217 protein-coding genes, 4 tRNA genes, 1 pseudogene and 1 riboswitch (2 of these 223 cut by a window edge) are annotated in these 224111 nt (G+C 72.7%); of the genes and pseudogenes, 133 read left to right on the top strand and 89 right to left on the bottom strand.

Annotated features, from left to right (window positions below):
• A protein-coding gene (locus AB5J73_RS32765; protein ID WP_370962589.1) for an HPP family protein crosses the window boundary here: on the bottom strand, positions 1-107 show its 5' end (the start). 295 nt of this gene lie to the left of the window's left edge; only the first 107 of its 402 coding nucleotides appear in the window; its start codon is at positions 105-107; its stop codon lies beyond the left edge, outside the window.
• A gap of 207 nt (positions 108-314) precedes the next feature.
• Between AB5J73_RS32765 and AB5J73_RS32770 the strand changes: the two genes are divergently transcribed.
• Genes AB5J73_RS32770 through AB5J73_RS32785 form a run of 4 tightly spaced genes read left to right on the top strand, consistent with a single transcriptional unit; the run spans position 315 to position 3077 of the window.
• The gene (locus AB5J73_RS32770; RefSeq protein ID WP_370962590.1) at positions 315-914 is read left to right on the top strand and encodes a hypothetical protein; all 600 of its coding nucleotides are present in this window, start codon (positions 315-317) and stop codon (positions 912-914) included.
• A gap of 23 nt (positions 915-937) precedes the next feature.
• Complete coding sequence (locus AB5J73_RS32775) at positions 938-1444, top strand: universal stress protein (RefSeq protein ID WP_370962591.1); 507 nt, start codon at positions 938-940, stop codon at positions 1442-1444.
• Positions 1445-1455: 11 nt separating this feature from the next.
• Positions 1456-2154: a CBS domain-containing protein gene (locus AB5J73_RS32780; protein ID WP_370962592.1), complete on the top strand. Its 699-nt coding sequence runs from the start codon at positions 1456-1458 to the stop codon at positions 2152-2154.
• A 26-nt stretch (positions 2155-2180) separates the two neighbouring features.
• A complete protein-coding gene (locus AB5J73_RS32785) occupies positions 2181-3077 on the top strand; it encodes a universal stress protein (RefSeq protein WP_370962593.1) in 897 nt (298 codons plus the stop codon).
• On the opposite strand, the gene AB5J73_RS32790 is transcribed toward AB5J73_RS32785, so the two are convergent.
• Positions 3032-3268 carry a PLD nuclease N-terminal domain-containing protein gene (locus tag AB5J73_RS32790; RefSeq protein WP_370962595.1) on the bottom strand — a complete coding sequence of 79 codons (237 nt, stop codon included), beginning with the start codon at positions 3266-3268 and terminating at the stop codon, positions 3032-3034. The genes AB5J73_RS32785 and AB5J73_RS32790 overlap by 46 nt on opposite strands.
• 151 nt (positions 3269-3419) lie before the next feature.
• On the opposite strand from AB5J73_RS32790, the gene AB5J73_RS32795 reads away from it, so the two are divergent.
• Both AB5J73_RS32795 and AB5J73_RS32800 read left to right on the top strand, forming a co-directional pair.
• Complete coding sequence (locus AB5J73_RS32795; RefSeq protein ID WP_370962596.1) at positions 3420-4079, top strand: CBS domain-containing protein; 660 nt, start codon at positions 3420-3422, stop codon at positions 4077-4079.
• A gap of 9 nt (positions 4080-4088) precedes the next feature.
• A complete protein-coding gene (locus AB5J73_RS32800) occupies positions 4089-5366 on the top strand; it encodes an NAD(P)/FAD-dependent oxidoreductase (protein WP_370962597.1) in 1278 nt (425 codons plus the stop codon).
• Positions 5367-5493: 127 nt separating this feature from the next.
• Here the strand turns inward: AB5J73_RS32800 and gap are convergent, their stop codons facing one another.
• Entirely contained in the window at positions 5494-6504 is a 1011-nt protein-coding gene (gap, locus tag AB5J73_RS32805) for a type I glyceraldehyde-3-phosphate dehydrogenase (RefSeq protein ID WP_370962598.1), read from the bottom strand.
• Positions 6505-6671: 167 nt separating this feature from the next.
• Between gap and AB5J73_RS32810 the strand changes: the two genes are divergently transcribed.
• The 9 genes from AB5J73_RS32810 (at position 6672) to AB5J73_RS32850 (ending at position 14557) form a co-directional block, all read left to right on the top strand.
• The gene (locus AB5J73_RS32810) at positions 6672-7781 is read left to right on the top strand and encodes a 4Fe-4S dicluster domain-containing protein (protein WP_370962599.1); all 1110 of its coding nucleotides are present in this window, start codon (positions 6672-6674) and stop codon (positions 7779-7781) included.
• Positions 7768-8229, top strand: a complete 462-nt coding sequence (locus tag AB5J73_RS32815; RefSeq protein ID WP_370962600.1) for a Crp/Fnr family transcriptional regulator — start codon at positions 7768-7770, stop codon at positions 8227-8229. Before AB5J73_RS32810 ends, AB5J73_RS32815 begins: the two co-directional genes overlap by 14 nt.
• A complete protein-coding gene (locus tag AB5J73_RS32820; protein ID WP_370962602.1) occupies positions 8222-9043 on the top strand; it encodes an FAD/NAD(P)-binding protein in 822 nt (273 codons plus the stop codon). Before AB5J73_RS32815 ends, AB5J73_RS32820 begins: the two co-directional genes overlap by 8 nt.
• Before the next feature lies 1 nt (position 9044).
• Positions 9045-9815 (top strand): oxidoreductase, encoded by a 771-nt coding sequence (locus AB5J73_RS32825; protein WP_370962603.1) that lies wholly within the window; start codon positions 9045-9047, stop codon positions 9813-9815.
• The gene (locus AB5J73_RS32830; RefSeq protein WP_370962604.1) at positions 9812-11098 is read left to right on the top strand and encodes a Ni/Fe hydrogenase subunit alpha; all 1287 of its coding nucleotides are present in this window, start codon (positions 9812-9814) and stop codon (positions 11096-11098) included. Before AB5J73_RS32825 ends, AB5J73_RS32830 begins: the two co-directional genes overlap by 4 nt.
• A complete protein-coding gene (locus tag AB5J73_RS32835) occupies positions 11095-11619 on the top strand; it encodes a hydrogenase maturation protease (RefSeq protein ID WP_370962605.1) in 525 nt (174 codons plus the stop codon). The genes AB5J73_RS32830 and AB5J73_RS32835 overlap by 4 nt, the downstream gene beginning before the upstream one ends.
• Entirely contained in the window at positions 11619-12116 is a 498-nt protein-coding gene (locus AB5J73_RS32840) for a universal stress protein (protein WP_370962606.1), read from the top strand. The genes AB5J73_RS32835 and AB5J73_RS32840 overlap by 1 nt, the downstream gene beginning before the upstream one ends.
• A 7-nt stretch (positions 12117-12123) precedes the next feature.
• Positions 12124-12921 (top strand): ATP-binding cassette domain-containing protein, encoded by a 798-nt coding sequence (locus AB5J73_RS32845; protein ID WP_370962607.1) that lies wholly within the window; start codon positions 12124-12126, stop codon positions 12919-12921.
• 127 nt (positions 12922-13048) lie between these two features.
• Positions 13049-14557, top strand: a complete 1509-nt coding sequence (locus AB5J73_RS32850; RefSeq protein ID WP_370962608.1) for a WS/DGAT domain-containing protein — start codon at positions 13049-13051, stop codon at positions 14555-14557.
• A 27-nt stretch (positions 14558-14584) separates the two neighbouring features.
• On the opposite strand, the gene AB5J73_RS32855 is transcribed toward AB5J73_RS32850, so the two are convergent.
• From AB5J73_RS32855 to AB5J73_RS32875, 5 genes are read right to left on the bottom strand one after another with little or no spacing between them, the layout of a single operon-like run.
• A complete protein-coding gene (locus AB5J73_RS32855; protein WP_370962610.1) occupies positions 14585-15949 on the bottom strand; it encodes a wax ester/triacylglycerol synthase family O-acyltransferase in 1365 nt (454 codons plus the stop codon).
• A gap of 9 nt (positions 15950-15958) precedes the next feature.
• Positions 15959-16630 (bottom strand): hypothetical protein, encoded by a 672-nt coding sequence (locus tag AB5J73_RS32860; RefSeq protein WP_370962612.1) that lies wholly within the window; start codon positions 16628-16630, stop codon positions 15959-15961.
• Between the two features lie 2 nt (positions 16631-16632).
• The gene (locus AB5J73_RS32865; protein ID WP_370962613.1) at positions 16633-16872 is read right to left on the bottom strand and encodes an SHOCT domain-containing protein; all 240 of its coding nucleotides are present in this window, start codon (positions 16870-16872) and stop codon (positions 16633-16635) included.
• 15 nt (positions 16873-16887) lie between these two features.
• The gene (locus tag AB5J73_RS32870; RefSeq protein WP_370962614.1) at positions 16888-17898 is read right to left on the bottom strand and encodes an NAD(P)H nitroreductase; all 1011 of its coding nucleotides are present in this window, start codon (positions 17896-17898) and stop codon (positions 16888-16890) included.
• Complete coding sequence (locus AB5J73_RS32875) at positions 17898-19454, bottom strand: AAA family ATPase (RefSeq protein WP_370962616.1); 1557 nt, start codon at positions 19452-19454, stop codon at positions 17898-17900. The genes AB5J73_RS32870 and AB5J73_RS32875 overlap by 1 nt, the downstream gene beginning before the upstream one ends.
• A 169-nt stretch (positions 19455-19623) precedes the next feature.
• On the opposite strand from AB5J73_RS32875, the gene AB5J73_RS32880 reads away from it, so the two are divergent.
• Positions 19624-20349 (top strand): ABC transporter ATP-binding protein, encoded by a 726-nt coding sequence (locus AB5J73_RS32880; protein ID WP_370962617.1) that lies wholly within the window; start codon positions 19624-19626, stop codon positions 20347-20349.
• Positions 20346-21080 (top strand): ABC transporter permease, encoded by a 735-nt coding sequence (locus AB5J73_RS32885; RefSeq protein ID WP_370962618.1) that lies wholly within the window; start codon positions 20346-20348, stop codon positions 21078-21080. The genes AB5J73_RS32880 and AB5J73_RS32885 overlap by 4 nt, the downstream gene beginning before the upstream one ends.
• A 37-nt stretch (positions 21081-21117) precedes the next feature.
• Here AB5J73_RS32885 and AB5J73_RS32890 read toward each other — a convergent pair whose 3' ends face one another.
• From AB5J73_RS32890 to AB5J73_RS32905, 4 genes and pseudogenes are all read right to left on the bottom strand, one after another.
• A complete protein-coding gene (locus AB5J73_RS32890) occupies positions 21118-22275 on the bottom strand; it encodes an ABC transporter permease (protein WP_370962619.1) in 1158 nt (385 codons plus the stop codon).
• Positions 22272-23420 (bottom strand): ABC transporter permease, encoded by a 1149-nt coding sequence (locus AB5J73_RS32895; protein ID WP_370973409.1) that lies wholly within the window; start codon positions 23418-23420, stop codon positions 22272-22274. The genes AB5J73_RS32890 and AB5J73_RS32895 overlap by 4 nt, the downstream gene beginning before the upstream one ends.
• A 2-nt stretch (positions 23421-23422) precedes the next feature.
• Positions 23423-23944 carry an AAA family ATPase gene (locus AB5J73_RS32900; RefSeq protein ID WP_370973410.1) on the bottom strand — a complete coding sequence of 174 codons (522 nt, stop codon included), beginning with the start codon at positions 23942-23944 and terminating at the stop codon, positions 23423-23425.
• 55 nt (positions 23945-23999) lie between these two features.
• Positions 24000-24398 (bottom strand): annotated as a pseudogene (locus AB5J73_RS32905) (ATP-binding cassette domain-containing protein); the annotation flags it as partial.
• Between the two features lie 129 nt (positions 24399-24527).
• Between AB5J73_RS32905 and AB5J73_RS32910 the strand changes: the two are divergent.
• On the top strand, positions 24528-25913 hold the full coding sequence (locus AB5J73_RS32910) for an MFS transporter (protein WP_370962620.1): 1386 nt from the start codon (positions 24528-24530) through the stop codon (positions 25911-25913).
• Positions 25914-25921: 8 nt separating this feature from the next.
• A complete protein-coding gene (locus AB5J73_RS32915; protein WP_370962621.1) occupies positions 25922-26371 on the top strand; it encodes a DUF6292 family protein in 450 nt (149 codons plus the stop codon).
• A gap of 50 nt (positions 26372-26421) precedes the next feature.
• Here AB5J73_RS32915 and AB5J73_RS32920 read toward each other — a convergent pair whose 3' ends face one another.
• Both AB5J73_RS32920 and AB5J73_RS32925 read right to left on the bottom strand, forming a co-directional pair.
• Positions 26422-27387: a galactose-1-phosphate uridylyltransferase gene (locus tag AB5J73_RS32920; RefSeq protein WP_370962622.1), complete on the bottom strand. Its 966-nt coding sequence runs from the start codon at positions 27385-27387 to the stop codon at positions 26422-26424.
• Complete coding sequence (locus tag AB5J73_RS32925; RefSeq protein ID WP_370962623.1) at positions 27384-28793, bottom strand: glycosyltransferase; 1410 nt, start codon at positions 28791-28793, stop codon at positions 27384-27386. The genes AB5J73_RS32920 and AB5J73_RS32925 overlap by 4 nt, the downstream gene beginning before the upstream one ends.
• Positions 28794-29014: 221 nt before the next feature.
• Between AB5J73_RS32925 and AB5J73_RS32930 the strand changes: the two genes are divergently transcribed.
• Together AB5J73_RS32930 and AB5J73_RS32935 are read left to right on the top strand one after the other, a co-directional pair.
• Positions 29015-29635 (top strand): hypothetical protein, encoded by a 621-nt coding sequence (locus tag AB5J73_RS32930; protein ID WP_370962624.1) that lies wholly within the window; start codon positions 29015-29017, stop codon positions 29633-29635.
• Between the two features lie 67 nt (positions 29636-29702).
• Complete coding sequence (locus AB5J73_RS32935; RefSeq protein WP_370962625.1) at positions 29703-30713, top strand: alcohol dehydrogenase catalytic domain-containing protein; 1011 nt, start codon at positions 29703-29705, stop codon at positions 30711-30713.
• A gap of 13 nt (positions 30714-30726) precedes the next feature.
• Here the strand turns inward: AB5J73_RS32935 and AB5J73_RS32940 are convergent, their stop codons facing one another.
• The 5 genes from AB5J73_RS32940 to AB5J73_RS32960 form a co-directional block, all read right to left on the bottom strand.
• Complete coding sequence (locus tag AB5J73_RS32940; RefSeq protein WP_370962627.1) at positions 30727-32148, bottom strand: M1 family metallopeptidase; 1422 nt, start codon at positions 32146-32148, stop codon at positions 30727-30729.
• A 174-nt stretch (positions 32149-32322) separates the two neighbouring features.
• The gene (locus AB5J73_RS32945) at positions 32323-34305 is read right to left on the bottom strand and encodes a glycosyltransferase family 4 protein (protein ID WP_370962628.1); all 1983 of its coding nucleotides are present in this window, start codon (positions 34303-34305) and stop codon (positions 32323-32325) included.
• Positions 34302-34970: a DUF998 domain-containing protein gene (locus tag AB5J73_RS32950; RefSeq protein WP_370962629.1), complete on the bottom strand. Its 669-nt coding sequence runs from the start codon at positions 34968-34970 to the stop codon at positions 34302-34304. Before AB5J73_RS32950 ends, AB5J73_RS32945 begins: the two co-directional genes overlap by 4 nt.
• 56 nt (positions 34971-35026) lie before the next feature.
• Complete coding sequence (locus tag AB5J73_RS32955; RefSeq protein WP_370962631.1) at positions 35027-36409, bottom strand: ATP-binding protein; 1383 nt, start codon at positions 36407-36409, stop codon at positions 35027-35029.
• Positions 36406-37092, bottom strand: a complete 687-nt coding sequence (locus AB5J73_RS32960) for a response regulator transcription factor (RefSeq protein WP_370962632.1) — start codon at positions 37090-37092, stop codon at positions 36406-36408. Before AB5J73_RS32960 ends, AB5J73_RS32955 begins: the two co-directional genes overlap by 4 nt.
• A gap of 162 nt (positions 37093-37254) precedes the next feature.
• On the opposite strand from AB5J73_RS32960, the gene AB5J73_RS32965 reads away from it, so the two are divergent.
• Positions 37255-37713 carry a DUF1707 domain-containing protein gene (locus tag AB5J73_RS32965; RefSeq protein ID WP_370962633.1) on the top strand — a complete coding sequence of 153 codons (459 nt, stop codon included), beginning with the start codon at positions 37255-37257 and terminating at the stop codon, positions 37711-37713.
• Between the two features lie 57 nt (positions 37714-37770).
• Here the strand turns inward: AB5J73_RS32965 and AB5J73_RS32970 are convergent, their stop codons facing one another.
• The 5 genes from AB5J73_RS32970 to AB5J73_RS32990 form a co-directional block, all read right to left on the bottom strand.
• A complete protein-coding gene (locus AB5J73_RS32970) occupies positions 37771-39678 on the bottom strand; it encodes a prolyl oligopeptidase family serine peptidase (RefSeq protein WP_370962634.1) in 1908 nt (635 codons plus the stop codon).
• A gap of 294 nt (positions 39679-39972) precedes the next feature.
• Positions 39973-40044 (bottom strand) — tRNA-Val (locus AB5J73_RS32975).
• 1 nt (position 40045) lies between these two features.
• A tRNA-Cys gene (locus AB5J73_RS32980) sits at positions 40046-40116 on the bottom strand.
• Between the two features lie 23 nt (positions 40117-40139).
• A tRNA-Gly gene (locus AB5J73_RS32985) sits at positions 40140-40212 on the bottom strand.
• A gap of 112 nt (positions 40213-40324) precedes the next feature.
• Complete coding sequence (locus AB5J73_RS32990; RefSeq protein ID WP_033293569.1) at positions 40325-40750, bottom strand: SsgA family sporulation/cell division regulator; 426 nt, start codon at positions 40748-40750, stop codon at positions 40325-40327.
• A 392-nt stretch (positions 40751-41142) separates the two neighbouring features.
• On the opposite strand from AB5J73_RS32990, the gene AB5J73_RS32995 reads away from it, so the two are divergent.
• The 14 genes from AB5J73_RS32995 to AB5J73_RS33060 all read left to right on the top strand — a co-directional run bounded on the left by AB5J73_RS32995 (position 41143) and on the right by AB5J73_RS33060 (position 52195).
• A tRNA-Val gene (locus AB5J73_RS32995) sits at positions 41143-41214 on the top strand.
• Between the two features lie 743 nt (positions 41215-41957).
• A complete protein-coding gene (locus AB5J73_RS33000; protein WP_370962636.1) occupies positions 41958-43484 on the top strand; it encodes a sugar transferase in 1527 nt (508 codons plus the stop codon).
• 195 nt (positions 43485-43679) lie between these two features.
• Complete coding sequence (locus AB5J73_RS33005) at positions 43680-44294, top strand: malonic semialdehyde reductase (protein ID WP_370962638.1); 615 nt, start codon at positions 43680-43682, stop codon at positions 44292-44294.
• A 132-nt stretch (positions 44295-44426) separates the two neighbouring features.
• A complete protein-coding gene (thrS, locus tag AB5J73_RS33010) occupies positions 44427-46454 on the top strand; it encodes a threonine--tRNA ligase (protein WP_370962639.1) in 2028 nt (675 codons plus the stop codon).
• The gene (locus tag AB5J73_RS33015) at positions 46451-46993 is read left to right on the top strand and encodes an HIT domain-containing protein (protein WP_370962640.1); all 543 of its coding nucleotides are present in this window, start codon (positions 46451-46453) and stop codon (positions 46991-46993) included. Before thrS ends, AB5J73_RS33015 begins: the two co-directional genes overlap by 4 nt.
• A gap of 63 nt (positions 46994-47056) precedes the next feature.
• Entirely contained in the window at positions 47057-47578 is a 522-nt protein-coding gene (locus tag AB5J73_RS33020) for a MarR family winged helix-turn-helix transcriptional regulator (protein WP_370962641.1), read from the top strand.
• 89 nt (positions 47579-47667) lie between these two features.
• The gene (pgsA, locus tag AB5J73_RS33025) at positions 47668-48294 is read left to right on the top strand and encodes a phosphatidylinositol phosphate synthase (RefSeq protein WP_370962642.1); all 627 of its coding nucleotides are present in this window, start codon (positions 47668-47670) and stop codon (positions 48292-48294) included.
• Complete coding sequence (locus AB5J73_RS33030; protein ID WP_370962643.1) at positions 48291-49208, top strand: phosphatidylinositol mannoside acyltransferase; 918 nt, start codon at positions 48291-48293, stop codon at positions 49206-49208. Before pgsA ends, AB5J73_RS33030 begins: the two co-directional genes overlap by 4 nt.
• Before the next feature lie 18 nt (positions 49209-49226).
• Positions 49227-50372, top strand: coding sequence for a glycosyltransferase family 4 protein (locus tag AB5J73_RS33035; RefSeq protein WP_370973412.1), 1146 nt, complete (start codon positions 49227-49229; stop codon positions 50370-50372).
• Complete coding sequence (locus tag AB5J73_RS33040; RefSeq protein ID WP_370962644.1) at positions 50369-50851, top strand: NUDIX hydrolase; 483 nt, start codon at positions 50369-50371, stop codon at positions 50849-50851. Before AB5J73_RS33035 ends, AB5J73_RS33040 begins: the two co-directional genes overlap by 4 nt.
• A 10-nt stretch (positions 50852-50861) precedes the next feature.
• Positions 50862-51122 carry a hypothetical protein gene (locus AB5J73_RS33045; RefSeq protein ID WP_370962645.1) on the top strand — a complete coding sequence of 87 codons (261 nt, stop codon included), beginning with the start codon at positions 50862-50864 and terminating at the stop codon, positions 51120-51122.
• The gene (locus tag AB5J73_RS33050) at positions 51119-51376 is read left to right on the top strand and encodes a hypothetical protein (RefSeq protein WP_370962646.1); all 258 of its coding nucleotides are present in this window, start codon (positions 51119-51121) and stop codon (positions 51374-51376) included. Before AB5J73_RS33045 ends, AB5J73_RS33050 begins: the two co-directional genes overlap by 4 nt.
• A gap of 32 nt (positions 51377-51408) precedes the next feature.
• Positions 51409-51678, top strand: coding sequence for a hypothetical protein (locus tag AB5J73_RS33055; protein ID WP_370962647.1), 270 nt, complete (start codon positions 51409-51411; stop codon positions 51676-51678).
• 13 nt (positions 51679-51691) lie between these two features.
• Complete coding sequence (locus tag AB5J73_RS33060) at positions 51692-52195, top strand: XdhC family protein (RefSeq protein WP_370962648.1); 504 nt, start codon at positions 51692-51694, stop codon at positions 52193-52195.
• Between the two features lie 59 nt (positions 52196-52254).
• Here the strand turns inward: AB5J73_RS33060 and AB5J73_RS33065 are convergent, their stop codons facing one another.
• Complete coding sequence (locus AB5J73_RS33065; protein ID WP_370962649.1) at positions 52255-54363, bottom strand: elongation factor G-like protein EF-G2; 2109 nt, start codon at positions 54361-54363, stop codon at positions 52255-52257.
• A 130-nt stretch (positions 54364-54493) separates the two neighbouring features.
• Between AB5J73_RS33065 and AB5J73_RS33070 the strand changes: the two genes are divergently transcribed.
• From AB5J73_RS33070 to pdxS, 3 genes are all read left to right on the top strand, one after another.
• Positions 54494-55936 (top strand): FAD-binding oxidoreductase, encoded by a 1443-nt coding sequence (locus tag AB5J73_RS33070; RefSeq protein ID WP_370962650.1) that lies wholly within the window; start codon positions 54494-54496, stop codon positions 55934-55936.
• A gap of 30 nt (positions 55937-55966) precedes the next feature.
• On the top strand, positions 55967-56950 hold the full coding sequence (locus AB5J73_RS33075) for a DUF5937 family protein (RefSeq protein WP_370962651.1): 984 nt from the start codon (positions 55967-55969) through the stop codon (positions 56948-56950).
• A 90-nt stretch (positions 56951-57040) separates the two neighbouring features.
• Entirely contained in the window at positions 57041-57961 is a 921-nt protein-coding gene (gene pdxS / locus AB5J73_RS33080) for a pyridoxal 5'-phosphate synthase lyase subunit PdxS (protein ID WP_370962653.1), read from the top strand.
• A 70-nt stretch (positions 57962-58031) separates the two neighbouring features.
• Here the strand turns inward: pdxS and AB5J73_RS33085 are convergent, their stop codons facing one another.
• Both AB5J73_RS33085 and AB5J73_RS33090 read right to left on the bottom strand, forming a co-directional pair.
• The gene (locus AB5J73_RS33085; protein ID WP_370962654.1) at positions 58032-58949 is read right to left on the bottom strand and encodes a toll/interleukin-1 receptor domain-containing protein; all 918 of its coding nucleotides are present in this window, start codon (positions 58947-58949) and stop codon (positions 58032-58034) included.
• A 22-nt stretch (positions 58950-58971) separates the two neighbouring features.
• Positions 58972-59535 (bottom strand): helix-turn-helix domain-containing protein, encoded by a 564-nt coding sequence (locus tag AB5J73_RS33090; RefSeq protein WP_370962656.1) that lies wholly within the window; start codon positions 59533-59535, stop codon positions 58972-58974.
• A gap of 67 nt (positions 59536-59602) precedes the next feature.
• On the opposite strand from AB5J73_RS33090, the gene AB5J73_RS33095 reads away from it, so the two are divergent.
• From AB5J73_RS33095 to AB5J73_RS33115, 5 genes are all read left to right on the top strand, one after another.
• Positions 59603-60295, top strand: coding sequence for an AzlC family ABC transporter permease (locus AB5J73_RS33095; RefSeq protein WP_370962657.1), 693 nt, complete (start codon positions 59603-59605; stop codon positions 60293-60295).
• Positions 60295-60615: an AzlD domain-containing protein gene (locus AB5J73_RS33100; protein WP_370962658.1), complete on the top strand. Its 321-nt coding sequence runs from the start codon at positions 60295-60297 to the stop codon at positions 60613-60615. The genes AB5J73_RS33095 and AB5J73_RS33100 overlap by 1 nt, the downstream gene beginning before the upstream one ends.
• Positions 60616-60768: 153 nt before the next feature.
• Positions 60769-61389, top strand: coding sequence for a pyridoxal 5'-phosphate synthase glutaminase subunit PdxT (gene pdxT, locus AB5J73_RS33105; RefSeq protein ID WP_370962660.1), 621 nt, complete (start codon positions 60769-60771; stop codon positions 61387-61389).
• Positions 61390-61430: 41 nt separating this feature from the next.
• Positions 61431-62186 (top strand): YebC/PmpR family DNA-binding transcriptional regulator, encoded by a 756-nt coding sequence (locus tag AB5J73_RS33110; protein WP_160696230.1) that lies wholly within the window; start codon positions 61431-61433, stop codon positions 62184-62186.
• Between the two features lie 86 nt (positions 62187-62272).
• Positions 62273-62824 (top strand): DUF4262 domain-containing protein, encoded by a 552-nt coding sequence (locus AB5J73_RS33115; protein WP_370962662.1) that lies wholly within the window; start codon positions 62273-62275, stop codon positions 62822-62824.
• Here AB5J73_RS33115 and AB5J73_RS33120 read toward each other — a convergent pair.
• Positions 62821-63261, bottom strand: coding sequence for a cupin domain-containing protein (locus AB5J73_RS33120; protein WP_370962663.1), 441 nt, complete (start codon positions 63259-63261; stop codon positions 62821-62823). The two genes, AB5J73_RS33115 and AB5J73_RS33120, sit on opposite strands and share 4 nt — an antisense overlap.
• 75 nt (positions 63262-63336) lie before the next feature.
• Between AB5J73_RS33120 and ruvC the strand changes: the two genes are divergently transcribed.
• The 8 genes from ruvC (at position 63337) to AB5J73_RS33160 (ending at position 72410) form a co-directional block, all read left to right on the top strand.
• Positions 63337-63921 (top strand): crossover junction endodeoxyribonuclease RuvC, encoded by a 585-nt coding sequence (ruvC, locus tag AB5J73_RS33125; RefSeq protein WP_257925820.1) that lies wholly within the window; start codon positions 63337-63339, stop codon positions 63919-63921.
• A complete protein-coding gene (gene ruvA, locus AB5J73_RS33130) occupies positions 63918-64511 on the top strand; it encodes a Holliday junction branch migration protein RuvA (protein WP_370962664.1) in 594 nt (197 codons plus the stop codon). The genes ruvC and ruvA overlap by 4 nt, the downstream gene beginning before the upstream one ends.
• A gap of 8 nt (positions 64512-64519) precedes the next feature.
• The gene (gene ruvB, locus AB5J73_RS33135; RefSeq protein ID WP_370962665.1) at positions 64520-65587 is read left to right on the top strand and encodes a Holliday junction branch migration DNA helicase RuvB; all 1068 of its coding nucleotides are present in this window, start codon (positions 64520-64522) and stop codon (positions 65585-65587) included.
• Positions 65588-65706: 119 nt separating this feature from the next.
• The gene (gene yajC / locus AB5J73_RS33140) at positions 65707-66111 is read left to right on the top strand and encodes a preprotein translocase subunit YajC (RefSeq protein WP_370962667.1); all 405 of its coding nucleotides are present in this window, start codon (positions 65707-65709) and stop codon (positions 66109-66111) included.
• 218 nt (positions 66112-66329) lie between these two features.
• The gene (secD, locus tag AB5J73_RS33145) at positions 66330-68126 is read left to right on the top strand and encodes a protein translocase subunit SecD (RefSeq protein WP_370962669.1); all 1797 of its coding nucleotides are present in this window, start codon (positions 66330-66332) and stop codon (positions 68124-68126) included.
• 1 nt (position 68127) lies between these two features.
• On the top strand, positions 68128-69345 hold the full coding sequence (secF, locus tag AB5J73_RS33150; protein WP_370962670.1) for a protein translocase subunit SecF: 1218 nt from the start codon (positions 68128-68130) through the stop codon (positions 69343-69345).
• A 1-nt stretch (position 69346) separates the two neighbouring features.
• Positions 69347-69865 carry an adenine phosphoribosyltransferase gene (locus AB5J73_RS33155; protein WP_370962671.1) on the top strand — a complete coding sequence of 173 codons (519 nt, stop codon included), beginning with the start codon at positions 69347-69349 and terminating at the stop codon, positions 69863-69865.
• Positions 69866-70055: 190 nt separating this feature from the next.
• Positions 70056-72410 (top strand): bifunctional (p)ppGpp synthetase/guanosine-3',5'-bis(diphosphate) 3'-pyrophosphohydrolase, encoded by a 2355-nt coding sequence (locus AB5J73_RS33160; RefSeq protein WP_370962672.1) that lies wholly within the window; start codon positions 70056-70058, stop codon positions 72408-72410.
• Here AB5J73_RS33160 and AB5J73_RS33165 read toward each other — a convergent pair.
• On the bottom strand, positions 72407-73672 hold the full coding sequence (locus tag AB5J73_RS33165; RefSeq protein WP_370962673.1) for an amidohydrolase family protein: 1266 nt from the start codon (positions 73670-73672) through the stop codon (positions 72407-72409). The two genes, AB5J73_RS33160 and AB5J73_RS33165, sit on opposite strands and share 4 nt — an antisense overlap.
• A gap of 51 nt (positions 73673-73723) precedes the next feature.
• Between AB5J73_RS33165 and AB5J73_RS33170 the strand changes: the two genes are divergently transcribed.
• The 4 genes from AB5J73_RS33170 (at position 73724) to AB5J73_RS33185 (ending at position 76864) form a co-directional block, all read left to right on the top strand.
• Positions 73724-74161 (top strand): MarR family winged helix-turn-helix transcriptional regulator, encoded by a 438-nt coding sequence (locus AB5J73_RS33170; protein ID WP_370962674.1) that lies wholly within the window; start codon positions 73724-73726, stop codon positions 74159-74161.
• 333 nt (positions 74162-74494) lie between these two features.
• Positions 74495-74719 (top strand): helix-turn-helix transcriptional regulator, encoded by a 225-nt coding sequence (locus tag AB5J73_RS33175; protein ID WP_370962676.1) that lies wholly within the window; start codon positions 74495-74497, stop codon positions 74717-74719.
• Positions 74720-74858: 139 nt separating this feature from the next.
• Complete coding sequence (locus tag AB5J73_RS33180) at positions 74859-76523, top strand: hypothetical protein (RefSeq protein ID WP_370962677.1); 1665 nt, start codon at positions 74859-74861, stop codon at positions 76521-76523.
• Positions 76523-76864 carry a hypothetical protein gene (locus AB5J73_RS33185; RefSeq protein WP_370962678.1) on the top strand — a complete coding sequence of 114 codons (342 nt, stop codon included), beginning with the start codon at positions 76523-76525 and terminating at the stop codon, positions 76862-76864. The genes AB5J73_RS33180 and AB5J73_RS33185 overlap by 1 nt, the downstream gene beginning before the upstream one ends.
• 30 nt (positions 76865-76894) lie before the next feature.
• Here AB5J73_RS33185 and AB5J73_RS33190 read toward each other — a convergent pair whose 3' ends face one another.
• Complete coding sequence (locus AB5J73_RS33190; protein ID WP_370962679.1) at positions 76895-77734, bottom strand: alpha/beta fold hydrolase; 840 nt, start codon at positions 77732-77734, stop codon at positions 76895-76897.
• A gap of 73 nt (positions 77735-77807) precedes the next feature.
• Here AB5J73_RS33190 and AB5J73_RS33195 point away from each other — a divergent pair, with 73 nt between their 5' ends.
• The gene (locus tag AB5J73_RS33195) at positions 77808-78587 is read left to right on the top strand and encodes an enoyl-CoA hydratase-related protein (RefSeq protein WP_370962680.1); all 780 of its coding nucleotides are present in this window, start codon (positions 77808-77810) and stop codon (positions 78585-78587) included.
• A 22-nt stretch (positions 78588-78609) separates the two neighbouring features.
• On the opposite strand, the gene AB5J73_RS33200 is transcribed toward AB5J73_RS33195, so the two are convergent.
• From AB5J73_RS33200 to AB5J73_RS33215, 4 genes are all read right to left on the bottom strand, one after another.
• Entirely contained in the window at positions 78610-79173 is a 564-nt protein-coding gene (locus tag AB5J73_RS33200; RefSeq protein WP_370962681.1) for a hypothetical protein, read from the bottom strand.
• A 75-nt stretch (positions 79174-79248) separates the two neighbouring features.
• Entirely contained in the window at positions 79249-80031 is a 783-nt protein-coding gene (locus AB5J73_RS33205; RefSeq protein WP_370962682.1) for a hypothetical protein, read from the bottom strand.
• 73 nt (positions 80032-80104) lie between these two features.
• Entirely contained in the window at positions 80105-80884 is a 780-nt protein-coding gene (locus tag AB5J73_RS33210; protein WP_370962683.1) for an aminotransferase class IV family protein, read from the bottom strand.
• Complete coding sequence (locus AB5J73_RS33215) at positions 80884-81759, bottom strand: peptidylprolyl isomerase (RefSeq protein ID WP_370962685.1); 876 nt, start codon at positions 81757-81759, stop codon at positions 80884-80886. The genes AB5J73_RS33210 and AB5J73_RS33215 overlap by 1 nt, the downstream gene beginning before the upstream one ends.
• Before the next feature lie 147 nt (positions 81760-81906).
• Between AB5J73_RS33215 and AB5J73_RS33220 the strand changes: the two genes are divergently transcribed.
• Together AB5J73_RS33220 and AB5J73_RS33225 are read left to right on the top strand one after the other, a co-directional pair.
• A complete protein-coding gene (locus tag AB5J73_RS33220; RefSeq protein WP_370973414.1) occupies positions 81907-82473 on the top strand; it encodes an MBL fold metallo-hydrolase in 567 nt (188 codons plus the stop codon).
• Positions 82474-82475: 2 nt separating this feature from the next.
• Complete coding sequence (locus AB5J73_RS33225) at positions 82476-83117, top strand: hypothetical protein (RefSeq protein WP_370962687.1); 642 nt, start codon at positions 82476-82478, stop codon at positions 83115-83117.
• Here AB5J73_RS33225 and AB5J73_RS33230 read toward each other — a convergent pair.
• The 3 genes from AB5J73_RS33230 to AB5J73_RS33240 all read right to left on the bottom strand — a co-directional run bounded on the left by AB5J73_RS33230 (position 83089) and on the right by AB5J73_RS33240 (position 86446).
• Positions 83089-83328, bottom strand: coding sequence for a hypothetical protein (locus tag AB5J73_RS33230; protein ID WP_370962689.1), 240 nt, complete (start codon positions 83326-83328; stop codon positions 83089-83091). The two genes, AB5J73_RS33225 and AB5J73_RS33230, sit on opposite strands and share 29 nt — an antisense overlap.
• Before the next feature lie 53 nt (positions 83329-83381).
• Complete coding sequence (locus AB5J73_RS33235; protein ID WP_370962690.1) at positions 83382-85397, bottom strand: YibE/F family protein; 2016 nt, start codon at positions 85395-85397, stop codon at positions 83382-83384.
• Between the two features lie 71 nt (positions 85398-85468).
• Complete coding sequence (locus AB5J73_RS33240) at positions 85469-86446, bottom strand: GlxA family transcriptional regulator (protein WP_370962691.1); 978 nt, start codon at positions 86444-86446, stop codon at positions 85469-85471.
• Between the two features lie 99 nt (positions 86447-86545).
• Here AB5J73_RS33240 and AB5J73_RS33245 point away from each other — a divergent pair, with 99 nt between their 5' ends.
• From AB5J73_RS33245 to AB5J73_RS33260, 4 genes are all read left to right on the top strand, one after another.
• The gene (locus AB5J73_RS33245) at positions 86546-87250 is read left to right on the top strand and encodes a DJ-1/PfpI family protein (RefSeq protein WP_370962692.1); all 705 of its coding nucleotides are present in this window, start codon (positions 86546-86548) and stop codon (positions 87248-87250) included.
• A gap of 103 nt (positions 87251-87353) precedes the next feature.
• Positions 87354-90728 carry a BTAD domain-containing putative transcriptional regulator gene (locus AB5J73_RS33250; protein WP_370962694.1) on the top strand — a complete coding sequence of 1125 codons (3375 nt, stop codon included), beginning with the start codon at positions 87354-87356 and terminating at the stop codon, positions 90726-90728.
• 101 nt (positions 90729-90829) lie between these two features.
• Positions 90830-91339 (top strand): hypothetical protein, encoded by a 510-nt coding sequence (locus tag AB5J73_RS33255; RefSeq protein ID WP_370962695.1) that lies wholly within the window; start codon positions 90830-90832, stop codon positions 91337-91339.
• Positions 91340-91429: 90 nt separating this feature from the next.
• Entirely contained in the window at positions 91430-91810 is a 381-nt protein-coding gene (locus AB5J73_RS33260; RefSeq protein WP_370962696.1) for an SPW repeat protein, read from the top strand.
• Here AB5J73_RS33260 and AB5J73_RS33265 read toward each other — a convergent pair.
• From AB5J73_RS33265 to AB5J73_RS33280, 4 genes are all read right to left on the bottom strand, one after another.
• On the bottom strand, positions 91800-92867 hold the full coding sequence (locus AB5J73_RS33265; protein ID WP_370962697.1) for a DNA polymerase ligase N-terminal domain-containing protein: 1068 nt from the start codon (positions 92865-92867) through the stop codon (positions 91800-91802). The genes AB5J73_RS33260 and AB5J73_RS33265 overlap by 11 nt on opposite strands.
• 72 nt (positions 92868-92939) lie before the next feature.
• Entirely contained in the window at positions 92940-94949 is a 2010-nt protein-coding gene (locus AB5J73_RS33270; protein WP_370962698.1) for an ABC transporter ATP-binding protein, read from the bottom strand.
• The gene (locus tag AB5J73_RS33275) at positions 94946-96679 is read right to left on the bottom strand and encodes an ABC transporter ATP-binding protein (RefSeq protein WP_370962699.1); all 1734 of its coding nucleotides are present in this window, start codon (positions 96677-96679) and stop codon (positions 94946-94948) included. Before AB5J73_RS33275 ends, AB5J73_RS33270 begins: the two co-directional genes overlap by 4 nt.
• A complete protein-coding gene (locus tag AB5J73_RS33280) occupies positions 96673-97338 on the bottom strand; it encodes a TetR/AcrR family transcriptional regulator (RefSeq protein WP_370962701.1) in 666 nt (221 codons plus the stop codon). The genes AB5J73_RS33275 and AB5J73_RS33280 overlap by 7 nt, the downstream gene beginning before the upstream one ends.
• 350 nt (positions 97339-97688) lie before the next feature.
• On the opposite strand from AB5J73_RS33280, the gene AB5J73_RS33285 reads away from it, so the two are divergent.
• The 7 genes from AB5J73_RS33285 to AB5J73_RS33315 all read left to right on the top strand — a co-directional run bounded on the left by AB5J73_RS33285 (position 97689) and on the right by AB5J73_RS33315 (position 102839).
• Positions 97689-98927 (top strand): sensor histidine kinase, encoded by a 1239-nt coding sequence (locus AB5J73_RS33285; RefSeq protein ID WP_370962702.1) that lies wholly within the window; start codon positions 97689-97691, stop codon positions 98925-98927.
• The gene (locus tag AB5J73_RS33290) at positions 98924-99361 is read left to right on the top strand and encodes a roadblock/LC7 domain-containing protein (RefSeq protein ID WP_125315245.1); all 438 of its coding nucleotides are present in this window, start codon (positions 98924-98926) and stop codon (positions 99359-99361) included. The genes AB5J73_RS33285 and AB5J73_RS33290 overlap by 4 nt, the downstream gene beginning before the upstream one ends.
• A gap of 26 nt (positions 99362-99387) precedes the next feature.
• Positions 99388-99756, top strand: a complete 369-nt coding sequence (locus tag AB5J73_RS33295) for a DUF742 domain-containing protein (RefSeq protein WP_370973416.1) — start codon at positions 99388-99390, stop codon at positions 99754-99756.
• Positions 99731-100351 carry an ATP/GTP-binding protein gene (locus AB5J73_RS33300; RefSeq protein ID WP_370962703.1) on the top strand — a complete coding sequence of 207 codons (621 nt, stop codon included), beginning with the start codon at positions 99731-99733 and terminating at the stop codon, positions 100349-100351. The genes AB5J73_RS33295 and AB5J73_RS33300 overlap by 26 nt, the downstream gene beginning before the upstream one ends.
• Positions 100352-100371: 20 nt before the next feature.
• On the top strand, positions 100372-101598 hold the full coding sequence (locus AB5J73_RS33305; protein ID WP_370962704.1) for a styrene monooxygenase/indole monooxygenase family protein: 1227 nt from the start codon (positions 100372-100374) through the stop codon (positions 101596-101598).
• Positions 101599-101672: 74 nt separating this feature from the next.
• A complete protein-coding gene (locus AB5J73_RS33310; RefSeq protein ID WP_370962705.1) occupies positions 101673-102557 on the top strand; it encodes a Ku protein in 885 nt (294 codons plus the stop codon).
• Between the two features lie 75 nt (positions 102558-102632).
• Positions 102633-102839: a hypothetical protein gene (locus tag AB5J73_RS33315; RefSeq protein WP_370962706.1), complete on the top strand. Its 207-nt coding sequence runs from the start codon at positions 102633-102635 to the stop codon at positions 102837-102839.
• Positions 102840-103139: 300 nt separating this feature from the next.
• Here the strand turns inward: AB5J73_RS33315 and AB5J73_RS33320 are convergent, their stop codons facing one another.
• From AB5J73_RS33320 to AB5J73_RS33340, 5 genes are all read right to left on the bottom strand, one after another.
• Positions 103140-103295, bottom strand: coding sequence for a hypothetical protein (locus tag AB5J73_RS33320; RefSeq protein WP_086678182.1), 156 nt, complete (start codon positions 103293-103295; stop codon positions 103140-103142).
• Between the two features lie 120 nt (positions 103296-103415).
• Positions 103416-104876, bottom strand: a complete 1461-nt coding sequence (ahcY, locus tag AB5J73_RS33325) for an adenosylhomocysteinase (protein ID WP_370962707.1) — start codon at positions 104874-104876, stop codon at positions 103416-103418.
• Positions 104877-104954: 78 nt separating this feature from the next.
• Positions 104955-105031, bottom strand: a riboswitch (S-adenosyl-L-homocysteine riboswitch).
• A gap of 32 nt (positions 105032-105063) precedes the next feature.
• Entirely contained in the window at positions 105064-105549 is a 486-nt protein-coding gene (locus tag AB5J73_RS33330) for an N-acetyltransferase family protein (protein ID WP_370962709.1), read from the bottom strand.
• Positions 105546-106199 carry a hypothetical protein gene (locus tag AB5J73_RS33335; RefSeq protein WP_370962710.1) on the bottom strand — a complete coding sequence of 218 codons (654 nt, stop codon included), beginning with the start codon at positions 106197-106199 and terminating at the stop codon, positions 105546-105548. Before AB5J73_RS33335 ends, AB5J73_RS33330 begins: the two co-directional genes overlap by 4 nt.
• 57 nt (positions 106200-106256) lie before the next feature.
• Positions 106257-107147: a diiron oxygenase gene (locus AB5J73_RS33340; protein WP_370962711.1), complete on the bottom strand. Its 891-nt coding sequence runs from the start codon at positions 107145-107147 to the stop codon at positions 106257-106259.
• An 88-nt stretch (positions 107148-107235) separates the two neighbouring features.
• On the opposite strand from AB5J73_RS33340, the gene AB5J73_RS33345 reads away from it, so the two are divergent.
• Positions 107236-107886, top strand: coding sequence for a TetR/AcrR family transcriptional regulator (locus AB5J73_RS33345; protein ID WP_370962712.1), 651 nt, complete (start codon positions 107236-107238; stop codon positions 107884-107886).
• 69 nt (positions 107887-107955) lie between these two features.
• On the opposite strand, the gene AB5J73_RS33350 is transcribed toward AB5J73_RS33345, so the two are convergent.
• A complete protein-coding gene (locus AB5J73_RS33350) occupies positions 107956-108987 on the bottom strand; it encodes a DNA polymerase IV (RefSeq protein WP_370962714.1) in 1032 nt (343 codons plus the stop codon).
• A gap of 15 nt (positions 108988-109002) precedes the next feature.
• Positions 109003-109266, bottom strand: coding sequence for a DUF3040 domain-containing protein (locus AB5J73_RS33355; protein WP_370962715.1), 264 nt, complete (start codon positions 109264-109266; stop codon positions 109003-109005).
• Between the two features lie 248 nt (positions 109267-109514).
• Here AB5J73_RS33355 and AB5J73_RS33360 point away from each other — a divergent pair, with 248 nt between their 5' ends.
• Positions 109515-110576: a cobalamin-independent methionine synthase II family protein gene (locus AB5J73_RS33360; RefSeq protein ID WP_370962717.1), complete on the top strand. Its 1062-nt coding sequence runs from the start codon at positions 109515-109517 to the stop codon at positions 110574-110576.
• Between the two features lie 34 nt (positions 110577-110610).
• Here the strand turns inward: AB5J73_RS33360 and AB5J73_RS33365 are convergent, their stop codons facing one another.
• On the bottom strand, positions 110611-111240 hold the full coding sequence (locus tag AB5J73_RS33365; RefSeq protein WP_370962718.1) for a LysE family translocator: 630 nt from the start codon (positions 111238-111240) through the stop codon (positions 110611-110613).
• 9 nt (positions 111241-111249) lie between these two features.
• Positions 111250-111978 carry a hypothetical protein gene (locus AB5J73_RS33370; protein ID WP_370962719.1) on the bottom strand — a complete coding sequence of 243 codons (729 nt, stop codon included), beginning with the start codon at positions 111976-111978 and terminating at the stop codon, positions 111250-111252.
• A gap of 230 nt (positions 111979-112208) precedes the next feature.
• Here AB5J73_RS33370 and ribA point away from each other — a divergent pair, with 230 nt between their 5' ends.
• Both ribA and AB5J73_RS33380 read left to right on the top strand, forming a co-directional pair.
• Positions 112209-112820 (top strand): GTP cyclohydrolase II, encoded by a 612-nt coding sequence (gene ribA / locus AB5J73_RS33375; RefSeq protein WP_370962720.1) that lies wholly within the window; start codon positions 112209-112211, stop codon positions 112818-112820.
• A gap of 73 nt (positions 112821-112893) precedes the next feature.
• The gene (locus tag AB5J73_RS33380) at positions 112894-113760 is read left to right on the top strand and encodes an HNH endonuclease (RefSeq protein WP_370962722.1); all 867 of its coding nucleotides are present in this window, start codon (positions 112894-112896) and stop codon (positions 113758-113760) included.
• Positions 113761-113872: 112 nt separating this feature from the next.
• On the opposite strand, the gene AB5J73_RS33385 is transcribed toward AB5J73_RS33380, so the two are convergent.
• Positions 113873-114403 (bottom strand): MarR family winged helix-turn-helix transcriptional regulator, encoded by a 531-nt coding sequence (locus tag AB5J73_RS33385; protein ID WP_370962723.1) that lies wholly within the window; start codon positions 114401-114403, stop codon positions 113873-113875.
• A gap of 96 nt (positions 114404-114499) precedes the next feature.
• Here AB5J73_RS33385 and AB5J73_RS33390 point away from each other — a divergent pair, with 96 nt between their 5' ends.
• On the top strand, positions 114500-115462 hold the full coding sequence (locus AB5J73_RS33390) for an MBL fold metallo-hydrolase (protein WP_370962724.1): 963 nt from the start codon (positions 114500-114502) through the stop codon (positions 115460-115462).
• A 4-nt stretch (positions 115463-115466) separates the two neighbouring features.
• The gene (locus AB5J73_RS33395) at positions 115467-117002 is read left to right on the top strand and encodes an FAD-dependent monooxygenase (RefSeq protein WP_370962725.1); all 1536 of its coding nucleotides are present in this window, start codon (positions 115467-115469) and stop codon (positions 117000-117002) included.
• Here AB5J73_RS33395 and AB5J73_RS33400 read toward each other — a convergent pair.
• Complete coding sequence (locus AB5J73_RS33400) at positions 116904-119117, bottom strand: discoidin domain-containing protein (protein WP_370962726.1); 2214 nt, start codon at positions 119115-119117, stop codon at positions 116904-116906. The two genes, AB5J73_RS33395 and AB5J73_RS33400, sit on opposite strands and share 99 nt — an antisense overlap.
• 469 nt (positions 119118-119586) lie before the next feature.
• On the opposite strand from AB5J73_RS33400, the gene AB5J73_RS33405 reads away from it, so the two are divergent.
• Positions 119587-121338, top strand: coding sequence for a discoidin domain-containing protein (locus AB5J73_RS33405; protein WP_370962728.1), 1752 nt, complete (start codon positions 119587-119589; stop codon positions 121336-121338).
• Positions 121335-124238, top strand: a complete 2904-nt coding sequence (locus AB5J73_RS33410; protein ID WP_370962729.1) for a glycoside hydrolase family 3 C-terminal domain-containing protein — start codon at positions 121335-121337, stop codon at positions 124236-124238. Before AB5J73_RS33405 ends, AB5J73_RS33410 begins: the two co-directional genes overlap by 4 nt.
• Here AB5J73_RS33410 and AB5J73_RS33415 read toward each other — a convergent pair.
• On the bottom strand, positions 124181-125227 hold the full coding sequence (locus AB5J73_RS33415) for a LacI family DNA-binding transcriptional regulator (protein WP_370962730.1): 1047 nt from the start codon (positions 125225-125227) through the stop codon (positions 124181-124183). The genes AB5J73_RS33410 and AB5J73_RS33415 overlap by 58 nt on opposite strands.
• A gap of 82 nt (positions 125228-125309) precedes the next feature.
• Positions 125310-128378, bottom strand: coding sequence for a discoidin domain-containing protein (locus tag AB5J73_RS33420; protein WP_370962732.1), 3069 nt, complete (start codon positions 128376-128378; stop codon positions 125310-125312).
• A 285-nt stretch (positions 128379-128663) separates the two neighbouring features.
• Between AB5J73_RS33420 and AB5J73_RS33425 the strand changes: the two genes are divergently transcribed.
• From AB5J73_RS33425 to AB5J73_RS33440, 4 genes are all read left to right on the top strand, one after another.
• Entirely contained in the window at positions 128664-129425 is a 762-nt protein-coding gene (locus AB5J73_RS33425) for a sulfite exporter TauE/SafE family protein (protein ID WP_370962734.1), read from the top strand.
• 78 nt (positions 129426-129503) lie between these two features.
• On the top strand, positions 129504-131768 hold the full coding sequence (locus AB5J73_RS33430; protein ID WP_370962735.1) for a xanthine dehydrogenase family protein molybdopterin-binding subunit: 2265 nt from the start codon (positions 129504-129506) through the stop codon (positions 131766-131768).
• Positions 131765-132235, top strand: a complete 471-nt coding sequence (locus tag AB5J73_RS33435; protein ID WP_370962736.1) for a (2Fe-2S)-binding protein — start codon at positions 131765-131767, stop codon at positions 132233-132235. Before AB5J73_RS33430 ends, AB5J73_RS33435 begins: the two co-directional genes overlap by 4 nt.
• A complete protein-coding gene (locus AB5J73_RS33440) occupies positions 132232-133050 on the top strand; it encodes a xanthine dehydrogenase family protein subunit M (protein ID WP_370962737.1) in 819 nt (272 codons plus the stop codon). Before AB5J73_RS33435 ends, AB5J73_RS33440 begins: the two co-directional genes overlap by 4 nt.
• Positions 133051-133102: 52 nt before the next feature.
• Here the strand turns inward: AB5J73_RS33440 and katG are convergent, their stop codons facing one another.
• A complete protein-coding gene (katG, locus tag AB5J73_RS33445) occupies positions 133103-135379 on the bottom strand; it encodes a catalase/peroxidase HPI (RefSeq protein ID WP_370962739.1) in 2277 nt (758 codons plus the stop codon).
• Complete coding sequence (locus AB5J73_RS33450) at positions 135376-135828, bottom strand: Fur family transcriptional regulator (RefSeq protein ID WP_370962740.1); 453 nt, start codon at positions 135826-135828, stop codon at positions 135376-135378. The genes katG and AB5J73_RS33450 overlap by 4 nt, the downstream gene beginning before the upstream one ends.
• Positions 135829-135944: 116 nt before the next feature.
• Between AB5J73_RS33450 and AB5J73_RS33455 the strand changes: the two genes are divergently transcribed.
• The 4 genes from AB5J73_RS33455 to AB5J73_RS33470 all read left to right on the top strand — a co-directional run bounded on the left by AB5J73_RS33455 (position 135945) and on the right by AB5J73_RS33470 (position 140815).
• On the top strand, positions 135945-136742 hold the full coding sequence (locus AB5J73_RS33455; RefSeq protein ID WP_370962742.1) for a thymidylate synthase: 798 nt from the start codon (positions 135945-135947) through the stop codon (positions 136740-136742).
• The gene (locus AB5J73_RS33460) at positions 136739-137197 is read left to right on the top strand and encodes a dihydrofolate reductase (protein WP_370962743.1); all 459 of its coding nucleotides are present in this window, start codon (positions 136739-136741) and stop codon (positions 137195-137197) included. The genes AB5J73_RS33455 and AB5J73_RS33460 overlap by 4 nt, the downstream gene beginning before the upstream one ends.
• Positions 137198-137615: 418 nt before the next feature.
• Positions 137616-139244 (top strand): GMC family oxidoreductase, encoded by a 1629-nt coding sequence (locus AB5J73_RS33465; protein ID WP_370962744.1) that lies wholly within the window; start codon positions 137616-137618, stop codon positions 139242-139244.
• Positions 139241-140815: a succinic semialdehyde dehydrogenase gene (locus AB5J73_RS33470; protein ID WP_370962745.1), complete on the top strand. Its 1575-nt coding sequence runs from the start codon at positions 139241-139243 to the stop codon at positions 140813-140815. The genes AB5J73_RS33465 and AB5J73_RS33470 overlap by 4 nt, the downstream gene beginning before the upstream one ends.
• Here the strand turns inward: AB5J73_RS33470 and AB5J73_RS33475 are convergent.
• The 6 genes from AB5J73_RS33475 to AB5J73_RS33500 all read right to left on the bottom strand — a co-directional run bounded on the left by AB5J73_RS33475 (position 140812) and on the right by AB5J73_RS33500 (position 145952).
• Positions 140812-142269, bottom strand: a complete 1458-nt coding sequence (locus tag AB5J73_RS33475) for a phosphatidylserine/phosphatidylglycerophosphate/cardiolipin synthase family protein (RefSeq protein WP_370962746.1) — start codon at positions 142267-142269, stop codon at positions 140812-140814. The genes AB5J73_RS33470 and AB5J73_RS33475 overlap by 4 nt on opposite strands.
• Before the next feature lie 51 nt (positions 142270-142320).
• A complete protein-coding gene (locus AB5J73_RS33480; protein WP_370962747.1) occupies positions 142321-143214 on the bottom strand; it encodes a 2Fe-2S iron-sulfur cluster-binding protein in 894 nt (297 codons plus the stop codon).
• The gene (locus tag AB5J73_RS33485) at positions 143211-143342 is read right to left on the bottom strand and encodes a hypothetical protein (protein WP_255482109.1); all 132 of its coding nucleotides are present in this window, start codon (positions 143340-143342) and stop codon (positions 143211-143213) included. The genes AB5J73_RS33480 and AB5J73_RS33485 overlap by 4 nt, the downstream gene beginning before the upstream one ends.
• The gene (locus AB5J73_RS33490; protein ID WP_370962749.1) at positions 143339-144370 is read right to left on the bottom strand and encodes a Rieske 2Fe-2S domain-containing protein; all 1032 of its coding nucleotides are present in this window, start codon (positions 144368-144370) and stop codon (positions 143339-143341) included. Before AB5J73_RS33490 ends, AB5J73_RS33485 begins: the two co-directional genes overlap by 4 nt.
• An 83-nt stretch (positions 144371-144453) precedes the next feature.
• Positions 144454-145212 carry an IclR family transcriptional regulator gene (locus AB5J73_RS33495; RefSeq protein ID WP_370962750.1) on the bottom strand — a complete coding sequence of 253 codons (759 nt, stop codon included), beginning with the start codon at positions 145210-145212 and terminating at the stop codon, positions 144454-144456.
• Positions 145213-145214: 2 nt separating this feature from the next.
• Positions 145215-145952: a MerR family transcriptional regulator gene (locus AB5J73_RS33500; protein ID WP_370962752.1), complete on the bottom strand. Its 738-nt coding sequence runs from the start codon at positions 145950-145952 to the stop codon at positions 145215-145217.
• Positions 145953-146008: 56 nt separating this feature from the next.
• On the opposite strand from AB5J73_RS33500, the gene AB5J73_RS33505 reads away from it, so the two are divergent.
• Positions 146009-146278, top strand: a complete 270-nt coding sequence (locus AB5J73_RS33505; protein ID WP_370962754.1) for a hypothetical protein — start codon at positions 146009-146011, stop codon at positions 146276-146278.
• Between the two features lie 270 nt (positions 146279-146548).
• On the top strand, positions 146549-149839 hold the full coding sequence (locus AB5J73_RS33510; protein WP_370962755.1) for a TM0106 family RecB-like putative nuclease: 3291 nt from the start codon (positions 146549-146551) through the stop codon (positions 149837-149839).
• A gap of 1 nt (position 149840) precedes the next feature.
• Here AB5J73_RS33510 and AB5J73_RS33515 read toward each other — a convergent pair whose 3' ends face one another.
• Positions 149841-149999: a hypothetical protein gene (locus AB5J73_RS33515; protein ID WP_370962756.1), complete on the bottom strand. Its 159-nt coding sequence runs from the start codon at positions 149997-149999 to the stop codon at positions 149841-149843.
• A 95-nt stretch (positions 150000-150094) separates the two neighbouring features.
• Between AB5J73_RS33515 and AB5J73_RS33520 the strand changes: the two genes are divergently transcribed.
• The gene (locus AB5J73_RS33520) at positions 150095-150913 is read left to right on the top strand and encodes an FkbM family methyltransferase (RefSeq protein WP_370962758.1); all 819 of its coding nucleotides are present in this window, start codon (positions 150095-150097) and stop codon (positions 150911-150913) included.
• Here the strand turns inward: AB5J73_RS33520 and AB5J73_RS33525 are convergent.
• A complete protein-coding gene (locus AB5J73_RS33525) occupies positions 150885-152909 on the bottom strand; it encodes a glycosyl hydrolase family 65 protein (protein ID WP_370962759.1) in 2025 nt (674 codons plus the stop codon). The two genes, AB5J73_RS33520 and AB5J73_RS33525, sit on opposite strands and share 29 nt — an antisense overlap.
• Before the next feature lie 186 nt (positions 152910-153095).
• Between AB5J73_RS33525 and AB5J73_RS33530 the strand changes: the two genes are divergently transcribed.
• Together AB5J73_RS33530 and AB5J73_RS33535 are read left to right on the top strand one after the other, a co-directional pair.
• Complete coding sequence (locus tag AB5J73_RS33530; protein ID WP_370962760.1) at positions 153096-154199, top strand: ion channel; 1104 nt, start codon at positions 153096-153098, stop codon at positions 154197-154199.
• Entirely contained in the window at positions 154196-154573 is a 378-nt protein-coding gene (locus AB5J73_RS33535; RefSeq protein ID WP_370962762.1) for a hypothetical protein, read from the top strand. The genes AB5J73_RS33530 and AB5J73_RS33535 overlap by 4 nt, the downstream gene beginning before the upstream one ends.
• An 84-nt stretch (positions 154574-154657) precedes the next feature.
• On the opposite strand, the gene AB5J73_RS33540 is transcribed toward AB5J73_RS33535, so the two are convergent.
• From AB5J73_RS33540 to AB5J73_RS33550, 3 genes are all read right to left on the bottom strand, one after another.
• On the bottom strand, positions 154658-155146 hold the full coding sequence (locus AB5J73_RS33540; protein ID WP_370962763.1) for a DinB family protein: 489 nt from the start codon (positions 155144-155146) through the stop codon (positions 154658-154660).
• 10 nt (positions 155147-155156) lie between these two features.
• Complete coding sequence (locus AB5J73_RS33545) at positions 155157-157139, bottom strand: amino acid transporter (protein WP_370962764.1); 1983 nt, start codon at positions 157137-157139, stop codon at positions 155157-155159.
• Between the two features lie 142 nt (positions 157140-157281).
• Entirely contained in the window at positions 157282-157674 is a 393-nt protein-coding gene (locus tag AB5J73_RS33550) for a hypothetical protein (protein ID WP_370962765.1), read from the bottom strand.
• Between the two features lie 154 nt (positions 157675-157828).
• Here AB5J73_RS33550 and AB5J73_RS33555 point away from each other — a divergent pair, with 154 nt between their 5' ends.
• The 4 genes from AB5J73_RS33555 to AB5J73_RS33570 are packed head-to-tail and all read left to right on the top strand — an operon-like array spanning position 157829 to position 162145.
• Positions 157829-158464 (top strand): chemotaxis protein CheB, encoded by a 636-nt coding sequence (locus tag AB5J73_RS33555; RefSeq protein WP_370962766.1) that lies wholly within the window; start codon positions 157829-157831, stop codon positions 158462-158464.
• A gap of 38 nt (positions 158465-158502) precedes the next feature.
• A complete protein-coding gene (locus AB5J73_RS33560; protein WP_370962767.1) occupies positions 158503-159531 on the top strand; it encodes a chemotaxis protein CheB in 1029 nt (342 codons plus the stop codon).
• Positions 159528-160274, top strand: coding sequence for an ATP-binding protein (locus AB5J73_RS33565; protein WP_370962768.1), 747 nt, complete (start codon positions 159528-159530; stop codon positions 160272-160274). The genes AB5J73_RS33560 and AB5J73_RS33565 overlap by 4 nt, the downstream gene beginning before the upstream one ends.
• Before the next feature lie 11 nt (positions 160275-160285).
• Positions 160286-162145, top strand: coding sequence for a CheR family methyltransferase (locus AB5J73_RS33570; RefSeq protein WP_370962770.1), 1860 nt, complete (start codon positions 160286-160288; stop codon positions 162143-162145).
• A gap of 170 nt (positions 162146-162315) precedes the next feature.
• On the opposite strand, the gene AB5J73_RS33575 is transcribed toward AB5J73_RS33570, so the two are convergent.
• Complete coding sequence (locus AB5J73_RS33575) at positions 162316-163968, bottom strand: glutamate--tRNA ligase (protein WP_370962771.1); 1653 nt, start codon at positions 163966-163968, stop codon at positions 162316-162318.
• A gap of 156 nt (positions 163969-164124) precedes the next feature.
• Between AB5J73_RS33575 and AB5J73_RS33580 the strand changes: the two genes are divergently transcribed.
• From AB5J73_RS33580 to AB5J73_RS33600, 5 genes are all read left to right on the top strand, one after another.
• Complete coding sequence (locus AB5J73_RS33580; RefSeq protein ID WP_370962772.1) at positions 164125-164733, top strand: hypothetical protein; 609 nt, start codon at positions 164125-164127, stop codon at positions 164731-164733.
• 114 nt (positions 164734-164847) lie between these two features.
• Positions 164848-165342, top strand: a complete 495-nt coding sequence (locus AB5J73_RS33585) for a YbaB/EbfC family nucleoid-associated protein (protein WP_370962773.1) — start codon at positions 164848-164850, stop codon at positions 165340-165342.
• Positions 165343-165353: 11 nt separating this feature from the next.
• The gene (locus tag AB5J73_RS33590) at positions 165354-165692 is read left to right on the top strand and encodes a hypothetical protein (RefSeq protein WP_370962774.1); all 339 of its coding nucleotides are present in this window, start codon (positions 165354-165356) and stop codon (positions 165690-165692) included.
• Positions 165689-166816: a hypothetical protein gene (locus tag AB5J73_RS33595; protein ID WP_370962775.1), complete on the top strand. Its 1128-nt coding sequence runs from the start codon at positions 165689-165691 to the stop codon at positions 166814-166816. The genes AB5J73_RS33590 and AB5J73_RS33595 overlap by 4 nt, the downstream gene beginning before the upstream one ends.
• Positions 166747-167457, top strand: a complete 711-nt coding sequence (locus AB5J73_RS33600) for a hypothetical protein (RefSeq protein ID WP_370962776.1) — start codon at positions 166747-166749, stop codon at positions 167455-167457. Before AB5J73_RS33595 ends, AB5J73_RS33600 begins: the two co-directional genes overlap by 70 nt.
• Positions 167458-167491: 34 nt before the next feature.
• Here the strand turns inward: AB5J73_RS33600 and AB5J73_RS33605 are convergent, their stop codons facing one another.
• Complete coding sequence (locus tag AB5J73_RS33605; protein ID WP_370962777.1) at positions 167492-167896, bottom strand: ATP-binding protein; 405 nt, start codon at positions 167894-167896, stop codon at positions 167492-167494.
• A 375-nt stretch (positions 167897-168271) separates the two neighbouring features.
• Here AB5J73_RS33605 and AB5J73_RS33610 point away from each other — a divergent pair, with 375 nt between their 5' ends.
• Complete coding sequence (locus tag AB5J73_RS33610) at positions 168272-169348, top strand: S1 family peptidase (protein ID WP_370962778.1); 1077 nt, start codon at positions 168272-168274, stop codon at positions 169346-169348.
• A gap of 6 nt (positions 169349-169354) precedes the next feature.
• On the opposite strand, the gene AB5J73_RS33615 is transcribed toward AB5J73_RS33610, so the two are convergent.
• The gene (locus tag AB5J73_RS33615; protein WP_370962779.1) at positions 169355-169621 is read right to left on the bottom strand and encodes a GlsB/YeaQ/YmgE family stress response membrane protein; all 267 of its coding nucleotides are present in this window, start codon (positions 169619-169621) and stop codon (positions 169355-169357) included.
• A 191-nt stretch (positions 169622-169812) separates the two neighbouring features.
• Between AB5J73_RS33615 and AB5J73_RS33620 the strand changes: the two genes are divergently transcribed.
• Both AB5J73_RS33620 and AB5J73_RS33625 read left to right on the top strand, forming a co-directional pair.
• Entirely contained in the window at positions 169813-170238 is a 426-nt protein-coding gene (locus AB5J73_RS33620) for a pyridoxamine 5'-phosphate oxidase family protein (RefSeq protein WP_370962780.1), read from the top strand.
• Between the two features lie 86 nt (positions 170239-170324).
• Positions 170325-171494, top strand: a complete 1170-nt coding sequence (locus AB5J73_RS33625; RefSeq protein ID WP_370962781.1) for an LLM class flavin-dependent oxidoreductase — start codon at positions 170325-170327, stop codon at positions 171492-171494.
• Positions 171495-171539: 45 nt separating this feature from the next.
• On the opposite strand, the gene AB5J73_RS33630 is transcribed toward AB5J73_RS33625, so the two are convergent.
• From AB5J73_RS33630 to AB5J73_RS33655, 6 genes are read right to left on the bottom strand one after another with little or no spacing between them, the layout of a single operon-like run.
• On the bottom strand, positions 171540-172280 hold the full coding sequence (locus AB5J73_RS33630) for an SDR family NAD(P)-dependent oxidoreductase (protein WP_370962782.1): 741 nt from the start codon (positions 172278-172280) through the stop codon (positions 171540-171542).
• Complete coding sequence (locus AB5J73_RS33635) at positions 172277-173197, bottom strand: 3-keto-5-aminohexanoate cleavage protein (RefSeq protein WP_370962784.1); 921 nt, start codon at positions 173195-173197, stop codon at positions 172277-172279. The genes AB5J73_RS33630 and AB5J73_RS33635 overlap by 4 nt, the downstream gene beginning before the upstream one ends.
• Positions 173197-174036 (bottom strand): LLM class flavin-dependent oxidoreductase, encoded by an 840-nt coding sequence (locus tag AB5J73_RS33640; protein WP_370962786.1) that lies wholly within the window; start codon positions 174034-174036, stop codon positions 173197-173199. The genes AB5J73_RS33635 and AB5J73_RS33640 overlap by 1 nt, the downstream gene beginning before the upstream one ends.
• On the bottom strand, positions 174033-174803 hold the full coding sequence (locus AB5J73_RS33645) for an HpcH/HpaI aldolase/citrate lyase family protein (protein ID WP_370962788.1): 771 nt from the start codon (positions 174801-174803) through the stop codon (positions 174033-174035). The genes AB5J73_RS33640 and AB5J73_RS33645 overlap by 4 nt, the downstream gene beginning before the upstream one ends.
• A complete protein-coding gene (locus AB5J73_RS33650; RefSeq protein ID WP_370962790.1) occupies positions 174800-175726 on the bottom strand; it encodes a hypothetical protein in 927 nt (308 codons plus the stop codon). Before AB5J73_RS33650 ends, AB5J73_RS33645 begins: the two co-directional genes overlap by 4 nt.
• 12 nt (positions 175727-175738) lie before the next feature.
• On the bottom strand, positions 175739-176623 hold the full coding sequence (locus tag AB5J73_RS33655; RefSeq protein ID WP_370962791.1) for a DUF6282 family protein: 885 nt from the start codon (positions 176621-176623) through the stop codon (positions 175739-175741).
• Positions 176624-176771: 148 nt separating this feature from the next.
• On the opposite strand from AB5J73_RS33655, the gene AB5J73_RS33660 reads away from it, so the two are divergent.
• Positions 176772-178133, top strand: coding sequence for an MFS transporter (locus tag AB5J73_RS33660; protein ID WP_370962792.1), 1362 nt, complete (start codon positions 176772-176774; stop codon positions 178131-178133).
• Positions 178134-179141, top strand: a complete 1008-nt coding sequence (locus AB5J73_RS33665) for a hypothetical protein (RefSeq protein WP_370962793.1) — start codon at positions 178134-178136, stop codon at positions 179139-179141.
• Here the strand turns inward: AB5J73_RS33665 and AB5J73_RS33670 are convergent.
• Positions 179108-179899 (bottom strand): IclR family transcriptional regulator, encoded by a 792-nt coding sequence (locus AB5J73_RS33670; RefSeq protein ID WP_370962794.1) that lies wholly within the window; start codon positions 179897-179899, stop codon positions 179108-179110. The two genes, AB5J73_RS33665 and AB5J73_RS33670, sit on opposite strands and share 34 nt — an antisense overlap.
• A 232-nt stretch (positions 179900-180131) precedes the next feature.
• Here AB5J73_RS33670 and AB5J73_RS33675 point away from each other — a divergent pair, with 232 nt between their 5' ends.
• Genes AB5J73_RS33675 through AB5J73_RS33685 form a run of 3 tightly spaced genes read left to right on the top strand, consistent with a single transcriptional unit; the run spans position 180132 to position 185623 of the window.
• Positions 180132-181937 carry an alpha-L-fucosidase gene (locus tag AB5J73_RS33675; RefSeq protein WP_370962796.1) on the top strand — a complete coding sequence of 602 codons (1806 nt, stop codon included), beginning with the start codon at positions 180132-180134 and terminating at the stop codon, positions 181935-181937.
• A 9-nt stretch (positions 181938-181946) separates the two neighbouring features.
• The gene (locus tag AB5J73_RS33680; RefSeq protein WP_370962797.1) at positions 181947-183800 is read left to right on the top strand and encodes a beta-N-acetylglucosaminidase domain-containing protein; all 1854 of its coding nucleotides are present in this window, start codon (positions 181947-181949) and stop codon (positions 183798-183800) included.
• A 5-nt stretch (positions 183801-183805) separates the two neighbouring features.
• A complete protein-coding gene (locus AB5J73_RS33685) occupies positions 183806-185623 on the top strand; it encodes a beta-galactosidase family protein (RefSeq protein WP_370962798.1) in 1818 nt (605 codons plus the stop codon).
• Here the strand turns inward: AB5J73_RS33685 and AB5J73_RS33690 are convergent.
• From AB5J73_RS33690 to AB5J73_RS33705, 4 genes are all read right to left on the bottom strand, one after another.
• Entirely contained in the window at positions 185620-185787 is a 168-nt protein-coding gene (locus tag AB5J73_RS33690; RefSeq protein ID WP_370962799.1) for a hypothetical protein, read from the bottom strand. The genes AB5J73_RS33685 and AB5J73_RS33690 overlap by 4 nt on opposite strands.
• A gap of 59 nt (positions 185788-185846) precedes the next feature.
• Positions 185847-186062 (bottom strand): hypothetical protein, encoded by a 216-nt coding sequence (locus AB5J73_RS33695; RefSeq protein ID WP_370962800.1) that lies wholly within the window; start codon positions 186060-186062, stop codon positions 185847-185849.
• Between the two features lie 143 nt (positions 186063-186205).
• Positions 186206-187402, bottom strand: a complete 1197-nt coding sequence (locus tag AB5J73_RS33700; RefSeq protein WP_370962801.1) for a hypothetical protein — start codon at positions 187400-187402, stop codon at positions 186206-186208.
• Between the two features lie 90 nt (positions 187403-187492).
• A complete protein-coding gene (locus AB5J73_RS33705) occupies positions 187493-188443 on the bottom strand; it encodes a hypothetical protein (RefSeq protein WP_370962802.1) in 951 nt (316 codons plus the stop codon).
• A gap of 179 nt (positions 188444-188622) precedes the next feature.
• On the opposite strand from AB5J73_RS33705, the gene AB5J73_RS33710 reads away from it, so the two are divergent.
• Genes AB5J73_RS33710 through AB5J73_RS33730 form a run of 5 tightly spaced genes read left to right on the top strand, consistent with a single transcriptional unit; the run spans position 188623 to position 192241 of the window.
• Positions 188623-188871, top strand: a complete 249-nt coding sequence (locus tag AB5J73_RS33710) for a PLD nuclease N-terminal domain-containing protein (protein ID WP_086865693.1) — start codon at positions 188623-188625, stop codon at positions 188869-188871.
• Positions 188868-189773 (top strand): ABC transporter ATP-binding protein, encoded by a 906-nt coding sequence (locus AB5J73_RS33715; RefSeq protein ID WP_370962803.1) that lies wholly within the window; start codon positions 188868-188870, stop codon positions 189771-189773. The genes AB5J73_RS33710 and AB5J73_RS33715 overlap by 4 nt, the downstream gene beginning before the upstream one ends.
• Positions 189770-190453, top strand: a complete 684-nt coding sequence (locus tag AB5J73_RS33720) for a hypothetical protein (RefSeq protein WP_370962804.1) — start codon at positions 189770-189772, stop codon at positions 190451-190453. Before AB5J73_RS33715 ends, AB5J73_RS33720 begins: the two co-directional genes overlap by 4 nt.
• A gap of 25 nt (positions 190454-190478) precedes the next feature.
• Positions 190479-191600, top strand: coding sequence for a sensor histidine kinase (locus AB5J73_RS33725; RefSeq protein WP_370962805.1), 1122 nt, complete (start codon positions 190479-190481; stop codon positions 191598-191600).
• The gene (locus AB5J73_RS33730) at positions 191597-192241 is read left to right on the top strand and encodes a response regulator (protein WP_370962806.1); all 645 of its coding nucleotides are present in this window, start codon (positions 191597-191599) and stop codon (positions 192239-192241) included. Before AB5J73_RS33725 ends, AB5J73_RS33730 begins: the two co-directional genes overlap by 4 nt.
• A gap of 5 nt (positions 192242-192246) precedes the next feature.
• Here AB5J73_RS33730 and AB5J73_RS33735 read toward each other — a convergent pair whose 3' ends face one another.
• Positions 192247-192825, bottom strand: coding sequence for a PadR family transcriptional regulator (locus AB5J73_RS33735; protein WP_370962807.1), 579 nt, complete (start codon positions 192823-192825; stop codon positions 192247-192249).
• Positions 192826-192831: 6 nt separating this feature from the next.
• On the bottom strand, positions 192832-193221 hold the full coding sequence (locus AB5J73_RS33740) for a nuclear transport factor 2 family protein (RefSeq protein ID WP_370962808.1): 390 nt from the start codon (positions 193219-193221) through the stop codon (positions 192832-192834).
• Positions 193222-193502: 281 nt separating this feature from the next.
• On the opposite strand from AB5J73_RS33740, the gene AB5J73_RS33745 reads away from it, so the two are divergent.
• Positions 193503-193730, top strand: a complete 228-nt coding sequence (locus AB5J73_RS33745) for a hypothetical protein (RefSeq protein WP_370962809.1) — start codon at positions 193503-193505, stop codon at positions 193728-193730.
• On the top strand, positions 193730-193960 hold the full coding sequence (locus AB5J73_RS33750) for a hypothetical protein (protein WP_370962810.1): 231 nt from the start codon (positions 193730-193732) through the stop codon (positions 193958-193960). Before AB5J73_RS33745 ends, AB5J73_RS33750 begins: the two co-directional genes overlap by 1 nt.
• A gap of 45 nt (positions 193961-194005) precedes the next feature.
• On the opposite strand, the gene AB5J73_RS33755 is transcribed toward AB5J73_RS33750, so the two are convergent.
• On the bottom strand, positions 194006-194749 hold the full coding sequence (locus AB5J73_RS33755; protein WP_370962812.1) for an SDR family oxidoreductase: 744 nt from the start codon (positions 194747-194749) through the stop codon (positions 194006-194008).
• Positions 194750-194844: 95 nt separating this feature from the next.
• On the opposite strand from AB5J73_RS33755, the gene AB5J73_RS33760 reads away from it, so the two are divergent.
• A complete protein-coding gene (locus AB5J73_RS33760) occupies positions 194845-195708 on the top strand; it encodes an RNA polymerase sigma-70 factor (RefSeq protein WP_370962813.1) in 864 nt (287 codons plus the stop codon).
• A 4-nt stretch (positions 195709-195712) separates the two neighbouring features.
• On the opposite strand, the gene fadD8 is transcribed toward AB5J73_RS33760, so the two are convergent.
• Positions 195713-197302 carry a fatty-acid--CoA ligase FadD8 gene (fadD8, locus tag AB5J73_RS33765; protein WP_370962814.1) on the bottom strand — a complete coding sequence of 530 codons (1590 nt, stop codon included), beginning with the start codon at positions 197300-197302 and terminating at the stop codon, positions 195713-195715.
• A 153-nt stretch (positions 197303-197455) separates the two neighbouring features.
• Here fadD8 and AB5J73_RS33770 point away from each other — a divergent pair, with 153 nt between their 5' ends.
• A complete protein-coding gene (locus AB5J73_RS33770) occupies positions 197456-200560 on the top strand; it encodes a tetratricopeptide repeat protein (protein ID WP_370962816.1) in 3105 nt (1034 codons plus the stop codon).
• A gap of 470 nt (positions 200561-201030) precedes the next feature.
• On the opposite strand, the gene AB5J73_RS33775 is transcribed toward AB5J73_RS33770, so the two are convergent.
• Entirely contained in the window at positions 201031-201429 is a 399-nt protein-coding gene (locus AB5J73_RS33775) for a hypothetical protein (RefSeq protein WP_370962817.1), read from the bottom strand.
• 156 nt (positions 201430-201585) lie between these two features.
• Here AB5J73_RS33775 and AB5J73_RS33780 point away from each other — a divergent pair, with 156 nt between their 5' ends.
• The gene (locus tag AB5J73_RS33780; protein WP_370962818.1) at positions 201586-202452 is read left to right on the top strand and encodes a DUF4394 domain-containing protein; all 867 of its coding nucleotides are present in this window, start codon (positions 201586-201588) and stop codon (positions 202450-202452) included.
• Positions 202453-202501: 49 nt separating this feature from the next.
• On the opposite strand, the gene AB5J73_RS33785 is transcribed toward AB5J73_RS33780, so the two are convergent.
• The gene (locus AB5J73_RS33785) at positions 202502-203887 is read right to left on the bottom strand and encodes an alpha/beta hydrolase domain-containing protein (protein ID WP_370962820.1); all 1386 of its coding nucleotides are present in this window, start codon (positions 203885-203887) and stop codon (positions 202502-202504) included.
• Positions 203888-204208: 321 nt separating this feature from the next.
• Between AB5J73_RS33785 and AB5J73_RS33790 the strand changes: the two genes are divergently transcribed.
• The gene (locus AB5J73_RS33790; RefSeq protein WP_370962822.1) at positions 204209-205495 is read left to right on the top strand and encodes a sigma-70 family RNA polymerase sigma factor; all 1287 of its coding nucleotides are present in this window, start codon (positions 204209-204211) and stop codon (positions 205493-205495) included.
• 33 nt (positions 205496-205528) lie between these two features.
• Here the strand turns inward: AB5J73_RS33790 and AB5J73_RS33795 are convergent, their stop codons facing one another.
• Together AB5J73_RS33795 and AB5J73_RS33800 are read right to left on the bottom strand one after the other, a co-directional pair.
• Entirely contained in the window at positions 205529-207826 is a 2298-nt protein-coding gene (locus AB5J73_RS33795) for a PQQ-dependent sugar dehydrogenase (protein ID WP_370962824.1), read from the bottom strand.
• A gap of 180 nt (positions 207827-208006) precedes the next feature.
• A complete protein-coding gene (locus tag AB5J73_RS33800; RefSeq protein ID WP_370962825.1) occupies positions 208007-208639 on the bottom strand; it encodes a TetR/AcrR family transcriptional regulator in 633 nt (210 codons plus the stop codon).
• A gap of 75 nt (positions 208640-208714) precedes the next feature.
• Here AB5J73_RS33800 and AB5J73_RS33805 point away from each other — a divergent pair, with 75 nt between their 5' ends.
• The 14 genes from AB5J73_RS33805 to AB5J73_RS33870 form a co-directional block, all read left to right on the top strand.
• Positions 208715-209590: an NAD(P)H-binding protein gene (locus AB5J73_RS33805; RefSeq protein WP_370962827.1), complete on the top strand. Its 876-nt coding sequence runs from the start codon at positions 208715-208717 to the stop codon at positions 209588-209590.
• Positions 209591-209623: 33 nt separating this feature from the next.
• Positions 209624-210145: a PadR family transcriptional regulator gene (locus AB5J73_RS33810; RefSeq protein ID WP_370962828.1), complete on the top strand. Its 522-nt coding sequence runs from the start codon at positions 209624-209626 to the stop codon at positions 210143-210145.
• The gene (locus AB5J73_RS33815) at positions 210142-210822 is read left to right on the top strand and encodes an ABC transporter ATP-binding protein (RefSeq protein ID WP_370962829.1); all 681 of its coding nucleotides are present in this window, start codon (positions 210142-210144) and stop codon (positions 210820-210822) included. The genes AB5J73_RS33810 and AB5J73_RS33815 overlap by 4 nt, the downstream gene beginning before the upstream one ends.
• Before the next feature lie 334 nt (positions 210823-211156).
• On the top strand, positions 211157-213358 hold the full coding sequence (locus tag AB5J73_RS33820) for an FtsX-like permease family protein (RefSeq protein ID WP_370962830.1): 2202 nt from the start codon (positions 211157-211159) through the stop codon (positions 213356-213358).
• 155 nt (positions 213359-213513) lie between these two features.
• Complete coding sequence (locus AB5J73_RS33825) at positions 213514-214338, top strand: hypothetical protein (RefSeq protein ID WP_370962831.1); 825 nt, start codon at positions 213514-213516, stop codon at positions 214336-214338.
• Positions 214339-214614: 276 nt separating this feature from the next.
• On the top strand, positions 214615-215619 hold the full coding sequence (locus tag AB5J73_RS33830; RefSeq protein ID WP_370962832.1) for a LacI family DNA-binding transcriptional regulator: 1005 nt from the start codon (positions 214615-214617) through the stop codon (positions 215617-215619).
• Positions 215616-216557 carry a carbohydrate ABC transporter permease gene (locus tag AB5J73_RS33835; protein ID WP_370962834.1) on the top strand — a complete coding sequence of 314 codons (942 nt, stop codon included), beginning with the start codon at positions 215616-215618 and terminating at the stop codon, positions 216555-216557. Before AB5J73_RS33830 ends, AB5J73_RS33835 begins: the two co-directional genes overlap by 4 nt.
• A gap of 2 nt (positions 216558-216559) precedes the next feature.
• Positions 216560-217387, top strand: coding sequence for a carbohydrate ABC transporter permease (locus AB5J73_RS33840; protein WP_370962835.1), 828 nt, complete (start codon positions 216560-216562; stop codon positions 217385-217387).
• Between the two features lie 55 nt (positions 217388-217442).
• Positions 217443-218723 (top strand): ABC transporter substrate-binding protein, encoded by a 1281-nt coding sequence (locus AB5J73_RS33845; protein WP_370962836.1) that lies wholly within the window; start codon positions 217443-217445, stop codon positions 218721-218723.
• A 13-nt stretch (positions 218724-218736) separates the two neighbouring features.
• Positions 218737-219891 (top strand): ADP-ribosylglycohydrolase family protein, encoded by a 1155-nt coding sequence (locus AB5J73_RS33850; protein WP_370962837.1) that lies wholly within the window; start codon positions 218737-218739, stop codon positions 219889-219891.
• Positions 219888-221177, top strand: a complete 1290-nt coding sequence (locus AB5J73_RS33855; RefSeq protein WP_370962839.1) for an ADP-ribosylglycohydrolase family protein — start codon at positions 219888-219890, stop codon at positions 221175-221177. Before AB5J73_RS33850 ends, AB5J73_RS33855 begins: the two co-directional genes overlap by 4 nt.
• A complete protein-coding gene (locus tag AB5J73_RS33860; protein WP_370962840.1) occupies positions 221174-222055 on the top strand; it encodes a ribokinase in 882 nt (293 codons plus the stop codon). The genes AB5J73_RS33855 and AB5J73_RS33860 overlap by 4 nt, the downstream gene beginning before the upstream one ends.
• Complete coding sequence (locus AB5J73_RS33865; RefSeq protein ID WP_370962841.1) at positions 222052-223905, top strand: formylglycine-generating enzyme family protein; 1854 nt, start codon at positions 222052-222054, stop codon at positions 223903-223905. The genes AB5J73_RS33860 and AB5J73_RS33865 overlap by 4 nt, the downstream gene beginning before the upstream one ends.
• Positions 223902-224111 carry the start of a CaiB/BaiF CoA transferase family protein gene (locus tag AB5J73_RS33870; RefSeq protein ID WP_370962842.1) on the top strand. The gene runs 999 nt beyond the window's last position, so 210 of the gene's 1209 nt are visible here — the first part of the coding sequence; the start codon lies at positions 223902-223904; its stop codon lies beyond the right edge, outside the window. Before AB5J73_RS33865 ends, AB5J73_RS33870 begins: the two co-directional genes overlap by 4 nt.

The following is a 224111-nucleotide window of genomic DNA, read 5'->3' on the forward strand; positions in this document are numbered from 1 at the left end:
GGCATCGTGGTGAACCCGTGCGAGGTCATCACCTCGGCGGCTTCGGCGAGCGTCGCGGACGGTGTCAACGCGAACGTCGGGGTGGTCATGATGTCGCGGGCGCGCATGGCGGTGCTCCCCTTCCGTCGGGTTTCCGACCATCCCCGCCGCGGCCGCCGCGGGACAGGGTCCTAAGTCCCCGGTGCGCCGTCGGAGGGCCTCCCGAGGCGGGTGGGCTGGTCCCCGCGGTCCGGGGTCCAAGGCCTCTTCGGGGGCCGCCGGAAATCGGTGATCCTGGTCGTACCAGGGACTTCCGACCGGAGAGGGCAGGAACCATGAGCACGTCGCCGAACCCGATCGCGCGGATGTGGCGCACCCTCCTGCCCCGCCGCGGGTCGGTGGCGCGGGCCTCCGACCGGTTCCAGGCCGGGCTGCTGGTCTTCGTGGTGCTGCTCGGGCTCGCCGCGCTGCCGGTCGCCGCCAGCATCGGCTCGGAAACCCACGCGCGGCAGCAAGGCGAGTCCGCGCAGCAACTCGCCGAGCGGACTCGGGTGACCGCGACCCTGCTCGCCGACGGCCCGGCCATCACGGTGAACTCGCGCGCCGGCGTCGCCGGCGGCGGCGCGCCCACCGACGCGACGTGGCTGCTCCCCGACGGGACCCGCCACGTCGGCAAGGTGGTCGCGGACCGGGGCGCGCTCAAGGGCGAAACGCTGACCGTCTGGGTGGATCGCGGCGGCAACCCGGTGCCCCCGCCGCTCAGCGCCGCGGGTGTCGTCATCGACGCCGTCGTCGTCGGGCTTTCCCTGTGGCTGGCCGCGCTGGCGCTGCTCGCGGTCTGCTACCGGCTGACCGTGTTCTCCCTCGACCGCTTCCGGTTCGCGCAGTGGCAGCAGGAGTGGTTCCACGAGCAGGACCGCAAAACCCATTCTTGAGAACGAGGAGAAGGTGATTCCCCATGACAACGGCAAACCAGGGCGACATCGTCGTCGGCGTGGACCATTCGGCCGTGAGCGTGGCCGCGCTGCGCTGGGCGGTGTCGGAGGCGGCGAAGAGCGGGCGCCAGGTCGTCGCGCTGCGCGCGTGGTCGTTCGAGCCGGTGGCCGACCTCGGCGCGGCGGTCGCCGGATCACCGGAGACGGTCGCCGACCGGGAGCGGCGTCAGCTCGACGAGGTCGTCGGTGCGGTGCGGGCCGAGCACCCGGGCGTGGCCGTGCGCGCCGAGCTGGCCGAGCACTCGGCCACGGTGGCGCTGGAAGAGGCTTCGAAGACCGCGGCGATGCTCGTGCTCGGCAGTCACGGCCACGGCCGGCTGCTGAAGCTGCTCGTCGGCTCCGTCGCCGAGCACTGCCTGCGTGCGGCGAGCTGCCCGGTGGTGGTCATCCCGGCGCGGACCGTGCCGGAGCCCGAGAAGGAGACGGCGGCGGAGCCCGTGGGCAGCTACTACCCGGGACCGCTGCTGTGAAGGAGATCGTGATGCCCAGTCGCCGCAAGGTGGGTTCGGTGATGACGACCGACGTCGCCACCGTCGGGCCGGACACGCCGTTCAAAGCCGTCGCGGTCCTGCTGGCCTCGTGGAACATCAGCGGGGCACCCGTGGTGGACGAGGACGGGCTGGTGCTCGGCGTCGTATCGCAGGGCGACCTGCTGGAGCGCGAGGCCCCGCACGGCCTGCTCGAGCCCGGCTCGCGACAGGCGAAGCGCAAGGCGGGCGCGGCGTTCGTCGCCGACCTGATGACCAGCCCGGCGATCACCGTCCGGGTGGGCGACGACGTCGCGGTCGCCGCGAAACTGCTGGAGCAGCACCACTTCCACCGCCTGCCGGTGGTCGGCGACGACGGGAAGCTCGCCGGTGTCGTCTCCCGGTCGGACCTGCTGCGGGTGTTCCTGCGCACCGACCGGGAGATCCGGGACGAGGTGCGCGACGAGGTGCTCCTGCGGGACATGGCGATGGACCCGGCCGCGCTGTACGTCGCCGTGCACAACGGCATCGTGACGCTCAACGGCACCGTCGAGCGGACGAGCATGATCCCGGTGATCGTGGCGCTGGTCCGCCGGGTCGACGGGGTCGTCGAGGTGCGGCAGACCCTGACGGGCCACTTCGACGACCGGGGCGTGTCCCCGCTGCCGCCGGGCCAGGTCGGGATCCTGAGCCGGAACCGACCGAACACCTGAGGGAACGCCGGCGGAAGGGGAAGCGGATGACGGGCTCGGCTGCGGTACTGGTGGCCGGTGTGGACGGTTCGGTGGGCGCGCTCACGGCGGTCCGCTGGGCGGCGCGCGTCGCGCGGCAACGCGGCCTCGGGCTTCGCCTGGTGCACGCGCTGCCCGAGCTTCCCCCGCCCTACCCCCGGGGCGACCCGACGTTCGACGAAGTCAAGGCGGCCGTCACCGGGCGGGGCGAGCGCATGCTCGCCGAAGCCCGGGACGCGGCGGCCGAAGCCGAGCCCGGCACCGCGGTGACGACGTCGCTGCGGTCCGAACGGCCCGCCGACGCACTGGTCTCCGAGGCGCGCGGTGCGGCGATGCTCGTGCTCGGCACCCCCGGCCTGAGCCGGCTCGGCCGGGTCCTGCTCGGCTCGGTGTCGGTCGCGCTGGCCGCGCACGCGCCGTGCCCGGTCACCTTGGTGCGGCCGCACGCCGGGGACGACGAACCGCCCACCGAGGGGCCGGTCGTCCTCGGCGTCGACGGGACTCCCGCGGGGGACGAAGCCATCGCGGCCGCGTTCGAAGAGGCGTCGTGGCGGGGTGCCCGGCTGATCGCGGTGCACTGCCGGCACGAGCCGTTCCTGTCCGCGGTCTTCGAAGAGAACCGGTGGACGCTGGACGGCCAGGCGGCGGAGGAGCGCGAACGCGAGCTGCTCGCCCAGCGGCTGGCCGGCTGGCAGGAGAAGCACCCGGACGTCGTCGTGGACTGCGTCGTGCCGGCCGGGCGGCCGGCGGAAGGGCTGCTCGACTTCGCCGACCGGGCGCAGCTGCTGGTCGTCGGCAGCCGCGGCCGGGGCGGGTTCCGCGGACTGGCCCTCGGGTCGACGAGCCAGTCGCTGATGTCCTACGCGCTCTGCCCGGTGCTGGTGGCCCGGCCGCGCGCGAAGTAGAGCACCGGGCCCACGAAGTTCACCGCGATCACCAGCGCCCACACCCACTTCGGGCCGCGAACCCGCGCGGCGGGCCGGCGCGCCAGGTCCCACCAGGCGCCCGCGGCGAGCAGGATCTGCGCGCTCGCTGCGGTGCCGATCACCGTGCGCTGCGTGGCGGTCAGGTCGCGCCACCGCTTGCGGTCTCCCATGCCGTTCTCCTTCCGTCCGCTCCAGGCAAGGGCATCGGCGGCCCCGGGCAAAGGGGCGAAAGGCCTCACGCCCGGGGACCGTCGCCCGCCGCGTGAAGCACATCGAGGCTTTTAGCTTGGTCCGAGAAGGGTTTCCGACGGAGGTGGAGTCATGCGTGGTCCGGTGGTGTCCGACCTGATGAGCCGGCCGGTCGTGTCGGCGGGCCCCGGTGCGTCGTTCAAGGAACTGGTCGCCCTGCTGGCCGAGCACGCCATCGCGGCGGTCCCGGTGGTCGACGAGCACCGCCGCCCGCTCGGCGTCGTCGGCGAGGCCGACCTGCTGGCCCGCCACGGCGGGGACGCCCGGCGGGAGCGCGGGTTCCGGCGGCTGCGGGTGTGGACCAAGGCCCGGGGCCTGACCGCGCGCGAGCTGATGACCCGGCGCGTGCCCACCGTCGCGAAGGACGACCCCGTGGCGGGCGCGGCCCGGCGGCTGGTGGAGACGAACCTGCGTTGCCTGTACGTCGTGAACGCCGCGGGCCACCTCGTGGGCGTGCTCGCGCGCCGGGACGTCCTGCGCTCGTTCCTGCGGCCGGACGAGGAGATCAAGGAGACCGTGGAGCGCGAAGTCCTGCAGCGGTCGATCTGGGCGGACCCGGCGACGGTCGACGTCCGGGTCGACGACGGCGTCGTGACCCTGAGCGGGGTGATCGACCGGCGCAGCGAAGTCGAACGTGCGGAGTGGCTGACCGAAGCGGTGCCGGGCGTCGTCGCCGTGCGGAACCGGCTGAAGTACACCCAGGACGACGGCGCGGCCGCCGAGCCGCGCTGAGGAGGAGTGATGAAACGCATCGTGATCCTGGGTGGCGGCACCGGAGGCACCCTCGCGGCGAACCGGCTTCGCCGCGACTACGGCGACGGCGCGGAGATCACCGTCGTCGACCAGGACGACCGGCACGTGTACCAGCCGGGGCTGCTGTTCGTGCCGTTCGGCATGGCCGACGCCGACGACCTCGTCCGGTCGCGCCCGCGGCAGCTGGCCGACGGGATCGGCTACCACCGCGGCGAGGTCGAGCGCGTCGACGTCGCCGCCGACCGGGTCCACCTGACCGACGGCACGGTGCTCCGCTACGACGCCCTGGTCGTCGCCACCGGCGCACGCCTGATGCCGGAGGAGACCGAAGGGCTCACCGGGCCGGGCTGGCGATCGCACGTCGACACGTTCTACGACCTCGACGGTGCCGCCGGCCTCGCCTCGGCGCTCGAGGCGTTCGACGGCGGCCGGCTGGTGGTGAACGTGATCGACCTGCCGGTCAAGTGCCCGGTCGCGCCGCTGGAGTTCTGCTTCCTCGCCGACTGGTACTTCACCGAGCGGGGCATCCGCGACCGGGTCGAACTGACCTACGTCACGCCGCTGGACGCCGCGTTCACCAAGCCCGTCGCCGCGCGGACGCTGGCCGGGCTGCTCGAGGCCAAGGGGATCGAGCTGGTCACCGAGTTCACGACCGGCGAAGTCGACGGAACCGGCAACCGCCTCGTTTCGTTCGACGGCCGCGAAGTCGCCTTCGACCAGGCGGTGGTCGTCCCGCTGCACGGTGGAGCGTCCTATGTGGACCGTTCGCCCGGGCTGGGCGACGAGCTGGGGTTCGTCCGCGCCGACGAGCACACCCTGCGCTCGACCGTGCGGGACGACATCTTCGTCATCGGCGACGCCGCCTCGGTCCCCACCTCCAAGGCGGGCTCGGTCACCCACTTCGAGGGCGAGGTGCTGACCCGCAACATCGGCCAGTTCCTCGACGGCCGCGAGCTCGACGCGAGCTTCGACGGGCACACCAACTGCTTCATCGAGAGCGGCTTCGGCAAGGCGCTGCTCATCGACTTCAACTACGACACCGAACCGCTGCCCGGGCACTACCCCGCGGACGCGGGCCTGCCGCTGCTCAAGGAGTCGCGGCTCAACCACCTCGGGAAGCTGATGTTCTCGTGGTTCTACTGGCACAGCCTGCTGCCCGGCCGGGACCTCCCCGGCGTGTCGAGTGCGATGCCGCGGGCGGGCAAGCGCTTCCCGGTGCCGGTCCACCAGGCCGACGCCGGCGGCACGGGGACCTCGGCGACCTGACCGGATCGGCCGACCGGGAGCAGCCGGAACAGCTGTTCCTCACCCTGACCGGGCGCCTGCCGGTGCGCCCGCGTGAGGGACGAGTGCCCGCCAGGCGACGTCACCGGCGGGCACTCAGCGCGGGCCGCTACAGCGCTCGTCCGATCAGCTCCACCAGCTCGACCGTGCGGGTCGCGTAGCCCCATTCGTTGTCGTACCAGCCGAACACCTTCGCCAGGTGGGAGTCGGCCTTCGTCAGCTGCGCGTCGAACACGCACGACGCCGGGTCGCCGATGATGTCGCGGGAGACGATCGGCGCCTCGGTGTAGCGCAGGACGCCCTTGAGGTCGCCGTCGGCGGCTTCGGCGAACGCCTGGTTCACCTGCTCCGCCGTCACCGGGCGCTCGAGCTCCACCGTCAGGTCGGTCAGCGAGCCGTCCTCGACCGGGACGCGTACGGCGACGCCGTCGAGCTTGCCGGCCAGCTCCGGGAGCACCAGCCCGATCGCCTTGGCCGCGCCGGTGCTGGTGGGCACCACGTTGACCGCGGCCGACCGGGCGCGGCGCGGGTCCTTGTGCGGCCGGTCGAGCAGTGCCTGGTCGCCGGTGTAGCTGTGGATCGTGGTGAGCAGCCCGCGCCGGATGCCGAACGCGGAGTGCAGCACCTTCACCATCGGCGCGACGCAGTTCGTCGTGCAGGAGGCGTTGGAGATGATGTGGTGCTTCGCCGGGTCGTAGTCACCTTCGTTGACGCCGAGCACGATCGTCGCGTCGACGTCCTTGCCGGGTGCGGAGATCACGACCTTCTTGGCCCCCGCGGCCAGGTGCAGCCCGGCGGCCTCGCGGGTGCGGAACTTGCCGGTCGACTCGACGACGACGTCGACGCCGTACTCGCCCCACGGCAGCCGGGTGGGGTCGGCCTGCGCGGTCACCTGGATCAGGTGGTCCCCGACGCGCAGCGCTTCGCCGTCGACGACCTCGACCGGCGTGCGGAGCCTGCCGTAGGTGGAGTCGTGGGCGAGCAGGTGCGCCAGCATCTCCGGCGAGGTGATGTCGTTGACCGCGACCACTTCGATCGGGCTGTCCGGCGTTTCCAGCACGCACCGCAGGATGTCGCGCCCGATCCTGCCGAAGCCGTTGATCCCGAGCCGTACCGTCATCTGCTTCTCCCTGTCTTCGTTGTCCTCCACGATGGTTCGGCACGCGAGGGCCCGTCCGTAGGGCCCAAGTTCCCCGGCGCGAGGGCCGAACTTCCCCGGTCGGTGACCTTCGGCCCTAGGTTCGCGCACCGGGAGCCGGTTCCCTGGACACGGCGAAAGGGGAGCCGATGACCGCCGGCATCCGCGTGCTCGACCGGTCCGGGCTCGACCGGCTGGTCGGAGTGCTGCAGGGCGAGGGGTACCGGGTCGTGGGCCCGGTGGCCCGCGACGACGCGATCGTGCTGGCCGAGCTGGCCTCGGGCGCCGAGCTGCCCGCGGGGTGGGGCGTGGAGACCGCGCCCGGCCGCTACCGCCTGCGCCGCCGGGCGGACGCGGCGGTGTTCGGCCATTCGGCGGGACCCCAGTCGTGGAAGCGTTTCCTGCACCCGCCCCACCGGCCCCTGTGGCACTCCGGCCCGGACGGCGAGTACGTCGCGGCCGGGGAAGACGTGCCGCGGTACGCCTTCCTCGGCGTCCGGGCCTGCGACCTCGCGGCGATCTCCGTGCTCGGCACCGTCCTCGCCGCGAGCGGGGCGTTCGCGCGGCGGCGGCAGGGGCTGTTCACGATCGCCGCGAACTGCACCGAACCCGGCGAGGTGTGCTTCTGCGCCTCGATGGGCACCGGACCGGGCGCGAAGGCCGGGTACGACCTCGCCCTCACCGAACGGCTCGACGACGACGGCCACCGGTTCGTCGTCGCCGTCGGCTCGGCCGAAGGCGACCGGATCCTCTCGCTGGTCGCGACGCGCGAAGCGGCGGACCGCGAGGTCGCCGACGCGCGGGCGGACGTCGAAGCCGCGGCCGGGAAGATGGGCCGTGCGATGCCCCCGGGGGACCTGAGGACGCTCATGCGGGAGTCGCGCGAGTCGCCCGTCTGGTCCGAAATCGCCAGTCGCTGCCTCACCTGCGGCAACTGCACCATGGTCTGCCCCACCTGCTTCTGCACCACCACCGAGGACGTCACGGACGTGACCGGCGAGCACGCCGGGCGCGCCGAACGCTGGGCGTCCTGCTTCGAGCTCGACTTCTCCTACGTGCACGGCGGAAGCGTCCGCGAAAGCGGGGACAGCCGGTACCGGCAGTGGCTGAGCCACAAGCTGAGCACCTGGCACGACCAGTTCGGCACCTCCGGGTGTGTCGGCTGCGGGCGCTGCATCGCCTGGTGCCCCGCCGGGATCGACATCACCGCCGAGGCGGCGCGGCTCGCCGGGGAAGGAGCCGGCCATGTCGGCGGTTGACCGCTTCACCGCGTTGCCCCCGTTCTCCCGGCTGACGCCGGAGGAGACCGCCTTGCTGACCCGGGCGACGCGCGAGGTCGCCTTCGCGGCGGGTGAGCGGCTGTGCGAAGAAGGCCGCCCGGCCGACCGGCTCTGGGTGCTCGAAAGCGGCCGGGTCGAGGTGGGCACCGCGGTACCCGGCCGCGGCGACGTCGTCGTGCAGACACTCGGTCCGGGCGAGCTGCTCGGCTGGTCCTGGCTCGTCCCGCCGCACCGCTGGGACTTCGGTGCCCGCGCGCTCACCACGGTGACGGCCGCCGAGCTGGACGGGCGCCTCCTGCGCGAGCTCGCCGACGCGGACCCGGCGTTCGGCTACGCCCTGACCCGCGCGATGTTCGAGGTCCTCGCCCACCGGCTGCGCGGGACCCGGGCCCGCCTGCTCGACCTCTACCGGAGCGGGCGTGACTGAGCCGATGCTGCCGGTGCCGTACCGGGTCGAGCGGCGCACGGAGCAGACTCGGGACACGGCGACGCTGCGGCTCGTCCCGGCCGGCCCGGCCCTGCCGCGGTTCCGGCCCGGTCAGTTCACGATGCTCTACGCGCGGGGGATCGGCGAGGTCGCCATCTCGATCAGCGGCGATCCGTCCACCGAGGACGGTGTGCTCGAACAGACGGTGCGCGACGTCGGCGCGGTGAGCCACGCGCTGCACGACGCCGGACCGGGCACGGTGCTGGGCGTGCGCGGGCCGTTCGGGCGGGGCTGGGACGTCGAGTCCGCCCGGGGCGGCGACGTCGTGATCGTCGCCGGGGGAGTGGGACTGGCGCCGCTGCGGCCGGTGGTGCTCGCGGTGCTGGCCGACCGGGCCGCCTACGGCCGCGTCGTCCTGGTCGCCGGGGCCCGCACGCCCGGAGACTTCCTCTACCGCGGCGAATTCGCCGCGTGGGAACCGTCGATCGAGGTGCGCCGCACGGTCGACCAGCCGGCCGCGGGCTGGACCGGGGGAGTCGGCTTCGTCACCGAACCGCTGGCCACGGTGGGTCCCTTTCCCGGCCGCGCCACCGCTTTCCTCTGCGGGCCGGAGCCGATGATGCGGTTCAGCGCGCAGGTGCTGCGGCGCCGGGGGATCCCGCCGGCGGACATCCGCGTGTCGCTGGAACGGAACATGCAGTGCGGCACGGCCCTGTGCGGGCACTGCCAGCTCGGCCCGCTGCTGCTGTGCCGCGACGGCCCGGTCGTGTCCTACGCCGAGGCCGAACCCCTCCTCCTGGTCCGGGAGCTGTGAGATGAGCCTGCCCACCCTCGCCGTCTGGAAGTTCGCCTCCTGCGACGGCTGCCAGCTCACCCTGCTCGACTGCGAAGACGAGCTCCTCGCCCTCGCCGGCCGGGTGCGCATCGCCGCCTTCACCGAAGCGTCCAGCGCGGTGCTGCCCGGGCCGTACGACGTCTCGCTCGTCGAAGGCTCGATCACCACGCCGGCCGACGAACGGCGGATCCGCGAGGTGCGCGCGCAGTCGGGGGTGCTCGTCACGATCGGCGCGTGCGCCACGAGCGGCGGCATCCAGGCGCTGCGCAACTTCGGCGACGTCGCCGAGTTCGCCGCGTCGGTCTACGCGAGCCCGGAGTACCTGTCCACCTTGGACACCTCGACGCCGATCAGCGCCCACGTGCCGGTGGACTTCGAGCTGCGCGGCTGTCCCATCGACCGCCGGCAGCTGCTGGAGACCCTCGGCGCGTTCCTCGCCGGGCGCAAGCCGGACCTGCCGGACACCAGCGTGTGCACCGAGTGCAAGCGCTGCGGCCTCACCTGCGTCACGGTCGCCGACGGCACGCCGTGCCTGGGCCCGGTGACGCACGCCGGGTGCGGGGCGCTCTGCCCGGCGCACAGCCGCGGCTGCTTCGGCTGTTTCGGGCCGATGGCGAAGCCCAACACCGCCGCCCTGCTGCCGATCCTGCGGACCTGCGGGATGGACGAGGGCGCGATCGGCCGGGTCTTCGCGACGTTCAACGCGGCCGCGCCGGACTTCGCCGCGGTGTCGCGGGAGCGGCGGCCGTGACCGCCCGCCGGCTGGTGGTCAACGCGATCGCCCGCGTCGAGGGCGAAGGCGCGCTGCGACTGGTCGTCGACGGCGGCCGGGTGCAGACCGCCGAGCTGAACATCTACGAGCCGCCGCGGTTCTTCGAGGCGCTGCTGCGCGGCCGCGCCTGGACCGAGCCGCCCGACATCACCGCGCGCATCTGCGGGATCTGCCCGGTGGCCTACCAGACGAGCGCGTGCAACGCCCTGGAAGCGGCGTGCGGAGTGGAGCTCGACGGCCCGCTGGCCGACCTGCGGCGCCTGCTCTACTGCGGCGAGTGGATCTCGAGCCACACCCTGCACATCCACCTGCTGCACGCGCCGGACTTCCTCGGGTACCCGGACGGGATCGCGATGGCGGCCGGGCACCGGAAGGCCGTGGAGCGCGGGCTCGCGCTGAAGAAGACCGGCAACGCGCTGCTGGAGCTGATCGGCGGCCGGGCCGTCCACCCGGTGAACGTCCGCGTCGGCGGGTTCTACTCGGTGCCGGCCCGGGCGGACCTCGCCCCGATGCGCGAGCGGCTGCTGGGCGCGCTGGACCAGGCACGCGAAGTCGTGCGCTGGGTGGCCGGCTTCGACTTCCCGGACCACGAGGTCGGCCACGACCTGCTCTCGGCGCGCGAGCCCGGTCGCTACCCGATCGACCGGGGGACGGTGCTCACGAGCACCGGAACGGAGTTCCCCGCCGCGGAGTTCCCGGCGCACGTCGTCGAACGGCAGGTGCCGCACTCCACGGCCCTGCACGCGAGCCTCGACGGCCACCGCTACCTGACCGGGCCGCTCGCCCGGTACTCGCTCAACTCGGCACTGCTCGGCCCGGCGGCGCGCGCGGCCGCGGCCGCGGCGGGACTCGGCCCGGAGTGCCGGAACCCGTTCCGGTCCATCGTGGTCCGGGCGGTCGAGGTCGTCCACGCGGTAGAAGAGGCGCTGCGGCTGATCGACGGCTACGAGCGGCCCGGCCGGCCCAGCGTCGAGATCACGCCGCGCGCGGCGACCGGGCACGGCGTCAGCGAAGCACCGCGCGGCCTGCTCTACCACCGGTACACCCTCGACGGAGCCGGGCTGGTCACCGCGGCGGCGATCGTCCCGCCGACGTCGCAGAACCAGGCGGTGATCGAGGACGACCTGTGCCGCCTGGCGGGCACCCGGCTCGACCTGGCCGACGACGCGCTCGCGCTGTTCTGCGAACGCGTGATCCGCAACCACGACCCGTGCATCTCGTGCGCGACCCACTTCCTCGACCTCACGGTGACCCGCCGGTGACGGCCGTCGTCATCGGGCTCGGCAACCCGCTGTGCGGTGACGACGGGATCGGCCCCGCCGTCGTGGCCGCGCTGCCGCCGCTGCCCGGCGTCCGCCTGGTCCCGCGGATCGCCGACCCGCTGGCGCTGGTCGACGCCTGGACCGGCGCGGACCTCGCGGTGGTCGTCGACGCCGTCCGGGGCGCGTTCCGGGCCGGGGAGGTCGTGCGGTGCGCGGGTGCCGCCCCACCCGGTGGCGCCGGGCGCGGCGGGCACGCGCTCGACGTCGCGGCCGCGGCCCGGCTCGGGGAAGTCCTCGGCCGGTCGCCGGGCCGGCTCGTGGTGCTCGGGGTCGCGGGCGTGGATTTCTCGCCGGGCCGGGGACTTTCGGCGCCGGTCACCGCGGCGCTCCCGGCCGCGGTGCGGGCGGTGCTCGCGGAAGGCCTTTGGTCATCGCAGATCGGGCAGAACGCCAGGTCCGCGACGTCGCCGGAGCGAGTTGGCTGGACACCGGAGGGGACTGCGGATCGAGAGGAGCGGTGATGACGGAAACGACCGCGAAGGCCCGGATGGTCGTCGGTGTCGACGGTTCGGACGCGGGCACGGCGGCTTTGGTCTGGGCGGCCGGCCAGGCCGCGGCGAGCGGTGCGGAGCTGGACGTCGTGACGGTGTGGCTGCACGACGCCATGCTCGACGACGCCTCGGTGAACCGGACCCTCGAAGAGGCCCGGCGGGTGCACTTCCACGAGCTCGAAAACCTGGTCGCCGCGGTGACGAAGGACCACGCCGGCGTGACCGCGCGGTGCTCCGCCCCGGACGGCGATCCCGCCCGGATCCTGACCGAGCGGGCGAAGGACGCGACCCTGCTGGTGGTCGGCAGCCACGGCAAGGGAAAGCTGCACGCGGCGCTCACCGGCTCGGTGAGCGGCGCCTGCCTGCGGCACGCGACCTGCCCCGTGGCCGTCATCCCGCCGCCCGCGCGCACACCGGAAAGCCCGCTGGGCCGCCGGCTGGCCGAGCTCGCGCCCGCCACGGCCTGATCCCGCCATGACCGCCGAACTGCCGGTCGCCGAGCCGGCCGGGGTACCGCTGCTGCGCGTCCGGGGTGTCACCAAGAGGTTCGGGCCCGTGCAGGCACTGGCCGGGGTCGACCTCGACATCCCGGCCGGGCAGGTGACCGCGCTCGTCGGCGACAACGGCGCGGGCAAGTCCGTGCTGATCAAGTGCATTGCCGGCATCCACGTCCCGGACGGCGGCGAGTTCAGCTGGCGGGGGCGGCCGGTACGCATCCGCACGCCGCGCGACGCGGCCGCGCTCGGGATCGAGACGGTCTACCAGGACCTCGCGCTCTGCGACAACCTCGACATCGTGCAGAACATGTTCCTGGGCCGCGAACGGATGCGGCGCGGAGCGCTCGACGAAGACGCCATGGAGCAGGCCGCGAAGGAGACCCTGCACAGCCTGGGCGTGACGACGGTGACGTCGGTCCGCCAGCCGGTCGGGTCGCTGTCGGGCGGCCAGCGCCAGGCGGTGGCGATCGCCAAAGCCGTGCTGTGGCACTCGAAGCTGGTGATCATGGACGAGCCGACCGCGGCGCTCGGCGTGCAGCAGACCGAGGTCGTGCTGCGGCTGGTCGGGCGGCTGGCCGAGCGCGGTCTCGGCGTGATCGTCGTGTCGCACAACATGAACGACGTCTTCGACGTGGCCGACCGCGTCGCCGTCCTGTACCTGGGCCGGCTGGCGGGCGTGTTCGCCACCGGCGAGCTGACCAAGGAAACGGTCGTCGACCTGATGACCGCGGGCCGCTCCGAGCGGTGGGCGGAAGCGCGCGGAGTCGCGTCGTGACCGGCCCTCTCCGTGCCGGCCGCGCGGGGCCGGCACGTGGTGCCCGGCGGTGACTTCCGGCCCTTCCCCGATCCGGCGGGGGGTTGCGAGGGTGGAGAGCGAGCCGGGTGACGGGAGTGTGGCGACGATGGTGGCGAACACGCGGAAACCGGCCGGGCCGCATCGGCGGATCCCCGCGCAGGACAGCCTGTGGCTGGCCCTGGACCGGCCGGAGAACCTGATGGTGGTCACCTCCGTGCTGTGGACGAAGACCCCGGTCGACCCGGCGCGGCTGCGGTCGCTGGTGTCGGACCGGCTGCTCGCGCGCTACTCGGTGTACCTGCAGCGGCCCGTCCGGCACGGGACCTCGGTCGCTTGGGAGACCGACGCCGGCTTCGACCTCGGCAACCACGTCGTGGAACAGGACTTGCCCGCGGGCCGGGCGGCGCTGGAGGAGTTCGTCGCGGCGCGGCGGAGCACCCCGCTCGACCCGGAACATCCACTGTGGACCATCGACCTGCTGCGGGGTTACCGCGGCGGCAGCGCGCTCGTCGTTCGCACGCACCACGCGATGGCCGACGGGATCCGCCTGACGCAGGTGCTGTTCAGCCTCCTGGACCCGGCCGGCGGGGAAACCGCGCCGCACGCGAAGGTCGGCGGGGCCGCACCGCACCGGGAAGCCGTCGCCCAGCCCGTGGTCCGCCTCGGTGCGACGCTGCTGCGCGCGCTCGGCGACACCGGCGCCAAGGCGCAGCGGCAGGCGGCCCGCGTGCACCCGGTGCTGGAGACCGCGGTGGCACTGCCGGTGCTGGGCGCGACCGCGGCCGTCGGCGCGACGGGAGCCGTCGCCGGGTTCCTGGCCGCGGCGCTGGACGGCGGCCCGCGCAGCGCGGTCGACGCGGTCGCCGGCGCGGCGACCACCGTCTGGCACAGCGCGACCGGGACCGCGGACCTGCTCGGCCCGTCCACGGCCGCCGGGCTGTGGGACGGGGAGCCGGGCGTCGAGAAGACCGCCGCCTGGGGCGAGCCGATCCCGCTGGCCGAGCTGGCGCGGATCGGGCACGAGACCGGGACGACGGTCAACGACGTCTGCACCGCCCTCGTCGCCGGCGCGCTCGACCGGTACTTCACCGCGCACGGCACCGCGCGCCCGGGCCCGTCCGACCTCGGCTGGCTCATCCCGGTCAGCCTGTCCTCCTTCGACGACGAGCTGCCCTCGACGCTGGGCAACCACTTCTCGCTGGTGCTGGCCCAGCTGCCGCTCGGCCGCCGGACGTTCGCCGAGCGCCTCGCCGAGGTGCACCGCCGGGTCGCCCGGATCCGCGACTCGTTCGAGCCGGTGCTGACCTTCGGGGTGCAGTACGCGATCGCGCAGAGCCCGGCGCCGCTCGGGATGGCGATGAGCCGGTTCTTCGCGGGCAAGGCCGTCGGGGTCCTGACCAACGTCCCCGGCCCGCGCGCGCCGATGACGCTGGCGGGTGCCCCGGTCGAGGGCATCGTCGGCTGGGCGCCGTGCAGCGGGCGGCAGGCGATCACGATCTGCATCTTCAGCTACGCGGGCCAGGTGCGCTTCGGCTTCGGCACGGACCGGAAGCTGATCCCGGACCCGGAGACGCTGGTCGCCGGGCTGGCCGCGGAGTTCGCCGCGGCCCGGTAGCCGGACCGGCCGCCGGGCCGCCCCGGCTCACCCGGCCGCGGCGAGCAGCGCCAGGACTTCCCGCTCGATCGCCTTCGCCAGCACCTCGGTCTCCGGCACGCTGTCGGCGTCCGCGGTGATCCCGAACGTGACCCGCCCGGCGTAGCTGAGCATCGCCACCCCGGTCCGCACCCGCAGCGCGATCGGCACGTACGGGTAGATCTCGACGATCCGCCGCCCGGCCGCGGACAGCTGCTCGGCCGGGCCGCGCACGTTGGTCGTCACGGTGACGATGTTGCGCTGCGGCAGGTGCGCGGCGGCGCGGATCGCCCAGGCGACCGGCGCGAACGGCTCCTGCGCGGCGGTCGCGGTGAGCAGCGCGCCCGCGTCCGCCTCCTTGCCCGCCTTCAGCGCGCTCAGGCGGCGGTGCACGCGGACGAGCCGCTGGATCGGGTCGGCGAGGTCGACCGGGAGCAGCGGCAGCAGCAGCGAGACCTCGTTGTCCAGCGCGGTCCCGGTGCGCACGGACACCGGGACGAGCGAGCGCACGCTGTCCGCGGCCGGGATTTCCCCGCGGTGCAGCAGGAGTTCGCGGAACCCGCCGGTGACCGCGGCCAGCAGGACGTCGTTCACGGTGACCTCGCAGGTCCTGGCGACGGCCTTGACGTCGGCCAGCGACACCGAGGCGGTCGCGTACCGCCGGTTCCGCCCGAGCGGCCCGGTCAGCGGCGTCCGGGACACGGGCAGCAGCGCCGAAGTCATCGCGGCCAGCCCGCGCGCGGCGTCGCTCACCCGGCGCGCCAGCCGGTTCGGGTGCAGCAGCTCGCCGGCGAGCGCGCGCGCCTGGTCCCACGGGTTGCGCAGCAGCGTGCCGGCCGCGTCCAGCAGCAGCCGGGCCGAGCCGGGATCGGGCGCCGCCTCGCGCCGTGCCGGCGTGCCGGGCGGGGTGTCCCCGAAGAGGATCGTCTGCAGCCGGGTCGCCGCGAGGCCGTCCGCCAGCGCGTGGTGCAGCTTCGACAGGATCGCCCAGCGCCCGTCCGGCAGGCCTTCGATGACCCAGAACTCCCACAGCGGCCGGTCCCGCTCGAGGCGCTCACCCATGAGCAGCGCGACGAGGTCGCAGAGCGCCGCCTCGTCGTGCGGCGGCGGGAGGGCGATCCGGCCGAAGTGGGCGGCGGGGTCGAACGCCGGGTCGTCGACCCAGGCCGGCGGCCCGAGGTCGAACGGCACCGTGCGGACCTTCTGGTGGTAGCGCGGAATCCCGGCCACCCGCGCGAGCACGGCCGCCACGAACTGGTCCTGGCCGGGGGCGGGCCCCTCGGCGATGGCGATCGACGCGATGGCGAGGGACGAGCTGGGATCTTCGTCCTCGATCTCGAGGAAGGCGGCGTCGAGCTGGCTGAGCCGGTCCATGACGTCCTCTCAGTGCGCGATGTCGACGACCACCCGGCGGATCGCGTCCCGGGGATCCAGCTGGCTGAAGACGCGGAAGGGCAGCTTCGCGGCGACGCCGACGGCGAACGTGCTCTGGCCTTCGAAGGAGCCGGCGAACCGCACGGCCCGCAGGGACGGCCACCCCGGGGTGGCCACCAGGGTGTCGCCGGTCGCGGCGAGCACCCGGCCGGGCTGGTGCCCCGAGCCGTCGGTGCCGAGCGCGGGCGCCCGCACGACGACCTCCAGGGCCGCGCCGCCGGGAACCGGCACCGGGTCGCCCTTCGGGTCGGCGGCGACGACCGGGACGTAGCCGACCGCGTACCCGGCTTCCGCCGGGCCGTTGACGTCGAAGACCACGCGGTCGAAGCAGGCGTGGCGGCCGGCCCGGACCAGGTACAGCGCGTCCCGGCTCATCGTGTCGGAGCGCGCTTCCGTGCCCCAGCCCGAGGTCGCCGCGCAGGACGGCGTGGCGGGCGGCGGGGTCGCCGGGCGCGGGGACGCCGTGGTCGTGCCCGGCGCGGAAGCGGCCGTCGTCGCGGTGCCCGGCACCGTGGCGGCCGCCGTGGTGCTGCCCGGTGCCGGTGCCGCGCCTCGGTCGCTCCCGCAGCCGGCGAGGCCCAGCCCGCACACCAGGGTCACGACGACCACCTTCGCCCGCATGGTCAGCTCGCTCGCGTCAGCGCGTCGCGCCGGCGTTCGTACTCCTCCTGGTCGATCTCGCCGCGCGCGAACCGCTCGTCGAGGATCCGGCGGGCGGCGTCGCCCGGCGCCGGCGGCTGCGGTGCCCGGCGGACGAGGACGACGACGAGGGCGACCAGCGCGGCCAGCACGAGCGCCATCAGCACGAGCATGCCGACGCCGCCGAACCAGCCCATCGTTCCGGGGTTTTGCCAGTACGGCATGACGGGCTCCTTCGCCTAGTGTGCCTGGAAGTGCTTCGGGGGAGCCTCGAGCGGCTGCAGCACGTCGGCCAGGTCGCGCCGCGGCGTGGCCGGCAGCGGGTCGGCGTTGGCGGGCGCCCAGCCGATGCGCAGCACCATCTGCGGGAACGACCCGCCGGTGACCTTTTCGGTCACGGACTCGCGGACGTCGGCGATCTCCAGCGGCTCGGTGAGCGGGCACGAGGACAGGCCGAAGGCGGTGGCGGTCAGCAGGACCGCGCTCGTGGCCTCGCCCGCGCGCAGCCGCGACATCCGGTCGTCCGAGGCGGTGCTCAGCACCAGCAGCACGGTCTCGTCGTCCTCGGCGTCGGCGTCGGCCGGCTGGGCCAGCATCGGGTCGGCGAACGGCCGCCCCCGCAGCGCCCCGGGAGTGTCGTCCGGGGCCGGGGTGTTGCGCGACGGGACTCCGTCGGGAGCGACGTGGCGGCCGCTCCAGGCCGCGAGTTCGGTGCGGTAGGCGGGGTCGGCGGCGTGGCGGAACCAGGCCTCTTCGATCGCGGTCGCCAGGTGGTAGCGGGCGGAGTTCCCGGCCGCCTGCAGCACGGTGCCCTCGTGCGCGGCTGCCTTGGCCATCTCCTCGACGTGCCCGCGCGGCACGGTCCAGGAGCTGTGGCGGCGGCGGTCGGTGCGCCGGCGCGGGATCGCCGCGGCCATCGCGACCTCGTCCTGCGACGGCTCGTGCCGGCGCAGGGTGACGGCCGCGAGGTGGTCGGGTTCGTCCGGGTTCGGCAGCCGGTGCACTTCGGCGGTCCAGCCGAGGGCGGCGAAGCCGACGCGGAGGTGGTGCAGCGCGGCGCCGCAGCTCAGCAGCAGGTCCCGGCCGTCCGGGTCGGTCTCGCGCAGCAGCCGGTCCTGGTCGGCGTACAGGTGCAGCGAGCTGTCCCCGATCCGCCAGTACCACGGCTGGGAGTTGTGCACCGACGGCGCGCGGACCGCCATGGCCACCGCGGTCCTGACGGTGAGCTCGTCCGGGAGTCCTCGGTCCATCATCGTCCTGCCTCGCGATCGGAGTCGGTTTCCGCTGCCGGTTCGACCCTCGCACCGCGGCCGTCCTCGCCGGCAGGGCCGGAATGCCTCTCGGCCGGGGACTTTCGGTGCTCAGGCACGAGGGACGCCACGGCCCGCGTGATCGACTCCCGCGGCTGCCCCGTGGTCGTGAGCGGGTGCGCCTCGGGCCACGGGTCGGCGTCGGCGGCCATCCGGTGCGCGATCTGCGGGGTGGCGTCGGAGAGGTCGGGTGTCCGGGTGGCGATCCGGTCCGCCGCAACGGTTTCCGGCACCTCGCACCGCACGGCCAGCACCGGGCTGCCGGTGCGCCCGGCGGCGTCGGCGGCGAGCCGCCGGTGCCGGGCGGCCGACCAGGACGCGTCGAGCACGACGGTCTCCCCGAGCGCCAGCAGCGCGCCCGCCCGGCGGGTGAGCTCGGCGTAGGTCGCGTCGGTGTGCCGGCTGTCGTACAGGCCCTGCCGGTAGCCCTCGGCGGGCCGCGGGGCCGGCGTCAGCCCGGCGAGCTCCTTGCGCAGCCGGTCCGACCGCAGGAGGGTCGCGCCGAGCCGGTCGGCGAGGCCGCCGGCGATCGTGGACTTGCCGGTGCCGGGGGCGCCGCCGACGAGGACCAGCCGGACGCGGCCGAGCCGGAGGTGCCGCAGCGCGATTCCGGCGTGGTCGCGGGCGAGTTCCGCGGCCTCGGTCTCGCCCTGCGCCGAGCGCAGGCAGGCGACCTTGACCCGCACGAAGGCGCGGTAGGCGAGGTAGTGGTGCAGCAGCGCCGGGGGAGCGGGGTCGCCGGAGAACTCCCGGTAGGCGGCGACGAGCTGCGCGGCCGGCTCCGGGGCGCCGAGCCGTTCGAGGTCCATCGCGAGGAAGGCGACGTCGTCGAGGACGTCGACGTGCCGGAGGTGGTCGTCGAACTCCAGGCAGTCGAGCACGCGGGGGCCGTCTTCGAGGCAGAAGATGTCGTCGGCGAGCAGGTCGCCGTGGCCGTCGACGACGTGGCCGTCGGCGATCCGGCGGTCGAACAGGGCCTCGCGGCCGGCGAGGAACTCTTCGGCGAGTTCTTCGATCTCGAGCGCGGTGGTCGGGTCGAGCACGGCGCCGTGGAAGGGCCGGACCTGCGCGAAGCTGTCGCGCCACCGGGCGCGGACGGCGTCCCGGGTCTCGTCGGCGTCGATCGCGGGGCCGCGTTCGGCCCGCGCGTGGAAGGCGGCGAGCCGCCGGGCCAGCGCGCGGATCGTCACGGCCAGCGGGACGCCGCGACGGACCAAAGTGGACAGCCGGCGGCCTTCGGGCAGCCGGCGCATGACGACGAGGTGGTCGCACACCGAGCCGTCCGGCCCGGTGACGTCGGAGACGCCGAGGTAGACGTCCGGCGCCAGCCGCCGGTTCAGCTCCACCTCGCGGTGGCACACCCGCTCGCGGGTCTCGCGCGCGGAGAAGTCCAGGAAACCGAGGTCGACCGGCTTCTTGAGCTTGTAGGCGCGGTCTCCGAGGAGGAAGACGACGCCGATGTGGGTCTCGTGCACGGCGGCCCAGGGGGTGTCCATGTTCCGAGGCTCCGCGCGCGGCGGGCCGCGCCGAAGGGCGTTAGGTCCCCGGCCGGGCGCCGGAAGTCCCCGGTCGAGGACGAAAGTCACCGCGAGCCGGGACCGCGGGCACCTGTCCCGGCGCCCGGGAGCGCCCAGGCTGGACCGGCGAGCGCGAAAGGAGCGTGACGTGGGCGAACCGGCGATCGTGGTCGAGGACCTCCGGGTCCGCCGCGGCGGGCAGGAGGTCCTGCGCGGCATCGGGTGCGCGGTCCGGCGGGGCACGGTGACCGGGCTGCTCGGCCCCAACGGCTGCGGCAAGAGCACGCTGATGCGCTCCGTCGTCGGTGTCCAGGTCGTCGAGTCGGGTGCGGTGACCGTGCTCGGGCGGCCCGCCGGCGACCCGGACCTGCGGCGCCGGATCGGCTACGCGACCCAGGAGCCGGCGATCTACGCGGACCTCACGGTGCTCGAGGCCCTGCGCTACTTCGCCGCGGTGCTCGGCGCGCGTCCGTCCGACGTGGACCGGGTGGTCGCGGAGACCGGCCTCGGGTCCTCGGCCCGCACACTGGTCGGCCGGCTCTCCGGCGGCCAGCGCGGCCGGGCCAACTTGGCCGTCGCGCTGCTCGGCACCCCCGAACTGCTGGTGCTCGACGAGCCGACCGTCGGCTCCGACCCGGAACTGCGCGACGAGCTGTGGACGCTCTTCCACGGCCTGGCCGCCACCGGCGTCACCCTGCTGATCTCCAGCCACGTCATGGACGAGGCCGCCCGCTGTGACGAACTCCTGCTGCTGCACCGGGGAAAGCTGCTGGCCGGGGCCACTCCGGACGCCTTGCGGGAGCGGACCGGCGCGCCCGATCTCGAGCAGGCGTTCCTGCGGCTGATCAGGGCGCGGGAAGGAGCGAAGGGATGAGCGCCGCGATCACCTTCGCCACCACCCGCCGGATCCTCACCCAGCTGCGCCACGACCCGCGCACCGTCGCGCTCATCATCGGCGTGCCCAGCCTGCTGATGATCCTGCTGCGCTACGTGCTGAACTCCGAGCAGCGCTTCAGCGGGATCGCCCCGGCGCTGCTCGGCATCTTCCCGTTCACGATCATGTTCCTGCTCACCTCGATCACCACCCTGCGCGAACGCACTACGGGGACGTTCGAACGCCTGATGACGCTGCCGATCGGCAAGCTCGACCTGCTCTTCGGCTACGCGCTGGCGTTCGGGCTGCTGGCCACCCTCCAGGTGCTGGTCGCCGCCGGGATCTCCCTGACCTGGCTCGGCCTCGACATCGCCGGGTCGGTCTGGACGTTGCTGCTCGTGGTCGTGCTGGACGCGCTCCTGGGCACCGCGCTCGGGCTGTTCGTCAGCGCGTTCGCCCGCACGGAGTTCCAGGCGATCCAGTTCCTCCCGGTGTTCGTGCTGCCGCAGTTCCTGCTGTGCGGCCTGTTCGTCCCGCGCGACTCGATGGGCTGGCTGCTCACCGCGGTCTCCGACGTCCTGCCGCTGTCCTACGCGGTGGACGCCCTCACCCACGTGACCCGCTCGCCCACGATCGACGGCACCCTGGTCCGCAACGTGGCGATCATCGCGGGCTGCGCGATCGTGGCCCTGCTCCTGGGCGCGGCCACCCTGCGCCGCCGGACGCCCTGAACCCCGGCGGAGCTGTCGCCCGCCGGGACCTCGCGCCTCAGGTGGTCAACGACCGCTGCAGCCGCAGCGACGCGAATCCCAGCAGCAGCACCGCGAACGCGCCGAGCACCCCGAGCGGCGCCAGGATGTCGCCGAGGCCGCCGCCGCGGGCCAGCAGCGTCGTCCACGCGTCCACCGCCCAGGCGTGCGGGGTCAGGTGGCCCAGCTCGCGCACCGCGTCCGGCACGATCTCCAGCGGCCACATGCAGCCGCCGAGCATGCCGAACGCGACGCCGGTCGTCGGGCCGAGCGCCGAAGCCTGCTCCGGCGTGCGGAACAGGGTGCCGCCGAACATCCCGGCGCCGGTGCCCACGACCGCCCACACGACGGTCAGCACGGCGGCGGCGAGCGGGTTGCCCCAGCCCACCCCGAACAGCACCGCGCCGGCGGTGACGATCAGCGCCGACTGCAGCAGCGCGAGCGCGAGGTAGCAGAGCGACTCGCCGAGCACGATCTCCCGGGCGTGGACGGGCGCGGCCAGCACCCGGGTGTGGATGCCGAGCTGCCGCGTCTGCACCATCAGCGCCCCGGCGGCCAGCGAATTGACGAAGACGAACAGCACGAGCATCGTCGGGGCGCTGGAGCCGAACCCGCCGGGCAGGGCCTCGCCGGTGCCGTTCACCACCTCGCCGCGCACCACCACCGGCGGCAGCGTGGCGTCGAGCGCGCGGGCGAGCGGCAGCCGCTCGGACAGGGTGCCGCCGGCCGCCACCGCGGCGAAGCCGGCCGCCTGGACCGCCGCCGCGTGCCGGGCGACGCCGGCCGACACCGCCTGCCACGCGCCTTGCGCGGGCCCGGTCGTCGCCGCGACGAGCAGGGGGAGCTCGGCGGAGCGGCCGGCGGCGAGCGCGGCGTCGAACCCGGCGGGGACCAGCAGGACGGCGTCGACCTCGTTGCGCCGCAAGGCGTCACGGGCGGCTTCTTCGGTGGCGAACGTGCTCGCGCGCAGCCCTTCGGTGCGGCCCAAGGTCTCGACGAGCCCGGTGGCGAGCGGGCCCGGCGCGGCGGCGACACCGACCCGCGGGGTGGCCGGGCCACCGACGGTCGCGCCGATCACCAGGATCACCACCAGCGGCAGCAGGACCATGAAGAACGCGGCGACGCGGTCGCGCAGCATCCGCTTGAGCGAGGCGGCCGCGATGGTGAGGACGGTCATCCGCGCACCGCCCGGCGGTGGAGGACGCCGGCCGCGGTGGCCAGCACCGCGCAGAACGCCAGGATCGCCAGCACGGGCACCACGACCGCGCCCGCGCCGGCGCCCCCGGCCAGGTCGGTGAAGGCGCGCAACGCCCACCCGTTCGGGGTGGCCAGCGCCACCCGGCGCAGGAACTCCGGCGCCGTGCCCAGCGACACGAAGTTCCCGCCGACGAGCACCAGCCCGAACGCGAGGATCGCGGAGAGCTCGTCGGCCTGGCGCTCGGTGCGGGACACCGCGATCACGAACGCGGTCAGGCACACCACGCTCAGCGCGACGGCGGCGACGAGCACGGCCACCGCGACCGGCGGTCCCCAGTCGGCGCCGAACACCAGTGAGGTGACCGCGCAGACCGTGCCCAGGCTGGCGGCGCTGTAGCCGAAGGTCGCGAGTGACTTGCCGGCGAGCACCGTGAACGGGCCCACCGGCGCGACGGCGATGCGGTCGAGGGTGCCGTCCCGCTGTTCGAGGAAGTACCCGCGGGCCCCGAACCCGATGGCGAAGAGCACGAAGAACAGCCCCATGGCCGGCCCGTAGTACTCGACCCCGCTGATCGACCGGGTCCCGGCGGCCCGGCGGATCACCTGCTCGGGCAGGCGCAGCGCCGCCGCCCGGGCGGCGAGGTCGCCGGGCGGCGCGCCCGCGGCGGCCGCGGTCGCGACCGCGAGCCGGCCGGCGGCCAGCCGGGCGGCGAACGCCTCGGCGACCGAACGGGTGACCTGCCCGGCCAGCGGACTGTCCACAGTGGTCAAGACGGTGACCGGGCGGCCCCCGGCCGCGGCGGAGAACCCGGCCGGGATCACCACGGCCGCGCCGAGTTCGCCGCGGTCGACCCGGCCCCGGGCGTCGGAAGCGCCGGTGACCGGCTTGACGGTGAGCACCGTGCCCACTTCCGGGCCGGCCAGGAGCGCGGTCAAGGCGCTCGCGAGCGCCCCGTGGTCCTCGTCCACCACCGCGATGTCGGCGTGGAACGCTTCCGTGCCACCGAAGGCGAAGCTGATCAGCCCGGCGATCGCGACCGGGGCCAGGAAACCCAGCGCCCAGGCGGACCGGTCGCGCGCCCGCTGGCGCAGGTCCTTGGCGGCGATGACGAAGGCGGCCCGCACGGTCAGTCCCGCAGGGCGGTGCCGGTGAGGTGCAGGAACACCGCTTCGAGGTCCGGCTCGGTCACTTCGGCGGAGCGGATGCCGGCCCCGGCGCGTTCGGCGGCCGCCAGCACCGCGGGCAGCAGCCTGCCGCCGTCCGGCCCGACCAGGTGGACCTCGGTCCCGGTGACGTCGGCGCGCTCGACCCCGGGCAGCTCCCGGCACAGCGCCGCGAACGCGGCGAGGTCGCCGGCCGCGGAGAGGGTGATCCGGTCCCGTTCGCCGAGCCGGGCCACCAGCTCGCGGCGGGTGCCTTCCGCGATCAGCCTGCCGCGGTCGACGATCCCGACCCGGTCGCAGAGCCGCTCGGCCTCCGTCATGTCGTGCGTGGTGTACAGCACCGCCATCCCGGCGGAGCCGAACCGCCGCACGCTCTCCATGATCGCGTGGCGGCTCTGCGGGTCGACGCCCACGGTCGGCTCGTCGAGCACCAGCAGGGTCGGGCGGTGCAGCAGGCCGGCGCCGATGTTGAGCCGCCGCCGCATCCCCCCCGGAGAACGACTGGACCTTGTCCCGCGCGCGGCCGGTGAGCCCGATCAGGTCCAGGACCTCGTCGACGCGCTCGCGCAGGAGCCGGCCCCGCAACCGGTACAGCCGGCCGAAGAAGGCGAGGTTCTCGCGCGCGGTCAGATCCGGGTACAGCGCGACTTCTTGCGGCACGTAGCCGATCCGGCCCCGCCCCGCGGTCGAGGCCGGGCTCACCGGGATCCCGCCGACCAGCACCCGGCCGGCGTCCGGCCGCAGCAGGCCGCAGACGAGGCGGATGGTGGTGGTCTTGCCCGCGCCGTTCGGGCCGAGCAGTCCGTAGGTCTCCCCGGCCGCGACGGTGAACGCCACGTCGTCGACCGCGACCCGGTCGCCGAACCGCTTGCCCAGCCCGGTCACGGCCAGCACGTCGGCGGTCGCGGCGCGGAGCGGGGGCGGTGCCTGCTGCGTCATCGGCCCAGCATCGGCGGGCGGGCCGCGCCCCGGCAGGGTCCAAGGTCCGCGGGGCCGGGGACCGACGGACCTGGTGGCCCGGTGGGGCGCGGCCGAGACTCGGCCCGGACGCGCGAAGGAGGTGCCGCCGTGCCGGAGCCCGGCAGCCGTGCCAGCGTGTCCGCGGTCCTGCGGATCCGGCCGTTCCGGCGGCTGTGGCTGGTCCTCGCGGTCTCTTCGGTCGGGGACTGGCTGGGCTTGCTCGCGACGTCCGCCTTCGCCGCCGGCCGGTTCAGCAGCCCCGTCGCCCAGGGCGCGGCCTTCGGCGGGGTGATCGCCGTGCGGCTGCTGCCCGCGCTGGTGCTCGGCCCGCTGGCCGGGGTCCTGGTGGACCGGTTCGACCGGCGCCGCACCATGATCGTCTGCGACGTCCTGAGGTTCGCGCTCTTCGCCTCGATCCCGGCCGTCGGGCTGGTGAGCGGGCCGGGCCCGGCGGTCGGCTGGGCCGCGGCCGCGACGTTCCTGATCGAGGCCCTCGCCATGGTGTGGTCGCCGGCGCGGGACGCCGCGGTGCCCAACCTGGTCCCGCGCGCGCACCTGGAGGCGGCCAACCGGTTGTCCCTGGCGACCACCTACGGCGTCACACCGGTGGTGGCGGCGCTGGTCATGGCGGGACTGGGCGGCCTGGCGCACCTCGCGGACCCGGTCACCGTCGCGCTGTACCTGAACGCGCTCACGTTCCTGGTGAACGCCGGCGTCCTCGCCACGGCGGTCCCGGAACTGAGCGGACGTCCCCACCCGGCCGCCCATCCCGGGATCCGGCGCGAGCTCGGCGAAGCGTGGCGGTTCGTCCTGCGGACCGCCTTCGTCCGCGGGCTGGTCGCGGGCATCCTCGTCGCCTTCGGCGGGGCCGGCGTCGTGATCGGTGCCATCCAGCGGTTCGCCGCGTCCGTCCATGGCGGCGGCGCCGCGTTCCCGCTCCTGTTCGCGGCGTTGTTCGCCGGGATGGCCCTCGGCGTCGCCGCCGGTCCCGCGCTGGCGCACGTCCTCCCGCACCGGCGCTGGTTCGCGGTGGCCCTCGTGGTCGCCGGCGGCTCGGTCGCGCTGCTGGCGCTGGCCCCGGACCCGGTGACGGCGGCGGCCGCGTGCGTGGGCACCGGAGCCGGCGCCGGGCTGGCCTTCCTGGTGGGCTGGACGCTGCTGGGTGGCGAGGTCGGCGACGACATCCGGGGCCGGGTGTTCGCGTTCGTCGAGGCGGGCGGCCGGATCGCGCTGCTCGTGGCGATCGCCGTCTCGAGCGTTCTCTCGGGACTCGGGGACCCGGTGCGCGGTGTCCCGGCCATCCGGTTCGTGCTGCTCGGCGCCGGGGCCGCCGTCCTGCTCGCCGGGTGGGCCGGGCTGCGGCCAGGTGACGAAAGTCCTCCGGCCCGAGGACGAACGACGACATCCCGGGACGCCCGCGGAACCGTAGCGTCGGGACGCGGCGCGAAACGCCACCGGCGTTGCCGCTGTGCGACGCGGACCGATGGAGCGTGATTCCCCTGGTGACCGATATCGACCGTGAATACGGGTTGCTGTGCGGACTGACCGGCTACCTGGCGGAGGTGAGCGCCGCTGTCGGCGTGGGGGCGGAGTCCTGCACGGTGGACGTCGACGCTCCCGTGTCGGCCTACATCGCGCTGGACGCGCGGCTGGGCCGTTGTCCCGACCGCGACACGGCGCTGCTGTGGGACGAGCGGTACGGCTGGTCGCTGGCGATGGAGACGCGGTCCGGCGAGGACCTGCTGGTGCTCGCCTACCTCGGGCGCGAGCTGGTACCCCGGCCCGCCCGGGTCCGCGATTTCGTGGCCGCCATCCGGTCGCACGGCGGCCCGGTGACCGCGCCGGTACCGCCGGACCTCGGGAGCGCCTCGGCCGATGTGCCGTCCCTGCTGACGCGGTACCGCCGGGACTCCTGGACCGCCGGCGGGTCGTTCCTGCCTCCGGTGGGCTGACCGGAACGTCCACGCTGGCGGGAGCGCGCCGGACCGCACCGCGGGAGGGGCTACCGCGCCGATCCCGGCCCGGCCGGCCCCCGCCGGCCCGAAGCGTGCGTGCCGAGGACGGTGCGGAGGCGGCCGGCGGCGTGTTCCGGCGTCACGGTCGTCACCGGGACCCCGGTCGCGAGCTCGAGCCCGGCGGGGATCTCCAGCCGGGGGACCAGCTGGAGCGACCAGGCGAGGAACGGCGCGGTCTCGTAGCCCGCCGGCGCCGTCCGCACGACGATGTTGTAGGCCGGATCGTCCAGCTCGGCGCGCAGCGCGGCCGAAACCGCACGCAGGCAGCGCGCCGCGGCGTGGACCTCCCCGGCGGGAGCGGTGGCGAAGTCGGGCCGGGCGGTGCGGGGCACGATCCGGACCTCGTAGGCGGCGATCGGCGCGAACGGGGCGTAGGCGACCACGTCGTCGTCGGCGAACACGATCCGCTTCCCGTCGCTCAGCGCCGCTTCGAGCAGCTCGTCGGCGAGCCGGCGGCCGTGGCCGGCGTGGTGCGCGCGGGCGGTGTCCAGCTCGCGGCGGGTGGCCGCGGACAGCACCGGCAGGCCCGCCACCTGCGAATGCGGGTGGGCCAGGGAGATCCCGGCCGCGTGGCCGTGGTTGCGGAACACGACGACCTGGGCGGCCGAGGGGCGCAGCGCGCGGTGCCGGTGCTGCCAGGCACCGAGCACGTCGGCCGCTTCCCGGTCGGTCCCGGTGGCCAGGTCCCAGTCGTGCCGCGGGGACTCGATGACGATCTCGTGCCGGTCCGAGAGCGCGTAGCGGTTCGGGACCGCGCGCACCCGCCAGCCGGTCTCCCCGCCGGCCAGCCGCCACGTCTCGGGTGGGGTGTCTTCGGCCGGTCCGGGGCAGAACGGGCACGTGGCTCCGGCCGCGCTGTGGGGGCGGCTCCGGCGGCCGGGGGCGAGGACGGTCCAGTCCTCGCTCTCGGCGTTCCAGCGCAGCTCCCCGCCGTGCCAGGGCCGGGCCTTCACGACTGGTCCCGCAGGAACGCCGTCCGGCATTGGCGTGAGCAGAAGCGGTAGCGGTGACCGTCCCGCACCTCCGTCGGCGTTCCGGGACCGGGCGGGGTCGTGAGGCCGCAGACGGGGTCGCGGTGGTCGGAGCGGGTCATCAGCGCACCGGGCGGGTCGCCGTGCGCGAGACCGTCCAGCAGCGTCAGCTCGTCGAGCAGGAGCCGGGGGAGGAGGAAGTGCCGGCGGACGCGCTCGCGGCCGGCCGCGGCCAGCGCCGCCGACCGCCCAGGATCGCGCAGCAGGTCCAGGAGCGATTGCGCGCACCCGGCGGTGGAATCGACCAGGATCCCGCCCGCGTCGTCGGCGACCTGCAGCGGGATGCCGCCGGTCCGTCCGGCGACGACCGGGGTGCCCTTCCACAGCGCCTCGGACACGACGAGCCCGAACCCCTCCCGGATGGACTTCTGGATCATCACCGAGGAGAACCGCTGGAAGGCGTTGACCTCGACGTTGCCGACGCCGGTCAGGTTGGTGAAGACGTGGATGTCCGGGTCCGTGCGGCTGGCTTCGCCGATCCGGCGGTAGACGTCCCACCCTTCGGGGTCGTCGAGCGCCATGGACCCGACCAGGGCCAGCTGGAGGCCGGGCACTTCGGGCCGCACCAGCCGGAACGCCTCGATCACGCCCAGCGGGTCCTTCCACGGGTCGAAGCGGGACACCTGAGTGACGAGCGGGCGGTCGGGCTCGATGCCGATCCAGTTGAGCACGGCGTGCGCGGTCCGGTCGTCCAGCGACATGTTCTTGGGGCTGAGCGGGTCGATCGCCGGGCTGATGATGTCGGCCCGGCCGGGGGACAGGCTCGGCGGCACGAAGCCGGCCATGGTGAACACGGTCGCGTCGTAGCCTTCGACGAACTTGCCGAGGTGGTCCCAAGCACCCGGCGCCGGCTGGGAGGTGTCGATGTGGCAGCGCCACACCGACTTCCCGCCGCGGAAGTCCGCGAAGGACAGCACGGCGGCGGGCTGCGGGTCGTGCACGAACACGAAGTCGCACCCGGCGAAGTCCGGATCGGCCGAGAGCTGCTCGGCGTTGCGGCGCGAGGTTTCTTCGTACCGGCGGATTTCGGCGTCGGTGATCGGTTCCTTTCCGCCCTGCAGCGCGTTGTGGAGCTTCTTCGTCACGGCGAAGAAGGCCGGCTCGCCGCTGATGATCTTCCACGTCGCCCGTACGCCGAGGTCGTTGTAGAGCGGCACCGCCGACCGCAGCAGCTCGGACACCCCACCGCCGTACGGCGTGGCGCTCAGGTGGACGACGCGGGCCCCGCGGAGCCGTTCCGCGACGGCGAGGAGGGGTTCCACGATCCAGTCCGGCGCGACCTTCCGGTACGCGGAGACGGAGAGCTCACCGATGTCGACCGTTTGCATCCCGGACCTCTCCCTCGGCGGGCGGGGTTCCAGCGTCGGCCCGCCGGCGCCGGTGCCGCCAGGGCCCAAAGTCACCGGAACCGCGGCCCGCGACGGCCGCAAGACCCCGGGAGCACGGGACGGGTTGCCCCGCGCCGGGTTACGTCGTGCTCTCCGGTACCCGCGCCTGCGGAGGCGATGCTGGGCGCACCCCCGATCCGGCGACGAGGAAGGCGAGGACGATGGACACGAGGACGCGACTCACCCGGCTGCGGCACACACTCCTGCCCGGCCGGGGCACGGTGGCCCGTGCCTCGGACCGGATCCAGGCGGCCCTGCTGGGGTTCGTGCTGCTGCTGTCGATGGGCGCGGCGGCGGTCGCGGTCCTGTTCGGTATCGGTTTCCACGCCGGCGCGGCGGCCCGGGCCGGTGAGCAGCTGGCTTCGCGCTACACCGCGACGGCGGTCCTGCTGGCCGACGGCCCCACCCCGGCCGCGGCCGGGCCCGGTGGCGTCCCGGGGGAGTCCGGCCCGGCGGCCGCGACCTGGACGACCCGCGACGGCGAGCGGCGCACCGGCGTGGTGGCCGCGCCGCCGGGCACGGTCGCCGGCAACGAGGTGCCGATCTGGCTGGACGCCGCGGGTTCGCCGGTCGAGCGCCCCGGCACGCCGGAGTCGGCGCTCGTCGATTCCGTGGTGATCGCGGCGGGCCTGTGGGCGGGCGCGGTGTCCCTCCTGTGGCTGGCCTACCGCGCGGTTGTGCTGGTGCTGAACCGCTTCCGCCTCGCCGGCTGGCAGCGGGAGTGGGCGGACCTGCAGGCCCGCCGTACCCGGCGTGGTGACCAAAGTCCCGCGGGCTCGTGACCGGAGGCCACAGTTCGCCGGGGACGGCTGCGTGATCCTCGGGCACACCATCCTCGAAGGAGCGCACATGAAGGCAGCCGTCGTCACCGACTTCTCGTCCCCGCTGGAACTGCGGGAGGTCCCGATCCCGGAGCCCGGGCCGCGGCAGCTGCTGGTGCGGCTGGAGACCTGCGGGATCTGCCACACCGACATCCACGCGGCCCGCGGCGACTGGCCGGTCAAGCCGCCGCTGCCGCTGATCCCGGGCCACGAGGGCGTCGGGATCGTCGAACGGGTCGGCGCGGGCGTACCGGCCGGCCGGATCGGGCAGCGGGTTGCCCTGCCGTGGCTCGGATCCGCCTGTGGTGAGTGCGGCTTCTGCGTCTCCGGCTGGGAAACGTTGTGCGAGTCGCAGCAGAACACGGGCTACTCGATCGACGGCGGCTACGCGGAATACGCCGTCGCCGACGCGCACTACGCGGTACCGGTACCCGACGGCGTCCCGCCGCTCGAGGCGTCGCCGCTGACGTGCGCGGGCGTGACGACGTACAAGGCCGTGAAGGTCGGCAACGTCCGCCCGGCGGACCGCGTCGCGGTGTTCGGCGTCGGCGGCCTCGGGCACCTGGCGATCCAGTACGCCCGCATCGCCGGCGGCTTCGTCACGGCGGTCGACATCGAGCCGGGGAAACTGGACCTGGCCCGCGAACTCGGCGCCGACGAGGTGGTCGACGCGAAGTCGGCGGACCCGGTCGCCGCCATCCAGGCCCGGGGCGGCGCCGACGTCGCGATCGTGCTCGCGGCCGCGCCGAGCGCGTTCGAGCAGGCGCTGGGCTCCCTGCGCCGCGGTGGCCGCCTGGTGTGCGTCGGGATCCCGGCGGGCGGCGTCCTGCCGGTCCCGATCTTCGAAGCGGTGATCAAGGGCATCTCGGTGCTCGGTTCGATCGTCGGCACGCGCAAGGACCTGGCGGAGGTGTTCGCCCTGCACGCGGCCGGCCGCACCACGGTGACGGCGCAGACCCGGAAGCTGGAGGACGTCAACGACGCGTTCGAGGAGGTCCTGGCCAACCGCGTCCCGGCCCGCCTGGTGATCGAGTACTGATCCCCGCGGCGGCTCAGAGCGCCGGCTTGCCCGGCTGGTAGAGCCAGGTGCGGAAGAACGAGCCGAGGTCGCGGTGGGTCAGCCGCTCGACGAACTGGATGAACTGCCGCGTCGAGACATTGCCGTAGCGGTGGGCCGTCGGCCACCGGGTGAGCACGTCGAAGAAGGCTCGGTCGCCGATCTTCATGCGCAGTGCCTGCAGTGCCATCGCGCCGCGGTTGTAGACCAGGTCGTCGAAGATGTGGTCACGGCCGGGGTCGGCGACTTCGCCGCTCCAGTCCTTCTCGTCGGCGTACGCCTTCGCGAAGGACTGGGACACGGGGATGCCGTCGAACTTCTCTTGGTAGAGCCATTCCGAGTAGGTCGCGAAGCCTTCGTTGAGCCAGATGTCCGACCAGCGCACCGGGGTGAGGCTGTCGCCGAACCACTGGTGGCCGAGTTCGTGGGCGAGCAGGTCGCCGTCGACGTCGCTGGTGTCCTGGTCGTAGACCGGCCGGCTCTGGGTCTCGAGGGCGTAGCCGACGCCGACGTCGGCGAGGATGCCGCCGGTCGAGTCGAACGGGTACGGCCCGTACACCGACGATTCCCACTGGACGACCTGCGCCGTGGTCTGGTTGAACACCTTGCCCTGACCGGGTTCGGTGTCGATCGACTTGCCGATCGCGGTGATGTTCGGCAACCCGCCGGCCGCCACGCCGCGGGTGACGTCGTAGTCGCCGATCGCGAGCATGCTCAGCTCGCTGGCCATCGGCCGGTTCATGGTCCAGCGGAAGGTGGTCCGGTGGTCGCGCGTGGTGGTGGGCCCGGGTTCGCCGTTGGCCAGCACGGTGAGCCCGGCCGGGACGGTGATGGTCTGGGTGTAGGTCGCCTTGTCGGTGGTGGTGTCGTTGACCGGGTAGTAGGTCGCCGCGCCGATCGGCTGGTTGAGCGCGACCGCGCCGTCCTTGGTGGCGACCCAGCCGGAGAGGCCCAGCGCGGGGTCGTCGATCTTCCGCGGCACGCCGGCGTAGCTCACCGAGACGGCGAAGGCGCTGCCCTTCCGCAGCCCGTGCGGCGGGGTGATCACCAGCTCCTGGGTCCCGCTGCGGGTGAAGGCGGCGTCCAGGCCGTTCACCGAGAGCCGGCTGATCGTCAGCGGCCCCTGGAAATCCAGGTCGAACCGGGACAGGTCCTGGGTGGCCGTGGCGAGGATCGTCGTGGTCGCGTCGATCGCTCCGGTTCCGGGGCTGAACGCCAGCCGGATGTCGTAGTGGCTGACGTCGTAACCGCCGTTGCCCATCTCGGGGAAGTAGGGATCCCCGGCACCCGGCGCCCCGGGGGAATAGCGCGGCGCCTGCGCCGCATCCGCTGCCGGACTCGTCGCGGCCAGCAGCCCGGCGGACAGCGCACAGCAGATGATCACCAAGCGGCCACGGCCCCGGTTGACGCCTCGCATCGATCCTCCTCGGCCATCATCGACGCTGAAGAGTAGGTCCGATCCGACACGCGCTTCAAGCCTGTACTGGCCGGCCCCGGGTCCGGTTCGGGCGGTTCCTGGCCGGTCGTGGCGATTTGCGGGCGTCGAGTCCGGCATGCCCCGCCGCCCGCCGGGTCGGATTCGACCGAGCCTTCACGCGGCCTGACCGACCGCGGCCGGCGCGGGCACCCCGAGCAGGATCCGGTACTGCGACTCGAAAGTCGCCAGCGCGTTCTCGACGTCGTGGTGGGCGACGATCGCGCGGGACGCCTCGCCCATGCGGGCGCGCGCGCCCGGGTCGGCGGCCAGGTCGGCGATCCACCGCGTGAAGGTGGTGATCGCGCCCGGTTCGAACAGGTAGCCGTTTTCGCCGTGGTGGACCAGGTGCGGGAGGGCGAGCGCGTCGGCGGCGATGACCGGGAGGCGCGCGGCCATGGCTTCCATGGTGGCGAGGCTCTGCAGCTCGGCGGTGCCCGGCATGCAGAACACGTCGGCCTCGGCGTAGCGGTGCACCAGATCCGCGTCGGAGACGAAACCGTGGAAGGTCACCCGGTCGCCGATGCCGAGGTCTCCGGCGAGCGCTTCGAGGTCGCGGCGGCGGGTGCCGTCGCCGACGAGGTCCGCGCGGACGTGCGGCAGCGGGGCGAGGGCGCGCAGCAGCTGGTCTATGTTCTTCTCCGCGTCGAGGCGCCCGACGAACAGGACCGACATCGGCCGGTCGGCCGGGCGGGCCGGTACGGCGTAGTGGCCGAGGTCGATGCCGCACGACACGACCTGGGCGGGCCGGTCGAGCCCGATCCGGGCGAGGACTTCGGCCGCGCGCGGGGTCGGCGTGGTGACCAGGCGCGCGTCGCGGTAGACGCGCACCAGGTCTTTCCACGCCCAGCGGGCGATCGCGGCCTTCACCCGGCGCGGGAACGGTGTGTACCCGAGGAGGTTGTCCGGCATGAAGTGGTTGGTGGCCACGCCCGGGATCCCGCGTTCGGCGGCCACTCCGAGCAGGGTGCGGCCAACGCCGAAGTGGGCTTGCACGTGGACCACGTCCGGGCGGACCTCGTCGAGGATCTCGCCGACGGCCGGGCGGGCGGCGCCGGGGGTGCAGAAGCGGTAGTCGCCGTGGAACGGGATGGCCCGCGAGCGGATCCGGTGGACCGTGTAGCCGTCGCGTTCCTCGGTGCGGGGCGGGCCGGTGTCGGACGGGCAGGCGACGTGGACCTCGTGGCCGCGGCCGGCGAGCCCCCGGGCCAGGCGCTCGGCGAAGAACGCCGCGCCGTTGATGTCGGGCGGGAACGTGTCGGCGCCGATCAGGACGCGAAGGCCGGTCGGGTGCACGGGGCTCTCCTCGGATTTCGATGGGGCTTGCGGAACGGCACCGGCGAGTACGCGCACGCCGGCGAGAGCGGCGACCGCGGCGAGTGCGGCCGCGGGCCGGGGGACTTCGCCGTAGGCCAGCGCGGCCACGGCGACGGCGGTCAGGGGGTCGAGCACGGTCGTCGTCCCGACGACGACCGCGGTGGGCCCCGCGGCGTACGCGCGGTGCAGGACGACGCCGCCGGCGCCGAGCAGCAGCAGGGCCTGGCCGCCCAGCAGCGCCGCCGTGGCCGGGGATTGGGACGCGGCCGCGTGCACGACCGACGAGCCGAGTCCGAAGAGGACAGCCGACGCCGCGGCGAGCGCGGCGCACCCCGCGCGGGCGAACCAGGTCAGCGCCGCGATCACGAACCCCGTGACGGCCACGCCTTCGGCCGTCCCCGCGCTGATCGCCTGGCCCGGGCCGGCCGACGCCGCGAGCGCGACGAAGCCGGCCACCCCCGCGACCACGAGCACGACCGCGGTCACCACCCGGCGGGTGCGGGCGCGCCGTCCGAACAGGACGGTCAGGACGAGGCTGAACACCCCGAGCGGCTGGACGACCGGGAGCGGGGCCAGGGAAAGCGCGACGACGTGCAGCAGGCTGCCGCCGGTCGCGAGGCCGGTACCCGCCCACCAGCCGGGAGAACGCAGCAGCCGGGCGAGGGTGGGCAACCCGGGTACGCCCTCGACGGCCAGCCCGGCGACCTCGGCGTGCTGCCGGGTCGCGGCCACCGCGAACAGCGCGGCGGCGAGCAACGCGCACACGACGGCGAGAGCGGTCATCGGACGGGCTCCGAAGCCGGGGTGGCCGCGCGGTGCCGCGGGCCGCGGGCCGCACGCCGCAGGGCGACGGCCGTCGTGGTGACGATGAGGAACTCGGCCAGCAGCGCGGCGCGTTCGAGCAGGCCGGCCGGGAGCCAGCTGACCACCTGCGCCGTGCCGAACGCGGCCGCGGTCACGACGCCGGAGATCGCGCCGCGCCGGAGCGCCGGTGCCGTCGCCGCCCAGCGAGGTTCGCTTCGCAACCGAGCGCTCAACGTCCACGCGGCGAGGGGCAGGCTCGCGAACAGCACGGCCCCGCCGGCGCGGTGGAGCTCACCGGAGAGGGTGGGGTCGGCGGCGCTGGGGTTGCTGCGGAAGACCAGGACCACCACGAGCCCGGCGGCCCAGAGCAGGAAGAGGGTGTTCACCAGCGGGCCACGCGGCAGGGCGGCGAGCCGGGCGGCCACCGCCAAGGCGGCCGCGGCGGCGAGCAGCAGGAGGATGGCGACGGTGAACAGGAGCCGGCCGCCGCGGTGCCAGGCGTAGTCGCTGACCGGGTCGCGCCAGGGGCTGACGTGGCCGGCGAACCCGAAGGTCAGCCCGGCGATGATCGCCTGCGCGACGACGGCCGTGACCAGCGTCACCGTCGCCGGCGGTGGTGGCGAAAGCGCGGTCCGTGGAGTCACAAGTCAGACAGTGGTGGCCGTCCATGAGAGTTCGATGAAGATCGCGCTGGGTTTGCTTAAGAAGCGGCCAGCGGGAAGACGAGGTCGAACCGGGCGCCCCCGCTGCCGGCGCGCGAGGCCGAAGCGTGTCCGCCGTGCTGGGTGAGGACCTGTTCGACGATGGCCAGCCCGAGCCCGGAGCCGGGGAGCGCGCGGGCGGCGTCGGCCCGGTAGAACCGCTCGAACACGTGCGGCAGATCGGCCTCGGGGATGCCCGGGCCTTCGTCGTCGACGCGCACGCGCACCGTCCCGGTCCCGGCCGACATGGTGACCAGCACCTTGCCGCCGTCAGGCGACCACTTCGCGGCGTTGTCGAGCACGTTCAGCACCGCGCGCTCGAGCGCCGCCGGGCGCGCGAGGACGTCGGCCTCGGTGAGTTCGGCGTCGAAGGTGACGTTCGGCCACCGCGACCGGGTTCGTTCGACGGCCGCGGTGACGACGTCGGCCAGCGCGAGGTGTTCCTCGGCTTCGCTCGGCCGTTCGCCGGTGGACAGGTCGACCAGCTCGCCGATCAGGGCCGTCAGCTCGACGGCTTGGGTGTCGAGGTCGGTCAGCAGCCTGGAGCGGTCTTCGGCCGGCAGCTGCCGCCCGGGGTTGGCGTCGGCGTGGATCAGCAGCTCGATGTTGGTGCGCAGGCTCGTCAACGGGGTGCGCAGTTCGTGGCCGGCGTCTTCGACCAGCCTCCGCTGCTCGTCGCGGGAGCGGCTCAGCGCGCCGAGCATCGCGTTGAACGACGTCGCCAGCCGCCCGATCTCGCCGCTCGCGGTGACGTCGATCGCCGCCGACAGCTCCTGGGTGCGGGCGATGTTTTCGGCGGCCGAGGTGAGGTCGTCGACCGGCTGGAGCGCCGAGCGGGCGATCGCCCGGCCGACCACCGTGGCGCCGAGCACGCCTGCGGCGGACACGACGAGCAGCCAGAAGCCCAGCCGGGCCAGGCTGTCCTCGACGTCTTCGGAGTCCTGGGCGACCTGGACCGTCCCGCCGTCGGATCGCGTGGCCGTCCACATGCGGAACCGGTCCCCGTCGCGGTGGACGTTGGCCGCCCGGCTGACCGAGAACGGCGCTTCCGGTGCTGGGGGCGGGAGTTCCGGGATCGCGCCCGCGGTTCCGGTGACGGCGCCGGCGGCCGAGCGGAACTGGACGGTGAGGCCGTTGTTCCGGTCGGGCCCGGGCTTGGTCGTGGTGGAGCGCAGGGTCGAGAGGGCTTCCTCGGGCGAGGCGGCTTTCGCGGCGAGCTGGGCGTAGGACTGCAGCCGGGCGTCGAACTGGTCGTAGAGGTCGGCCCGGGTGATGCCCCAGGAGATCGCCGAGACCGTCACCACGGCGAGCGCGACCGCGACGGCCACCAGGGCGCCGAGCCGGGCGCGCAGGGACAGCGTCTTCCAGCGGGGGCGTTTCACAGCGGTTCCTCGCGCAGGACGTACCCGACGCCGCGGACCGTGTGCAGCAGCCTCGGCTCGCCCCCGGCTTCCAGTTTGCGGCGCAGGTAGCTGACGTAGACGTCGAGCCCGTTGGACGCGGCCCCGAAGTCGTAGCCCCAGACGTGCTCGAACATCGCGGAGCGGGTGAGCACGATCCGGGGGTGGCGCAGGAACGTCTCGAGCATCGCGAACTCGGTCCGGGTCAGGTGCAGCGCACGATCGCCGCGGAACACTTCCCGCGTCGCCGGGTCGAGGGCCACACCGCCGAAGCGCAGCACCGCGGGGGCGGGTGGCGCGTGGTATTCGGTGCGGCGCAGCAGTGCCCGCACCCGAGCCAGCAGCTCCTGCAGCGCGAACGGCTTGACGAGGTAGTCGTCGGCCCCGGCGTCGAGGCCGGCCACCCGGTCGGTGACGGCGGTGCGCGCGGTCAGCATGAGCACGGGCACGGTGTTGCCTCCGGCACGCAGCACCCGGCACACCTCGAGGCCGCCGAGCACCGGCATGGTGACGTCGAGCAGCACACCGTCGGGGCTCTCGTCGCGGATCACGCTGAGCCCGGCGGCGCCGTCGCCCGCGATGGAGACGGTGTAGCCCTCGAACCGCAACGTGCGCGAAAGCGAGTCCTGCACGGCGGTCTCGTCGTCGACGATCACCAGGTGCACCCGGCGTCCTCTCGTCCCGTTGCCGATGACACACGGTAACTGTAGTCGAGGTTCGCGGCGGGGCGCGGAACTCTCATCGAAGATTAACGTTCGCCGCGGTCCCGCCCCGATTTTCGCGGTTAGCCTCGGGAGAGGCCGATTTCGAACGCAGGAGGACAATCGATGAGCGAGAACGCGCCAGGAACCACGGTGCCCGAAGGGATCCGCTGCTCGGATGCGGAACGTGAGGAAGTCCGCGCCGCCCTCTACGCGGCGGCCGGGGAAGGCCGGCTGACCATGGACGAGGTCGAGGAACGCCTCGGCCGCCTCGAGCAGATCCGCTACCGCCACGAACTGGCCGCGATGACCGCCGACCTGCCCGCCCCGGAGCCGAGCGCCGCCCCCAAGGGCTGGCGGCAGATCCTGTCCGCCGCGGCCGCGGCGCTGGCGGCGGAAGTAGCGGTCCTGCGCGGCCGCACCCCCGAACCCACACCCGGCCGCCGCCGGCTGCTGGTCATCGTCACCGTCCTCATCGGACTCCTGATCACGGCGGCAATCGCGGCGAGCGCTGTGCACGGCTTCGGCCCGGACGGCTTCGAGGCGCACGGACCGGCCGCCCTCGAGCACCCCCACGGCGGCTGACGCCGTCTCCGGGATTGCTTGTACGGGAACAACCACGCCAGGACCAGACGTTCCCGCTCAGGTCCGGAGCCGGCGGTCGAACCAGGCACGGGTGCGGCGCAGGACGTCGAGTTGGTGGTTGCGTTCCCGGATCGAGTGGCCCTCTCTGGGGTAGACCACGAACTCGTGCACAGCACCGAAGTAGCGCAATGCCCGGTGGAAGTACACGGCCTGGCCGAGCGGGACGTTGGTGTCCTCGGCACCGTGCAGTATGAGCACCGGGGTGCGGACCCGGCTGGCAAAGGAGGCCGGGCTGACCGCGTCGTGCGGGTGCGGGCCGATCCCCTCCCACCCGATACTGCCGCTTAGCGCGCCGTCGTACTGGCCGTGCTCCCCGGTCGCGGCGAGCATCCCCCAGTCGATGACACCCGCGTCGACCAGTGCGGCGCGGAACCGGTCGGTCTGCCCGATCGCCCAGGCGGCCATGAATCCGCCGTGGCTCCCGCCGGCGATGCCCAGCCGGTCGGGGTCGGCGACGCCCTCGGCGATGAGCAGGTCGATGCCGGTCAGGATGTCGGTCCATTCCTCCCGGCCGACCCTGCCCGCGACGCTGACTGCGAACTCGTGACCGTGGCCCTGGCCGCCGCGCGGGTTGGGCAGGAACACCGCGTACCCGGCAGTGGCCAGCCACTGTGCCCGTGCGCCGGGGAACGAGAACAACTGGAGGCGATCGGCGTACCGGTCGTAGGGGCCGCCGTGCACGATCGTGACGAGCGGGAACGGGCCGTCCGAGGCGGACTTCCCGACGGGCAGCACGAGCAGACCGTCCAGATCGAGGCCGTCGGCGGCTCGATAGGCCAGCGGGCGCTGGGTGCCGAAGGTGATGTCGTCCAGTTCGGGGCGGGTGTCCGTGATCCTGCGCAGCGGCCCGGTCGGTGGCCCCACGTGCACGTTCGTGGGTCGGTGACGGGTGCTGGTCAAGGCCGCGATCGTCGTGCCCGCGGGGGTGGTGGTGAGGGCATCGAGGTGGCCGGGGTGCTGCGACAGCGGCGTGGGGCCGTCGGGGTCGAGCCGGGACAGGGTCGTGTCCAGGCCGTTGGCGAACACCACCAGCGGAGCAGCGTCGGTCTGACACAGTTCGACGGGGCACATCGGAAGGCCGGCGGTGCGGTTGCGCCGGACGCGGCTGCCCATGGCCAGGTCGAACACGGCGGCGCCGGCGTGGAGGACCGGTGGGGTGAGGGCGAGGTAACCGAGGTGCCAACCGTCTTCGGCCGGCCACCAGGCCAGGGAACGCGGTTCGGCCTCGACCGGTCCGAGGTCCTCCGCGGTCCCGGTGGTGGGGTCGAACAGGTGCAGCTGGCCGGTGCGGGGGCCGTAGTCCTTGTCGGCGCCGGCCTGGGTGAGCACGGCGAGCGGGCCACCGTCGGGGCGTTGCCGCAGTTCCTCGACGTGCCGGTCGTCGAACACGCTCGGGGTGGTGACGTGGCCGGTGCGCAGGTCGAGCAGGCGAAGCCGGGCACGCGGTTCGCATTCGCCGACGACAATGGCGTCGTCGCGTTCCTGGTCGCGCCGGGCGTCCTGCTCAGTGGGTTCGTCCTCGGCGAGCAGCGCGACCAGGCCGGGATCGGCGAGCGGCAGGTGGTCGGTGATGCCGGCGCGCCAGCCGGTCAACGCGATCACCACACCGTCGGCGGGGGTGAGCCGGTATAGCTGCGGAGTGCCACGCTCATCGCGGTCGGACAGGAAGTACAGCGTGCGCGAGTCCGCGGACCAGCGAGGCCGGGACTCCGTCGCAGCGTCGGCTGTCGCCCGCCGCCACCCACCGTCGCCTTCGACGTCGGCGAGCCAGAGCGCGGTGTCGAGGTGGTCATCGATTTTGCTGACGGGGGCGAGAACGTAGCAGAGCAGACGCCCGTCCGGAGCGAGAGCCGGGACCTGCGGGACGCGCCCGTCGACCACGAGTTCGGCAGTCAGATCGGTCATGAGATCAGTCTGCCAACGTCAACAGCGCACCACGTGGACAAGGCAGTGCGCTCGGACGGGAGCGTGCGACCGCATCGACGAAGCAGTACCCGAACGCGCCCGCCCAGCCAAGGTGCGGATCAGTATTGGCGAGTAAAGGTTTTAGCCGCTGAAGAAGGCGTGGGAAATGCTCCGGCATCCGCATCGTGCTGCCCAGCTTCACCTTCCCGAACCTGCGGAGGCCATCGCCGGATCGTCGCCCACCAACGACTGAAGCCCTGCCCCTCCGAGGAGGGACAGGGCTTCGAACTCGCGTGCGCGATACTGGGATTGAACCAGTGACCTCTTCCGTGTCAGGGAAGCGCTCTCCCGCTGAGCTAATCGCGCGAGGTGGAGACGGGATTCGAACCCGTGTACACGGCTTTGCAGGCCGTTGCCTCGCCTCTCGGCCACTCCACCGTGACAGGCTCGAGAGCCTACCGAGCGGATGACGGGATTCGAACCCGCGACCCTCACCTTGGCAAGGTGATGCGCTACCAGCTGCGCTACATCCGCACTCCGCGGTTCCGGGAAGGTGTTCCCCCGTCGCCGTGGTGTGGGAAAACCATATCGGACCCCGAAAACGGCGGCGACACCGGGGTGTCACTCCGCCGTTGCAAGCCCGTCATCAGGCCAGATCGTGGGGGATGAGGTGCGTGAGGGCGTCGTCGACGTCGACCCAGAGGTGCTCGTTGCCCGGGAGGACGACGTCGTACGTGCGGTCGAGGAAGTCGGCCAGCTCCTGGGCCGAGGCCTCGAACATGGCGTGCCCGGACGGCGAGTTCAGCTCGATCAGCACGGACTCGGGGTCTTCGACGGACGGGCGGATGCGGACGTCCCCGTCACCCGCGTCGGCCAGGAGGCCGTCCGCGAGGAGGTCGCGTGCGTACACCCACTCGACCCAGCCGGCGCGGCCGGTGCGGAAGGCGGCGACGACCGCGTACGGGTCGCGTGTGTCGTAGCGCAGCTCCACCTTGACCGGAACCGCGGGAGTCCGCGGCGCCAGCAGGTCGAAGACCGCCGTCGAGCGGAGCGTCACGTGATCGTTGCGCATCGTCCTACCCTTCGTCTCCCTTCCCGGCCCGGCCCGGCCGAGGGCGTCACCAGTGGGACGCATCAGGAGGCCCGTTCCGTCGCGGGTGCGCCGCAGATCACCCGTCCGGGCTCATGAAGCCCCCGTCTGCCGTCCGTGACCACCCCACGGCGCGCGTGTGACCGCGCGCCCCGCGGGGGCCCACGCCTCCATACTGCGCGGTTTAGTCGCCGGGCGATAGCACCGTCGCACGGATGTCGAACGTGGCGTCGGGCGGCCCCCGGGCCGGACAACCCCGGCTAGCTCGGGGTTGTTCGTTCCGTACTCGCCGGTAAGCGGAGTGTGGTCGGCGAGGACCACCCGTTTGCAGGCGCCCGGAAGTCGTACGCTAAAGTTTCGGCAACACCGCGAGCGGGCGATTAGCTCAGCGGGAGAGCGCTTCGTTCACACCGAAGAGGTCACTGGTTCGATCCCAGTATCGCCCACCGAAGCTCGACGCCGAAGGCCCCGGACGAATCCGTCCGGGGCCTTCGGCGTTTCGCGCGCTCCCAGGTCGGCCCGGCTTTCTCCGCCGGGGCGCCGGCCGGCTGAACCGGAGTGAACGGTCCGTTCGGATCGGCCGTATACGGCAACGAGGGCGGCCCGCATCCCGGCCGGGAAGCGGCGCCGGAACTACCTCCGCAACTTGTCGCTGCGACGGATTTCTGTCGAACGGGAGGCTCCTGTGATCCTCGGCACGTGCGGGCGCCCGGTCCGGCGGGGCACGTGCGACAAAAACCGGGGTGCGTGACGGTCCGGTGGCGAACGTAACCGTCCGCGCACGCGTCGTCCGCGCGACGCCGGCCGGGCCCCGCCCTGGTCCACTGTGGACCACGACCCGGCCGCAGTGTCCACAGTAGATTTCCGGGGGCTGTTCGGCCGTTCGGCGGTGCCTGGTCCACCCGGGTGCGGGCATCGCCATTTTCGGCTACGGATTGTAATTTTCGCGGGGATACGCCCTATTACCCATCGTCATCATCTTGTTATCTTGCGGCCATTTTCTGGCGGGGAAGACGCGCAGCATGTGGCTGGAAATCCTTGTAACGATGCTGAGAGAGTCGCCGATACCTTGCCGTGTGAAGCCTCTCCGGGCACTGCGCGACAACCGAGTTGTGATGACTCTCCGAAATCACCAAGGGTGACGCAGCGTGCCTGTGAGATCAACCGAATCCTGTTCCCGGGAGGTCAGATGGAAGAGTCGGTGCGGCCTTCGTACACGGTGAGCCAGCCACCGCCGCACATCGACCTTCAGGCCATCCCGCGTCCCGCCAAGAGGGACGAGCACCCGGCGGAGCCGGCCGCGACGCCGTCCCCCAAGGCGTTGCCCGCGGCTTGGGAAGCGAGATACAGAGCCTGGGTCATCGGCAGCGACGTGTTCATCGCGCTGCTGGTGATCGCGATCAGCGCGTTCGTCATCGATCGCGTTGCCCCGCACGACATGCACGCCTTCGGCACCATGCTCGCCGTGTTCGTCTCGCTGCCGGTCAGCCGGGCCTGGAGCCCGCGCGTCCTCGGCGAAGGCGCGGAGGAGTACCGCACCCTGGGCCGGGGCTTCCTCACCGCCGCCGTCCTGGTCGCGCTGGGCGGTCTGCTGTTCGGCGCGCTCGAGGTCCAGGTCTGGGTGTTCGTCGTGGTGCCGGCCATCGCGCTCGTCGCGTTCCCGCAGCGGTACCTGCTGCGCCAGGTGCTGCACCGCAAGCGCGCAAAGGGGCTCTGCCTGCTGCCGGTGATGGCCGCGGGCAGCCCGGAGACGGTCGCCGACCTGATCGCCCGCACCCGCTCGGAGGTGCACGTCGGCTGGCGCGTCGAGGCCGCCTGCACCTTCAGCGGCCACGGCGAGGAGCGCGACAGCGGCGAGATCGACGGCGTCCCGGTCGTGGGACGGCTCGAGGAGCTGTCCCGCCACGTGCGCCGCGGCGGCTACCGGGTCGTGGCGATCACCGCGGACCAGTACTGGACGCCGAAGCGCCTGCAGCGGCTGGCCTGGGACATGGAGGGGACCGGCGCGGAGATGGTCGTGGCGCCGGTGCTGATGGAGGTCGCCGGCCCGCGGCTCAACGTCACCGGCGTGCTCGGGATGCCCCTGCTGCGCGTCACGGCGCCGATGTTCACCGGCGGGCGCCGGGTGGTGAAGGAGGTCGTCGACCGCTGCGGCTCGGCCTTCCTGCTGGCCGTGCTCTCGCCGCTGCTGCTGGTGATCGCCCTCGCGATCAAGCTGAACGACCGCGGCCCGGTGATCTATCGCCAGCGCCGCGTCGGCCGTGACGGCGCCGCCTTCACGATGCTGAAGTTCCGCACGATGGTCACCAACGCGGACGAGATCAAGCAGGCCCTGGCCGCGGACAACGAGGGCGCGGGCCCGCTGTTCAAGATGAAGCGCGACCCGCGGATCACCCGCGTGGGTGGTTTCCTGCGCCGGTATTCGCTCGACGAGGTGCCCCAGCTGTTCAACGTCGTGTCCGGGAAGATGTCGCTCGTCGGCCCGCGCCCGCCGCTGCCGGAGGAGACGGCGCAGTACGCGCCCGACGCCCGCCGCCGGCTGCTGGTGAAGCCGGGGCTCACCGGCCTGTGGCAGGTGAGCGGCCGCAGCGACCTGACGTGGGCGGAGAGCATCCGGCTCGACCTGCGCTACGTCGAGGACTGGTCGCTGGCGCTGGACCTGGTGATCCTCTGGAAGACCTTCCGCGCGGTGATGGGCGGCCAGGGCGCCTACTGACCCGACCCGCCGCGCGCTGCGCACCACGGCCGCCGACCCCGCTGGAGGGGGTCGGCGGCCGTGTCCGTTCCAGGTACTCGATCGGGTGACTGCCGGTCGCTCCCGGCTGTGATCCACGCAACTGGTTGAACGCGAAATAGTTCAACGCTCAACCTAGTTGCACCGGGTACCGACCAACGGAAGGAACCCAGCCCCATGACCACCTTTGCCGAGCAGACCGAAGGCCTCCAGGTCCCCGCGGACGTCCAGAACCTCCTCTTCCGCGAGGCCCGCACGGCCAACAGTTTCAGCTCCGAGCCGGTGACCGAGGAGCAGGTCCGCGCGATCTACGACCTCGTCAAGTGGGCCCCGACGTCGATGAACACCCAGCCGCTGCGCGCGCTGGTGCTCCGGACCGCCGAGGCGAAGGCCCGCCTGCTGCCGCACCTGGCCCCGGGCAACCGGGACAAGACCGAAGCCGCGCCGCTGACCGTCGTGCTCGCCGCGGACGTCGACTTCCACGAAAACATCCCGCAGGTCTTCCCGCACGCCCCGCAGGTCAAGGACAACTTCTCCGACGAGCAGGGCCGCGTCGAGTTCTCGAAGCTCAACTCGCTGCTGCAGGTCGGCTACTTCATCATCGGCGTCCGCGCCGCCGGCCTGGCCGCCGGCCCGATGACCGGCTTCGACGCCCAGGGCGTCGACGACGAGTTCTTCGCGGACAAGAAGTGGCGCTCGCTGGTCGTCGTCAACGTCGGCAAGCCGGGCGAGAACCCGTGGTTCGACCGCCTGCCGCGGCTGGACTTCGACCAGGTCGTCGAGACCCTCTGACGCCGGTCGGGCGGGCCGCTCCGGGCACCCGGAGCGGCCCGTTCCGCGTTCCCGGACGCGCGTGAGGCGCCCGCGAGCCGCCGACTAGCATCGACGGGGTCGTCTTTGTCACTCCAGCTTGAGGAGCCGATCGTGTCCCAGTCGCCCCCCGTTTCCCCCGTGGCCGCCTCCCGTGTGGTGGTACCGGCGGGCACTACGGCGGGCGCGGCGGTCCGCGAAGCCGGCCTGCCGACCAAGGGCGAGGACACGATCGTCGTCGTGCGCGACGCCGAGGGGAAGCTGCGCGACCTCGCCTGGGCCCCCGAGGCCGACGCCGAGGTCGAGCCGGTCGCCGCGAACACCGAGGACGGGCGCAGCGTCATCCGCCATTCGGCGGCCCACGTGCTCGCCCAAGCCGTCCAGCAGCAATTCCCGGACGCCAAGCTCGGCATCGGCCCGCCGGTGAAAGACGGCTTCTACTACGACTTCGCCGTCGACACTCCGTTCACCCCGGAGGACCTCCAGGCGCTCGAAAAGCGCATGAAACAGATCGTGAAGGGCGCCCAGCAGTTCTCCCGGCGCGTTTTCGACTCCGTCGACGAGGCCAAGAAGGAGCTCGCGGACGAGCCGTTCAAGCTCGAACTGGTCGACCTCAAGTCCGAAGTGGACACCTCGGAGGTCATGGAGGTGGGCGAGGGCGAGCTCACCATCTACGACAATCTCGACCCGCGCACCAAGGAACGTGTCTGGAGTGACCTCTGCCGCGGTCCGCACGTGCCGACCACGAAGTTCATCCCCGCGTTCAAGCTGACCCGCGTCGCCGCCGCGTACTGGCGGGGCAGCGAGAAGAACCCGCAGCTGCAGCGGATCTACGGCACCGCGTGGGAATCCACCGAGGCGCAGGACGCCCACCTCGAGCGCATCGCCGAGGCCGAGCGCCGCGACCACCGCAAGCTCGGCGCCGAGCTCGACCTGTTCTCCTTCCCGGAGGAGATCGGCTCGGGCCTGCCGGTGTTCCACCCGAAGGGCGGCATCATCCGCCGCGAGCTGGAGAACTACTCGCGCCGCCGCCACGAAGAGGCCGGCTACGAGTTCGTGAACACCCCGCACATCAGCAAGGGCGAGCTGTTCCACACCTCCGGCCACCTGCCGTACTACGCGGACACGATGTTCCCGCCGGTGCAGTTCGACGAGGAGAACTACTACCTCAAGGCCATGAACTGCCCGATGCACAACCTGATCTTCCGCTCGCGCGGGCGGTCCTACCGCGAGCTGCCGCTGCGGCTGTTCGAGTTCGGCACCGTCTACCGCTACGAGAAGTCGGGCGTGGTGCACGGCCTCACCCGCGTGCGCGGCCTGACGATGGACGACTCGCACATCTACTGCACCAAGGAGCAGATGCCGGGCGAGCTGCGGTCGCTGCTGAAGTTCGTCCTCGACCTGCTCGCCGACTACGGCCTTTCCGACTTCTACCTCGAGCTGTCCACCCGCGGGGACTCCGACAAGTTCATCGGCGAGGACTGGGAGTGGGAGGAGGCCACCGAGACGCTGCGGCAGGCCGCCGTCGACTCCGGCCTCGAGCTGGTCCCGGACCCGGGCGGCGCCGCCTTCTACGGCCCCAAGATCTCCGTGCAGGCGAAGGACGCCATCGGCCGCACCTGGCAGATGTCGACCATCCAGCTGGACTTCAACCAGAACAAGCGGTTCGAGCTCGAGTACACCGCGCCGGACGGTTCCCGCCAGCGCCCGGTGATGATCCACCGCGCGCTGTTCGGCTCGATCGAGCGGTTCTTCGGCGTGCTGACCGAGCACTACGCGGGCGCGTTCCCGGCGTGGCTCGCGCCGGTGCAGGTGGTCGGCATCCCGATCACCGCCGACCAGGTCGAGCACCTCCAGGGCATCGAGAAGGCGTTGCGCGCCAAGGGGATCCGCGCCGAGGTCGACGCGAGCGACGACCGCATGCAGAAGAAGATCCGCACGCACACCACGCAGAAGGTGCCTTTCATGCTGCTGGCCGGCGCGAAGGACGTCGAGGCCGGCGCGGTGTCGTTCCGCTTCCGCGACGGCGGCCAGATCAACGGCGTGCCGGTGGCCAAGGCGGTCGAGGCGATCGCGGAGTGGGTCGAGCGCCGCGAGAACGCGTCGCCGTCGGCCGAGGCGCTGGAGACGGTCGTTCGGTGAGTGACGGTCCCGAGCTCGTCGAGCAGCAGGGCGTCGGGGTCCAGGACGCGTTCCAGCGCCTCTGGACCCCGCACCGGATGGCCTACATCAAGGGCCAGGACAAACCGGACGGCGACGAAGACACCGGCTGCCCGTTCTGCCGCATCCCTTCGCTGGACGACAAAACGGGGCTGATCGTCGCGCGCGGCGAGACGGTGTACGCGGTGCTGAACCTGTACCCGTACAACCCCGGGCACCTGATGGTGGTGCCGTACCGGCACGTCGCGGACTACACCGAGCTGACGGTCGAGGAGACCCGCGAGGTCGCGGAGTTCACCCAGCACGCGATGAAGGTGATCCGCGCGGTGTCGGGCGCGCACGGGTTCAACATCGGCCTGAACCAGGGCGTGATCGCGGGCGCGGGCATCGCGGCGCACCTGCACCAGCACCTGGTGCCGCGGTGGGGCGGGGACGCGAACTTCATGCCGGTGCTCGGGCAGACGAAGGTGCTCCCGCAATTGCTGGGCGAAACGCGGGACCTGCTGGCCGACGCTTGGTGAAACGCTCGAATGCCGTAACCGGCAAACCCTGATTGAGTGTTCAACCGAGGGTATGATGGGGTTATGTCCGAAACCCGATGGCTCAGCGACGACGAGCAGCGCGTCTGGCGTGAGTTCAACGCGGCCACCCGCATGCTCAGCGCGCACCTCGAGGGCCAGCTGCAGCACGACTCGGGCATGCCGCACACCTACTACGAAGTCCTCGTTTCGCTCTCCGAAGCACCCGGCCGCCGGTTGCGGATGAGCGAGCTCGCCGACGCGCGGCAGGCGTCGCGCAGCCGGCTCTCGCACGCCGTCGCCCGGCTGGAAGCCAACGGCTGGGTGCGCCGCGAGGCCTGCCCGACCGACAAGCGCGGCGCGTGGGCCGTTCTGACGCAGGAGGGCTTCGCCGCGCTCGAAGCGGCCGCGCCCGGGCACGTCGAGGCCGTCCGCGAGAGCCTTTTCGACCCGCTGACGCCGGAGCAGGTCACCGCGCTCGGGGAAATCAGCGCCGCGATCCGGCAGCGCCTCTCGCCGAAGTGCGCCGCCGCGCAGGCCGCCGAAGAAGCGCGGGAGCACGAGAGCGAACTCTCGAAATCGGGCTGAGTCGGGGCGGCGCGTCGGTGCCGCGGTACCGGGTGGATAGGCTGCATTCGCCCACCCGACCCTCGTAGCCAGGTGCCTCTGACGAACCGATGCTCAACATCTTCGCGCGTGCCTCCGTTTCCCGCGTCACCGATCCGATCGGCCAGGCGCTGGTCCGCGCCGGGCTGACCCCGAACGCGATGACCGTGCTCGGCACCGCCGGCGCCGTCATCTGCGCCCTGGCCTTCTTCCCGAACGGCTACCTGCTCTGGGGCACCTTCACGGTGTGGGGCTTCGCCATGCTCGACCTGCTCGACGGCGCCATGGCCCGCGCCCGCGGCTACGGCACCCCGTTCGGCGCGGTGCTCGACGCCACCTGCGACCGGCTGGTCGACGGCGCGCTCTTCGCCGCCATCGCCTGGTGGTGCTTCGTCGTCGACGACAACCACCCGGCCGCCGCCGCGGCGCTGCTGTGCCTGGTGCTCGCCCAGGTCATCTCCTACGTCAAGGCCCGCGCCGACGCCTCCGGCCTGCCGGTGGACGGCGGGCTCGTCGAACGCGCCGAGCGGCTGATCATCGCACTGGTCGGCACCGGCCTGCACGGCTTCGGCATCCCGTACACCGTGGACGTGACGCTCTGGCTGCTGGCCGTCCTGTCGGTCATCACCCTGCTGCAGCGCTTCGCGGCCGTGGCGAAGGCGGCCCGCGAGGCCGCGGCGGGGGAGCAACCGGCATGAGCAAGCTGTCGGAACGGCTCAGCGCGTTCGGCTACTCCGCCGGGTGGCGGCTGGCCGGCTGGCTGCCCGCCGGGTTCGGCAGCACGGTGTTCTCGCTCGGCGCCGACCTCGCCGTCCGCCGCGACGGCGGGGGCGTGCGGCAGCTGCGCGCCAACCTCGCCCGCGTCGTCCCGCAGGCCGACCCGGTCGAGCTCGACGAGCTGACCCGGCGCGCGATGCGCTCGTACGCCCGGTACTGGCACGAGACGTTCCGGCTGCCGTCGATGGACCAGAAGGAGGTCAGCGAGAAGGTCGCGGCCTCCATCACCGGCGTCGAGAACCTGGACGCGGCGCTGGCCGAAGGCAACGGCGCGGTGATGGCGCTGCCGCACAGCGGCAACTGGGACATCGCCGGCGTCTGGCTGGCCGACTACCTCGGCGGGTTCACCACCGTCGCCGAGCGCCTGAAGCCGGAGTCGCTCTACCGCCGGTTCGTCGAGTACCGCGAGTCGCTCGGCTTCGAGATCGTGCCGCTGACCGGCGACAGCTCGGCGATGCGCGTGCTGCTGAAGCGGCTGCGCGAGAACAAGGCCGTGTGCCTGGTCGGCGACCGCGACCTCACCACCAGTGGCGTCCCGGTGAAGTTCTTCGGCGAGCAAGCCCGCTTCCCGGGCGGCCCGGCGCGGCTGGCCGCCACGACCGGCGCGGCGCTGATCCCGGCCGGCTGCTGGTTCACCGAGGACGGCTGGCAGATCCGGCTGCACCCGCGCATCCGCGTCACCGCGCGCGCCGAGGTCCCGGCCGCCACGCAGGCGCTCGCCGACATCTTCGCCGGCGACATCGCCGCGCACCCGGCCGACTGGCACATGCTGCAGAAGTTCTGGCCCGCCGACCTCGAGGCCGGCGAGCGGGTCAGCCTCGAAGAAGCGAGCTGAGGCGTGGCCGCGCGCCCGCTGCGGGTCGGGATCGTCTGCCCCTACTCGTTCGACGTGCCCGGCGGGGTCCAGGGCCACGTGATCGACCTGACGAAGGCCCTGCTCGCCCGCGGGCACCACGTCTCCGTGCTCGCCCCCGCCGACGACGACGCCGACCTGCCGCCGTTCGTCCACCCGGCGGGCAAGGCGCTCGGCATCCCGTACAACGGCTCGGTCGCGCGGCTGCAGTTCGGTCCGGTGTCCTACGCCCGGGTGCGCCGCTGGATCCGCGAGGGCGACTTCGACGTCCTGCACCTGCACGAACCGGCCGCGCCGAGCCTTTCGCTGCTCGCGCTGCTCATCGCCGACGGCCCGATCGTGGCGACCTTCCACACCGCGACCACGCGCTCGCGGACGCTGTCGGCCTTCCAGCCGGTGCTGCGGCCGCTCCTGGAGAAGATCACCGCGCGGATCGCGGTGTCCGCGCTCGCCCGCCGGGTCCAGGTCGAGCACGCGGGCGGCGACGCCGTGGAGATCCCCAACGGCGTCGACGTCGAGTTCTTCTCCTCCGCCACGCCGCTGCCGGGCTACCCGCGGGCCGGCGGGACGGTCGGGTTCGTCGGCCGCTTCGGCGAGCCGCGCAAGGGGATGGGCGTGCTGCTGGAGGCGCTGCGGCGGATCCTCCCGGAGTTCGAAGACCTGCGGCTGGTCGTCGTCGGCCGCGGGGACGAGGACCAGCTGCGCCGCGACGCCGGCCCGGAGCTGGCGCCGCACCTCGAGCTGCTCGGGCAGGCCGACGACGACGTGAAGGCCAGCGCGCTGCGCAGCGTCGACGTCTACTGCGCGCCCAACACCGGTGGCGAGAGCTTCGGGATGATCCTGACCGAGGCCATGGCGGCGGGCACCCCGGTGCTGGCCAGCGACCTCGACTCGTTCCGGCGGGTGCTCGACGACGGCCACGCCGGGATGCTCGCCACGACCGGCGACCCCGGGGCGCTCGCGGACGGCCTGCGCGAGCTGCTCGGCGACCCGGCGCGCCGGGCGTCGCTGGCCGCGGCGGCGGGGGAGCACGTGACGGTGTTCGACTGGTCGGTGGTGGCCACCCAGGTGCTGCGCGTCTACGAGACGGCGATCGCCGCCGATCCGCGGCGGGTAGCGGCGCCGGAGCGGGAGTTCGCCCGGTGAGCGTGCTCGCGTGGCTGCTGCCGCTGCTGGCACTGGTCGTCGTGGCGGGCGGGCTGTTCCTGGTGGCGACGGCGAACCGGCTCGACCGGCTGCACGTCCGGACGGACGCGGGCTGGGCCGCCCTCGACGCGGCGCTGGCCCGGCGGGCGGTGGTGGCGCGCGCGGTCGCGGTCGTGCTGGGCGACACGGGGCTGCGGACGTCGGCCGAACGCGCCGAAGCGGCCCCGCGCGCCGACCGCGAGACCGAGGAGAACGACCTGACGCTGCTCCTGAGCCGCGTCGACCGGGCGGGCCTGCCCGCCGAGCTGGCCGAGGAGCTCACCGACGCCGAGCACCGGGTGGTGATCGCCCGCCGCGTCCACAACGACGCCGTCCGGGACACGCTGCGGCTGCGGCGGCGGCGCAAGGTCCGGTACTTCAAGCTCGCGGGCACGGCGCCGCTGCCGGAGTACTTCGAGTTCGCCGAGCCGGAGGTCTGACGTGTGGTGGGTGGTCGTCGAAGAACAGCACGGCGGCGGGGACGCACGCACCTGGAACGTCACCAAGACCAAGCCGGCGGGCGGGGACCGGGAGCACGCCGACGAGGTGGCGCGGCGGCTCGCGTTCGAGCACCGGCCGGTGCACCCGTCGGCGGTCAAGGAGCGGAAGGTGCTGCGGGTCGGCGACGGCTACCTCGTCATCGCGGCCGGCCGGACCGCGACGTTCCACTTCCGCGTCACGCTCGGCGAGACCGTGCCGGAGCCGGCGTGAGCTGGTGGGTGGTGGTCGAGGAGCAGCGCGGTGCCGGTGACGGCCGGAGCTGGTCGCTGTCGGAGACGTTCCCCTACGCCGACCAGGCCGCCGCCGAAGCCGGGGCGGAGCAGCTCGCGCGGGAGTACCAGCCGGTCTACCCGTGGTCGCCGAAGTCGCGGAAGGTCCTGCGCGGCGCCGGCGGGTACCTGGTGATCGTCGAGGGCCGGACCTCGACGTTCCACTTCCGGCTCAGCGTGCTCGAAGAGATCTGAAACCACCGCGGGCGCCGCCGCGTCGGAGCGGCATGGCATCGACGTGGTGGGTGGTCATCGAAGAGCAGGGCGGCACGGGCGACGGCCGGGGCTGGGGCGTCGCCGACGCGGCGGGGTACGCCGACCGCGACACCGCGTTCGGGGAGGCGTACCTGCTGGCCAAGCAGCACCGGCCGCCGCGGCCGTCGTCGCCGCGGAACCGGGTCGTGCTGCGCGTGACCGACGGGTACCTGGTGCTCGTGAAGGGCAAGACGGACGTGTGGCAGTTCCGCGTGACGGTGGGCGAACAGGGCGGCGGCTGACAGACTGGGCGGCATGAGTGAGACCTGCGACGTCGCCCACGGCACCGCGGCGCCGGACCCGGACGCGCGGACCCTGGTGGCGGTGTTCGCGTCGCCGGTTTCGCGGCACCTGCTGACGTTCGCGCGGGAGCTGGGCTACCACGTCGCGCTGTACGAGCCCGACCCCGCGCGGGCGACCGACGGGCCCGAGGGCGTCGAGGCGGGCACGACGCTGCCGCCGCTGGACGGCACGGCGGACGTCGTGGTGACCGACCACCACCGGCCGGAGCTCGGCGAGGTGCTGAAGGCCGCGCTCGGCGGGAACCCGCGCTGGATCGGCGTGCTGGGCAACCCGCGGCACCCCGGTCCGCACGTGGCCGCGCTGCAGGGACTGGGCGTGCCCGACTCCGACATCGCCCGCGTGCACCGGCCGGTCGGGCTGAACATCGGCTCGCGCACGCCGCCGGAGATCGCCGTAGCGACGCTCGCCGGCCTGCTGGCCGACCGCAACGGCCGCCCGGGCGGCTTCGACTTCTGACGTGCTCCGGTCGTGAGTGGGAAACAGGGTTGGAACCCTGTTTCCCACTCACAACCGGTTCAGTGGACCGCCATCCCTTCCGGCATCGGCTCGAAGCGGGCGTGGCGGCGGGTGAACGTCGCCGTGCCCGAGGTCATCGAGCGCAGGTCGATCAGGTACCGCACCAGCTCCGTGGCCGGGACCTCCGCGCGGATCACCGTGCGGCCGCCTTCTCCGGCCTCGGTGCCCAGGACCCGGCCGCGCCGGGACGACAGGTCGCCCAGCACCGTGCCGAGGTGCTCGTCCGGGAGCCGGATCGCCACCTCCTCCAACGGCTCGAGCATCGTGATGTGCCCGCTCGCCGCAGCCTCCCGCAGCGCCAGCGCCCCGGCCGTCTGGAACGCCGCGTCCGAGGAGTCGACGCTGTGCGCCTTGCCGTCGACCAGCGTCACCTTGACGTCGACCACCGGGTGCCCGTCGGCCAGCCCGCGCTCCAGCTGGGCCCGCACGCCCTTCTCCACACTCGGGATGAACTGGTGGGGCACCGAGCCGCCGACGACCTTGTCGACGAACTGGAACCCGCCGCCGCGCGGGAGCGGTTCGACCTCGATGTCGCAGACGGCGAACTGGCCGTGCCCACCGGACTGCTTCACGTGCCGCCCGTGTCCCTTGGCCGGCTTGGCGAACGTCGAGCGCAGGCTGATCTTCACCGGTTCGGTGTCGACGTCCGCGCCGCCCGCCCGCAGCCGCGACAGCACGACGTCGGCGTGGGCCTCGCCCATGCACCACAGCACCAGCTGGGCGGTCTCGGCGTTGCGGTCCAGCCGCAGCGTCGGGTCGCCGGCGACCAGCCGGGAGAGGTTGCGGGCGAGGGTGTCCTCGTCGCTGCGGGTCTTCGCGACCACCGCCACCGGCAGCAGCGGTTCCGGCATCGCCCACGGCTCCATCAGCAGCGGGTCGTCGGGGGAGGAGACGGTGTCGCCGGTTTCGGCCGAGCCGACCTTCGTCAGCGCGCACAGGTCGCCCGCGACGCAGTAGGGCACTTCCCGCAGGTTCGCGCCGAGTGGGGAGTAGAGGTGCGCGACGCGCTCGTCGGCGTCGTGGTCCTCGTGGCCGCGTTCGGCGAGGCCGTGCCCGGACACGTGCACCGGTCGCTCGGGGCGCAGCGTCCCGGAGAACACCCGGACCAGCGACACCCGGCCGACGTAGGAGTCGACCGCCGTCCGGACGACCTCCGCGGCGAGGGGGCCCGCGGGGTCGGCGGTGATGGCGGCGTGCGTCCCGCCGTCGGGCGTGGTGACGTCGGGCGGCTGGTGCTCCAGCGGCGAGGGGAACGCGCGGACGATCCCGTCGAGCACCTCGGTCAGGCCGATCCCGCTGGTCGCGCAGACCGGGATGACGGGGTGGAAGGAGCCGCGCGCGACCGCGGTTTCCAGGTCGGCGATGAGGGTTTCCTCGGCGATCTCCTCCCCGGCGAGGTAGCGGTCCATCAGGGACTCGTCCTCGCTCTCGGCGATCACCCCTTCGATCAGCTCGTTGCGGGCCTCGGCCATCCGTTCGAGCTCCGCCGGGTCGGGTTCGCCGATCTCGGGCGGTGGCCCGCCGGAGTAGTCGAAGTACCGCTGCGTGATCAGCCCGACCAGGCCGTCGCCGGCGGGCAGGTACAGCGGCAGCACGCCGTCGCCGAACGCGGCCCGGCAGGCGGCGATCTCGGCCATCGCGTCGGCCCGGTGGTGGTCGAGCCGGGAGACGACGACCGCGCGCGGCATCCCGACCGCGGCGCACTCTTCCCACACCGCGATCGTCGCCGCGTCCACCCCTTCGGCGGCGCTGACGACGAACAGCGCCGCGTCGGCCGCGCGCAGCCCGGCCCGCAGCTCCCCGACGAAGTCCGCGTACCCCGGCGTGTCGATCAGGTTGATCTTGTGGCCCTGGTGCAGCACCGGTGCGACCGAGAGGCCGACCGAGCGCTGCTGGCGGACCGCCGCGGGGTCGTGGTCGCACACCGTGGTCCCGTCGACGACCGAACCCGCGCGCGGCACCGTGCCGGAGGCGGCGAGCAGGGCCTCGGTGAGGGTCGTCTTCCCCGAGCCGGACGGGCCGACGAGCACGACGTTGCGGACCTTCGCGGGGTCGTCCACAGCGACGGCGGCCCCGGTGTCGGCGTTCTTGGCTTGTTTGTCTGCCATGACGACTCCTCGGCGAACGGCTGGTGTACGGGATGTGTCCTCGATCACACACCCGCTACCCTGGTCACGGCAAGGCAGGGCCCCCGGGACCAGCCGAATGCCCGGGGGGATACGGGGCAGCGGGAGTGACGTGGACGGGCGGGCTTTCTTGCGGGTTTCCGGAGCGGTGCCGGTGGCGGGCCTGGCGGGGTGGCCGCCCCCGGACGACTGGGAGCGGCTCCGGAAGCGGCTCTCGGGGCCGTTGTTCCGCCCGGGCGACCCGGGCTACCCGGAGGCCAAGCAGGGTTTCTTCACGATGTACGACGACCGGGTGCCGGCCGCGGTGGTCGGCGCCGCGCGCGTCGAAGACGTCCAGGCGGCCGCCGGTTTCGCGGCCCGGCACGGGCTGCCCGTCGCGGCCCGCAGCGGCGGGCACGGCTACCCCGGCTATTCCACAGTGGACGGCGGGATCGTCGTGGACCTGAGCCGCTTTTCGGGCGTCGAAGTGCGCCCGGACGGCCGCGCGGTGATCGGCGCCGGTGCCCGGCTGGGGCCGATCGCCACGACGCTCGCCGCGGCCGGGCGGGTGCTCCCGGCGGGCAGCTGCGACACGGTGGGCATCGCCGGGCTCGCCCTCGGCGGCGGCGTCGGCCTGCTCGACCGGAAGTACGGGCTGACGTGCGACCACCTGGAGGCGGCGCGGATCGTCACCGCCGACGGCCGGGCGCGCACGGTGTCCCGCTCGGCGGAGCCGGACCTGTTCTGGGCGCTGCGCGGCGGAGGCGGCGGCAACTTCGGGATCGTCACCGGCTTCACGTTCCGGACGGTGCCGATCGCGGACGTCACCACCTTCAAGCTCACTTTCCCGGACGGCACCCAGGCCGGGTTGTTCGCCGCGTGGCAGGAGTGGCTGCCGTCGACGCCGGACGAGCTGTGGTGCGGGGTGAACATCGACGCGGTCACCGCCGTCGCCAGTGGCACCTTCCTCGGCCCCGAATCCCGGCTGAAGGAGCTGCTCGACGACCTGGTCCGCCGCGTCGGCACGCCGCCCGCCGAGCGGGGCACACGGGTGCTGGACCACCTGAGCGCGATGCGGTCGTTCGACGAGCCGGAGTCCCGGCCCGGGGCGGCCGCGGCGCGCGCGGCGTACGTCGGGACGTCGCGGATGCTGCTGCGGGCCGCCCCCGACCCGGCCGCGGTCGTCGAGGCGCTGGTCCGCGATCCGGGCGTGGGCACGCTCATCGACTCCGCCGGCGGCGCGATCGCCCGCGTCGGCGCGCGCGAGACGGCGTTCCCGCACCGCGGCGCGCTGGCCAGCTTCCAGTTCCTGCACGGCGCCGCACCCGCGGACGGCGGTGAAGCGGGGGCGCGGCGGGCGCTCGCCGCGGTGCGCGACGGGCTCGGCCCGGAGTTCGGCACCACCGGGTACGTCAACTACCTCGACCCGGAGCTGCCGGACTGGGCCGAGGCGTACTACGGGGTGAACCTGCCGCGGCTGCGCGCGGTCGCCCGGAAGTACGACCCGCGAGGAATCTTCGCTTTCCCGCAAGGACTCTCCGAGCCCCGCTCGACTGTCCACATCGGAGCGACTTAGACTGCGCGGAATTCCGCAGAGAGGCAGCGCGTGCTCGATCTGGCATTCTCCACAGAGGACCTGGCGCACACCCGGTTCGCGTTCTCCCCGGCGTGGGAGATAGTCGCGAGCGTCCGGGTCCTCAACCAGCCGGGCGCGCACGCGCTGCACCTGCCGTGGGTCAAGCGCGCCACCGCGGCGCTCGACGGGGCCGGCCTGGACATCGGGCTGCTGCGCGACCTCGTCCCGCTGCGGCACCTGCCCGGCTTCCTGGCCGGCACGCCCGCGACACCCCTGCCCGACCTGGCCGACGAGCTCGCCGACCTGCGCGACGTCCCCGCCCGCCTGGTCCGGCGCGAGCTGGACGCGATGGCCGGGCCGCGGTCGCCGGCGCTGAACCGCTTCCACCGCGACCCCGAGGCCGGCCTCGAGCGGCTCGCCACGGTCATGGAGCGGTACTGGGACCTCGTGCTGGCGCCCGACTGGCCGCGGATCCGGGCGCTGCTCGAAGCCGACGTGCTGCACCGCTCGCGGCTGCTCGCCCAGGGCGGGGCGGCCGAGCTGTTCAACGACCTCACCCCGCTGGTCCGCTGGGAGGGCGGCACGCTCACGGTCGCGCACCGCCACCTGCACGCCGCCGTACCGCTGGACGGGCGTGGGCTCGTGCTCGTGCCGTCGGCGTTCGTCTGGCCGCGGGTGTTCTCCAAGACCGACCCGCGGTGGCAGCCGGTGCTGCGCTACCCGCCGCGCGGGATCGCGACGCTGTGGGAGACCGGCACGGCCGCCGCGCCCGCCGCGCTGGCCGGGGTCGTCGGCCGCGGCCGGGCGATGCTGCTGACCGAGCTCGCCGCGCCGGCGTCGACCGCGGAGCTGGCCCGCCGGACCGGGCTGAGCGCCGGGGCGGTGTCCCAGCACCTCGGCGCCCTCAAGGCCGCGGGCCTGGTCAGCGGCCACCGTGCCGGACGTCACGTGCTCTACGCACGCACCCGGGCGGCGGAAGTCCTGGTCGGCGGCGTGCCGGAAGTGGACTGCTGAGATAGCCGCGCACTGGCCTGCTTGAAGGGTCCACCGCCGACCTACGCTCGGACTCGTCACCTCCCGTTCTCCTTGTGGAAAGGCCCCGTCGTGTCCGAGCAGCAGACCACCCCCAGTGGCACCGTCCAGTCCGTCACCGGCACCGCCAAGGTGAAGCGCGGCATGGCCGAGATGCTCAAGGGCGGCGTGATCATGGACGTGGTCACCGCCGACCAGGCCAAGATCGCCGAAGACGCCGGCGCGGTCGCGGTGATGGCGCTCGAGCGCGTGCCCGCCGACATCCGCGCCCAGGGCGGCGTCGCCCGGATGAGCGACCCCGACCTCATCGACGGCATCATCGAGGCCGTTTCGATCCCGGTCATGGCGAAGGCCCGCATCGGCCACTTCGTCGAGGCGCAGGTCCTGCAGTCCCTCGGCGTCGACTACATCGACGAGTCCGAGGTCCTGACCCCGGCCGACTACGCCAACCACATCGACAAGTGGGCGTTCACCGTCCCCTTCGTCTGCGGCGCGACCAACCTCGGCGAGGCCCTGCGCCGGATCACCGAGGGCGCGGCCATGATCCGCTCCAAGGGCGAGGCCGGCACCGGCGACGTCTCCAACGCCACCACGCACATGCGGCAGATCCGCGCCGAGATCCGGAAGCTGACCTCGCTGCCCGAGGACGAGCTGTTCGTCGCGGCCAAGGAGCTGCAGGCGCCGTACGAGCTGGTGCGCGAGGTCGCGCGGGCCGGCAAGCTCCCGGTGGTCCTGTTCACGGCGGGCGGCATCGCCACCCCGGCCGACGCGGCGATGATGATGCAGCTCGGCGCCGAGGGCGTCTTCGTCGGCTCGGGGATCTTCAAGTCCGGCAACCCGGCCCAGCGCGCCGAGGCGATCGTCAAGGCGACGACGTTCTACGACGACCCGGACGTGCTGGCGAAGGTGTCGCGCGGGTTGGGTGAGGCGATGGTGGGCATCAACGTGGAGGAGCTCCCGGAGCCGCACCGCTTGGCCGAGCGCGGCTGGTGAGCTAGGTCGACCGACGACGAGATGCCCCGGGCCGATCGGCTCCGGGGCTTCTCGCTGTCTCGCGTCAGGGCTACGAGACCTCGACGACTCGCCAGGTGAAGGTGACGTGCGGCGCGATGTAGGGGCCTTCGGTCTGCTCTCGCTGCACGTCCAGGATTTCGACCACAGCAAGCTTGCCGTCGTTGTTCATGAGGACCACGATCTGCCCGACTCGGGCGACGATAGTGCGTCCCGGCGTGAGGTGCTGCGCCAAGTCCGAATCGTCGAATTCCGCGGATCTGACCACCCCCACGGCCTTGATCGGGTCTTTGTACACATAGATCGAGTCGGCCCCGCATCCGCTGACGCTGAAGGCGAATTCAGCTGTGCCCAGGCCCCAGCGGAACACCTTCTCGGACGCGTCGGCGAACCTGAAGCAGGTCCGTCCCGTTAGCGCAGGGCTCCGGTACTGCGAGAGGTCGCACCTCAGCGCATGTCTCTCAAGGCGCGCCGCACGCTCGCGCAGAGTGGCGATCGGCGTAGCGTTGTCGCGGTTCGCCGGCAGTCCCTCGATCCAGCGCCAGAGGTCTTCGACCTGTTCCGAGCCGGGGAAGTTGTCCGTCGACTCATCGTGGTCGAACGGGAACCCCTTCGGTTCTTTGTCCGCCAGCCAAGCGGGAAGCCGCTTGCCGAGGTTGTCCTTGAACAGCACGGAGAGCCATGTCGGTGGACGGTCGCCGTAGACCTCGGAGATCCAGCGATTCTCCGTTCCGACGCCGGAAGTCGGCAGGGTGTCCGCGCGTTCGACGTAGTTTTCATCGACAATCAGGAGCACATGCGCGGCTTCGGTGACGCGCCGCATGAAACCGGTCAGGCTGTCGCCGTAGTCGACGTCGGCGTCGACGAGGACGTCGTACCCCAGCGCCTTCACGTGGGCGGCGAGCAGGCGTACCCACTCCCGGTGCGGGTCCGAGGTCCGCGCGTACGAAATGAACAGATCCGCGCCCAAATCTCTCCGATCGGCAGTATGGCTAGACGTACTCCGAGATCTCGACGCCGTACGTCCCCGGCTCCAGGGCTTCGAAGATGTGCGGCACGTCCCCCGGGTAAGAAATGTAGTCCCCGGGCAGGAGCTCCTCCGGCTCGTCCGACACCCCGACGCGCGCCCGGCCCGCGCAGAGCACGATGTGCTCGACCACCCCCGTCATGTGCGGGTCGGAGCGCCTCGGGGTGCCCGGTTCGCCGCGGACGACGTAGATGTCGCGGCGGGCGCCGGTGGGGCACGCCGAGAGGAGCGTGCACGCGTAGTCGGCGTGCTCGGCGAACACCGTCGGGCCCTTGCCCGCGCGGACCACCCGCACCTTCGGGCGCTCCGGCTCGACCAGCCGGGAAAACGGCACGTCGAGGGCGACGCCGAGGGCCCACAGCGTCTCGACGCTGGGGTTGCCGGTGCCGGATTCGAGCTGCGACAGCGTCGACTTGGCCAGGCCGGCGCGCTTCGCGACCTCGGTCAGGGACAACCCGGCGCGGGTGCGCTCGCGGCGCAGCGACGCGGCGATGATGTCGAGGGGTGCGCCCGTGGGTGCTGGTGCCATTCCGTTCGCTCCATCGGTCTGTCTGTTCATCTTGACGAACATCGGCCGGGTGTTCACTATAGAACACATGCGTTCGATGTGGCGAACACTCGACCGGGGCCTCGCCCGGGACATCGGCCTGGTCTGCGTCGCCGATTGTCTCGTGGGCGTGTCCTACGGTGCCATCGCGGTGAGTTCGGGCTTCCCGCTGTGGCTGCCGATGCTGATGTCGCTCCTGGTGTTCGCCGGGGCGTCCCAGTTCATGTTCATCGGGATCGTGGCGGCCGGCGGCAACCCGTTCGCCGCCGTGCTGGCCGGGCTGCTGGCCAACGCGCGGCACCTGCCGTTCGGGTTCGCGATCGGGGACGTCCTGGGCAAGCGGTGGCCCGGCCGGCTCGTGGGCAGCCACCTGATGATCGACGAATCCGTCGCGTTCGCGCTGGCCCAGCGCGAGGCGCACCAGCGCCGGGCGGCCTACTGGGTGTGCGGGATCGGCCTGTTCGCCTGCTGGAACCTCGGCGTGGTCGCGGGCGCGTTCGCGGGCACGGCGATCAGCGACACCGACGTCTTCGGCCTGGACGCGGCGTTCCCGGCGGTGCTGCTGGCGCTGGTCCTGCCGGCGTTGCGCGACCGGGCGGCGCGGCTGCCGGTGCTGGCCGGGGTGGTGGTCGCGCTGGCCGCCACGCCGTTCCTGCCCGCGGGGCTGCCGGTGCTGCTGGCGCTGGCGGGGGTCCTGGCCGGCGTCGCCGCCAAAGAGCCCGAGCTGCAGGAGGCGCGCTGATGGACGGCGTGGAGCTGCTGGCCGGCACGGTGGTGCTGGCGCTGGGGACGTTCGCCTTCCGGTTCGCCGGGCCGGTGCTGCGCAGCCGGGTGAAGCTGTCGCCGAAGGCCCAGCGGCTGATGGCGCTGGCGGCGGTGGTGCTGCTCGCGGCGCTGGTCGCGGTCAGCGCGCTGACCGAAGGGCACGGGTTCGCGGGCTTCGCCCGGCCGGCCGGGGTGCTCGTGGCAGGGGTGCTGGCGTGGCGGAAGGCGCCGTTCGCGCTGGTGGTCGTCGCGGCCGCGGCGACGGCGGCCCTCCTGCGCCTGGCCGGGATCCCCTGACCGGAGCGCACCGATGACGTGAACGACTCTTTCCTGTCGTCGGACGCGGTGAACGACCCTTTCACGACGGTCGGGGGCGGGACGGGGCTGGCCTGCCGGGACGGTGGTGGGGGAGTGCGTCTAGGCTGGTGGGAAGGTCTTTCGGGAGGTCGGGTGTCGTCGGAACCGGTCATCGGTGTGCTCGCCATGCAGGGTGCCGTGCGCGAGCACGTCGCCATGCTGGCCGAAGCCGGGGCGCGGGCCGTGCCCGTGCGCCGCGCCGCCGAGCTGTCCGAAGTGGACGGTCTGGTGTTGCCCGGTGGCGAGTCGACCACGATGTCGCGGCTGCTGGAGACGTTCGAGCTGCTCGAGCCGCTGCGCGCGCGGATCGCCGAGGGCATGCCCGCCTTCGGCTCGTGCGCGGGGATGATCCTGCTGGCGCGGCAGACCCTCGACGGGCGGCCCGACCAGCAGCAGCTCGGCGGGCTCGACGTCGTCGTCCGGCGCAACGCCTTCGGCAGGCAGGTCGACTCCTTCGAGGCCGACCTCGACTTCGCCGAGGTCGAGGGCGGGCCGGTGCGCGCGGTGTTCATCCGGGCGCCGTGGGTCGAGAAGGCCGGGGACGGCGTCGAGGTGCTGGCCACGGTCAGCGGCGTGCCCGGCGTGGCGGACGAGACCGCTAGGATCGTCGCGGTCCGGCAAGGGGCGGTGCTGGCGACCGCGTTCCACCCGGAACTGACGCCCGACGTGCGGGTGCACCGGCTGTTCGTCGACCTCGTGCGGAAGGCAGCCTGAGACGCGGTGCCCGGCCGGGGTACGGAACAGATGGAGGAGAGATGAGCGGCCACTCCAAGTGGGCCACCACGAAGCACAAGAAGGCCAACCTCGACGCGAAGCGCGGCAAGCTCTTCGCGCGGTTGATCAAGAACATCGAGGTGGCCGCCCGCACGGGCACCGGTGGTGGCGACCCGGATGGCAACCCGACGCTCTACGACGCCATCCAGAAGGCGAAGAAGAACTCGGTCCCGCAGGACAACATCGAGCGCGCCCGCAAGCGCGGCGCCGGTGAAGAGGCGGGCGGCGCCGACTGGCAGAACATCACGTACGAGGGCTACGGCCCCAACGGTGTGGCCGTGCTGATCGAGTGCCTGACCGACAACAAGAACCGCGCCGCGATGGAGGTCCGCACCGCGCTCACGCGCAACAACGGCTCCCTCGCCGACCCGGGTTCGGTCGCCTACATGTTCACCCGCAAGGGTGTCGTGATCATGCCGAAGGGTGACGCGACCGAGGACGACGTCCTGATGGCGGTCCTGGACGCGGGCGCCGAAGAGGTCAACGACCTCGACGAGAGCTTCGAGATCGTCTCCGAGGGCGGCGACCTGGTCCCGGTGCGCAAGGCGCTGCAGGAGGCCGGCTTCGAGTACGAGTCGGCGGAACTGACGTTCCTCCCGTCGGTCAGCGTCCCCCTGGACGCCGACGGCGCGAAGAAGGTCTTCAAGCTCATCGACGCCCTCGAGGACTGCGACGACGTCCAGAACGTCTACGCGAACTTCGATGTGTCGGACGAGGTGCTCGCCGAAGTCGGCTGAGTTTTCCCCGTCACCGCAACGCATTCGGGCCCGGGCCGGAAACTTTCCGGCCCGGGCACTGGGCTCTCGGGAGCTTGTCAGGCAGAATGTGCGCCGTGACCTCGACGACCCCCGCCGCCTCCGCCGATCTCGCCGCCGAACTGACGCCCGACGAACAGCGTCTGGTCGAATGGATCGAGGGGCAGGCGAAGGAACGCGGGAACGCCGTCGTCACCGTCGCCGCGGACGACGAGGGGGCCGGCTACTGCTTCACCGCCTGCGCGTGGGCGCTGCACCACGTGCCCGAGGCCGTCGTCATCGGGCTGCCGGACCACATGGGCGCGGTCCTGCTCGACGCCTACGTCGACCGCGCGGCCAACGGTGAGATCTTCGAGGTCGGCCGGCGCTACGACGACTTCTTCGACGGCGTCCCGGTCGTCCTCGAGCGGGTCAACAAGGGGCACTACCCCGAGTACTTCGGCACCGCGTTCCTCATCTACCCGGACGGCGACTTCCCGGCCCTGCAGCTGATCGTCGCGACGCCGGAGGGCAAGTTCCCCTGGCACCCGGACGCGCCCGAGGGCTTCGCGCGGTGGCAGCCGGTGCTGACCGAGAGCGGCGACCCCGAAAGCTGGACCCCCGGCGTCGACGGCCCTTAGAACTTCCGCAGGTCGGCGGCCGCTTCCGGGTACCGCAGCGCCAGGTCCGCCGCGGCCGCGAACTCCACGCAGTCGTCGGTGTAGGGCGGCACGACGACGGTCCCCAGCAAGCTCCACACACCCCGGGTCACGGTCGCCTGCCACGTCCCGGCGGGCACGACCACCTGCGGGCGCTCGCCGGCGGCGACGTCGGTTCCCAGCACCGGCCGCTCCACCGAGCCGTCCGGGTGCAGCAGCAGCATCGCGGCCGGCGCCCCCGCGTGGTGCGCGTACACCTCGACCCGGTCCAGCCGGTGCGGTGCGGAGAACTCGGGCGCGACGAGCAGGTAGTAGATCGCGGACCCGGTGTCCGATCGCCAGCTCTGCGCCCACCGCCCCCCTTCGACGGGCAGCGGCTGAAGACCCAGGTGGGTGACGAAATCCGACGGCTCCGGCATGTCACCCATCCTGCCGCACCCCGCGCCCAGTAGCCTGCGAACTCGAACGGATGTTCGCGGCGGAGGGAAAAGCGGGTGCGGGTGCTCGGGGTCGACCCCGGTCTGACCAGGTGCGGCCTGGGGGTGGTCGACGGCGGCAAGGGCCGGGCCGTCCGCTGCGTCGCCGTCGACGTGGTGCGGACGCCGCCCGACGCCGACCTGGCGCACCGGCTGCTCGGCATCTCCGACGAGGTCGAACGCTGGCTGGACAAGTACAAGCCGGCCGCCGTCGCGGTCGAGCGCGTGTTCGCCCAGCACAACGTCCGGACGGCGATGGGCACCGCGCAGGCGGGCGGGGTGGTCGCGCTCGCGGCCGCGCGCCGCGGCCTGCCCGTCGTGTTCCACACGCCCAGCGAGGTCAAGGCCGCCGTCAGCGGGTCGGGCCGCGCGGACAAGGCGCAGGTCACCGCCATGGTGATGCGGCTGCTCAACCTCGAAGTCGCCCCGCACCCCGCCGACGCCGCGGACGCCCTCGCGCTGGCCATCTGCCACCTCTGGCGGGAGCCGATGCGCGCGCGGCTCGCCGAGGCCGAAGCCCGCGCCGCCGAAATGGCCCGCACCCACAAGGCCCGCCTCGCCGCCGCGGCGAAGCAGGCGAAGAACCCAGGAGCAGCACGATGATCTCGTCGGTACGCGGAGAAGTCCTCTCGGTCGGGCTGGACCACGTCGTGGTCGAGGTCGGCGGGGTCGGCTTCGCCGTGCAGGCCACCCCGGCGACGCTGGCGACCCTGCGCCGCGGCGAAGAAGCCCGGCTGCACACCGCGCTGGTCGTGCGCGAAGACTCGCTGACGCTGTTCGGGTTCGCCGACGCCGACGCGCGCGAGCTGTTCGGGCTGCTGCAGACGGTGTCCGGGATCGGGCCGCGGCTCGCGCTGGCCACCCTCGCCGTGCTCGACCCCGACAAACTGCGCGGCGCCCTGGTCGAAGGCAACATCACGGTGCTCACGTCGGTGCCCGGCATCGGCCGCAAGGGCGCCGAACGGCTCACCCTCGAACTGCGCGACAAGGTCACCGCCCTCGGCTCCGGCGACGCGCCGGCCACCACCGCGCCCGGCGCGCTGCGGGCCGAGGTCGTCGAGGCGCTGGCCGGGCTCGGGTTCCCGGCGAAGCAGGCCGAGCAGGCCGTCGACAAGGTGCTCGCCGACGGTGACGGCCACACGACGGCCAGCGTGCTGCGCGCGTCACTGGCCACCCTCGGCCGGAAACGGTAGGCCGGGCCGTGGAGTATGAAGCCGTGGAGGAAGACGAGGCCCTCTCGGCGTGGGCCCAGACCGGCGAGGAAAACGTCGAGGGCACCCTGCGGCCGCGCAAGCTCGACGAGTTCGTCGGCCAGCCGCGCGTGCGCGAGCAGCTGGAGCTGGTGCTGGAGAGCGCCCGCCGCCGCGGTGTGCCGCCCGACCACGTCCTGCTCTCCGGCCCGCCCGGGCTGGGCAAGACCTCAATGGCGATGATCGTCGCGGCCGAGCTCGGCGCGGCCATCCGGATCACCTCGGGCCCGGCCCTCGAACGGGCCGGCGACCTCGCCGCGATGCTGTCCAACCTCGCGCCCGGCGACGTCCTGTTCATCGACGAGATCCACCGGATCGCCCGCCCGGCCGAGGAGATGCTCTACCTCGCGATGGAGGACTTCCGGGTCGACGTCGTGGTCGGCAAGGGTCCGGGCGCCACCAGCATCCCGCTCGAAATCGCGCCGTTCACGCTGGTCGGGGCGACCACGCGGTCGGGCTCGCTGACCGGGCCGCTGCGCGACCGGTTCGGCTTCACCGGCCAGATGGAGTTCTACACCGACACCGAGCTGGAGCTGGTCGTCCGCCGCGCCGCGACGATCCTCGACATCCCGATCGACCGCGACGGCTGCCAGGAGATCGCCGGCCGCTCGCGGGGCACGCCCCGGATCGCGAACCGGCTGCTGCGGCGCGTCCGCGACTACGCCGAGGTCCGCGCGGACGGCAAGGTGACCCTCGCGGTCGCCCGCGCCGCGCTGGCCGTCTACGACGTCGACGAGCTCGGCCTCGACCGGCTCGACCGCGCCGTCCTCACCGCGCTGACCAGGTCGTTCGGTGGCGGGCCGGTGGGCATTTCGACGCTCGCGGTCGCCGTGGGGGAGGAGGCGACGACCGTGGAAGAGGTGTGTGAGCCCTACCTCGTGCGCGCCGGTATGCTCGCCCGCACCCCGCGGGGCCGGGTCGCCACGGCGGCCGCCTGGGAGCACCTCGGCCTGGTGCCGCCCGCCGACCACCCGGGGCGCCCCGACCCGGGCGGGCTCTCGCCGTTCGAGCAGGACTGAGCGGCCGGAACCGGCGGGTGGGTGCTGGCGTCCGCGCTGGTACCTGGCACACTTGACAGGAGCACATACCCAAAAACCGGACATTTCGGCTGGGCCCGGTGTCCGTCGAACGGAGAATCATGCAACAGCTATTGCTGCCCCTGCTGCTCGTGCTCGTCCTCGCCGTGCCGCTGGTGATGAGCACGCGGAAGCAGAAGAAGCAGCAGGCCGCGCAGCAGGAACTGCAGAGCAGCCTGGCGCCCGGTGACCGCGTGATGACCACCTCGGGTCTCTACGGCACCGTGGCCGACGCCACCGGCGACACCACGATCGACATCGAGATCGCGCCCGGCGTCGTCACCACCTGGCTGCGGCTCGCGGTCCGCGAGAAGGTCGAGCCGGTCGTCGAGACCGACGAGGACACCGCCGACGAGGTGGCGGCCCCCGCCGAGGAGTCGATCATCGAGTCGGACGCCGGCGTCAAGACCGAAGAGCCGCAGACCACCGCGCAGGTGGCGCCGCCGCTGGAGCACGGCAAGAAGTAACCCCGCGCTCGCTCCCGGGCACGCGGCGAAAGCCCCGACGAAAGTCGGTGTGGCCTGCAACGCCGGGCTCACGCAGCACCGAGTAGTGTCTCGGTGCTGCGTGCGTGTCCGCCGTCATACCCGTGCCCGGGAGTGAATCGCACACAGTCCCTCCCGGTAACCCTCCGGGCGGGCACCGCAACGTTGGGGTCCACCCCGTCCGAGGAGACCGAAGCACTGTGGCAGCTTCAGCCGGGCATCTCCGCCCGGGACGCTATCTCGCCCTGTTCGCCCTGATCGTGATCGTGCTGTACGCGCTGGTGTTCCTCACCGGCAACCACAAGCCGACCCCGAAGCTGGGCATCGACCTGCAGGGCGGCACCCGGGTCACGCTCACCGCCCGCACCCCCGACGGCGGCCAGCCGACCCGGGAGTCCCTGAACCAGGCGCGCCAGATCATCGAACGGCGCGTCAACGGGATCGGCGTCAGCGGCACCGAGGTCCTCCTCGACGGCAACAACGTCGTCATCACCGTCCCCGGTGAGCAGGGCGACCAGGCGAAGAACCTGGGCAAGACCGCGAAGCTGGGCTTCCGGAAGGTCGTCGCGAACGCGACCCAGCCGGTCGTGCCGCCGCAGACGACGACCCCGCCGCCGGCCACCGGCACGCCGACGTCGGGCGCACCGACCTCCGGTGCGCCGAGCAGCTCCGCGCCGCCCGCTTCGTCGAGCGCGCCGCCGTCGAGCCCGGCCGCCGGTGGTGGCGGGGCCGCCGCCGCGCCCGCGCAGCAGCCGAGCACCCCGGCCGCCCCGAGCAGCAGCGCCACGCCGCCGCCGTCGTCGAGCCAGGCGCCGGCCCCGTCGGACGGCTCGGTCGACGCCGAGACCGCGAAGCAGATCCAGGCCGCGAAGGCGGTGCGCCAGGACCCGAAGCTGATCGGCGCCGACGGCCAGGCGAACCAGGAGCTCGTCGCGAAGGCGATGGCGTCGCTGACCTGCGCGCCCAACGCCAAGGACCCCCTCGAGGGCAACGACGACCCGAAGCTGCCGCTGGTCGCCTGCGGTGACCACGACACGTACAAGTACCTGCTGGAGCCGGAGTTCCTGCCGGGCACCGAGATCGCCGACTCGACCTCGGGCTACGACTCGCAGCGCGGCCAGTGGGTGGTGAACCTCAGCTTCAAGAGCGAGGGCACCAAGACCTGGGCCGACTTCACCTCGAAGAACACCGGCCAGCAGGCCGCGTTCGTCCTCGACACGCAGGTCGTGTCCGCGCCGAACATCCAGGTGGCCATCCTCGACGGCAACACCCAGATCACCGGCAAGTTCACGCAGACCGAGGCGAAGGATCTCTCGGACATCCTCAAGTACGGCTCGCTGCCGCTGTCGTTCGCCTCGTCGGACGCGACCACGGTATCGGCGACCCTCGGCCTCGCGTCGCTGCAGGCCGGCCTCATCGCCGGCGGCATCGGCCTGCTGGTCGTGTTCGTCTACTGCCTGTTCTACTACCGGCTGCTCGGCGTGCTCACCATCCTGTCGCTGGCCCTGTCCGGCGCGCTGGTGTTCGCGGTGCTGGTGCTGCTCGGCCGCTGGATCGGCTACACGCTGGACCTCGCGGGCATCGCCGGCCTGATCATCGCCATCGGGATCACGGCGGACTCGTTCGTCATCTACTTCGAACGGCTCAAGGACGAGATCCGGGAGGGCCGGACGTTCCGGTCCGCGGTGCCGCGCGGCTGGGTCCGCGCCCGGCGCACCATCCTGGCTTCGGACGCGGTGAGCTTCCTGGCCGCGGCCATCCTGTACGTCATCGCGGTCGGCGACGTCCAGGGCTTCGCGTTCACCCTCGGCATGTCCACGGTGCTCGACCTGGTGGTCGTGTACCTGGTGACGCACCCGCTGGTGGCCATCGTGTCCACGTCGAAGAACGCGTTCCTGTCCAATCCGAGGCACCTGGGTCTCGGCGCCGTGCAGCAATTGGGTTCGCAGCGGAAGAAGGCGACCTCGGTCGGCCGCGCGAACGTGAAGGAGGCCTGACGTGGGGGTCGAAGAACTGGGCACGGACGCCGAGGGCAACGCCAAGGTGGCGGCCAAGCCCGGCAAGAAGGAAAGCGTCTTCCACCGGCTGTACGTCGGCACCGGCGCGTTCGACGTCGTCGGCAAGCGCAAGCGCTGGTACATGTTCTTCGCCGCGCTGGTGCTGGTCTGCCTCGCGTCGATGGTGTTCCGCGGCTTCAACCTCGGCATCGAGTTCGAGGGCGGCACGCAGATCCAGATGCCGGCCAACGGCATCCACGGCGTGATCACCGAGGAGCAGGCGAAGGAGTCGTTCCAGAAGGCGCTCGGCCGCCCGGCCTCGGAGGCGCAGAAGGTCGGCACCGGCAACGCGGCGACCATCCAGATCCGAACCGACACGCTGAACGCGGCCGACGTCGCCAAGCTCAAGCAGGGCCTGTTCACCGACCTCGGGCCGAAGGCGGGCAACGGCCAGCCCAGCGCGCAGACGATCAGCGACAGCGCGGTGAGCGCGTCGTGGGGCGGGGAGATCTCGCAGAAGGCGCTGATCGCGCTCGGGGTCTTCCTCGTCGCGGTCGTCATCTTCCTGGCGATCTACTTCGACGCGCGGATGGCGGTGGCGGCGCTCGTCTCGCTGCTGCACGACATCCTGGTCACCGCGGGCGTGTACTCGCTGATCGGCTTCGAGGTCACGCCGGCGACGGTGATCGGCCTCCTGACGATCCTCGGGTTCTCGCTCTACGACACGGTGGTGGTGTTCGACAAGGTCCGCGAGAACACGCGCGGCCTGCTCGGGCTGACCCGCCGCACGTACGGCGAGGCCGCGAACCTGGCGCTGAACCAGACCCTGATGCGGTCGTTCAACACGGCGTTCATCGCGCTGCTGCCGATCCTGGGCCTGCTGATCGTCGGGTACGTGCTGCTCGGCTCGGGCACGCTGCAGGACCTGGCGCTGGTGCAGCTGACCGGTACCCTCGTCGGCGTCCTGTCGTCGGTCGCGCTGGCCACGCCGCTGCTGGTCGACTTCAAGATGCGCGACCCGAAGTACGCGCAGCAGGCCGAGCGCGTCCGCCAGCGCCGCCTCAACCAGGAGCGCAAGGCCGCGGGCGGCGAGGACTTCGACGCCTCGGACGACGACGCCCTGGCCAAGGAGCTGCGCAAGGAGAAGGCGTACGCGGCCGCGGCCAGCGTCCCCGCCCGGATCCAGAAGCAGCGCCCGGCGGGCAAGCGGAAGCGCTGACGTGGAGCTGGACGAGGCCCTCGGCCTGATCGCCGAGGTGCCGGACTTCCCCGAGCCCGGCGTGCTGTTCCGCGACCTGAGCCCGCTCTTCGCGGACGCGGGCGGGTTCAAGGCGGTCACCGACGCGCTGGCCGGCACGCTCGACCCGGGCGTCGAGGCGCTCGCGGGCGTGGAAGCCCGCGGGTTCCTCCTCGCCGCGGCTGTCGGGTACGCCCGCGGCCTCGGCGTGGTGCTGATCCGCAAGCCGGGCAAGCTCCCGCAGGTCGCGGGCCGCGTCGACTACGCGCTGGAGTACGGCACGGCGACGGTCGAGCTGCCGGCCGGCGTGGTCCGGCCGGGCCAGCGGATCGCGATCCTGGACGACGTCCTGGCCACCGGCGGCACGGTGGCCGCGACCGGCAAGCTCCTGGAGGACGCCGGCGCGGTCGTCGACGGCGTTTCGGTGGTCCTCGAGCTGGGTGCGCTGGGCGGCCGCGGGGTCCTCGGCGACCGGAAGGTCCACGCCCTCCGGACCTGCTGACGTGCCATGAGGGGCACCTTCCCGGCTTTCGAAGCCAGGAAGGTGCCCCTCATGACTTTCGTCACCGCCGTGGTGGCGAACCCGCTGGTCGGGGCCTCGGCATCCCCCTGAACGGGCGCACCCGACAGGGCTACGAGGCGCAACGGCTACCCTGGTGGTCCGAAGGCCGCACGAGCAGCAGGAGGTGCGGGTGAGCCAGGAGCTCGACGCCGCGGTGCCCGCGCAAGAGGGCGCCCAGCAGAACGGGCAGGCGGCGGCACAGCCCGCGCCGCCGAAGCCGAACGGCGCGGCGCCGAACCCGTCCGCGACCCGCCGCGTCCGGGCCCGCCTGGCCCGGCGGATCACCGCGCAGCGCGCCGCCCCGGTCAAGCAGGTCCTCGAACCCCTCGCCGTCATCCACCGCGAGCTGCACCCCAACGCCGACCTCGGGCTGCTCCAGCGCGCCTACGACGTCGCCGAGGAGCTGCACCGGAACCAGCGGCGCAAGTCCGGTGACCCCTACATCACCCACCCGCTCGCCGTCGCCACCATCCTCGCCGAGCTGGGCATGGACACCACCACCCTGGTCGCGGCGCTGCTGCACGACACGGTCGAGGACACCGGCTACGCCGTCGAGAGCCTGAAGGCCGACTTCGGGGAGAAGGTCGCCGAACTCGTCGACGGCGTCACGAAGCTGGACAAGGTCAAGCTCGGCACGTCCGCCGAGGCCGAGACCATCCGCAAGATGGTCATCGCGATGGCCAAGGACCCGCGCGTCCTGGTCATCAAGCTCGCCGACCGGCTGCACAACATGCGCACCATGCGCTTCCTGCCGCCGGAGAAGCAGGCCCGCAAGGCCCGCGAAACGCTCGAAGTGCTCGCCCCGCTGGCCCACCGCCTGGGCATGGCCACGGTCAAGTGGGAGCTGGAAGACCTCGCGTTCGCGATCCTGCAGCCCAAGAAGTACGACGAAATCGTCCGCCTGGTCGCCGACCGCGCGCCCTCGCGGGACATCTACCTGCGGTCGGTCATCACCGACCTGACCAGCAACCTCGTCTCGTCGCGGATCACCGCGAAGGTCGAGGGCCGGCCGAAGCACTACTACTCGATCCACCAGAAGATGATCGTCCGCGGCCGCGACCTGGACGACATCCACGACCTGGTCGGCGTGCGGATTCTGGTCGAGGACGTCCGCGACTGCTACGCGGCGATGGGCGTCGTGCACGCGCTGTGGCAGCCGGTGCCCGGCCGGTTCAAGGACTACATCGCGCAACCGCGCTTCGGCGTCTACCAGTCGCTGCACACGACGGTGATCGGCCCGGACGGCAAGCCCCTCGAGGTGCAGATCCGCACCTACGAGATGCACCGCACCGCCGAGTACGGCATCGCCGCGCACTGGCGCTACAAGGAAACCAAGGGCACGCACAACGGCAACGCCATGGACGTCGACGAGATGGCGTGGATGCGCCAGCTCCTCGACTGGCAGCGGGAAGCCGCGGACCCGGGCGACTTCCTCGAGTCCCTGCGCTACGAACTGGCCTCCCGCGAGATCTTCGTGTTCACGCCGAAGGGCGACGTGATCACGCTGCCGGTGGAGTCCACGCCGGTCGACTTCGCCTACGCGGTGCACACCGAGGTCGGGCACCGCTGCATCGGCGCCCGCGTCAACGGCCGCCTGGTCGCGCTCGAACGCAAGCTGGAAAACGGCGAAGTCGTCGAGATCTTCACGTCGAAGGCGGAGAACGCCGGGCCGTCGCGCGACTGGCTGCAGTTCGCCGGCTCGCCGAAGGCCCGCGCGAAGATCCGGCAGTGGTTCGCCAAGGAACGCCGCGACGAGGCGATCGAAGGCGGCAAGGAAGCCATCACCAAGGAGATCCGCAAGGTCGGCCTGCCGATCCAGCGGCTGGTCTCCGCGGAGTCGATGGGCGCGGTCGCCACCGAGCTGCGCCACGCCGACATCTCGTCGCTCTACGCGGCGGTCGGGGAGGGCCACACCAGCGCGAAGCACGTCGTGCAGCGGCTGGTCGCCCTCATCGGCGGGGTCGACGCGGCGGAGGAGGAGCTCGCCGAGCGTGCGACGCCCTCGACCGTCACCCGGCGCCGCGGCTCCAACGACGTCGGTGTGGTGGTCAAGGGCGCCAGCGACGTCTGGGCGAAGCTCGCGCGCTGCTGCACCCCGGTGCCGGGCGACGAGATCCTCGGGTTCGTGACCCGCGGCGGCGGCGTTTCGGTGCACCGCACGGACTGCACGAACGCCGGTGACCTGCAGTCCCAGCCCGAGCGGCTGGTCGAGGTCGAGTGGGCGCCGTCGGCGTCGTCGGTGTTCCTGGTGGCCATCCAGGTCGAGGCGCTCGACCGGCACCGGCTCCTCTCCGACGTCACCAAGGTGCTGGCCGACGAAAAGGTCAACATCCTGTCCGCGTCGGTGACCACGTCCCGCGACCGGGTCGCGGTCAGCCGCTTCTCGTTCGAGATGGGCGACCCGAAGCACCTCGGCCACGTCCTCAAGGTGGTCCGCGGCGTGGAAGGCGTCTACGACGTCTACCGCGTGACGTCGGCTTCCTAGGGCACCCACGAACCGTCGACGGCGATCCCGGCGGCGGCGGCGATCCGGTCTCGCGACGCCAGGAGCCGGGCGCGCAGGGCCGGCAGGTCGACGCCGAGCAGCCGGCCGTCGCGCTTGACGGCCTTTCCGGCGACGAAGACGCTGTCCACGATGCCGGGGTGACCGGCGGAGACGATCGTGCCGGCCGGATCGCCGACGGGGAAGACCGACAGGTCCTGGGCGTCGAGCAGGACCAGGTCGGCGTCCTTGCCGACGGTCAGGCTGCCGGTCCGGGAACCCCGCCCGCAGGCACGGGCACCGTCCACGGTGGCGAACGCGAGGATGTCCCGCGGCGGGATGCCGCGGTCCACCGCGAACACCGTGCGCATGGCCCCGAACAGGTCGCCGCCCGCGGACGGGCAGTCGTCGATCGACAGCGACGGCCGCAGCCCGGCGGCCAGCGCCCGGCCGGTGATGAGCGGCTCGAAGCCCATCTTCAGCTCGGCGTCCGGGCTGATCGACACCGAAGCACCCGCGTCGGCGAGCATCGCCAGCTGGTCGTCGGAGAGCCCGTTGCCGTGCACGACGGTCGTGCGGTCGTCGAGCAGCCCGCGCTCCGCCAGGCCGGCGATCGGCCGGTCGCCGTGCGGCCAGCCGCCGGTGCCGTGGACGTGCGTGCTCACCGGGAGCCCGAGTTCCCGCGCCAGCGCGACATCCGCCGCCGTTTCGTCCATTGTGGACATCACCGGCCCGCGCAGGCCCAGTGCCATGTCGTCGCCCGGCAGCAGCTTCCGGACGCGCCGGATCTCCGGCTCGATGTCCGGCCCGTCGGCGCCGTAGCAGAAGATCGAGTGGCCGGGCGCCTCGCGCAGCCCGGCGATCGCGGCGTCGGCGTGCTCCGGGCCGGTGGCGCAGTGGAACCAGTCGAGCATGGTCGTGACGCCGGAGCTGAGGGCTTCGAGGCGGCCGAGGAGGTTGCCCAGGTGGACGTCCTCCGGCCGGTAGTGCGGCTTGAGTGTGCCGTGCACGGCGGTGCGGTACTGGCCGAACGTCCAGCCGGCGCCGAGCCCGCGGAACGCCGTTTGCCAGGTGTGGCGGTGGGTGTCCACGAAACCCGGCAGGACGATCTTGCCGGTGGCGTCGACGATCTCGGCGCCGGTGCCGTCGATCGCCGGGGCGACGGCGGCGATCCGGCCGTCTTCGATGAGCACGTCCCCGCGCGGGAGCGTGCCCACGACGGGATCCACGCTGAGCACCACGCCGCCCTGAACCAGAGTCTTCATCGGTGTCCTTCCCCAAGAGTTGACGTGTCAACTCTAGCGTAGACTGGCGGCATGGCGGAGCTGAGCACCGAGGACTGGGCGTTCTGGGACACCTGGATGCGCGCCCAGCGCCTGCTCGTCCGCGAACTCGACCGGGGGCTGCAACGCGACTGCGGCATCTCGAAGGCCGAGTTCAGCGTGCTGATGAGGCTGAGCGCGCCGATGCGCGTCGGCGAGCTCGCCGACGCGCTCGACTGGGAGAAGAGCCGTGTCTCGCACCTGCTGACGCGCATGGAGAACCGCGGCCTGGTGGCGCGGGCCGAGGACGGGGCGACCGGCCGCCGCACCGGCGTCGAGCTGACCGCCGAAGGCCGCCGGACGGCGGAGCGGGCCACCCGGGCCCACGGCGGCAACGTCCGCAGGCTCGTCCTCGACCGGCTCACGCCCGGGCAGGCCGCGGCCATCCGGGAGTGGAGCGAGCAGCTGATCGAGCGCGTCGAGCCCGGTTAGAAGAGGGCGGCCACCAGTGCCCCCAGCGGCGCCGGGGCCGAGGTCGTGCAGTTCGCCGTCGACGTAGACGGTGATCCGCCCGTGCGGCACGTAGAAGGCCCTCGCCCAGGGTTCGGCGTGCGGCGGGACCGTGGGCTCGCGGGGTGCGTCGACTTCGGACACCTCGAAGGGCTCTCCGGTGTCGGGTTCCGGGCCGACCCCCGGGGGAGCTGAAGTGGGTCATGCCGCCGACGCTGGGAACCGGGGGAGCGGCGGGGTATCCCCGGATTCCGGGATATCCGCGGCCGCGCGGTGCGCGCATACTGCGTCCATGGGGAGGGCCGGGCGCAGGGCGTGCGGCGCGAGGTCGCCGAGCTGCCGAGCGTGCTGTTCGCGGCCTACGGCCTGACCGCCCGCGAGCGTGCCGTCTGCCGCGAGGTGCTGGCCGGTTTGTCCACAGTGGACATCGCGGAGCGGCCGGCCATCTCGGCCCACACGGTGCAGGACCACCTCAAGTCGGTGTTCGGCAAGACGGGCGTCCGCAGTCGCGGGGAACTGACGGCGAAGCTGTTGTCTTGACGTGTCCGGGAATTGTCCTTCGACGATTCCCGGAACCGCGGTACCAGGGCGAAAATGCCGTCCCCGGAATCGACGATGGCATGCTACGGTCTGCAAATTGCAGGTGCCGGAAATGCGCGGTTGCGCCGGAGGGAGCAGCATGTCCGACGACACCACGCGGTACCTGTGCGCGGCGGCCTACCTCGACCCCGGCTACAGCACGCGGGCGATCAAGGAATTCCTCGTCGAACCCACCCGGCCGGTCCCGGCGACGCCGGGGATCGACGCGGGCCGCGTGCTCACCGAGGCGGTGCGGGCCCGGGCGCGCCGGAAGAACTACGACGTGATCCTGGTGCTGCTGATGGCCGTCGTCGCCTCGCTGTCGTGGGACAACGTGCTGCTGTACGCCTGGATCGTCGTCTCGGTCCTGTTCGTGGCGGCGCGGGCGGGCAAGACCGCCTACGCGACGCAGCGCACCTTCAACCCCAAGACGCTCGTCGCGATCGGCTTTTCCATCGTGACCGTCTGGCTGCTGCTGACCTTCTCGGACGACCTCTTCGCCGACGACCGCAGCCGGTACGCCGCGAGGTACGAGGACTACTACGACGAGACCTCGGGCGGCGACACGGCCCGGCTCGTCGTCGGCATCGTGCTCGCCGTGGTGGTGCTCGTGGTGGTGACGATCGAGCGGTGGTCGCTGTGGAACCTGCTGACGACCCGCTTCCGGCGCCTCGCCCCGCCGGCGCCCGACACCGGCCGGCTCACCGGGGCGTTCACCGAAGACTTCCGCGAGCAGCTCGGCCGGTACCGGCGGGAAGACGAATTCGCCGGTGCGCCCGGCGCGCCCCTGGTGGTGTACCGCGGCTACAACCCCTTCGTGGGCGCCGGGTTCCGGCGCGCGGCCTGGTCCATGGCGATCCCGCTGGAGCGGGTCGAAGACGGCGAAGACGCCCCGGAGACCCGGCCGGAGCTCACCACCGAGGCGCTGTACGAAGGGATCCGCGCGGCGATCGGGAACCTCCGCAACTCGAGCGCGCTGTCGCCGGACCGCCGGCTGGCCGGGCTGACCGTGACGGAGGCGGTGTTCACCCCGGCCGCGGAGCTCATCGACCACCTGGCGGAGCCGGAAGCCGCGGCCTACCTGCCGGACATCGAGTACCCGCCGCACACGCGGCTGACCGAGGCGCACGTCGAGCAGCTGCGGACCGAGCCGAAGGAATGGGCGCGCTACTACCTGTGCTTCCAGGTCGAAACCTGGGACCGGGAGCTGGTGCTGACGACGTTCCTGCACGTCGCGGTGGACGACACGACGCTGTACGTCGAATGGACGCCGTTCATGCTGCCGCCGGTCAAGGCCGAGTACCGCGCGGTGGACAAGATGCGGCCGGACTCGCTGCGCCCGTTCGGCCAGGGACTGCTGGCGTGGCTGGAGATGCCGGCGAGCCTGCCGGGCCGGGTCGCGAACCTCGCCTCGTGGATCCGCCGGCCCGGCCGCGAGCCCGGGGTCCTCGACCCGGACCGTTACGGCACCGCGCGCACGTTGCGCGAACTGGGGTCGGTGAACAAGTTCACCGACTACTTCCAGCTCGTCGACATCGAACGCTACGAGAAGATCATCGAAAGCCGGCTCCTGCCGGCGATCGGCAAGCTCCTCGGCGACGCCGGGTTCTCCACGGCCAAGTTCGACGAGCAGGCGGCGGTCGTGATCAACAACGACATCACCATCGAGGGCGACAACCGCGCCCCGATCAGCCAGACCGGGGTGCGCGGCCAGCGCCGGCGCCCGCCCGGCAAGCCCGACGACGCGACCAGGACGGAGACCTGATGGGACACCGGATTTCGAACAAGGTCAGCATCGGCGGCGACAACTCGGGCGACATCAGCCAGACGGGCATCGACGGCGGCGGGGGCGAGGCCGCGGTCTCGTCGCTGCTGGACCTCGTCGAGCGTCTGACGGCCGAGGTGCGCGGCAAGGAGCTGGCCAAGCAGGAGGTGCTGGAGGACACGCTGACGGACCTGGCCGCGGACCTGCGCGCGGGCGACGCCGCCGAGCCGGCGGTGGTGCGCAGCCGGTGGGAGAAGGTGAAGGGCCTGCTGGGCGGGCTCGTGCAGTTCTCGGAACTGGTGGCGAAGATCTCCGACCAGGTGCAGAAGATCTTCACCTGAGTCCATTCCGGACGGCCCGGCTGCTCGGGCTCACCGCTGGAGGAACTTGCGCAGCAGTGCGGTGACCTCGGCCGGGCGTTCCATCGACGGCAGGTGCCCGGTGCCGGCGAGTTCGACGAACTCCGCGTCCGGCAGCGACGCCGCCAGGTGCTCGGACAGCTCGACCAGGCCGGGCGCGTCGGCCGTCCCGATCACCACCAGCGCGGGGGGCGTGATCTCGGCCAGCCGGTGCCGGGTGTCCGGGATCCGCTCCGTCCACTGTGGAGCCGTCCAGTCGTGGCGGTACACCTGCTCGCACATTTCCCGCACCAGCGCCACCATTTCCACCGGCAGCACCGACACGTCCCGCGCCGGGCCGGCGACCAGGTAGCGGATGTTGGCCTCCGCCATCGCCCGCACGTCCGCCGGGTCGACGTCGCCTTCGCGGGCGCGGTAGCGGGCGAGCCGGTCGGCCGGCAGCACCTCGGCCGTCAGGCGCGCGATGTCCGCCTGCATGTGGTCCGGCCACTCGTGCCCGGTGAGGCCGGAGCCGAGCAGGGCGATCCGGGTGATCCGCTCCGGTGCGGCGAGGGCGGCGTCCAGCGCGCACGCCCCGCCCATGGACGCCCCGACGAGCGCGGCCTGCTCGATCCCCCGGGCATCGAGCAGGGCCAGCAGGTCCTCGTAGTGGGCGAACTCGCCGGGGCCGTCGGCGGTTTCGCCGAACCCGCGGCGGTCGTAGCGGATCACCCGGTGCGTGGCGGCGAGCGCGGTGAACTGGGCGTCCCACATCCGGCGGTCGCCGATCGCCGCGTGCAGCAGCACGACCGCGGGCCCCTCGCCCGCTTCGTCGTAGCCGAACGCCGCGCCGCCCACCTCGATCATCGCCATGGCCCCAAGCTAGCGACACGACCACGTCACACACCGCAGGTTTCGCTGAGGGCGAGAAGCTAGGGTGCGGTTCATGACCGACGGATTCGACCTGACGCGCGACGGCGAAGTCGCCCGCCTCACGCTGACCCGGCCGGAGAAGATGAACGCGATCACCTACGGCATGTGGTCGGCGGTCCCGGACGTGGTGGCCGAGGTGGAGGCCGACCCGGCGCTGAAGGTGCTGCTGATCGCCGGGGCCGGCAAGCACTTCTCGGCGGGCGCCGACATCAGCGAGTTCGGCGAGCTGCGCACGACGGCGGAGGGCGCGGCGAGCTACGACAAGGCGGTCGAGGGCGCGGTGGCGGCGCTGACCTCGATGCGCAAGCCCTCGGTGGCGATGATCCAGGGCAACTGCATCGGCGGCGGCTGCCAGGTCTCGGTCGCCTGCGACTTCCGGTTCGCCGCCGAAGGTTCCCGGTTCGGCATCACCCCGGCGAAGCTCGGCATCGTCTACCACTTCGATTCGACGCGCCAGCTGGTGTCCCTGGTCGGCCCGGCGCACGCCAAGTACTTCCTGCTCTCGGGCGAGCTGATCACCGCGGGCCGCGCGCGCGAGATCGGCCTCCTCGACGACGTCTTCCCGGCGGATTCGCTGGAGGCTTCGACGGCGGAGTTCATCGCGACGCTGTGCTCGCGTTCGCAGGCCTCGATCCGCGGGATGAACCGGATCATCGAGAAGATCGTCGCCGGCCAGGAGACCCCGGACGCGGAGGTCGAGGAGATCCGGTCGGAGGCCCTGCACGGCGAGGACTACGCGGAGGGCGTCGCCGCGTTCCTCGAGCGCCGCCCGCCGCGCTTCACCTTCCGCTGAAGTCCCCGCACCGCGGGGAAAGTCAGGCGCCGAGGTACTCGCGGAAGTGCTCGGCGACCACGTCGGTGACGCCCGCGGGGTCGAGCCTGCCGTCGATTTCGATGACCCGGATACCGCGGGCCCGTGCGGCGCGGACCGCCTGCGCGGCCAGCATCCGGTCGCGCGTCAGCCGGCTGCGCTGCTCCGGGATGGTCGGCTCGTCCGGCCGGTGGCGCAGCTGGTGCTGGCGGAACAGCTCGGTCGGCACCAGCACCACCATCCGGCGCGGCGAATCCACCAGCGGGGCCACCAGTTCCGGGTGCAGGCCCCCGCCTTCGGCGACGATCGGGCGCGGGGATTCCCACGCGCGCAGCTCGTCCAGCGCCCGCTGGAACCGCTGCTCGAACTCGGCCAGCACCGCGGTCAGCTGCTCGCCGGCCGGGATGTCGCCGCCCGGCGCGGTCTCGGGGCGCGCGCGGTCGTCGTGGTGGTAGGTGGTCAGCCCGTGGCGGTCGGCCAGCAGGCGCGCGACCGTGGACTTCCCGGTCCACGGGGCGCCGCCGATCCACAGCGCCTTGCGCAGGGTCCCGAACGGATCCGAGGTCATCGTTCGACTATTGCGGCACCGGCGGGCCGAAGGCCAGAGTTCCGGCGCCGGTTGAGCCGTTCAGCGCAGGGCCGGTCACCGCCCGTCGTCGTCGACGACGAGCACGGTCGAGCCGTCGGCGAAATCGGGTGGCCCGCCCAGCTTGAAGTGGAACCGCGAGCCCGGCCGGACCGCGGCGATCACCTGCGTCTCGGCGGTGTCGAGCACGATGATCGAGTGCTCGGCGGTGATCGGTTCCGGCCGCAGCACCTCCGGCACGACCGGGATCGGCAGCGTGCCGGAGACCGAGCCGCTGCCGTCGTCTTCCGGGCCCGGCGGTTCGAGCGGTTCGAACGGCGGCGGCGGGACGAGCTGCGGGCGCCGCCGCCACCAGAGCCCGGCGAGCAGGCCGGTCAGCAGGCCACCGGAGCCGCTGACGGCCGACGCCAGCCCGGCGCTGATCCCGGCCGGCGCTTCGGCCGCCACCGGGGGCGCCACCGGCGCGGGCACGGCCGGCAACGGGCCGAACCGCACGGCGGGGTCCTTGGCGTCCTCCGGCAGCTGAAGCACCTGGCCCGGCTCGATCCGGGTGGCGTCGGTGAACGGCGTGCCGTCGGGCCGCGGCCTGCCCTGGTTGAGCCGGAAGATCTCCGCGAACCGGTTCCCGTCGCCGAGCGCGCGTTCGGCGATCTTGAACAGCGTGATGTCGTCCGGGTTGTCGGCGTGCGGCACGATGTAGTACTTGACCGACGGCGGGGGCGGCGCGGTCTGCGCGAGCGCCGGGCCCCCGGCGAGCATCGCGAAGAGGACACCGGCGGCACCGGCTTGCCCGGCCCGCCCGAGGACGCGGCGCACCGCGGAAGCCCGGTTTTCGGCCATGGTCGGCACCTCTCCCCGGCGACCCCGGCGGGTTCCGGTGTTGCCCCCTACACGGGGCCGGTGCGGACGCGGTTCAGATCTCGTCCCAGGGAACGGTTTCGTAGGCCTTCGCGAGCAACGCCACCGCGCCGTCCGCGGGCGGCAGGACGAGGTCGTCCACGGCGGCGACCGGGCGGCCGGGCGTTTCCGAGTTCGTCACGAACACCGCGTCGAAATCGCGGAGGTCGGCGGGCCGGACTTCGCGCGTCTCCTGCGGGACGCCGAGGCGCCGCAGGGCTTCCTGCTGCACCAGCATCGTGATCCCGGGCAGCACCGCGGCTTCCGGCCACACGATCGTGTCGCCGGCCAGGAAACCGGTGTTCCAGATCGACGCTTCGCTGATCCGTCCGGCGTGGTCGACGAACAACGCGTCGTCGAACCCGGCCAGCGCGGCTTGGCGGGAGTGGTGGATCAGCCCGAACGTGCCCAGATGCTTCACCTGGGGCAGATCCCGCTCGTAGCGGACCGTCCGCAGGCGCAGCGGCGCCGGGTCGGGCGCGTGCGGCGGGAGCGTGCGAACCAGGATTTCCGGCGTCATCGGTTCGGCGAACGAGCGCGTGAGCACCAGAACCCGCACCGAAAGCGCCGGTTCGCCGTCGATCGCCTGCCGGACGTAGGAGCGCACCTGGTCGACGTCGAGGTCGGTGCCGAACAGCAGCCGGGTGCTCGCCGCGAGCCGTTCGAGGTGGAACGCGAGCCCGCGGACCCGCCCGTCCCGGACCTGCATCGCGGTGAAGTGGCCGTAGGAGACCATTCCCGCGAGCGCGGCGTCCGGGCCGAGCGGATCCCCGTTCAGCTCGTAGCGGGGCGGCACTACTGGACGGTGACGCCCGTGAACTTGACCTGCTTGGTCGGCGTCCCGGTGCCGTCCTGCGGGTTCGGGTTCGCGATGCCCGCCTTGGCGACCGCGTCGAGCACCTTCAGGCCCTCGTCGCTGATGCTGCCGAACACCGAGTAGTCCGCCGGGAGGCCTTCGGCGTTGCCGTAGACCATGAAGAACTGGCTGCCGCCGGAGTTCGGGGCGGACGTCTTCGCCATGGCGAGGATGCCGCGGCCGTACTTGATCTCCGGGAACGCCTCGTCCGGCATCGTGTAGCCGGGGCCGCCCTGGCCGTCGGTCGTCGGGTCACCGGTGGCCGACGGGTCACCGCACTGCAGCATCTGCAGGCCTTCGGTGCCGAGCCGGTGGCACATGGTGTCGTTGTAGAAGTTCTGCTTCGCGAGGCTGATGAAGCTCTGCACGGCGCAGGGCGCGAGGGCCCGGTCGAGCGTCAGCGGGATGTCGCCCGCGGTGCTCTTGAGCGTCACGTTCACCGTGCCGGTCGACGGGACGTTCTTGCCGTCGGGCGTGTTCACCTTCTTCGGCGCCTTGCTGCCCGTCGTGTCGGCCTTGAAGTCGCACGTCGTCGGGTTCGGCAGCGCCGTGGCCCGCTTCGGCAGCGCGGTGCGCTGCGTCGGGATCTGGACTTCGGTCGGCGGCGGCGTGGCCGACGACGACGCCGCGGTGTCGGTGTTTTCCCCGCCGTTGGCGCTGACGATCCACACCACCACGCCCGCGACGACGAGGACCGCCACGCCGACGACACCGGCGCCGATCCTCCGGCGTCGCTTCTGCTGCTCCAATCGGCGCTCGAGCTGCCTCTCGAGCTTGCGCTTCGCAGCTTCGCGGCGCTGCTGGTTGGTCGCCACCCCGTACCCTCCAGGTTTCCGCTCGTGTCACACGTCTGAGGTAGCGGCAGTGTATGGGCACAGCCTGTGAGGACCATGTACAGGGCCCGCTAGTCTCAACCCGATCGTGATCGGCGCCATCCGGCGCGGATGTCCGGGAGGCGTTCGGTGCTCGTCGTCGGGTTCGGCAGCGGCCCGCTGCAGGCCAACTGCTACCTGCTGGCGGAGGCCGCCGGCGGGCCGTGCGTGGTCGTGGATCCGGGGCAGGACGTGGCCGGTCCGCTGGCCGCCGCGCTGGCCGAGCACCGGCTGGTCCCGGCGGCCCTCGTGGCCACCCACGGGCACCCGGACCACGTCGCTTCGGCCGCCTCGCTGTCGGCCGGGCACGGCGTCCCGCTGCACCTGCACCCCGCCGACGCCCAGCTCCACGACGGTGCCAGCGTCCCGCTCGAGACCGGGACGTTCGCCGGGCTGGACATCGACGTCCGGCCCGCGCCCGGGCACACCCCGGGGTCGGTGGTGCTCGTCCTGGAGACGGCGGAGGGCGGCCGGCTCGCGCTGACCGGCGACACGCTGTTCGCCGGGTCGGTGGGCCGCGGCGACGTGGCGGGAGCGGTGCGGGAGCTGCTGGTGAGCCTGCCGGACGACACGGTGGTGCTGCCGGGCCACGGCCCGGCGACGACGATCGGCCGGGAACGCGCGGGCAACCCGTTCCTCGCCGGGACGGGGGCGTGAACATGGCCGGGGAGACGACCGAGCGGATCGCGCTCTTCGAGGAGGACCCGCGCGGGCGGCGGCGCCGGGGGATCTCGGGCCTGATCGGCGTGGTCATCGTGGCCGCGGCGTTCGGCGGCATCGCCGGGCTGATCGGCGGCACGGTGACCGGGCTGGTCGTCGCGCTGGTGATCGCCCTGCCGCTGCTGTACGTGATGGCGGTCAGCATCCGGCGCCGCGTCTGGCTGGAGGGCTCGACGCTGCTCGTGCGCACCTGGGGCCTGCGCCGGGTCGACCTGGTCACCGCGACCCGGCTCGACCTCGTCGTCGGCGACGTCCGGGGCAGCCGCACGGTCAGCCTGCTGGTCAACGCCGGTCAGCGCGGCAAGGTCGCGAAGGTCGACCTCGCGGTGTTCTCCGGCACCGGCGGGCGCGAGCTGGGCATCCTGCAGCTGCGGAAGCTGGCGAACGCGCTGATGAACAACACCGAGGCGAACGGCCTCGTCTTCGGCGAGCTGCTGGTCGCCGAGCTGAAGGCCGAAGCGCGCGGCTCCGGCGTGGCGGAGCGCCCGCTCTACCGGCTGGCGTCGGTGGCGCCGTCGGGGAAGTACGTGCAGCGCTTCACGATGGAAGCCGTCAGCCGGTTCGTGGCGACTCTCGACTGACGTCCGCTTCGCGCAGCTGCTCGAGCTGGTAGACGAGCTCCGGCACCTCCTGCGCGATGTAGGCGGCGAGGCGCTCGACGTGGTGCAGCGTGGCGCGGACGTCCTCCAGAGCGGCCGCGATGCGCGGCAGGGATTCCACGGCCTGGACGGCGCCCGTGACCACCCGCAACGCGCCTCGCACGAGGCACCGCGGTCCGGCGAACAGGAACATGGGGCTTTCCTACCCCGTTCTCGCCGGTGCGACCAGGCCGGGGTACGCCGGTGTTACGGGTGGGACGGAACGGCTTTCGTGGTGCTGCTGAGGTGGGCGGCCGGCTCGCGGGAGGCGATCAGCGCGGCCAGGACCGTCGTCACCGGGACGGCCGCGACGATGCCGACGCTGCCGGCGAGCGTGCGGATTATCTCCTGCGCGATTTCCTCGCTGCCGAGCAGCGCGCCCAGGCCGACCCCGGAGATCGACGAGTACAGCAGCACCGGCAGCGCGGCCCCGGCGTAGGCCATGACGAGCGTGTTGACCGCGGAGCCGACGTGGTCGCGGCCGATCCGCAGGCCGGAGCGGTACAGCTCCCGCCAGGTCAGGTCCGGGTTGGCGCGGCGCAGTTCCCAGACGGCGCTGGTCTGGGTGACGGTGACGTCGTCGAGCACGCCGAGCGCCCCGATCACCACCCCGGCGAGCAGCAGCCCGCGCGCGTCGATGCCGTGGCCGAGCGAGCCGATCAGGGTCGACGTGCTGTCGTCCAGGCCGGTGAGCGAGGCCGCGGCGGAGAAGATGGCGGAGAGGACACCGATGAGGGCGAGGCTGACGAGCGTGCCGAGCACGGCCGCGGACGTTCTCGCGGAGAGCCCGTGGGTCAGGTAGAGCGCGATGAACATGATCGCGCCCGCCCCGGCGATCGCCACGACCAGCGGGTTCTCGCCGGCGAGGATGGCCGGGAGGATGAACAGCGCGATGACGGCGAAGGACAGCCCGAGCGCGACCAGCGCGGCGACCCCCTGCCAGCGGCCGAGCACGAGCACCGCGACCGCGAACAACGCGGCCAGCACGAACAGCGGCGTCCCGCGCTGGAAGTCGACCAGCTGGAAACTGGCCGGATCACCGGCGTTCCCGCCGTTGTAGGCGAGCACGACGGCGTCCCCGGCGGCGAACCGCGGGGTGCTCGGCTCGATCGGGACGGTCAGCTTGAGCGGCTTCCCGTTCGCCGGGCCGTCGGTCATGGTGAGGTCGACGGTCAGGCACGGTTTCGCGTCCGGGTCGGCCTGGTCGCCGACCTGCACCTGGCCCTGGGCGAGGCAGGGACCGGTGTTCGTGGCGGAGATGCTCGCGTGCACGGGCGTGCCCTGCGGGACGACGCTCGTCGGGGAGGCCTTGCCCCAGGGGTAGAGGACGATCATCCCGACGACGGTGGCCAGCGCCAGCGGCGCGAGGAGCCAGATCAGGAGCAGCTTGACGCGCCGGGACGCGGGGGCGGCGGGGCCGTGGCCGTGCCCGTGGCCGTGTCCGTGGCCGGTTTCGGCTGTGGTGGCGTGGGTGGGTTCCGCCGGTGTGCGCGGCTTGGCCCCGGCCGTGACCCGCTGGGGCCCGGTGTCGCCGCGGCGGGTGGCCCGCTGGGGTCCGGTGTCGCCGCGGCGGGGCCTGCGGGTGGCCGCGGGGTCGGCTTGGTCGGTGGCCGGGACCCGCTGTGTGCCGGTGGTGCCGGGGCGGAGTGCGGCAGGGTCGGCTTGGTCGGTGGCCGGGACCCGTTGCGGGCCGGTGTCGCCGCGGCGGGGCCTGCGGGTGGCTGCGGGGTCGGCTGGGTCGGCGGCCGGGACTCGCTGTGCGCCGGACCGGGGTGCGGCAGCGTCGGCTTGGTCGGCGGCCGGGACCTGCTGGGGCCCGGTGTCGCCTCGGCGCGGCTTGCGGTTGGCTGCGGGGTCGGCTGGGTCGCCGGTCGGGACTCGCGGTGCGCCGGTCGCGCCCCGGCGAGGCGGCGCAGCGTCGGCCTGCTCGCCGGCGGGGACCCGCTGCGGGCCGGTGTCGGCTCGGCGGACGGGCCGGGGGGCCGCGGTGGCGGCCGGGATCCGGTGCGAGCCCGTCTCCGCCGGGACTCGTTGCGGGCCGGTGGCCGGACGGCGGCGGGCGGGGTCGGGCGATCGGCGAGCTGCCTCAGGCGGGGTGTGGCGGGCCGGTTTCCCGGGCGTTCCCGGCGTTCCGGACGTCCCGGGCCCCGGCGAAGGGGACACCTCGTCCCGGACCCGGCGAATCGGTCCGGTGTCGTCGTCGGCGAGGTCGGGGCGGTCCACCCGCACATCCTGACAGCGGGATCCCGGCGCCCGCGTCAGGGGCCGCTGTCGGACCGGTTCGTCCGGATGCGTCAGCCGTACGCCTGGCGCAGGTGCACCCGCCGGTAGGCCGACGGCGGGGTGTCGAAGTGGTCGAGGAACGCCTGCCGCAGGGTTTCCGTCGAGCCGAAACCGCAACGGCGGGCGATCGTGGCCAGCGGGAGGTCGGTCCCGGACAGCAGCCGGGCCGCCTGCTCGGTGCGGATCGTCCGGACGTACCGGCCCGGCGTCGTGCCGAGGTGGGCGTCGAACAGCCGGGTGAGCTGGCGGGTGCTGATGCCCGCCCGGGCCGCGAGCGCCGGCGTGCCCAGGTCCTCGTCGAGGTGCTCGGCGATGTACGCGGTGAGGTCGCGGACCTCGCGGTGCTCCGGCGGGGGACCGGACAGGAACAGGCTCACCTGGGCCTGGTTCCCCGGCCGCTGCAGGTACGTGACCAGCGCGCGGGCCGCCTCGCGGGCCAGCGACGGGCCGTGGTCGGCCTCCACCAGCGACAGCGTCAGGTCGAGCCCGCTCGTCACGCCCGCCGCCGTGTAGACGTTGCCGTGGCGGACGTACAGCGGCACCGGGTCCACCGTCACCGCCGGGTAGTCCCGGGCGAGCCGGGCCGCGTAGCGCCAGTGCGTGGTCGCGCGACGGCCGTTGAGCAGGCCGGCCGCGGCGAGCACCTCGGCGCCCGTGCACACCGACGCGACCCGGCGGCTGGTGCGGGCGAGCCGCCGGACGTGGGCGAGGACGCGCTCGTCGGCCGCTGCGGCCGGGCTGCCCCAGCCGCCCGCGACGACCAGCGTGTCGAGGTCGCCGGTCACCTGGTCGAGCCGCAGGTGCGGCTGCAGCACCAGCCCGGCGCAGGTGCGGATGCCGTGCCCGTCGACCGAGGCGAGCTGGATCTCGTACGGCGGCCGCGCGCCGAGCCGGTTGGCCGCGTCGAACACATCGGCGGGACAGGCGATGTCCAGCAGCTCGGCGTCGGCGTACCCGACGATCACGACCCGTCTGGGTGACCCTGGCATGATCGAACGCTAGCAGCCGGACCGGGCACTCGGACGCGGTTCGCAGGAATCCGGACATCGGCGGCCCGTCCGGCGCGGCGGCCCGCCATGGTCGGGGACATGACCGATGAGCAGAAGACCATCGCCTTCGTCGTTTACCCCGGGCTGACGCCGCTCGACCTCGTGGGCCCGCTCCAGGTGCTCAGCGCGCTCGCGCAGCTGGACGCCGGGTACCGGACCGTCGTGGTCGGCGCGAGCAAGGACACCGTCGGCACGGACACGCCGTTGCGCGTCGCCCCGAGCCACACCTTCGACGAGGTCCCGGCGCCGTACGCGCTGCTGGTCCCCGGGGGCACCGTGCCGACGCTGCGGGCGATGGCCGACGAGCGCCTCCTCGCCTGGCTGCGCACCGCGGCCGCGGGGGCGGAGCTGGTGACGTCGGTCTGCACCGGGTCGCTGGTCCTCGGCGCGGCGGGCCTCCTCGAAGGCAAGGAGGCGACCACGCACTGGATGTTCCGCGACGTCCTCGCCGGGCTCGGCGCCACGCCGGTCGCGCGGCGGTGGGTGGAGGACGGCGCGGTGATCACCGCCGCCGGGGTGTCGGCGGGCATCGACCTCGCGCTGCACCTGGTCGAACGGCTGGCCGGGCGGCAGCTGGCGACGAACGTCCAGTTCGGCATCGAGTACGACCCGGAGCCGCCGCAGGGCGCGCTGGACTGGGCGAACCCGCCCTACGGCGACCTCAAGCCGCTGCGCGAGCACACCCTGCGGGCGGGGCTGGCCGATCACCCGGCGTTGCTGGAGAAGCTGCTCGCGCACACCTGACCGACGTCGTCGGCCATCCGGGTGATCGGCGGACGCGCCGCGCGCCCGGCGGTTAGATTCAGCTCGCTCGATCAGGTGATCTCGCGGGTGGGGTGTTGTAGCCGTGCGGTTCCAGGTGCTCGGCCCGATGACGGCCTCCGTCCCGCTGCCCTCGGCGGCCCAGCCGCGGCGGCTGCTCGCCGTCCTGCTCGCCCGCGCCGGCCAGTACGTCGGCCGCGACACGCTGGTCGACGAGCTGTGGCCGGACGGCGCGCCGTCGAGCGCCGCGGCCATCGTGCAGGTCACCGTGTCGAAGCTGCGCAAGACGCTCTCACCCGGCCTCGGCGCCGCCGAGGCCGGGCAGCGGCTGCGGTCCGGGCCGCGGGGGTACGCGCTGACCGTCGAGCCGGGGGAGCTGGACGCGGACGAGTTCCTGACGTGGGTGTCGGCGGGCGCCGACGACCGCGCCCAGCGCCGGCGCGCCCTCGAACGGGCGCTGGCCTGCTGGCGGGGCGACGCGTTCGCCGACGTCGCCGGCGGGCCGCTGCTGGAGGCGCACAAGCTGTGGCTGGAGGACCGGCGCTCGGCGGCGCTGCTCCAGCTGGTCGAGCTGGAGCTCGCCGACGGCGACGGCCGGTCCGTGGTCGAACGGCTCGGCCCGGTGGTCGCGGCCCGGCCCGCCGACGAGCGGTTCGCCGCCCGGCTCGCGGCCGCCCTCGGCGCGGTCGGCCGCCGCGAATCGGCGCTGGAGGTGCTCCGCCGGACGCGGCGGGCGCTCTGGGAGGAGGCGGGGGTGTGGCCGGGCGCGGACCTCGTCGCGGTGTACCGCCGGATCGCCGGCACCGAGTGGACGACGCCGGGCCCGCCCGCCCAGCTCCCGCCCGCCGTGCCCGACTTCACCGGCCGCGCGGCCGAACTCGCCGACGTCACCCGCGCGCTGCGGGGACCGGCGCCGGTCGTGCTGCACGGCGCCGCCGGGGCCGGGAAGTCCGCTCTCGCCGTGCAAGCCGCCTGGCGCGTCCGCCGCCGCTTCCCCGACGGCCAGCTGATGGCGTCGCTGCGCGGCCCGGACGGGACGCCCGCCGAACCCGCGGCCGTGCTGGCGGGGTTCCTGCGCGTGCTCGGGGCGACCCCGGCCGAACTGGCCGACCGCGCGGGGCTGCCGGGGCTGTGGCGCGGCTACACCGCCGACCGCCGGTTGCTGGTGCTGCTGGAAGACGCCGCGTCCGAGGCCCAGGTGCGCGCCCTGCTGCCGAGCGGCCCCGGCTGCGCGGCGCTGGTCACGGCCCGCCGCGAGCTGCCCGGTCTTTGCGGCGCGCACCCGGTTCCGGTGCGCGATCTGTCCACAGAGGACGCTGGAGCGCTGCTGGCCGCGATCGCGGGGGAGTCCCGGCTGCGCGCGGAACCCGAAGCCGCGCAACGGCTTCTCGGCCACTGCGGCGGCCTCGCCCTGGCCGTCCGGATCGCCGGTACCCGGCTCGCGGCGCGCCCGAACCTGCCGGTCGCCGAGCTCGCCGCGAGACTGTCCGACGACCGGCGGCGGCTCGACGAGCTGACGGCGGGGGACCTGAGCGTCCGGGCCGCGGTGGCCTCGGCGCTGCGCGAGCGCCCCGCCGCGGACATCGCACTGGTGAGACTGCTCGCCGCCTTCGACGGCGCGGTCCCGGACTGGTCGGCTGCGGCGTTGCTCGACCGGCCGACCGCGGAAGCCCGCGACCGCCTCGACGCACTGGCCGCCGCACACCTGCTGGACCCGTCCGGAACGGTCCCGCCCTTCGTGCGGCTGGTGTTGGCGGAGGGCCGGCCGGGGGAGGTCGACCCGGCCGCGCTGCGCCGCGCTTGCGAGGCCGCGCTGGCGCTGGCCGAGCACGCGTTGGGCCGCCAGGCACACCGGCCGGCTGGGGTGGCTGGTGCTGCGGCGGTGGCCGAGCCGGATGCGGTGGTGGAGGGGTGGCGTTCGGCGGGAACGTCGGGTGGCGCGGCGGTGGCCGAGTCCGACCGAGCGGTGCGGGGGCGGCGGTCGGCGGGGGTGGCCGAGCCGGATCCGGTGGGGCAGGGGTGGCGGTCGTCGGGTGCCGGGGCGGTGGCCGACGACCGAGCGGTGCGGGGGCGGCGTCCGGCGGGGGTGGCTGGTGTTGCGGCGCTGGCCGAGCCGGATCCCGTGGCGCAGGGGCGGCGGTGGGCGGAAGCGGCCGGCGCTCCCATCCCGGCCCAGCCCGACCTGGCGGCGCGGCGGCGGCCGGCTGATGGTGCGGCGGTGGCCGAGCCCGACCCGACGGTGCCCGGGCGGCGGTCGGCGGACGCCCCTGATACTCCCGCGGCCGCCAAGCCCGACCCCGCCGTCCTGCGCCGGATCGCGGCTGACCCCGCTGCCTGGGCCGCCGCCGAAACCGGGCACCTCGCGGCCGCCGTCCGGCTGGCTGGGGCTCGGGGGTGGCACGAGCTGACCGAGCAGCTCGCGGATGCCTGCACCGCGCTCGCCGGCACGCCGTGGCTCGGGCATGCCGCTCGCGCCGTCACCGTGGCCGGGCTGGCTGCGGCCCGGCGCCGTCGTGATCCGCACGCCGAGGCCGAGAAGCTCTTCACCCTCGGCTCGGTGCACTGGCAGCACGGCCGGTGGCGGCAGGCGCGGAACTACTTCGTGATGGCCGAGCACCGCTTCCGGCTCCTGGACGATCCGCGGGGTACCGGGACCGCGCTGGCCGCGCTCGCCGACGTCCACCTCGACGGTGGTGATCCGCGGGCCGCCGAGGCCGAACTGCGGGAAGCCCTCGACCTGCTGCGTGCCTGCGGGGACCGGCGGGGGCAGGCGGCCGCGGCGGCTCAGCTGGGCTCGCTCGCCGAAGACGTCGGGGACGTGCGGGGTGCGGTCGAGAGCTTCGAAGTCAGCATGCTGCTCGCCCGCGAATGCGACGACGGTCGCTGGCACGACCAGGCCGCGAAGCGCTACGCCGACGTCCTGCGCCGCCACGGCGGGCACGACCAGGCGGCCGACCTGCTCACCGGTGCGCTCGGCGGTGCCGTCCGGACGCGGGAGCGGCACTGGGAGGCGCACGTCCTGCGCAGCCTCGGCGACCTGCACACCGACGCCGGCGAGCTTGCCGACGGGCGGCGCTGCCTGACGCGGTCGCTGGCGCTGTTCGACCAGATCGGGCACCGGCACGCCGCCGCCTACACCCACCGCAGCCTCGCCGAAGCCTGCCGCCGCGCGGGTGATCCGGCGGGGGCACGGCGGCACCTGCTGGCCGCCATGGGCGTGTTCCGGGAGCTGCACGACCGCCGCGGTGCCGGGTACGCCCTGCTCAGCCTGGGCCGGACGCACGCGACCGAAGACGCCGCACCCGAGGCGGCGCGGTGCCTGCGCAGCTCGGCCGGGCTGTTCCGCGAGCTCGGGTTCCCGCTGTGGGAGCTGCGCGCGCTGGGGGAGCTGGCCGGCGTGACCGGTGAATCCCCGGCCCGCGACCGCAGTCGTGAACTCTTGACGAAGATCAGGACCTGACGGGCCCGTGCCCCGGTCCGCGGCGGCGGGTGTTTGGCGAAGTTATGGCCGCCCCGATTTGGCTGCCGCCGTTCGGATCGTCGCACGAGAAGGAGCAAGGCATGCCGGCACAACGGATTCTGGCGCGGGCGGCACTGGGGCTCGTCGCTTCGGCCGCGATGGTCGTCTTCGCCACGATCGGCACCGCGTCGGCGAGCGTCGAGGTCACCAAGCTGACCCAGGCGCAGGCGGCGTCGCAGCTGTCCGCGGCCGGGGTGACCCACTCGTCCAGCGGGAACTGCACGACGCGGTCGAACTCGACCTGCACGTCCTACGAGCAGATCAACCAGAGCACGGTCAGCGGCGTGATCACGCTGAAGCGCGCCAGCGGCTGCGCGATCAACATCACCGGCGGGACCGAGGTCGGCCACGCGTCGGGCACCTACAGCCACTACAACGGCTACAAGGTCGACATCTCGCACAACAGCTGTATCGACGCCTACATCAAGAACAGCTTCGGCTACATCGGCCTGCGCGGCGACGGTTACCCGCAGTGGAAGGCCGGGTCCGGCAACCTCTACTGCGACGAGGGCAACCACTGGGACATCACCTACTACACCTGCGGCTGCTGACGTCCCGGGGCCTGTCCGTTCCGAGGGCGGCGGACAGGCCCCGGTTACCGGCCGCGACGGCCGGGTACCCCCGTGGGTGGAGGTGAGGAGATGACTTCGCACAGCACCCCGGCTCCCCGCCCGCGCACGGCGCTGATCGGCGCGGCGGCGGGCTTCGTCCTCCTGGCCGGGCTCTACCTGGTCCTGGCCCCGTGGATCGCCGGCTTCGGCGGCGCGGGCGTGCTCGCGCTGAGCGACACCCTGGTCGGGCTGGTCCTGATCGCGCTGGCGATCGCCCGCACGGCCACCCGCCGGCTCGCCCTGATCGGCTGGGTCGTCCCGGTCCTCGGCGCGTGGGCCGCCGTTTCGCCGTGGCTGCTCCGCCACGGCGGTGAAACCCCGCCGTCGACCGGTGCCCTGATCGGCAACGTCGCGGCGGGCGCCGTGGTCGTCGTCGCGGGGGTGGCGCTGGCCCGGCGGGTCAGTTCTTGATCAGCAGCCAGTCGCCCGCGCCGGCACCGGGGCGGTACGGGCTGTCGGCCCGCTTCGCGACCACGCCGGGGAGGCCGTGCTGGCGGCTGGCCCCGGCGACGGCCTCGCCGCCACCGGAGAAGTAGCGCGGCACCTGCCAGTGCCGGTCCTCGACGGCCAGGCCGTCGAGCAGTTCCCGGCGTTTCGCGTAGGGCAGGTCCAGGGTCGGCTTGCCGTCGAGGTGCAGGACGTCGGAAGCGAAGTAGAAGACCGGGCAATGGGTCTTGAGCCGCTTGGCGGCGGCGCCCTCGGCCTTCCGGCGTTCTTCGAGACCGCCGGCGTCCGGCTTGCCGTCCTTGATCACGACGACTTCGCCGTCCAGCAGCACTTCCGTCGACCCGAGCTCTTCGCCGAGCTTGTGCAGCTCGGGGTACCGGCCGGTGACGTCGGCGCCGGTCTCGTCGTGCGCGGTGACGCGGCCGCCGCTGACCAGCAGCATCGTCCGCAGGCCGCCCCAGGCGAACTCGTAGGCCCACGCGTCGTCGTCGGCGGGCAGGTCGCCGGGCACCGCCGTCATCGGTTCGAGGAACTCGGGCGCGTCTTCGTGCCCGGGCTCGGCGGGGTCGAGGCGCCGCAGGGTCCAGTCGCGGTCGTCCTCGCCGTGCCGGTTGAGGAACAGGTACTTGCCGCGCGCGCGTCCGCCGTGGAAGACGACCTCGACCTTGTGGTCGTTCCAGTGCAGGGTTTCGTACTTCCCGGTGTCCCACACGGTCATCCGGCCGCCGCCGTACTCGCCGGCGGGGATCTCGCCTTCGAAGGTGAGGTACTCCATGGGGTGGTCTTCGGTGTGCACGGCGAGCCGGGAGACGCCGGGGGAGAGCGGCAGGCCCTTGGGGACGGCCCAGGAGACGAGCACGCCGTCGCGCTCCAGCCGGAAGTCCCAGTGCAGGCGGGTGGCGTGGTGCTCCTGGATGACGAAGAGGTCGTCGTCCCCGGGCTGCGGCGGGCCGTCCGGCCAGGGTTCGGGGGTGCGGTCCTTGCCGCGTTTGCCGCGGTACTCCTCGAGTTTGTCGGCCATGGCCGCCTCGGTACCCCTTCCGCCGCAAGAGCTTCCAGGGTACCGGGCGGCCGCCCTTCGCGGCTCTCGGCCTCAGTCCGTCTCGGCCATCGCCTCCGCGAACTGGGCCGCGTACAGCCGCGCGTAGGCCCCGCCGCTGTGCAGCAGCGTCTCGTGGTCACCCTGCTCGACGATGCGGCCCTGCTCCATCACCAGGATCACGTCGGCGTCGCGGATCGTCGACAGCCGGTGCGCGATCACGAAGCTCGTCCGGCCGCTGCGCAGCGAGTTCATCGCCCGCTGGATGAGCACCTCCGTGCGGGTGTCCACCGAGCTGGTCGCCTCGTCCAGGATCAGGATCACCGGCTTGGCCAGGAACGCCCGCGCCACCGTGATCAGCTGCTTCTCGCCCGCGCTGACCGTGCCGCCTTCGTCGTCCAGCACCGTCTCGTAGCCGTCCGGCAGCGTGCGGACGAACCGGTCCACGTGCGTCGCCTTCGCGGCTTCGACGATCTCCTCGTGGCTCGGGTTGTCCGCGCCGTAGGCGATGTTCTCCGCGATCGTGCCGCCGAACAGCCACGCGTCCTGCAGCACCATGCCGGTCTGGTCGCGCAGTTCTTCGCGGTTCATCTTCGCGATGTCGACGCCGTCGAGGGTGATGCGGCCGCTGTCCAGCTCGTAGAAGCGCATCAGCAGGTTGACCAGCGTCGTCTTGCCCGCACCGGTCGGGCCGACGATCGCGACCGTCTGGCCGGGTTCGACCGTCAGCGACAGGTCGTCGATCAGCGGCTTCTCCGGCAGGTAGCGGAAGGAGACGTCCTGGAACTCGACGCGCCCCCGGACCACCGCGGGCCGCTCCGGCGAAGCGGGCTCCGGGGCCTGCTCCTCGGCGTCGAGCAGCGCGAACACCCGCTCGGCCGAGGCGACGCCGGACTGCAGCAGGTTCGCCATGCTCGCGATCTGCGTCACCGGCTGGCTGAACTGGCGCGAGTACTGGATGAACGCCTGCACCTCGCCGAGCGTCAGGCTGCCCGACGCCACGCGCAGCGCGCCGATCACCGCCACCAGCACGTAGCTCAGGTTGCCGATGAACATCATCGCCGGCTGGATCATGCCGGAGATGAACTGCGCCCGGAAGCTCGCCTGGTACAGGGTGTCGTTCTGCTTGTCGAAGATCGCCGCGGCCTCGTCGCGGCGGCCGAACACCTTGACCAGCGAGTGGCCGGTGTACATCTCCTCGACGTGCGCGTTGAGCTTCCCGGTCGTCGACCACTGCTTGATGAAGTTCGGCTGCGCCCGCTTGCCGATCTTCGCCGCCACCACGGCCGAGAGCGGCACCGTGAGCAGCGCGATCAGCGCCAGCAGCGGCGAGATCAGGAACATCATGATCAGCACGCCGATCACCGTCAGCAGCGACGAGACGATCTGCGACAGCGTCTGCTGCAGCGACATCGCCAGGTTGTCGATGTCGTTGGTGACGCGGGAAAGCACCTCGCCGCGCGGCTGGCGGTCGAAGTACTTCAGCGGCAGCCGCGAGAACTTGGCCTCGACCTCTTCGCGCAGCCGGTACACCGCCTGCTGCACCAGCGTCGTCGTCAGCCGGGCCTGGATCAGCCCGAAGAACGACGAGATCACGAACAGCGCCAGCACGGTGAGCAGGATCTGCCCGACCTTGTCGAAGTCGATGCCGACGCCGGGCACGAGGTCGACGCGGCTGTAGATGTCGGCGAGCGTGCCGTCGCCGCGGGCCCGCAGCCCGGCGACGACCTGCTCCTTCGTGACCCCCGGCGGCACCTGCTTGCCGAGCACGCCGGCGAGGATCGCGTCGGTGGCCTGGCCGAGGATCTTCGGGCCGATGACGGTGAGCGTGACGCTGGCCGCGCCGAGCACGAGCACGCCGATGAGCGCGGCCCGCTGCGGGCGCAGCAGCCGCAGCAGCCGCTTCAGCGAACCCTTGAAGTCGAGCGCCTTCTCCGGCGGCGCGCCGCCGGCCATCCACCGGCCGGGCCCGACGGTCGCGGCACCGGTGTTCTTGTGCCGTTCGGCGGTCGGCCGCTCCCCGGCGGCCGTGACGGCGGCTTTGGGCGATTCCGTGGTGCTCACGCCGCCTCCTGTTCGGTGAGCTGGGACAGCACGATCTCCCGGTAGGTTTCGTTGCCGTCCATGAGTTCGTGGTGGGTGCCGGTGCCGACGACGCGGCCTTCGTCGAGGACGATGATGCGGTCGGCGTTGCGGATCGTGCTGACCCGCTGCGCGACGATGACCACGGTCGCCTCGGCCGTTTCCGACACCAGCGCGCGGCGCAGCGCCGCGTCGGTCGCGTAGTCGAGCGCGGAGAACGAGTCGTCGAACAGGTAGATCTCCGGCTTGTGCACCAGCATCCGCGCGATCGCGAGCCGCTGGCGCTGCCCGCCCGAGACGTTCGTGCCGCCCTGGGCGATCGGTGCCTCGAGACCGTCCGCCATCGCTTCGACGAAGTCCTTGCCCTGCGCCACTTCCAGCGCGTGCCACAGCTCTTCGTCGGTCGCGTCCGGGTTGCCGTAGCGCAGGTTGCTCGCCACCGTGCCGGCGAACAGGTACGGCTTCTGCGGCACCAGCCCGACCGCGCGGGCGAGCACCGCCGGGTCCAGGTCGCGGACGTCGACGCCGTCCACCTTCACCGTGCCGCGGGTGGCGTCCATCAGGCGCGGGATCAGGTTGAGCAGCGTGGTCTTGCCGGTGCCCGTCGAACCGATCACGGCGGTGGTCTCACCGGGCCGCCCGATCAGCGAAATGTCGCACAGCACCGGCTTTTCCGCACCGGGGTAGCGGAATTCGACGCCGGACAGCTCCAGGTGCCCGTGCACCGCGCCGGGCCGGATCGGCGACACCGGCGGGCGGACGCTCGACTCGGTGTCGAGCACCTCGCTGATCCGCTCGGCGCTGACCTCGGCGCGCGGCACCATCATGAACATGAACGTGGCCATCATGACGGCCATCAGGATCTGCAGCAGGTAGGACAGGAACGCGGTCATCGCGCCGATCTGCATGCTGCCGGAGTCGATCCGCTGCCCGCCGAACCACAGCACCGCGACGCTGGAGGCGTTCATCACCAGCATGACGATCGGGAACATCAGCGCCATCAGCCTGCCGACCCGCAGCGACACCGTGAGCAGCTGGTCGTTGGCGACGTCGAAGCGCTCCCGCTCGTGCTTGTCGCGGACGAACGCCCGGATGACGCGGATGCCCATGATCTGCTCGCGCAGGATCTGGTTGATCCGGTCGATGCGCTCCTGCATCAGCCGGAACGCCGGGCGCATCTTGGTGATGATCGTGCCGACCGCGACCGCCAGCACCGGCACGATGACCAGCAGCAGCGACGACAGCGGCACGTCGAGGTTGAGCGCCAGGATGATGCCGCCGATGCACATGATCGGCGCGGACACCATCAGCGTGAGCGTCATCAGCACCAGCATCTGGATCTGCTGGACGTCGTTGGTGGTGCGGGTGATCAGCGACGGCGTGCCGAACTGGCCGACCTCGCGGGCCGAGAAGTCCTGCACCCGGTGGAAGACGCCGGCGCGGATGTCCCGGCCGATCGCCATCGCGGTGCGGGCGCCGAAGTACACCGCGCCGATCGAGCCGGCGATCTGCGCGAGCGTGATGACGAGCATCATCGCGCCGACGCGCAGGATGTAGTCCATGTCGCCCTTGATGAGGCCGTTGTCGACGATGTCGGCGTTCAGCGTCGGCAGGTAGAGCATGGCGATCGTCTGCACGAGCTGGAGCAGCACGATCACCCACAGGGTGCTCCGGTACGGGCGCAGGTGGCTGCGCAGGAGCTTGACTAGCACAACGATTCCCCCAGTGGAGTGGTGGTCGGTTCGGGTTTCGGAGCAGCGGTGCCGGCGGTCAGGGTGGGCATCCCCGCGGAAAGCTCGTCGAGCAGCCGTTCCAGGATCGGCAGGAACGGCTCGCCTTCGGTCGTGAACCAGTTGGTGAAGGCCACCCGGACAGCGCTTTCCACCGATGCCGCCATCAGCCGGCACAACAGGTGGTCCACACCGCCCACCCGTTTCGCGATCGTTTCGGCCAGGACGCGCTCGACGGCCGCGTGGGCGTTGAGGAACTCGCCGCGCAGCATGAGCCGTCCCATCAGCTCACGGATACGCGCAACATACGCGCGATCGGGCTCGCCTTCACGCGAATATTGCTCGAGCACGGCGTGCTTGACCGATTCCCAGAGCGGCTCGCCGTCCGGCCGCGCGAGCAGGGCGTCGCGCATCCCCTCGTGCCGGTCGACGACGACCGAGCAGACCGCCTGCTCCTTGCTGGAGAAGTAGTTGTTGAATGTGCGGGGTGACACGCCCACCTCGGTGGCGATGTCCTCGACCTTCACGTTCTCCAGCCCGCGGTCCAGCGTCAGCCGCAGTGCCGCTTGGGCGAGCGCCTTGCGTGCTTCGCGCTTCTTGCGCTCGCGCAGGGTCAGCTTGGGTGGTTCGTCCGGCGGCATGAACGGAGTGTAGCGAAAAACTTGCGTGCCCCGCAAAAAAGTGCGTGGCCCGCAAGTTTGGGACGAATCGGACGTGACCAGGGATTTCGTGGCGGACGGATCGGTGGACTGCGAGATCGGGCGCCGTGTGCGCTCTGTTGCCGGGTGCAAAATGCAAAAATGAGCCGAATGGCCTAGTCCGCTGCGCTCACCAGCAGCGACGGCGCGAAAAACCGGTCACGTCGAGCGACCGGCCGGAGACCGGTTGTGGACATCCGACGAACCTTTCTGCTTGCATGTCCGGCATCGCCGCCCGGGGGTCGGCGCGATGCAGTCGTTGCCGAACCTGAGCAAGGAAGAAGTGGGACCACATGGCGAGCCGGGCCCGGGAACTCCTGGATCGATCACGCGTCCTGCTGGACCGCTCGCGGGTCGCCGCCGCGCAGTACCTCACCGCACCGCCGAAGCACCCCGGGTACGCGCCCGCGCCGGGGCCGGCGCTCGCCGAGCTGTCGCGGCCCGAACCGGAACCGGCGGCGCCGCCCGCGGACGAAGGCGTCCTGGCCGAGATCTGCGCCAGCGTGGCGCTGCGTGACCTCAACCTCCTCGACCAGCTCCTCGCGCGGCTCGAGGAACTCGAAGCGGGGGAGGAGGACCACCACCGCCTCGCCGAGCTCTACCAGCTCGACCACCTCGCCACGCGGCTGCGGCGCAATGCCGAGAACCTGCGCGTCCTGGCCGGCCAGGACACCGCCGACGACGCCGCCCGCGCGACCTCGGTGCTCGACCTGGTGCGCGCGGCGATGTCCTCGATCGACCACTACGCCCGGATCACCATCGGGCGCGTGGTGAACCTCGGGGTCGTCGGCTTCGCCGCCGAAGACCTGGGCCGGGTGCTCGCGGAGCTGCTCGACAACGCCGCCAACCAGTCTTCGCCCAGCTCGCCGGTGCACGTCAGCGCGCACCTGACCGAGCAGGGCAGCGTGCTCGTCCGGATCGAGGACGAGGGCATCGGCATCCCCGCCGACCGCGTCGAGGGCCTCAACCGGCGGCTGGCCGCGGGCGGCGACCTGGACGACGCCGCGGCGCGGCACATGGGCCTCGCCGTGGTCGCCCGCCTCGCCGCGCGGCACGACGTCAGCGTGCGCCTGGACCGGCGCAGCCCGCACGGCACGGTCGCGACCGTGCTGCTGCCGACCGGCGTGGTCACCGAGCTCGCCGAGAACGCGTGGTCGGGCACCCGGACCGTCACGATCGAACCGGCCGAGACCGGCGCCGAACCGGTGGCGGCGGGCGGGCTGCCGCGCCGCCGCCCGGGTGCCTTCCCGCGAGAGGAGCCCGCGCCGGTGCCGCGCAAGCCCACCCCCCGGCCCCGGCCGGTCGAGCGGGCCACCGGCGGTACGACGGCCAACGGCCTGCCGCGCCGCGTGCCCGGCAGCATCCGCGGCGCGGCCCCCGAACCGCCCCCGCCGCCCCCGGCCGCGGAACCGGCGGCGAACGGGCACGAGAAGCTGCTCGCCGACCTCGGCGCGTTCGCCGACGGCGAGCGGGCCGCGCACGCGGAAAACCACGCCCAGCAGGACGAAACGCCCGGAGGAACCGCCTCGTGAGCGCCCCCCACCCGGCCCCGGCGAACTTCGCCTGGCTGCTCGACGACTTCGTCCGGAAGGTGCACGGGGTCAGCCACGCGCTGATCATGAGCGTCGACGGCTTCCCGCTCACCGCGTCGGACTCGGTCGGCGAAGCGGAGGCCGAGCAGCTCGCCGCGATCGCCAGCGGCCTGCTCTCCCTGGCCGGCAACAGCGCGGCGCTGTTCGGGAAGGGCGCCTGCGAGCAGATCATCATCCGGCTCACCCACGGCTACTTCCTCTTCATGGGCATCGGTTCCGGTGCCGGGCTCGCGGTGCTGACCTCGGGCGAGGCGGACATGAAGGTGGTCGCCTACGAGATGACCCAGTTCATCACCAACGCCGGCCACGCGCTCACCCCCGAGGTGCGCGCCGAACTGCGCCAGGTGCTCACCGCGCGCCGGCCCAGGGTGTGATGGGCGTGCCCGAGGATGTGATCCCCGTGTCCCGGAAGGACACCGCCTTGCCGCGGCGCAGCCGCCGGATCCGGGCGTACGCGCTCACCGGCGGTCGCACCAGCACCCGACACCAGCTGCTGGTGGAGACGCTGGTCTCGGTCCCGCGGTACGACCCGGCGCTGAGCGACACGCTCATGCCCGAGTCACGCTCGCTCTACGAACGCGCCCGCGTGCGGTCCTCGATCGCCGAGCTGTCGGTCGGGCTGGACCTGCCGCTGGGCGTCGTGCGGGTGCTGATCGGCGACCTCGCCTCCCAGGGCGCGGTGTTCGTCCACCCCACCGCGCACGCCTACCACCACGACACCACCGTGCTCGAGAGGATCCTTGATGGGCTCAAGCGGCTCCCCGCCTGAGGGCGATCTGCTGACGATCTCCGCGAAGATCGTCGTCGCCGGGGGCTTCGGTGTCGGCAAGACCACGTTCGTCGGGGCGGTGTCGGAAGTGCCGCCGATGAGCAACGAAGCGTGGATGACCGAGGCCGGCGAAGGCGTCGACGAGATCCCGCCCGGCGGCAAGTCGACCACGACCGTGGCGATGGACTTCGGCCGGATCACGCTGCGCCCGGACCTGCTGCTGTACCTGTTCGGCACGCCGGGGCAGGCGCGGTTCTGGTTCCTCTGGGACGACCTGAGCCGCGGTGCGCTCGGCGCGGTCGTCCTGGTCGACACCAGCCGGATCGACGAGTCGTTCGCGGCGATCAACTACTTCGAGAACGACTCGGAGCTGCCGTTCGTCGTGGCGGTCAACCAGTTCGAGGGCAAGCCGGTGCACGACCTCGACGAGGTGCGCGACGCGCTGGCGCTCGACCCGGCCGTCCCGCTGGTCACCTGCGACGCCCGCGACCGCGCGTCGACGATCGCCACCCTGACCGAGCTGGTCAGCCACACGTTGTCGCTCGCCGTGCTGTCCGGGCCGCGTGAGCTGGCCGGCAGCGTCGCGCCGGCCTGAACCGAGGAGAGAAGAGCTTCATGCGCAGAGTCCTGATCGTGGGCGCCGGCCAGTCCGGGCTGCAGCTGGCCCTCGGGCTGCTGGCGAAGGACTACGACGTCACGGTGATGTCCGCGCGGACGCCGGAGGAGATCCGGAACGGGCGCGTGATGTCGACCCAGTGCATGTTCAACGACGCGCTGCAGCACGAGCGGGACCTCGGGCTGAACCAGTGGGAGGACGAGACCGTCCGCGTCGAGGGCCTCGGTGTGTCGGTGGCGGCGCCGGACGGCGGCCGCGCGCTCGACTGGTTCGCCGAGCTCGACCACTACGCGCAGTCGGTCGACCAGCGCGTGAAGATGGCGGGCTGGCTGGAGCTGTTCGAGGACCGCGGCGGCAAGCTCGTCATCCACGGCGTGATGACGTCCGAACTGGACGCGCTGTCGCGGCTGTACGACCTGGTGATCATCTCGGCCGGCAAGGGCGAGCTGGTCCAGTTGTTCGACCGGGTGCCGGAGCGGTCGCCGTACACGAAGCCGATGCGCGCGCTTTCGCTGGCCTACGCCCACGGCGTCCGGCCGCGGCCCGAGCACCCGGACAAGCAGGCGGTCCGGTTCAACATCGTGCCCGGTGTCGGCGAGCTGTTCATGATCCCGGCGTACACGCTGAGCGGGAACTGCGACATCCTCTTCTTCGAGGGCGTCCCCGGCGGGCCGCTGGACTGCTTCGGCGACCACCCGGCCGCGGGCGAGCACTTCACGCGCCTCCTCGACCTGATGCGCCAGTTCGTGCCGTGGGAGTACGAGCGCTGCCGCGACGCCGAGCTGACCGACGGGAAGGCGGCGCTGGCCGGCGGGTACACGCCGGTCGTGCGCAACCCGGTCGGCACGCTGCCCGGCGGGGCGCGGGTGCTGGGCATGGCCGACGTCGTCGTGGCGAACGACCCGATCACCGGGCAGGGCTCGAACAACGCGAGCCACTGCGCGGCGACCTACCTGACCGCGATCCTCGAGCGCGGCGACCGGCCGTTCGACGCCGAGTGGATGGACGCCACGTTCGAGCGCTACTGGGAGTACGCCAAGCACGTCACCGAATGGACCAACGCGCTGCTCCTGCCGCCACCCCCGCACGTGCTCCAGATCCTCGGGGTCGCGGGCCAGAACCCGGCCGTGGCCCGGCGGTTCGCCAACGGGTTCACCGACCCGACCGACTTCCAGCACTGGTTCCTGGATCCGGCGAAGTGGGAGAAGTACCTGGCAGAGGTCTAGATCGGACTGTCGCCGGGGGACGATTCGGGCTACGGTGGTCACGTAGCGTGAAGGCGACCTCGGAGGTACGTGGCATGCGGGCGATGTGGAAGGGCTCGGTGTCGTTCGGGCTGGTCAGCATCCCGATCCAGCTGTACGCGGCCACCGAGAACAAGAACGTCTCGCTCCGCCAGGTGCACGAGGCCGACGGCGGCCGCATCCAGTACAAGCGGTTCTGCACGATCGACGGCGCCGAGGTCCCTTACCCGGAGATCGCCAAGGGCTACGAGCTGCCCGACGGCGAGATGGTCGTCATCACCGACGCCGAGATGGCCGAGCTGCCGCTGCCCACGCAGCGCACGATCGACGTGCTCGAGTTCGTGCCGCTGGAGTCGATCGACCCGATCCAGTACGACCGGACGTACTACCTGGAACCGCAGAAGAACGCGGTGAAACCGTACGTCGTGTTGCGGGACGCGCTGCACAAGTCGAGCCAGGTGGCGATCGCGAAGGTCGCGGTGCGGCAGCGGGAGAGCATGGCGGTGCTGCGGGTGCACGCCGACGTGCTGGTGATGACGACGATCCTGTGGCCGGACGAGGTCCGCGAACCCGACTTCCCGTTCCTGCGCGACGACCCGCCGCAGATCCGCCCGCAGGAGCTGTCGATGGCCGGCTCGCTGATCGACTCGCTGGCCGAGCCGGTGTTCGAGCCGGAGAAGTACCGCGACCACTACCGCGAGGCGCTCGAGGAGATGATCGAGGCCAAGGTCGCGGGGGAGGAGACGACCAAGCCCGCGGCCGTCACCGCGAAGGCCGACGTCGTCGACCTGATGGCGGCGCTGCAGGCCAGTGTGGACGCGGCGAAGAAGTCACGGCAGTCCACCGCGGACCGGTCCGATGAGGACGGGTCCGATGAGGACGCGAAGCCGGCGGCGAAGAAGAAGGCGGCACCGCGGAAGCGGGCACCGAAGTCCGCTTGAGCCCCGGACGGGTGGTCGCGCCGACACGCCGTCCCGGTCCCGCGCCCGGGCGCTTCCCGGTGGTACCAAGGACTCATGGAATGCGCTTCGTGCGACGCGCGGATCGACCACTGCCACGGCACGCTCGTCGTGCACCCGGAAGGCGGGTTCGCCGAGTGCACCGACACGGCGTGCGCCGACCCCGATCGGGTGCGGCACGCACTGATCGTCGACTGCCCGGCCCCCGGCGGCTGCGGGTGTGCCGCACCGCCGGAGAAATCGTTGCTGCGCCAGGCTTCCTGAGCCTCCCGCCAGGATCCGCGAAGGCCTTCCCGCCGAGTGCCGCGCACCGGCCGGGGAGGCCTTCGCGGCGTCAAGACGGCGTCAGGGCGGTAACACGATCGTGTATGCAGCTGTGTACACGGGCTTGGCGATGTGCTAACACTAACGGGGTCCTTCGGCTCTCCCTCCCCCTCGGAGCCGGAGGACCCTTTACGTTCCGCGGATTCCCGCGACGGAGAACGGCCGAACGGCCTGGCGGCCAGCATCGCTGCTGACGCGCCAGGCCGCGGGCCGGTCGTTGAATCAGTACCGGCGGTTATGTCAGTACCAGTGCGCACGCCCACCGATCCGGCGGCCGGTGCCGCCCAAGATGGCCAGTGCCACGCCGGCCACCGCGAGAATGATGCCGATGGTGTAAAGCACCGGGATTCCCACGATGAACCCGATGATCAGGAGAATTACACCGAGAACGATCACTTTGACACACACTCCTTCGCATGGGACCCGTCCGGCATGCCGGCCGGGCGGATGCGCTGTCACGGGGAGGATGGCCACTTTTGCGGTGCCGCAAACTGCGTCAAACGGAGCAATCTCGGGTCAGTACCGGTAGTGATCGAGCTTGTACGGCCCTTCGACGTCCACCCCGATGTAATCCGCCTGCTCCTTCGTGAGCTTGGTGAGTTTCACACCGAGCGCGTCGAGGTGCAGGCGGGCCACCTTCTCGTCGAGGTGCTTCGGCAGCCGGTGGACGTCGGTGGCGTACTCGCCGGGCTTGGCGAACAGCTCGATCTGCGCGATCGCCTGGTTGGTGAACGAGTTCGACATCACGAACGACGGGTGGCCGGTCGCGTTGCCGAGGTTCATCAGGCGGCCTTCGGAGAGCACGATGATCGCGTGGCCGTCCGCGAAGGTCCACTCGTGCACCTGCGGCTTGATCTCGTTCTTGACGATGCCCGGCAGCTTCGCCAGCCCGGCCATGTCGATCTCGTTGTCGAAGTGGCCGACGTTGGCGACGATCGCGTTGTGCTTCATCCGGCTCATCTGGTCCGCGGAGATGATGCCGAAGTTGCCGGTGGTGGTGATGAAGATGTCGCCGGTGGCCACCACGTCGTCGAGCTCGACGACGTCGAGCCCGTCCATCGACGCCTGGAGCGCGCAGATCGGGTCGATCTCGGTGACCGCGACGCGGGCGCCCTGGCCGCGCAGTGCCTCGACCGCGCCCTTGCCGACGTCGCCGTAGCCGCAGACGACGACGCGCTTGCCGCCGATCATCACGTCGGTGGCCCGGTTCAGGCCGTCCACAAGGGAGTGCCGGATGCCGTACTTGTTGTCGAACTTGGACTTCGTGACGGAGTCGTTGACGTTCATCGCCGGGAAGAGCAGCTCGCCGTCCTTGGCGAGCTTGTAGAGGCGCTTGACGCCGTTGGTCGTCTCCTCGGTGACGCCGCGGATCTCCTTGGCCATCCGGGTGAAGCGGTCGCCGTCGGCGGCCAGGCTCGCGCGGAGGGTTTCGAGGACGATCCGGTACTCCTCGGGGTCCTCTTCGGACGGTTGCGGGACGGCGCCCGCGGCTTCGAACTCGACGCCCTTGTGCACGAGCAGGGTGGCGTCGCCGCCGTCGTCGAGGATCATGTTCGGGGTCTTCCCGCCGGCGAAGGCGAAGAGCTGGTCGGTGCACCACCAGTACTCTTCGAGCGTCTCGCCCTTCCACGCGAACACCGGGGTGCCCGACGGGGCGTCGACCGTGCCCTCGGGGCCGACGACGACGGCCGCGGCCGCCTCGTCCTGGGTGGAGAAGATGTTGCAGGAGACCCAGCGCACCTCGGCGCCGAGCGCGACCAGGGTCTCGATCAGTACGGCGGTCTGCACGGTCATGTGCAGCGACCCGGCGATGCGCGCGCCCTTGAGCGGCTGGGTGGCGGCGTACTCGCGGCGGATCGCCATCAGGCCGGGCATCTCGTGCTCGGCCAGCCGCAGCTGCGTGCGGCCGGCTTCGGCGAGGGAAAGGTCGGCGACGGCGAAGTCGAGACCGTTGCGGCGTGCGAGTTTGTCACTCATTCCTCGAGCTCTTTCCTGACGGCTGGTTGCGGAGCGCGCGGGAGGAACGGGTGGGACACCACAAAAAAAGCACCTCCCTCGCGGGAGGCGCCCTTGGATGCGTGTCGCGGGCCGAGCGTGGCGGAAAGAGTTCCGTCGCAGCGCCTCTCGGCCCGGGATCCAGGATGGCAAAGCCGCCGGGAAGCTGTCAAGCGAGCGGAAGGGCCATGAGAACGTCGTCGACGTCGGTGCCGTCGACGCGGAATTCCCCGCGCAGCACGCCTTCCACGACGAACCCGCACCGCTCGTAGACCCGGCGGGCGGCGGTGTTGTGACCCAGCACGCGCAGCGTCAGCTTGGCCGCCCCGCGCCGGCGCGCCTCCGCCGCGGCCGCGGCCACCAGCCGTCCCGCGATGCCGAGGCCCTGGCGGTCCGGGTCGACGGCGAGCCCGCCGAGCACCAGCACGTGCGCGTGGGCGGGGATGCCGAACCCCTCGTCGAGCCGGACGTACCCGGCGACGACGTCGTCGTGCTCGGCGACCAGGACGTTCTCCGGCCGCGTGCCCTCGTCGAAGAACGGCGTGCCGGGCGGCGGCGGGGGAGCGGGGGACACCGCGGAGTCCCACGTGCGCTCGTCGATCTTGGCGAGCACGGCTTCGTCGCCGGTGCGGGCCGGCCGGACGGTGGTCGTCACGAAAGTCCCTTCCAGGCCTCTTCGACGATCCCGGCGAGCTCGCGGGGGTCGCGGTTGCCCTCGGCGCTGACGGGCCGCAGCGTGACGGTCAGGTCCGGGCCGCTGCGCTGGCAGCTCGTGACGAACGACCGCTCGGGGTCCGGCGTCGAACCGGCCACCGTCGTGTCGTTGTGGACCAGGCACTGCACTTCGCCGACGCGCACGAGCTCCGTGCTCGGCGCGGCCAGGCCCAGCGCTTCGGTGTCCTCGTACGGCGCCACCAGCTCCGGGGAGGCGGCGCTCACGGCGATCAGCTGGAACGCGCGCTCCAGCCGGTCGTCCTGGTACTGCTGCGCCACCGCGCCCGCACCGCCGTAGGCCGCGGACACGCGGGAGGCGGTCTCCCGGTCGGTCTTCTCGATCCGGGCGATGAGGTCCTTGCCCTTCTCCGCGTCGAACTTCGCGATCGTCTCCTGGGCCCGGCCGAGCCCGCCCAGGCTCGGCGGCGCCGTGAGCGCCCGGCCGCTCGGCCCGCCGAGCAGGCTCAGCACGAGCCACGGCACGCCGACCAGCACCGCGCCGACGATGACCCCGATCAGGCCCGCGAAGACCGGGTGGGCGAACGGCGAGCGCGGCGGCGGTGGCGGGGCGGCGGGGAACTCAGCGGTCACCCGGGCATCGTGGCGGAACCGGGCAATCGACGCGAAGGGAATTCCGCCGTCAGTGCCTCAAATGAGATGCGCGCGCCGCCAGATGCCTTCCGACCGGCCGCCGATCAGCCCCGCGTCGCGCAGGAACGGCACGATCTTCTCGGCCATCCAGCGGCGCGTCTCGTGGAAGTGCGGGTTCGCCAGCGCCGCGGCCCGGCCCTCGCGCGGGTCGATCCCGACGCTGCGGTAGATCCGCGGGTCGACCATGCTGTCGATGACGCCGAACGCGACCAGCGCGGTCCGCAGCCGGTGCCGCTGGAGGGCCGCCTTCGTCAGCTTCGGCGTCTCCCGCAGCACCTCTTCCTTGGCGAACCGGACGTGCCGGGCCTCCTCGACGACGTGGATGCGGTTGACCGAGCGGATCAGCGGCTGGATGCCGTCGTCGTCCATCATCGAGCGCTGCAGCCGGTCGGTGGTCTCCTCGGCGACCAGCACGCTGGCGAACATCGAGGGCCCGGCCGCGGTCGCGCCGAACACCTTGGCGGCACGGTGCACGACCTTCGGGACGCCGTAGCGCGGGACGCCGAGCCGCTCGGCGGTGCGGGCGAACATCACCGAGTGCCGCGTCTCGTCGCCGATCTCGGTCATCGCGTACTGCGCGTGCTCGGAGCGCGCGTCCAGGTCGAAGACGTACCGGGCGAGCAGCTGCATGAGGACGATCTCGAACCACAGGCCGACGCTCATGATGCTGGCGATCTCGTGCTTGGACAGCTCGATCCGCTGCTCCGGCGTCAGCTTCGCCCAGAGCGCGGTGCCGTGGAGGGAGACGCGCTCGAGCGGCATGTAGGCCTTGCCCTCGGCCAGCGGCGCGGCCCAGTCGATGTCGACGTACGGGTCGTAGGAGTTCTTCGCGGAGCTCTTGAGCAGACGAGCCGCGGTGACGTCCCGGTCCTGGGCCTCGACGCCCATGGCGGCCTCCGGAAAGTAGGGGGTACGCGCTGTACTAGTTACTTCGGCGAGCGTACACCGGCTCGCCGGACTTGAGTAGGCTTCCCGGGTGACCAAGGTCGACGGACGGGCGGCGCGCTGGGCGGGCCAGCAGGAGCGGCGGCGCGCCGAATTCGTCGACGCGGCCCTGGCGGCCATCGCCGAGCACGGCCCCGAGGTCTCGACGGAGCAGATCGCCGAGCGCGCCGGCGTGGCCCGCACCCGGCTGTACCGCCACTTCGCCGACGCGGCCGACCTCCAGCGCGCGATCGCCGAGCGCGCGGCCGAGCTGGTGACGGCCGAGCTCGCACCGCTCTGGCACCCCTCGGGCTCGCCGCACGAGATGATCACGACGGTGATCTCGACCCACCTGCGCTGGCTGACCGAGCACGAACCGCTGCACCGCTACCTCGCCCGCACGCTGCCGGCCCCGACGGACGTCCGCGGCACGATCGCCCGCCACCTCAGCCGCCTGTTCTCGGGCTACCTGACGGCGTTCGGCCTCGACCCGGCCCCGGCGGACACGATCGCGTTCGGCCTGGTCGGCTACGTCGAGTCGGCGACGACCCGGTGGCTCGACCACCCGGGCGCGCTGAGCCTGGCACAGCTGACGGACCAGCTGACCGGCACGATCTGGGCGATGCTCGACCACACGCTGAAGGCGGGCGGGGTCGAGCTGGACCCGGACCGCCCGTTGCCGCTGCCGGAGGAGCTGAGCTGAAGGGGACGGTGCTCGCACCAGATGCGAGCACCGTCCCCTTCAGCTCGTCAGACGCGCCGAACGTCCCTTTCAGCTCCCGTCCTCGCGGGGGAACTCGGCCCGGACCCCCAGCAGCCGCACCGCGCGGGTCAGCTCGAACATGCCCAGCACCTCCCGCGCGGCCCGCTCGATCTCGGCCTCGTCCGCAGTGGGCTCCGGCAGGGTGATGCTGTGGGTGTGGGTCAGGAACGGCACGAACCGCACCTTGACCGCGATCCGCGCCGCCGGGCGGCCTTCGTCCAGAACGTCCTGCGTGACCCGCTTGGCCAGCGCCGAGACCTCCGCCGCCATCTCGGCCGGGTCGGCGAGGTCGCGCTGGAACGTCGTCTCGCGGCTGCGGGAGCGGGCCACGTACGGGGTCGCGCTGACGTCGGCGTCGCCGATGCCGCCGCCGAGCAGCCGCAGCCACGGCCCGGTCTTCGGGCCGAACCGCGCGGCCAGCGCCGAAGCGTCCGCGCCCGCCAGGTCGAGGACGGTCTCGATGCCCAGCTCGGCCAGCTTCTTCGCGGTCTTGCCGCCGATGCCCCACAGCGCGTCGGTCGGGCGTCCGGCCATCACCGCCCACCAGTTCTCCTGCGTCAGCCGGTAGATCCCGCCCGGCTTGCCGAACCCGGTGGCGAGCTTGGCCCGCAGCTTGTTGTCGCCGATCCCGACCGCGCACGACAGTCCCGTCTCGCGCGCGACGGCGTCCTTCAAGCCGGCCGCCAGCGCCTCCGGGTCGTCGGTTTCCGCTCCGACGAACGCCTCGTCCCAGCCCATGACCTGCACGACGACCGGGAACTCCCGCAGCACCGCCATCACGCGCGCCGACACCTCGAGGTAGGCGTCCGGGTCACTGGGCAGGAAGACGGCGTCCGGGCAGCGCTTGGCGGCGAGCCGCAGCGGCATGCCGGACTGGACGCCGAACTCGCGGGCCGCGTACGAAGCGGTCGCGACCACGGCCCGTTCGGTGGGGTCGCCGTTGCCCCCGACGACGACGGGCTTGCCCGCGAGCTCCGGGTGGCGGGCGATCTCGACCGCGGCGATGAACTGGTCGAGGTCGACGTGCAGGACCCACTTCACGGGCCCAGTCTCGCCTCAGATCCGGTGCCGCGCCACGTGGGTCCAGACGGTGCCGGTGAGGGCGAGGATCCCGCACAGCGTCACCCCGGGGTCGGGCAGGACGAGCCCCACGACCAGCAGGGTCACGGCGACGACGTCGAAGACGATCAAGACGGTGCTCCGGAGCGCGCGCGACTTCGGCCGCTTGCCGTCGCGCAGCGCGGTGGCCAGATCGGGGTCGCTGAGCTCGAGACTGCGCTCGATCTTCTCGAGCTCGGTGCGATCGTGGTGACTGAGCATCGGGGCACTCCTTCGGCGCCGAACCCGCCGTATCGCCAGAGCGAATACCCAATCGTCCTCCCAACGAACCGCCGAACGCCTTCTGATTTCGTGCTTTTTGCTGCTCCGACCGGGTGATCCGCGCTCCGTGATCGCCCGTGGGCACGTTAAGTTGCCTTTCGAACGGGGCCGGTGACCGGCCCAGGTGACGGAGGGGGGCCGTTGCGTCCTCTTGCGTGCCGGAACCTTCAAGCAGCTGGAGGACCTCGATGACCTTGCCCACCGAACCGATCGGCAGCATCCCGCGCCCGGCGTACCTCGTCGAAGGCCTCGGGGAGTTCGCCGCCGGGCGGATCGACGCCGCCGCGCTCGCCGAGCTGGAGAGCCGCGCGCTGGCCGACACGATCAGCCGGTTCGAGGAGACCGGCTCGCCGGTGCTGACCGACGGCGAGCAGGGCAAGCCGAGCTTCGCGACGTACCCCCTGGCCGGGCTGACCGCGCTCGCCCCGGACGGCGTCGTCATCCCGTTCGCCGACGGGCACACCCGGCAGCTCCCGCGGCTGACCGCGGGCCCCTTCCGCTACGCGACCCACGCGGACGAGTACCTGACCCGGGCGAAGGCGCTCACGGCCAAGCCGGTCAAGCAGGCGGTGATCGCGGCGTCCGCCGTCTCGCTGATCTACCCGCCCGACGGCATCGACGGGTACTCGCAGGAGCAGTTCGTCGCCGACCTGGTGAACGAGGCCGAGGCGGACATCCGGCGCAGCCTCGACGCGGGCGCGGACAGCGTCCAGATCGACTTCACCGAGGGACGGCTGTCGCTGAAGCTGGACCCGTCCGGCGGCCTGCTGCGCCAGTTCGTCGACCTGAACAACGCGGTCCTCGACCGGTTCACCGCCCAGGAGCGCGCGAAGATCGGCGTCCACACCTGCCCCGGCGGTGACCAGGACTCGGTGCACAGCCTCGACGTCGACTACGCGGACCTGCTGCCGGCGCTGTTCGACCTCAAGGCCGGCCGCTTCTTCGTCCAGCTGACCAGCGAGCCCGACCCGGACCGGGTGCTCGCGATCATCGCCGGGAACCTGAAGGCGGACCAGCGGGTCTTCGTCGGCGTCACGGACCCGATCGACCCGCGCGTGGAGACCCCGGAGGAGGTCCGCGACCGCGTCCTGGCGGCGGCCCGCCACATCCCGGCCGACCGGCTGGGCACCTGCGACGACTGCGGTTTCTCCCCGTTCGCGGACGACACGTCGACTTCGCGCGACATCGCGTTCGCGAAGATCAAGGCCCGGGTGGAGGGCACCCGCCTGGCGGCCGAGAAGCTCGGCTGAGCCGCGGCGTGCGCCCGGGGATGCCGCCCCGGGCTCACGCCGCCTCGGCGGCGACCTTCAGGCCGAGCACGACGAGCAGGCTGCCCAGCACGGCGTCGAGCCCCCGCCGCACCCGGCGGTCGCGGAAGACCTTCTTCAGCGCCCCGACGACCACGGCGAGAGTCACGAACCACAGGACGGTGCCGGCGGTCGCGATGGCGGCGAGTTCGAGGGTCTGCAGGGTGGAGCCGTCGGCCGGGAGGAACTGGGGGAGCAGGGCGAGGAAGTAGACGGCCACCTTGGGGTTGAGCAGGTTGGTGAACAACCCCTGCCGGAAGGCCGCGACGGCTTTCAGCGGTTCCGTCTTGTCTTCACGGAGGTCTCGGTACTCGCCGCGGCGCACGGCCAGCCAGGCTTTGACCCCGAGGAACACGAGGTAGGCGGCCCCGACCAGCTTCACGACGGTGAAGGCGACGGCGGACGCGGTGAGGACGGCGGCCACACCGAGGGCGATCGCGACCACCCAGGCGAAGACACCCAGCGCGATCCCGAGCCCGGCGGCGATCCCGGCGCGCCGGCCGCCGGTGAGCGCGGAGCGGGTGACGACGACGAAGTCCGGGCCGGGGGACATCGCGCCGAGGAGGACGACGAGGAGGAAGGAGGCCGCGGTGGTGCCGGGGATCATGGAGCGAGCTTACGACCGCCGCGCGACCGGTTTTCCCGCATGTTTGTTCGATGACCTCAGCATCAAGACGAACGCGGCGTAGTCGGATCCGTCGAGGGTCGCCTTGGCCGTCGAGAACTTCTTGATCAGCGTGTCATAGTCCCGGTCGAAGGCAGGCTCCGAGGTGGCGAACAGCCGGACGACATCGGCGATCGTCAGAAGCAGCCGGCTCTGGCTGTAGAGCGTCCGAAAGTTCGGGGGCGGAGGAGCTTGTGGCTCCTTGAACTTGTTTTCTTCGCGGCTCTTGAGCTGCCACACCCACTGGCCGTGCGCCAGCTTGTTGCGGTCTTCGATTACCGGGGCCAGTTCGTCGGTGAGCAAGCCGCGGATCTCCACGTAGCGGCTGAAGTCCGTCGCACCGATGGTTCCGTTGTCGATCGGTTCGTGCGTCAGCACGCGGTAGTGGCGACGAGCGGCGAGTTCGACGGCCTCGAGCCACCGGTCGATTTGCGACCGAGACCGCCAGATCAACTGGCGCTCGCGGTCGTTGAAGCCGGTGGGGTCGACGATGAGCTTGCGCAGAGCAGCCTCGGCGAGAATGCCGTTGGTGAGGAGGTGCAGGCGCTGCAGAACGAGGACCTGATCTTCGCTGCCGCCCCGGATGGCCTCTTTGTGGGCCCGCTCGATCTGAGTCAAACCCTTCCTGACCGCGGAAAGGTTCTCGCTGTGCTTCGTGTACTCGGCACTGCGTGGGTACATGATCTCCAGCTCTACTCGCAGGCGTCAGGGTGCGCACGTTCGAGGTTGTGCACCCTGACGCCTGGGAGTCGAACCCAGCCTATCTCCCGAGGGAGACGCGCTCCGAGCGCCCACGCCCGTAGGGAGCCTACCTGAGCGCGCTGTGGGCTGGGCACTGCCGTCCGCATCGTGATGTTCGAATTTGAACTTCGTGTAGGGTCGATCTTGTGGGTGATTCCAGGGGTGACGACGTGACGGCCGAGGTGCGGACCCGGGTGCGGATCCCGCTCCGGTTGCACGGTGGTCTCGAGGTCGACGCCGAAGCCGTCACCTTCCGCGGCCTCGAGGACGGTGGGGAACACCTGGCTCTCGTCCTCGGCACGCCCGGGGAGGTTCCGCTGGTCCGGCCGCACTCCGAGTGCCTCACCGGTGACGTGTTCGGGTCCGCGCGGTGTGACTGCGGGCCGCAGCTGGCCGAGGCTGTCGAACGGATCTCCGAGGCCGGTGGGTACCTGCTGTACCTGCGGCAGGAAGGCCGGGGGATCGGGCTGTACAACAAGCTCGACGCCTACGCGCTGCAGGATGACGGCCTTGACACCTACGCCGCCAACGCCGCGCTCGGGTTGCCGGAAGACGCTCGCGACTACGCCGTTGCCGCGCAGATGCTCAAGGCGCTCGGGGTCGGTGAGGTCGATCTGCTCTCCAACAACCCCGACAAGGCTCTGCAGCTGCGGGACGCCGGGATTGCGGTGCGCGATGAGGTGCCCACCGGGGTTTTCGCTACTGACAACAACGTTCGGTATCTGCGGGCCAAGGCCGAGCAGACCGGGCACACCCTGCGCTTGCCCGGGATTGCCAGTTAGGGCTCATCGGCTTTTTGACTTTGCCACCTGATCGAGTGATGAACACGCGTTCGGGCGCCGGTAATCTTGGTGCGTGGACACAGAAGCGGTGTGGCAAGCGGACGCGGAGGCCTTGGCCGACCGGCTCCGCGGGCTGCTCACCGTCGTGCGGTCTGCAGAATCGGAAATCGGTGCGCTGCTCGTGGAAATCGAATCCCGCGGCGTGATGGAACTGTTCGGCTACCGCTCCACCGCCCGGTTGCTTGACCGCCTCGCCGACATTCCCCACGCCGCCCAGTGCACCGTCACCCGAGCCCGCGCCCTCAACCCCAGCCACACTCTCGACGCCGGGCCCGCTCTGGCTCCTGCCACCGGCGTTGCCGCCCGCGATGGCCCCCTGAGCACCCCGATGATCGACACCGCCCTCACCCACATTCCGCTGGAGCACCGCGACTGCGCCGAACGGGATCTGCTCGCCTTCGCCGCCGACGTCGGCCACACACAGGTCGCCGTCCTCGGTGCCCGGATCCTGGCCCACCTCGACCCCGACGCCCCGCACGAGCCGAGACCGAACCCGCCACCCCGGCCCGCGAACTGTCCCTGCGCCGCAAACGCTCTGGGGTGTGGGAGCTGTCGGGCCGCGTTGGACTCCTCGGAGCTGCCGGCTCAGGCCGGTGAACGCGCCCACGTGATGGTCGCGGTGTCCCTGAAGGACTTGAGGTCCGGGCTTGGTCGCGCCACCCTGGGTGACACCGGCTTGATCTCGGCGGTCGACGGCCGGATCCACGCTTGTGATTGCAAGCTGATCCCCGCTGTTCTCGGTTCCGGTAGTGGGGGTGGTCCTACGGATTTGGTCAATCTGGTGCTGGTGTGTGGGCACCATTATCGGTTGTTGCCTCGTTCCAGGCGTCGAAAACCCCGGCGCAACAACCTGCATCGGCCACTGCCGTTCGCAGCGTGAGGGGATCGGCCCGCAGCCACCAGACTTCGGGCCTGCACCCACGTGCCCGCCGTCCTCCGGCACCGTGGCCCGCGGCTCCGCGCTTTGGGGCACCCGGACCAAGCGTCGCCGGCTACGTAAGTCGCTGGGCTGCTGCCGCTGCCGGGCCCGTTGTCAGCTTCTCCAGCAAGCCGATCAACGCCGTCCGCTCCTCCGGCGTGAGCGACGCCGCCCACGCTTGCTCTCGCTCGTTGTGCTCCTGGTAAGCCTCGGCGACCGATGCGTGGCCCGCCTCCGTCAGGTCGAGCTCGACCGCACGGCGGTCGTGGGGAACCGTCGCGCGGGTTACCAGGCCGTCCCGCTCCAGCGTCTTGACCAGTGCCGAAACCGCCGCGCGGCTCATGCCGGCCAGGCGGGCCACGTGGCGGGACTCCAGGGGGCCGGCCAGCCACAGCACGAACAGCACCCGGAAGCCGCCCCAGCTCCAGCCTCGGGGGCGGTGGACCGTCGACTCCCAGTCGTAGACCAGCGCGCCCGCGAGGCGGTGCAGGGTCAGGCCGAGGCGCATTGCCACCGGGTCGGTCGCGGGGAGCTCGGCCTGCGTCTTCCCGATCGCGTAGTCGACGAACGAGAGGTAGTCGAGGTCGGCCGGTCGGTCGGTCATGCCGCCAGGTTAGGCGACGAAGGGGTTTCGCGCGGCGGAGCGGCGGGCTAGCCTGAGCCAGATAGTCAATGCTTTGACGATCAAGGAGCCCTAGCCGTGACGAAGAAAGCGTTCGCCTCTTCGGCCGACCTGGCGGAGAAGGCGCAGACCCTGGAAGTCCTGGACGACGGCGTCTACGCGCTGACCGCCGAGGGTGATCCCAACATCGGTGCCGTCGAAGGCGAGGACTTCCTCGTCTGCTTCGAGGCGCTGGCCACGCCCGTCGCGGCCCGCGAGTGGCTCGCGAAACTGCGGGAACACACCGACAAACCCGTGCGCTACCTGGTGCTGAGCCACTACCACGCGGTGCGTGTGCTCGGGGCGTCCGCGTTCGACGCCGAGGTCATCGTCGCGCACGAGAACACCCGCGCGCTGGTCGCCGAGCGTGGCAAAGAGGACTGGGCCAGCGAGTTCGGGCGGATGCCGCGACTGGCCAAGGGGGCGGATTCGGTGCCCGGGCTGACCTGGCCGACGCTGACCTTCTCCGACCGGCTCACCATCGACCTCGGCGGCGACCGCGGCGACCTGATCCTCCAGTACTGCGGGCGCGGCCACACCGAAGGCGACATCGTGGCCTGGCTGCCCCGGCAGAAGATCCTCTACGCCGGCGACCTCGTGGAAGCCGAAGCCGCGCTGTACACCGGGGACGCGTTCCACCGCGACTGGGCTTCGTCCACGTTGGACCGCGTCGGCGCGTTCGGGGCCGAGACGCTGATCGGCGGGCGCGGCGGGGTGAGCCGGGGCCGGGAGGCGGTCGACGCCGCCGTCGCGCAGACCCGGCACTTCCTGACCACGATGATCCGCGAGGTCGGCGCGGTCCGCGACGCCGGTGGCACGCTCAAGGACGCCTTCGAGCGCACCCACGCCGCCCTGAACGAGCAGTACGGGCACTGGCCGATCTTCGAGCACTGCCTGCCCTTCGACGTCTCCCGGCTGTGGGACGAGCTCGGCGGCATCGAGCGGCCGGTGGTGTGGACCGCCGAGCGCGACCGCGAAGTCTGGGACCAGCTCCAAGGCTAGGACGATGAGAGTCGCCGTCCTCGGCAGCGGCCCGGTCGGTCAGACGGCCGCGCTGCTGCTCGCGCGCTGGGGTGTACCGGTGGTGCTCGTCGACGAGCACGAGGTGCGCGACCCCGTGGGGTCCAAGGCGATCTGCCAGCAACGGGACACATTGGACGTCTGGGCGTCGCTCGGTGCGGGCTGCCTCGCCGAGGAAGGGCTCACCTGGACGACCGCCCGGACGTTCCACCGCGAGACCGAGCTGTTCTCGCTGAAGCTGCGCGACGGCGGGTCGGCGCTCCCGCCGTTCGTCAACATCTCCCAAGCCCGCGTCGAAGAAGTCCTCGACGGGCTGATCGCCGAGCAGCCGCTGATCGACGTCCGGCGCGGGCACCGCGTCACCGGCGTCACCCAGCCCGGCTGCGTCGAAATCCGGTGCGAGACGAAGGACGGGCCGCGCCGGATCGAGGCCGACTACGCGATCGCCTGCGCGGGTTCGCGGGGCGACACCGTGCGGCGGGCGCTCGGCCAGCACCTGGGCGGGTTCTCCTTCCGCGACCTGTTCCTGATCTGCGACATCCGCGCCGACCTGCCGGGCTGGGCGGCCGAGCGCCGGTTCCACTTCGACCCGCCGTGGAACCCGGGCCGCCAGGTGCTCATCCACCCGTGCCCCGGCTCGCAGTTCCGCATCGACTGGCAGGTCCCCGACGACTACGACCTCGCGGCCGAGGAAACCGGCGGCGCCCTCGACCACCGGATCCGCGCGATCATCGGCGACCGGCCGTACGAAGTCGTCTGGCGTTCGGTGTACCGCTTCCACACACGGCTCGTCGACCGGATGCGCGTCGGGCGCGTGCTGCTCGCCGGCGACTGCGCGCACCTGGTCGCGCCGTTCGGGGCGCGCGGGCTCAACTCGGGGGTCGCCGACGCCGAGAACGCGGCCTGGAAGCTCGCGTGGGTCCTGCGCGGCCACGCGGACGAGGACCTGCTGGAGACCTACCACACCGAGCGCCACGCGGCGGCCGTCGAGAACGCGGCGGTCACCACGGCCACGATGGACTTCCTGGTGCCGCAGGACGACGGGCAGCGTGCGCGCCGCCTGGACGTCCTCACCCGCGCGGCGACCGATCCGGCGGTGCACGAGCAGGTCGATTCGGGGCGGCTGGCCGAACCCTTCTGGTACGCGGATTCGCCGTTGACCACACCCGATCCGGCGCGCCCGCACGCCGGACGGCCCCGGCGGGGGACGTTGCCGCCGCCGGGACCGGGCGTGCTGCTGCCGGACGTCACCGTCGCGAGTGGACGGTTGCGTGACCACGCCCGCCGGGGGTTCCGAGTCCTGACGACCCCCGGCGTGCGAGCCGAAGGGGCGCCGGCGGTGGAGATCCCGGTGGGCGGGGCGCTGGGCGCGCGTCCGGGCGAAGCCTGGCTGGTCCGCCCGGACGCGTACGTCGCCGCTGTGCTACGGGTAGCTGACCAGCGGGCTCACCTGGTGCCCGGTGTTCGCGGCGTCACCCGCATCGTTGATGACGTGCGCGATCGTGCCGACGCCACCGAGTGACACCGATACGAGGTTGTGGAACCGGACCCCGCCGGTGTTCGGCACCTCGAACGAGTGACTGGCCACAATGGACGGATTGGTGTTGAAGAAGCAGTAGCTGCCCAGTCCCCAGCCTTCGTGGCTGGTCACCGAATCGGCCACCTTGTACGCCGCCCAGCCCTGCCGGCCGCCGCCGCTGGTCCAGGAGGCCTGGTCCGGCGGGTCGTACGGCATTTCGTTCTGGAAGAAGTACGTCCGCCCGCCGTTGCCGTTCCAGAGCACCTCGTACTGCTGGTAGTGCTCCACGAACAGGCCGTACATCGTCACGTTCGCGCCGTTGACGACGAGGCCGTTCGCCGCGGTGTTGACGTTCCAGCCGACGCCGTTCGAATGGTCGCCGCGCCACAGCCACATGTGGTCGCCGATGACGTTGTTCGAGTTGACCACCAGCGTCTGCGTGGCCTTGCCGACGGCCGCGCCGCCGATCCGGAAGAACACGTCGTGCAGCGACGTCGGGTCGGCCGCGTGGTTCGCGGCCGAGCCCGGCTGGCCGATCTGGACGAGCACCGGCGAGTTCACCGCGCCCGCGTCGACCAGCAGGCCGGCGATCTTCACCCCGTCCACATCGGACGTCGTGATGGCCGCGTTGCCGTTGGTGGGCATCAGTGTCGCCAGGCCGAGGCCGAGCACCACGGTGTCCGGGCGCGTGACGTTCAGCGCCTGGTCGAGGTGGTAGACGCCCGGTGTCACCAGCAGGTTCTTGCCCGCGGCCAAAGCGGCGTTGAGCGTCGCGGCCGAGTCCGACGGGTGCGCGACGTAGAACTCGCTCAGCGAGATCGCCTGCCCGGCCGGGGCGCCGTGACCCCAGCTCGTCCCGGACGAGTTCTGCCGCAGCGCCGGGACGAACACGTTGTAGCTGCCCGAGCCGTCGACGTAGAGGAACGGCTTCTCGCGGATCACCGGCGTCTGCCCGACGACGGTCTCCGGCGGGTTCGGGAACGACGCCGGCGGCGTGCCGGTCGAGCCGACGAACACCATGTTCCACACGCCGCCCTGCCAGCCGCCGAGCTCGCTGTTGCGGGTGAGGAACTGCTGCTGCGAACCGGAAACGGCGACGCCGTCGATCTTGCTGTCGGCGATCAGGCCGCCGCTGGCCCAGCCGTCGCCGCCGTTCCACAGCTGGATCTGGCTGCCCTTGAGGTGCATCCGGCGGTAGGGCGCCGCCTGCGCGACGGCCCAGCGCTCGACCTGCCCGGCGGGCAGCGTCACCGAGAGGTTCTCGGCGGAGCGCCAGAAGTTCTGGGTCGCGTTGCCCTTGTTGGCCGGGTTGTCGCCCTGCTGCAGCCAGTCGGCTTCGACGCGGACGTGCCCGTTGAGGTTGACGTCGTCGGGGGAGAGGCCCAGGCCCGCGACCTGCTCGTAGAAGCCGAGGTTGACGTCGGCGCTGTAGGTGCCGGGCTTGAACAGCACCGCGTAGCGCTCGGTGCCGAACTGGTTGGTGTGCTGCTGGTCGGCGATCTGCGTCAGCCGGTTCTGGATCGTCGCGGCCGGCGTCGAGGGGTCGAACACCGACACGTTCGGCCCGAGGTCCGGGTTGCGCGGGTCGGTCGGCGGGATCGTGGTGCCGCCGCCGGTGCCGTGCACGGCCACTTCCCACAGGGAGTAGCCGTAGCCGGTCGCCCGCTGGGTGCCGTAGACCCGCAGGTAGCGCGCGGTGCCGGTGAGGGGCACGGTCTGCGTGCCGCCCGCGCCGGTGGTGGTCGTGTACGCGCTCGTCCAGCTGTTCGCGTCCGAGGACAGCTGCACGGTGAACGCTTTCGCGTACGCGGCTTCCCAGGTGAGCACCACGTCGCAGAGCTGCTGCGCGGAACCCAGGTCGACCTGGAGCCACTGCGGATCGCTGAACGCGCTGGACCAGCGCGTGCCGGCGTTGCCGTCGACCGCGGCGGACGCGGGGGTGCCGCCGTTTTCGGTCGAGGACGCGGTCGCGGTGCGCCCTTGCGCGAGGTTGGTGGTTCCGCACGCGGCGGCCTGCGCCGGTGCGGAGCCGACCACCGCCGCGGTGGTGACCGCGGTGACGAAGGTGGTGGCGATGACGAGGAGGCGGTGTACGGGGGAGAACGTCGTTGATCTCATCGGCCTGCCTGCTGCTCGGGGGAGGACGTGCGAAGCGGACCGGGCGAGCCCCACAGCTCGCGCCGGTGTCGGGTGGTGCGGCGGGTTCGCGCCGGGCGCCCGCCCGGCGCCGTGAGCCGGAGGAGCGGTGCCGGGGTGGGTGCGACGGAGCGAACCGGTCAGCCCGAAGGTGTGCGTGACGCGGGGAACCGATCCGGGTGGCGGTCACGGAACCGGTTCCAGCGGCTCGAAGTCAACACCGCGGGGTTCGGCGGAGTCAAGGATCCGGCGCGGATTCGTTCGCCCGGACCAATCCGCGGCGTGGTCCGCGACCGTCCGGCGCAGGGGCGTTGACATTTTACGACTCTTTATTTATATCCTGAACTAAGAGCGTGCCGAGGAGCGGGACCCACACCCGCGCCGCGGACCACGTGAGCCGATCCGCGCCGGGGCAAGGCCGCCCCGGCGCCGGTTCGCCGTGGAGGTGCCCATGCAACGCCGCACACCGAGGACCAGCCCGCCCCGCCCGGGGCCCGGCCGCCGGACCCCGGTCCGCTGGACCGCGCTCGCCGTCCTCGCCCTGACCCTGGCCGCCCTGCTCACCGCGCCGGTCGCGCAGGCCGCGCCCGTCCTGCTCTCCCAAGGCCGCCCGGTGACGGCGTCCTCGGCCGAATCCGCCGCCTTCCCCGCGTCGGCCGCCGTCGACGGAGACCCCGGCACCCGCTGGTCGAGCGGGTTCAGCGACCCGCAGACGCTGCAGGTCGACCTCGGGTCCACCCAGCAGCTGTCCCAGGTCGTGCTGAACTGGGAAGCCGCGTACGCCAAGGCCTTCACGCTCCAGGCGTCCGCCGACGGCGCCACCTGGAGCACCCTCTACTCGACCACCACCGGCGCCGGGGGGACGCAGACCCTGACCGTCACCGGCAGCGGCCGGTACGTCCGGCTCACCGGCACCCAGCGCGCCACGCAGTACGGCTACTCGCTGTGGGAGTTCCAGGTCTACGGCGGGGGCGGCACCACGCAGCCCGGTGACGTCCTGCTGTCCTACGGGAAGCCCGGCACGGCGTCGTCGTACCAGGATGACGGGGCCTGCCCCGGCTGCGCGCCGGCGAAGGCGTTCGACCGCGACCCGGCGACCCGCTGGGCGACGAGCGCGACGACCGGCTGGGTCGACCCCGGCTGGATCACCGTCGACCTCGGCGCCGTCGCGGCCGTGCACCAGGTGGTCCTGCAGTGGGACCCGGCGTACGCGGTCGCCTACCAGATCCAGGTGTCGAACGACAACGCGAACTGGACGTCGCTCTACTCGACCACCAGCGGCAAGGGGTTCAAGGAAACGCTGACGCTGAACGGTTCCGGCCGGTACGTCCGGATGTACGGCACCGCCCGCTCGAACGGCTACGGCTACTCGCTGTGGGGCTTCGACGTCTACGGCACCGGCGGCAACCCGGCGACCCCGCCGCCCGCGCCGCCGGCCCCGCACTTTCCGGGCACGCTGGTCTGGAGCGACGAGTTCAACGGCGCGGCGGGCGCCAACCCGGACGCGAGCAAGTGGACCGCCGAGACCGGCCCCGGTGTCAACAACGAGCTCGAGTACTACACGAACAACAACAACGCCAAGCAGGACGGCCGCGGCAACCTCGTCATCCAGGTCCGCCGCGAAGCCACCCCGGGCAGCGCCTGCCCGGTCGACCCGATCAGCGGCAGCGGCACCTGCCAGTACACCTCGGGCCGGATCAACACCGCGGGCAAGTTCAGCTTCACCTACGGGCACGTCGAGGCGAACATCAAGGTGTCCGGCACGCAGGGGCTGTGGCCCGCGTTCTGGCTGCTGGGCGCCAACTTCTTCAGCGGCACGCCGTGGCCCAACTGCGGTGAGATCGACATCATGGAGCACGTCGGGAAGTCGCCGAACCTGGCCTACTCGACCATCCACGCCCCGGCCTACAACGGTGCCGGCGGCATCGGCGCACCCCTGGACCTCGGCCAGGACGTCTCCGCCGGGTTCCACAAGTTCGGCCTCGACTGGGACGCGTCGCACATGACGTTCTACGTCGACGGGAACGCGTTCGAGACGATCAACCGCGACACCGTCGAGAGCACGCGGGGTCCCTGGGTGTACGACCACCCGTTCTTCCTGATCCTCAACAACGCCATCGGCGGGGACTTCCCCGGCCCGCCGGGCGCGGGCACCGTGCTCCCGCAGGACATGGTGATCGACTACGTGCGGGTCTACCAGTGAGGCGGCTCGTCCTCGGTGCGGTGGTGACGGCGGGCCTGCTCGCCGTCCCGCCGCTCGCCGCCCAGGCGGCTCCGGCGCTGCTCTCCCAGGGGCACGCCGTGACCGCGTCCTCCACCGAGAACGCCGCCTTCCCGGCGAGCGCGGCGGTCGACGGCGACCCGGGCACGCGCTGGTCCAGCCTCGCCGCCGACCCGCAGACGCTGCAGGTCGACCTCGGCTCGGCGCACACCTTGAACCAGGTCGTCCTCCAATGGGAGGCGGCCTACGCCACGGCCTTCACGATCCAGGCCTCGGCGGACGGCGGCCAGTGGACCACCGTGTACTCGACCACGACCGGCACCGGCGGCACCCAGACGCTGCCGGTGTCCGGGAGCGGCCGGTACGTCCGGCTGACCACCACCCGGCGCGCGACCCAGTGGGGGGTGTCGCTGTGGGAGTTCCAGGTCTTCGGCGACGGCTCGGCGCAGGCGTGCGGCAGCGCGAACGCGGCGCTGAGGCAGCCCGCGACCGCGTCGAGCGTCCAGTCGGACGCGTTCCCGGCGAGCGCGGCCGTCGACGGCGACGGCGGCACGCGCTGGTCGAGCCTGGCCGCCGACCCGCAGTGGCTCCAGGTCGACCTCGGCAGCGCGCGGGCGGTCTGCGGCGTCGACCTGACCTGGGAGGCGGCGTACGCGAGCGCGTACACGGTCCAGCTGTCCACCAACGGGACGTCGTGGACGACGGCGGCGACCGTGACCGGTGCGGGCGGCACCGAACACCCGGCCGCTTCCGGCACCGCGCGGTACGTCCGGGTGAACACGACCGCGCGAGCCACCCAGTGGGGCGTCTCGCTGTGGGAGTTCGCGGTGCACACGTCCGACACCGCACCGCCGCCGACCGGCTGCCCGTGGGTCGGCTCGACGGCGCCGGTCGCCGACCGGGTCACCCAGCTGATGGCGGCGATGACCCCGCAGCAGAAGGTGAAGGTGCTGCACGGCAACGGCGCGACGGGGCCGTACATCGGCAACACCGACGCCGTGCCCGAACTGTGCATCCCGGCGCTCGGCCTGCAGGACGGGCCCGCCGGGGTCGGGGACGGCCTCGACGGCGTCACCCAGTTCCCGGCGCCGGTGACGGCCGCCGCGACCTGGGACACCGGCCTGCTCAACCGGTACGGCACGGCGATGGGGGCCGAGTTCGCCGGGAAGGGCGTCGACATCGCCCTCGGCCCGACGATCAACCTGGTCCGTGACCCGCGGTGGGGCCGGAACTTCGAGACCTACAGCGAGGACCCGTACCTCGCCGGCGCGGCCGGGACCGCGACGATCCAGGGCATCCAGAGCCAGGGCGTGATGGCGCAGGCCAAGCACGCGGCCGCCTACAACGTCGAGGCCGGGGCGTCGCGGGGCACGCCGTCGGACAACGTCATCATCGACGACCGGACCCTGCACGAGCTGTACCTGCCGGCGTTCCAGCAGGTGGCGAGCCAGGGGCAGGTCGCGTCGATGATGTGCGCCTACAACCAGATCAACGGCGTCCCGGCGTGCCAGAACAGCGGCGTGCTCACCACGGCGATCAAGCAGGACGCGAACTGGGGCGGCTTCGTCGGCTCCGACTGGGGCTCGGCGACCGGCGGCCCGCGGCAGCTGGCCAACGGCGGCCTGGACCTGGAGATGCCCGGCGGCGCGTTCTTCGGCCAGGGCCTGCTCGACGCCGTTTCGCGCGGCGAGGTCACGCAGGCGCGCGTCGACGACATGGTCCGGCGGGTGCTCACGCAGCTCTTCAAGTTCGGCGTCTTCGACCGGGCCCGGCGGGGCACCCCGCAGTCGGTGGTGACCAATGCGGCGAACGTGACGACCGCGCGGGACGTCGCCGCGGCCGGGGCGGTGCTGCTGAAGAACACCGGTGTCCTGCCGCTGACCGCTTCGACGAAATCGATCGCGCTCTCCGGCGGCGACGGGATCGACCCGCAGAACATCGGCGGCGGCAGCGCGAAGGTGAACCCCTCGCCCGCGTCGGTGAACCCGATCAACGGGATCAAGGCGCGGGCCGGGTCCGGGGTCACGGTGTCCTATGTGGACGGCGCGGGGGAGCACGTGCAGACGCCGGACATCGCGGCTGCCGTCGCGCAGGCCCGCACCGCGGACGTCGCAATCGTGTTCGCCGGCTACGGCGAGTCCGAGACGGAGGACCTCGACACGATCGATCTGCGGTTCCAGCAGAACGAGCTGATCGACGCCGTGGCTTCGGCGAACCCGCGCACGGTCGTCGTGCTCAACACCGGCTCGGCGGTGACCATGCCCTGGCTGGGCAAGGTCGCGGCGGTGATCGAGGGCTGGTACCCGGGCCAGGAGAACGGCAACGCGATCGCTTCGCTGCTCTACGGCGACGTCAACCCCTCGGGCAAGCTGCCAGTCAGCTTTCCGAAGCGGATCGCCGACCTGCCGACGGCGGACGTCCAGCAGTTCCCGGGCGCCAACGACCGGATCGAGTACTCCGAAGGGCTCAACGTCGGCTACCGCTGGTACGACAGCCGGGGCGTCGAACCGCTGTTCCCGTTCGGCTTCGGCCTGTCGTACACGACGTTCGGGTTCTCGAACCTGGCCGTCACGCCGCAGGGCACGAACGGCACCGCGACCGTGACGGCCACGGTGACCAACACCGGCACGCGGGCGGGCGCCGACGTCGTCCAGCTCTACGTCGGCCAGCCGGCCGGGAACGGGGAACCGCCGAAGCAGCTGAAAGGGTTCAAGAAGATCCAGCTCGCCCCCGGGCAGAGCCAGGTCGTGTCGTTCCCGCTCACCCCGCGGGACCTCGCGCACTGGACCGGTTCGTGGACGACCGGCGCCGGCCAGTACCGGGTCTACGTCGGCGACTCGTCGCGGAACGTGCCCCTGTCGGCCGCGCTGACCGTTTCCTGAGTCGATTCCCGGACCACCAGGGAAGTCGGGACGATCAGCGGCGCACCGGGTGGCGGCGCCCCGGCCAGCTGTGCGAGCAGCTGCCGGGCCGCCGCCTCGCCCATGGCCCGCAGCGGCTGGCGGATCGTGGTGAGCGGCGGCTGGGTGTGCGCGGCCAGGGGGATGTCGTCGAAGCCGACCACGGCGACGTCCCCCGGCACCGCGCGCCCGGACTTGCGCAGCCCGGCCAGGACGCCGGCCGCGGTGAGGTCGTTGTGGGCGAACACCGCGTCGAACTCCGGGCCCGAGGCCAGCAGCTGGAGGATCGCGGCCTCGCCGCTCTCGCTCGTGAAGTCGCCTTCGATGATGAGGCTCGGGTCGAGCGTCAGCCCGGCGTCGAGGACGGCTTCGTTGAACCCGTTGAGGCGGTCGGCGGTGCAGCCGAAGTCGTGCGGGCCGGTGACGGTGGCCAGCCGGGTGCGGCCGGTGGCCAGGAGGTGGCGGGCCGCCGTCGCGCCGCCGTGGCGGTTGTCCGTGCCCACCGACGGGAACGCGGGACGGCGGCCGCGGTCGTCGATCACCACCACCGGCAGGCCGGAGTCGTGCAGGACGCGCAGGTGCCGCACCGCGTCCGGGGGCTCGATGAGCAGCAGGCCGTCGAACGCCTTCGCCGACACCTGCCGCGAAAACTCGTCCAGGGATTCGGTGCCGCGGTTGGCCGTGGACAGCAGCAGGCCGTAACCCTTCGACTCCACGACGTCGGCGACGCCCTGCAGCACCTCGCCCATCCACGGCCAGGTCAGGCCCGGCACCAGCATCCCGACCGTGCGCGTCACGCCGCGGGCCAGCCCGACCGCGCCGGCGCTGGGGATGTACCCGGTCGCGGCGATCACCTCGCGCACCCGGATCGCGGTCGCCGCGTCCACATCGGCTTTGTTGTTGAGAACCCTGGACACGGTCGTCTTGCTCACCCGCGCGCGGCGGGCGACCTCGGCGATCGTGACGCGCATCCGTCCTCCCGAGCGGGGGGTGGCAAGTCCTGTGGTGCCAAGGTACTCGCCCCGGGCCCCGCCGCGACCGGTCCGAAATCGATCAAGTCCACCCGGACAGCCGCGTGAGGCTCGCGTCGCCGCTCCGCCAGTCCGTCCGGACGGCGACGTACCTGGCCGGGCCGGTCACCTTCACGGTCGAGGTGCGGCCGCGGCCCGCGGTGCCCGCCGTCGTGTAGGTGACTCCGTCGGTGCTGGTTTCGACCGTGGCGGGGGGCACGCGCCCCGGCGTCCAGGCGAGCTCGACCGCGACGGTGGAAACCAGGGCGGCCGCGCCGAGATCGACGACCAGCCGGCCGGCGGGCCCGGGCCGCCACGCGGTCGCCGGGTCGTCGTCGACCGCAGCGGCCGGGCTCGACATCCCGGGCGGCAGCGGTTCGGCGGGGAACGTGCGCGCGCCGAGCGCGAGGTCGGCCAGGGGGTACGGGCGGACTTCGCCGAACACGACCGGCACCGGCCGGCGCGGCGGCAGCACCACCGGCCGCGGGCGGCCGCCGTCCGGGGTGACCGTGACGACCGACGGCAGCGGCCCCGGCGCGGTGAGCTCGACGCGGCTCGCGTCGCGCACGACCGCCTTCAGCCCGGCCGGGCCGCGCACGGTGAACCGCGGGGGTTCGACGCGGCCCTCGGCGGGCGCGAGGTCCAGCGTGAAGGTGGTGCCGGTCGCGGTGAGGACCTGTTCGCCGCGGTAGAGCCGGCGGGTGGTCCCGCGCTGCGGCAGGGCCGCCGTGCCCGCGGCGGCCGCGGCGGAAAGGTTGACCAGCACCAGGAAGCCGTCGGTCACGCTCGCCCGGACCGCGGGTGCGGTGGTCGCGACGCGCCCGGACGGCTTCGCGCCGGCCGGCGCGGGGTACAGCTCGGCGAGCAGGGGAGCGGCAGGGCCGTCGGAGAGCGTGACGCGGTCGCCGGTGACGGTGAGCGGGTTCGGGCTGTCGACGACGAGCCCGGCCCGCCCGTCGACGTCCAGCCACCCGCCGGTGCTCCGCAGCGCGGGGACCGGGTAGGTCGCCACCGCCGTCCAGGTCACGCCGTCGGGCGAGGTTTCGAGCCGGTACTTCCGCCCCGCGGCCGCTTCCCAGCTGAGCCGGGCGTGGTCGAAGGACACCAGGGCGCCGAGGTCGACGGCGAGCCAGCTGTCCGCGCGTGTCCGGTCCGATGTGGACACCGCCCAGCGCGTCGCCGGGTCACCGTCGTTGGCGTACTTCGCCTCCTTGCCCGCCGACGCCGAGGACGCCGTCGCCGTCCCGGTCCGCGCGAGGTCGGGCCCGTCGCCGTCGCGGACCTCGAACGCCCAAAGCGAGTAGCCGTACTGCGGGTCCGGCGTGACGCCGAGCATCCGGACGTACCGCGCGGTGACCCGGCCGAAGGGGACGTCGTCGATGCGCGCGCCGGCCGGTGCGGCCTGCGCCTGCACCGTCACGGTGCCCTCGGCCGCGGTGTAGGCGCGGTCGCCGTCGAGACCAGGTACGCCGGGCATGGCGAGGTTGTAGACGTTCAGGACGCCTTCGCCGTCGGCGACGCCAGTGCTGGCGTAGACGGCGGCGCCGGTGGGCAGGGTGGCGAAGGCGGCGTACCCGGTGTCGAAGCGCAGGACGCCGACGGTGCCGTCGAAGCCGTCGCGGACCTCCTCGTAGGTGGTCGCGTGGCGTTCGCGCACGGCGACGTTCGTCGCGGGCAGCATCGCCGGGCTGGCGCCGCCGAGGACGAACAGCCAGTCGTCGTGGCGCGGCTGCCAAGCGAACTTGACGAACCCGGGCTTGGTCACGGTGCCCGCCCAGGCGGCGGGGGAGCGGTGGGCGAGCAGCCCGGGCCCGGCGCCGAAGTCCGCGACCCCGGCGGCGAGGGTGTCGAACTCGTCCTTGCGGACCGCGGTGACCGGGCCGCCGTGGCTCGCGCGCCACTCGTGCAGCAGGTAGCTGATGGCGAGTTCGGCGCGGGCCTCCGGCTCGTACTTCGGCTCGCCGGAGAACTTCGTGATCCGGTCGGCGGGCGCGTAGGCCTGGTACGGCTCGAGCCGGGCCGCCAGCTGCGCCTCGGCGTAGGCGGCGTAGCGGTCGCCGAGGACCTGGGCGCGGAAGGCGAGCGGGATGACGTCGCGGCCGTAGAGGTGCTCGCGGTCGGCGACCATCGGCATCAGCGGCTCACCGGCGTCGCTGGTCATCAGCAGCATGGTGCGCCAGAGCAGTTCGCCGTTCGGCTGCGCGGTGAGCACTTCGGGCAGCGGCGTCCCGGCGGCGAGGAAGTGCATCGCGTTGCGGCCGGACGTGCGCCAGAGCTCTTCCTGGTAGTGCGGGCCGAACGAGCCGTGGTTTTCGACGAGGAAGGTGTCGTAGAGGTTGGTCGCGGTGTTGGCGTTCACCGGACGGCCGTCGACGAGCCGCGGGTTGGCGAGGTCGGCCGCGGGCAGCCCGGCCTCGTTGCGGCTCCAGGTGCCGAAGGCGGCACGCCACTGGTCCGCGCGCGGGTCGGCCGGCGCCCAGGCGAGAGCCGGGGCGAGCGATTGGGCGTAGACGCCCATCTCCTCCAGTTTCGTGTCGCCGACGTAGCCGCCCTTGAGCCCGTTGGGGGTCCAGCCGCCCGAGGTGGGGTCGTCCTTTTCGCCGAGTGCGGTCGTGTAGGCGGCCTGTCCGGTGGTGATGCGGTCGACGTTCGCGCGGGTCGCCGCGTCGAGGTCTGTCCACAAGAGACGGGCGGCGAGCAGGAAGTACGACTGGAACGTGGTGTCGAAGAACAGCTTGCGGCCCCACTCGGTCCCGCCGGTCAGCAGGTTGGACGCGGCGAAGTGCCGGATCGTGGCGAGGGTGTGGGCCTTGAGCGTTTCCCGGTCGACGCCGGCGGCTCCGGGGTCGTAGCCGTCGCGGGTGAGGAGGACGGCGTTGCCGAGCACGACGGCGAAGGTGAAGTCGCGGGCCGGGTAGATCCCGGCTTTCGCGTCGAACTGCTGCTCGGCCCAGCGGGTGTGCCGCAGCAGCACCCGGCGGTAGGTGGCGGCGACGGGATCGGGCGGCCCGGCAGTGGCCGCCTCCGCCCGGCCGGGCAGGTTCACCAGCAGCGCGGCGGCGCCGGCCGCGCCGAACAGGGCGAGCGCGTGCCGCCGGTCGAGCTCACCCATGCGTGACCTCCCAGGCCGTTGACAACCTTGTCAGCGCGGATTCTGGGACGCCGCGCGCCGCGGGGGCAACCCCGCGACCGAATCCCGTCCGCTTTCGGACAAGGCCCGGATAATTCGTATAACGACCTATACCTTTGGCCAGGCGGGCTGAAGGGGACTTTCCTCGCGTGTGGTGCGCTGAAGGGGACTTTCCTCGCATCAGATGACATGAACGTCCCCTTCAGCCCGCTCGGGTGGGAGCAAGCTCACCGCCGCCCTCCGCGTCCGCCGTGGTGGGATGACAACGTGATCAGCGACTCGGCCACCTTCCTGCTCCTCGTGCTCGCCGGGGTGGGGGCCGGGCTCACCGGGGCCATCGCCGGGCTCGCTTCGCTCGTGTCCTACCCGGCGCTGCTCGCCGCCGGGCTGCCGCCGGTCCTCGCCAACGTCACCAACACCGTCGCCATGCTCGGCACCACCGCCGGGGCCGCCGCCGGCGCCCGGCCCGAACTCGCCGGCCAGCGCGCCCGGATCGTCCCGCTCTGCCTCATCACCACCCTCGGCGGCGCGGCCGGCGGGTTCCTGCTCCTCGTCACCCCGTCCGACGCCTTCACCGCGATCGTCCCGTGGCTGATCGGCGGTGCCGCCGTCGTCCTGATGGCGGGCCCGCGCCTGCGCCGCCTGGCCGAAGCCGCCGACCACCACGGCCTCCGCCCCGCCACCGCCGTCGGCGCGTTCTTCATCGGTGTCTACGGCGGCTACTTCGGGGCCGCCGCCGGTGTCCTCATGCTCGCCCTGCTCGTCTCGGTGTGGAGCCAGCCGCTCGCCCGGACGAACGCCGCGAAGAACCTGGTCACCGGGTCGGCGAACTTCCTCGCCGCGATCGTCTTCGCCGGCACCGGCAAAGTCGTCTGGCTCGCCGCCCTCGCCGTCTGCCTCGGTTCGCTCGGCGGCTCGTGGCTGGGCTCCACCCTCGTGCGCCACCTGCCGGCGACACCGCTGCGCATCGGGATCGGGATCGCCGGGCTGGGGCTGGCCGGCGTGCTCGGCTGGCAGGCTTACGCCTGAAAGACTTCCCGCCCGCGGGCTGACGGAAGTCCCGCGGACAAGGCATGATCGGCGGGGTAACGGCGAGCAGGAGACCAGATGAGCATTGTCGGGACCCGGGTCGTCCGCCAGGAGGATCAGAACCTGATCACCGCGGGCGGCACCTACGTGGACGATTTGCGGGAGGAAGCGCTTTCCGGAGCCGCGCACGCGGTGTTCGTACGCAGCCCCATCGCGCACGCGCGGATCGGGGGCATCGATGTCAGCGAGGCGAAGGCGGCGCCGGGCGTGCTCGGCGTGTTCACCGCCGCCGACCTCGGGCTCGATCCGCACGCGGCGGGGCCGGTCAAGGAACCGTGGCTGGCCGACGGCGTCGTGCGCTACGTCGGCGAACCGGTCGCGCTCGTCCTCACCGAGGAGCGCTACCAGCTGGCCGACGCGGCCGAGCTGGTCGACGTCGACTACGACCCCCTCGACGCCGTGCCGAGCATCGGCGCCGCCCTCGCGGACGAGACGCTGCTGTACCCCGAAACCGGCAGCAACGTCGTGCAGGTCAACGGTGCGGCGGAGTTCGACGACTCGATCTTCGACGGGTGCGAGGTCGTTGTTTCGCAGACCATCGTGAACCAGCGCGTCGCGCCCGCGCCGCTCGAACCGCGCGGCGCGTCGTGCGCGTGGGGCGAAGACGGCAGGCTGACGGTCTGGCTGTCGACCCAGAACGCCCAGATCGCCCGGACTCAGCTGGCCGCGAGCCTCGGGGTGGGCGAGGAGAACGTCCGGGTCATCGCGCCGGACGTCGGCGGCGGGTTCGGCGCGAAGATCGGCGCCGACCCCGAAGCGACCGTGCTGGGCTGGGCCGCCAAGGCGATCGGGCGCCCGGTGCGCTGGGTCGAGTCGCGCAGCGAGAACCTGACCGCGATGACGCACGGCCGCGGCCAGCTCAACACCGTCACCATCGGCGGGAAGCGCGACGGCACCGTCCTCGCCTACCGTCTCGACGTCATCCAGGACGCCGGCGCGTACCCGCGGACGCTGTTCCTGCCGACGCTGACCGAGCTGATGGCCGTCGGCGTCTACCGGTTCCCGAAGGTGGAAACGCGCAGCCGCGGCGTCGTCACGAACACCACGCCGATCGCGGCCTACCGCGGCGCGGGCCGCCCGGAGGCGACCGCGGCGGTCGAGCGCGGGATGGACGTCTTCGCCGCGGAGATCGGGATGGACCCGGCCGAGGTCCGCCGGGTCAACTTCATCCGGCCCGAAGAATTCCCGTACCAGACGCCGACCGGCGCCTCCTACGACACGGGCGAGTACGCGGCGGCGCTGGACAAGGTCCTGGACGCCGCCGGGTACGCCGAGCTGCGGGCCGAGCAGAAGCGCCGTCGCGAAGCCGGTGACCCGGTCGAGCTGGGCCTCGGGATCGCGGCCTACGTCGAGATCACCGGCGGCGACTCCGGCGGCGAGAGCGGCCGCGTCGACATCCACCCGGACGGCTCGGTCGTCGCGTGGACCGGCAGCTCGCCGCACGGCCAAGGGCTCGGCACGTCGCTGGCGATGCTGCTGTCCGACCAGCTCGGCGTGCCGCTGGAGAAGATCACCGTGCGCCACGGCGACACCGACGAGGTGCCCAAGGCGGTCGGCACGTTCGGCTCCCGGTCGCTGCAGCTGGGCGGCTCGGCGATCCGGCAGGCGGCCGAGGAGGTGATCGCGCAGGCCCGCGAGCTGGCGGCCGACCTGCTGGAAGCGGCACCGGACGACCTCGAGCTGGACGTCGAGCGCGGGGTCTGGCAGGTCAAGGGCGCGCCGTCGAGCACCGTGCTCAGCTGGGCCCAGGTCGCCGAAACGGCCGGCGAGGGCAAGCTGTCGGCCGACGTCTGGTTCGGCGGCGGCAAGCCGACCTTCCCGTTCGGCGCGCACCTCGCGGTCGTCGAGGTAGACACCGAGACCGGCAAGGTCGACCTGCGCCGGATCGTCGCGGTCGACGACGCCGGCCCGATCGTCAACCCGCTCACCTTCCGCGGCCAGCGCCACGGCGGGCTCGGGCAGGGCGCGGCGCAGGCGCTGATGGAGGTCGTCACCTACGACGAAGACGGCAACCCGACGACCGCGACGCTGGCGGACTACTCGTTCGTCACCGCCGTCGAGCTGCCGGACTTCGAGCTCGTCGACATGGCCACCCCGACCGACCGGAACCTGCTGGGGGTCAAGGGGATCGGCGAAGCGGCGACGATCGGTTCGACGCCGGCGGTGCACAACGCCGTGGTGGACGCGCTTTCGACGCGAGGGGTGCACCACCTGGACATGCCCACGACCCCGATCCGGGTCTGGGAAGCACTTGAGGAAGCTGGGAAGGGAAGCGCGCGGTGAAGGTCTCGATCGAGGTCAACGGGCGGGCGGTGGCCGAGGAGGTGCCGGACCGGACGCTGCTGGTGCACTTCCTGCGCGACACGGCCGGGTTCACCGGCACGAACATCGGCTGCGACACCACGTCCTGCGGCGCCTGCACGGTGCTGCTCGACGGCGAGTCGGTGAAGTCCTGCACGGTGCTGGCCGCGCAGGCCGACGGCCACGCCGTCACCACCGTGGAGGGGCTGGCCGAGCCGGACGGGTCGCTGCACCCCGTGCAGCGGGCGTTCCGCGAGCAGCACGGCCTGCAGTGCGGGTTCTGCACACCGGGGATGATCATGGCGTCGGTCTCGCTGCTGAACGACAACCCGAAGCCGACCCGCGACGAGGTCCGGGCCGGGCTCGAGGGCAACCTCTGCCGCTGCACCGGCTACCACAACATCGTCAGCGCCGTGATCGACGCTTCCGGCCAGGAGGTGGACCGGTGATCCCCGCCGAATTCCGCTACGAGCGCGTGTCCACAGTGGACGAAGCGCTGGTCAGGCTCGCCGAGCACGGCGACGAGGCGAAGGTGCTGGCGGGCGGGCACTCCCTGCTGCCGCTGATGAAGCTGCGGCTGGCCGCGCCGGAGTACGTGGTCGACATCGGCCCGGTCGACGAGCTCCGGTACGTCCGGCTCGACGGCGACGACGTCGTCATCGGCGCGCTGTCCCGCTACAGCGACCTCCAGCAGGACCCGGTGCTGGCCGAGCACGCGCCCCTGCTGGCGCGCGTGTCCGGCGAGGTCGGCGACCGGCAGGTCCGCCACCGCGGCACGATCGGCGGCTCGCTGGTGCACGCCGACTCGGCGGCCGACCTGCCCGCGGCGGTGCTGGCGTCGGACGCGGTCCTGGTCGCACGCGGTCCGGCGGGGGAGCGCCGCATCCCGGCGGCGGAGTTCTTCCTCGGCCCGTTCACGACGCCGCTGGAGCCCGACGAGCTGCTCACCGAGGTCCGGCTGCCCCGCCAGACCGGGCAGGGCTGGGGCTTCCAGAAGTTCACCCGCCGCGCGATCGACTGGGCGATGGTCGGCGTGGCCGTCGCCGGCGGCCGGGTGGGCCTGGTCAACATGGGCGGCGTGCCGCTGCGGGCCACCGCCACGGAGGAAGCGCTGGCGTCGGGCGCGTCGATCGCGGACGCGGCGGCGCTGGCCGCGGACGGCACGAACCCGCCGGACGAGCCGCACGCGACGGCGGAGTACCGCCGCCACCTGGCCCGGGTGCTCACCCGCCGTGCGCTGATGGAGGCGTCGGCCCGGTCCTGACCGCCGAAGGCCCGGCCGGTCCACAGTGGACCGGCCGGGCCTTCGCGCGTGATCAGGCGAGGTCGAAGCGGTCGAGCTCCATGACCTTCGTCCACGCCGCCACGAAGTCGGCCACGAACTTCTCGCGGGCGTCGTCGCTGGCGTAGACCTCGGCGAGGGCCCGCAGCTGCGAGTTCGAGCCGAAGACGAGGTCGACCGCGGTGGCGGTCCACTTCACCTCGTCGGTCGACACGTCGCGGATCTCGTAGACGTTCTCCGCCGACTCCGACGCCTTCCACTTGGTGCCCGGCGCGAGCAGGTTGGCGAAGAAGTCGTTGGTGAGCACGCCCGGCTGGTCGGTGAGGACGCCGTGTGCGGCACCGCCGTGGTTCGTGCCGAGGGCGCGGAGGCCACCGACCAGAACCGTCATCTCCGGCGCGGAGAGGCCGAGCAGGTAGGCGCGGTCGACCAGCAGGACCTCCGGCTGGCGCTTCTCGCCGGCCCGCAGGTAGTTGCGGAACCCGTCGGCCCGCGGCTCGAGCACCTTGAACGAGTCGGTGTCGGTCTGCTCCTGGGTGGCGTCGGTGCGGCCCGGGTGGAACGGCACGGTCGTCTCGACGCCGGCGTCGCGCGCCGCCTTCTCGACGGCGGCCGAGCCGGCCAGCACGATCAGGTCGGCCAGCGAGATCTTCGCGCCGCCGGCCTCGTTGAACTCGCGCTGGACGCCCTCGAGGGTCTCGAGGACCTTGCCGAGCTGCTCGGGCTGGTTGACCTCCCAGGTGCGCTGCGGCTCCAGGCGGATCCGCGCGCCGTTGGCGCCACCGCGCTTGTCGGTGGAGCGGAAGCTCGCGGCCGACGCCCACGCCGTGGAAACCAGTTCCGAGACCGACAGCCCCGAGTCGAGGACCTTCGCCTTGAGGGCGGTGATGTCGGCGTCGCCCACGAGGTCGCCCTCGACGGCCGGCACCGGGTCCTGCCACAGCTGCGGCTCGGCGACCCACGGGCCGAGGAAGCGGCTGACCGGGCCCATGTCGCGGTGCAGCAGCTTGTACCAGGCCTTGGCGAACGCCAGCGCGAACTCGTCCGGGTTCTCCAGGAACCGGCGGGAGATCGGGCCGTAGACCGGGTCGAAGCGCAGCGACAGGTCCGTCGTCAGCATGGTCGGCTTGTGCTTCTTGTTCGGGTCGAACGGGTCCGGGATGATCTCCGGCGCGTCCTTCGCGACGTACTGCTTGCCACCGCCGGGGCTCGTGGTGAGCTCCCACTCGTAGCCGAACAGGATCTCGAAGAAGCGGTTGCTCCACTCGGTCGGCTTGTCGGTCCAGGTGACCTCGAGACCGCTGGTGATCTGGTCGGGACCCTTGCCGCTGCCGAGCGTGTTCAGCCAGCCGAGGCCCTGCGCCTCCAGCGGGGCGCCCTCCGGCTCCGGGCCGACGTGGTCGTCGGCCACGCCGGCGCCGTGGGTCTTGCCGAAGGTGTGGCCGCCGGCGATGAGGGCGACGGTCTCCTCGTCGTTCATCGCCATCCGGGCGAAGGTCTCGCGGATGAAGCTCGCCGCCGCCTCGAAGTCGGCGCTGCCGCGGGGGCCCTCGGGGTTGACGTAGATGAGGCCCATCTCGGTCGCGCCGAGCTCCGGCACCATCTCGGAGTCGCTGGCGTAGCGCTCGTCGCCCAGCCAGTCGTCCTCGGGACCCCAGAAGATCTCCTCGGGCTCCCAGGTGTCGACGCGGCCGAAGCCGAAGCCGAAGGTCTTGAAGCCCATCGACTCCAGCGCGACGTTGCCGGCCAGCACCAGCAGGTCGGCCCACGAGATCTTCTGGCCGTACTTCTGCTTGACCGGCCAGAGCAGGCGGCGCGCCTTGTCGAGGTTGGCGTTGTCCGGCCAGCTGTTCAGCGGGGCGAAGCGCTGCCCGCCGTCACCGGCGCCACCGCGGCCGTCGTGGATGCGGTAGGTGCCCGCGGCGTGCCAGCTCATCCGGATCATCAGGCCGCCGTAGTGGCCGAAGTCCGCCGGCCACCAGTCCTGCGAGGTGGTGAGCACCTCGGTGATGTCCCGCTTGAGGGCCTCGACGTCGAGCTTCGCGAACTCCTTGGCGTAGGCGAACTTCTCGCCCAGCGGGTTGCTCTTCGCCGAGTGCGCGTGCAGCACCGTGAGGTCGAGCTGGTTGGGCCACCAGTCCTTGTTGGTGCGCGGACGGCCGCCCGTCTTCGGCTGCGGCGAGCCGATCGCCGGGTTCTCGCTCTCGCTGCCGTGCGAGGTCACGGAGTCGTGCGCGACCGGGCAACCGGCCGCCGCCTTCTGGTCCACGCCCTGCGCGCTGGACGGGGCGTTGTCCTGGGTGGAGCTCATTTACTTCCTTCCGAGAGCGGCGAATCATTTCGGGTGCGTCCGGCCGCGCAGCCGGGGCAGGTGCCCCAGTAGACGACCTCCGCTTGGTCGATCACGAAACCGTGGTCGTCCGAGGCGGTGAGGCAGGGGGTGTGGCCGACGGCGCAGTCGACGTCGGCGATCGCCCCGCAGGTGCGGCACACGACGTGGTGGTGGTTGTCCCCCACGCGTGACTCGTAGCGGGCGTTCGCGCCGGCGGGCTGGATGCGCCGCACCAGTCCGGCGTCGGTGAGCGCACGCAGCACGTCGTAGATCGTCTGGTGCGACACCGACGGGTGCTCGGCGCGCACCAGGTCGATCACCGTTTCGGTGTCGACGTGCGGGTTCTCGCGCAGCACCGCGAGCACGGCCAGCCGGGGCCGTGTCACACGGAGTGAGACGGCTCGCAACTGCGCTTCGTAGTCGGACATCACGGCCGACCCTAGGACCGTATCTGGAATGAGTCAAGTTATGACGGCGGTTCCACCCGGTGGTGTCGCGCGGTGCGGGTACTCGACCGGCCGGCTGCCTGGTTAGGCTCGCGGGCATGCCGGACACGCAGTACGAAGACCTCCTCCGCCACGTGCTCGAAACGGGGACCCGCAAAGGGGACCGTACTGGTACCGGCACGCGGTCGATCTTCGGGCACCAGCTGCGCTACCGCCTCTCGGACGGCTTCCCGCTGATCACCACGAAGAAGGTCCACTTCCGCTCGATCGCCTACGAACTGCTGTGGTTCCTGCGCGGCGACGCGAACGTCGGCTGGCTGCGCGAGCACGGCGTGACGATCTGGGACGAGTGGGCGGCACCCGACGGCGACCTCGGCCCGGTCTACGGCGTCCAGTGGCGTTCGTGGCCGACCCCGGACGGCGGCCACGTCGACCAGATCGCGGAGGTCCTGCGCACGCTGCGCGAGAACCCCGACTCGCGGCGGATCATCGTGTCCGCGTGGAACGTGGCCGACATCCCGCGGATGGCGCTCCCGCCGTGCCACGCGTTCTTCCAGTTCCACGTCGCCGACGGCAAGCTGTCCTGCCAGCTCTACCAGCGCAGCGCGGACCTGTTCCTCGGCGTCCCGTTCAACATCGCGAGCTACGCGCTGCTGACGCACATGATCGCGGCCCAGGTGGGCCTCGGCGTCGGCGACTTCATCTGGACCGGCGGCGACTGCCACATCTACGACAACCACGTCGAGCAGGTGCGCACGCAGCTCGCCCGCGAGGCGCGGCCGTTCCCGGCGCTGGAGCTGAAGCCGGCGGAGAGCCTGTTCGACTACACCTACGAGCACTTCGCCCTCGAGGGCTACGACCCGCACCCGGGCATCAAGGCCCCGGTGGCGGTGTGATCGGGCTGATCTGGGCCCAGGCCGCGAACGGCGTCATCGGCCGCGACGGCGGGCTGCCGTGGCACCTGCCGGAGGACCTGCGCCACTTTCGCTCGGTGACGAAGGGTGCGGCGGTGCTGATGGGGCGGCGGACGTGGGAGTCGCTGCCGCCGCGGTTCCGGCCACTGCCCGGGCGGCGCAACCTGGTGCTTTCGCGGACTCCGCAGGAGGAGGCCGAGACGTTCCCGTCGTTGGCTTCGGCGTTGTCCGCGGTGCCGGGCGACGTGTGGGTGATCGGCGGGGCGGCGGTGTACGCGGCGGCGCTGCCGGTGGCGGACCGGATCGTGGTGACCGAGCTCCGCGAGCCCTTCGAAGGGGACACGTACGCGCCCGAAGTGGGACGGCCGGCGGAGTCCGCGGGGGAGTGGCTGGAGTCTTCGACGGGCCTGCACTACCGGTTCCTGACCTGGGGCTGAGGCCTCGGCGTGGCGGGCGGGTTGCCGCGAATGACTCATTCGGGACCGCGGTTGTCTCGAATGAGTCATTCGCGACGTGTGGACCTCGCCTGGCTCTATGGGGCGGAGCGGGGTCGACCCGCTTGGTGGTCCCGGCGAGGCCGGGGACCGTCGCGTTCCCGAGGCTCGGCTCCGGGAGTCCGGGCTTGGCGGGATGCCGCGAATGACTCATTCGGGACCGCGGTTGTCTCGAATGAGTCATTCGCGACCTCCGGATCCCGCCTGACCCCGCCTGACGTTGCCGGCCGAGCGGGCCGACTCGCGCGGCGGTGCTCCCGGTGCGGCTGTGGACCCGTTGCGCTCCCCGGCCTTCACGCTATACGGTTGCCTGACTAGAACACGTTACAGTTTACGTGTCCGGGCGGACCGAGGAGCGGAAATGGCGAAGCGGGCGCCACGCAGCGACGAAGCCGATTACGTGGTCGTCGGGTCGGGGAGCTCCGGTGCCGCCGTCGCCGGGCGGCTGGCGCAGGCCGGGGCCAGCGTGATCGTGCTGGAGGCGGGCAAGAGCGACAGCCAGCTGCTGGTCACCAAGCCCGGCATGGTGGCACCGATGCACGCCGTGCCGCAGCTGAAGGGCCTGGTCGACTGGGGCTACTACTCCGTTCCGCAGAAACACGTTCTAGATCGTCGGATGCCGGTGCCGCGGGGCAAGGTCGTCGGCGGGTCCAGCTCCGTGAACGGCATGGTCTACGTCCGCGGCAACCGTGCCAACTTCGACTCCTGGGCCGCCGAGGGCAACGAAGGGTGGGACGCCGACCGCGTCAACGCCGCCTACAAGCGGATGGAGGACTTCGAGGACGGCGAGAACGCCTTCCGCGGCGCCGGCGGACCCATCCGCATCACCCGCAACAAGATCCCGCAGGAAGGGACGCTGCAGTTCCTCGAGGCCACCGCCGACGCGATCGGCTGCGAGATCCTCGACGACTACAACGCCGAGTCCCAAGAGGGCGTCAGCCGGATGCAGCAGAACGCCGCCGACGGCCTGCGCTACAGCGCCTCGCGCGGCTACCTGCACCACGCGCCGCCGTCGCTCCAGCTCCAGTCGCGGGTGCTGGCCAAGAAGGTGCTCGTCGAGAACGGCCGCGCCACCGGGGTCGAGGTGGTCGACGCCGGCGGCGGCCGGCGCACCGTCCGGGCCGGCAAGGAGGTCATCCTCGCCGCCGGGGTCGTCGGGTCCGCGCAGCTGCTGATGCTCTCCGGGGTCGGCCACGCCGAGCACCTCAAGGAACACGGCATCGACGTCGTCGCCGACCTGCCCGTCGGCGACAACCTGCACGACCACATGTTCCACGCGCTGACCTTCCAGGTGTCCTCCAGCAAGCTCCGCGGCACGGCGCCGTTCTTCGCCCGCGGCCTGGCCAAGGAGCTGCTGCGGCCCGGGTCCACCTTCCTGGCGAACTCCGTCTTCGAGGCGGTCGCGTTCCTGCGCACCTCCCAGGCCGGAGCCGTCCCCGACCTGCAGCTGCACCTGCTGCCGTGGGCGTACGTCTCGCCCAACCAGGACGCGCCGATCCGGCACGCGGTCGACAAGCGCGGCGCGCTGACCGTCCTCACCACGCTGATCTACCCGAAGAGCCGCGGCACGCTGCGGCTCGCCTCGGCCGACCCCACGGCCGCGCCGCTCATCGACTTCCAGTACCTCGCCGACCCGGCCGACCTCGAAGTGCTCGGCGAAGGCTCGGAGATGGTGCGCGAGATCATGGCCTCGAAGGCGTTCGGCGGCGCCGTCAAGGAGGAGATCCACCCGGGCGAGAACCTCAAGGGCCAGGCGCTGCGCGACGCGATCCTCAACCGCGCGACCTCGGTCTACCACGGGGTCGGCACCTGCCGGATGGGCGTCGACGAGCTCGCCGTCGTCGGACCCGACCTCAAGGTCCGCGGGGTCGACGCGCTGCGGGTCTGCGACGCCTCGATCATGCCGTCGATCACCGGCGGCAACACCAACGCGCCCTGCATCATGATCGGCGAGATGGGTGCCCAGCTCGTCCTCGGGAGCCGGTCATGACCCTCACCCCGGTCGGCCTCACCCGCCCGGCGTCGGTGACCGGCGCCTTCCTCGACGGGCTCGTCGCCCGGGTGCCCGGGTCGGCCGACACGACCTGGAAGCTGACCGAGGTCTACACCGGCGACGTCCTCGTCGAGCTCCCGCAGTCCACGCCCGAAGACATCGAGCGGGCGTTCGCCGTCGCGCGCGAGGCCCAGCGGAAGTGGGCCGCCACGCCGGTCAAGCAGCGGCTGGCCGTGTTCAAGCGGGCGCATACGCTGTTCGTCGACCACGCGCGGGCCGTCGCCGACCTCATCCAGGTCGAGAGCGGCAAGAACCGGCGGATGGCGATCGAGGAGACCTGCGACCCGCCGATGGTGATGAGCCACTACCTCAAGCGGGCGGCCAAGCTGCTGGCGCCGGTGAAGCGCGGCGGGCCGGTGCCGCTGGTGACGTCCTCGACCGAGGTCCGGCGGCCCAAGGGCGTCGTCGGCATCATCGCGCCGTGGAACTTCCCGTTCGCCACCGGCATCTCCGACGCCGTCCCGGCGCTGATGGCCGGCAACGCGGTCGTCCTCAAGCCCGACAACAAGACGGCGCTCTCCCCGCTCTACGGCGTGCGGCTGCTGGAGGAAGCCGGCCTGCCGGAGGGGCTGTTCCAGGTCGTCTGCGGCGAGGGCCCGGACGTCGGCCCGACGCTGATCGACCAGGCCGACTACGTGATGTTCACCGGCTCCACGGCCACCGGCAAGGTGATCGGCGAGCGGGCCGGGCGCAACCTCATCGGCTGCTGCCTCGAACTCGGCGGAAAGAACCCGATGATCGTCCTCGACGACGCGAACATCGGCGAAGCCGTGCAGGGCGCGGTGTTCGGCGCGTTCGGCAACACCGGGCAGATCTGCATGCACGTCGAGCGGATCTACCTGCCGGAATCCCGCTACGACGAGTTCAAGACGGCGTTCGTGGCGGCGGCTTCGGCCCTCGACGTCCGCGCCGCGTACGACTTCGGCCCCGAGATGGGCTCGCTCGTCTCGGTGGACCACCTGCGCCGCGTCAAGTCCCATGTGGACGACGCGGTCGCGAAGGGCGCGACGGTCCTGTGCGGCGGCAAGCCGCGTCCCGACCTCGGCCCGGCGTTCTTCGAGCCGACGATCCTCGAGGGCGTCACGAAGGACATGCTCTGCGGTGTCACGGAAACGTTCGGTCCCGTGGTGGCGCTGCACACCTACCGCACCGTCGACGAAGCGGTCGCGCTGGCCAACGACACGGACTACGGCCTGAACGCCTCGGTCTGGAGCGCCGACCTCGATGCGGCCCGCGCGCTGGCGGCCCGCATCGAGTCCGGCAACGTGAACGTCAACGACGTCCTCGCGACGGCCTACGCGGCCAAGGGCACCCCGTCGGGCGGGGTCAAGAACTCCGGCGTCGGCGCCCGCCACGGCGACCAGGGCCTGCTCAAGTACACCGACGGGCAGAACCTGGCGGTGCTGAAGAAGCAGGTGATGGGCCCGCGGCCGGGGCAGCGCTACGAAAAGTACGTCGAGAGCATGCTGTCCGGGCTCAAGACGCTGCGGAAGCTGCGGCTGCGCTAACCATCGACCAGCAGTCCCCGCAGCGGGCCCTGCAACCGCCCGGCCCGCCGCGACACGCCCGGCAGCAGCACCAGCCGGTGCGTGCGCTGCTCGCCCCGGCGTTCCCGCTCGGCCTGGTCCTCGGCCAGGGGCCGCCAGAGGTGGTCGACGACGTCCGCCGGGTCGGTGTGCTCGAGTTCCCCGACCGGGCGGCCGAGGTGCTCGGCCCACAGCCGCAGCCTCGTCGAGCGCGCCAGCTCGCGGTCGTCGGTGGCGACGTTGACCTCGGTGTCGTTGAACAGCGAGTGCTCGTTGAGGTTCGCCGAGCCGACCGTCAGCCACTCGTCGTCGACGATGCCGAGCTTCGCGTGGACGTACACCGGCGCCGCCGATTCGCCGTCGTGCGCGCTGATCGTGGTCGCGAGGAGCCGCTGGTGGCCGTCGTCCGCGTCCAGCAGGCGGCCCAGCTGGCCGCGGGTGGTGTCCGAGCCGTTGCTCGGCTTGCGGGGGAGCAGCAGGACCACCCGGAACCGGTCGTCGGGCGGGGTGCGCAGCTTGTCGATGAGCACCTCGGCGATCTCCGGTGACCACAGGAACTGGTTCTCCAGGTAGACCAGCCGCCGGGCCGAGCGCAGCGCCCGCAGGTAGCCGTCGAGGACGGTGAACTCGCCCTTCGGCAAAAAGTCGTAGGTGCTGTTCGGCACCGTCCGCTGCAGCTGCACCCGGCTGCCGCCCGCGGGGGCCGGCACCGTGGGCTCGGGCAGGTCTTCGCCCGCGACCTCGGTCCAGCGCCGCCGGAAGTGGCCCGCGACGTCGGCGACCACCGGTCCTTCGAGCCGGGCCACCAGGTCGTGCCACCCGATCGGCCGCGGTGGGTGGTCCGGGCTGTCGTGCCGGTCGCCCTCCAGCGCGGTGAAGTCGACGCCGCCGACGAAGGCCACTTCGTCGTCGACGACCACCAGCTTTTCGTGGTGGCAGTGCAGGGTCCGTTCCCGGGCGTCCAGCACGCAGCGCACGGCCGAGCCGTCGGTGAACTTGCGCTGCTCCGACCGCGCCAGCTTGCGCGAGGGCTGGAACGCGGGCACCGGGGGACCGCCCCACAGCAGCACCCGCACTTCGACGCCGCGGTCGGCGGTCTCGGCGAGCAGCTCCCGCAGCGTCGGCGCGCCGGGCTCGCGCGTCAGCCGGAAGTCGGCGCTCGCGTGCCAGTTCGCGATGTGCACGTGCGACTTCGCCCGCCGGATCGCCGCCTCCACGGCGGGCAGCGACTCCTCGCCGTCGATGAGCACTTCGACGCGGTTGCCGTCGCGGACCGGGGCGCGCCCGCCGAGCCGGTCCTCGGGGCCGCCCGGGCCGAGCACGTCACCCCAGCCGAGACCGCGCAGCCGCCGCCGGTGGTGGGCGCAGAGGGCGCTTTCGAGCCCGTCGCCCAGCCGCTCGTCCAGCTTGTCCAGGAATGCGGAGAACGTCTTCACCTGTCCCATGGCACTACAGATCGGCGGAGTCCGCCGCGCAGTGACGCTCCGTCAGAGGTCGAGCACCAGGCGCGGCGAGCGGGAGCGGGACACGCAGAGCATCATCACCTCGCTCTCCGCCCGTTCGGCCGCGGTCAGCACGGCGTCGCGGTGGTCCGGTGTCCCGCCGAGCACACCGGTTTCGCAGGTGCCGCACGTCCCTTCCCGGCACGACGACAGCACCGGGACCCCGGCTTCCCCGACCACGTCCAGGATCGACCGGTCCGCGGGCACCGCCAGCACCCGGCCCGACCCGGCGAGCTCCACCTCGAACGCCGTGCGCGGGGCGTCGTCCGGTTCCGGGGTGAAGCGCTCGACGTGCAGGTTCTCGAGGCCGAGCGCTTCCACCGCCGCCAGGAGCGGTGCCGGTCCGCAGCAGTACACCGCGGTGCCCGGCCCGACCGGCAGCGCGGCCAGGCCGAGGAGGCCGTCTTCGTCCTGCGGCCGGATCGTCACGCGGTCGCCGTAGCGGGCCAGGTCATCGGTGAAGGCCATCGACGAGCGCGTCCGGCCGCCGTACACGAGCTGCCAGTCGGTGACGCGGTCGAGCATCGGCAGGATCGGCGTGATGCCGATGCCGCCCGCGACGAACAGGTACCGCTCGGCGGGCACCAGCGGGAAGTGGTTGCGGGGCGCCGACACCCGGACGCGGTGCCCGGGCGCCAGTTCGTCGTGCACGTACGCCGAGCCGCCGCGGCCGGCGGGCTCCCGCAGCACCGCGACCTGGTACGCCGAGGTGTCTTCGGGGCGGCCGCACAGCGAGTACTGCCGCACGCCGCCGGGCAGCTCGAGGTCGACGTGCGCCCCGGGTTCCCACGGCGGCAGCGGTTCGCCGTCCGGGGCGCGCACCGTCAGGCGGACGACGTCGTCGGCCACGGTTTCCTTGTGTTCCACCAGGAGTTTCATCGGTGTCCTTCGGGGTGGGCGAGCAGCCAGTCCCAGAGCGCGACCGGGTCGTCGAAGTCGCGTTCGGCGCCGCAGTGGCAGATCGCGTGCAGCCAGTCGGTGCCGGGGACCCAGAGGACCCGGTTCACGGCGACACCAGCCGCTGCAGCATCCGGCGCGCCGCCAGGCCACCGGTGTCGATGTTGACCGAAAGTTCCTGGTAGCCAGGGGGTTCCGCGGCGATGACCCGCTCGAGGACGTCGAGCGCTTCGACGTCCTGCAGCACCACCGTGCGGTTGTTCTCGGCCAGGAACGCCGACACGCCTTCGTCGTCGAGCGCGAAATCCCGGGCCACGGCCCAGAAGTCGTGCGTCGAGTGCTCGGTCTCGGGGGTGATCGCGTAGACGACCTCGACGTGGAAGGCGTCCGGGTCGCTGCCGTCCGGCCGCGGCACGGACCCGACCGGCGCGATGCGGCTGTGCAGCTTGTACAGGCAGGGTGGGGTGTATTCGATGTCCTGCCAGCGCGAGATGCGGCCCTGCAAGCCGGTCGACTTGGCGTAGAACGGCGGGCATTCGGCGTCGGCCATGTGCCGCGAGACGTAGACGACGGCGTTCTCTTCGTCGACCTCCGTCGTGATCGGCGTGGCGGCGACCTCCGGGGTGCCGATGTAGCCGCCGTGCAGGTAGGTCTCGTGCGAGAGGTCCAGCAGGTTGTCGACGAGCAGCGAATACCGCGCCCGCAACGGTTCCATCCCCGAGACCGTCGTGTAGCCGGGGGAGTCGAGGTAGGGTGCGCGCGGGATCCGCGCGGCGTCGGCGTCGGCGGGGTCGCCGATGAAGACCCAGACGAAGGAGTCCTGCTCCACGACCGGGTACCGCGGCAGCCGCGCGGTCCGCGGCACCCGCGCCTGCCCCGGCACGGCCACGCACTTGCCGTCCGCGCCGTAGGTGAAGCCGTGGTAGCCGCAGACGACCTGGTCGTCGACCAGCCGCGAAGGCTTTTGCGACAACGGGAACCGCCGGTGGACGCACCGGTCGGCCACGGCCGTCACGCTCCCGTCGCGGGTCCGCCAGAACAGGACCGGTTCGCCGCAGATGGTGCGGCTGAACAACTCCGTGCCGATTTCGGAGCCGTAGGCGGCGACGTACCACTGGTCACGGGGAATGGCGCTCATCGGAGTTCGTCCTCTCGTGGCGGGGCCCCCAGCGTGGGCGGGCGGCCCCTCGCCGCGAAGGGCAATTCCATAAGACGGAAAGCTCAGCCGAGGGCGCGGGAGATCGCGCGGGCGCTCGTGCGGACCAGCGGGGCCAGCGCGTGCGGCGACGCGCTGCCGTACCGCACGACGAGGGACACCGCGGCGACGACCTGGCCGCGGGCGTCGTGGATCGGGGCGCCGACGGAGAGGCTGTCGAGGGTGACCTGGCGCTCGCTGATCGAGAACCCGTGGGTGCGGACGTCGGCGAGCAGGTGCCGCAGGCGGTCGGGGTCGGTGACGGTTTCCGGCGTGTAGCGCTCGATCGGGCGGCTGAGGACGTCTTCCTGCACGTCGGCGGGCGCGTGGGCGAGCAGGACGAGCCCGACACCGGTCGCGGTCAGCGCGAACCGGCCGCCGACGCGGGTCAGCACCGGAACCGCGCCCGTGCCGGCGATCCGCTCGATGAACACGACCTCGGTGCCTTCGCGGACGGCCAGCTGGACGTTCTCCCGCGTGATCTGGGAAAGGTCTTCCAGGAACGGCAGGGCGCGTTCCCGCAGGGCCAGGCCGCGCGGCGCGAGCGAGCCCAGCTCCCACAACCGCAGCCCGACCCGGTAGACGCCCGCTTCGTCCCGCTCGAGCGCGCCCCACGCGCAGAACTCCCGCAGCAGCCGGTGCGCGGTGGCCGCGGGCAGCCCGGCCCGGCGCGCGACCTCGCTCAGCCGCAGCGCGGGGTGGTCCGGCGAGAACGCTTCGAGCACCTTGAGCGCGCGGCCGAGCACCGGCCCGGTGGCGCCCGGAACGCGACCTCGATGCGGCACGGCTACCTCCCGGGGGCCAGCTGCGCGCGGAGCAGGCCGTCGAGGCGCCGCCACGCCGCGGACTCGGCGTTCACCGCGCTCTGGACGAGTGCCGGGACGGCCGACGGCGCGTCCAGGCCGGGCAGGGGACCGGAGCCGTAGCGCTGCCGGGTGGCCGCGACGATCCGCTCGGCCAGCGCGTCGATCGCCGGGTCGGCCGGGTCGAGGTCGTGGGCGCGGTCGTAGTCCAGGTACAGCTGCCGCAGGCCGGGGTCGGTCAGGGCCTGCGCCTGGTCGCGGAACGACGCCGCGGCCAGTTCCGGGTGCGTGGCGTACACCAGGATCCACAGGTCCGTCTCCATCGCGGCCCAGCGTGCGGAAAAGCCCAGCTCCGGGAGGTGTTCGAGGTGCCGCGCGACCTCGGGCGGCAGCCCGTGCACCGGGCCGGACCCGAGCCGTCGGAGGCGCCGCTGCGTCTCGCGGAGGTGGCGGATGCGCGCGGTCAGCTCGCGGTCGACGTCTTCGAGCGCGGCGCGGACCTGCTCCGGGGTCGCGTCGCCGAGCTCCTTGATCCGGGCCAGCGGGACGCCGGCTTCGGCGAGGGTGCGGATCTTGAGCAGGTCGATCGCGTGCGCGGCGGTGTAGCGCCGGTACCCGGAGGAGTCCCGCTCCGGCTCCGGGAGCAGGCCCTTCGCGTGGTAGACGCGGACGGTCTTGATCGAGACGCCGGCGTACGCGGCCAGCCTGCCGATGGTGATCACCCCGCCATGATGCCGCGCTTGACCCCGCCCCAGGGGCAGGGTTGCAGACTTGACGGATGACGAACCTGGATCCGGCCACCCTGCGCGCGCTGGCCGACGAGGGCAACGAGCGCGCCCTCGACCGCCTGGCCGACCTGGCCGACGCGCGCGGCGACGTCGCCGCACTGAGCGAGCTGCTGGACGAAGGCAGCATGCACGCGGGCCGCCTGCTCACCCGCCGCGCGGTCGCTGACGGCGATTTGCTGGAGCTGCAGCGGGTGAGCGACGCGGGGTACGAGGAGGCGAGCACCGAGCTTGAGCGACTGCTGGAGGACCCGGGCCGGTGACGTCCGCCCCTGCCGGGCGGGCCCGTTCCGGAGCGGGCCGCGGTGCCCAGCCGGGGCGAGCGACGCCTGAGGGTGCGCGACGCTGGGGCGAGCCACCTCCGGCGCCCGTGCGGAGGTCGTGAAAGGGTCGTTCACCGCGCCAGACGTCGTGAACGACCCTTTCATGACCTCCCGGGCGACCGGATCGGCCGTGCGTCCGGTGACACGAAAGTGCCTCCGCCGGGGCGTGTCGGGAAGCGGGGCGCGGGCGCCGTGTCAGACTTCGCGGCGATGGTCACTCCAGCCGATCTCGCCGACCTGCTCGAGTGCGAGCACCGCAGCCTCCTCCACCAGGCCTGGGCCGCGGGACTGCCGGGAGCGCCCCGCCCCGCGGACCCCGACCTGCCGGGCGACCGCGCCGAACCGGCCCCCGAAGAAGCCGAAGCGACCCTGGAGGCGATCCGTGCCGGGGCCCCGGTGATCCCCGGGGCCGTCCTGCGCGACGGGGAGTTCACCGGCCGCGTCGGCTCCCTGGTCCGGACCGCCGAAGGCCGCTACGAAGTCCACGACACCCAGCAGGTCCGGCACGCGACGCCCGCCGCGGTGGTGCGGCTGACCGCCTGCGCCGCCGCGCTCGGGGCGGCCGCCGGGCCGGAGGTGCACCTCGGGCTGAGCGACGGCACCACCCGGACGCTGCGCGTCGACGACTTCCGCCCCCTCGTGGACCGGCTGCGCGCCCGCCTGCGCGACCGCGCCCCGCGGCTGCCCGTCCCGGTGTGGGCCGACGAACGGCCGGCCTGCGCCGGCTGCGGGTTCGCGCGGCACTGTGCGTCGGCACGGGAGGCCGACCGCGATCTCTCGCTCGTCGCCGGGATGCGCAGTGACCAGCGGCGCAAGCTGACCGCCGCCGGGCTGGGCTCGATCGACGCGCTGGCCGCCGCCGGGCCGGGCGACCGGCCGCGGGACCTGTCCGTGACGGCGTTCGCCGCCCTGCGCGCCCAGGCCGCGCTGCAGGTGCGGCAGGACACCACCGGCGAGATCGCCTACGAGATCGTCGACCCCGGGGAACTCGCCGCCCTGCCCGCACCCGCGCCGGGGGACGTGTTCGTGGATCTGGCCGGCGATCCGCACGCCCTCGCCGGCGAAGGGCTGGAGTACCTCTTCGGCGCGGTCACCGAGGCGGACGACCGGCGCTTCACCGCGTTCTGGGCGCACAGCCGGGCCCAGGAGAAGCGCGCCTTCGAGGAGTTCGTCGACTTCGCCGCCGCGCGCGTCGCCGAGCACCCCGGCTCGCACGTCTACCACTACGCGCCCTACGAGGTGACCGCGATCAAGCGGCTCGCGGCCGTGCACGGCACCCGCGAAGAGACCGTCGACCACCTGCTGCGCAGCGGCGCGGTCGTGGACCTGCACGCGGTCGTGCGCAAGGCGCTGCGCGTGTCGCAGCGGTCGTATTCGATCCGCCACCTCGAGCCGCTCTACCAGCCCGGTGCCCGCGGCAAGACCGCCGTGTCGGACGTCGAAGAGTACGAGGAGTACCTGGCGTTCGACCGCTCCGGCGAACCGGAGCGCGCGGAAGAGGTGCTGCGCCGGATCGCCGAGGACACCGAAGACGACTGCGTCTCCGCGCTGCGGCTGTTCGGGTTCCTGCACCGCGTCCGAGCCGACGCCGGGATCGACGTCCCGGCACCGGCCGAGGAATCCGCCGAGGACGCCCTGCTGCGCGCGGCCGAAGAAGACGTCGCCGCCGAGCGCCGCGCCGAACGGGCCGCGCAGCTGGCCGCGCTCGTCGACCCGCTGCTCGAGGGCCTGCCGGACGACCCCGCCGACTTCACCGCGGACGACCGGGCCCGCGCGCTGCTGGCGGCGTCGGTCGGCTACCACCGCCGCGAGACCAACCCGGCCTGGTGGGAGTACTTCCGCCAGCTGGCCGCGCCGCTCGGCGACCTCGAAGTGGACACCGCCTGCGCCGTCCCGGTGGCGCTGGAAGCGGGGGAGTGGGTGCCCCCGGCCGGGCGCGTGCGCACGGCGAAGCGGACGCTGCAGCTCGCCTGCGACCCGGACCGCCCGCACCCGTTCGCGCCCGGCGACGAGGTGCGGCTGCGCTACGGCGACACCGCCCGCGACGCGAAGGTCGTCGCCGCGTCGGCGGTCGAGCTGACGGTGGAGGAGAGCAGCCCGCCGGACGCCACCACGAACGACCGGCCGACGGCGGTCCTGCCCGGCAGCCCGGTGCGGCCCTCGCCCAAGGACGAAGCGGTCGCCGAGCTCGCCCGCCTGACCGTCGACGCGCTCCCGGAGCTGCCGCGGCACCCCGGGATCGACCTGCTCCGCCGGACGCCGCCGCGGCTGCGCCGGGGCGCGGCCTTGCCCGAGCCGGGCACGGACCTGGTCGCGACGGTGATCGACGCGGTCGAAGAGCTGGACGGCTCGACGCTCGCCGTGCAGGGCCCGCCGGGCGCGGGCAAGACCTACCTGGCGGGCAAGCTGATCGCCCGGCTCGTGCGCGCGGGCCGGACCGTCGCGGTCACCTCCACCAGCCACAAGGCCGTGGAAAACGTGCTGAGCGCGGCGAAGAAGATCGCGCCGGACCTGCCGTGCGCCAAGCGCGCGAAGCGGACGCCGGACCCCGCGGCGCCGTGGGACCAGCCGAAGAGCAACCCGGCGCTGGTGAAGTGGCGCGAGGAGCACGACACCGGCCACCTGGTCGGCGGCACGGCGTGGACCTTCGCCAACGCCGCGATCCGCGAAGAGCCCTTCGACTTCATGATCATCGACGAGGCGGGCCAGTTCGCCCTCGCCGACGCGCTCGCGGTGTCCGTGTGCGCCGAGAACGTCCTGCTGCTGGGCGATCCGCAGCAGCTGCCGCAGGTGGTGCAGGGCACGCACCCGGCGGGCGCGGAAGCTTCGGCGCTGGGCCACCTGATCGGCGAGGCCGACATCATGCCGCCCGAGCTGGGCTACTTCCTCGACGAGACGCGCCGGATGCACCCGGCCGTCTGCGCACCGGTGTCGGAGCTGTCCTACGCGGGCCGCCTCCACGCCCACCCCTCGGCGGCCGGCCGGTCCCTCGACGGCGTCGGCGCGGGGCTCTACGTGGCCGAGGCCGACCACGCAGGCAACACGACCCGGTCGGTCGAGGAAGCCGCCGTCGTCACCTCGATCGTCGCGGACCTGCACGGCCGCGCGTGGACCGACCACGGCACGACCCGGCCCCTCGGCGACGCCGACATCGTGGTGGTCGCGCCCTACAACCTGCAGGCGCGCACGGTGACCCGGGCGCTGGAGGAGGCCGGTTTCCCCGGGGTGCGGGTGGGAACGGTGGACCGGTTCCAGGGCCAGGAAGCACCGGTGGTGATCACCACGATGACGTCGTCGTCGGCCGTGGACCTGCCCCGCGGGCTCGACTTCCTGCTGTCCCGCAACCGGCTCAACGTCGCGCTTTCGCGGGCGCAGGCGCTGGCGATCCTGGTGTGCTCACCGCGGCTGGTCGAGGCCGACATCCGGACCGTCGAGCAGATGCGGCTGGTCGCCGGCATGATCGGCCTGCTGACCGCGGCCCGGCCCTGGCCGGGCGGGTAGCTCACCCGGGCGGTTCGACCTCGCCGGCGTCCTCGTCGACGTCCTGGCCGCCGGGCTTCTTCCGCTCGGCCGGCGGGATTTCGATGTCGAGGTCGGCTTCCGGGGTGCCGGGCGGGCGGGGCACGTCGGGGCTGATGGGCTCGCGCTCGGATTCGGTCATGGCCGCCGGTTACCCCGGCGGCCGCCGGTTCACGCAGGCCGGAAAGCGCCTTCCGGGGCTGGACCGCCGCGGTCGTTGCTGATATTCCTTCGCTCGTGCCCCTGGACGCGATCGACCTCCACAGCATCAACCCGTGGGAGGTGGCCTTCCTGCGCGAGGAGGTGGGCGCCTACTTCGCCAACGGCATCGACCTGGCCCCCGGCGCGACCGTCCTCGACGTCGGCGCCAACGTCGGGGTGTTCTCCGCCGCCGTGTTCGAGCGCCTCGGCGGCGACGCGCGGATCTACGCCTTCGAACCGCTCCCGCCGCTGTTCGAAACCCTGGACCGCAACGGCCGCGACTTCTTCGCGGACCGGCTGACCGCGCTGCCGTACGGCCTCGCCGCCGCCGAAGCCGAGCTCGACTTCTCCTACTTCCCGGCCGCGACCATCTTTTCGTCGTCGTTGCGGGACGAGGGGAACATCGACGTCGAGCGGCGCCGGGTCACGGCCAGCGTCGTCGAGATGATCCGGCGCGGCGGCCTCGGCGGCGGGCTCCGGCGGGTGCCCGCGCCCGTCCTGCGCGGCATCGTCGGGCGCAAGCTCCGCGTGATGCGGGAGCTGGAAACCCACCGCGTCCGGGTCCGGCCGCTCTCGGCGGTGCTCGACGAACACCGCATCGAGCGCGTCGACCTGCTCAAGGTCGACGTCGAAGGGGCCGAGCTCGACGTCCTGCGCGGCCTCGAAGACCGGCACTGGCCCCTGGTGCGGCAAGCGGTCGTCGAGGTCGAAGGGTGGCTCGAGCACCGCGACACCGTCCGGGACGTCTTCGCCTCGCGCGGGTTCGCCGTCGCAGCGGTGCAGGACCCCGTCCAGGAGGCCGCCGACATCGGGATGGTGTACGCGGTCAGCGGTACCCGAGCCAGTCGAGGTTGATCCGGCCGGTGTCGCCGGGCGCGCAGGAGAGCGTGAGCACCGGGTCCCGGCCGGTGAGCGGGATGTCGCCGAAGGTCGCCGTGCCCCAGTCGTCCCAGCTGTCGGAGACCTTCGGGAAGCTCAGCTGCCGCAGCGGGCGACCGTCGACCGACAGCGTCATGGTGCGGGCGTCGCCGTTGGCGTTGGCGTACCGGACGGTGATCGCGCCGGTCGCCGCCGCGGTCGTGGTGCGGTGGATCGTGAAGGCCGACGCCGCGCCCTCGGCCCAGAGCCCGTCGACGAAGGCGCGGCCGGTGTAGCCGGTGTGGTTCACGTTCGTCTTGACCCCGCCGGTGTTGTGCGCGTCTTCGGCTTCGAGGTGCGCCGGGTCCGGGCAGCCCTCGACGGTCCCGGCGGTGTCGGCGCAGCGGTCCCGGGCGTCGGGGACGCCGTCGCCGTCCCGATCGCCCGCGGGCGCCCCGGTCAGGGTGATCTCGACGGTGTGCGCGCCGGCGAGCGTGGCCGGGAGTTCGGCGGCCGCGGGCCGGCCGTCGAGGGTGACCGAGCGGATCGCGGTGCCCGCGCCGCGCAGGGTGACGGTGAGGTCCGCCGCGCGGTAGCGCAGGTGCCGGAGGGTGACGTCACCCCAGCCGCTGGGCAGCGTGGGGGCGAAAGCCAGGCCGCGGGTGGTGAAGCGGAGCCCGAAGAGTCCACTGTGGATCATGTCGAGGAACGCGGTCGCCGACCACGTCTGGTCCGGCTCGGAACCCCAGTGGAACTTCACGGTGTCGCCCAGCCGCTGGTAGCCGCCGTCGACGACGCCGGTGCCGCCGTGGTAGATCTCCCAGAAGCCGCTGTTGCCGCCGGCCAGCTTCGCCAGGCGCGCGGTCTCGGCGGCGAAGGCGTCCTGATCGCCGTGCCCGGCCAGCGCTTTCGCCCACAGGCCTTGAACGAGCGGCCAGACGATCGCGTTGTGGCGGCCCGGCTGCGCGTCGGAGTAGCGCGCCCAGTTCGGGTAGGTGTCGGGCATGCCCCACGCCAGTTCGCGGGCGTTGGCGACGATCGAGCGGGCCTGCGCGGGGTTCGCGACGCCGAAGAGCAGCGCGAACGCCAGCCCGGTGCCCTCCTGGTAGGCCCCGCGGGTGCCGTCGGCCAGCAGCTGGTAGTCGTACAGGCCGGTCTTCGGGTTCCAGAAGTTCCGGTTGATCGCGTTCTTCAGCGCGGTGGCCTTGACGCGGTACGCGGCGGCTTCCGCGGCGGGGCGACCCAGCTGCCCGGCCATGTTCGCGGCGTTGACGTAGGCCGCGTAGTAGACCTCGTTGGTGCTCAGGAACATCCCGCTCGCGACGCCGGGCCAGGGCATGCTGCCGGTGCTGACCGATTCGGTGGCGTCGGCCGGTGGCGCGGGGTAGCCGGCGATGCCGTCGTTGAAGAACGACGCGCCGGTGAACAGCCCGTAGGTGCGGTCGAACCCCGCGGTGGTGGCGGTTTCGCGGATGGCCAGCGTGTTCTTCGTCGTGGTGTAGGCGTTTTCGAGGAACGCGCGGTCGCCGGTGACGAGGAAGTGGTGCCACGCCGCCGTCGCCCAGACGACCTGGTCCCACTGCTGGTCGTCCTGCTGCACGCGCAGCGCGCCGCCGGCGTCCCGGTCGACCACCGCCCACAGGGTGTTCCGCGCCAGGGCCGGGTCGAGGAGGCTCGCCGCGTTCCAGCTGTTGACCGACGCGTCGCGCGTCCACGGCTGGGCGTAGCCGCCACCGGCGCGGACGAAACCGGCGGCCGGGTCGAGCAGGCCGCTCTTGTCGTACTTCGGGTCGTAGCCGATCGTGTTGGTGCGCAGCAGGTTGTCGAGCGCCGCGTCGTACGCGGTGCCGTACAACGCTTGGCTGCCGGGGTTCGCGAACTCGAGCGAAGGCCGGGGCGCGGGAGCCGCGGCCGCGGGTCCGGTGAGGACCCCGCACGCCGTCGCCACCACCAGGACCGCCGCGCCGAACCGCCGCCGGACGTCGTTTGCCATGCGCGTAACCCCTTCGCCTCCGTCGCCGGCCCGGAGCCAGTGCACCACGCGGCGGCGGGATTTCCCCGGAAACGGCCGGATTCTGTCCGTTCCTGTCCGCCGTCACGGTCGGGTAAAGACCGTTGTGCCCGGTCGCACCGTGTGATCGGGTGTCGGGACCGCGGTCGCGCTGAGTGAGGAGGGCCGGTGGCGTTCTTCCTTTCGCGGCTGTTCGCGCGCTGGGTGCTGCACCCCGGCCGGGGGTGGCTGCTGCCCGCCGGCGTGGTGCTCGTCGTGTTCGCGACGAGCTGGCCGCTGATGGCGCTGGCCGAGCCGGCGGGCAGCGAGCTGGTCCGGCCCGGCACGTACTGGTGGTACTTCGTCGTCACCGCGACCACGGTCGGGTACGGCGACTTCTCGCCCGAAACCGTCGCCGGGCACGTCGTCGGCGCCTACGTCATCGTGGGCGGGATCGCGACCCTCACGACGGTGTTCACCAAGCTCGCGTCGGTGCTGGAACAGGCGAAGGGACGGCGGATGCAGGGGACGGAGGCGGTGCGGGCGAGCGGGCACACGGTGCTGATCGGGTACACCGCCGGGCGGACCGAGCGGATCGTGGCCCAGCTGCTGGCCGACGGGGTGCCCGGGCTGGTGCTCTGCGCGGGGGAGGAGGTCGGCGTCCACCCGATGCCGGACCGGCCGGTGGAGTTCGTCCGCGGCGACCCGACCGCGGCCGACGTGCTGGCCAGGGCGGGCGTGGCGCGCGCCACCGCGGTCCTGGTCGACGTTGCCGACGACAACGCGGCGCTGGCGGTCGCCGTCACGGTGGACCACGCCACGCCGTCCGCGCACGTCGTCGTCACCCTGCGGGACCTCGACCGCGCCGAGCTGGTCCGGTACGTCGACCCGCGGATCCGCTGCGTGCAGTGGCACACGCCGCGGATGGTGACCGAGGAGCTGACGTCCCCGGGCATCACCGAGGTCTACGCCGAGCTGATGACCGCCGGGGGCGCCGACACGTTCTCGGTCACGCTGCCGGACTCCCTCGGCCGGCTGCCGGCCGAACGCTGCCGCCTCGCGCTCGGCCGCGCGTACGGGGCGACGGTGCTGGCCGTGCGCACCGGCGCGGACCTGGAGGTCAACCCGGCCTGGGACGCGGAACTGGCGGCCGGCGCGGTGCTCTACTACGTCGGCCCGAGGCGGCTCACCGGCGCCGAGGTCGAGGCGGCCCTGGGTGGGGAGGTGGCCCCGCCGGGCGAGACGCTGCATACTGCAAGAATGTCGAGGAGGAAGCCGGGGGCCGCGCAGTGAGCTCGCGCGAGGGGCCCTCGCGCCGGAAATTCGGCCGGATCGACCCGTACTGCCTGATGGCCGTGCTGCCGGTGCTGCTGGTCGCCGGAATCCTCGGCTCCCTGGTCAACGTGCTGCTGGGGCTGGGCTGCGCGGTCTTCGCGGGCCTGATCCTCCTGTTCGATTCGTGGGCCAACCGCCCCGGCCCGCGCCCGCCCGAACCCGAGCACGCGCCCCGCCCGGTCCGGCCCGCTCAGGCGAGGCCACCGGCGCGCGATCCCGGCCGCCCCCCGGTCCGCCAGCCGGCCCGGGGACCACGGCCGCCCACCGGCCGGGCTCCGGCTCCGGCCCGGGCCCCGGTCCGCCGCGCGGGCCCCCCGCCCGCCGCCCGCTGACCCACGCCACGCTGAAGGGGACTTTCCTCGCATCAGATGCGAGGAAAGTCCCCTTCAGCGCGTGAGATGAGAGGAACGTCCCCTTCAGCCCGCGCCGGGCGCCAGGAGCTGCTCGCGCAGGATGTCGGCGTGGCCGCCGTGCTGGGCCAGTTCGCGGAGCACCTGCAGGTACACCCAGCGCAGCGTGCGCGGCCCGGTCCGGTGGCCGGTCACCACCGCGTCCAGCGACAGGTCCGCGACCGCCTCCCGCGCGGTGGCGCAGGCTTGCCGGTGGGCCGCGGTCACCGAGGCGATGGTGTCGCCGTCGTCGAGCCGGAAGGAGTCGTCCGGGCCCGGGACCAGGCCGAGCTCCCCGCGGGACGTGCCGCCGACGCACTCCTCGAACCACACGCGCTGCATCCACGTCACGTGCTTGAGCAGCCCGAGCAGCGTCGTCGCGGACGGGACGAGGCGGCGGCGGGCCTGTTCCTCGGTCAGGCCGTCGAGGGCGGCTTCGATGGCGCCGCGGTGCTCCTCGAGGAACGCCTCGAGCTGGACGCGCTCGCCGTCGAGCGGTACTTCGAACGAACCCACCGGCATCCCCTCAGCCGCCGACGTGGATGCCCGGCCGCCGGTCGGCGTCCTGCTCGCTGCTGCGGATGATCTCCCGGACGACCGGGGCGGTGTCGCCGCGGCCGAGGAGCAGGTAGCGGAAGAGGTGCCCGAGCGGGTTCCCCTCGGACCACTCGAAGTAGCAGTGGGGCCGGACGCCGGTGACGTCGCGCAGGGTCAGCAGGATCGCGGCGATCGCGTTGGGGGCCGCCGGGCTGTTCGTGCGCAGGATCCGGTAGCCGTCGACCTCGACGCCCCGCACCTGCAGCACGTTGCTGAACTCCGACGGGTCCACGACGTCGATCTCGAGGAACAGGACGTCGGCGGCCCCGGGCACCGGGTTCATCCCGCGCTGCTCGGCTTCCTTGGCGGAGTACTCGGCGTGGTCGCCGCCCTGGCGCTTGTTGGCGATGATGTTCAGGGCACCGTCGTGGGCCAGCGAGTCGCCGATGAACCGGCGTGCCTCGTCGTCGAACTCGATGTGCTCGGCGCGCAGCTCCGTGGTCCGCGTGACCCGCGAAACCAGGGAGACGACGATGATCCCGAGGATGAACAGCGCCGAAATGGCGATCCCGTCCGGCTTTTCGATGACGTTCTCGACGAGCGCGTAGAGCAGGACGAGCGTCAGGACGACGAAGCCGATGGCGGCGCCGCGCTGGCGGCGCCGGATCGCGGAGATGCTGACCGCGACCGCGCCCGAGACCATCATCGCGAGGATGCCGGTCGCGTACGCACCGGCCTGGGCGTTCACGTCGGCGCCGAACGCGATGGTGATGAGGACGCTGATCGCGGTGTAGACGAGCACGACCGGCCGGACGGCGCGGCCCCACTCCGGTGCCATGCCGTAGGTGGGCAGGTACCGCGGCACGATGTTGATCAGCCCGGCCATCGCCGACGCGCCGGCGAACCACAGGATGAGGACGCTGCTGATGTCGTACGCGGTGCCGAAGATCTCGCCCAGTTCGTGGTGGGCGAGGTAGGCCATGGCGCGGCCGTTGGCCTCGCCGCCTTCCTTGAACGCGTCCGCCGGGATCAGCACGGTGGTGACGAAGCTGGTCGCGATGAGGAACACGGACATGACGAGCGCGGCGGCGGTGAGCAGCTTCCGCGTGTTGCGGATGCGCGACTCCAGCTTCTCTTCCGCGGTCTTCCCGTCGGCGGCGACCAGCGGCATCATGCTGACGCCGGTCTCGAAGCCGGACAGCCCGAGCACGAGCATCGGGAAGGCGATCACGGCCGGGCCGACGATGCCGCCGAACCCGCCGCCGCCGGCGGTCAGTGCGTCGGTCCAGCGGGAGAGGGCCGCGGAGTCGCCGAGCAGGTCGACCACGCCGGCGACGGTGACCACGGCGTTGAGCAGGAGGAAGACCGCGACGAGCGGGATGGCGACCCCGACCGCCTCGCTGAAGCCGAGCAGGAACACCCCGCCGAGGATCAGCAGCAGCACGACGGTGATGAGGACCGCGTGGCCGTGCAGGAAGCCCGGCAGGTAGGGGTTCTCCAGCAGGTGCACGGTGGCGTCGGCCGAGGACAGCGTGATCGTGATGATCCACGAGGTGGCCACGAACCCGAGCAGGGTGAGGACGAAGACCTTCCCGCGCCAGAACGGCAGGAGGTTCTCGAGCATCGCGACCGAGCCCTGCCCGTGCGGGCTTTCCCGGGCGACCCGCCGGTACATCGGCAGCATCCCGAGCAGGGTGAGCGCGACGATGAGCAGCGTGGCCAGCGGCGACAGCGCCCCGGCGGCCAGCGCGGCGATCCCGGGCAGGTAGGAGAGCGTGGAGAAGTAGTCGACGCCGGTCAGGCACATGACCTTCCACCAGGCCTGCGGCGTCCCGTGGTCCTCACCGCCGGCGCGGCCGACCGGGGCGACCCGGTGCTCCAGCAGCCACCGGGCGACCCCGGAAGCCGGTGGTTTCGGCGGCACCGGGCTGTCGACCTTCGCCGGAATGGTCAAATCGGGTGAAACACCCATTTTTCGCCCTCACGTCCCCTCGGCCCGCTGACAACCGGGGACAAGCATGCCCGACGGCGGACGGCACGTCGCACCGGAGGCACCCGACGGCTGTCCACTCCGGACGGGAGCCGGCCCCGCGGCGGATGTCCCCTGTGGACGGTCAGAACTCGTCGGCCGACGTCAGCTCGTGCTCGAAGGCGTCCGCGCGGGCCACGACCGCCTTGAGCGGGCGCTCGAACTCCTCCTGGATGCTGAGGTCCTCCAGCGGCACGGTGTGCTTGAGCAGGGCGACGCCGTCGACCACGGCCGCGCCGCCGACCGCCGAGCCGCCGGCGAGCTCGAGGAGCTTCCGCAGGTCGACCGAGTCGGCCCAGCCGACCGGTGAGGAGATCTCGATCCACGAGCCGCCGTCGAGTTCGGGCAGGTGGTGGACCGTCGCCTGCTGGGTCCGGTCGCTCGGGCCGGACAGCCGGAACCGCAGCCAGCCGTCCGACTCCTCCAGGACTTCGTACCGCGTCCGCACAAAGTTGATCACGTCGATCCAGGTGGTCACGCGTCGAGCATGCCACGTCCCGCCGGAGTCCGGCACCGAGGACACTCCGGGCGCTGGTCCCGCGGCCGGATCGGTGCCAGGATCAGGGGATGCACGGCCGCCGGGCAGGGCGCGGCCGGCGGCCGCCGCCGCCGGCCGGGACCGGTGGGCCGCGGTGATCCCGGCCGGCCGCGCCGGGCGGTTCCCGGTCGTGGCCCTGGTCGGCTCCGCCGGCGGCTTGGCCGCCCTCTCCCAGGTGCTCGGCGCCCTGCCGGCGGACCTCCCGGCGTCGGTGCTCGTCGCACTGCACCTGGAACCGAACCGGACGAGCCAGCTGACCGCGATCCTGGCCGGGCGCACCGCGCTGCGGGTCACCGAAGCCGTGGACGACGCCGAGCTCACCCCCGGCACGGTGCTGGTCGTGCCCGCAGGCCGGCACCTGCTGGTCACCTCCGCGTCGCGGATCGGCTTGCTGGACACCGGTGCGCTGCCGCCGCGGCCGTCGGCCGACCTGCTGCTGGCGACGCTCGCCGTCACGTGCGGTCCGCGTGCGCTGGCCGTCGTCCTGACCGGCAAGGGCACCGACGCCCAGGCGGGGATCCGCGCGGTGGTGCGCTGCGGGGGCACCGTGCTCGCCCAGGACGAGGCCACGTCCACGGAGTTCGGGATGCCCGGCGCCGCGATCGGGACCGAGCTCGTCGACGCCGTGCTGCCCCTGCCCGCGATCGCCGGGGCCATCCAGGACCACGTCGGCCGGTACTCCACACGGCCGAGCGGGTTTGCTCCGCTCGATGAGGGTTACCCGCCGTAGTGGACGGTTTCGACTACCGTGAGCCGGAAGCTGAGGAGGTGGACGTCGTGCCGCCCTGCGAACGCGACCTCGTCGTCATCGGCGCGTCGGCCGGCGGAGTGGAAGCTCTGCGCTCGGTGGTTTCCGGGCTGCCCGCCGACTTCCCCGCCGCGGTCCTGGTCACCATGCACATCGCCGCGGGGACGCACAGCGTCCTGGCCCGGATCCTCGACCGCGCGGGGCCGCTACCCGCCCGGACCGCCGAGCACGGGGCGGCGATCGAAGCGGGCACCGTGGCCGTCGCGCCGCCCGACCGCCACCTGCTCATCGAAGGCGGCTCGCTGGTCCTGACCCGGGGACCGACGGAAAACGGTCACCGCCCCGCGGTCAACGCGCTGTTCCGGGCGGCCGCGCTGAGCGCCGGGCCGAAGGCCGTCGGTGTCGTCCTCTCGGGCGTCCTCGACGACGGCGCGGCCGGCTTGCGCGCGATCGTGGACCGGGGCGGCGCCGCCGTGGTCCAGGACCCCGCCGACGCGTTGTACGGCGGCATGCCGGAGAGCGCGCTGGCGGAGGTCGACACCGAGTACGTGGTGCGGGCCACCGAGATCGGCGCGGTCCTCGGGGAACTGGTCCGGACGCGGACCGGGCCGGGCGAAGAGCGGCCGCCGCCGGCTTCCCTCCTGCTGGAGGACCGGATCGCCCGCCAAGGGGTGCGGCTGGGCGCGTTCACCCCCACCGGACGCCACGGCGGATCGGGGTACACGTGCCCGGACTGCCAGGGGGCGCTGACCGAAGTCGAAACGACCGGTCAGTACCGCTGCCGGATCGGGCACGCCTGGTCCGGGCCGGCCCTGCTCGCCGCGCACGACAGCGAATTCCAGTTCGCGCTGCAGAAGGCGCTCCGCGCACTCGACGAGAAGGCGGCCCTGGCCACGAGACTGGTCAGGCAAGCAGGCGGCACGCGTCCGCACGGGCTGGCGGAGCGCTACGCCGCGTCCGCTCGCGAAGCCGCCGACGCGGCGGAGACGCTGCGCCGGTTCCTGCTGCACACGACCGGTGAGCTCGGCGGGGAAGCGGTGCGGCGATGACGGCCTCGACCGTCCACCTGGCGATCGGCCACCACGAGCGCGCGACCGTCGCGACGGTCACCGGCGAACTGACCCTGCTTTCCTACCCCGTTCTGCGCGACGGCCTGCTCAAGATCGCGACGGACGCGCCGGAGGGCTTGGTGGCCGACATCCGCGGGCTGCGGCTCGGCGACGCGTCCCTGGTGAGCGTCTTTTCCCTGGTCGCCATGCGGATCGGCGACTGGCCGGGCATCCCGTTCACGCTGGTCGCCGACGAGCCCGGCGACCGGCTGCTGAACCGCCTCGTCGTCGATCGCTACGTCCCGGTCCGCGCCGACCTCGCCGCGGCGACGGCGGCCCTGCGGCACCCGGTCCGGCGGCGGAGCGAGCGCACCTTCGCCCGCGTCGAGGGCAGTTCGGCCCAGGCCCGCGAGTTCGTCACCGGCCGGCTGGCCCAGTGGGAGGTGCCCGAACTCGCCGAAGACGCGCGCTTCATCGCGACCGAACTGGTCGAGAACGTCTTGAAGCACACCACTTCGGAGCCGCGGCTGCGCCTGGACCTGCGCCGGGGTGTGTGCACGGTGGCCGTGGCCGACCTGGACCCGCGGCCGGCCGTCCTGCTGGAACGGCTCTCCCCGTTCGAACCCGGCATAGGGCTGAAGCTGGTCGCGCGGATGGCCCGCACGTGGGGCTGCAGCCGGTCGTGGTCGGGCGGGAAAGTCGTCTGGGCGGTTCTCCGCCGTCGTACCCGCACCGCCGGGTAGCGTGTCGGATCGTGACCGAGCCCAACGAGCCCACCGGCGAGTTCGAATCCGTGCTGGCCTACCTCAAGGAATCTCGGGGCTTCGACTTCACGGGGTACAAGCGGAGCAGTCTCATGCGCCGGGTCCACCGCCGGATGGGCCAGGTGGAGATCGGCGACTACGCCGACTACATCGACCAGCTGCAGGTCAACGCCGACGAGTTCGTCGCGCTGTTCAACACCATCCTGATCAACGTGACGGGGTTCTTCCGCGATCCGGACGCGTGGGAATTCCTGCGGCTGCACGTACTGCCCGCGCTGCTCGCCGAGCGCAGCCCCGAGGAACCGGTCCGGGTGTGGAGCGCCGGCTGCGCGGCCGGCCAGGAGGCCTACAGCCTGGCCATGCTGTTCGCCGACGTGCTGGGCGTCGAAGCCTTTCGCCAGCGGGTGAAGATCTACGCCACCGACGTCGACGAAGAGGCGCTGGTGCAGGCCCGGCAGGCGGCCTACACCGCGGCCGAGGTCGAAGGGCTCTCCGAGGCGCAGCTCGAAAAGTACTTCGAGCTGCAGGGCAACCGGTACTGCTTCCGCAAGGACCTGCGCCGCTCGGTCATCTTCGGGCGCAACGACCTGGTGCAGGACGCCCCGATCTCCCGGATCGATCTGCTGACCTGCCGCAACACCCTGATGTACTTCAACGCCGAGACGCAGACCAAGATCCTGGAGCGGTTCCACTTCGCGCTCGCCCCCCGCGGGGTGCTGTTCCTCGGCAAGGCCGAGATGCTGCTGTCGCACACCAGGATCTTCGAGCCCCAGGAGCTCAAGCGGCGGATCTTCCGCAAAGCCGTCACCATCCCGGTCACCCTCAACCACTTCGTCTCGCCCGGCCACCAGCAGCGGCGCCTCGAAGAGATCTCCGGCATCGAGGAACTGCGTGAGCAGGCTTTCTCGGCGAGCCCGGTCGCCCAGATCGTCGTCACCGAAGGCGAAACGACGGCCCTGATCAACTCCCAGGCGGAGGTCGCGTTCGGACTGTCCGAACGCGACGTCGGCCGCCCGCTGCGGGACCTGGACGTCTCCTACCGGCCGGTGGCGCTGCGCGGGTACGTCGAGCAGGCCCGGTCGGAACGGCGGTCGCTGCGGATCAAGGACGTGGAGTGGCGCCGGGCCGGCGAGACCGTGTGGTACGAGGTGCACGTCAACCCGCTGGTGAACAAGGAGAAGGCGCTGCTCGGTGTCTCGGTGGTGTTCCACGACGTCAGCTGGGCGCGCCAGCTGCTCACCGAGCTGGAGCACACGAACCGCCAGCTCGAGTCGGCGTACGAGGAACTGCAGTCCACGAACGAGGAACTCGAGACCACCAACGAAGAACTCCAGTCCACTGTGGAGGAACTGGAGACCACGAACGAAGAGCTCCAGTCCACCAACGAGGAACTGGAGACGATGAACGAGGAGCTGCAGTCCACCAACGACGAGCTGCAGACGATCAACGACGCCCTGCGTGAGCGCAGCCTCGACCTCGACGAGGTGAACGAGTTCCTCGAGTCGGTGCTCACGTCGATCCGGGCCGGCATCGTCGTCATCGATTCCGAGATGCGGATCAAGGCGTGGAACCGCGGCGCGGAGGACCTCTGGGGCGTGCGGCGGGAAGAGGCCGAAGGCACCCACCTGCTGAACCTGGACGTCGGCCTGCCGGTCGCGGAGGTGCGTCCCGTGGTGCGCGAAGCGCTGGCCGACCCCGGCTACTACGGCGAACTGACGCTCGACGCGATCAACCGCCGCGGCCGGGCCGCGGTCGTCCGGCTGCTCTGCAGCTCCCTGCCCAGCCCGAAGGGCGAGAGCCACGGCGCCCTGCTGATGATGGAAGAAACGAAGGCCGACCCGGCCGAGTGAACCCCGGCCGGGCCCGTCGCGGCTCCGGCAAAGTCAGGTCGGCGGCTGGCGTACGCGCCCCAATGTGGCGTTCGGTGCGTTCAACGCACCGAACGCCACATTGGGTGCATCCAGGACCTGAACACCAGACCCAGCAGCCACCTCGGTCACACCCGCCGGGCCCGTCGCGGCTACTTCGTCAGCGCGGCGATCCGCCCGAGGACCTCGTCCCGGCCCAGCGCCTGGCTGATCGCGTGGAGGTCCGGGCTGCGCGTGGAGCCGGACAGCGCGATGCGGATGATCTGCGAGGCCTCGCGGATCGAGCCGGGGAACGCACCGGGGTCCTTCTTGAACTCCTTGGCGTTGCGGGCGAAGCCGTGCTTGGCCGCCACCGCGCGGATCTGGTCGAACCACTCGCCGCCGTCGTCGAGCTGCTGGTAGCCCGCCGCGAAGTCGCGGGCCACCGCCTGGACGACCGCGGGGTCGACACCGAGCGCGGCGACGCGTTCGTCGTCCGCCCCCGTCACCGCCGCGTGCAGCTGCGGGAAGAAGAACCCGTAGACGGCGCGGAACTCGCTCCACTTCTTCAGGTCCTTGCGCGGGTTCTCGGCGCCGTCGCGCTCGACGGCGAGCGCCCGCAGCGCGAGCTCCGGCTCGGCGTCGAGGACCGCGAGGAGCTCCTTGTCGAACCGCTCGGCCCAGGTGCGGACCGCGTCGAGGATCGCCGGGCCGGAGAGTGTCGCGATGTGGTCGGCGGAGATGTCGTCGAGCTTGACCAGGTCGACGAGCGGGCCGGCGACCCCGCACTCGGCGAGGTTGATCGGCTCGGCGAGCGCCTGCTCGAGCGGCAGCTCGGCGAGCCGGCCGTTGGCCAGGCCGCGCAGGTAGTAGAGGACGGCCTCGGTGGGGTAGCCGGCTTCGATGTAGAAGTCGACGGACGCCTCCGGGTCCTTCCGCTTGGACAGCTTGCGCTTGCTACCGCCTTCCTGCTTCATCAGCGGCGCGATGTGCGCGTAGGTGATCGGCTCGAAGCCGAGCGCGTCGAACAGCTGCTGGTGCACCGGCACCGACGAGATCCACTCGTCGCCGCGGATCACCAGGTTGACCCGCATGAGGTGGTCGTCGACGGCGTGCGCGAAGTGGTAGGTCGGCAGCCGCGGGCTCTGGTCGGAGCTCTTGAGGATGACGACGTCGTTGCGGTTGGCCTCGGCTTCGAGCGGGCCGCGGATGGCGTCGGTGAACCGGGCCCGCGCGCCGGTGTCGTCCGGCGCGCGGAACCGCACGACGTACGGGGCGCCGGCGTCGAGCTTCGCCCGGACGTCGGCCGGGTCGGCGTCGCGCCAGATGGCCCAGCTGCCGTAGTAGCCGGTGGGCAGCTTGGTGGCCTGCTGCCGCTGGGTGATGGCGGCGAGCTCGTCCTTGGTGGCGAAGTCGAGGTACGCCTTGCCTTCGCGGAGGAGCTCACGCACGTAGCTGAGGTAGATCCGCTCGCGGGCGGACTGCTGGTAGGGCCCGTAGTCGCCGCCGCGCGCGGAATCTTCGTCGGCGGCGAGGTGGAAGTAGCGGAAGCCGCGCTCGAACTGCTCGAGGGCGCCTTCGACCTCGCGGGACTGGTCGGTGTCCTCGACGCGCACCAGGTAGCGGCCGCCGGAGCGGCGGGCGACGTCCTGGTCGATGGTGGCGACGTAGACGCCGCCGATGTGCACGAACCCGGTCGGGGACGGGCCGAAGCGCGTGACCAGCGCGCCTTCGGGCAGTTGCCGGGCGGGGTAGCGCTCCTCCCAGTGCCCGGGCTCGGGCAGGTCGGCAGGGAAGAGGGCGTCGATGACCGCTCGGTCCAGCATGGGTTGTTCTCCCGCGTCGTGGTGCACTTGCCCGCCGTTCGGCGTCGGCGATGGTGGTCGTTTTCGCCGACGCCGAGCCTAGCCGTCCGGCCCACCGCCCCGGCCGGGCGGTCGTGAACCGGCGGCGGGGACGCCGGTTCGTGCTAACTTCCCGGAATGCGCGGTCGGTTCCCCTTCGCCAGGACGCTCTCGGCGCTGGCTTCGGTGCTGGTGTTCCCCTTGCTCGCCCCGGCCGCGGCCTCGGCCGCCGTCGGCCCGCGCGAGTGCGCGACCCCGTCGATCGACCGGTACCAGCAGTGGCTCGCGAGCGGTGAAGGCACCACTGTGCCGGCGACCGGCAGCCTCCTGGTCCGCGACCACCACCGGTACGCGGCGAAGGTGTCGTTCCTGGCCGCGGAGTGGCACGTGGCCGTGGTCTGGCTGGGGAACCGGTTCGAGGCGCAGGCCGACCTGTCGCGCTCGGCGGGGTTCCGGCTGACCTACCGGGCGACCGACGACCTCTACGTCCAGCTGCGCCCGGCCTCGCACTGGAGCGGCGGCGACAAGTGGCTGACGGTGGTGCCGTCCACGGGCGGGCGGCTGGTCACGAAGTTCTTCGGTTTCGCACCCGATCGGTGGACGTCGCTGCCGGAGCTGGGGACGCCGCCGTATTCGTTCGCCTCGGCGCTGGCGGAAGCGCGCGGGCTGGTGTTCGTCGGGAAGACGCCGAACGAGCTGGAGTTCCGCGGGCTGCGCGTCGACCACTACCGGCCGCCCTGCCGCTGAACCCCGGCCCGCGTCCCGGCGCCGGCCGTGCCCGGATCCGCCGAAACCGGATCGGCCGGCGGGCGGATCTGTCATGATGCGGACAACGGCACCCGTAATGCGCAAGGGAGACACATGTCCGCCCAGATGGACGAGCTGATCGCCCAGTTCGAAAACTTCCGGAGCAAGGTGCGGCAGGCCGAGGCCCGCTTCGCCGGCGTCGGTGACATGCAGGAACGGGTCGCGCGGCTGGAGAGCACCGCCACTTCGCCGGACGGGACCGTCACCGTGGTCGCCGGGGCCGGCGGCACCGTGACCGACCTGCGGCTCACCGCCGGGGCGACGCGCGTCGAGCCGGGGCAGCTCGCCGCCACGATCATGGCCACCATCCGGCGGGCGGTGGCCGGGGCCGTGCAGCAGCAGGCCGGGATCGTCGACGACGCCTTCGGCGACTCGTTCGGCGTCGACGTCTCCGCGCAGGTTCGCGAAGCCCAGACCGAGGCGTTCGGAACCGTGGCGCCCGAGCCCGCGTCGGATCCCCAGCCGCGGCAGCCGTCGCGGCCCGTCCGGCGGCCCGCCGCCGACGATGACGACGACTTCGGTCAGGGTCCCATCCTCCGCCGATCCTAGGGAAAACCGCGATGCCAGACGGAATACAGACGAACATCGGCGCGATCTCCGCCTACGCCCGGCAGCTGCCCTTCTACGAAGGGGAAGCGGACAAGTTCGGCGCCAAGATCGACGCCGCGGACGTGACCGACGAAGCGTGGGGACTGATCGGGCTCTTCGCGAAGCAGGGCTACACCGAGCGCCTCACCGAGCTGCGGTCGCTGCTGACCGACCTCAAGGACGGCGTCGACGGCTTCACCACGAAGCTCACCAAGGCCGCGGAGATGTACCAGGGCATGGAAGACGCCGGCAAGATCGCCTTCGGGCGCTACGAGGCGGAAATCGACGCGGTCGGGGGCCAGGGCGAATGACGGAACCGAAGAAGAGCATCGCCGACGCGCTGAACGTCGAGGCCTACGACGAGAGCATGGGCGCCAACCTCGACCGCGCGGCGGGGTACGTGCCGGTGGCCGGCACCGCCTACAAGGCGGGCAAGTCGATCGGCGCGCACGCCCAGCAGGCCTTCCAGGCCGACAACCCCGGCGAACTGGCCTCCGCCGGTGGCGCGCTGGTCGGCGACGGGGCCGCGTTCGTCGGTGCGGCCGCCGGTGACATGGTCACCTTCGCGATGGACCCGATCGGCTGGCTGGTCAGCCACGGCCTGAACATGCTGCTCGAGCTCGTCCAGCCGCTGCAGGACGCGCTGCACCAGGTCACCGGCGACGGCCCGGCGATCGGACACGCGTCGGAGAACTTCGTGACGATCGCGCAGGGCTTCGTCGCGCTGGCCGACGACTTCGAGAAGACCGGCGACACCGCGCTGGCCGAGTGGGTCGACGAAGCGGGCAACGCCGCGAAGGAAGCGCTGGGCGACTTCTCCTCCGGCATCCGCGGCGTCGGCTCGGCCGCCGGCTCGGTCGCCGAGGTGCTGCAGATGTGGTCGATGGTCATGGTGGTCATCGAAGAGGTGATCAAGGGGATCATCACCGAGCTGGTGTCCTGGCTGATCACGCTGTGGCTGCCGGCGCTGGCCGCGTCGGTGATCAGCTTCGGCGGCACGGTCGCCGCCGCGATGACCGCGTCGATCGCCAAGGCCGCGACGGTGCTGAAGAAGGTCACTTCGTACCTGGGCAAGTTCGGCAAGCTGCTGGACACCTTCATCGACTTCCTGGCGAAGTTCTCGACGAACGTCGTGAAGTTCACGACCAAGCTGCGGGTCGGCGTGATGCCCGGTGAGACCAAGTTCGGTTTCGGTGCGGCCGCGCAGGGCTTCCAGCCGAGCAACCGGGTGCTCACGACGATGTTCGGCACCTCGGCCGGTGCCGGTCCGCTGCTCGCCGGAGCGGGTGTGAAGGCGGGTATCGGGGCCGCGAAGGGTGCGTTCGCCGAAGGCAAGGACGCCGTGACGCCCGAAGGGGACGAACCGTGGTTCGACAAGAGCGAGATCGGCGGGGACCGGAGTCCGGAGGACACCCGCAAGGACCTCGACATCTGACCGTCCGGGCGGCCGAGCTCAACGCCCGCGCCGAGCAGTGGGCGGACGACGCCCAGGTCCGCCCGGGGTTCCGCGAGCGGGTCGAGGCGCTGGTGCGCGACCGCTGGCGCGAGCCGGTGATCGTGCTGCGCCTCGGCGACCCCGCCGTGGGGTTCGCGGTGCCGGGCCGTCGCCAGGACGGCACGGTCGAGGGGGAGGAGCAGGTCAGCCAGTTCTTCCGGGGCGTCCTGCGCGGCATCGGCACCGCGGTGGTGTCGGTGTTCTCCCTGGCCAACGGCGGCGGGGCGGGACGCCCGTTCCAGCGGGACGTCCGCGTGACGGGCCCGGCGGACGCGCAGGTCCTCGACCTCGCCGATCGGCTGGGGCCGCTGAAGGGACCGTGGCTGGCGTGCTCGCCGTCGTGCGTGGCGCTCGTGGAGACGGGCTCGACCTACGTCGACCCGGCCGACGCGCCGCCGCCGCGGATCGTCTGGGAGGCGCGGCAGCCGCAGGCGCCGTCGGTGAACTTCCGCCGGCACACGCTGACCTGGCCGGACGGCTCGTGCTTCCGGTTCCCGCTGCACGGCCGGACCGAGGAGCAGCACCTGCGCAAGTACGTCGAGCCGCCGGGCATCGTGCACTGGGAGGGGCGGCCGGAGTAGCGCGGCCGGCATCGGTGCCGGGACCGCGTGCCGCTCACCCGGGGCAGCGGATCCGGGCCCACACGACCTTGCCGTCGTCGTGGTGGCTGACTCCCCAGTCGTGCGCGAGCCGGTCGACGAGCAGCAGGCCGAGCCCGCCGGGGCGGCCATCCGCCCGCAACCGGGGCTCGCCGGTGCCCGTGTCGGTCACCGCCACCGTCACTTCGCACGGCTCGCGCGTGCGGTGGATCCGCAGCTGGCCGGGCCCGCCGGCGTGCACGTAGGCGTTCTCCAAGAGCTCTCCGACGACGATCGCCACGTCGGCTCGGTGCTCTTCCCCGAGCTCGGCGAGCTCGCCTTCCGCCCAGGCACGTGCGGCGCCCAGCTGCGGCAGCGCCGCTCCGGCCACGTCGAGCAGGGACCAGCCGGGCTCGCTCGCCGCGGTCCAGTTGACTCGCACGGGCGTCCCCTCCTTCACTGCGGGCCTACCCGCCGGACCGGCTGTTGAAACGGGGAGGGGGCACGGCGCGCACCGAGGGGGAGGAGAGCGCGCCATGCCCGTCCTTGAAACGGTACGCGCCCGGTAGGCCGGCGGCGGCGGAACCACTCGTACGCCCGAACCGCGCACCGTGACCGCGCGCACCCGCGGTCTTACTGCCCGCTAGAACTGCGTAGGCGATTTGCCCGATACCTATCTTTTGTCCTGTCCGACGAAAGTCGGTATCGCCGTTCGCGGGCCGCGCACCACCCTCGAGCCACCGGATCACCGGTTCCCCCACCGTGGCCGGCGTGGCCACCCCTCGCCGGCTTTCCCCCGCGAAAGTGAGCTACCGGCATGCGCAGAACCGCCACGACCCTCCTGGCCGCCGCCGCGGCCATCGGGTTCTTCTCACCCGTCAGCGCGACCGCCACCACCATCGACGGCTACTCGTCGACGGTGCAGCGCGATGCGGTCGCCTCCCTCGCCGCCGAAGCGGGGATCAGCGAGCCCGCCGCCGTCGCCCTGCTGCGCACGCAGGCCGCGAGCGTCGGCACGCTGCAGCAGGTCACCGCCTCCCTCGGGGCCCGTGCCGCGGACGGGTACCTCGACGCGGCCGCGAAGCCGGTCGTCAACGTGCTCGACGAGGCCGCCGCCGACCAGGTCCGCCAAGCCGGCGCGCAGGCCAAGCTGGTCAAGCACTCCAGCGCCGCGCTGACGAGCGCGCAGGACGCGCTGCAGGCGCTGCCCGCGGTCGCGCACACCTCGATCGGGCTCGACCCGAAGACCAACCAGATCGTGCTGACCGTGGCCGACGCGGCCAAGGGCACCGGCGCGCTGCTCGAGGCAGCCGGCGCGCTGGGCGACCGGGTCCGGGTGGAACGCGTCGCCGGCGAGATGCACACCGCGATCTACAACGGCGAAGCCATCACCGGCGGCGGCACCCGCTGTTCGGCGGGCTTCAACACCAACCGCGGCGGCCAGAACTACCTCATCGACGCCGGCCACTGCACCCGCGCGGTGTCGCAGTGGAACATCGGCCCGTCGCAGGGTGCGAGCTTCCCGACCAACGACTACGGCCTGATCCGCAACACGACCGGCAGCGCGCCCGGCGCGGTCACCCTGTGGAACGGCTCCACCCAGCGGATCAGCTCCGCCGGCACCGCGACGGTCGGCCAGCGGATCAGCAAGAGCGGCAGCACGACGCACCTGACGTCGGGCTCGGTCCAGCGCCTGAACGTGACGGTGAACTACGCCGAAGGCTCGGTGTACCAGCTGATCCAGACCAACGCGCTGGTCAACCCCGGCGACTCGGGCGGCTGCCTGTTCGCGGGCAGCGTCGGCCTGGGCATCACGTCCGGCAAGGGCAGCGGGACGTCCTACTTCCAGCCGGTGGGCGAGGCGCTGAGCGCGTACGGCGTGACGCTGAACTGACCGGCGTCAGTCGCGGCGGCTCCGGCCGAAGGCCATCCGGTAGATCACCAGGATGATCAGCGCGCCCAGGATCGCCAGGCCCCAGGTGCGCAGGTCGAAGAAGGTGCCGAGGTCGGTGTGGAAGAGGGTCTTGCCGACCCAGCCGCCGACGAAGGCGCCGCCGATCCCGAGCAGGATCGTGATGATGCAGCCGCCCGGGTCCTTGCCCGGCATGAGGGCCTTCGCGATCAACCCCGCGATGAGCCCGAGCACGATCCAGCTGATGACGCCCACGGGGTTCCTCCTCCGCCTGCCTGCTCCGACGGCCCAGGATGGCAGGCGGAGGCCCCGTGGGCGCGCCGGGCCACGCCCACGTGACCCGGATCTCAGCCCGGCGGGCGGTGACCGGAGGTGGGCGACTCGTTCGGGGGACCTCGTCGCGCGGGCCCACGTTTTGTCGGACCCCGCGGGTAGCTTCTGCGGCCATGGTGCTGACCAAGGAGGAACGCGAAGAATTTCTGGCGCAACCGCACGTCGGCGCGCTGTCGGTGGTCGAGCGGGCCGACCGGGCGCCGCTCGTGGTGCCCATCTGGTACCAGTACACCCCGGGCGGCGAGCTGTGGGTGCGCACCGGTCCCGGCGCGCGGAAGACCAGGGCGATCATGGCCGCTGGGCGGTTCAGCCTGCTCGCGCAGCGGACGTCGCCGACGGTCCGGTACGTCTCGGTGGAAGGGCCGGTGACGCGGACCGAGCCGGACTCCGACGAGCGGTCCCTGGAGATGGCGTCGCGGTACCTGCCGGCCGGGGCGGCCGAGGAGTTCGTGGCGTACGAACGCAAGGAGCTGGGCGAGCACCTCACGGTGTTCATGCGGCCGGAGCACTGGCTGTCGGCCGACCTGGGACCGGGGTGATCGCTCGGCCGAACGTGCGACTCCCGTAACGGTGTGGTCGCTCTCGGGGACTGACTTCTCGGTGACCCGACGAGCGGAGGCCGTGGATGCAGATCGACCTGTTCAACGAGATCCAGAACCCGCGCCCGTGGCCGGCGGGGCACGAGCAGCTGCGGTTCCGCCAGGCGATCGAACAGGCCGTCCTCGCCGACGAACTCGGGTACGGCTGCTGGTGGCAGGTCGAGCACCACGGCGCGGGGGAGTTCAGCCTCTCCTCGGCGCCGGAGCTGGTGCTGGCCGCGCTGTCCCAGCGCACCAGCCGGATCCGCCTCGGCCACTCCGCGGTGCTCGCGCCGGGCCGGTTCAACCACCCGATCCGCGTCGCCGAACGCGCCGCGACGCTCGACCACCTCAGCGGCGGCCGGGTCGAGCTGGGCCTGACCCGCTCGACGATCCCGGAATGGCGCCTGTTCGGCATCGAGCCGGCCGAAGCCCGCGCCCAGACGCAGCAGGCGTTCGAGATGGTGCCGAAGATGTGGACGTCGGAGCGGTTCTCCCACGAGAGCGGCGACTACCGGGTCGACGACGTGCCGATCGGGCCCAAGCCGCTGCAGCGGCCGCACCCGCCGCTCTGGCAGGCGGCGGCGAGCCCGGCGTCGTTCGAGGAGGCGGGCCGGCGCGGGGTGGGCGTGCTGGGCACGACGATGTGGGAGTCGCTGGAACGCGCGGGCCGCCTGATCGGCCTCTACCGGGCGGCGGCCGCGGCGTGCACGGACCCGGTCGGCGCGTACGTCAACAACCAGGTCGGCTTCTTCACGTTCGTCCACTGCGCGGACACCGACGAGGAGGCGATGCGCAACGGCGCCGCGGCGGCCGCCGCCTGGTACACGGTGACGGCGCTGACGTTCTTCGAGGCGGCGACGGAGTTCGTCCGCCAGAACGCCCGCAACGAGCAGCTCCTGTCGGCCCCGGACGGCGGCGGGCTGACCGGTGACTTCCTCCGCGGCGAGACGGCGAACACCCCGTCGGAGGCGAACCTGCTGATCGCCCGCATCCTCCAGGGCGAGCAGGTCGCCGACGACGAGGTCTTCGAGGTGCTGAGCGCGCAGGACTCGCTGATCGTGGGCAGCCCGGAGACGTGCCGCAAGAAGCTGCGCGCGTACGCGGAGCTGGGCATCGACCGCATGATGTGCCTCCAGCAGATCGGCGGCATCCCGCACGACAAGGTGCTGAAGAGCATCCGCCTGATCGGCGAGCTGATCCCCGACCTGGCGTGAAGCGGGCGGAGGGCGGCGAACCGGCTGCCCGCCGCCCTGCGCGCGTCACGCCGTGAAGCCGCCGTCCACCGGGAGGACCACGCCGCTCAGGTGACTGGCCCGGTCGCTCAGCAGGAACGCCGCCGTGGCGCCGACTTCCGCGCCCGTACCCACCTTGCGCAGGGGAGTCGCCGCGATGCGGGCCTCCACGCCGCCCGGGATCGTGCGGCGCAGCTCGGCCAGCATCGGGGTCTCCGTCGGGCCCGGGGCGATCGCGTTGACCCGGATGCCGAGCGGTCCGAAGTCGTGGGCCGCGGTGCGGGTCAGGCCGATCACGGCGTGCTTCGTCGCCTGGTAGGCGCCCATGCCCGAGCTGCCGCGCAGGCCGCCGATGCTGCTCACGTTCACGATCGAACCGGGGCCCGTCATCGCGCGGACCTCGGCGCGCAGGCACAGCCACGTGCCCTTCACGTTCACCGCCATGATCCGGTCGAAATCTTCCTCCGGAACGGCGTCGAGCCGGCCGCTGCCGCCCATCGCCGCGTTGTTGAACGCGCCGTCCAAGCGGCCGAAGCGCGAGACCGTCGCCGCCACGAACGCGTCCACACCGGACGCCGACGTGATGTCGCCCGTCGTGTGAGCGACGTCGTGGTCGGACAGTTCCGCGGCGAGCTTCGCCAGCGGGTCCTCGTTCCGCGCCACCAGCATCACCGAAGCACCGTCCTCCGCGAACACCCGCGCCGCGTCCGCGCCGATGCCCGAACTGGCCCCGACGACCAGGACCACCTTCCCCGTCAGCAGGCTCATGCCCGTCCTCCTCGCAGTGCCAGCATCGCCCGGGCGTCGGCCGGGGTCGCGATCGGTTTGCCGAGATCCTCCACCACCGCCCGGATCTTGCGGACCTGCTCGGCGTTGCTCGTGGCGAGCTTCCCCTTGCCGATCCACAGGCTGTCCTCCAGCCCGACCCGCACGTGCCCGCCGAGCCACGCGCTGTGCGTGCCGAACGCCAGCTGGTCGCGCCCGGCCGCGAACGCCGAAAAGGCGTAGTCGTCGCCGAAGAGCTTGTCGGCGATCCGGACCATGTGCTCCAGGTTCGCGTGGTCCGCGCCGATCCCGCCCAGGACGCCGAACACGCCCTGGATCAGCAGCGGCGGTTTCGCCAGCCCGAGCTCGACGAAGTAGGCCAGCGAGTACAGGTGCCCGATGTCGTAGCACTCGTACTCGAACCGGGTCCCGGCCGCACCGAGCGTCCGCAGGGTGTCCTCGATCCGGTCGAAGGTGTTCACGAACGGGTGCGAATACGTGTTGAGCACGTACGGTTTTTCCCAGTCGTGCCGCCACTCCGTCACCTTGTCCGCGATGCCGGAGTAGACGAAGTTCATCGACCCCATGTTCAGCGACGCGAGCTCCGGCCGGAGCTGCCGCGCCGCCGCGAGCCGTTCGTCCATCGTCATCGACGACGCGCCGCCGGTGGTGATGTTGACGACCGCGTCGGCCTCCGCGGTGATCCGCCCGACGATCTTCTCGAACACGCCGGGGTCGGGCGTCGGCCGCCCGTCCGGCTCGCGGGCGTGCAGGTGCACGACGGCCGACCCGGCTTCGATCGCTGCCAAGGCCGCGTCCGCCACTTCGTCGGCGGACAACGGCAGGTGCGGGCTCTGCGAAGGGACGTTCACCGAGCCCGTGATGGCGGTGGTGATGATGACTTTTTCGGCCGGGCGCATCAATCCTCCAATTCGGCCAGCGCGCGGTAGGCGCCGAGCTTGCCGTCGTCGAGCGGGCCCACCAGGGTCAGCGCCACCTGCGTGGCACCCGCGTCGTACTGCGCCCGCACGGCTTCGCGCACCTGGCCGGGCGTGCCGCAGGCGACGAGCGCGTCGACGAGCCGGTCGGACCCCGGCGGCGCGAGGTCGGCTTCGGTGAACCCCAGCCGGGTCAGCTTCGCGATCTGGTGGGGGAGGGTCAGGTAGTAGGCCAGCCGCTGCCGCGCGACTTCGCGGGCCTCGGCGCGCGAGCGGCCCACGACCGCCCACTGGACGACGGACAGGAAGAGGTCCCCGATCGTCTCGCGCGCCCAGCGGGTGTGCTCCGGCGTGACGAGGAACGTGATCAGCCCGTCGGCCCGCTCGGCCGCGAGCCGGGTGATCCCGGCCGAATAGGCGCCGAGCACCTTCGGCACGCCGGGCGCCACCTCGTCGACGCCGTCGAGGTAGGAGCGCAGGAACGGCAGCGGCCCGATCCCGCGGTCGCGGACCGCCCCGCTGACCCCGAGCCCCAGCACGTACCGCCCGGGGTAGCCGGCCGCGAGGTCCCGCGCCGCCGAGCCCGCCGACTTCGGGACGCGTTCGAGCGCACGGGCGACGCCGTTGCCGACGATCAGCTCCTCGGTGGCCGACAGCACCAGCGCCGCCGTCGTGAACGCCTCGCGCCCGGCGACCTCGGGGATCCACACCATCCGGTGCCCGAACTCTTCGAGCGCGCGCACGAACCGGACGGCACCGTCGTGGCCGAGGTCGTCCAGCTCGGCGACCGACAACGCCGTGCGCGGCACCCGCAACGTCATGAAGCCGCGTCCCGGAACGCGGTGACGAGTCCCCGCGCGGCTTCGGCCAGCATGGTGGTGTCGTTGCTCAGCAGCACGAAGTCGCAGCCGTCCCGCACCGCCCGCGCGGCCTTGTCCGGGACCCCGCCGAACGCCAGCCCGCACTTCTTCCCGGCGGCGTGCGCGGCCGCGATCGCCGAGGCGATCAGGTCGAGCACGTCCGGCGACGCGGGTGTCGAGCCCATCGACATCGACAGGTCGGCCGCGCCGACGAACACGGCGTCCACCGTGTCCAGTGCCAGCACCTCCGGCGCCGCCTTGATCGCCTCGACGCTTTCCAGCTGCGGGATGCAGAGGACGTCGTCGTTGCCGGTCGCCAGGTACCCGGCGGTCGGCTTCAGCCCCCACGCGCCGGCGCGGCTGGTGCCACCCGCGCCGCGGACGCCGTGCGGCGGGAACCGGCACGCCCGCCCGACGGCCGCGGCCTCCTCGACCGTGTCCACGTGCGGGACCAGGATGCCCATCGCCCCGGCGTCGAGGATCTTCTGGATCGTCGACGGCGTCTTGTCCGGCACCCGCACCAGCGGCGTCATGCCCGAGGCCGAAGCCGTGTTGATGAGCCGGTACGCCGTCACCAGGTCCAGGGGCGAGTGTTCGAGGTCGATGACCACGAAGTCGAACCCGGCGAACGCCATGATCTCGGCAGGCTCGGTCGACGCGATCTTCAGCCAGGTCCCGACGGGAGTGGCGGGACGGGTGAACAGGCCCCCTCCGGTCCGCCCGCTCACGGCTGTGCCATCCGGGGCTTCGCCCCGGGCCGGGGGCTTTGCCACCCGGAGCCCCCGGAAAGCGGCATCGGGTAGTCGTCGGCGTTCAGGACCCAGCCCGGTTTCTCCGAGAAGTCCACCCGCGGCGGGCTGAAGATGTCGATCAGCTGGTTCACGCCCGGGGCGCTCGCGGCGGAGGTGTGCACGGTCGGCGGCGGGATGACCGTCACCGACGGGCTGCCGATCCGCACGTGCTCGTCCTCGCGCCAGGTGGTGCTGTCGGGCAGCCACGGCGTGCGGATGTGGTGCACGTATTCGCCTTGCACGGCCAGGGAAAGCTGCTCGAAGTCGTCGTGGTGGTGCGGCGAGAGCTTGCGCGGGTCGCGCGGGCCGTCCTGCAGCGGCAGGAAGTTCACCATGAACGACCGGGTCCGGAAGATCCGCCCGAACCGCTTCGGGTCGTCCGGCACCTCCGAAAGCGGGTAGCACCGGACGCGCTCTTCGGCGGGCGCCGGCCAGCGCTCCAGCAAGGCGACGCGCGGGTGGTCCTCGGCGTAGGCGTCCGCGTTCGCGACGCGCTCCCGCCACGCCGGTTCGGTGGACTCGACCAGCCGCACCAGTGGCCCGTCGCCGTGGACACCGATCCGCGACGCGCCGGGCGGGACCACGACGAGCCCTGGGGAGTCCACTTTGGTCGCGCCGTCGCCGGTGAGCACTGTGAAAGCGGGGGAGGCGTCGGTGACGACGATCGCCAGCTCGCCCTCGAGGGTCCCGTTGTCGAGGTCGTCGCCGTCGCGGGCGTCGGTGTGGATGAGGATGACGTTCTGCGCCCGCACCACCGGGCTTTCGCGCAGGTCGAGGTACTGCGCGGCGCTGATCGCATCGCCGCTGTCGGGCCGGGCCGCGGTGGCCAGGGCCGAGCGGGGATCGTCCTTTTCGTACACGGGCGCGTCCTTTCAGGCGTCGAGGTTCAGCAGGTAGGTCGGGTTGTCGCGGACCATCCGCCGCAGGTCCTTCTCCGGCAGGCCGAGGTCGAGCAGCGCCTCGCCGACGCGCAGCCACGCGTCGACCGGCTTCGGGTTGGCCTTCTGACCGAAGTCCGACGCCAGCACGGTGTGCTCCGGGCCGAGCGCTTCGATCCAGGTCAGCAGGTTCTTCGGGTCCCACTTCTGCGTGCCCTCGGGGTCGTACATGCCGACCTCGTGCTCGATGAACGCGCCGAGCTCGATCAGCTCGCGGCACAGCGCCGGGTCGGCGCCGATCACGAAGTCGGGGTGGCTGACGACCATCCGCTTCATGCCGCGCGCGTGCGCCTCCCGGAACAGCGTCCTGATGTACTCGGGGTACATGTGCCCGCCGTTGAGGACGGCCTGCTGCTCCTTGATCTCGTCGAGGATCTCGAGCGCCTCGGGCTTGAGCGCGCCTTCGCCGTCGACGATGTCGATGCGGTCCAGGGTGAGCGGGACGGTGGTGGTCGGGAAGGCGCCGTCCTCGGGGTGGCAGTCGATGTGCCGGCCGGAGGAGATGGTCGGGAACCAGACGACCTTGCCGCCCATGCGCAGCGTCATCCGCACGGCGTGCACGTTGAGACCGCCGACCGTGCTGTTCAGCGCGATTCCGCCGAACACCTGTGCCTTGACGTCGGCGAGGCGGCCCTTCATCGCGAGGACGTCCATCTGGGTGTTGTGGTGGTGGGACTTCGCGACCATGGCGCGCAGCCCGATCCGGGCGCCGTCCTGCGCGGCCTCGACGTGGTCGAACCGCCGCGGGAAGGGGCTGGGGCCGGAGTGGACGTGCATGTCGACCAGGCCGTCCAGGACGGCGGCGATGGCGGGGCTCATCAGCGTGCCTCTCGTTCGCATTATGAAGTCAAAGTTCACTATAAGACCGCCTGTCAACCCTGTGACCGCTCTTGTATTCACGGTTGGCGGTATTTAGAGTGACTCACGTTCGCTTCGTGAACACTAGGTTCGAAAACGGAGGACGCTGATGTCCACACCGCCCAGCGCCGCGGAGACGGCCGCGCGACCCGGAACCCCGCACGGCCCGGACCCCGCCAAGGTGCGCGCCGCGGTGCGCGGCGGGACGCTCGCCTACTTCGTCGACCAGTTCGACATCTACCTGCCGATCGTCGTGCTGGCGCCGGCGACCGCGTACTTCCAGGCGGCGAACCTCAGCGCGAGCACGACGGCGCTGCTGGCGTCGCTGGTGTTCGCCTCGACGCTGATCGGCCGCCCGCTCGGCGCGGTGATCTTCGGCCACTTCGCCGACACCGTCGGCCGCAAGCGCACGACGCTCGTCGCGGTCGGCGGCTTCGGCGCCATCACGCTGCTGACCGCCTGCCTGCCCGGTCACGAGACGATCGGGATGTGGTCGGTCGGCCTGCTGATCGCCCTGCGCTTCGTCGACGGCATCTTCCTCGGCGGCGAGTACACGACCGCGGTGCCGCTGGCGATGGAGTGGAGCCCGAAGCACAAGCGCGGTCTCTACGCCTCGATCATCACCTCGACCTCACCGGCCGCGTACGCGGTGATCGCCGCGATCACGCTGCTGATGCTGCAGCTGCTGCCGTCGGCCGGCCTGCACAGCGCCTACGTCCAGTGGGGCTGGCGGGTGCCGTTCCTCGTCGGCGCGCTGCTGGCCGCGGTGCTGTTCCGCTACTACCTCAAGCAGGTCCACGAACCCCCGGCCCAGCTGACCGGCGAGAAGCACAAGCTCCCGCTGGTGCGCCTGTTGGTGAAGTACCCGCGCGCGCTCGGGCAGGTCTTCGTGCTGATGACCGGCACCTGGCTGGCGACCAACATGGAAGCGGCCGTGACGCCGGCGCAGCTGAAGGCGCACCTGGATCTGTCGAGCAAGCAGGTCACGCTGACGATGCTCGTCATCAACGCCGCCGCCGCGTTGTCCTACCCGCTGTTCGGGATGCTCTCGCAGCGCATCGGGCGCCGCCGGTTCTACATCGGCTACGGCTTCGCGATGGTCGTGCTCGGCGCGGGTTCCTACACCCTGCTGATGGCCTCGGGCGGCGGCTTCGGCGCGGCGCTCGGCTTCGGTGTGCTGATCGGCGTGTTCACCGTCGGCACGTTCGGCCCGATCGCCGCCTACCTGACCGAGCGGTTCCCGGCGAGCATCCGGTCGACCGGCTACGGCGTCGGCTACAGCCTCGCGCTCATCGCCCCGGCGTTCTACCAGTTCTACCTGCAGCAGTTCGACGGTTTCCTGCCCGCGCACCTCGCCCCGGGCGTCCTGATCGTGCTCGCCGGCCTGCTGATCAGCCTGGGCGGGTTCCTCGGACCGGAGACGAAGGACGTCGACATGGCCGACGACAGCACGATCCCGAAACTGTCCTGAATGGACGTCGCCGGTCTCGCCGCCGCCAACCCGGTGTGGGTCGGCTCCTCGGAGCTGACCATGACCCTCGGCGGGATCACCGCGTGCGTCGACGCGGGCGCCGGGGCGGTGGTGGCGAAGTCGGTCAACGAAAGCGCCGCCGCCCGGCGTCAGCTCGACATCGCCGGGTACGCCTTCGTTTCCGCGGCCGGCGAGGTGCGGCCGCCGGGCGCGGCCGGGCTCGGCGACGGGCTGCTCAACCGCTCCGGGCTCGCGCAGGTGGACCTCGACGGCTGGCTCGGCACCCTGGCCGCGGCGGTCGCCCACGGCGCTCCCCGGGGCTGCCCGGTGCTGGGGAGCGTCACCCTGGGCGAACCGGCCGCGGCCGCGCGGATCGGGCGTGCGCTGGCTTCGGTGGTCCCGGCGGTGGAGCTGAACGTCGGCGCCCCGCACGGCCGCGAGGCCCGCGCGGTGCGGCAACTGACCGAAGCGGACGGGGTGGCCGAGGCGGTGCGGACCGTGCGGGCCGCCGTCGACGTCCCGCTGTTCGTCAAGCTGCCGGGCCAGGCCTCCGACGTCCTCGCGCTGGCCGTCGCGGCCCGGTCGGCGGGCGCGGACGCCGTCGGGCTGGTCGGCCGGTACCCGGGCTTCCTGCCCGACCTCGACGGCGGCGCGGTGCTGGGGTCGTGGGGCGCGTGGAGCTCACCGGGCTGCCTGCCGATGAGCCTGTACTGGGTGGGCAAGGCGTTCCAGCGGCTCGACGCGCCCGTGATCGGGACCAACGGCGCCCGCACCGCGAAGGACGTGCTGCGGTTCCTCGCCGCCGGCGCCCGCGCGGTCGAAGTCGTGACGGCGCTGTGGATCGGCGGCCCCGCCGTCCTCCGGGAACTGGTCGACGGCGTTTCCGGGGCCGGCGACGACTTCGTCGGCAGCGCGCTGGCCGGCACGCGCGAGTACGCCGACGTGCTCCCGCCGCCCGCGCCGGCGTGGCTGCCCTACACCGCGCGCTGGATGTCGTCCGGCCGGTAGTGCCCGCCCAGCTCGTGGGTGAGCTCCCGCGCGGTGTCGGCCACCACGCGCAGCTCGGGGGTGTCGTCGCCCATGGACAGCGTGTTGTCCGGGCCCACGATCGCGATCGTCGCGCAGATCCCGTATTCGTCGAAGACCGGCGCCGCCACGGCCACTATCCCCGGCGTGCTCATCGCCGAGCAGTGGCCGACCGCGCGCACCCGGTCGACGTCGGCGCGCAGCTCGTCGCGCGCCGTCCCCGACAGGGTGCCGATCAGCCGTTCCATCGACAGCTGGTCGGCGTGGTAGGCCAGGAACACCTTGCTCTGCGCGGTGTCCAGCGGCAGGTGGCTGCCGACGCGCACGGACACCACCACGATCGTCGACACGTTCTCCTCGACCCGGGACACCACCGGGCCGGTGAGGCCCCACAGGCTCAGCACGACGCTCGTCTGCGTCGCCCGCGAGAGGGCCTGCATGTGCCGCGGGGCCAGGTTGACCACCCGGCGGTGGCCGATCGCGAACGCGCCCAGCTGCAGCAGGAGTCCGCCCGGCGCGTAGCCGCCTTCGTTGCTGCGCTCCAGCAGCCCGGCCGCGACCAGGGAAGTGCAGTAGCGGTATGCCGTCGTGCGGTTGAGGCCGAGGCGTTCGGCGACCTCGCCGGCGGTGACCTCGGGGGTCGCCGGGTCGAACAGGGACAGGATCTGGCTGACCCGGCTCACGGCCTGGATGTCGGCCTGGTCGGCGCGGGCGTCCGGGGACCGCGTCGGTTTGGTCACGGGAGCCTCCGCCGAAAGTCCGGTACCGCTGTTCGAATAGTGAACACAGGCTACCGGACCCGTCGCCGGGCGCTTACCCGTCGGATCACTGGCGCGTCGGTGACCTTTCCACGACATTCTTTGTCAGCTGGTCAGGTCTAGACATCCGATGGCTGGCCGCCCTAACCTGGCGAACGTCCACCCCGTCCTGCCGCCGCCGGGTCTGTGGCCGCGGTCCGTCACGAGGAGAGTCATGACGTTTCGCGGTCTGGTCCTCGCGGCCGTGGTCGTTTCCGGCACCGTCGTGGCCGTCCCGGCCGCCGGGGCCGACGGGTGCGGCGGTCCCATCCGGCCCGCCAGCATCATGACCGTGCGGGCGTGCGACAGCCCGGACCGCGTGGTCGCGAAGGCCGCGGCCGTCGTTCCGCGCCCGGGGCAGCTCGCCTGGCAGCAGCGGCCGGTCACCGCGTTCACCCACTTCGGGATGAACACCTTCACCGACCGCGAATGGGGCTCGGGTGCGGAGCGGGAGACGACCTTCGCCCCGCCGGCCGTCGACACCGCGCAGTGGATGCGGTCGCTCAAAGCCGCCGGCGTCACGCAGGTGATGCTCACCGCCAAGCACCACGACGGTTTCGTCCTCTACCCGACGCGCTACACCAACCACTCCGTCGTCGCGAGCCCGTGGTGGCTCACCCCCGGCTGCACCGACCCGGCGCGGGACGCGGCCGAGGCGAACCGCGGCCAGGACCCGTCGGCGTACTGGCGGGCGCGGAACACCGCCTGCGCCAACCCGCGTGGCGACATCCTGCGCGACTACGTCGATTCGGCGCGCGCGGCCGGGCTGAAGGTCGGCGTCTACCTGTCGCCCGCCGACGGCGCCGAGCTGCCGAAGCAGTTCTTCGCCGACGAGGTGCGGCGCATCGAAGCCAAGGTCGCCGCCGGGCAGCCGCTGAGCATCGAAGAACAGGCCACCTACGAAGACCGGGCGAGCGCGCCGCAGGGCCAGGCGCGCTACGGGACGGGCAGCGCGGTCACCCGGCGGACCATCCCGACGCCGGTGCCGCACGACGACCGGGCCGCCGCGCTCGCCGCCGGGCGGCTGCCGCGGTTCACCGTCGACGAGGACGACTACAACACCTACTACCTCAACCAGATCTACGAGCTGTTCACCCAGTACGGCCCGATCGACGAGCTGTGGCTGGACGGCGCCAACCCGTGGCGGGACCGCGGCATCAGCGAGACCTACGACTTCACGACGTGGTTCCGGCTGATCCACGCGCTGTCCCCGGACACCGTCACCTTCGCCGGGCCCGCCGGCGTGCGCTGGGTCGGCAACGAGGCCGGGCAGGCCCGTGAGACGGAGTGGAGCCCGCTGCCGACGACCGGGGATCCGGAGACCGCGCACAACGAAGAGCTGTTCCTGGGCGGCGCGACCGCCGGGGACCTCGGCTCGCGGTCGGTCCTGGCCGATCCGTCGGTGCGGTACCTGCAGTGGGCGCCCGCCGAATCCGACGTCTCGATCCGGCCCGGCTGGTTCTTCCACCCGGCCGAGCAGCCGAAGTCCGCCGCGCAGCTGGTCGAGATCCACCGCCGGACGGTCGGGCGGAACTCGTCGCTGCTGCTCAACGTCCCGCCCGGCCCGGACGGCCGGATCGCCGCCGCCGACACCGCCGCGCTGGCCGGCTTCGGGGCGGCGATCGCCCGGACGCAGGCCCGCAACCTCGCCGAAGGCGGCCCCGCCGCCGTCACGGACGCTTCGCTGACCACGGCGGAACGACTGGACCGGCCGCTCGACGTCCGGCTGCCCCGGCCGGTCACGTTCGACCAGATCCGGCTCGGCGAGGACATCACGCGCGGCCAGCACGTCGAAGGCGCACAGGTGCAGGCCGAGATCGGCGGCGCGTGGCAGACCCTCGCCACGGTGACGACCATCGGCTACACGCGGCTGGTCACCCTGCCCGCGCCGGTGACCGCCGCCCACCTGCGCGTTGTCGTCACGCAGTCCCGCGCCACGCCGTACCTGGCCACCTTCGCGTTGTACCGCACCGCCGCCTGAAAGGGAGCCATGACCCGCCACCGAGCCCTGTTCGCCGCCGTCGTCACGGTGGCCGCCACCCTCACCGCGGCCGGACCCGCCGCCGCCGGGGGTGCGCTTCCGGTCGTTTCCCCGGCCCCGCAGGAGATCAGCCGGACGGCCGCGGACGTGCCGCTGCCGTCGTCGGTGGCGCTCGTCACCGACGCCGGTACCGACCCGGCGGCCAAGGACCTGCTGACCTCCTTGTTGCGCGACCACGGCGTCAAGACCGGGGGACGCGGTCTCGTCATCCGGCTCGGCAGCACCGGTCGCGACGTTCCCGGCCAGGCCGAGGGGTACGCGCTCAGCGTGTCCCGCCGGGAGATCACGATCGGCGGCCGCGACGGTGCCGGGCAGTACTACGGCGTGCAGACCCTGCGGCAGCTCTTCGTCCGAAGCGGACACGGCTGGGCGATCGCCGGCGCGGCCGTGCGCGACTGGCCGAACATGGCGCTGCGCGGGTCGATCGAGGGCTTCTACGGTCCGCCGTGGACGACCGCGGACCGGCTGCGCCAGCTCGCCTTCCTCGGCGAGGTCAAGGCCAACACCTACATCTACAGCGCCAAGGACGACACCTACCTGCGCGCGCGGTGGCGGGACCCGTACCCGGCGGACGAGCTGGCGACGCTCGGGCAGCTGGTCCGCTCGGCGACCGCCCACCACGTCGAGTTCACCTACGCGCTCTCACCGGGCGTCTCGGTCTGCTTCTCGTCGCCGGCCGACGTCGCCGCGGTCGAGGCGAAGTTCCAAGCGGGGTACGACCTCGGCGTGCGGTCGTTCTCCCTGCCGTTCGACGACATCTCGTACACGAAGTGGAACTGCGACGCCGACCGGACCGCTTTCGGCGCACCCGGCCAAGCCGCCGCGGGCACGGCCCAGGTTTCGCTGCTGAACGCGATCACGGAGAAGTTCGTCAAGACCCACGCCGGCGTCCGGCCGCTGCAGACCGTGCCGACCGAGTACAGCGACCTGAACGATTCGCCGTACAAGACCGAGCTGCGCGAGCACCTCGACCCCTCGGTCGTCGTGCAGTGGACCGGGACCGACGTCGTGCCGCCGAGCGTGACCACCGACGAGGCCGCGCAGGTGTCCACCGTGTACGGCCGCAAGGTGTTCCTCTGGGACAACTACCCGGTCAACGACTACGAGCAGTCGGCGGGGCGGCTGCTGCTCGCGCCCTACGCCCAGCGAGAGGCCGGGCTTTCGCGGTACCTCAACGGGATCGTCGCCAACCCGATGAACCAGGAGGCCGCCAGCGAGGTCGCCGAGTTCGGCGCGGCGGACTTCGCCTGGAACGACGCCGGGTACTCGCCGCAGCGGTCGTGGCCGCGGGCCTTGGCGCGCCTGGCGGGTGGTGACCCGCGGGCCGCGGCGGCGCTGACCGTGTTCGCCGACCTGGAACACCTGGCCCCGACCTTCGGTCCGACGCCGTGGCAGCCGCAGGCCCCGGTCCTGGCCGCGAAGACCGCGGAGTTCTGGCGGCGCTGGACCGCGGGGGACCGCCGGGCCCTGACCGAAATCCGCGCGTACGCGGTCCGGATCCGGGACGCGGCCGGGGTGATCCGCGGCGGCCGGGTGCAGGGTGCGTTCGTCGCCGAGGCCGGGCCGTGGCTGGACGCCGCGGCGCTGTGGGGCGACGCGCTGGTGACCCGGCTCGACGCACTGGCCGCCGCCACCCGCGGCGACCGGGCGAGGGCCGACCGGCTCACCGCGGCCGCCGACGCCCTCGTCGCGCGGGCCCAGGCGGTCAGAACCGGCGACACCAACCGGTGGGGGGTGCGCCAGGCCCTCGTCGGCGACGGCGTCCTCGACACCTTCCTCGGGCAGCTCCGGGAGCGGTCGTGAACGCGGTGAGCAGGCGGAGCTTCCTCGGCGGCGCGGCCGCGATCACCGCCGGCGCGGTGCTGGCCGGACCCGCGGGCGCGGCCGGACGGCGCGGCCTCAGCGTGTCCGGCGAAGAGTTCCTGCTGGACGGGAAGCCGTTCCGGATCGTTTCGGGGGCGATCCACTACTTCCGCATCCACCCTGACCAGTGGCGCGACCGGCTCCTGCGGCTGAAGGCGCTGGGGCTCAACACCGTCGAGACGTACGTGCCGTGGAACTTCCACCAGCCGAAGCCGGGCCGCGCGGACTTCGGCGGGTGGCGCGACCTGCCGGCGTTCCTCCGGCTCGCGGGGGAGCTGGGGTTCCCGGTGATCGTGCGCCCCAGCCCGTACATCTGCGCGGAGTGGGAGTTCGGCGGGCTCCCGGCGTGGCTGCTGGCCGACCGCGACCTGGAGCTGCGCTGCGCGGAACCGGCGTACCTGAAGGCCGTCGACGCCTGGTACGACCAGCTGATCCCGCGGCTGGCGCCCCTGGAAGCCCGGCACGGCGGGTCGATCGTCGCCGTCCAGATCGAGAACGAGTACGGCAGCTACGGCAACGACACGAGCTACCTCGCCCACCTGCGCGACGGCTTGCGGAGCCGGGGGATGACGAGCCTGCTGTTCGCCGCGGACGGCGCGTCGGACTTCTTCCTGCGGTTCGGCTCGCTGCCGGGCACTTTCGAGGCGGGCACCGGCGACGGCGATCCCGCGTCCGGACTGGCCGCGCTCAAGGCGTTCCAGCCGGGCAAGCCGGCGCTGATGGCCGAGTACTGGGACGGCTGGTTCGACCACTGGGGCGAGCCGCACACCACGCGCGATGCCGCCCAGCTGGCGTCCTACGTGGACGCACTGCTGGCCACCGGTGCGTCGGTCAACCTCTACATGGCCTGCGGTGGCACGAACTTCGGGTTCACCGCCGGCGCCAACACCTCCGGCACCACGTACCAGCCGACGGTGACCAGCTACGACTACGACTCGCCGGTCGGTGAAGCGGGTGACCTCGGTGCGAAGTTCACCGCGCTGCGGGCCGTGCTGACGAAGTACACCGGCGTTGCCGCGCCGGTGCCCGGCCCGTCCGCCCGGTTGTCCGCTCGGACGCTGACCCCGTCGGGTTCCGTGTCCCTCCTCGATTCCCTGGACGCGCTCTCGAAACCGGTGCGGTCCGCGCAACCGGTGCCGATGGAACGCCTCGGGCAGGCGACCGGCCTGATCCACTACCGCACCACGGTCCAGGGCCCGCACGCCGGGCCGCTGAGCATCCACGGCCTGGCCGACCGCGCGCTGGTCTTCGTGGACGGCTCGCCGCTGGGCGTGCTGGACCGCAACCGGCCCGCGGAGACACTGGACCTGAAGCTGACGAAGCCGTCGACGCGGCTGGACATCCTGGTCGACGCGATGGGCCGGGTGAACTACGGCCCGTACCTCGCCGACCGGAAGGGCATCGACGGCTGGGTCGCGATGAGCACCCAGCAGAAGCTGTTCGGCTGGGAGATCCGCCCGCTCCCGCTCGACGACCTGACCGGCCTGCGCTTCGGCCCGGGCAGCGTCCCCGGGCCGGCGTTCCACCGCTTCACCACCGGGATCGCGGACCCCGAAGACGGCTTCGTCGCCCTGCCCGGCTGGGAGAAGGGCGTGGTGTGGCTCAACGGCTTCACCCTCGGCCGCTACTGGAAGATCGGGCCGCAGCGGACCTTGTACGCGCCGAAGCCGTTGTGGCGGCGGGGCACGAACTCGATCGTCGTCCTCGAACTGCACGAGCCCGGGACGACGATCGAGCTCCGGCCGGAAGCGGACCTGGGCTAAGCGGCCAGGCCCACGTACAGGAACGCCAGCAGGGCTCCGGGCCCGACCAGCAGGCAGATGCCGAGCCCGCCGAACAGGGGCTGGTCGGCCCGGTACATCTTGCCCAGCAGGACGGCGGCCGCCGCGACCGTGGCGGCGAGCAGGGTCAACACGACAACGGACATGGGAGTTTCCTTCGCGCGGCAGTGGGCACGACGCCGAGCCGGGCGTCGTGCGATGGGGTTCAGCTCGCGAAGGACGGCGGAGCGCGGGTGGTGCGCGAGGTCGGGAGCGCGACCGCCCGGAGCGCCTCGCCGGGGAGTTCGGCCCGCCACCACTTCGGGGCGGGCGCGACACCGGCCGGGGCCGGGGCGATCGCCGCCGGGACCGGGGTGGTGGCCGGCCCGCGCGGGACGGCGGGGCGGACCGAGATGACGTCGTGCGACGGCGCCGTGGCCACCGCCGGGCCGTCGGCGGCCGGGGACCACGCCCCGACCGCGGGGGCGCCGCCGAGGAACAGCAGGACGGCGAGCAGCGACCCGAGGCGGCGGTACCGCCTCGGGTCGCTGCGCTGTCCGAATCGTCCGATGTGGTCAGGCTACCTCAGCCACCGCCGTAGGTGGCCTGGGTGACCGCGAAGACGTTGCGGTTGCCCGCGCCTTCCTGCAACGACCACAGCAGGTCGGCGGCGGTGTCGTCCTCCCAGTACGAGATGCTCTCTCCGCTGCCCACCCAGGCGAACGTCTGCGCGGCGGCCGCGGGCTTCCAGTAGTAGAGCTGCTTCTGGCCGGAGGAGTTGAACCACCAGCGGCCGTTGTGGGAGGCGACGCCGTTGAGCTTGTACCACGGCAGCTGCAACGCCTGGCTCGCCGTGGTCGTGGCGGCGAACACCCCGGTCGAGGCGAACGGGTAGCGGATCGCCCGCGGCGCCCGGTTCGGGTAGTCCGTGCAGCCCGACGAGCAGGTGTACTCCGTCATGACGATCGACTTGCTGACCCGGTCGAGCGAGATCGACGACCACGCGAGGTTCGTGCCCGACGTCGTCTTCGAGGTGATCGAGCCGACCTGCGGCAGGACGTAGGCGTAGTTGTGCGCGTAGTACGTGCTGCCGCTCTGGTGCCCGATCTGGTCGGCGGTGCCGCCGGTGTCGGTCTTGAGGATCTTGCGCATGTCGAACACGCGCATGCCCTTCCCGGTGTCGGCGACGTAGAGGTAGTCGCCGTACCAGGAGACGCCGCCCGCGTGGATCGGGATGTCCTTGAAGTCCGGCGCCGCCGCGGTCCCGGTCGGCTCGACCAGCAGGACCTTGCGGTAGGCGTTCGGGTAGGTGGCGTCCCAGTCGACCAGGGTGATCCGGCTGCGCTGCTGGGCGCCGTCGCAGCCGTCCTTGGTGTACCAGCTGACCAGCACGAGCTGGTGGCCGTCGTAGTTGCCGCTGTTGGCCGTGCCGACCGCGTCGCGGCTGGTCGTGATGCCCTGCGGGTAGTTCGCGCAGTCGGAGTTGTCGCCGCTGTCGAAGCGGAACCCGCCGGACAGGCCGGCGACCGAGAACGACGACGGCAGGGCCGTGCGGTCGTGGTTCGCGTTCTCCATCACGGTGTGCACGGCGGCCGTGCCCAGCGTCGACACCAGCGCGCTGTTCACGGCGTCGAACTGGTTGTAGTTCGCCGCCAGGGTGTACTGGCCCGCGGTCAGCGTGGTCGGTCCCGCGGCGGCCTGCGCGGCCGGGGGCGCGGCGAGCAGGCCCGCGAGCACGCCGGCGGCGAGCGCGGCCTTGGTCCATCGGTGGCGCGATTTCATGTGACCCCCAAGAGTCCGATCGGTGCCCGGCTCATCGTCGTGCCGGGCGGGTGGAAGAGCAACAGCCTTCGCCGGATGGGCGGTATCCGTTCACCAGCCCGACGGGACGTAGGCCCAGCCGAGGTAGTCGGACCGCTGCGCGTAGGTGCTCGTCTGGTACACCGACGGGCCGGTGCTGATCGCGACCCCGCCGCCGAGCGCGAGCATGATGTGCCCGGCGCTGGTGGTGCTGGTGAAGAAGACCGCGGCACCGGCCGGGGCGACCGAGCCGGTGTGGATCCGGCCGTTGTTCTTCTGCCACTGGTAGTGCGTCGTGGCGGTGGCGAACCGGCCGCTCGTGCCGAAGGCGCGCTCGACGAACAGCTCGCACTGGTTGTTCCAGTCGGTGTGGCCCAGCCGCGCCTTGGCGAACGCGATCGCGCTGTCGGCGCGCGGGTCCGCGGGGAACGCCGAGCCGCCCGGCTTGAGGCCGTCGGTGTCGCAGTGCGGGACGCCGGCGACGAAGCCTTCGGTGCCGGTCTTGACGTAGGCGTCGGGCACCCACAGGTGGTCGGCGGTGAAGTCCCAGATCTCGTCGGAGGCGGTGGCCTGGCACACCACGGGCACCGAAGCGCCGGTGAGGTACTTGTCCGCGACGCTGCCCGCCGCGTCGGCCGCGTCGCCCTTGTGCGCGCGGCCGTTGAGGTCCGCCTTCGCCGGGAAGGCGTGCGGGGTGGTGCACTGGGGCGCGACCATCGACGTCGAGCCGGTCTTGACGTAGGCGTCGGGCACCCACAGACCATCGGTGGTCAGGTCCCAGATGCTGCTGCCGCCGTAGGCCGGGCCGGTGTCCTGGCAGGCCAGGGTGACCGACGTGCCCGCCGGGTACATGTTCGCGATGCGCTGCGAACCCACCGGCACGTCGGGGTCCTTGACGGTCCGGCCGTCCACTGTGGTCGTGACCGGGTAGGCCGACGCGGCCTGCGCGGCGGGTGCGGCCAGCCCGGTGAGCGCGGTGGCCAGCCCGAAGACGGCGACCGCGGCCTTGAGTGTGGTTCTCACTTGTCCTCCAGAACGCTTGTGCGGCCGATGGTCGGCGGTGGCCGTACAAGAGCCGTACAAGCGCACGGGCCGGAGTAGTACTTTCTGATGACCCCGGGTCCTCCGGACTCCCGATGTGCGCGGCCGGGAAACGCGCGATGCTGGCTGGGTCGTCCTTTCCCGGCACCGAAGGAGAACCGATGCACCCGGCCGACCTGATCCAAGGCCACGAGCAAACCTGGTCGTGGCTCCTGCTCGGCCTGACCGGCGCCGTCGTGCTGGCCTTCGTCGTGCTGTTCCTGTCCGCTCTGGTCAGCATCCTGGGCTCGCGGCTGACCGGCGGCATGAAGCTCGTCTGGGTGATTTTCGCCTTTTGCGCGCCTTTCCTGGGCAGCCTGCTGTGGTTCGCCGTCGGCCGCCGCGACGCCTACCTCCCCGCGCGCCGATGATCGTCGCGGAAGGACTCACCAAGGCCTACCGCGGCGGCGCCGGCGTCGAAGACCTCTCCTTCACCGTGCGGCCCGGCGTCGTCACCGGCTTCCTCGGCCCGAACGGCGCGGGCAAGTCGACGACCATCCGGCTGATGCTCGGCCTCACCCGCGGCGCGGGCCGGACCACGTTCGGCGGGCGGGAGTACGCGCGCGTCCCCGGTCCACTGCGGACGGTCGGCGTGCTCACCGACGCCGCCGCGGTGCACCCGGGGCGGACCGCCGCCGCGCACCTGAGGATGGTCGCCGCGGGTGGTGGCCTGCCCGCCCGGCGGGTCGGGGAGGTCCTGGCGGCGGTCGGGCTCGAGTCGGTCGCGCACCGGCCCGCCGGCCGGTTCAGCCTCGGCATGAAGCAGCGGCTCGGCCTGGCCACCGCGCTGCTCGGCGACCCGGAGTACCTGATCCTCGACGAGCCGGCCACCGGGCTCGACCCCGAGGGCGTGCGCTGGATCCGCGACCTGCTGCGCCGGCTGGCGGGGGAGGGCCGCGCCATCCTCGCGTCCTCGCACCTGCTCGCCGAGATGGCGCTGCTCGCCGACGACCTGATCGTGATCGGCGCGGGGCGGCTCGTCTCGGCCGGGCCGCTGGCGGACTTCGTCGAGGCGCACGCGCGCGCCGACGTCGTGGTGCGTGCCGAGCACCCCAGCGTGCTGCAGGTGGCGCTGGCCCGCGACGGCCTGCGGGTGCGGCAGGAGGCCGCGGGCGAACTCGTCGTCGAAACGGCCGACACCGGGCGGGTGGCCGCGGCCGCCGCGCGGGCCGGGGTCGCCGTCCGGGAGCTGTTCGTGCGGCGGAGCGGCCTGGAAGACGCCTTCCTGGCCGCCACCGCCGCGGCCGTCCGGCACCGGGGGGAGCGGCCGTGAAGCACGCGCTGGCCTACGAGTGGTTCCGGGTCCGCTCGCTGCGGTCGACGTGGCTGCTGCTGACCGGCGCCGGGGTGGTCCAGTTCGCGTCCGGGCTCTATTGGGGGCTCAAGCGCGATCTGGGCAGCCTGGACGCGTTCACCTCGGCGTTCGGCCTCGCCGACCGGGTGGGCGCGCTGCTGGTCGCCGCGGCCGGGGTGGCCGCGTTCGGGCTCGACCACCAGCACGGCACCTCGGCCACCACCCGGCTCGTGCTGCGCTCGCCCGCCCGGATCGTCGCGGCGCGGGCGCTGGTCACCGCCGGGCTCGGGCTGCTCGGCGGGCTGCTGATGGTGGTGCTGACCGCCGCCGGGGTGCTCACCGGCGGGGGCGCCCTGCCTGCCGGCGCGGGGGCGGCAGGCAGGGCGGTGGCCGGCGTGCTGCCGCTGACCGTCCTTTCCGGACTCGCCGGGGTCGCGCTCGGCGGGCTGCTGCGGCACACCGGCCTCGCGATCGGGGTGTTCGCGGCGTGGGTGTTCGTCGGGGAGACGACGCTCGCCGCGCTCGGGAGCGTGCCCGTGACCGCGCTGCCGTTCACCGGAACGGCGTTGTCCGCCCTGCCGGGGACCGGGGTGTTCGCCGCGCTGGTCGTGCTCGCCCTGGGCGCGGTCACGTTCACCCTGGCTCGCCGTGACGGCTGAGCGGGCGCGCCCTAACCTGAACGCGATGAAGCGATGGCTGAGCTGGTGGGACGGCCGCGTCGTCCTGCTCGCGCTCGACGTCGCGGTGGCCGCGGCGGTGATCGCGGTGACCCTGACCGGTGGTGACCCGCGTGACCCGCACCCGGCGCTCTACGTCCCGGCGGTGCTCGTCTCGGGGCTCGCGCTGCTGGTGCGCCGCCGCCGGCCGTTCCTCGTGCTGCTGGTCGCCGTGGCCTGCATGCCGGCCGGGGTGACACTGCTGCCTTTGACGGTGGCCCAGTACTCGGTCGCGGTCCGGTACGGCGTCAGCTGGCGGACCGGGCTCGCGGTCGTCATCGCCGGCATCGCCGGGAAGGTCGTGCCGGTGCTGCGGGCCCCGGAGAGCTTCACCATGGTCGTGGTCGTGCTGAGCCTCTTCGTGCTCGGCCCGGTGCTGGCCGGCCTGTGGATGCACCAGCGCGCCGCGCTGCTGGGGGTGCTGCGGGAGCGGGCCGACGAGGCCGAGCGCACCCGCACGCTGCTGGCCGGCCAGGCGGTCTTCGCCGAACGGCGGCGGATCGCGCGGGAGATGCACGATGTGGTCGCCCACCGCGTCACGGCGGTCGCGCTGCAGGCGGGCGCGCTGTCGCTGCGGGCCCCGGACGAAGAGACCGAGCAGGCCGCCGAGACCATCCGCGCCACCAGCGCGACCGCCCTCGACGAGCTGCGGGGCATCCTGCGCGTGCTGCGCGACGACGCGGTGGAAGCGCCGGATCCCGGCGTCCTCGCGTCGCTGGAGGACCTGGTGGAAGAGGTCACCGCGACCGGTGCGCGGGTCGAGCTGGCGCTGCCGGACCCGCTGCCCGAGGTGCCGGACCAGGTCGGCCGCGCCGTCTACCGGGTCGTCCAGGAAGCGCTGACCAACGCGGGCAAGCACGCCCCGCACGCGGCGGTCGAGGTCCGGCTGGACGTCACCGGCGACCGGCTCGCGGTGGAGGTGACCAACCGGCTGACCCCGCACGGCAGCGCGGTCCCGGGATCCGGCTACGGCCTGGTGGGCATGCGGGAACGGGTCGAACTGGCGGGCGGCGACCTCCGGACGGGCCCGTCCGGCGACGGCCGGTTCCGGGTGCTGGCCCGGTTCCCGGTGGGAGGGGAGGCGGAATGACGGTGAAGGTCGTGCTGCTGGAGGACGAGGAACTGGTCCGCAGCGGCATCCGGATGATCCTGGAGTCGGCCGACGACCTCGAAGTGGTCGCCGAGGACACCGACGGCTCACGCGCGGTCGAGCTGACCGACCGCTTCCGGCCGGACGTCGTGCTCACCGACGTCCAGATGCCGAAGGTCGACGGCCTCGAGGTGGTCAAGCGGCTGGCCGGCCACCCGGCGGCCCCGGCGGTGGTGGTCCTGACGACGTTCGACGTCGACGAGTACGTCTACACGGCGCTGCGCCACGGCGCGGCGGGCTTCCTGCTCAAGGACACCCCGCCCCGCGAACTGGTCACGGCGGTCCGGGTGGCCGCCCGCGGCGAGGCGATGCTGTCCCCGAGGATCACCAAGCGCCTGCTCACGGACTTCGCCTCGGGCGGCGGGAACGCGCGCGCCCGGGCCCGCCTTTCGGTACTGACCCCGCGCGAGCACGACGTGTCCGTCCACATCGGACGCGGCCTGAGCAACGCGGAGATCGCCAAGGCGCTGGTGGTGAGCGAGTCGACGGTGAAAGTCCACATCGGACGCATCATGGCGAAGCTGGACGCGGCCAACCGCACCCAGGTGGCGATCCTGGTCCACGACGCCGGGCTGAGCTGACGCGCCTACCCTTCGGCCACCGCCTCGGCGGCTTCCGCGCGGCGGCGGAGGATCTTCAAGGACTGGTCGCACCAGCGCAGGTTCTCCCGCTCGAACGACAGCCCGCGCATCAGCGTCAGGTACGGGCCGATCCGCTCCGCGCCGGCGAGGTAGTCGTCCTCGAAACGGCCGTCCAGCAGGCGCGCGCGGAGCCGCTCGTAGCGGGCGATCTTCGCCTCCGCGCGGGCCATCCGCTCCTCGAGCGCGCTCCGCACCGCGGCCTCGTCGCCCCCGTCGACCGCCTGGACCTGCACCAGCAGCTCGTCGCGGATCACGCCGGGGCGGGGCGGGCGCGCCGTGAACTCGTGGAGGGACCGGTGGCCCTCCCCGGTCAGCGAGAACAGGCGCTTGTCCGGCCGCCGCTCCTGGTGGACGATCCGGGCGGAAACCAGGCCGTCCGCCGCCATCCGGTCGAGTTCGCGGTAGAGCTGCTGTGGCGTCGCCGCCCAGAAGTTCGCCACCGAGGCATCGAAGCCCTTCGCCAGGTCGTAGCCCGACGCCTCGCCTTCGAGCAGCGCCGCCATCAGCGCGTGGCGCAGTGCCATACTCACCTAGTTGAGTGCTTCGCGCTGAATCCGGTCGAACTGCGCCGCCATCGCTTCGGCGAGTGCCTGGGCCGCCGACAGCGGGCGGACCATGACGGTGAACTCGTCGATCAGGCCGTCGGCGTCGAGGTGCAGGAAGTCGCAGCCCTCGACCCGGACTTCGCCGATCCGGGCCTCGAAGACGAGGGCGTGGTCACGGCCTTCGTCGCCGCTCAGCTCGCGCACGTAACGGAAGTCTTCGAAGACGCGCAGGACGCCCCGCAGGATCGCGGCCGTGATCGCCTTGCCGGAGTAGGGCTTGAAGGCCACCGGGCTGCGGAACACGACGTTCTCCGCCAGCGTCGCGGCCATGGCGTCGGGATCGCGGGCCTCGACGGCCTTGCGGAAGCTGCTCATGCGGCACCTCACCTAGTCAATTAGTTGAGTAGACCCTAGCAGCATGGCCGTCCGTGACCGTTCGGCGACGCACAGCCCCACCTGGACGACTGCGGAAGGACAGGCATGGCAGACGATCACGAGGGACAACGGGTCAGCAGACGGCGGATGCTCGCCGGCGTGAGCTCGGTCGGCTTGGGCGCGGCGCGCGGACGTGCACCCTCACCGCTTCCACCACCCAGGGGCCGTACTACTTCGACGCCGACAAGATCCGCAGCGACGTCCGCGAGGACAAGCAGGGGATGAAGCTGCGCCTGGCCCTGCAGGTGCAGGACAGCGAGACGTGCAAACCGATCCCGCACGCGGTGGTCGAGATCTGGCACTGCGACGCCGGTGGCCTGTACTCCGGCGCGGAAGCGCAGTCCGGCGGCGGTGGCACGCCGCCCAGGTCACCAACCAGCGCGGGACCGTCGAGTTCACCACGATCCGGCCCGGGTGGTACCGCGGGCGGACCGTCCACGTCCACGTGATGGTGCACGTGGGCGCCGAGAAGACCCTGACCACGCAGCTGATGTTCGACGAAGCGCTGAACGCCGAGGTGCTGGCCACCGAGCCGTACGCGCAGCGCACCGGCCGCGACACCTTCAACGACGGCGATTCGAGCTACCGGCCGAGCATGCTGCTGAAGGTCACCCGGGCGCGGGACGGGTACGTCGGCTGCATCGTGCTCAACGCCGACCCCGACCACGACGGCACGTGACCGGTTCCCGCACGGGTGGCACCGGGCCACCCGTGCGGGGCCGCGTCACGACCGGGCCAGCCAGGTGGCGAGGGTGGTCTCGGCGAGGAGCGCGCCCGGCCCGGGCAGCAGGTCCCGCTCGCCCGGCACGGCCCCGAAGTACGGCGCCCGCGGGTCGGTGACCACTTCGCGCGGGTCGGCACGCGCGGCCAGCACCCGGCGGACCCAGTCGTCGAGGCCGAACACCTCCGGGCCCGCCACCTCGGTGACGCCGCCGACCGGCGGTCCCGCGGCGGTCCGCCCGACGGCGGCCGACACCTCCGCGGCCGCCATCGGCTGCACGCCCGCGCCGGGCAGCCGCACCACGCCGCCGGTGGTCGCGGTGTCGGCGATCCCGCCGGCGAACTCGAAGAACTGGGTGGCGCGCACGATCGAGAACGGCAGGCCGGACTCGGTGATCAGCCGCTCCTGCGCGACCTTGGCGCGGAAGTAGCCGACGTCCGGCTGCCGGTCCGTGCCCACCACCGAGAGCGCGACGTAGTGCCCGACCCCCGCTTCCTCCGCCGCTTCGGCGATGTTGCCGGTCGACGTCGTGAAGAAGGCCATCACGTCGTCGTCGGCGAACGACGGCGAGTTCGACACGTCCACGACGACGTCCGCTCCGTGCAGCACCTCCTTGAGCCCTTCGCCGGTCAGGGTGTTCACACCGGTGCCGGGGGCGGCCGGCACCGCCTCGTGGCCGTGCCCGGTCAGCCGGGCGACCAGGGCCGTGCCGATCAGGCCGGTCCCGCCGATGACGACGACCTTCATGGGGGTTTCCTTCCGTTCCGGCGTCCCGGCGGCCCCGGGACGCTGCACACCCACCAGGACAAGACAGCCACCGGATCTGTGACAAGATCCCGATCGTGGAGGACCTCGACGACGCCGCCGCCGTGTTCGGCGAGGTGCGGCCGCGGCTGTTCGGCATCGCCTACCGCATGCTCGGCAGCGCCGTCGACGCCGAAGACCTCCTCCAGGACGTGTGGCTGCGCTGGCAGGCCTGCGACCGCTCGGCGGTGACCAATCCCGCGGCCTACCTCGCCACGACCACCACCCGGCTGGCGATCAACGCGACCAAGACCGCCTACGCGCGCCACGAGACCTACGTCGGGCCGTGGCTGCCGGAGCCGGTGGACACCGCCGCCGACCCGCAGCTGGGCGCCGAACGGGGTGCCGCGCTCGAGCTCGCCGTGCTGCTCCTGCTGGAGAAGCTCACCCCGACCGAGCGCGCGGCCTACGTGCTGCGCGAGGCCTTCGACTACCCGTACCGCGAGGTCGCCGACATCGTGCAGACGACGGAGGCCGCGGCCCGCCAGCTGGTCAGCCGGGCGCGCAAGCACCTCGCGGCCGGGCGCCGCACGCCCGCCGGGCTGCCCGAGCAGCGCCGGCTCCTGACCGCGTTCGTCGCCGCGGCCCAGGCCGGCGACCTCGCGGCGCTGGAACGGCTGTTCGCCGCCGACGTGATCAGCTACTCCGACGGCGGCGGCGCGGCCCGCGCCTCGCGCATCCCGGTGCGCGGCGCGGCCACGGTGGCGAAGTACGTCCGCGCGTTCGCCGACCGGTTCTGGGCGGGCGTGTCGGTGACGCCGGCGCTCGTCAACGGCACGCACGCGATGCTGCTTTCGCGGGACGGCGAAGTCTTCACCGTGCTCACCGTCACCGCGTCCGGCGAAGGCATCGACCAGGTGCTGTGGATGATGAACCCGGGCAAGCTCGCGGCCGCCGTATAACGCCCTACACGGCGGCGCCGCGCGGCTCGTACTGGGCGCGCAAGGCCTTCTTGTCCGGCTTGCCCAGCCCGGTCATCGGCAGGGACGCGGCGACGATCACCTGCTTGGGGACGTGCACCGGGCCCTTGCGCTCCCGCACCGCCGCCTGGATCTCGCCGGTGAGGCGCTCGATCGCCGCCTCGTCCGCGGCTTCCCGCAGGACGACGACCGCCGTGACGGCCTCGCCCCACTTCTCGTCCGGCGTGCCGATCACGCCGACCTGCGCGACCGCGGGGTGCTCGGCGACGACGTCCTCCACCTCGCGGGGAAACACGTTGAACCCGCCGGTGACGATCATGTCCTTGACCCGGTCGACGATGAACCAGAAGCCGTCTTCGTCCTCGCGGGCGACGTCGCCGGTGTGCAGCCAGCCGTCACGGAAGGTTTCGGCGGTGACCTCCGGCAGGTTCCAGTAGCCGCCGGCCAGCAGCGGCCCCGCGACGCAGATCTCCCCGGGCTCGCCGGGCGCCACCGGGGCACCGTCGGGGCCCAGCAGCGCCGTGCGGAGGAACGCCGACGGCCGCCCGCAGGAAGTCAGCCGGGCGTCGTCGTGGTCGCCCTTGGCGAGGTAGCTGATCGCCATCGGCGCTTCGGACTGGCCGTAGTACTGCGCGAAGATCGGCCCGAACCGGTCGATCGCCTCGCGCAGCCGCACCGGGTTGATCGACGCCGCGCCGTAGTAGACCGTCTGCAGCGACGAAAGGTCGCGGGTGCGCGAGTCGGGGTGGTCCATCAGGGCGTAGAGCATGGTCGGCACCAGCATGGTGGCCGTGATCCGCTGCTCCTCGATGACGCGCAGCACTTCGGCGACGTCGAACTTCGGCAGCACGACCAGGGAGCCGCCCTTGAGCAGCGTGGGTGCGAAGAACGCCGCGCCGGCGTGGGAAAGCGGCGTGCAGATGAGGAACTTCGGCGCTTCGGGCCACTCCCACTCGGAGAGCTGGATCTGCGTCATCGTGGTCATCGCCCGCGCGGTGCCCATGACGCCCTTGGGTTTCCCGGTGGTGCCGCCGGTGTAGGTGATGGAGACGACCTGGTCCGGCGGCAGCTCGACCGGGACGAGCGGCTTCGGCTCGAAGCCGGCGGCGGCCGCGGTCAGGTCCTTGCCCACGTGGGACAGGGGTTCCGGGACCGGCCCGATGGTGAGCACCCGGGTCAGCCCCGGCACCTTTTCGAGCAGCCCGAGCGCGCGCTCGACGAAGGCGGGCACCGGGTCGATGATCAGCGTGGTGATGCCGGCGTCGGCGAGGATGTAGGCGTGGTCGTCGAGTGACCCCAGCGGGTGCAGCGCGGTCCGCCGCGAGCCCTGCACCTGCCCGGAGGCGATGACGAGCAGGACTTCCGGGCGGTTCAGCGACAGCAGCGCGACGGGCGCCCCGGTGCCGGCGCCGAGCGCTTCGAAGGCTTGGGCGTACTGGCTGACCTGTTCGGCGGTCCGGCCCCCGGTCAGCGTGGTGTCGCCGAGCACCATGACGGGCTTGTCCCGGTGGCGCTTGAGGGCGGACACGACCAGGTGGCCGAGGTGGTTCGGGTACCGCATCGCCTGCTCGTCCATCGGGCTCCCTTCCGCGGCGTCAGACTAGAACACGTTACAGTTTTGGGCAACATCGATCGCGGTCCCCGCTTAGCCCGAGCGGAGCCACTTCCTTGTCCGGCACCGGCTCCGCCCGCTAGCTTCCCCTTGCAGCAGCCGACAGGTGGGGGCCAGGTGGCGACGAGCTCGGTGCGCGTCCAGGTGCTGGGTTCGTTGCGGGCTTGGCGCGACGGGGTGGAGCTCGACCTCGGGCCGCCCGGGCGGCGGGCGGTGCTCGGGCTGCTCGCGCTCGCCGGCGGCGACGCCGTGGCGCGGCGGGAACTCGTGGACACCCTGTGGGGCGACCGGCCGCCGCCGAGCGCGGTGAACGTCGTCCAGACCCACGTCAAGCACTTGCGGCGGTTGCTGGAACCCGGGCGCGCGCCGCGGGCGGGCAGCGGGGTGCTGCCGCACGTCGGCGGCGGTTACGCCGTGCGGCGGGACGCGGTCGACGTCGACCTGTGGCGGTTCCGCGAGCTGCTGGCCGAGGCGAACGACGCGCACCGGGACGCCGACCGCATCCGGCTCGTGGCCGCCCTCGGCGAGGCGCTGCGGCTGTGGCACGGGCGGCCGCTGGCCGATCTGCCGGTGCTGGCAACGCATCCGAAGGTCGTCTCGCTGGTCGCGGAGCACCGGGAAGCGTTTTCCCGGTGCGCCCGCGCGAAGATCGACCTCGGCGCCGCGGCGGAGGCCCTGCCCGGCATCGCCGAAGCGGCCGCGGAACAGCCGTTCGACGAAGCCGCGCAAGCCCTGCTGATCCGCGCCCACCACGCGCTCGGCCAGCGGGGCGAGGCGTTCCGGCACTACCGGGCGGTGCGCGCCCGGCTCGTCGAGGAGCTCGGCATCGACCCCGGGCCGGAGCTCCTGGCCGCGCACACCGCGCTGCTGCGGGACGACGCCGTCGCGGCACCCGCCGAAGCCCGCCCGGCGCAGCGGATCCCGAAGCAACTGCCCGCCGAACCCGGCGGGTTCGCCGGCCGGACCGCCGAACTGTCCCTTTTGGACAACCTGGGCGGGCCGATCGCCGCGGTCTCCGGCACCGCGGGCGTCGGCAAGACGGCGCTGGCCGTGCACTGGGCGCACCGCGTCCGGGACCGGTTCCCGGACGGGCAGCTGTACGCCAACCTGCGCGGCCACGCCCCGGTCCCGCCGGCACCGCCGATCGAAATCCTCACGCAGTTCCTGGCCGCGCTGGGGATTCCGCCGGACCGGGTGCCCGCCGACGTCGAGACCGCGGCGGCGCTGTACCGGACGCTGACGACCGACCGGAAGATCCTGGTGCTGCTGGACAACGCCGCCGGCCCGGAGCAGGTCCGGTCGCTGCTGCCGGCCGGGCCCGGCTGCCTCGTCGTGGTGACCGGCCGCGACCGCCTGACCGGACTGGTCGCCGTGCACGGCGCGCGCCGGCTCACCCTCGACGTGCTGAGCCCCGACGACGCCGTCGAACTCCTGGCCGGCGTGCTCGGCCACGACCGCGTCCGCGCCGAACCGGAGGCGGCCGTCGAGTTCGCCAAGCTGTGCGTGCACCTCCCGCTCGCCTTGCGGATCGCCGCGGCCAACCTCGCCGACCGGCCCGGCTCGGGCATCGAGGACTACGTCGCGGAACTGCGCGAGGGCAACCTCCTCGGCGCCCTCGCGGTGCAGGGCGACGAGCAGACGGCGGTGCGGACCGCGTTCGGCCTGTCCCACGCCGCGCTGCCCGCCGGCGCGCAGCGGCTGTTCCGGCTGCTGAGCCTGGTCCCCGGCGCGGACGTCGGCGCCGAAGCCGTCGCCGCACTGGCCGGCCTTGACCCGGCGCGGGCGGCGGAGCTGCTGGACCGGCTGGCGGGCGCGCACCTGGTCGAACCGCACGCGCCGGGCCGGTACCGCTTCCACGACCTGCTCCGCCGCTACGCCGCCGAGCAGGCCGAGCGGTTCGAGGCCGCGGCGGACCGCGAACGCGCGCTGACCGGGTTGTACACCTGGTACCTGGGCGCGGTCGACGGCGCCGCGCGGGTGCTCTACCCGCACATGCTGCGGCTGCCGGTGCCCGCCGGCCGGACGTTCACCGAGCTGGCCGAGGCGTCGAACTGGCTGGACGCCGAACGCGGCAACCTCGTCGCGGCCGTCCAGGCCGCCGCGCGCCACGGTCCCCGGCGGGTGGCGTGGCAGCTCGCCGACGCGCTCCGCGGCTACTTCTGGATGTGCATGCGCCGAGCCGAATGGCTCGCTGCGGCCGAAGCCGGGTCGAGCGCCGCCGACGCCGACGGCGACCCCCGCGCCCGGGCGGCGGGCCGGCTGAGCCTCGCCGACCTGCACTTCCGCCAGGGCCGCTACCGCCAGGCGGTCCGGCTGTACACGGCCGCGCTGCTGCTCGCGCGGCAGGCGGACTGGGCGGAGGCGCAGGCCGCGGTCCTCGGCAACCTGGGGTGCGTGTACTGGCAGTCCGGCCGGCTCACGGCGGCCGCGTCCCGGTTCCGCCGCGGGCTCGCCCTGAGCAGGCGGATCGGCCAGCCGGCGGGGGAGGCCGTCGCGTTCGGCAACCTCGGGCTCGTCCACTGGGAGATGGGCCGGCTCGCCGAGGCCGCCGACCACTACCGGCAGGCGCTGCGCCGGTACCGCCGGATCGGGTCCAGCTACGGCGAAGCGATCAACCTCGCCAACCTCGGCCAGGTCCAGCGCGCCCGCGGCCGGCCGGGGGAGGTGCTGGAACTGCTCGGCCGGTCGCTGGACCTGCAGCGCGAGGCCGGAAACCGCGGCGGCGAAGCCGAAACGCACAGCAGGCTGGCACTGGCCCACGGCGACCTCGGCCACCGCGGGGAAGCACTGGACTGCGCCCGCGCGGGCCTCGCACTGGCCCGCGAGGCGGGCGACCCGCGCACGGAGGCGGAGGCCCTCGCCGCCCTGGCGGCGGTGCTCACCCGGTTCGGCGGCCGCCCGGAAGCCGTCCGCCACTACGGCCAGGCCCTGGACCTGATCCACGAGACCGGCGACCGCTACCCGGAGGTGGACGCCTTGATCGGCCTGGCTTCCGCGGCCGGCGACCCGGGCCCCGCGCGCGAGGCACTGGTGCTCGCCGAGCGCGCGGGCTACCGGGCACTGCAGGGCCAGGCGCTGACCGCACTGGCCGCAATCCTGCTGCCGCGAGGAGAAACCGGAGCGGCGGCGGAGTGCGCGCACCGGGCGTTGGCGGTGCACCGGGAGACCGGCCACGGGCTGGGGGAGAGCCGCACCCGCGCGCTGCTGGACCGGATGGGTTGAGCGGGAGGCCGCTGGGCCTCGGGTGGAGTGCTGCGCCGGGCCGGGTGCGGTGCCCGGAGTCGTGGGCCATCGCGCGCTGGTCGGGCCGGGTGGGCGGAGCGGAGGTTGTGAGGCTGTGGCGCGGTGGCCGGGGCAAGCGGACTTGCCGGGGAGAGCGGCGGCGGAGGCGCGGGCGCCGCGGGGCCTCGGGTGGAGTGCTGCGCCGGGCCGGGTGCGGTGGCCGGGGCAAGCGGACTTGCCGGGGAGAGCGTCGGGCGGGGGCCGTGGGCGGCGGCGCGGGCCCCGGGTGGGAGTGCTGCGCCGGGCCGGGTGCGGTGGCCGGGAAGAGCGCTGGTCGGGCCGGGTGGGCTGACTGAAGTCGTGGGGCCACGGCGCCGTGGCCGGGGGGCCGGCCGCGCCGGTCCGGCTGGTGCTGCCGAGACCACGGCGCCGTGGGTCCTGGCGGGGCTGAAGCTCCTTCGGCCCCGCGGCTACAGGTGGATGCCGGTGTCGGTCACCGTGTACGTGCCGTCCGCGTGCAGGAGGATGATCACCCACGGGTTCACGCCCTTGGTCCCGATGTCGGCCGGGCACGAGAACTCGCTCAGGTTGAACGCCTTCCGGGCCGCGCCGTCAGGGGACTTCGTCACCGACTCCTCGATGCTGCCGACCCAGCTGCACACCGGGTTCAGCACCTGGTGCGTCACCTCCGGGTCTACCGACGTGATCTCCCCGTCTTCCGCGCACCACGAAACCTCGTACGTGTAGGCCCACGCCCCTTCGACGCCGAGTGTCACCGGTTCCGTCGTCCAGCACGTCTCTCCGGCCGCGGCGGCCGCGGGGACCGGGACGGCGGTGGACAGTGCCGCCGCGAGAACGAGTGCGAGCATGGCTACCCCCTCGATTTCCGTGTCATCCCAATGTGCTGCGCGCCGGCGGGGGCCGCAAGACGCCGATGCGCCCAGTCCAGCCGGCGTCCAATGCGTGTCCAGTTCGCCCGAATAGCGTCCGGACGGCCACGGAAGCCCACGGAGGGGAACAGCACGATGAAGGCACGGCTCAAGAAGGGGATCGCCGCCGCGGCCGCGGTCCTGGCGGCCACCACCGCGATCAGCGTCGGCACGGCGGGCGGCAGCGGTGCGGCGACGGCCGCGGGTCTGCGCGCGTACGGCATCTCGAGCGACGGCACGCTGATGGCCACGTTCACCACCGACCGGCCCCAGGTCCTCGACTGGGTGCGGGTGGTCACCGGGCTCTCCGGCGACACGGCCCTGATCGGGATCGACTTCCGCGTCCAGAACGGCCTCCTGTACGGGGTCGGCACCAAGGGCGGCATCTACACCATCACCATGCCGCCGGTGACCGCCGACGTCGTGGTCACGAAGGTCTCCCAGCTCACCGTCCCGCTCTACGGCACCAACTTCGGCGTCGACTTCAACCCCGCCGCCGACCGGCTCCGGGTGGTCAGCGACAACGGCCAGAACCTGCGCCACAACCTCAACGACGGCACCACGATCGAGGACACCACCCTCACCACCCCGCCGCTGACCGGGCCCGCCCGCGGTGTCACGGCATCGGCGTACACGAACAACGACCTCAACCCCGACAGCGCCACGACGCTGTTCGGCATCAACACGACCACGGACCAGGTCGTCATCCAGTCACCCGCCAACAACGGCACGCTGGCCCCGACCGGCGCGCTCACCGTGGACGCGGCGCCCAACGCCGGGTTCGACATCTACAGCGACCTGGTCAACGGCAAGGCGGCCGCGGTGACGGCGTTCGCGACGCTGCTTTCGCCGGTCGGCCAGGCGGCCCTGTACAGCGTGAACCTGCTGAACGGCGAAGCGGCGAACGCCGGGCAGTTCCCGCTGCCCCTGGCCGACCTCGCGATCGCGCTCGACACGAACTGACCCGCTTCGCGTGCCCGCCCCTCGGTCACGGGGGCGGGCACGCGATCGGTCACGGCACCGGGGCCGCCTGGGCGCGGGACACGGCTTCGTCGCGGTCGGGCCGCAGCAGCCAGCCCGCCCGCAGCGCCCGGTCCGCCGCCGCGGTGAACTTCGCGACGTAGGTGGCGTGGTCCGGGTACAGCTGCCGGATCCGCTCCGGTGACAACGGTGTCGTCGTCCCGAGCAGCAGGCAGGCGCCCGGGACGTTGCCGCCGCTGTTGTTGGGCGCGTAGGCCGCCACCGGCGCGTCGAGGTCGGGGAGCCGGACGCCGCCGAGGGCGTTCTGGTCACCGTCGCGCACCACGATGAGGTTGAGCAGCAGCGCGATCGGCGGCGCGGCGGGCGGGGCCGCGCCGCCGCGGGCCCAGCGGTCCAGGTGCCCGTACGCGGCGTTCTCCGCGTACCGGAAGGTCATGCTGTTGACCGGCCTGTCGCACGTCGTCGGCGCGCCGTCGTTGATGGACCTGTCCCGCGCGTTGGCGGCGTTGTAGAGGTCGAGCCCGTACCGGTCGGCGTGCGCGGTGCCGGCGACCTCCCAGGTGCGCACCCGCGCGGTGTCCTGGCGGACCGAAGCCGAGGCCACGACGTCGGTTTCCGACTGGAGAACGAAGACCGGCACGTCGAGGTCGGTGCGGATGCGGGCCGACAGCGGGCCGACGACGCCGTCGCCGATCGGGGCCGCGAGCGCGGCGCGGCCGTGGATCAGGATGCCGTCGTAGGCGTGGCGCACCGGCTGGATCGCGTTGGCGTAGGTGGTCAGCCGCAGCGCGGACTGCGAGTGGCCGGTGGCCAGCACGACCGACGGCGATCGGCCGCCGAGCAGCCGCGGGTCGGTCCGGACGGCTTGCGCGGCCTGGGAAAAGACGTCGTAGGAAAGCGCATCCCCGCTCAGGTCCACGGTGGCGTACCGGCCGGGGTCGAGGCTCTTGAGCCTGTCGGCGCCCGCCTTCTGCGTGGTCACGCCGACGTAGGCGTAGCCCTCGCGCGTGAAGTGCTCATAGGACTGCGAGAAGTCGACCGGGATGTCGACGCCGAAGCTGACGTTGAGCCATTCGACCACGACGGTGCCGGTGAAGCGCGCGGGATCCGACGGCCGCACCACGACCAGCCGGGTGGTGTACGGGGTGCCGGTGCTCGCGACGCGCGTGGCCCACCGCCCGTCGTCGGTCCACAAGCCCGTCTGGGCGTAGGTGTCGGCCTGGCCGGACATCAGGTACTCCTCCTCGACGTACCCGCGGGCGGCGAGGTCGAGAACCCCTCGGGCGCCGCTGACCGGCCAGCCCTTGCCGGCGTTCGCGGGCACGGCCGTCACGGTGGGCGCGGCGGCTCGGGCGGTTCCGGTGAGCACGAGGCACGGCAGGAGCGCGGTCAGCAGGACGAGCAGGGCTCTGCGCATGGGAATCCTTCCTGGTGGTGACCGGCGGCGGGCGGGCTCCGGCTCCCGCCACCGTCCACATCGGACACAGGCGCGGCGGCCGGGCCGGCCACCGCCTTCGTCTTCTACTCGCCAGTACGGATCGGGGCAACGACGGGCTCGCCCGCCGGCGTGGATCCCCCGGGGAAAGCTCAGGGAAGTGACAAATCGAAGGTCCCGGTCACTCGGATCCGGAGAAATCCGGGAAGTTCTTCCGGCGCCGCAACCTTGCGCCGGTGTCACTCGTTGCGCGACTATTCGCGGAACGTTCTGCACGTGCAAGCGCACGGGCGAGGGGGTGTGGTGACCGAGGTGGCGCCGGCGGTGGCCGGGACGGTGGACGGCCCGAGCGACGCGGCATTGATCGAGGCGGTACGCGGCGGGGACATCGCCGCGTACGGCCGGTTGTACGACCGGCACCTCGGGGCCGCGCGCCGGGTGGCGGCCGCGATCGCGGCGGACGAGGCCGAGCGGGACGACCTGATCGCGGAAGGATTCACCCGCGTACTACGGATTCTGCGCTCCGGCGAGGGCCCGGACGAGGATTTCCGGCCGTACCTGCTGACCACCATCCGGAACACGATGATCAGCTGGCGGCGGCGCGACTCGGCCGTTTCGCTCGTCGCCGAGGTGCCGGACGTCCTGCCGGGCGGGGCGAGTGACGAGCCGGTGGGCAGCCGGCTGCACGCCACCGTCGCCGCGGATGCGTTCGCGAGCTTGCCCGAACGGTGGCGAACTGTCCTGTGGCGGACCGAAATCGACGGCGAATCGCCCGCGCGGATCGCGGCCGACATCGGGATGACGCCGAACGGTGTCGCCGCCCTGGCCTACCGCGCCCGCGAGGGCCTGCGTCAGGCTTACCTGGACCAGCACGTCCCGGCCGCGCGGCGGCGGAACTGCAAGGTCGTCTCCGGGCAGCTGGCGCGCTACGTGCGCGACGGGATCGGGGACCACAAGGCCCACCGGATCACCGCCCACCTGGACCGCTGCGCGGACTGCCGGGAGCTCGCCGGTGGTCTCCGGCAGCTCAACCAGGAGCTGCCCGCGGCGATCGCGCCGCTCATCCTCGGCGTGCCGATCGTGTCGCAGTGGTTGTCCGCGACCGGATCGCTCGCTTCGTCCGGCGCCGCGGCGGGCACGGGCACGTCGGCGTTGTCGTGGGCCACGGCGGCGAAGGTCGCCGCGGCGAGCGCGGCGCTGGTCACGACCGTGACCATCGGCGCGAGCACGTCCGACATCGCACCGCCCGCGGCTCCCGGCGCGGAAGGCACGACGGTGCAACCGGTTCCGGGACGGCCCGCGGCGGGCGTACCGGCCGGCGGAGACCCGCGGTCCACGTCCGAGGCGCAGCTCACGTCGGTGCCGCCGGCCCCGGTGCCGTCCGGGGAAGCGGCGGCCGGCGAGAACCCGGCCGGCACCACCGGGACCACCGGCGCCGGCGGTGCGGCCGCGGACGACAAGCAAGCGGCGAAAGAGTCGAAGCAAGCCGAGAAAGAGGCGAAGCAGGAATCGAAGTCGGCCGCCAAGGAGTCGAAGCAGGCGGCAAAGGAGTCGAAGAAGGCGGAAAAGACGAAGGGGCCCCAGGGCTGACCCGGCCCCCGCGCGGGGGCCGGGCCATCCCGCTCAGCAGGGCTGGAGCAGCCAGCAGAGCCGGAAGTTCGCCTGGTACGTCGCCGATGTCGGCGGCGCGACGACGTTCTGCGTCCGCGCCCCGCCGTGCGCCCAGCTGGTGAAGGCGTACTTGAGGTTGAGCGGCGGCAGGTTCTGCGGGCTGTTCGCGCTGATCGAGTTGGTCGACCCGGCGATCACCGTGCGGGAGAACGGGGTCCGCTGCTGCGTCCCGCCGACGGTGAGCATCGCCTGGCTGGGGCTGGACGTGAAGTTCAGCGTGACCGTCTTCGGCTGCAGGTCGATCGTCTTGGTCCCGGTGCGGCCGCTCGAGTCCGTCGCGGTCAGCGTCAGCTGCAGGTACGACGGGTATTCGTGGTCGGGCGCGACGAACGAGCCCGAGGCCACGCCCGGGAAGTCCTGGACGTTGTGGGTGTGGCAGGTGCCGTTGGCCGCGCAGTGCCGGATCGCGAGCCGCCAGGACAGCGCCGAGGGCGGCAGCGTGCCGTCCTGGGCGTCGATCGCGCGGCCGGCGAAGGGCACGGTCTGGCCGACCGACCAGGTGAACGCGCTGTCGGGCGTGTCGATGACCGGCACCGGGTCGAGCCCGGCCGGGTTCCCGACGGTCACCCGGACCGTCGTGACCGCCGTCGCGCCGTGCGAGTCGGTGACCCGCAGTCCCGCGTCGACCGCCGCCGCGGTGGTGTAGGTCCAGGTGAGCCGCGGCGCCGTGGCGTCGTCGTACGCGCCGTCGGCGTCGAGGTCCCACGCGTAGGTGAGGGTGTCGCCGGCGTCCGGGTCGGTGGACCCGGTGCCGTCGAACTGGACGGTGAGCGGCGCGGGCCCGTCCGGCGGCGTCGCGGTCGCCACGGCGACCGGCGGCCGGTTGGTGCCGCCGGGGTAGCCGACGCGGCGGAGTTCGCCGGCGCCGAGCGCGACATAGAAGAGGTCGCCGCCCGGGCCGGTGAGCACCTGCACGGGCACGTTGGCGCCGGTCACGAACGGCACCAGCCGGCTCGGGCTCGGCTGGCCGCCGGAGGTCTGCATCGCCCAGATGCAGCCGCGGGAGGAATCGGCGAAGAACAGGGCGCCGGCGTACTCGGCGGGGTAGGTGCTGCCGGACTCGAACGCGATCCCGCTGATCGAGGAGCCGCCGGTCGGGCACGGGTCGCTCGCGACGACCTTGGCGTTGTGGTTGTAGGCGTAGAACGGCGCGGTCTGGCCGCCCGCGGTGTACAGCGATTCGCAGCGGTCGAGGTTCGCGCCGTCGTAGCCGGCCTGCCGGGCGGTGCCTTCGAAGCAGGGCCAGCCGAAGTTCTCGGCCACGCCGTCGCCGACGTTGGCGACGCGGTTGATCTCCTCCCAGGTGTTCCAGCCGACGTCGCCGGCCCACAGCTCGTTCGTGCCGGGCCGGAACCCGAACCGGAACTGGTTGCGGGAGCCGTAGGCGATGATGCGCCGGGCGTTGGCGTCGGCGCTGCCCGCGAACGGGTTGCCGGGCAGGCCGGCGCCGGTGTCGGGGTCGATGCGCAGGATCGTGCCGTTGAGCAGCACCGGCTGCCCGGCCGCCCGGCGCGGGGACTGCGACCGCAGCGCGCCGCCTTCCGCGGCCGGCGGCGAGAGGTTCGTGCCGGCCGGCGACGGCGGGTCGGCGCACGGGTTCCCGACCTGGCCGTAGTCGGCGAAGTTGAAGCTGGCGCCGTCGCCACCGCCGGCGTACAGGGCGCCGTCCGGGCCGAAGGCCAGCGAGCCGATCGAATGGCTCGGGTACTGCTGGCACCAGCCGGTGACGAGCGGTTTCTCGCTGACCGCCGTCCCGTCCGGGCCCATGGTCAGCTGCGAGACGCGGCCGGTGACGACGCAGCCGCGGTCGGTCGCGCCCGGCGGGGTGGGGCAGGTGTCGCCCCAGCGCGGCGCGGTGCCGCCCGGCTCGGCGTCGAGCGTGTAGGAGACGTAGACGTACGGCCGGGCGGGGAACGCGGGGTCGACCGCGAGCCCGAGCAGGCCCCGGTCCCAGAAGTCCTGGGTCGGGGTGCGGAGGTCGGCGAACACCGTCGCCGTCGGGTCGGCGAGCGAGTCGAAGACCTTGACCAGGCCGCTCTTCTCGGCGATGAACACCCGGCCGTCGGGCGCGAACGCCGCGGCGGTCGGCGAGCTCAGCCCGCCGATGGCGACGGTGTCGGTGAACCCGGCGGGGACGGCGGCGGCCGGTGGCGCGGTGGCCACGGCCAGGCCGATGGCCAGTGGTGCGACGACGCCCAAAGCCAGTGCGCGTCTTGATCTTCGCGGAAGCGTGAAGCGATGAGAACCCATCACGAACTCCTCGTGCGGCGGGGACCGGACAAACGCGAACGCTGTCCCCTATGGCGTGAGGAGTCCGAAAGTTGTTACACCGCTGACAGAAGTGTCCACGAATCGCGCAAACCCCTTGGGGGTGAATAACTCACCGGCGGGTCACGCCCACGCGACACGGCCTGCACCCGCGCCGGACCCTCATTGGCGGGGACGGGCCAGCCATTCGGCGAGCAGCGCGCGTTCGGCGTCGGTGAGCGGGGCGGCGGGCGCGGCGTCCGGATCCGGGGCGTCGGTCAGGATCCGGTGGGCCACCGCCTCCCACATGGCGTCGGCGAGGCCGGGGTCGCGGCGCTCCGGGGGTGCGGCCAGCAGGGCGAGCACCGTCCCGGTTCCGGCGGCGTGGACCAGTTCGGCCGCGCGCGGCTCGGGGACGCGGAGCCGGCCGGCCGCCGCGACGCGGTGGATGCGGCCGCGCAAGACCGCCAGGCCCGCTTCGGCCGCCGGGGAGACGCGGCCGGGGACGACGAGCAGGCCGAACACCGCCGGGTTGGCGAGCCCGAACCCGATGTGCGCGTCCCAGCCTGCCCGCAGGTCGGCGACCGGGTCGCCGGTGCCCGCCGTGTCCGACTTGCCGGCGACGTAGCCGGTGAACACGTGCTCGGCGACCGCGTCGAGCAGCGCGTCCTTGTCCTCGAAGAACCGGTAGAGGGCCGGCGCCTGCAGGCCGGCCGCCTGGGCGACGGCGCGGACGGTCACCGCCGCGGCCCCCTGCTCCTGGAGCAGCCGCGCGGCCGTCTCGACGATCTTCTCGCGGGCTTCCGTCCGGTTCATGGTTCCAATGGTAACGCAATCTGGCTAGCGATGGTGCTACCGTGGTTACTAACGACGTTAACGAAGGGATTCACCATGATCGTCATCACCGGGGGCACCGGCAAGCTGGGCTCGCAGGTCGTCGGCCACCTCCTCGACCGGATCCCGGCCACCGAAATCGGCGTGAGCGTCCGCGAGCCCGCTCGCGCGGCGGGCCTCGCCGGCCGGGGCGTCCGCGTGCGCCGCGGGGACTTCGCCGACCCGGCTTCGCTGGCCGAGGCGTTCGAAGGGGCGGCGCAGGTCCTGGTCGTCTCGACCGACTCGACCGGGGAAACCGCGCTCGCGCACCACGCCGCGGCGATCGATGCCGCGCGCGAGGCCGGGGTGAAGCGTGTGCTGTACACCAGTCACCAGGCCGCCGCCGGGGAATCGCTCTTCGCGCCGATGCCCGACCACGCGGCGACCGAGCGCCACCTCGCGGCGTCGGGTGTGCCGTTCACCGCGCTGCGCAACGGTTTCTACGCCGCCACCGTCCCGCTGCTGCTGGGGGCGGCGCTGCGCACCGGCGAGCTGGTCGCGCCCGCCGACGGTCCGGTGTCCTGGACCGCCCACGCCGACCTCGCCGAGGCGGCGGCGGTCATCCTGGCCGGGGAGGGCCGGTTCGACGGGCCGACGCCGCCGTTGACCGCACCGGCCACCCTCGACCTCGACGACGTCGCCGGTCTGCTCACCGAGCTCGCCGGCCGGCCGGTCCGGCGGGTCGTGGCCGAGGACGGCGACTGGGTGGCCGGCTTGACCGGGCACGGCGTTCCCGAAGCGCAGGCGACCCTGCTGCTCGGCATGTTCCACGCCGCGCGCCGGGGCGAATTCGCCGTCACCGGGCCGGCTCTCGAAGAGCTGCTGGGACGCCCGGCGACGCCGCTGCGCACGGTCCTGGCGGCGGCGGTCGAGCACTATGAACGGGGTGTATAAACCCTGGCTATACACACCGTGTACAGTCGCCGCATGTCGATCGGACACACCTTGCTCGGGCTGCTCGAGAGCGGTCCCCGGCACGGCTACGACCTGAAACGCGCCTACGACGACCGGTTCGGGCACGACCGCCGGGTGCACTACGGCCAGGTGTATTCGACCCTCGCGCGGCTGCTGAAGCAGGGGCTCGTCGAGGCCGACGGCGTCGAGGTGGACGGCGGCCCCGAGCGGAAGCGCTACGCGATCACCGACGCCGGGGTCGCCGACGTCGGCGCGTGGCTGGGGACACCGGAGAAGCCCGACGCGTACCTGCAGAACACGCTGTACACGAAGGTGGTGCTCGCGCTGCTGTCCGGGCGGCCGGCCGCCGAGGTCCTCGACGTCCAGCGATCGGCGCACCTCGACGCCATGCGCGAGCTGACCCGCCGCAAGACCGCGGGCGACCTCGTCGACCAGCTGATCTGCGACCACGCGCTGTTCCACCTGGACGCCGACCTCCGCTGGCTGGAGCTGACCGCGGCCCGGCTCGACCAGCTGGCGAAGGAGATCGCGTGAGCACCGTGCTGCTGGAGGCGGCGGAAGTGCGGAAGGCCTACGGGCCGACCGAGGCGCTGGCGGGGGCGAGCCTGCGGGTGTGCGCGGGGGAGGTCGTGGCGCTGATGGGGCCGTCGGGGGCGGGCAAGTCGACGCTCCTGCACTGCCTCGCCGGCATCGTCCGCCCGGACGCCGGCACGGTCCGCTACGAGGGCGCCGACCTGGCCGGCCTGACCGACCGCGCCCGCTCCTCGTTGCGGCGCACGGACTTCGGGTTCGTGTTCCAGTTCGGACAGCTGGTGCCGGAGCTGACCTGCCTGGAGAACGTGGCCCTGCCGCTGCGCTTGAACGGCGTGCGCCGCCGCGTCGCCGCCGAGCGGGGCCGCGCGATGCTGGCGGAGCTCGACCTCACCGGCATCGAAGGCAAGCGCCCGGGCGAGGTCTCCGGCGGCCAGGGCCAGCGCGTGGCGGTGGCCCGCGCACTGGTGACCGCCCCGCGCGTGGTGTTCGCCGACGAACCGACGGGAGCCCTGGACTCCCTCAACGGCGAGCAGGTGATGCAGCTGCTGACCACAGCAGCCCGCGACCGCGACGCGGCGGTGGTCCTGGTGACGCACGAGGCCCGGGTAGCCGCGTACTCCGACCGCGAGGTCGTCGTCCGTGACGGCCGCACCCGCCGGCTGGAGGTGACCCGGTGATCGGTCGGGGGTTCGGCGTTCGCGGTGCCGGGATCCGGCGGCCGGGTGGTGATCCGGTGTCCGGTCGGGGGTTTGGTGCCCGGCATGGCTGGGCGGGGTGGTTGGAGGCCGCGGCTTCCGGCCCGCGGGCCGGGATCCGGCGGCTCGGGGTGGGGTGGCGGCAGGTGTCCGGTCCGGCGTGCGGCATGCGGATCCGGCGCCCGGGTGGTGACCCGGTGGCTGGTCGGGGGTGCGGTGGCCGGGCCGGGTGGCCGATGGTCCCGGCCCCCGGCTCGCGGGCTGGGAACCGGCGGCTCGAGGCGGTCGGCACGTGCGTCCAACCGGCGGTGGTCCGGTGATCCGCCGCTGGGCCGCCGACTTCGCGCTCGGGATGCGGCTCGCGCTCGGCGGCGGAGGTGTCCGGACCGCGTGGGCTCGGCTCGCCCTGACCGCCGCCGGGGTGGGGCTCGGGGTGGTCGTGCTGCTTGCCGCGACCTCGCTGCCGCACATGCTCGGTGCGCGGGCCGAGCGGTCGGCCGGGCGGATGGCCGTCGCCGTGGCCGTCGATGGGGTCGACCCCGTCTACGCCGTCGAACGGAACGACGAGTTCCGCGGGCGCGGTCTTCAGGGGTTCCTCGTCCAGCCGACCGGGTCCCGGCTGCCCGCCGCGCCCGGGGTCGAGCGCCTGCCGGGGCCCGGTGAGGCCGTGCTTTCGCCCGCGCTCGCCGACCTGCTCCGGTCGCCGGACGGGGAGCTGCTGCGCCCGCGCTTCTCGCAGCGGGTCATCGGCACCATCGGCGACGTCGGGCTGACCGGGCCGAACGAGCTGTACTTCTACGTCGGGTCGGCGACCGTCGCCACGCAGCCGGACGCCGGCCCGGTCAGCGGGTTCGGTGGCGAACCCGCGCGGCGCGGCCTCGACCCGCTCGAACTGCTGCTGGTCGTGGTCGGGGCGACGACGTGCCTCGTGCCGGTGTTCGTCTTCGTCGTCACCAGCACCCGGCTCGCGGCCGCGGCGCGGGACCGGCGGCTGGCCGCGCTGCGGCTGGTCGGCGCGGACCGCGGCCAGGTGCGCCGGATCGCCGCCGGTGAAGCGCTGCTCGGCTCGTTCGCCGGGCTCGTCGCCGGCGGTGCGCTGTTCCTGCTCGTGCGCGCGCTCGTCCCGCGGATCACCGTGTCCGCCTTCCGCGGCGGCATCTTCGCCGCCGACGTCGTGCCCGACTGGCGGCTGGCTCTCCCGGCCTTGCTGGCCCTGCCGCTGCTGGCGTGCGCGGCGGCCGTCTTCGCGCTGCGGAAGGTCGTCGTCGAGCCGCTCGGGGTCGTCCGGCGCGGGACGCGGGTGCGGCGGAAACTGTGGTGGCGCCTGCTGCCCGCGGTCGCCGGCGGGGTGCTGCTGGCCGTGCGCGCCGGGGCCGGGGACACGCTCGACCCCGCCGTGATCGCCGGTGTCGTGCTCGTCCTCGCGGCCGTGCCGCTCGTGCTGCCGTGGCTGGTCGAGCGGGTCGCGGGGGCGCTCGGCGGCGGGTCGCCCGCCTGGCTGCTGGCCGTGCGCCGGCTCCAGCTCGACAGCGCGACGGCGGCGCGCCTGGTCGGCGGCATCGCCGTCGTGCTGGCCGGATCCATTGCGCTGCAAGGGGTCTACGCCCGGGCGGAGAGCGACCACCCGCCCGCCGGTGAGGTCCAGGTGCTGGCGACCGCCTTCGCCACGAGCCTCGCCGACGTCCAGGCGTTCACCGCCGCCCTCCACGCCCAGCCCGGGCTGGGCGACGTTCCCGTGGAAACCCGGGGGCTGGTGCGGAACGCGGCGGGGGAGCAGTCCTCCGTCGTCGTGGGGTCGTGCGCCGAGCTCGCGATCGCGGGCTGCCGCGACGGCGACGTCTACGCGGTGGGGCCCGGGGTGGTCGCGCCCGGCGAGCGGATCTGGTTCGCCCGCCGCACCGGTCCTCCACAGTGGACGGTGCCGGCGGACCGCTACCACGTGCGCACCGGCGAAGGGTCGGGACTGCTCGTCACGACCGGCGCGCTGGCCACGGCGACGAGCGTCGGCCTGAGCTCGAACGCGCGGATCCCCGCCGCCGGCGCCGATGCCGTGGAGCGCGTGCGGAACGTCGTGGGCTGGAACGGCATCGTCGCCTCGCTGGGCACCGAACGGGACGGCACCTACGCCCTCATCACGCGGGTGCTGGCGGTGGGCTCGGTCCTGGTGCTGCTGCTCGCCGCGGGCAGCCTGCTGATCGCGGCGTGGGAACAGCTGCGCGAACGCCGGCGCAGTCTCGCCGCGCTGATGGCCAACGGCGTCGGGCGCGGGGTGCTCGCCCGGTCCCTGGTGTGGCAGCTGGCGATCCCGGTGGTGGTGGCGGTCGCCGTCGCCGTGCTCGCCGGGCTCGCGCTGGACTGGCTGCTGCTCACCTGGGTGGTGCGCCGCCCGATGGTGGTCGACCTGGCGACGATCGGCGTGCTGACGGCGACCGCGGCCGCGGCGGTGCTGTTGGTGACCGCCGTGACACTGCCGGTGCTGTGGCGCACCGCGAGTCCGGAGCACTTGCGGGAAGAGTAACGGAACCGGTTGCGAGGCAACGGAATCCGCGCCGACCGCGCGGTAGGTACGGCGATGCTGCCCGAAGGGGCGCCCTCTTCGCCGTGGTGGCGCCGCCCGGATCTCGGCGATGGTGGACGGGCAGATGTCCGCCGAGCCGAGTTTCGAGGCAGCCGATGCGCACCATGTACGACGCGCTCACCGCGCGCAACATCCTGAAGAAGGACCGGCGGCCCGTGCTGGTGGCCGGGTACGTCGACCGGATCAAGCTCGCGCCGTGGACCGACGCCGACTGGGAGCTCTTCCCCGACGCGCTGAAGGTGCGCATCGTCAAGAAGGCATCCACCGACGACGGTCACGTCCTCGACGTGGAACCCGGTGACGCGCGGCCCGAGGAAGCGCCCGGCTGGGCGGCGATGCGGCGCCGGTCGGGGTTCGCGCACCCAGTGATCTACTGCAACCGGTCGACGTGGCCGAAGGTCAAGGCCGCGTTCGCCGACCAGGACGTCGAACCGCCGCTGTACTGGATCGCGACCGCCACCGGGCGCCGCGAAATCCCGCCGGGCGCGATCGCGGCGCAGTACCTGCTCGACGTCCCGCCCGGCATCGACATCTCCGTCGTGGCGGACTTCTGGCCCGGCGTCGACGGGCCGTCACCGGCACCCCTTGCCACCGAAACCGGAGTGGAGCTCATGGAACGCATCACGGTCACCCCGCCCAACGCCGGCTCCAACACGGTCCGGCTCAACCTCTCCGGCAGCATCGGTGCCGCGGTCATCGTCCGCCCGCGGATCAACCGCGACGGCGTGGCGAAGCCGATGTGGGTCGGCAACATCTTCGCGTGGGGCTCGGACAAGGTCGGCGTCGGCCACAACCCGAAGTCCGACCCGGACTACGACGACCGCCTCACCTCCCACCGCCGGTTCTCGCTGCCGGGCGCGGTGTGGGCCGACCTCGAGTACAGCGCCGCGGAGCCGTTCGAGATCGACGTGGTCGGCTGAGGGGCTGCTTTGCGCCGGGGAGGCCGCGCTCCTCGCCTGCCCGGTGCCGCGAATGACTCATTCGGGACCTCCGAGGTCCCGAATGAGTCATTCGCGACCTCGGCCTGGGTCGCTGGGCTGCCGTCGACCCGTGACCGGGCGGGCGCTCTCCGTGCTGTGTTGACACATCCGCCCAGCCGGTGCGAGTATCAGGATTAATCCGATTGGAAACGTTTCCAAGTCCGGTATCCGAAACTGGAAACGTTTCCAGTACCTGACTCGAGGGTAGAAGCGACGATGACGTCAACACGCGCCACGCTGCTGCAGGTGGCCGAGCGCGCCGGGGTGTCCCTGGCCTCGACCTCCCGTGCGCTGCACGGGACGGGCGCGAGCCGGGCGATGGTCGAGCGGGTCCGCGCCGCGGCCGCCGAGCTCGGGTACAGCGCGGACGCGATCGGGCGGTCGCTGCGGCTGAAGAAGACCTTCCAGGTCGCCTTCGCCGTCGCGGACATCGGCAACCCCGTCTACGTCGAGATGATGCGGGCCATCCACGAGGTCCTCGAACCGCACGGCTACCGGGTCGTCGTGATGACCACCGGCGACACGGCGACCTCGACCACCGAGCTCGTCCGCAGCCTCAACAGCGGCTTCGTCGACGGCATGATCGTCAGCCCGCTGCGCACCGACGACCGGCTCATCCGCGAGATCCAGCAGGCGCCCGTGCCGGTCGTGGTGATCGGGCGGGCACTGGACGACCGGGGGATCAGCTCGGTCTCCACCGACTCCGCGGGCGGGATCGGCGCGGCCGTCCGCCACCTGCACGCCATCGGCCGCCGCCGGATCGGCTTCCTCAACGGGCCGCTCGACACCACGCCGGGCGCGTCCCGCCAGCGCGGGTTCGACGCCGCCACCGAGACGACCGCCTTCGAGCGGGTGGACCGGGAAGTCGCCGCCGACTTCACCGTCACCGCCGGTCTCGAAGCCGCGCGCGAGCTGCTCGCCCGCCAGAACCTCGACGCGCTCGTCGCGGCCAACGACCTGCTCGCCATCGGCGCGATCCGCGCGGTCCGTGAGAAGGGGCTGTCGGTGCCCGAAGACGTCGCGATCACCGGTATGGACGACACCGAGCTCGGGCGGGTCTTCCAGCCGAGCCTGACCAGCGTGTCCCTCGGCTCGACCGAACGCGGCCGGGCCGCCGCCCGGATCATGCTCCAGCTCGCCGACGACCCGGACCACGACGCCCAGCAGATCGCCGTCGGCCCGGAGCTGATGGTCCGCGAGTCGACCGGAGGTGCCCGATGACCGCGACCCTGACGCGCCCGGCCCCCGTGACCGGGAAGAAGAAGCCCGTCCTGGCGCGCACCCGGCGGCGCGAGGCGATCGCCCTCGTGCTGCCGTCGCTGATCCCGATCCTGGTGCTCAGCGTCGCCCCGCTCGTCGTCGGCATCTTCCTCGCCTTCACCGACGCGCGCCTGGTGCGCCACCCGGACTACGGCTTCGCCGGCGTGGACAACTTCGTCCGGCTCGCCGGCAACGACCTGTTCTGGGACTCGCTGCGGATCGGCATGATCTGGACCGTCGGCGTGACGCTGCTGCAGCTCGCCGCCGCGATGGGACTGGCGCTGCTGCTGAACTCCGGCCTCAAGCTCCAAGGCCTCACGCGGGTCCTGGCGCTGATCCCGTGGGCGATGCCGCCGGTCGTCGTGGCGATCATGTGGCAGATGATCTACTCGGCCAACGGCGGCCCGCTCAACGCCTTCCTCGGCGGCGTCGGCCTGCCCGACGACATCAACTGGCTCGGCGACTTCTCCACCGCGCTGCCCGCGGTGATCGTCGTCGGCGTCTGGGTCGGCATGCCGCAGACGACGGTGACGCTCCTGGCCGGCCTGCAGCAGATCCCGGCCGAGCTGCACGAAGCGGCTTCGGTCGACGGCGCCGGCGCGTGGCGGCGGTTCACCGCGGTGACGTGGCCCAGCCTGCGGCCGATCGTCACGTCGATCACGTCGCTGAACTTCATCTGGAACTTCAACTCGTTCTCGCTGGTCTACGTCCTCACCGCGGGCGGGCCGGGCGGCAAGACGATGGTGCCGGTGCTGTTCATCTACCTGGAAGCCTTCAAGAACCGCGAGATCGGCTACGCCGCCGCGATGGGCCTGGTGCTCGTCGTCGTGGTGGTGCTGCTGCTCGCCGTCTACCTGCGGTCGCAGTTCCGCGACGACCGCGCCGCGAAGGGGCGGTGACCATGCGCGTCCTCGTGCGCCCGGCCCAGTACGCGGCCCTCGCGCTCTACATCCTGTTCCTCGGGTTCCCGTTGCTGTGGCTCATTTCCGCGTCGGTGAAGTCGTCGGGCGAGCTGAACTCGCTGACGGTGAGCCTGCTGCCGGGCGAGTGGCACTGGGACAACTACACCGAAGCGCTCAGCAAGCAGGGCCTGGTCCGGTCCGCGGCCAACAGCCTCGTCGTCGCGCTGGCCTCGACCGCGCTGTCGGTCGTCATTGCCGTGCCCGCGGCCTACGTCCTCGCGCGGCTCAAGGGCAAGGTGCGTGCCGCCGGTGTCGGGTGGATCCTGGTCAGCCAGGTGTTCCCGGTGGTGCTGATCATCCTGCCGCTGTTCCTCATCCTGCGGACGCTCGGCCTGGCCGACAACCTCGCCGGCCTGACGCTCGTGCACACGACGTACATGCTGCCGTTCGCGCTGTGGATGCTGCAGGGCTACGTCGCCGCGATCCCGGTGGAGCTCGAGGAAGCCGGGGCGATGGACGGCGCGAGCCGGCTGACCGTGCTGCGCACGATCGTCTTCCCGCTGCTCGCGCCCGGCGTCGTCGCGACCGCGATGTTCAGCTTCGTCTCGTCGTGGAACGAATTCTTCTTCGCGCTGGTGCTGCTGCAGTCGCCGGAGAACTACACCCTGCCCATCACCCTCACCATGTTCGTCGGCGGGGAGGGCAAAGTCGCCCTCGGCCCGCTCGCCGCGGGCGCCGTGCTCGCGGCCATCCCCAGCATCGTCTTCTTCGGCATCCTGCGGAAGAAGCTCACCAGCGGCCTGATGGCCGGGGCGGTGAAGGGATGAACCCCCTGTCCCACAACGGCTCTGCCCCTCAAAATAACGTTCGAAAGGTCGGTCGATGAAGACACGACGCACACTGGTCGCCGGCGCACTCACGGCCGTCGGACTGCTGCTCACCGCCTGCGGAGGCGGGGGCAGCGGCGACGGCGGGGACGGCCCGGTCTCCCTCACCTTCCAGTCCCTGTCCGACCAGCCCGCCGCCATCGCCGCGACGCAGAAGATCGTCGGCGACTGGAACAAGGCCCACCCCGACGTGCAGGTCAAGATCGTGCAGGCGGGCTGGGACGGCGTCTACGACAAGCTGATCACCCAGTTCAACGCCGGCTCGGCGCCGGACATCGTGCACTACGAGGCGGCCGGGATCGCGCCGTTCGCCACTGACGGCTTCCTCGCCGACCTCACGCCGTACCTTTCGGCCGAGAAGCGCGCGGACATCCCGAAGGGCGTCCTCGACTCGGTGACGGTCGACGGCAAGGTGATCGCCCAGCCGACCGAGCTGCAGTCCTATGTGGTCTTCGCGAACAAGACCCAGCTGCAGCAGGCCGGCGTCACGATCCCGACCGGCGCCTCGATGACGTGGGACCAGCTGCGCGAGATCGCGAAGGCGACGACCAAGGACGGCAAGTTCGGCCTCGGCTGGGGCCTGTCGAGCCCGACGGCCGCGTTCGTCGCGCTGGCGCCCGGGTTCGGCGGGAAGTACTTCGAGGGCACCGGCACCGACGCCAAGCTGACCGCCGGGCCGGGCGAGCAGGCGCTGCCGCAGCTCGTCGACGCGATGGCGCACCAGGACCACTCGATCCTGCCGGTCACGCTGACGCAGTCCGGCACCAAGGCACTGGCGCCGTTCTACGCGGGGCAGATCGCGATGACCGTCCAGGGGTCCTACCAGGCGGCCAACATCGCCAAGGACGCGCCGAAGGGCTTCGACTGGGTGGTCCTGCCGCCGCTGGCCGGCTCGGCCGGGCCCGCGCAGGCCGCGAACCCGCAGACGCTGTCGGTGAACAAGGACTCGGCGCACGTCAAGGAGGCCGCGGAGTTCGTGGACTTCTTCACCAGCACCGAGAACCTCGCCGCGATCAACGAAGCCGACGCGCTGATCCCGCCGACGACATCGGCGCGGCAAGCGCTGGCCGCGAAGCTCGCCGGGAAGAACGGCTGGGACGCGATCCTCGCCTCGGGCGAGCACCTGACCTCGGCGCCCTACCTGTTCGCCGGCAAGTACGCGCAGTGGAAGGACACCGTCGCGACCCCGGCCTACCAGCAGTTCCTCGCCCAGAAGATCGACGCCGCCGGCCTCGCGAAGCAGCTCGAGGACGGCTGGAAGAACGTCAGCAAATGACAGGAGCGGATTCGTGACCTGGCTGGAAGACCGGGCCGTCGCGGTGATCACCGGTGCGGCCGTCGGGGACGCCCTCGGCGGCGCCACCGAAGGGTGGACACCCGAGCAGATCGAAGAGCGGCACGGCGGCCGGGTGACCGGTGTCGTCGGGCCGTGGTACCCGGACTGGCGGACGGCCCGCCCGATCGCGCCGTACCACAAGGGCGACGGGCACGTCACCGACGACACCCTCATGACGCGGGCGCTCGTCGAGGTGTACGCGAAGCGCCGCGCGCACCTCGACGCGTACGCGATGGCCGAGGACCTGGTGCCGCTGATGATCGGCGAACCGCGCTGGGTACCGGAGCTGGAGTCGACCGCGCTGCTGCTGCAGCGGGTCTTCCTCGCGGAGAAGTGGATCGTCGCGAGACTCCACTACGGACACGTCGACCCGCGCGAAGCGGGCGTGGGCAACGTGGTCAACTGCGGCGCGGCGATGTACGTCGCCCCGGTGGGCGTGGTCAACGCGGGCGATCCGCGGGCCGCGTACGCCGAGGCGATCGACCTGACCGGCGCGCACCAGTCGAGCTACGGCCGCGAGGCGGCGGGCGTGCTGGCCGCGATGGTGGCGGCCGCGGTCGCCCCGGGCGCGTCGCTCGACGACGTCGTGGCGGCCGCGCTGGACGTGGCCCACGACGGGACCGCGGCGGCGGTGCGCGCGGTCGTGGAGACCTTCGGTGACCGGTCCGTCCCCCCGGGCACCGACGGGGAAGAACGCGCGCTGGCGGCTCTCGTCCGCGAGACCGTCGCGCCGTTCGACTCGGTCGGGCCGCGCTACCGGGAGATGTCGATGGACGCGCGGCGGCCGTCGCGGACGAAGTCGATCGAGGAGCTGCCCGCCGCGCTGGCGTTCGTGCTGGCGCACCGCGGCGACTTCCGCGGCGCGGTGCTGGCGGCCGTGAACTACGGGCGCGACGCCGACTCGATCGCGGTGATGGCGGCGGCGATCTGCGCGGGCCTGGGCGGGACGGCCGTGGTGCCCGCCGAGTGGGTCGACGAGATCGGCGACGCCAGCCGGATGGACCTGCGCGAAACCGGGCACCTGCTGGCGTCGGCGGCGGTGGACATCCTCAAGGCCGACCGCGAGCGGGCCGCGGCGAGGGCCGCGTTCCTGGAGGCGACGGCGTGAGGCTGACCTGGGCCCAGCCCGAGGACCTGCTCCCGCACGAGCTGGTCCAGTCCGCCGCGGAGGGCAAGGACGTCGCCGCGGCGCGGGCGCGGTGGATCGCGGCGGGCGGTGATCCGGTACCCGCGGTGAGCGGCGCCGGGCCCGCCGCGCCCGGGCTGCGGGCGCTGGCGCGGGAACTGCTGGACTCGCTGGACGCCCCGGCGCCCGAGCCGGAGCCGGTCCTGCCCGCGGCGCCTTCGCTGCCGCGCGGGTCCCGCGGCCGCGAGCTGGACGCGTGGACCGGCCGGGCGGCGGGCTGCCTGCTCGGCAAGCCGGTGGAGAAGATCCCGCGCGAGGGGATCGAGGAGATCCTCCGCGCCACCGGCCGGTGGCCCCTCGACCGGTGGTTCACCGCGGTGGGACTGCCCTCGGAGGTCGCCGGGCGGTGGCCGTGGAACCGCCGGTCGGCCCCGACGTCCCTCGAGGAGAACATCGACGGGATGCCCGAGGACGACGACCTCAACTACCCGATGCTGGCGCTGTCCCTGGTGGAAGAGCGCGGCCGGGGGTTCACCACCGAGGACGTCGCCCAGCTGTGGCTGGACAACCTGCCCGCCGGGCGGGTGTTCACGGCGGAGCGCGCGGCGTACCGGAACCTCCTCGACGCGCGCGCCGTCCCGGAGACGGCGACGTACCGGAACCCGTTCCGGGAGTGGATCGGCGCGCTGATCCGCGCGGACGTGTTCGGCTGGATCTGCCCGGGCGACGTGCCCGCCGCGGCCCGGCTGGCGTGGGCCGACGCGCGGCTGAGCCACACGCGCAACGGCGTGTACGGCGCGATGTGGGCCGCCGGCCTGGCCTCGGCGGCGATGGTGTGCGACACGGTGGACGAAGTCCTCGACGCGGCGACGGCGGCGATCCCGGCGTCGAGCGACCTGGCGGAAGCGGTCCACTTCGGACGGTCGGCGGCTTCGGACGGCGATGTCGCGAGCGGACTCGACCGGCTGCACGCGGCGTACGGGCACCTGCACTGGGTGCACGTGCTCAACAACGCGGCGACGATCGCGTACGCCCTCGCGAAGGGCGGCGGCGAGTTCGGGCCGAGCGTGGCGATCGCGGTGACGGCGGGCTGGGACACCGACTCGGCGGCCGCGACGGTCGGGGGAGTGGTGGGCGCGCTGAGCGGCCTCGACGAGTACTGGAGCAAGCCATTGGACGGGCGGATCGCGACTTCGCTGCCGGGCGGGGAGCGGCGGATCGCGGATCTGGCGGCCCGCACGGCGGCGCTGGCGGAGGCGGGACGATGACCGGGCGGGTCGTGGTCGTCGGCTCGGCCAACGTGGACCTCGCCGTCGACGTGCCCCGGCCGCCGAAAGCGGGCGAGACCATCCTCGGGGACCGCCTCCGCCGCAGTCCCGGGGGCAAGGGCGCGAACCAGGCCGTCGCCGCCGCGCTGGCCGGGGGTGCCGACACCAGCTTCGTCGGTGCGCTCGGCGAAGACGAAGGCGCCGACCTGATCCTCGTCTCCCTCGGCGGCGCCGGCGTCCGCACCGACCTGATCGAACGCGCCGAAGCGCCCACCGGCACCGCGTTCATCACCGTGGCCCCGGACGGCGAGAACGCCATCGTCGTCGCCCCGGGCGCCAATGACCACGTGAAGATCGGGGCCGCGCAGGCCGACCGGATCGCCGAAGCCGACGTCGTCCTGGCCCAGCTGGAAATCCCGCTCGACGTCGTCGCGGCCACTGCCGCGGCCAAGCGGCCCGGTGCGCTGGTGATCCTCAACGCGGCGCCGTCGCGGGAACTGCCCGGCTCGCTGTGGGAGGTCGTCGACCTGCTGGTCGTGAACGAGCACGAGGCGGCCGACCTCGCGGGCGAGCCCGAGAAGCTGCTCAAGCGCGTGCCGGCGGTCGTCGTCACGCTCGGCGGCGATGGCTGCGTGGTCCTCCGCCGCGACGAAGAACCCGTGCGGATCCCCGGGATCCCGGTGGACGTCGTGGACACCACCGGCGCGGGCGACACCTTCTGCGGCGTCCTCGCGGCGGCCCTGGCCCACGGGCACCGCCTCCCCGAGGCCGCCCGGCGGGCCGGCGCGGCCGCCGCGCTGGCCGTCACGCGGCCCGGGGCCCAGGCCGCCGTCCCCACCGCCGGAGAAGTCGCGGCGCTCGAAGGAAAGGCACGATGACCGCCAGTTTCGACCCGCTCGTCCCGCGGCCGATCGACCGGCCGACCGAGGTGCGCGGCCCACTGTCCGCATTGGACGAGGCGAAGATCTTCGCCGCCCCCGCGAACCCGGCGGACCGGCCCGCGTGGCGCGCGAAGCTCCACGAATGGCGCGAGGACGCCCGCGAGCGTCACGGCTACACCGGCGCCGCCTACGCCCGCCCGCAAGCGGCCTGGGCGGCGTCCTGCCACTCGGTCGCCCAGGTCTGGCTCTGGGACGAGCTGCTCTACTCCTTCGCCGAACACCGCTTCACGCCTGAACGCTTCCTCGCCGACGCGCGGGCGCGCTTCGGCGGGCTGGACGCCGTCGTCCTCTGGCACGCCTACCCGGTGATCGGCCTCGACGACCGCAACCAGTGGGACTTCTACCGCGACGTCCCCGGGCTCACCGAGCTGATCGCCACCCTGCACGAGGAGGGCCTGCACGTCTTCGTCGACTACAACCCCTGGGACGTCGGCACCCGCCGCGGCGAGGACGACCTCACCGAACTGGCCGCCCTGGTCAAGGACCTGAAAGCCGACGGCGTCTTCCTCGACACGCTCAAGAAGGCCGAGCCGGACTTCGTCGACCGCCTCGAGGCCGCCCGGCCCGGGATCGTCCTCGAAGGCGAATCGAAGCTCGCCGTCGAGCGGATCGAGGACCACGCGGCGTCGTGGGCGCAGTTCTTCGCCGACTCGCCCGTGCCCGGCGTCCTGCGCGCCCACTGGTTCGAGCGGCGCCACATGCAGCACCACGTCCGCCGCTGGCACCGCGACCACAGCGAAGAACTGCAGTCGGCGTGGCTCAACGGCGCCGGCGTCATGGTCTGGGAGGTCGTCTTCGGGGTCTGGGTCGGCTGGTCTCCCCGGGACGCCGCGACCGTCCGCCGGATGGTCACCCTGCAGCGCCTGGCGAAGGACCTCCTCCTCGACGGCGAGTGGACCCCGCTGGCCGAGCTGCCGCCCGAGGCCGAAGCCGCCGGCGTCTACGCGTCGAAGTGGGAACTCGGCGACCGGACACTGTGGACGCTCGTCAACCGCGGCGGCACCGACTACCACGGCCCGCTGCCCGGCACCGACCTCCTCGGCGGGGTCCCCGCCCGAGGCATCGGCGCGACGGCGGACGGCTGGCACCCCGAGCTCCCGGACCTGCCGCACGACCCGGACGCCCGGTTCCCGCACCGGATCGCGGTCCGCATCCGGCCACAACGGACCACCGGCGTACCGGACGAAGACGCCGTCGTCGTCCCGGCCGGGCCCTACGTCCTGACCGTGCGGTACCGCGCTCGCGAGACCGGCATGTACCAGGGAGCGCCCTACGTCGACGAATGGAAGCCGCTCCCGCCGCGCCTGCACGACGCCCGCACGCTGCAGCGGGAAGGCGAACTGACCACCTCGGTGGCGGTGGCGGCGACCGAAGTGACCAACGCGCAGTTCGCGGAGTTCCTGGCCGCCACCGGCCACGAGTGGGAGCGGAAGCACGCGGGCGCCGCGGACGAGCCGGTCACCCACGTCGACCTCGACGACGCCCGCGCGTACTGCGCGTGGCGCGGCGGCCGCCTGCCGACCGAGGACGAGTGGCAGCTGGCGGGGGACCGCCTGCGCCGCGGCACCCCGGCCGTGTGGAACTGGACCGAGAGCGAGCACTCCGACGGCCGGACGCGGTTCGTGCTGCTCAAGGGCGGCAGCGACCACGTGGCCGCAGGCTCGGAGTGGTACCTCGAAGGCGGCCGGAAGGGGCCCGAGTACACCGTGAAACTCCTCCTGCCCGGCCTGGGCCTCGCCCGGAGCGCGACGGTCGGCTTCCGCTGCGCCTGGGAGGTGCCCTCGTGACCGTCTCCCGCGATCCCTCCGCCGGGGCCCTCGCCGGCCTGCGCGTCGTCGACGCGTCCACGCTCTTCGCGGGGCCGATGGCCGCCATGCACCTCGGTGACATGGGTGCCGAGGTGATCAAGGTCGAGCACCCGCGCAAACCGGACCCCGCCCGCACCCACGGCGCCGCGAAGGACGGCGTCAACCTCTGGTGGAAGACGCTGGGC

Source organism: Amycolatopsis sp. cg9, assembly GCF_041346945.1.
Classification (GTDB): domain Bacteria; phylum Actinomycetota; class Actinomycetes; order Mycobacteriales; family Pseudonocardiaceae; genus Amycolatopsis.

Excerpts from the sequence above, each read along its gene's own strand:
- AB5J73_RS33710 (WP_086865693.1), top strand. The coding sequence starts at position 188,623 with ATGCACCCGGCCGACCTGATCCAAGGCCACGAGCAAACCTGGTCGTGG.
- AB5J73_RS33305 (WP_370962704.1), top strand. The coding sequence starts at position 100,372 with ATGCGCAGAGTCCTGATCGTGGGCGCCGGCCAGTCCGGGCTGCAGCTG.
- AB5J73_RS33745 (WP_370962809.1), top strand. The coding sequence starts at position 193,503 with ATGAAGCTGCGCCTGGCCCTGCAGGTGCAGGACAGCGAGACGTGCAAA.
- AB5J73_RS33690 (WP_370962799.1), bottom strand. The coding sequence starts at position 185,787 with ATGTCCGTTGTCGTGTTGACCCTGCTCGCCGCCACGGTCGCGGCGGCC.
- AB5J73_RS33400 (WP_370962726.1), bottom strand. The coding sequence starts at position 119,117 with ATGAGATCAACGACGTTCTCCCCCGTACACCGCCTCCTCGTCATCGCC.
- AB5J73_RS33805 (WP_370962827.1), top strand. The coding sequence starts at position 208,715 with ATGATCGTCATCACCGGGGGCACCGGCAAGCTGGGCTCGCAGGTCGTC.
- AB5J73_RS33245 (WP_370962692.1), top strand. The coding sequence starts at position 86,546 with ATGACCGATGAGCAGAAGACCATCGCCTTCGTCGTTTACCCCGGGCTG.
- AB5J73_RS33430 (WP_370962735.1), top strand. The coding sequence starts at position 129,504 with ATGAGCATTGTCGGGACCCGGGTCGTCCGCCAGGAGGATCAGAACCTG.
- AB5J73_RS33580 (WP_370962772.1), top strand. The coding sequence starts at position 164,125 with ATGCGCGGTCGGTTCCCCTTCGCCAGGACGCTCTCGGCGCTGGCTTCG.
- AB5J73_RS32815 (WP_370962600.1), top strand. The coding sequence starts at position 7,768 with ATGTCGGCGGTTGACCGCTTCACCGCGTTGCCCCCGTTCTCCCGGCTG.
- AB5J73_RS32870 (WP_370962614.1), bottom strand. The coding sequence starts at position 17,898 with ATGGACCGAGGACTCCCGGACGAGCTCACCGTCAGGACCGCGGTGGCC.
- AB5J73_RS33665 (WP_370962793.1), top strand. The coding sequence starts at position 178,134 with ATGGACGTCGCCGGTCTCGCCGCCGCCAACCCGGTGTGGGTCGGCTCC.
- AB5J73_RS33170 (WP_370962674.1), top strand. The coding sequence starts at position 73,724 with ATGGCGGAGCTGAGCACCGAGGACTGGGCGTTCTGGGACACCTGGATG.
- AB5J73_RS32990 (WP_033293569.1), bottom strand. The coding sequence starts at position 40,750 with ATGCGCAACGATCACGTGACGCTCCGCTCGACGGCGGTCTTCGACCTG.
- AB5J73_RS32865 (WP_370962613.1), bottom strand. The coding sequence starts at position 16,872 with ATGCCGTACTGGCAAAACCCCGGAACGATGGGCTGGTTCGGCGGCGTC.
- katG (WP_370962739.1), bottom strand. The coding sequence starts at position 135,379 with ATGAGCTCCACCCAGGACAACGCCCCGTCCAGCGCGCAGGGCGTGGAC.
- AB5J73_RS32885 (WP_370962618.1), top strand. The coding sequence starts at position 20,346 with ATGAGCGCCGCGATCACCTTCGCCACCACCCGCCGGATCCTCACCCAG.
- AB5J73_RS32925 (WP_370962623.1), bottom strand. The coding sequence starts at position 28,793 with ATGCAAACGGTCGACATCGGTGAGCTCTCCGTCTCCGCGTACCGGAAG.
- AB5J73_RS33120 (WP_370962663.1), bottom strand. The coding sequence starts at position 63,261 with ATGCCGGAGCCGTCGGATTTCGTCACCCACCTGGGTCTTCAGCCGCTG.
- AB5J73_RS33055 (WP_370962647.1), top strand. The coding sequence starts at position 51,409 with ATGGCATCGACGTGGTGGGTGGTCATCGAAGAGCAGGGCGGCACGGGC.
- AB5J73_RS33415 (WP_370962730.1), bottom strand. The coding sequence starts at position 125,227 with ATGCGCGTCACGATCGCCGAGGTCGCCCGCCGCGCGCGGGTGAGCAAG.
- AB5J73_RS32930 (WP_370962624.1), top strand. The coding sequence starts at position 29,015 with ATGGACACGAGGACGCGACTCACCCGGCTGCGGCACACACTCCTGCCC.
- AB5J73_RS33775 (WP_370962817.1), bottom strand. The coding sequence starts at position 201,429 with ATGCTCGCACTCGTTCTCGCGGCGGCACTGTCCACCGCCGTCCCGGTC.
- AB5J73_RS32790 (WP_370962595.1), bottom strand. The coding sequence starts at position 3,268 with ATGGGAGACCGCAAGCGGTGGCGCGACCTGACCGCCACGCAGCGCACG.
- AB5J73_RS33480 (WP_370962747.1), bottom strand. The coding sequence starts at position 143,214 with ATGAAACTCCTGGTGGAACACAAGGAAACCGTGGCCGACGACGTCGTC.
- AB5J73_RS32800 (WP_370962597.1), top strand. The coding sequence starts at position 4,089 with ATGAAACGCATCGTGATCCTGGGTGGCGGCACCGGAGGCACCCTCGCG.
- AB5J73_RS33260 (WP_370962696.1), top strand. The coding sequence starts at position 91,430 with ATGACTTCGCACAGCACCCCGGCTCCCCGCCCGCGCACGGCGCTGATC.
- AB5J73_RS33860 (WP_370962840.1), top strand. The coding sequence starts at position 221,174 with ATGACCGGGCGGGTCGTGGTCGTCGGCTCGGCCAACGTGGACCTCGCC.
- AB5J73_RS33195 (WP_370962680.1), top strand. The coding sequence starts at position 77,808 with ATGACCGACGGATTCGACCTGACGCGCGACGGCGAAGTCGCCCGCCTC.
- AB5J73_RS32945 (WP_370962628.1), bottom strand. The coding sequence starts at position 34,305 with ATGACCGCTCTCGCCGTCGTGTGCGCGTTGCTCGCCGCCGCGCTGTTC.
- AB5J73_RS32890 (WP_370962619.1), bottom strand. The coding sequence starts at position 22,275 with ATGACCGTCCTCACCATCGCGGCCGCCTCGCTCAAGCGGATGCTGCGC.
- AB5J73_RS33205 (WP_370962682.1), bottom strand. The coding sequence starts at position 80,031 with ATGGCCGAAAACCGGGCTTCCGCGGTGCGCCGCGTCCTCGGGCGGGCC.
- AB5J73_RS33285 (WP_370962702.1), top strand. The coding sequence starts at position 97,689 with ATGGCGAGCCGGGCCCGGGAACTCCTGGATCGATCACGCGTCCTGCTG.
- AB5J73_RS33095 (WP_370962657.1), top strand. The coding sequence starts at position 59,603 with ATGCGTTCGATGTGGCGAACACTCGACCGGGGCCTCGCCCGGGACATC.
- AB5J73_RS33505 (WP_370962754.1), top strand. The coding sequence starts at position 146,009 with ATGACGAACCTGGATCCGGCCACCCTGCGCGCGCTGGCCGACGAGGGC.
- AB5J73_RS33190 (WP_370962679.1), bottom strand. The coding sequence starts at position 77,734 with ATGGCGATGATCGAGGTGGGCGGCGCGGCGTTCGGCTACGACGAAGCG.
- AB5J73_RS33865 (WP_370962841.1), top strand. The coding sequence starts at position 222,052 with ATGACCGCCAGTTTCGACCCGCTCGTCCCGCGGCCGATCGACCGGCCG.
- AB5J73_RS33515 (WP_370962756.1), bottom strand. The coding sequence starts at position 149,999 with ATGACCGAATCCGAGCGCGAGCCCATCAGCCCCGACGTGCCCCGCCCG.
- AB5J73_RS33510 (WP_370962755.1), top strand. The coding sequence starts at position 146,549 with ATGGTCACTCCAGCCGATCTCGCCGACCTGCTCGAGTGCGAGCACCGC.
- AB5J73_RS33005 (WP_370962638.1), top strand. The coding sequence starts at position 43,680 with ATGACCACCTTTGCCGAGCAGACCGAAGGCCTCCAGGTCCCCGCGGAC.
- AB5J73_RS33845 (WP_370962836.1), top strand. The coding sequence starts at position 217,443 with ATGAAGACACGACGCACACTGGTCGCCGGCGCACTCACGGCCGTCGGA.
- AB5J73_RS32775 (WP_370962591.1), top strand. The coding sequence starts at position 938 with ATGACAACGGCAAACCAGGGCGACATCGTCGTCGGCGTGGACCATTCG.
- AB5J73_RS33785 (WP_370962820.1), bottom strand. The coding sequence starts at position 203,887 with ATGCGCAGAGCCCTGCTCGTCCTGCTGACCGCGCTCCTGCCGTGCCTC.
- AB5J73_RS33115 (WP_370962662.1), top strand. The coding sequence starts at position 62,273 with ATGTGCGCCGTGACCTCGACGACCCCCGCCGCCTCCGCCGATCTCGCC.
- AB5J73_RS33840 (WP_370962835.1), top strand. The coding sequence starts at position 216,560 with ATGCGCGTCCTCGTGCGCCCGGCCCAGTACGCGGCCCTCGCGCTCTAC.
- AB5J73_RS33835 (WP_370962834.1), top strand. The coding sequence starts at position 215,616 with ATGACCGCGACCCTGACGCGCCCGGCCCCCGTGACCGGGAAGAAGAAG.
- AB5J73_RS33090 (WP_370962656.1), bottom strand. The coding sequence starts at position 59,535 with ATGGCACCAGCACCCACGGGCGCACCCCTCGACATCATCGCCGCGTCG.
- AB5J73_RS33735 (WP_370962807.1), bottom strand. The coding sequence starts at position 192,825 with ATGGCACTGCGCCACGCGCTGATGGCGGCGCTGCTCGAAGGCGAGGCG.
- AB5J73_RS33020 (WP_370962641.1), top strand. The coding sequence starts at position 47,057 with ATGTCCGAAACCCGATGGCTCAGCGACGACGAGCAGCGCGTCTGGCGT.
- AB5J73_RS33340 (WP_370962711.1), bottom strand. The coding sequence starts at position 107,147 with ATGGGCGTCGAGGCCCAGGACCGGGACGTCACCGCGGCTCGTCTGCTC.
- AB5J73_RS33310 (WP_370962705.1), top strand. The coding sequence starts at position 101,673 with ATGCGGGCGATGTGGAAGGGCTCGGTGTCGTTCGGGCTGGTCAGCATC.
- AB5J73_RS33565 (WP_370962768.1), top strand. The coding sequence starts at position 159,528 with ATGACGGCCTCGACCGTCCACCTGGCGATCGGCCACCACGAGCGCGCG.
- AB5J73_RS33780 (WP_370962818.1), top strand. The coding sequence starts at position 201,586 with ATGAAGGCACGGCTCAAGAAGGGGATCGCCGCCGCGGCCGCGGTCCTG.
- AB5J73_RS32965 (WP_370962633.1), top strand. The coding sequence starts at position 37,255 with ATGAGCGAGAACGCGCCAGGAACCACGGTGCCCGAAGGGATCCGCTGC.
- AB5J73_RS33315 (WP_370962706.1), top strand. The coding sequence starts at position 102,633 with ATGGAATGCGCTTCGTGCGACGCGCGGATCGACCACTGCCACGGCACG.
- AB5J73_RS33465 (WP_370962744.1), top strand. The coding sequence starts at position 137,616 with ATGGCGAAGCGGGCGCCACGCAGCGACGAAGCCGATTACGTGGTCGTC.
- AB5J73_RS33660 (WP_370962792.1), top strand. The coding sequence starts at position 176,772 with ATGTCCACACCGCCCAGCGCCGCGGAGACGGCCGCGCGACCCGGAACC.
- AB5J73_RS33405 (WP_370962728.1), top strand. The coding sequence starts at position 119,587 with ATGCAACGCCGCACACCGAGGACCAGCCCGCCCCGCCCGGGGCCCGGC.
- AB5J73_RS33740 (WP_370962808.1), bottom strand. The coding sequence starts at position 193,221 with ATGAGCAGCTTCCGCAAGGCCGTCGAGGCCCGCGATCCCGACGCCATG.
- AB5J73_RS33640 (WP_370962786.1), bottom strand. The coding sequence starts at position 174,036 with ATGACGTTGCGGGTGCCGCGCACGGCGTTGTCGGTCGCCGAGCTGGAC.
- AB5J73_RS33595 (WP_370962775.1), top strand. The coding sequence starts at position 165,689 with ATGACGGAACCGAAGAAGAGCATCGCCGACGCGCTGAACGTCGAGGCC.
- AB5J73_RS33455 (WP_370962742.1), top strand. The coding sequence starts at position 135,945 with ATGCCGGACACGCAGTACGAAGACCTCCTCCGCCACGTGCTCGAAACG.
- pgsA (WP_370962642.1), top strand. The coding sequence starts at position 47,668 with ATGCTCAACATCTTCGCGCGTGCCTCCGTTTCCCGCGTCACCGATCCG.
- AB5J73_RS33730 (WP_370962806.1), top strand. The coding sequence starts at position 191,597 with ATGACGGTGAAGGTCGTGCTGCTGGAGGACGAGGAACTGGTCCGCAGC.
- AB5J73_RS33800 (WP_370962825.1), bottom strand. The coding sequence starts at position 208,639 with ATGAACCGGACGGAAGCCCGCGAGAAGATCGTCGAGACGGCCGCGCGG.
- AB5J73_RS33185 (WP_370962678.1), top strand. The coding sequence starts at position 76,523 with ATGGGACACCGGATTTCGAACAAGGTCAGCATCGGCGGCGACAACTCG.
- AB5J73_RS33750 (WP_370962810.1), top strand. The coding sequence starts at position 193,730 with ATGGTGCACGTGGGCGCCGAGAAGACCCTGACCACGCAGCTGATGTTC.
- AB5J73_RS33280 (WP_370962701.1), bottom strand. The coding sequence starts at position 97,338 with ATGCCGCCGGACGAACCACCCAAGCTGACCCTGCGCGAGCGCAAGAAG.
- AB5J73_RS33370 (WP_370962719.1), bottom strand. The coding sequence starts at position 111,978 with ATGTACCCACGCAGTGCCGAGTACACGAAGCACAGCGAGAACCTTTCC.
- AB5J73_RS33630 (WP_370962782.1), bottom strand. The coding sequence starts at position 172,280 with ATGAGCCTGCTGACGGGGAAGGTGGTCCTGGTCGTCGGGGCCAGTTCG.
- AB5J73_RS32850 (WP_370962608.1), top strand. The coding sequence starts at position 13,049 with ATGGTGGCGAACACGCGGAAACCGGCCGGGCCGCATCGGCGGATCCCC.
- AB5J73_RS33610 (WP_370962778.1), top strand. The coding sequence starts at position 168,272 with ATGCGCAGAACCGCCACGACCCTCCTGGCCGCCGCCGCGGCCATCGGG.
- AB5J73_RS32810 (WP_370962599.1), top strand. The coding sequence starts at position 6,672 with ATGACCGCCGGCATCCGCGTGCTCGACCGGTCCGGGCTCGACCGGCTG.
- AB5J73_RS32935 (WP_370962625.1), top strand. The coding sequence starts at position 29,703 with ATGAAGGCAGCCGTCGTCACCGACTTCTCGTCCCCGCTGGAACTGCGG.
- AB5J73_RS32970 (WP_370962634.1), bottom strand. The coding sequence starts at position 39,678 with ATGACCGATCTGACTGCCGAACTCGTGGTCGACGGGCGCGTCCCGCAG.
- AB5J73_RS33365 (WP_370962718.1), bottom strand. The coding sequence starts at position 111,240 with ATGATCCCCGGCACCACCGCGGCCTCCTTCCTCCTCGTCGTCCTCCTC.
- AB5J73_RS32860 (WP_370962612.1), bottom strand. The coding sequence starts at position 16,630 with ATGCGGGCGAAGGTGGTCGTCGTGACCCTGGTGTGCGGGCTGGGCCTC.
- AB5J73_RS33420 (WP_370962732.1), bottom strand. The coding sequence starts at position 128,378 with ATGGGTGAGCTCGACCGGCGGCACGCGCTCGCCCTGTTCGGCGCGGCC.
- AB5J73_RS33240 (WP_370962691.1), bottom strand. The coding sequence starts at position 86,446 with ATGCCAGGGTCACCCAGACGGGTCGTGATCGTCGGGTACGCCGACGCC.
- AB5J73_RS33700 (WP_370962801.1), bottom strand. The coding sequence starts at position 187,402 with ATGAAATCGCGCCACCGATGGACCAAGGCCGCGCTCGCCGCCGGCGTG.
- AB5J73_RS33585 (WP_370962773.1), top strand. The coding sequence starts at position 164,848 with ATGTCCGCCCAGATGGACGAGCTGATCGCCCAGTTCGAAAACTTCCGG.
- AB5J73_RS33525 (WP_370962759.1), bottom strand. The coding sequence starts at position 152,909 with ATGGCAAACGACGTCCGGCGGCGGTTCGGCGCGGCGGTCCTGGTGGTG.
- AB5J73_RS33715 (WP_370962803.1), top strand. The coding sequence starts at position 188,868 with ATGATCGTCGCGGAAGGACTCACCAAGGCCTACCGCGGCGGCGCCGGC.
- AB5J73_RS33110 (WP_160696230.1), top strand. The coding sequence starts at position 61,431 with ATGAGCGGCCACTCCAAGTGGGCCACCACGAAGCACAAGAAGGCCAAC.
- AB5J73_RS33450 (WP_370962740.1), bottom strand. The coding sequence starts at position 135,828 with ATGTCCGACTACGAAGCGCAGTTGCGAGCCGTCTCACTCCGTGTGACA.
- AB5J73_RS33810 (WP_370962828.1), top strand. The coding sequence starts at position 209,624 with ATGTCGATCGGACACACCTTGCTCGGGCTGCTCGAGAGCGGTCCCCGG.
- AB5J73_RS32845 (WP_370962607.1), top strand. The coding sequence starts at position 12,124 with ATGACCGCCGAACTGCCGGTCGCCGAGCCGGCCGGGGTACCGCTGCTG.
- AB5J73_RS33830 (WP_370962832.1), top strand. The coding sequence starts at position 214,615 with ATGACGTCAACACGCGCCACGCTGCTGCAGGTGGCCGAGCGCGCCGGG.
- AB5J73_RS33625 (WP_370962781.1), top strand. The coding sequence starts at position 170,325 with ATGCAGATCGACCTGTTCAACGAGATCCAGAACCCGCGCCCGTGGCCG.
- AB5J73_RS32900 (WP_370973410.1), bottom strand. The coding sequence starts at position 23,944 with ATGCGGCGGCGGCTCAACATCGGCGCCGGCCTGCTGCACCGCCCGACC.
- AB5J73_RS33165 (WP_370962673.1), bottom strand. The coding sequence starts at position 73,672 with ATGAAGACTCTGGTTCAGGGCGGCGTGGTGCTCAGCGTGGATCCCGTC.
- AB5J73_RS33230 (WP_370962689.1), bottom strand. The coding sequence starts at position 83,328 with ATGTTCCTGTTCGCCGGACCGCGGTGCCTCGTGCGAGGCGCGTTGCGG.
- AB5J73_RS33360 (WP_370962717.1), top strand. The coding sequence starts at position 109,515 with ATGACCTTGCCCACCGAACCGATCGGCAGCATCCCGCGCCCGGCGTAC.
- AB5J73_RS33265 (WP_370962697.1), bottom strand. The coding sequence starts at position 92,867 with ATGGCCGACAAACTCGAGGAGTACCGCGGCAAACGCGGCAAGGACCGC.
- AB5J73_RS32825 (WP_370962603.1), top strand. The coding sequence starts at position 9,045 with ATGAGCCTGCCCACCCTCGCCGTCTGGAAGTTCGCCTCCTGCGACGGC.
- AB5J73_RS33060 (WP_370962648.1), top strand. The coding sequence starts at position 51,692 with ATGAGTGAGACCTGCGACGTCGCCCACGGCACCGCGGCGCCGGACCCG.
- yajC (WP_370962667.1), top strand. The coding sequence starts at position 65,707 with ATGCAACAGCTATTGCTGCCCCTGCTGCTCGTGCTCGTCCTCGCCGTG.
- AB5J73_RS33725 (WP_370962805.1), top strand. The coding sequence starts at position 190,479 with ATGAAGCGATGGCTGAGCTGGTGGGACGGCCGCGTCGTCCTGCTCGCG.
- AB5J73_RS33470 (WP_370962745.1), top strand. The coding sequence starts at position 139,241 with ATGACCCTCACCCCGGTCGGCCTCACCCGCCCGGCGTCGGTGACCGGC.
- AB5J73_RS32855 (WP_370962610.1), bottom strand. The coding sequence starts at position 15,949 with ATGGACCGGCTCAGCCAGCTCGACGCCGCCTTCCTCGAGATCGAGGAC.
- fadD8 (WP_370962814.1), bottom strand. The coding sequence starts at position 197,302 with ATGGACGAGCAGGCGATGCGGTACCCGAACCACCTCGGCCACCTGGTC.
- AB5J73_RS33300 (WP_370962703.1), top strand. The coding sequence starts at position 99,731 with ATGGGCTCAAGCGGCTCCCCGCCTGAGGGCGATCTGCTGACGATCTCC.
- AB5J73_RS33755 (WP_370962812.1), bottom strand. The coding sequence starts at position 194,749 with ATGAAGGTCGTCGTCATCGGCGGGACCGGCCTGATCGGCACGGCCCTG.
- AB5J73_RS33180 (WP_370962677.1), top strand. The coding sequence starts at position 74,859 with ATGTCCGACGACACCACGCGGTACCTGTGCGCGGCGGCCTACCTCGAC.
- AB5J73_RS33620 (WP_370962780.1), top strand. The coding sequence starts at position 169,813 with ATGGTGCTGACCAAGGAGGAACGCGAAGAATTTCTGGCGCAACCGCAC.
- AB5J73_RS33635 (WP_370962784.1), bottom strand. The coding sequence starts at position 173,197 with ATGCGCCCGGCCGAAAAAGTCATCATCACCACCGCCATCACGGGCTCG.
- AB5J73_RS32940 (WP_370962627.1), bottom strand. The coding sequence starts at position 32,148 with ATGCGAGGCGTCAACCGGGGCCGTGGCCGCTTGGTGATCATCTGCTGT.
- AB5J73_RS33795 (WP_370962824.1), bottom strand. The coding sequence starts at position 207,826 with ATGGGTTCTCATCGCTTCACGCTTCCGCGAAGATCAAGACGCGCACTG.
- AB5J73_RS33680 (WP_370962797.1), top strand. The coding sequence starts at position 181,947 with ATGACCCGCCACCGAGCCCTGTTCGCCGCCGTCGTCACGGTGGCCGCC.
- AB5J73_RS33385 (WP_370962723.1), bottom strand. The coding sequence starts at position 114,403 with ATGACCGACCGACCGGCCGACCTCGACTACCTCTCGTTCGTCGACTAC.
- AB5J73_RS32780 (WP_370962592.1), top strand. The coding sequence starts at position 1,456 with ATGCCCAGTCGCCGCAAGGTGGGTTCGGTGATGACGACCGACGTCGCC.
- AB5J73_RS32785 (WP_370962593.1), top strand. The coding sequence starts at position 2,181 with ATGACGGGCTCGGCTGCGGTACTGGTGGCCGGTGTGGACGGTTCGGTG.
- AB5J73_RS33655 (WP_370962791.1), bottom strand. The coding sequence starts at position 176,623 with ATGAGCCCCGCCATCGCCGCCGTCCTGGACGGCCTGGTCGACATGCAC.
- AB5J73_RS33200 (WP_370962681.1), bottom strand. The coding sequence starts at position 79,173 with ATGACCTCGGATCCGTTCGGGACCCTGCGCAAGGCGCTGTGGATCGGC.
- AB5J73_RS32770 (WP_370962590.1), top strand. The coding sequence starts at position 315 with ATGAGCACGTCGCCGAACCCGATCGCGCGGATGTGGCGCACCCTCCTG.
- AB5J73_RS33030 (WP_370962643.1), top strand. The coding sequence starts at position 48,291 with ATGAGCAAGCTGTCGGAACGGCTCAGCGCGTTCGGCTACTCCGCCGGG.
- AB5J73_RS33100 (WP_370962658.1), top strand. The coding sequence starts at position 60,295 with ATGGACGGCGTGGAGCTGCTGGCCGGCACGGTGGTGCTGGCGCTGGGG.
- AB5J73_RS33000 (WP_370962636.1), top strand. The coding sequence starts at position 41,958 with ATGGAAGAGTCGGTGCGGCCTTCGTACACGGTGAGCCAGCCACCGCCG.
- gap (WP_370962598.1), bottom strand. The coding sequence starts at position 6,504 with ATGACGGTACGGCTCGGGATCAACGGCTTCGGCAGGATCGGGCGCGAC.
- AB5J73_RS33490 (WP_370962749.1), bottom strand. The coding sequence starts at position 144,370 with ATGAGCGCCATTCCCCGTGACCAGTGGTACGTCGCCGCCTACGGCTCC.
- AB5J73_RS33545 (WP_370962764.1), bottom strand. The coding sequence starts at position 157,139 with ATGGGTGTTTCACCCGATTTGACCATTCCGGCGAAGGTCGACAGCCCG.
- AB5J73_RS33395 (WP_370962725.1), top strand. The coding sequence starts at position 115,467 with ATGAGAGTCGCCGTCCTCGGCAGCGGCCCGGTCGGTCAGACGGCCGCG.
- ruvA (WP_370962664.1), top strand. The coding sequence starts at position 63,918 with ATGATCTCGTCGGTACGCGGAGAAGTCCTCTCGGTCGGGCTGGACCAC.
- AB5J73_RS32795 (WP_370962596.1), top strand. The coding sequence starts at position 3,420 with ATGCGTGGTCCGGTGGTGTCCGACCTGATGAGCCGGCCGGTCGTGTCG.
- AB5J73_RS33225 (WP_370962687.1), top strand. The coding sequence starts at position 82,476 with ATGGCCGGGGAGACGACCGAGCGGATCGCGCTCTTCGAGGAGGACCCG.
- AB5J73_RS32840 (WP_370962606.1), top strand. The coding sequence starts at position 11,619 with ATGACGGAAACGACCGCGAAGGCCCGGATGGTCGTCGGTGTCGACGGT.
- ahcY (WP_370962707.1), bottom strand. The coding sequence starts at position 104,876 with ATGAGTGACAAACTCGCACGCCGCAACGGTCTCGACTTCGCCGTCGCC.
- AB5J73_RS33355 (WP_370962715.1), bottom strand. The coding sequence starts at position 109,266 with ATGCTCAGTCACCACGATCGCACCGAGCTCGAGAAGATCGAGCGCAGT.
- AB5J73_RS33825 (WP_370962831.1), top strand. The coding sequence starts at position 213,514 with ATGCGCACCATGTACGACGCGCTCACCGCGCGCAACATCCTGAAGAAG.
- AB5J73_RS33255 (WP_370962695.1), top strand. The coding sequence starts at position 90,830 with ATGCCGGCACAACGGATTCTGGCGCGGGCGGCACTGGGGCTCGTCGCT.
- AB5J73_RS32875 (WP_370962616.1), bottom strand. The coding sequence starts at position 19,454 with ATGGACACCCCCTGGGCCGCCGTGCACGAGACCCACATCGGCGTCGTC.
- AB5J73_RS33575 (WP_370962771.1), bottom strand. The coding sequence starts at position 163,968 with ATGCTGGACCGAGCGGTCATCGACGCCCTCTTCCCTGCCGACCTGCCC.
- AB5J73_RS33065 (WP_370962649.1), bottom strand. The coding sequence starts at position 54,363 with ATGGCAGACAAACAAGCCAAGAACGCCGACACCGGGGCCGCCGTCGCT.
- AB5J73_RS33675 (WP_370962796.1), top strand. The coding sequence starts at position 180,132 with ATGACGTTTCGCGGTCTGGTCCTCGCGGCCGTGGTCGTTTCCGGCACC.
- AB5J73_RS33590 (WP_370962774.1), top strand. The coding sequence starts at position 165,354 with ATGCCAGACGGAATACAGACGAACATCGGCGCGATCTCCGCCTACGCC.